We start from the raw sequence: 230,686 nt of genomic DNA, 5'->3' as shown, positions 1-230,686 counted from the left end.
TGCTGGCACCGCCGATAGCGGCTCTTGTCGGTGCGGGATGGGTTGCCCTTGTTCACCTGCACCGCAATCAGACAGGCTGGAAATCATGGCTACTGCCGGCAGCGATTATTGCGACAACTGGATTTGAATTGTTTATTCTCAGAAACTACAACGATCAAATTGGTGCAGGCTGGAGCATTGGCGTAGGTATTATCGGCGTGATGTCAGCGATTGCTCTGCTGCTGTTCAAACAGCGCCAAAAACCGATCAGTTATTATGTATCACTTGCAGCTCTTCTCGCATTGCTGGTGATGCCGATTTATTGGGCAAGCACACCGCTTCTGTACGGGGGCAACAGCTCACAGCCTGAAACAGGTCCTCAGCTTGCATCCATGAGCGGAAAAGGCATGGGAATGTCTGATGCAACTGTAAATGAAAAACTGATCAAATATTTAGAGGAGAATGACTCCGGAGCTGAATACCTGTTCGCCACAACCGACTCGAACACAGCGGCGCCATATATTATTAAAACGAAAAAAGCTGTCATGGCTATTGGCGGATTCAGCGGTTCTGACCCGGCTATCACGCTGACTCAATTCAAAAAGCTTGTAAAAGAAGGAAAAGTGAAATACTTCTTAGCTTCTGGAAGAGGAAGAGGCGGAAACAATGACATTGTTGAATGGGTTGAGAAAAACGGGAAAGAAGTGTCTTCAGATAAGTGGCAATCAAGTTCTGATCAACAATCATCATCTGATCAGAAAACAGAAAATACTGATTCAGCTGATACATCAAACAACAGCAAGTCTTCAGGCGAAAACAGCCAAATGGGTGGCGGACCTGGCGGAATGAATCAGTCAGCTACATTATACGAACTACATGCTGATGAATAGGAGGAAAAAGCATGAGCAGACATATTCAATATTCAGTTGTTGTACCTGTGTATAACGAAGAGCTTGTCATTCATGAAACATATCAGCGCTTAAAAGAGGTCATGGATCAAACGAAGGAAAACTACGAGCTGCTTTTTGTCAACGATGGAAGCAAAGATCGCAGTATTGAGATTTTAAGAGAACACAGCCTGATCGATCCGAGAGTGAAAATCATTGATTTTTCAAGGAACTTTGGGCACCAGATCGCCATTACAGCGGGTATGGATTATGCACTGGGGAATGCAATCGTCGTCATTGACGCCGATTTGCAGGACCCTCCTGAACTGATTTTAGATATGATTGACAAGTGGAAGGAAGGCTATGAGGTCGTATACGCCGTGCGGACAAAACGAAAAGGGGAAACCTTTTTCAAAAAACAAACTGCGGCTATGTTTTACCGGCTTCTAAGCAGCATGACGGATATTGATATCCCGATTGATACAGGGGATTTCCGCCTCATGGACAGAAAAGTCTGTGATGAAATGAAGAGATTAAAAGAAAAAAATCCTTTTGTCAGAGGGCTCGTCAGCTGGGTGGGCTTCAAACAGACAGCGGTCGAGTATGTACGTGATGAAAGGCTTGCTGGAGAAACAAAGTACCCGCTGAAGAAAATGCTGAAGCTTTCAATGGACGGCATCACGACATTTTCGCACAAACCGCTGAAGCTGGCGAGCTATGCGGGGATGTTAATGTCAGGTGCGGGATTTCTGTATATGTTTATCGTGCTGTATCTGAAGCTATTCACAGACAGCACGATTACCGGCTGGTCATCACTTATTGTGATCCAGCTCCTGTTCAGCGGCATCGTTCTTCTAATTCTGGGCATGATCGGCGAATATATCGGCAGAATCTACGATGAAGCTAAAGACAGGCCGCTTTACATCGTTCAGAAATCATATGGAATTGAAAATAAAAGACTCTATAGAGACCAGCATATGTCATAACCTGAAATCCCTGTCCGTGACGGACAGGGGTTTTTTATGTTCTGCGCGATGACCAAAGCAACAGATGCTGATCGTTTTATAGGACTAAGGGATTGTGAACTTGCACTGCGGTTCAGTCATGCTGAAATAAAAACAGCAAAGCTTAAAGATTTCGTCTTCGGCTTTGCTGAATGTCAGCTGTTATATTGGGGGGCTTTTAAGAAACGCATGATCACTGCCGTACCAGTGACGTTTAATAGAATACTGGTACTCAGTACAACTCCCCACGTCAACGTCGATTCAGAGAGAAGAAAGCTCAGCAAAAGAAAAGCCAATCCTGCGCAAATCATACTCAATCCCACGGTTTTCATGTTCATACCTCCTTGCAAACGATGTCTCAAGCATCGGATGAGAATGATGTCAGTCTGTCATATATACGGATGCCTCGGAAGAAAGTTTCATAGAGCAGTTAGGTCTCTAGTCTAATAAAAAAGCCTCAGACCGCTTTTGCGGCCTGAGGCGTTATGTCTTACGAAGTTGTTTCTTCTTTTTGGTCGAGTTTGATTTTTTTCGTCATTTCTTTGCCGTTTCTGAGAATTTTCACTTCAACAGTGTCACCGATGTTTGCGTCCTTATATAAGATATTGCGCAATTCACTGCCTGTATCGATTTCTTTGCCTTTCAGGCTGATGATAATATCCTCCGCTTTCAATCCAGCCTTTTCAGCAGGAGAGCCTGAAGCGACCTCACGGATGTATACGCCCTTATTTAGCTGATTGCCGAACAGGCCGAGTGTGCCTTCTTGGTAGTTTTGCGGCACTTGTTCTAAATCAAGCATGCTGACACCGATATACGGACGTTCAATTTGTCCTTTAGACAGCAATTCTTCTGCAATCGGTTTTACGTCATTGCTTGGAATTGCAAATCCGATGCCCTCTACATCATCTTCACTGATTTTCATACTGTTAATGCCGACAATTTTGCCGGAAGTATTTAACAATGGGCCGCCGCTGTTACCTGGGTTAATTGCCGCGTCAGTCTGTATCACATTAATGCTTGTTTGACCGGCTGATGTTGACATTGAAACCGTTCTGTCCACACCGCTTACAATTCCTTGTGTTACTGTGCGGGACAGGTCTTTTCCGAGCGGATCTCCAATCGCAATGACGGTCTCGCCTGTTCTGAGATCAGATGAATCACCGAAGCTTGCCACTTTTGTTACGTGGTCATCACTGATTTGGAGGACCGCTAAATCTGTTAAGGAGTCACTGCCTACCAGCTTTGCTGTCACCTCAGTGCCGTCATATAAAGAGACCTTCAGTGAAGATGCCCCTTCTACGACGTGGTTATTCGTAATAATATAAGCCTTGCCGTTCTCTTTTTTGAAAATGACACCAGATCCTGAACCGCTTTCTGTATCTTCGCTGGAACCAGATGAACTAGAGCCGAACAAAGAGCTGTTTGACTGAGCTTGAAGATTTGTAATACCGACAATCGCCGGTGAAATGTCTTCCACCATATCTGAGATTTTAGAAGAATCCTCGCTCTTAAATGCAGATGAGCTGCTTGTGCTTGACGTGCTTTTGCCAGATTCAGAGGACGTGCTTTTAGCTGTAACAGATTGTGTTTGCTGCTGGCTGGCTGATTGTTTTGCAGTGTCCTGAGAATCATGGTCGCCAAGCGGTGTAAACGTGTAAATGCCAAGGGCGAGACTGCCGCCGATCACTCCGCCAAGCAGCGGTCTGAACCATCCGAACCCACGTTTTTTCTTCTCCTGATCATGAATGACATTGCGGGCTGAGTAGGAGGTGCTCTGATCGTTCTCTTTCGCTAGAAAGACCTCACTTTCATTGCCTTCCGTTCTGTTTTCGTCACGATAGTTATCCATCATGTTCACTCCGTTTCTCTATTTTCACTAATTTCTTTTTGATTATGATAGGTTTATGACTTGAGTTTATCATAAACAAAAACTGTGGGATAAAAATGAAAAGATTATGGGAAATTGTGAAAAAGTGCGGAAAACGGTACACTTCATATTGTATATGAAAGGACTGAGTCGATGGAACAGATTGGATTGATTGGATATGGCAGCATGGCCGATATGATCGCCAGGCAGCTGTTGAAGCATGAACAAATCAAGGAGCATGAGCTCTTTATTGAAACAAGAACGAAGGGGGAGCGGCTGCAGGCGCTGATGTCAGATTATCCAAATGTATCGGCTGATTCGCTCGAGAACTGGGCGGCAACGTGCCGTTTGATTTTTATATGTGTCCCGCCGCTACATGTGATTGAAACGCTGCGCCGTCTGCACCCGTATGTGAACAAGAATACGCATATCGTTTCCATTGCCGCCGGTGTGCCGTTGCGTCTTTTGGAGGCTGAAACGGAGGCCGGTATATCACGTTTCATTCCTGCGATTACATCCGAAGCAGGAGCGGGCATCTCGCTTGTCGTTCACAGTGAAACACTGACAGCGGATAAAAAAGAACGCCTGAATGAACTGTTATCGGTTTTCAGCCGTGTACGAGAAATCAAAGAATCGAATTTGGATGCCGCCAGCAATTTGACGAGCTCGGCACCAGGGTTCATAGCTGCAGTCTTCGAAGAACTGGCTCTGTCTGCAGTCAGAAACAGCAGCCTGTCCAAAGAAGAAGCCTTTGATTTTCTGATTCATTCACTATACGGAACTGGTAAGCTGCTGATCGAAAAGAAGATGTCTTTCGAGGAAACGCTGGAACGTGTCGCAACGAAAGGCGGAATTACAGGTGAGGGAGCTGAAGTGATACACGCCTCTGTGCCGGACGTTTTTGATGAGGTGTTTGAAAGAACCTTGAAAAAATATAAGCTGCTTACAGAACAGGCGGAGAAACAGACATGAATCCTTTGAAAGAGGATTCTTCAGCGTGTCGACAAAGCCTCGCATTCTTTGTCAGTCCTGCGTGTTGGTGCTCACATTCTGTGAAAGGCCTGCTCCAATGCTCCTCCTTCCTAGACTTCAAGGGTTTTCAATCACGCTGAAATGATGACAACATCCTAAAACGAAAACCATTTTAGGATGTTGTCAACTATCTGTTGAATCCTTAAAAGAGGATTTTTTTTATCATTGAATCGTTGTGATTTCCTTCAGTTATATTGCAATTTTCCTCTTTTTTTAATATAATTTGTTAGAATATTCATAATTTAGTAAAAAAGGAGGAGCGTTATGAAACTGTACATGTCAGTAGATATGGAAGGTATTTCGGGTCTTCCGGACGATACCTTTGTGGATTCCGGCAAGCGCAATTATGAACGCGGGCGGCTCATCATGACTGAAGAAGCAAACTACTGTATTGCCGAAGCGTTTAACAGCGGGTGTACCGAGGTGCTTGTCAATGACAGCCATTCGAAGATGAATAATCTGATGGTTGAAAGGCTTCACCCTGAAGCAGACTTGATATCCGGTGACGTCAAACCATTTTCAATGGTAGAGGGGCTGGATGATACGTTTACAGGCGCTTTGTTTCTCGGTTATCATGCGAGAGCTTCAACTCCCGGTGTGATGTCACACAGCATGATTTTCGGCGTCCGTCATTTTTACATAAACGATCGGCCTGTCGGTGAGCTCGGGTTAAATGCATACGTTGCCGGTTATTATGATGTCCCGGTCTTAATGGTAGCCGGAGATGACCGGGCGGCAAAGGAAGCGGAAGAGCTCATTCCGAATGTTACGACAGCCGCTGTCAAACAAACCATTTCAAGATCCGCAGTGAAGTGTTTGTCCCCTGCGAAAGCCGGCCGGCTGCTGACAGAAAAAACCGCATTTGCCCTGCAAAACAAGGACAAAGTCAAACCACTCACACCGCCTGACAGACCGGTTCTGAGCATTGAGTTCGCCAATTACGGCCAAGCAGAATGGGCGAATCTGATGCCGGGAACTGAAATCAAGCCGGGAACCACAACCGTTCAATTTCAGGCGAAGGACATGCTTGAAGCCTATCAGGCGATGCTTGTCATGACTGAGCTTGCGATGCGGACATCATTCTGCTAAAGGGGTGTTGAGGCTTTGGCGCGATACATGATGAAGCGTTTTTGGGCAATGGCAGCTACGATTTTGGTGATTACCACCCTGACTTTTGTTCTCATGAAGGTCATTCCCGGATCTCCTTTTAACGAGGAGAGAGGCACAAATGAAGCCGTTCAAAAAAATCTCGAAGCCTACTATCACTTAGACGATCCTCTCATTTTCCAATACATCATCTACCTAAAATCCATCATTACATTCGATTTCGGACCTTCAATTAAAAAACCGTCAGACAGCGTAAATGATATGCTGGAACGCGGATTTCCCGTTTCCTTTGAGCTTGGAATGACAGCCATTGTCATAGCCGTGATCTCTGGGCTGGTGCTGGGCGTAATCGCTGCGCTCCGCCGCAATGGCTTTTTAGACTACGCCGCGATGAGTCTCGCGGTACTCGGCATCTCCATCCCGAATTTTATTCTGGCAACATTGCTCATTCAGCAATTTGCTGTCAATCTCAAACTATTTCCCGCTGCCACATGGACGAGCCCGATCCATATGGTGCTTCCGACCGCAGCGCTTGCTGTAGGGCCAATGGCGATCATTGCCAGGCTGACACGGTCAAGCATGGTCGAAGTCCTGACACAGGATTATATCCGCACAGCAAAGGCAAAAGGGCTTTCTCCGTTCAAAATTATCGTAAAACACGCACTCAGAAATGCACTCATGCCCGTCATTACCGTCCTGGGCACACTCGTCGCAAGTATTTTAACAGGAAGCTTTGTCATTGAAAAAATCTTTGCCATTCCGGGAATGGGAAAATATTTTGTTGAAAGTATTAATCAGCGGGACTATCCCGTGATTATGGGAACGACCGTTTTTTACAGCGTCATTCTGATCATCATGCTGTTTTTGGTCGATTTGGCCTACGGTCTGCTGGACCCGCGCATTAAACTGCATAAGAAAGGGTGAAGCGTGTGAATCTCCCTGTACAAACAAATGAACGCCAGCCAGAGCAGCACATTCAGGTGCCGGATGAGTGGTTTGTCTCGAATCAGGAAAAAAATCGAGAAGCCGATTCGGTCAAGCGGCCGAGTTTGTCATACACGCAGGATGCTTGGAGGAGGCTGAAGAAAAATAAATTAGCGATGGCGGGACTCTTTATTCTTTTATTTCTTTTTGTCATGGCAGTTATCGGGCCCTTTTTATCGCCCCATAGTGTCGCGCGCCAATCGCTGACCGAGCAAAATCTCCCGCCCTCAGCCGATCATTGGTTCGGCACCGATGAGCTCGGCCGGGATGTGTTTACCAGAACATGGTATGGAGCGAGGATTTCGTTATTTGTCGGAGTGATGGCAGCGCTGATTGATTTTGTGATCGGTGTTATTTACGGAGGCGTTGCCGGCTATAAAGGCGGCAGGACTGACAGCATCATGATGCGGATTATCGAAGTGCTGTATGGCTTGCCGTATCTCCTTGTTGTCATTTTGCTGATGGTGCTGATGGGGCCGGGACTGGGCACCATTATTGTGGCACTGACTGTGACCGGATGGGTCGGGATGGCGAGAATTGTAAGAGGACAGGTGCTTCAGATTAAAAATTATGAATACGTACTCGCATCGAAAACCTTTGGTGCGAAAACCTTTCGCATCATCCGGAAGAATCTGCTGCCGAATACAATGGGAGCGATCATCGTACAAATGACATTAACCGTACCTGCCGCTATATTCGCAGAATCTTTTTTAAGCTTTCTCGGCCTCGGCATACAGGCTCCGTTTGCAAGCTGGGGTGTGATGGCGAATGACGGCCTGCCTACGATTTTGTCCGGGCATTGGTGGCGCCTGTTTTTTCCGGCCTTTTTCATCTCCTTGACGATGTATGCGTTTAATGTGCTGGGGGACGGATTACAGGATGCGCTCGACCCTAAGCTGAGGAGGTAGCTGTATGGAAAAAGTTCTGTCAGTCAAAAATCTGCACGTTTCTTTTACGACTTACGGCGGGACGGTTCAGGCGGTCAGAGGGGTGAGCTTTGATTTGTATCAAGGTGAAACCTTTGCAATCGTCGGCGAATCCGGCTGCGGCAAAAGCGTTACCTCCCAAAGCATCATGGGCCTGCTTCCGCCCTATTCGGCGAAAGTGACGGACGGCAGCATTCTATTTAAAAACAAAGACCTTTGCCGTCTCTCTGACAAAGAAATGAGAAGCATAAGGGGAGCCGACATATCTATGATTTTTCAAGACCCGATGACAGCATTAAACCCGACGCTGACTGTCGGAGATCAGCTGGGGGAAGCGCTCCTGCGCCACAAAAAAATGAGCAAAAAGGCGGTACGGGAAGAGGTACTGTCCATGCTGTCATTGGTCGGCATTCCCGATCCCGAAGAGCGTCTCAAACAGTATCCCCATCAATTCAGTGGCGGCATGAGACAGCGGATTGTCATTGCGATGGCGCTGATTTGCGAGCCAGACATCTTAATCGCAGATGAACCGACCACTGCCCTTGACGTGACCATTCAAGCGCAGATTTTGGAGCTGTTTAAAGAGATTCAGAGAAAAACGAATGTGTCTGTCATTTTGATTACACACGATTTAGGGGTCGTTGCCCAGATTGCTGACAGAGTTGCAGTTATGTATGCCGGTAAAATGGCGGAGATCGGCACGAGAAAAGATATTTTTTATCAGCCGCAGCACCCTTATACGAAAGGGCTGCTGAACTCTGTCCCGAGGTTGGATATGGAGGGCGCGGAGCTGATTCCGATTGACGGAACGCCGCCGGATTTATTTTCACCTCCGCCAGGCTGCCCGTTTGCCGCCCGCTGTCCGAACAGGATGATCGTGTGTGACAGGATATACCCGGGCAAGACCATCAGATCTGACACGCACACTGTCAACTGCTGGCTGCAGGATCAACGGGCTGAACATGCAATGCTGTCCGGAGGTGCGAAGGATTGATCATGAAAAGGGGGAAGAGGATGAAACGAGTGAAAAAGCTATGGGGAATGGGCCTTGCATTAGGACTTTCGTTTGCGCTGATGGGATGTACAGCGAACGAACAGGCCGGAAAGGAAAGCGGTAATGATAAGGCAAAAACAAGCGGGGAAAAGGTGCTGTATGTAAATAACGAAAATGAACCGACTTCGTTCGATCCACCGATCGGTTTTAATAATGTGTCGTGGCAGCCGTTAAATAACATCATGGAGGGGCTGACACGTCTTGGCAAAGAGAATGAGCCTGAACCGGCAATGGCGGAAAAGTGGTCTGTATCAAAAGATAAAAAAACCTACACATTTACGATTCGAGAAAATGCGAAATGGACAAACGGAGATCCGGTAACGGCCGGAGACTTTGAATATGCGTGGAAACGGATGCTTGATCCGAAAAAAGGCGCTTCATCTGCGTTTCTCGGCTATTTTATTGAAGGCGGCGAAGCGTATAACAGCGGGAAAGGGAAAAAAGACGGTGTGAAGGTGACGGCAAAGGATGATCGAACCCTTGAAGTAACACTTGAAGCACCGCAAAAATATTTTCTCAGCGTCGTGTCCAATCCGGCGTATTTTCCAGTAAACGAAAAGGTCGATAAAGAAAATCCAAAGTGGTTTGCTGAGGCAGATACATTTGTCGGGAACGGTCCGTTTAAGCTGACGGAATGGAAGCATGATGACAGCATCACAATGGAGAAAAGCGACACGTATTGGGATAAAGATACCGTGAAGCTTGATAAGGTGAAATGGGCGATGGTCAGTGACAGAAATACAGATTATCAGATGTTTCAGTCTGGTGAACTGGATACCGCTTATGTCCCTGCTGAATTAAGCGATCAGCTGCTGGATCAGGACAATGTCAGTATTGTTGACCAGGCGGGCCTCTATTTCTACCGGTTTAATGTGAACATGGAGCCGTTCCAAAATGAAAACATCAGAAAAGCCTTTGCGATGGCTGTCGATCAGGAGGAAATTGTAAAGTACGTCACGAAAAATAACGAAAAACCGGCACACGCCTTTGTATCGCCTGGATTTACGCAGCCTGACGGCAAGGATTTCCGTGAAGCGGGCGGAGACCTGGTCACACCAAATGAAAGCAAAGCGAAGCAGCTGCTGGAAAAAGGCATGAAGGAAGAAAACTATGATAAGCTTCCTGCGATTACTCTTACTTATAGCACAAAGCCGGAGCATAAAAAGATTGCTGAGGCGATCCAGCAAAAATTAAAAAATACCCTTGGAGTCGATGTGAAGCTGGCCAATATGGAATGGAACGTATTTTTAGAAGATCAAAAAGCGCTGAAATTTCAATTCTCTCAAAGCTCATTTTTGCCTGACTACGCGGACCCTATCAGTTTTCTGGAAGCCTTCCAAACAGGAAATTCGATGAACCGCACAGGCTGGGCCAATAAAGAATACGATCAGCTGATCAAGCGGGCGAAACATGAAGCCGATGAAAAAACGCGTTTCTCCCTAATGCATCAAGCGGAAAAGCTGCTGGTCAATGAAGCGCCGATCATTCCGGTTTATTTCTACAACCAGGTCAACCTGCAAAACGAAAATGTAAAGGGAATCGTCCGGCATCCTGTCGGCTATATCGATTTAAAATGGGCGGATAAAAACTGACGCCGGCGATTGGGAAAATACTGCTTCTTTATGCGAAGGAGCGGTATTTTTTCTCTTTCTTGCACGTATACGTAGGGTGCAGAGCAAATGAAAGGAGTGATTCAGTTGAATCACAAGCCGAAAGCGCTGAAAAAGGGTGACACAGTCGGAGTGATCGCGCCTGCAAGCCCGCCGGATCCAAAGCAGCTTGACACCGCGCTTTTATTTATAAAAGAGCTCGGACTTCAGGTGAAATTGGGCAAGGCACTGAAAAACCAGCACGGCTATTTAGCGGGACAGGATGATGAGCGGCTGGCTGATCTCCATGAGATGTTCAGAGACGAGGAGGTAAAAGCAGTGCTGTGCGCATGCGGGGGTTTTGGGACAGGACGTATCGCCGCCGGCATTGATTTCAGCTTAATCCGCAAACATCCTAAAATCTTCTGGGGATACAGCGATATTACGTTTTTACATACTGCCATCCATCAAAACACAGGCCTTGTCACCTTCCATGGCCCGATGCTCAGTTCAGATATTGGTCTCGACGACGTTCACCCGCTGACAAAAGCGTCGTATGAGCAGCTCTTCCAAGAGAGGGAATTCACCTATACAGAAGACCTTTCTCCGCTGACCGTGCTTGTTCCTGGAAAAGCGGAAGGCGAGCTTGTCGGAGGAAATCTCTCTTTACTGACGTCTACGCTGGGCACGCCGTTTGAAATTGATACGAGAGGGAAGCTTCTGTTTATTGAAGATATTGACGAGGAGCCATATCAAATCGACCGGATGCTGAATCAGCTGAAAATGGCGGGAAAGCTGACGGATGCAGCCGGAATTCTTGTTTGTGATTTTCACAACTGTGTCCCGGTGAAGAGGGAAAAATCTCTGTCGCTTGAGCAGGTGCTTGATGACTATATTGTATCCGCGGGCAAACCTGCTCTGAGAGGTTTTAAAATCGGCCACTGTTCACCGAGTTTTGCCGTTCCGATCGGTGCGCAAGCTGCTATGAATACAACACAAAAAACAGTCGTGATCGAGGCGGGCGTTTCAGAAGGGGCGCTGAAGACATGAAAATCACGCGAATAGAAACAAGCCGAATCGCCGTACCGCTGACAAAGCCGTTTAAAACTGCGCTTCGCACTGTGCATACGGCTGAATCGGTTATAGTAAGAATCACTTATGACAGCGGCGCAATCGGATGGGGAGAAGCGCCCCCGACGATAGTGATTACAGGAGACAGCATGGATAGCATTGAAAGTGCAATTCACAATGTCTTGAAGCCGGCACTGCTTGGAAAAAGCCTGTCCGGCTGTGAGGCCATCCTGCACGACATCCAGCACCTCCTGACAGGTAATATGAGCGCTAAGTCGGCTGTGGAAATTGCGGTATACGACGGTTGGGCGCAGATGTGCGGACTGCCGCTTTATCAAATGCTTGGCGGATACCGAGATACGCTGGAAACGGATTATACCGTCAGTGTCAACTCACCTGAAGAGATGGCAGCTGATGCCGAGAATTATCTCAAACAAGGCTTTCAAACGCTGAAAATAAAGGTCGGAAAAGATGAAATCGCAACAGATATCGCCCGTATCCAGGAAATCAGAAAACGTGTCGGATCAGCCGTGAAACTGCGTTTAGACGCCAATCAGGGGTGGACGCCGAAGGAAGCGGTAACTGCTATTCGGAAAATGGAGGATGCCGGTCTTGGCATAGAGCTTGTCGAGCAGCCTGTCCATAAAGATGATCTCCCTGGGCTTAAAAAGGTGACAGATGCGACAGACACACCGATTATGGCCGATGAAAGTGTTTTTACGCCGCGGCAGGCGTTCGAAATTCTTCAAACCCGGAGCGCTGACTTGATCAATATTAAATTGATGAAAGCGGGCGGCATCAGCGGAGCAGAGAAAATCAATGCCATGGCTGAGGCGTGCGGAGTAGAGTGCATGGTCGGCAGCATGATTGAAACGAAGCTGGGCATTACGGCCGCGGCGCATTTTGCGGCAAGCAAAAGAAACATCACACGCTTTGATTTTGACGCGCCGCTGATGCTGAAAACAGATGTCATCAAAGGCGGCATAACATACAGCGGCAGCACGATTGCGATGCCTGACAGACCGGGTCTCGGAATCACCGGAGCTGCGCTTTTGAAAGGGGAAATAGAGCAATGATGCACACTGTCATATCAGCAGTGGCCAACATCTGGACAGCGCCTGATTCACCTCGGCCATCTGATCAAGCGATGCTTCGTCCGACCGTATTGATCAGAGACTGGCTGGAGCGCATGACGTATGATGAGCGGCTTGGATTATGTACAGACAATGTGATCCAAACTCAGGTTCTCTTTGGCGAAAAAGTACTGGTGACGGCGGAACAGGGTGAATGGGTTTCTGTGATCGTGCCGAGCCAACCATCCCGAAAAGATCCACGCGGATATCCGGGCTGGATGAAAAAGAACCAGCTGAAAAAAACAAGTCCCATCCATACACAAAAAGATGTCATGATCAGCAAACCTGCTGCCTTTTTGTATAAAAGCAATGGAGAAAAGGAGATCGAACTGAGCTTTTTGACGGTTCTTCCCCTCATTGCAGAAGAAAACGAATATTTTAAGGTTTCGACCGTTTTTGGGGAAAGGTTTGTGAAGCAAACTGATGCAGTGCCTGTCCGCGAACAGAAAGGGACTGCTGAAGACATCATTCAAACGGGGGCGTTTTTTCTCGGGCTTCCCTACCTGTGGGGAGGGATCAGCGGGTTTGGGTTTGATTGCTCCGGGTTTATGTACAGTATATTTAAGGCCAATGGATACAGCATCCCCCGTGATGCAGGAGATCAGGCAAAGGCGGGGAAGGAAATCCCGCTTGATGATATGAAAGCCGGTGACCTGCTGTTTTTTGCTTACGAGGAAGGAAAAGGAGCGATTCATCACGTCGGTCTGTCCGTCGGCGATGGGAAAATGATTCATTCTCCAAAGACGGGAAAATCAATCGAAATTCTTACATTAAAAGAGACAATCTATGAAAAAGAACGGTGTGCGGTGCGCCGCTGTTTTTCAGAATAAGGAGGGAGACAAATGACGCCACTGCCTTTGTTAGAGGTCAGCCAGCTGAGAATGCATTTTGACGCAGGAAAAAAGCGGACAGTTAAAGCCGTCGATGGGGTCACCTTTCAGATTCATGAAGGAGAAACGTTTGGGCTAGTCGGTGAATCAGGGTGCGGGAAATCAACCTTGGGGAGAGTGCTGATGCGCCTTTATCAGCCAACAGAAGGAAGTGTGAAATACCGCGGCACCAACCTCCACTCACTGAGTGAGAAAGAGCAGTTTACCTTTAACCGCAAGCTGCAGATGATTTTTCAGGACCCTTATGCTTCGCTTAACCCGCGTATGACCGTTCGAGAAATCATTTTGGAGCCGATGGAAATCCACAACCTTTACAATACCCACAAAGCGCGGCTTCTCGTCGTGGACGAGCTGCTTGAGGCAGTAGGGCTTCACCCTGATTTTGGCAGCCGTTATCCCCATGAATTCAGCGGCGGGCAGAGACAAAGAATCGGGATTGCCAGAGCGCTGTCGCTGAATCCTGAATTTATCGTGGCAGACGAACCGATTTCTGCACTTGATGTCTCGGTTCAAGCGCAGGTGGTCAACCTGCTGAAGCGGCTTCAAAAAGAGAAAGGGCTCACGTTTTTATTTATTGCCCATGATCTTTCGATGGTGAAGCATATCAGTGACAGGATCGGTGTGATGTACTTAGGGCACATGATGGAAATAACAGAGAGCGGCACCTTGTATCGCGAACCGCTGCATCCCTATACAAAGGCGCTTTTATCCTCGATTCCGATTCCAGACCCTGAATTGGAGGACAAGCGTGAGCGCATCCTCTTAAAAGGGGAGCTGCCGAGCCCAGTTAATCCGCCGAGCGGCTGCGTGTTTCGGACCCGCTGTCCAGAGGCGATGCCTGAATGCAGCGAATCCCGTCCTCAGCTTCAGGAAATTGAAGCCGGCCGATTTGTCGCCTGCCATTTGTATCGAAATGCTGAGACGACAGAAAAGGTGAGATAATCAAAAAAGACTGGCTCCGGAGCCAGTCTTTGCTTTTATCATTGATGTAAAAATTTCACACAAACCGGGTAAGGGACAGAGACAGTTGATGGAAGCACTGTCAATCGGCCGGTTTCTTTGTCTCTTTCAAACAGGACAAGGTTGCCTGTTTCTTCATTTGAAGCGACAAGGAATGTTTCCGTTGGATCAAATACAAAGTCCCGAGGCCAGTTTCCTTCTGTCGAAACTCTTTCCACGAAAGCCAGCTCGCCTGAATATTGATTCACTTCAAATACAGCGATACTGTCATGGCCGCGGTTTGCGACGTAAACAAAACGGCCGTCCTGTGTGACATGAATTGCACTTCCCTGGCTGTTATCTGTAAAATCATCAGGGATGGCAGAGACGACTTGGATTTCTCTGAATTCGCCGGCTGTCGGATTGTATTCAAGCGCAACCACTTCATTGCTTAATTCTGTCATCACATAAGCGTATTTTTCTTTCGGGTGAAAAGCGATATGGCGAGGCCCTGCGCCGGGAGCGAAGGAATGGCTTCCGGATTCAGCCAATACGCCGTCTTTCAGCTTATAGGTGTACAGCTTATCGGTCCCTAAGTCAACCGCTACGACATAGTTATGTTCAGGTGTGAACCCTGCGTAGTGTGTATGCGGCTTTTCCTGTCTTTCGTGCGGTCCTTTTCCTGTGTGAGCGGCTTCTGCAGCAGGAGATTGCAAGCTTCCGTCTTCCTGAACCGGAAAAGCGTGTACCTTCCCGCTGTGATAATTGGCAGTTAGTACGAACTGACTTTGATCATCGACGCTTACGTGGCATGGCGATGGCCCATCAATTAACTGATGATTCAGAAATGTCAATTCACCGCTGTTTTTATCGATTTGATAGGCAGCAACTCCGCCTTGGCCGTCTGCTTTTTCAATTGAATAAAGAATGGTGTTGTCTTTATTCGGTGTTACATATGTCGGGTTGCCCAGCTTAGCGGCAAGCTTTGGCTCGCTAAGTGTTTTTTTCTCAGTATCAAGCTCAAATGAATAAATCCCTTCGCTTCCGCCTTTTGTATATGTTCCGACATATCCTATGTACTTTGTCATGCGATTTCCCCCTTAAAATGATGTCATCTCTATATTAACGTATCTTAATAAAATAAGCTGTTCAAAACATGAAAAAGGGGAATTTCTTCACTCGCCGCGAATCAGCGGCATCGTACAGCATCTGAAGGAGCCGCCTGATTTAATAATTTCTGACAGGTCAATTTCGATGATATGATAGCCTCTTTTCGTTAGCTGTTGATTGACATGGCGGTTGCAAGGGAGGCTGATGATCGTTTTTCTACCGATTGAAAGGACATTGGTGCCAAGCGTAAATTGTTCGTCCTCGGGCACTTCAATGAGATCATAACGTTTTGCAAGCATATGAACTGCCCCTGGTTCAAGGGCTTTAGGATAAATTAACGCTTCGTTTTCAGATACGATGTTAAATACGCAGTCCAAATGCAAAAATTTTTCATGCAGCTGCACGGGAACGACTGTATATTCAGGTAGCGCCTCTTTTAGCTGGCCAATGGCTGACATGTCGGTGCGCTGGCTGATGCCGACGTAGACGATATCTTCATCGATAATGACGTCACCGCCTTCAATGCTTGAATCAAGCATACGGGTGTAAGAAATGCCTTGGCTGTGAAAAAAATCTTTTATGATGGCTTCTTCCCCTTGGCGAATCGGTTCAGTCATGCTTGAGAGGAAGGCTTTTTCTCCGATGACAAACCCTATGTCCCTGGTGAAGACCTGCTCGGGGAGCCCGTCGCGCACGGGCAAAAGAATGACTTCAATGTTGTGTGATCTGAGTGCTTTAATTAAGCGGCTGTGCTGATCTGTGGCGGTTTTGACATGAATATTGTCATCTTCAAAATGTTTTTGGGTTTCGTTTATGACATCTTTTATGGTCATGTGCTCGGGTCTGCATAAAATGACTTTCTGAAGTGTGCCGTATTCCGTTCGGCATACCGTTTTGTGCTGATGTTTCGGGATGGATACGTCCATTGTTTGTCCTCCTGACCGTGTGAAGAATACATTTATTATTCCCTCATCATGAAAATCATTAAACGTTTTAGCAAGAAATCCTGACAGACAAAGCATTTTAAATTTTAGACAAATGGCAGAGAATATTGTTTAATAGGAGAATATGAGTGCATTTAACTAAACGATCAGACATCAAAGGGGAGAAAGGTATGGAAACACCGGAAACAAAATTTTGTAAAGAGTCAAAGGTTGTAAAAACCAGCAGGGTGTTCCCGCTTGATACAAACAATCATAATACGCTGTTTGGCGGAAAATTAATGAGCTACATCGACGACATCGCTTCTATTTCCGCGGCGCGCCATTGCAGACGGGAAACAGTAACAGCTTCGATGGACTCTGTAGATTTTTTGAAGCCAATCGGGCAAAAGGATTCTGTCTGCCTGGAGTCATATGTGACATGGGTCGGCACATCTTCCATGGAGGTGTTTGTAAAAGTCATTAAGGAGCACCTGATGACTGGCGAAAGGGAGCTCGCTGCGACATCCTTTTTGACGTTTGTCGCATTAGATTCAAATGGCAAGCCGGTGCCTGTACCGAGAGTTGTACCGGAAACAGAGGAAGAAATTATGCTGCATAATACAGCGGTTCAGCGCGCTAATGAACGAAAGAACCGCAAAAAACACAGCCAAGCGCTTGCAAATGCGCTCGGAACTGAAAAGCCTTGGTAAACGTTAAACCCAAAACTTATGTTGTTTTGGGTTTTTTTGTGCTTTTCACTTTTCTGATGGTGATAATTACAATGGTTAGTCCGTTTTTGCTAGGGGATTTTATAAAAAGCAACAATTGTCACGTTAAATTGATAATTTTGTGACAACTTTATTAAAGATTCATTTTAAATATATCTTTTATTCGTGAGATCATGTATTTTAAAGATATATTTTAAATACATCTTTTTGGAAGGGATTGTTTATACGATGTTAGATAATAAAACAATCGAAATCATTAAAAGCACTGTACCCGTATTACAACAACATGGAGAAACCATTACTGGCCGTTTTTACGATTTGATGTTTCAAGATCATCCAGAGCTTTTGAACATTTTTAATCAAACAAACCAAAAAAAGAAAACACAGCGCGCTGCACTTGCAAATGCCGTTATCGCCGCTGCGGCAAATATTGACCAGCTTGGAAATATCATTCCAGTCGTCAAACAAATCGGCCACAAGCACCGCAGTATCGGAATTAAGGCTGAACATTACCCAATCGTTGGAAAATATTTGCTGATTGCGATTAAAGACGTTCTGGGAGACGCTGCGACACCTGACATTATGCAGGCATGGGAGAAAGCGTACGGAGTAATCGCTGACGCGTTCATCGGAATTGAAAAAGAAATGTATGAGCAGGCGGAGCAGCAAACTGGCGGCTGGAAGGAGTATAAGCCGTTCGTTATCGCGAAAAAAGAGCGGGAAAGCACAGAAATTACATCCTTCTATCTGAAGCCGGAAGACGGCAAGCCGTTACCTGATTTTCAAGCAGGGCAGTACATCAGCATTAAAGTGCAGATTCCTGATTCTGAATATATGCAAATCCGTCAATACAGCCTGTCAGATATGCCGGGAAAAGACTATTATCGCATTTCAGTGAAGAAAGACGGTGTCGTGTCTTCCTATTTACACGATGGACTGCATGAGGGAGATTCAATAGAGATCAGCGCACCGGCAGGGGACTTTGTTTTAGATGCTTCATCTCAAAAAGATCTCGTTCTGATCAGTGCCGGAGTTGGCATTACACCAATGATAAGCATGCTGAAAACGTCTGTTTCCAAGCAGCCTGAACGGCAGATTCTGTTCATTCATGCCGCGAAAAACAGTGAGTATCACGCATTGCGTCATGAGGTGGAAGAAGCGGGAAACCATTCTTCTGTCAAGACAGCATTTGTGTATCGCGAGCCGACAGAGGAAGACCGTGCAGGTGATCTTCAATTTCATGAAGGACAGATTGATCAGCAGTTCCTAAAAGAACTGATTGCCAATACAGATGCTGATTATTATATTTGCGGTTCACAGTCATTTATTACAGCAATGCATAAACTTGTGTCAGACCTTGGATCAGCGCCGGAGTCTATCCATTACGAGCTGTTCGGCCCGCAATTAAGTATGGCACAGTCCGTTTGATCACATAAATGAAACTCTTCTCTTTTCTGAGAAGAGTTTTTTATTGAGATAGAAGAAGGCGGACAAGCGCCTGCTTCTACATCCGGACAATCACTGACCCGCCTCCGCCGCTTGTGCATACACGGTTTTGCTGTTCTTGCATCGTTCTCAGCAATTCATTGTTTATCTCAATCGCTCTGATTAATTGCTCCATTTTCAGCTCTAAACCGGCTAGCCTGTCGAAAGACTGCTGTTGCTTATAGCCGGCGGGATGAGGAGCCGATGACAGATCATAGGGCCAATGGGTATTCGTTTTCTGATGTTTCATTTTGCGCCTCCAATCGATGTCATTTTCTATTATGTTATGTGCCGCCGATCTGCACGTTCGCCTATTTAGAACAGGATAAAAGGGAATAATGCATAGAGGGTCTGCCTCGGGGAACAATAGGCTCAAAATGACCAGCGGATGGAGGTAAGATCGGTGTTGTGGATGGTATGGGCATTTTTACTGAAGCCAATTATCGTATTTTCGATTGCGTATATTCTGTTTCGGCTTGCCGGTAAAAAAGCTGTGTCACAAATGAACAATTTTGATCTGCTTTTGACCTTCGCAATCGGAACCATTATCAGTGAGCCGATTCTTACATCCAGGCTGCCGATGTCGATTTATTACGCGGGCTCTTTTTTGGTGCTTTATCTTCTGATGAGCAAGCTCTCTCTTTCTAATAAATGGCGCTGGCTGCTGGTCGTAAGCCCGACTGTCCTAATCCGAAACGGGGATATTGATGAACGCGGACTGCGTAAAGAAAGGCTGACGGTTAATGAACTGCTCGGAAAACTAAGGGAAAAGGGCTATGCCGATCCGGCTGACATTGATCTTGCCATCATTGAAGAAACAGGAGAAGTAAGCGTCATTCCAAAAGAGGAAGCGAGAGCAGTGCAGGTGCGGGATTTGAATATGGAAGCTGAACGGAATTTTATCCCGATTCCTCTCATACTGGACGGCGAAATCCTTGATCATAATTTGAAATACCTCCAAAAAAACCGAACCTGGCTGTTTGAGAAGCTTGAGGAAAAAGGATACAGCCCAAAACGGCTCTCCTTGATCACGCTTGGCACGATGAATGCCCGCGGTGATATATCGCTTGATTTGAATACCTCAAACGAACCGCAGCATGATCCTTATTTATATAAACCGGGAAATAACAATTAAGATTGCTCTCTATTTTTAACGAGAGCTTTTTTCTTTTTTAAAGGGAATTTTTGTTTGGTGTCAAATGTACCTAGTTAGGAGGGGAACTGAACATGAAGGACTTATTCATTAGAAACGATATGGCACCAACGGTCAGTCTGTTGTATTCAGCAGTGGAAGAAAACAGTCTCCGTCTAGCTTCTATCGTAAGTCACATGACACACAATGAACTTTACTATAAGGGGCGCTGCCAAACAAAAAACAGCACAGCTCAGCTTTTGCACCATATCTCAAATGTTGATATCAGATGGGTCTGGCGTATCAAGGAAAACCGGCTACCAGATCATATTGAACAGGTATACGGCCCGATGACAGATGAAAGCGGACGGCTTCCTGAACCGGAGAATCAGCCCGGATTAGATGAACTCCTGAAAAGACATCAGCATGTGGTAAACGAGCTGAAATCGGTGTGTTACACCTTAACTGAAAATGATTTGCATCAGCCGCTTTCTTACGATGGTGACACCGCGACCATACGGTGGGGCATTTGGCATATGGCGGATCATAACCGCTATCATCAAGCACACATTGAAGCCCTCAAAAAAGAATGGAAGCAGGATGTAGCGAAATATGAGCGCTAAAACGAAGCTGCTGACCGATCGAATTCGTTTGCGCTGTATGGAAGATCGGGATCAAGCCTCTTTGTTTGAGCTTTTTAACGATCCTGACGTCATGAAATATTATTCCGGTTTAAAAGATAAAAGGCAAACCCGCGAGTGGATCAATTGGAACAAAAGAAATGAAAAAGGGTACGGCGTCAGTCTGTGGATCGCCGAAGATAAGCGGACAGGGGACTTTTTGGGGCAATGCGGCATCGTTCCTCAGCAGGTCGAAAATCAAACAGTAATGGAAATCGGCTATATGTTTGCCTGCCGCCACTGGGGGAACGGCTATGCGCAAGAAGCGGCTCGGGCCTGCCTGGACTACGGCTTCAACGAGCGGCAGTTCGGCAAGATGGCGGCTTTGATTGACCCTAATAACAAAGCGTCCATACGGGTAGCAGAGAAAATTGGCATGCTTTATGATAGAACGATCAGAAAATGGAATAAACCAATCGCAGTATATGAAAGAAAATCTTACAATTGAAAGATAGAGCTGAGTTTAGTATCATGATGTCAGGTAAAGTTTTCTAGGGTTCCGCGTGTCAATGGACATGGACTGGTCCGAGAGAAAACACATACGCGTAAATAGAGGCGTGTATGCACACGGAGGGAAAAAAGCCCGGGAGAGTCAATCTCATGAGAGACGACTGTCCGGGGTTTTTTTGTTTTCGGAGAATCTTACTGGAAAGAAAGGAATGACTTGAAATGAAATGGGGATTAGTCGTGCTTGCCGCCGTTTTCGAGGTGGTTTGGGTGGTAGGCTTAAAGCATGCTGACTCAGCTTTAACATGGAGCGGCACTGCCGTTGGCATCATAGTCAGCTTTTATCTTTTAATGAAGGCGACAAACAGTCTTCCTGTCGGAACCGTGTATGCCGTTTTTACCGGACTCGGAACGGCAGGGACAGTGCTGAGTGAAATCATTCTGTTTCATGAGCCGATTGGATGGCCGAAGCTTTTGTTAATCGGCGTGCTCCTCATCGGTGTAATCGGATTGAAGCTTGTGACACAGGATGAGACAGAGGAAAAAGGAGGCGAGGCATAATGCTGCACTGGATCAGTTTATTGTGCGCGGGATGTTTGGAGATGGCCGGCGTGGCCCTTATGAATCAATATGCGAAAGAAAAAAGCGTGAAATGGGTGCTGTTGATCATTGTTGGTTTTGCCGCTTCATTTTCCTTGCTGTCGTATGCCATGGAAACCATTCCAATGGGCACGGCTTACGCTGTCTGGACAGGCATTGGCACCGCCGGCGGAGCGCTTGTTGGCATCCTCTTTTACAAGGAGCCGAAAGACGCCAAACGGATCTTTTTTATCGCTTTGATTTTATGTTCAGCGGTTGGTTTAAAAATTCTGTCATAAATTGATTTTTATCAAATCTTCAGTATAATGGATAAATAGTTTAGACTTACAAAGATAAGAGGGATTATTCATGAAATCATATATGACACAGCGGTTGAACGAATACCGTGACGGAAATGAGGATAAAGGGCGTCTTTTGGTCAGCTGTCCCGATCAGCCTGGTATCGTCTCTGCGGTTTCCGCGTTTTTATTTGAACACGGCGCTAATATTATAGAATCCAATCAATATACGACAGACCCTGAAGGCGGCCGATTCTTCCTAAGAATCGAATTCGACTGCGAGGGTATTCGTGAGAAAAAAGAAACACTGCAGGAGGCGTTTGCGTCTGTTGCAGAAAATTTCGACATGACATGGAGCTTAACATTGGCAAGCGAGCTGAAGCGTGTCGCCATTTTTGTCTCAAAGGAGCTTCACTGCCTGCATGAGCTGATTTGGGAATGGCAAACCGGCAACCTGATGGCGGAAATCGCTGTTGTCATCAGCAACCATGAGGAAGCGAGAGAACTGGTTGAACGGCTGAACATTCCATTCCACTATATGAAAGCGAACAAAGACATCAGAGCGGAAGTCGAAAAGAAGCAGCTTGAACTGCTTGAGCAATATGAGATTGATGTGATCGTGCTTGCACGCTATATGCAGATCTTAACCCCTGACTTTGTTTCGGCTCATCCGAATCGCATCATCAATATCCACCATTCGTTTCTGCCTGCTTTTATCGGTGCGAATCCGTACAAACGGGCTTACGAGCGTGGCGTGAAACTAATCGGAGCGACATCTCACTATGTCACAAACGATCTTGATGAAGGGCCGATCATTGAACAGGATATTGAGCGCGTGGACCACCGCGATAATACGGAAGCACTGAAAAACATCGGAAGAACAATTGAACGCAGTGTGCTTGCCCGTGCTGTAAAATGGCATTTGGAAGACCGCGTTATCGTTCACGAAAATAAAACAATCGTCTTTAACTAGACGGCAAGATGCCCGCTCCATGCGGGCTCTTTTTGGTGACAAAAAACCTTGACAAGTGTCCTTTTTCTTTGCATAATATAAAAAAATCATTGAGCGTTGAAGAGGATTAGTAAGCAGACCTTTCTGTGACAGAGAGCAAAATGAACCGCTGAAACATTTTGCCGCATGAAACCTGCCGAACCTGCCTTGGAGTCTTAGGGGGAAAACCTAGGCGCGTAACCTGGCGTTACAGGAAAGCGGAGCGTGCATCAGCGCGTTCAATCAAGGTGGTACCACGGAAACCCATTTCGTCCTTATGAATCAGGATGAAATGGGTTTTTTTATTGTAAGTTGGCTGGCAAAAAGCCGCGGAGGAGAATAAATGAAAAAACAAAGAATAGTAGTGAAAATAGGAAGCAGTTCGCTCACAAATAGCAACGGAAGCATTGATGAGGCAAAAATCAGAGATCATGTCCAAGCCATTTCCCTCTTGAAGAAAGCGGGACATGAAATGATTCTGATTACTTCGGGAGCCGTAGCGGCGGGGTTTTCCAGCCTCGGTTATCCGTCCCGCCCCGTTACCATTAAAGGAAAGCAGGCGGCGGCCGCGGTCGGACAAACACTGTTAATGCAGCAATATATGAATCAATTTAAACAATACTCATTGACTCCGGGGCAAATCCTTTTAACGAGAAATGATTTTTCGAAAAGAGAACGGTATCGAAACGCGTATGCAACGATAATGGAATTACTGGAGCGCGGCGTCATTCCGATTATCAATGAAAATGACTCTACATCTGTTGAAGAATTGACATTCGGGGATAATGACATGCTTTCTGCGTTAGTCAGCGGATTGATTCATGCGGACCAGCTCATGATTCTCACTGACATTAACGGACTGTATGATGCCAATCCGAATGAAAATCCTGAGGCGAAACGATTTGATTATCTGCCGGAGATCACGCCTGAATTATTGGGATATGCGGGCTCAGCCGGATCAAAGGTCGGCACCGGCGGTATGAAATCAAAGCTATTAGCCGCTCAAACTGCACTGTCTCTTGGAGTGAAAGTGTTCATTGGAACAGGCAGCGGAGAGCAAAAGCTGGCGGACATATTGGACGGCAGGGGAGACGGCACTTATATCGGAGACAAAGAACTATCCTCGGTTAACAACACGAGACAGTGGATTCAGTTCCACTCGCCGATAGCAGGAGAGATCCTCATTGATGCGGGTGCCGAGGAGGCGATGATCCATAACGGAAGCAGCCTGCTGCCGGCTGGCGTAGTGGGCGTAAATGGAAGCTTTCCGAAAGGGGCGGTCGTGGAAGTCAGGGGACCGGGCGGCGTGATCGGCAAAGGCCAAACTCATTACTCCTCCGAGGAGATTATGGAGGCCAAAGGCAAACGAAGTAATGAACTTGATTTTGAGAGAACGTTTGAGGTTATTCATAGGAATGACTGGGTCAATTTAAAAGACTAGGAGGCAGAAAAATGAGTGAAGTTTCTGTAAAAGCGAAGCTGGCGAAAGAAGCAGCAGCCGAAATGATCATGAAAACAACGGTCGAGAAGGATGAGGCGCTCAGTCTCATTGCAAACGGACTCCGCAACGAACTGGACTTTCTCTTGTCAGAGAATGCAAAAGACATTAAGAACGGAAAAGAAAATGGTTTAACACCGGATGTCATTGACCGTCTCACGCTGGATGAGAAACGCATTCGTGACATTGCGGACGCGGTAGAGCTCTTAATCGACTTGGCGGACCCGGTCGGCGAATCTCTTGAAACGATTGAAAAGGAAAACGGCCTGTTTATTGAAAAAATCCGTGTGCCGCTCGGTGTTGTCGGAATGATCTATGAAGCGAGGCCGAATGTGACAGTCGACGCGGCGACCCTCTGCTTAAAGACGGGTAACGCGGTTGTCCTGAGGGGGAGCTCCTCAGCCATTCACAGCAATAAAGCACTCGTGAATGTTATTCACAGAGCACTCGAGCAATCAGCGCTTCCGATCAACGCTGTGCAGCTGATTGAGGATACGAGCAGAGAGACAGCAAAAGAGCTCTTTACGTTAAATGATGGCTTAGACGTATTGATTCCGCGCGGTGGCAAGAAATTGATCGATCTCGTTGTCAGAGAATCAACAGTGCCTGTATTAGAAACCGGAGCAGGAAACTGCCACATTTTCATTGACGAAACGGCCAAACCGCAAATGGCAGAAAAGGTTGTCGTAAATGCCAAAACGCAGCGCCCTTCCGTATGCAACGCGATTGAATCACTCCTGATCCATAAAGCATGGGCGAAGCAACACGGGAAAGAATTGCTGGCTCAGCTAGAAAACGCAGGAGTTGACATTCGCGGTGATGAATTTGTATGTGAACTTCATCCTTCAAGCAAACAAGCGTCAGAAGAAGATTGGGAAACGGAATTTTTAGCGCCTGTCATTAGCGTAAAGACGGTTGAGAACGTCCAAGAAGCTGTGAAGCATATCCAACAATACGGCACCAATCATTCTGAAGCAATTTTAACTGAAGATGACAAGCACGCGGCTTATTTTCAAACGGCTGTCGATGCTGCCGCTGTCTATCATAATGCGTCAACCCGTTTTACCGATGGATTTGAATTCGGCTACGGAGCCGAAATCGGCATCAGCACGCAAAAGCTTCATGCAAGAGGGCCGATGGGACTTCCAGCACTGACTTCTACAAAATACATTATTAAAGGAACAGGGCAAATCCGCGAATAGCGGGGCAATATTCGATGAAAAAGCTTATCTCTAACGGGATAAGCTTTTTTTGTGCGCTGAAAAATTGACACTGTAAATTAAATTGTGTACAATTCAATTGTATAAAATATATTTAGGGGGATACAAAAATGAGTCAGCCATTATTTACAGCGACTGTTTCAGCGGTAGGAGGAAGAGAAGGAAAGGTGATTTCATCAGACCGCGTTCTCGAGCTCGATGTCGCAATGCCGGGGACACCGAGAGCAAAGAAATTAGAAAAAGCGACAAATCCGGAGCAGCTGTTTGCAGCAGGTTACGCAGCTTGCTTTGACAGCGCACTTCAGCTTGTAGCAAGAACAGAACGAATGAAAGTGGAGACAGAGGTTACAGCGCATGTCAGCCTGTTAAAGGATGAAGCAGATCAAGGCTACAAACTGGGTGTGACGCTGCAGGTGAAAGGAAAAGGAGTCAGTGCATCAGAATTACAGGCACTTGTGCAAAAAGCGCACGGCGTCTGCCCGTATTCAAAAGCAACCTCCGGAAATATCGATGTTACGCTTGAAGTAGCTGAATAATAGAAAAAAAGAGGATACCTCGTATAAGGTATCCTCAATTTTTTTGATGAAGTGTTTCCAGCAATGTATATAGAGCGGATTTTAACTGTTTCAGGTCCTCTCCGGACTGATTTGAAAGCCCTAGGATTGTCCCTGGAATGTCAGCCGCTTTTTCTTTTAGTAACTCTCCGTCCTCTGTCAGGCTGATCAACACGGACCGCTCATCCTCTTCAGATCTTTTTCTCGTAATCAAACCCTGCTGTTCCATTCGTTTTAGCATCGGAGTGAGCGTTCCCGAATCTAAATATAGCAGCTCGCCCATTTTTTTGACAGTTAGCGTTTCGTGTTCCCATAACAAAAGCAAAACCAAATATTGAGGGTACGTCACATTTAGCTTTTCAAGCAGCGGCTTGTATTGCTTTGTCATTTCCCGCGAGCTCGCATAAAGCAAAAAACATAGCTGATTCTCCAATTTCATATGGTCAAATTCATTTTCCATCTTGTTCACCAACTCTTTTTGTCATTCGATTCTATTGTATCTGAAAAACTTCACTTTTCCTATTCTCGGCTAACATAGCATGTTTAAAAAGATCAGAAAGGGAAATATAACAACTAGATACAAATAAGGAGGTTGGATAATATGGCACTATTTACAGCAAAAGTAACCGCGCGCGGCGGACGGGCAGGACATATTACATCAGATGACGGTGTTCTTGATTTTGATATTGTAATGCCAAATGCCAAAAAAGAAGGACAAACCGGCACAAACCCGGAGCAGCTCTTTGCGGCAGGATACGCTGCTTGCTTCGGCGGCGCGCTCGAACATGTGGCCAAAGAACAAAATATCGAGATTGATTCCGAAATTGAAGGACAGGTCAGCCTCATGAAGGATGAGAGCGACGACGGGTTTAAAATCGGCGTAACACTTGTTGTGAACACAAAAGATTTGGATCGCGACAAGGCGCAAGAGCTTGTCAATGCTGCTCATGAATTCTGTCCTTATTCAAAGGCAACCAGAGGAAATATTGATGTAAAATTAGAATTAAAATAATGAACGGCATCCTGAGGGTTCTCAGGATGTTTTTTTGTGGGGAAGCATGCGGGGCGGGCATGATCTTTTCGAAGTGTGAATACATGTAATATAGGTGAATTCATACTAGAGAAAAGGTGAGTACATGAAGAGACCAAAGCTGTCAGTATGTATGATTGTGAAAAATGAAGAACGCCATATTGCCCGCTGTTTAGAGAGTGTGCAGCCTATTGCCGATGAAATCATTGTGATTGATACCGGGTCAAACGATCGTACGGAAGACATTTGCACAAGCTTTCATGCCCAGGTTTATCGTCATAGATGGGAGCAGGATTTTTCACAGGCGAGAAATGCCAGCCTACAGCATGCCAAGGGTGAGTGGATATTGATCTTGGATGCTGACGAAGAATTAGATCCGGACACAGGCAGCCTATTGCCTTCGCTGCTGACTGACAGCCTGCCATCTCTCGGCTGCGTGAAGGTTGACAGGGAAGGAATGGGATGAAAACGAAGCGTTTGACCAAAGGCAGATCAGGCTGATCCGCAATCAGCAAAACATAACGTTTACGGGAAGGGTTTGCGAAAGGCCTGAGGGAGAAGAAGAAAGCAGTATTTTCTCACTTCCATGTATCATTCACCATTACGGGTATTTAGAGCAGGAGGCACAGCAAAAGCATAAACACAACATGAGCTTATTGAATATGGAATTGCTGACATCCAGTACTGACCCGTCTCTCCTTTATCAGAAAGCAGCTGAGTATGATAGAGGAAACGAACATGATAAAGCCCTCAGGCTGGCAGTGGATTGCATCAAGGAGTATAAAAGAAAAAAGCAAATTCCGCCGCCTGCTATCTATTATTTAAAGTATAAATTATTAATTGACGCAGAACGGTACGAAGAAGCGGAACGGGATATCCATGAAGCGCTGAGACATTATCCGGATTACTGCACGCTTCACTATTATAAAGGAATCATCATGTATCAGCTTAAAAAAGTCAGAGAAGCGATCACAGCCTTTGACACTTGCCTGCAAACCAATAATGAAAACCATCAGTACGTACAGGTGAAGGGGGCAGCCGATTATAGATCAAGCTGCTGGCTCGGTGTCTGCCATGCTGAATTGCGTCAGCATATGACTGCTGTTTTGTATTTGCAAAAAGCGCTGAAAGTCAATCCGAAGTGCGCACGGGCACAGCGGCTTCTCACCGAATTAACAAAGGATCAGGCCGCACATGCCTGATCCTTTTAATATTCTTTCTTATTGGCAAAATCCCGCCATGCCTGGAATGGGGATAAATGCTCCTTCAGGGTCACCTGATAAAAAGGTATGTTTCTTTTTTCTGCCGGTTTATCAATTTCTTCATATATGAATGAATCATCAAATCCGGCTTCAGCAGCGTCTGTGTGCTCCGCTGCATAGTAAACGGCTTTCGGCCTGGCCCAGTAGATGGCGCCTAAGCACATGGGACACGGCTCGCAGCTCGCATATAAAATGCAATCATCAAGCTGATAGGTGTCAAGTGCCCGGCAGGCATTTCGAATAGCTGTCACTTCTGCATGGGCAGTCGGGTCATTGCTTGTTGTGACGTTGTTCTGTCCCTCGGCAATAATGGCTCCGTCTTTCACGATAACGGCTCCGAAAGGCCCGCCAACTCCCGCATTCACTCCTTCACGAGCAAGATCGACAGCCCGTTTTAAGAACTTTTCATGATTCATCCTAAACCCTCCTGTCAATTGAGTGTTATAAGTATAGCCGAAAAGAAGTGCAAAGAACATTCTCAAAAAAGTGAAAAGTAAACAAAATATTTGGGGGATTTGCTAAGATAAGAGGAGAAAAGAGGAGGGGTGATCATGCTGCATTTATATATTGCCAGGCACGGACAGACTCAATGGAACGTGGAAAAACGGATGCAGGGCTGGCTGGATTCTGATTTAACAGAACTTGGACTGTATAACGCCCGCGCTCTTGGGGAGCGTCTGAAGGATATTGAATTGAATCAGGTATACATCAGCCCGAGCAAGCGGACAGAAGAGACAGCAAAAACCGTACTGGGATCGCGGAGGCTCCCGCTGGTTAAAGATCATATGTTCAGAGAAATGTCACTGGGCTCATGGGAAGGGAAAAAACAAGAAGATATTGAAAGGGACGAACCAGATCTTTTTCATGCTTATTTTCATTATCCCGAAGCTTATCGCCAGCAGGGATGTGAAACGTTTTTTGACTTTGAAAACCGGGTAAGGCTAGCTCTCCAATCTATTTTAGACAGCCATTCTTCCGGTAATGTTCTCTTGGTTACCCATTCTGTCTTTATATTAATGCTGTTAAATATCATAAAGGGAAGACGCGTTCATGACATATGGAATTCTGCTTACATACATGATACATCATTGAGCCTTGTGGAATTTGATGAAAATGGAACAGCCAAAATATTAATAGAAGGGGACGGGAAGCATCGGAAACCGATTTCCGCTTTCTAATAGAAAAAACCATCTGCCAAAGACAGATGGTTTCTATTTTATACAAGCTGTGTCTGCTGAGCTCTTGCCTGTTTTGCGGCTTCAACCATGTTTTTCAATGCGGCAACCGTTTCTTCCTGCTGTCTTGTTTTCAATCCGCAGTCTGGGTTTACCCAGAAGCGGTCAGTCGGACAGACGGCAAGCGCGTCAACGATAATGTTGTACATTTCTTCAGTTGACGGTACACGAGGGCTGTGAATGTCATATACACCAAGGCCTAGCCCTTTCAAATACGGATGGTCTTTTAAATAATCTAAAAATCCTCCGTGGCTTCTGCTGTGTTCGATTGTAATCACATCGGCATCAAGATCATTGATCGTATCGACGATGTCTTCGAAGTTGCTGTAGCACATATGTGTATGAATTTGCGTCTCGTTTTTCACGGAAGAAGTGGTTAATCTGAATGCTTCTGCCGCCCAAGTCAAATACTCATCCCAATCTTGGGTTTTTAATGGAAGGCCTTCGCGCAGCGCCGGTTCATCCACTTGAATAATTTGAATGCCTGCGTCTTCAAGCGCTTTTACTTCTTTGCGAAGGGCAAGCCCGATTTGGAAGGCGATTTCTTTTCTCGAAATGTCGTTTCGAGGGAAAGACCAGTTTAAGATTGTAACAGGACCGGTCAGCATTCCTTTCACATGCTTGGATGTCAGGGACTGTGCATATACCGTGTCTTTCACTGTCATCGGTTCAATGAATTCAACATCTCCGTAAATGACTGGCGGGCGGACACAGCGTGAGCCGTATGATTGAACCCAAGCGTATTTTGTGAAGGCAAAGCCGGCCAGCTTTTCACCAAAGTATTCGACCATATCTGTCCGTTCAAATTCACCGTGCACTAGCACATCAAGATCCAATTCTTCCTGAATATCAATCCATCGTTTTGTTTCCGCATTGATAAAGTCTTGGTACTGTTCATCAGACCACTCATTTTTCCGCCATTTTTGGCGTGCGCTCCGCACTTCAGCAGACTGCGGGAAGCTTCCGATCGTAGTTGTCGGCAAAAGCGGAAGGCCGAGAGAGTCATTTTGCAGGGCTAAACGTTCTTCAAACGGAATCGGGCGTTTGAAGTCTTTATCGGTTAATTGCTCAAGTTCTTTCTTTTGTTCAGAATTTGCGCCTGTTGCAAACTGTTTGAGCGCCTGAATATCAGCTTTCGCCTGCTGAATCTGTTCGCTGATCGCCGCTTTTCCTGATACTAAACCTTCTTTCAAAGCTGTCAGCTCGGCTAGTTTTTCTTTTGCGTAGGATAATCCGTTCAGCAGATCCTTTTCCAAATGCTCATCAGGGTGCTTCGCTACCGGAACATGCAGCAGGCTGCTGGAAGGCTGAATCCACAGTTCATCAACCTTTGCAATGCTGAGAATATCAAGAACGGCATCGAGACGTTCTTCAAGATCCGCTTTCCAAATGTTGCGTCCGTCGATAACGCCGGCTGCCAGCACTTTGTCTGTTGGGAATCCGTGTGTTTTCAGCTGTTCCAGGTTTCTGCCTTTATCATGAACGAAATCAAGGCCAATTCCCTGTACCGGGTAAGAGATCAGCTCTTCATAAGCATCAACAGAATCAAAATACGTCTGCAAAAGCACATTCAAGGATGAAAGCTCGTTAGTCATGCTTTCAAATAATTCTTTTGCGCCGCGGACATCTTTGGCAGAAGCTGTAACAAGCGCCGGCTCATCGATTTGAACCCATTTTACGCCTTCTTCTTCCAGCTCTTTCAGAAGCTGTACATATAACGGCACAAGGCGTTTTTGGATCGCTTTTGCTTCAGACGGTTCATAGCCTTTAGCAAGCGTGACGAACGTATAAGGGCCGACAATCACAGGTTTTGTTTCAACGCCGTATTCCTGTTTGATCCGGCGGTAATCTGTGAGCTGTTTGTTTCTTGTCAGGCGGAATTCAATGCTCTCGTCATATTCCGGAACGATGTAATGGTAATTTGTATTAAACCATTTTGTCATTTCACTGGATACGGCGTCTTTTATTCCGCGGGCGATAGCAAAGTATGTATCGGTAGCGTCAGTCAAATGTCTGAACCGTTTCGGAATCCAGTTGAAGCTGACTGCTGTGTCGAGTACATGGTCATACTGTGTGAAATCAGAAACAGGCACAACATCAATCTGCTGGTCAATTTGTGTTTTTGCTGCGGATAAAAATAGGTCGTCGATTTGCTTTAAAAACGTATCTTTATCAGTGCTGCCTTTCCAATACGCTTCAAGTGCTTTTTTCCATTCTCTGTTCAGTCCAATTCTCGGGAATCCTACATTCGATGTTTTGATGGTTGTCATTGTTTCTCCTCCTTTATATGTAAAACACTCTCGTTAACCCGCGGATACAGGCCGCTAAGAGGTTTTCTCACAATAAAAAGCCTCTTTCCCATGAGAGAAAGAGGCTTTTCTGCGTAAAACACTGCCTCTCTCATCTCTCAGACACAATCTGATGGAATTAGCACCGTGCCTTATGAGACATCAGTCTCGGCGCGAAAAGCAGTGCGCCCCATTTCACAATGGAATTACGGTCGGTTGCTGTTGGGGTCAAAAGGCCAATCCCTCGCCCAACTCTCGATAAGAGAAAATGTTATTAATTTTTTGAAAAGTTGAATCATTTGTTGGTAATCTTAACAGTAATTCAAATTCGCTGTCAACATAGAATTTGAAATTTTATTTACAATATTTGGTTTATGTTATATAAGAAAAATAATTTTATAGGGTCATCAAATGTGATTGCTCTGCTCTTTCTGCCAGCTCATCAGGAGCAGTTAAATACAGGAATCCATTGCCTGCCAGCGTTTTAGCAATATCAAGCGGAAGAGTCCTGCGGATCAGCTGTGCATAAACCTCAGATTCAGAAAGCTTTCTTTGAAATGATTCTTCTTCATAGCTTTTGATTAAAGCAAGCGCTCCGCTGACATGGGGAGCAGCCATTGAAGTGCCGGTAAGCTTACCGTACTTCTTGTTAGGAAGAGTGGATAAGATATTTTCTCCGGGAGCCACAAGGTCAATCTCTTTATTCGCGTTAGAAAATTCTGATAATTCTCGCGCTACCGAAACAGATCCGACCGCGATGACTTCATTATAAGCCGCAGGGTAGGAAAGCTCTTCTGTGCGTTCGTCTCCGTCACCCTCATTTCCCGCTGCGCAAACGACAAGCACTCCGTTTTTGACGGCGTTTTTCACTGCTTCTGCCAGCTCTGGCACATCGCTTGGTCCGCCAAGGGACATTGAGATGATATCGACTTTCTGTTCCACCGCGTAGTTAATGCCGTTAATAATCCATTCGTATTGTCCGCTGCCGTTTTCACCGCCAAGAACCTTCACAATCAATAGGCTTGCCTCAGGCGCGACCCCGGTAATGCCGCCGTTTGAATCGTTAGCTGCAATTGTTCCAGCGACGTGTGTGCCATGTCCGTTGTAGTCGGAGATCGCATCTTCCTTGCCGCCGTCATCATCCGTGAAGTTCTTTCCGCCGATGATTTGGTTCTTTAAATCAGGATGGCTTGTGTCGCAGCCCGTATCCAATACAGCAATTTTTACATTTTTGCCTTTTACCCCTTTTGCCCACATTTCTGGCGCCTTAATCACTTTAATGCCCTCAGGAAGCTCGTTTACATCCATGATCTGCTCATTCGTCACATACGGGATCAAGCGGATTTCACCATTCATAAAAAAGCCCTCCTTTTTTATGCTTTCAAGTGGATTCAAGGGTGTTGCCTCATATTATATGAAAAAAACAACCGCTCGGACAGAGCCATTTGAAGCATTTTGAAAAAATAGGATACAACCCAAAGAATTAGTAATTTTCAAAATATTGGATGGCTTCAGCATGTATGACTGGGATTCAGCTGTTAGTCAAGTTATAATAGTGTTGGGGAAAGGAGCAGTGTGATGAAACTGAATGAAAAATTATATGCATTTTTTTCAGAACATGTTGAACAAATGGCCGAGGAATGGATTGAAACGATGGAGGAAAGCGATCCGAATTCGCTTTACGCCTTACATAATGCTTCTGTAACGGAAGAATTGAAAGAGCAGGATAGAGAATTTTATCGGCATCTGAATTACATGTATGTTTTACCGGAAAAACAATTTCTCGAAGAATTTCAAGAGTGGGTCATTGAGCTGACGAACGATCAAAAGCATCTTGACACTCCGGTTCAGTATGTCATTCGGGAGTTTATGAGAAACCGGAGATTATATACGAAGTATTTTGAGAAGTTCGCAGAAGAAAACGAGTCGGCGTTTGAATCGGGAGAGAAACAAAAATGGGCAGATTTGATTGTAAAAGTATTTGATTTTACCATTTATACCTTCGTCGATCACGCTGAAATGAATGCCAAACAGCAATTAAACGCCCAAAGAGAAATGATACTAGAATTAAGCTCGCCTATCATTACCCTGAGCAAATCAACAGCTCTGCTTCCGCTTGTCGGTGACATTGATACAGAACGGGCAAAGTTTATTCTGGAAAACACGCTTCAGGCTTGTGCAAAAAGACGCGTGGAGCATCTGTTAATCGATCTGTCAGGTGTTGTGGTGGTTGATACGATGGTAGCACACCAAATCTTTAAATTGATCGAGGCGCTCAATTTGATCGGTGTTAGGTCAACCCTGTCAGGAATCAGGCCTGAAATTGCGCAAACCGCTGTACAGCTGGGGATTGATTTTTCGAATATTACAATTAAAACCAATCTTGCCCAGGCATTAAACTATCATCAATAAGAAAAAATCCGCTATCCCCGATAGCGGATTTTTTATGAGGCAAAACAGAAAGATACGAGAAAAGATCCTGCGAATAACAAGAGAACGAGGCAAAAGAACAGCCAGTCGCGCCGGTTGACGGTTAGTGTCCGGTAATATGTCCGGTTTCTGCTTCCAGTAAAACCTTTCGATTCCATCGCAAGCGCTGTCCGTTCCGCTTTTCTAATGGCGCTTGCCAAAAGCGGGATGGTATACCGCTTTAACGCGCTGATTTTCTCAATGAAGCCGCTCTCCGCCGCTCCTCCTCTGATCTTGTGAGCCTGCTGGATCAGCTGGACCTCATCCTTTAACAGCGGAAGAAAACGAAAGCCTGCAATGACGCCATATGCGAGCTTTGGTGAGAGCTTGCACTGCTGGACAAGGCTCAGCATAAATAAAATCGGATCGGTTGTAAAAACAAACATCATCGATAAGGCAGAAAAGCACAAAATACGAAACCCGAGAGAGATGCCGACAGATACATTATCGCTGTTGATCGAGATAGGACCAGCTTGAAATAAGAAATTATCCGGAGTTGTCGGAACCTTGCCAAAAACAGCGGCTGTCCATACGCATCCGAATGCCAAAATCAAAAACGGAATCGTAAACAAAAACCATTTTTTCAATGGGATTTTGGCCGCCAATAGAATACCCGCAACAATGATGATATAAAAACACGCAGGAGTGTAAGGATTGTAAATAAACGACAGCATGACAACACAGCAAAAAACGGCGGCCGCTTTCACTGTCGGATTAATGAGATGTAACGGCTGTTTCATCACGCACCTCCTTTTGATATGCCATCCATTCATATAAAAGGGGAAGGGTGAGCTTTGCTTTTTGGACAAGCCCTGTTTCCTGAGAAAATAACTGCGCTGGAGATCCGTCAAAGGCCAGGCCCGTATCGTGAAGCACTAGCACGCTGTCGGCATACGAAGACACAAGCTCCATATCGTGTGTAATCATGAGGACAGCGGTTCCTTCTGCCTTGATACGCTGAATCATGTCCATGCATTCAGCCGCCGTACGGGCGTCCTGGCCAAAGGTTGGTTCGTCTAATAATAAAACCTTTACGTCATGCATGAGCATGGTAGCGACGCTCAGGCGCCGTTTTTGCCCTTGGCTGATTGCAAACGGATGATGATCAGCCAAATGCGCAAGACCGAAACGATGCAGCAGGTGCTGCGCTTTTTTCTCAGTTTCAGCATTTACTTTCTGGCCGAACAGCAGCTCGTCATATACTGTGCCGGCGACGAACTGATGCTCCGGGTTTTGAAAAACAAATCCCATTCGTTTTCGCAGTTCAGTTTCTTTATACGATTGCAGCGGCTTATCATATAGAAGAATCTTGCCGTTTTTCGGCTTCATCAGACGGGCGAGGACGGATAAAAGTGTTGATTTTCCAGTGCCGTTCGGGCCGACAAGCGCCGTCAAAGAGCCTTCGCGCAATGAAAAGCTGATGTTTTTGAAAATCGTCTGCTGTCCTCTTGCGAACGAAAGGCCGCTGATTTCCAGCACACTCTTCCCAGAAGGAGCTTCCTTCTTTTCGGCATGCCCGGCAAAGGGTTCTTTGAAAAGCGTTTCTTTTGATAAAGTAAACGGCATACTGAGTTTTTCCTGCAGGCCACACACTTTTGGAATCGCGATGCCCAACTCCTTTAGGCTTTCCGCTTCGTGCTGAAATAGATCTTTCGTCCGGCCATCGAGCGCTTTTTTCCCTGATTTGTCCAGTACAATCGTTCTCTCAATCCAAGGCGTCCATTCTTCAAGCTGGTGCTCAATGACGAGGAGGCTGAAGCCTTTTTCTTGCTGAAGATCTTTCATCATGTGAACGAATTCCCGAGCTGAATATGGATCTAATAAAGAAGTTGGCTCATCTAACATAATAAGCTCAGGCTCCATCGCCAAAATACAGGCGAGAGCCACTTTTTGTTTTTGTCCTCCTGACAGTGCAGATATTGTTTTTTCTTTTAAATGGGTAATGCATAATTTTTCTAATACGGCATCAATCTTCTCCGCCATCTCTTCTTTCGGAACCTGCAGATTTTCTAGCCCAAAAGCGATTTCGTCCTCCACCGTCAGCATGCAAAACTGCTGATCCGGGTCCTGAAAGACGACCCCGGCATGCTGAGCAATTGTTTCGGAGGTTTCAGCACCAGTGACCGGCTTTTGAAATAAAAATACATGTCCGGACTGTATGCCGTCGCAAGCCTCCGGGTAAAGACCGTTTAAACAAAGGGCGAGCGAGCTTTTTCCGCACCCGCTCGGCCCTAACAATAAAGCGCATTCTCCTTTTTGAAGCTCAAACGAAATGTTTTGAAATACCGGTTTCTCGTCTTCTTCATAAGAGAAGCTGAGCTGGTCAACCGTCAGGAAGTCATCAAAGGCTTGCATGTTCTGATGCCTGCTTCCGTTTCTTTTTCAGTTCCTTTCCGAGTGCCATTCCGTTTAACACACCCGTATAAGCGAGAGAGTCACTGATCGCTTTTCCGAGCAGCCCCGCAAGCAACGCGCCGGAAATCAGACGGATGACAAGCATGATAAGAAGATAACCTGGTGAATAGGCTGCATAGCCAGAAACAAAGAGATCGTAGATAAAGCTGGCTACTGAAGATCCCATTCCTGCCAGCAGAAGTACAGGCAGAGAGTATACTTTCCAGCGTGTCGCGAGAAATACAGCCTCAGCCCCGAGACCTTGTACAATGCCGATGACGATGACCATCGGGCCAGACGGATTTCCCAGCAAGCATTCTACGAGAGCGGCAATGATTTCAGAAACTAGCGCCGCACCCGGTTTTCGAATAATGTACGCGGCGATGACAGAAACGATAAACCAAATGCCGTAAATCGGTTCATAGGCGATTGGCCCGAACATACCTGCAAGTACGTTTCCGAAATGCGTGAATAATAAATAAACAACGGCAAAAACGATACTGATAACGGACATGATGACAATTTCTTTTACTTTCCAGCTTTTCATTTTATCCCTGCTTTCTGTTTTTTCTTGATGGACTGTTAGCCGAGAGATTCACAGTCATGGTTACGTGGTTTGTTTGCTGTTCAGCCATGCGGAAAACGGCCTCCAGTGTTCTGAACACGTCATGCGCATCCCCGTCAAGCTCGCTCGCATAATGGACACCTTGTACGAAGGTGCCTTCTGCTTTCGCAATATCGACAGCTTCCATGATCAAGCCCATATAATCCGGCTCATTCATCGGATAAAGCGCAAATTGGCACGGCGCTTCCGCGTTTAGGCTTCGGACAGCATCTTCATTGACACGCTTATCGTTCGCGGAAAGATATGTATCTCCCTGTGTATCGCCCGGGCATCCGATGGAAAACGTGCCGTTCATGACGATGTGTTTTTCGCTGTTCGCCGCATAAAGATAAATGGCTTTGGCAGCGTCGAATACATGATCAATCGACCCGCGCAGAACTGTGCTGATATGGTCGGTTTTCGTCCAAACTTTAGATGTGTCTGTTTTTTTTAGCGCAGACTTGATCACACCGATAAAATCATCCGTCATCGGGTATAAAGAGAACCGAAACCCGGCAATTCTGCTTGTACCACAAATATGATCCATTTCTCCGACCTCCTGTTTTTTTGGTAAAATAAAAAACTGCATATCCTAAGGGAATATGCAGTCATAGATCGATTAAGCGCACAAAAAATACACCATTCGGTCAACCTGCACTTCCCCACGCTGGTATTATCCAGATCGGGTCATAAGGGATCAAAGCGCGTGTTTACGCGCTTTATCTCAGCCAAAACAGCACCCCTAGTGCTTTCCGTATACAATTTTTTATTTTGACATCATAATAGATGATAAGACTCATTTTGTAAACAATGAAATCATTTTTTTCATATAGGGACAGGAGAGGATGATCAAATTTGGAAAAAGGGCACATGTTAATTGTGGAAGATGAAGAGAAAATTGCCAGGGTGCTCCAGCTTGAATTGGAATATGAAGGATATAGCGTCACTATTAAACACGATGGCACAGAAGGACTGAATGCGGCCGCGGAAGGCGGGTATTCATTAGTGCTTCTTGATGTCATGCTTCCGGGACTTAGCGGCCTGGAAGTGCTGCGCCGCTTGAGAAAAACGGATCAGCAGACACCGGTCATTTTATTAACGGCACGCGACAGTATCCCTGATAAGGTAACAGGGCTGGACATCGGTGCGAATGATTATGTCACCAAGCCGTTTGAAATCGAGGAATTGCTTGCGAGAATCAGGGCGGCGCTGCGCCAAAATGGAACAAAAACAGAAGATATCTGCACCTTTCTTACATATGACGACTTGCGGGTGAACGAAAAAACCCGTGAAGTGAGACGCGGAGACAAAGAGGTGGAATTAACGCCCCGGGAATTTGATTTGCTCGTGTATATGCTGAAGCATCCGCAGCAAGTGCTGACACGGGAGCAGATTCTAAACTCGGTATGGGGATTTGATTATATCGGTGATACAAATGTCGTGGACGTCTACATCAGATACATTAGAAAAAAACTGGACTATCCTTACGAAAAACAGCTGATACATACCGTTCGCGGGGTCGGCTATACCATTAAGGGGTAAACGATGAAGCTGAAGACCAAGATTCATCTGTACACATCAATATCGCTGTTGATTTTATTAATTTTGGTCCATACCGCAGTCTATCTCATTTTTTCGTCCGCGCTGACCTCAAAGGATGCGGCCCGGCTTGCAGATGAGACGGATAACATTGCTGAAGCGCTGCATGCTGCTGAAACAGAAGGAGTGGCTTTGCAGGACATGCTGCAGGCCTATCTTCCAGCAAACGGCATGGTTCGTGTAGTGAATGGTGACCAAAAAGCCGTCATGACCATGACAAAAGAAAAAGGGTATAAAGATTTTCCACTCTCTTTTCACAGCGGGGAAACGGCAGATGTAAGGAAACATGACGGCAAACTGTTTGCTGAAGCTGCTGTTCCGGTTATTTGGACCGATGGGCAAGTGGTATCTCTTCAGCTGGTTGAAAGGCTGGAGAACACAGAAGAAAGTCTGTTTCTGCTGAAAATCATTTTAATCGCTGCAAGTGCTGCTGTTTGTATCGCTTCTTTTTTTGCCGGCAGCTTGCTGGCCCGCCATATCATCAATCCGATCAGACGATTAATGATGACGATGAAAGACATACAGCGGGAGAAAGCATTCAAAACGATTTCCTTGGAAGGACAGTCGCACGACGAGTTATATCAGATGGGGCTGACATTTAATGAGATGGCGATGATGCTGAAAGAGCATTACGATAAACAGCAGCAGTTCGTTCAAGATGCTTCACATGAATTGAAAACTCCGCTCACGATTATAGAAAGCTACAGCAGCCTGATGAAGCGGTGGGGGGCAAAAAAGCCGGAAGTGCTTGAGGAATCGATAGAAGCCATTCACTCAGAAGCGGTGCATATGAAAAAATTGACCAAACAGCTTCTGGCGCTGGCCAAAAGCCATAAAGAATTTGAGCTTGACCTGAAAACAATCGATCTGGTTAAAGTATCGCGCGCCGTCATGCAAACGCTCCAGCCCGCCTATCAGCGTGACATTTTGCTTGAAACAGATAAGGAGAGCCTGCTTGTAACAGCTGATGAAGAACGGATCAAGCAGCTGCTGACCATTTTGCTTGATAATGCCATAAAGTATAGTGAAAAAGCCATTGTGATATCAGCCGGAACGAGGAATGGACGGCCGTTTCTGTCTGTGAGAGATGAAGGCATCGGAATACCTGAGGAGCATATCCCGCACCTGTTCGAACGGTTCTACCGGGCGGATGAGGCACGAAACAGAAAAACAGGCGGGACGGGTTTAGGCCTTTCCATTGCCAAGCAAATCGCCGATGAACACGGCATTGAGCTGTCTGTCAAAAGCAAGCCGGGACAAGGAACAGCTGTCACCATACATTTCAGAGAACAGAATGGGGGAGGCCGATGAACAAAACAATCAAAGTAGCATCTGCTGCGGCAGCAGCGGTTTTAGCCGTCATCATCTGTGCGTTTCTCATCATTCGGCAAACCCATGAGGATGTACTGTCAAAGGAGGCTGTCGTAAAAAAAGTCGAAGCCTCTTATGAAGGTGAGGTCACGAAAGTAACACAATCAAAGGATAAAAAAACATATGATATGACCCTTGAAAATCCAAAGGGAACTTATTTTATAAAAGCTGACGCAAAATCGGCTGACATTCTTTCGATGAACAGAGTAAAAGCGTTGAATCCATCTGCCATGACAGAAAACGAAGCCGAGCATCTCGCGCTTGAGCGGGTGCCGGGAACCGTCAAAAAACAAACCCAACAGAATCGTGTTGCCACATATACCATTCAAAAAGAAGATGGAGAAACATACGAAGTGAAGGTAGACATGCAGGCAAAAGCAGTCGTGTCTGCCGATCGAATCATCGGTGAAGATCAACCAAAAACACCGATTACGAAAAAAGAAGCCAAAACAATTGCTGAGCGAGAAACGGGCGGGACAGCGGATGACGCAGATCTCGAAAAAAGTGAGGGCACTCTCATCTTTGAAGTGGATGTTGATCTTCCGGATGATAAAGAAGCGACTGTGAAAATAAATGCCTACACGGGAAAGGTTGCAAACATTGTGTATGAAGACTGACGGTTTCTCATCAAATTCTCATCTTTCTCTCGTTTTCCTTTCATGTTGAGTGTGTAAACTGTACTCATACAAAACAAAGGAGGAATCACATATGCTTAAGAAAAGATGGATGGTTGGTCTTTTAGCAGGGTGTTTAGCGGCTGGCGGATTCAGCTACAACGCGTTTGCAAAAGAAAACAATGAAAACACACAGCCTGCTTCTTCAAAGACTGGACTCACTGAACAGGAAGCGAAATCAATAGCCAAAACGGTTGTTGACGGAACAGTGGACGACATCGACAGAGACATTTACAACGGCAAAGAAGTCTATGAAGTGGAGATCGAAAAAGACGGTGAAGACTACGACGTTTATGTAGATATCAATACAAAACAAGCGCTCAATGACCCGTTAAAGGAGAAAGCAGAACAAGTCGTCATCACAAAAGAAGAAGCTGAAAAAATTGCCTTAAAGCAAACAAATGGTACCGTAACAGAAAGCAAGCTTGACGAAGACGACGGCGCTTACACATACGAAATTGAGATCCAAACGAAACAAGGAACCGAGGAAGAATTTGACATATCCGCAAAGGATGGACGTATCATCAAGCAAGAGATAGACGACTAATCAAAACCCCGCAGCAGCGGGGTTTTTTCATGATAAGAAACCTTCTTTTGGACAATCTAAGTAGAAAAGGAGGCGAAAAACGCATGGAAAAGAAAGAGGAGCAATACATCAATCAGGCTGAATATGTCCCTCATCCGACGAAGGAAGGAGAGTACGCTTTATTTCTTCATGAAACATATCATTTGCTCTCTGAAGATGATGAGACGCAAACAACAGAATAAGGGCTTAGGCCCTTGTTTTGTTCCGTAATTGTGATGAAAGCGCATTAATTACTTTTTTGAGTTGACACAGCTTGTTTTTTTCTGTAATCTCAGTGTGTCAATTCAATTAGGAACTTCGTTAGGTGAGGCTCCTGTATGGAGATACGCTGCTGCCCAAAAATGTCCAAAGACGCCAATGGGTCAACAGAAATCATCGACATAAGGTGATTTTTAACGCAGCTGGATGATTAGATCCTATGCCATACAGTGCTAAAGCTCTACGATTGAAGGCGCCCGCACGCTTTTTTTGCCGTGCTTCTTTCTCCTTCAATCCCGAAGGCTTTTTTTATGCCTTTAAAACGAAACTGATCAAAGGAGGTGCGGAGTATGGATTCTCCCCATTCGAGTCAATCTGAAGAAGTACCCATATACTATGACAGCAAGACAATTGATTACACGATGAGGAGACGATCTGCCGCACCTTCAGGCGAGGCCGGCACGTCTCCGTAGAGGAGGTACGAGTCCCGATGATTCAAAACATGACCTATGACGAACTCATTTTACGCATTATTATTTTATTGCGAGACGGGAAAATTAAGGATTTCAGAAGCGTTATTGATGAGCTTCAGCCCTATGATATGGCATTTATTTTTAAGGAAATGCCAGAAAAACACCGCGCCCGCTATTTATCATATTTAACTGTGGATGATATCACTGATATGATTGGGGAGCTGGAACGCGAATATCAGCTTGCCGTCTTAAATAAAGTTGGAAAAACAAAAGCAACACTGTCGATGAACAAAATGGACAACGATGATCTCGCTCAATTGCTAGAAGAAATGGACGAGGAACTGAAGGAACAGCTTTTGTCCAGCATGGAAGCATCAGAGTCAAAAGCTGTACAGCTTTTGATGAATTATCCGGCTGACACAGCGGGACGCATGATGACAAACCGGTATGTATGGATTCCTCAGCATTATTCGGTAAAAGACGCGGTCGTCAAATTGAAAAGCTTTGCTGAAATAGCTGAATCGATCAACTACTTATACGTCATCAATGAAAGCAAACAGCTGGTTGGCGTACTTTCCTACCGCGATTTAATACTGGGCGAGCCTGAAGAAAAGGTGCAGGATCTAATGTTTACCCGCGTCATATCAGCAGACGCTCTTCAGGATCAGGAGGAGGTTGCCCGCCTGATTGAACGTTACGATTTCTTGGCCATCCCGGTTGTGGAAGAAAACAACGTGCTTGTCGGTATTGTAACGGTCGATGATATTATCGACGTCGTCATTCGGGAAGCTGATGAGGACTACGAAAAATTTGCCGCTTCAGGTAAAGACATCACCTTTGACACAAAGGCATACGTGGCGGCGTATCGGCGCCTGCCATGGCTGATTTTGCTCTTATTTATCGGATTGATTTCTGGGAGCATTATCAGTTATTTTGAAGATGCACTGCAGCAAGTTGTCGCGCTGGCGTTTTTCATGCCGATGGTGACAGGGATGACAGGAAATACGGGAACACAATCTCTTGCGGTTGTCATCCGAGGGTTGTCTAAAGAAGAATTGAACAAAAAAACGATTATGCGCCTGATTTTCCGGGAATTCAGAACCAGTATTTATATCGGAGCGGTTTGTTCAGTGCTGATTGCAATTATTTCTATTTTATGGCAGGGGGACGCGTTGCTGGGATTTGTTGTCGCTTCTTCACTGTTCTTCACTTTGATTATCGGCACGATGTCAGGTACGATTATCCCTATTATTTTGCATAAGCTAAAAGTAGACCCGGCGATAGCTTCAGGACCGCTGATTACAACGTTATGCGATATTTTGTCTTTATTAATTTACTTTGGCATTGCCACTACATTCATACACTCATTATAAAATGATAAAAGTCCGTCTCAATTCCGAGTCGGACTTTTATCATTTAACGGTTTTTGTACCGAAAGTGAGCATTAAGCTGCCCCTCCAGCATTTTTTTTCGCACTTGCGGATCGTTTTTTAACAGTTGCTCTTTTTTGCGCATATCCTTTAAAATCTCTGCCGTTTGTACGCCGTCTTCACGCTTATTGGCAATATCCATCAGCCGCTCCACATCGGCAAAAGAATATTTTCTCGTTCCCCTTGAAGAACGCTGCGGATAAATGAGTTTTCGTTCCTCATAATACCTGATCTGTCTTACGGACAATCCTGTCAATTCACTCACAATCCCGATTGAAATCACTTTTTTGTCTTTATAAGAATGATCTTCTGTGGCCATTTTTCCACCCCTGGATGTCTTTTGATAATAGTATATAAAAAGCAAAGCGAAAAAACCTGACGCTTGTCATATTTTCTAACATCAAATAGAAGATTTTTGAAAAAACACGGAAGAAAAATTAACAAGAATAATGCGTAACACACAATCGCGTTTTATCCTTTATGTAACGAATAACTGAGGAGGAAGGATAATCATGGAGGAAGAAAAAGCGGTCTCGCTGGCAAAAGAAATTATAGAGTTGGATATCAAGCGTGATGAAATGTTGGAGACGTTTATGCAGCTTGCCGGAGAACATGCTTTTCAATTATTAAGATCGGTTCAAAACGGACTTTACCGAAAATCTTCGTAGACATAAATTCTTTACATTAGATTCATACCACGTTCATTTAAAAAGAGTATCTTGTGTATAGGATACCTCAAAATGAAGGAGGACGCTATGAGTAATTTATTGAAATCCGCTTTAGAAAAAGAACGACGCCATTATTCTGAAAAACTCTGTCAAATTGGAGTTTATAATAAAGAAGTCATGAACAAAATGACGATTTCTGAGCTTCGGAAGGAATATGCTTATTTCTTTCGAAGCATTCAAAATCACAAAAAATATCCTTATACAAGATAATGTATGAGGATTTTTTTTGCTTTCAGAAGGAATTTCTCGAATTATAGCGAATACGTATAGTAAGGGACTGAACTCTTATTATATGTAAGGGTTTTCATTATTTTTTTATAAAAATCCTATATACGAGGTAGATATGATGAGATTATCGTTTAACGAAGAAGAAGTTGAGCGTGCGATGAATTTGTACAGAGTTTTTGCAAGGGCTTTCAAAAGTGTGTCTGAACATAGTATCCGTGACAGCAAAGAGCACGGCTTTAATCCAACTGAATTTGCTGTACTAGAGCTCCTGTACACAAGAGGCCCGCAAAAATTACAGCAAATTGGGTCGAGACTTCTGCTTGTGAGCGGAAACGTCACATATGTCATTGACAAATTAGAAAGAAACGGGTTTTTAGTAAGGGAGCAGGATCCGAAAGATAAACGCTCCGTTTACGCGCATTTAACTGACAAGGGAAATGAGTATTTGGATAAAATTTATCCAATTCATGCTCTGCGTATTGCGAGAGCGTTTTCAGGACTTTCGCCTGATGAACAGGACCAGCTGATCGACCTGCTGAAGAAAGCAGGCATTCACAGCCAGCATTTGCTGTTTCGTTAACTATTCTACACTCTCTGTTTCAGGGAGTGTTTTTTTATGTCATATCATTCTTTTTAAAACATCTACAATCTTCTGGTCAGATATTTCGCCAAGATATCCATTGACATGTTTTTCATATTCTTTCATCTGTTCATTCGATTGAAAAAATGCCGCAATACGCTCCTCTGCTTTCTGTATGTCCCAGTTTCTCATATCTGTGACAAGCTTCCGTTCCTTTAGAAGGTTCAAATTCATTTCCTCCTGTCCCGGCAGCGCATGATAAATAAATACTGGAAGCCGTTTCTGTAAGCATTCGCTAATGGTCACGCCTCCGGGTTTTGTCATGATGCCTGCCGCTTGATCGTATAAACGATTCATCTCTGCTTTGCTGTGAAGGTAGGGAATCGCCTCAATAAAAGGGTGGCGTAAACTTTTGACATAGCAGTAGAGCTTTTCGTTTCTGCCGCATAATATTTTGTATAAGATGTTTCCGCCTGGCGACAGATCCTGAACCCATTTTAAAATACCCCCGACCCCCATGCTGCCGCCTGTGATAATGATGGTATATGGCGGATGATGCTGACAGGTGTCTGCTGATTCCATTTCAAACATCCGGTGAACAGGAATGCCGGTCAAGTATATGTTTTTCTGATCGATTCCTTCAGACATGAGCTGCTTCTTGACATCCATGATCGGCACAAAATGGTAATCAATATTCTCCCGCCCCCATAATTGATTCACAAAAAAATCAGTATAAACATTTACAACCTTCATATTCGGATATTCCGGCTTTAGCCGGTTCAGCAGATAAGAAGGCAGCGCGTGTGTGCAGAAGGCAATATCAGGCTGTTTTTCTTTTAGGATGTGTCTCATTTGTTGTGTGAACAGCCATTCGTACATGGCATAGCGTTTGTCATTCTGATATTTTCCGCAGGCGAGGAGCCTGTAAATGCCGCTGTACGTTTTCGGGAAATATTGAATCCATTTTAAATACGCCTCAGAGGACAGTTTTTCTAACCGTCTATACGTATGTGAAAAGATATCAATTTTCTCAGCTGCCAGTCCTTGAGACTCCAGTTCAGCCTCCAAGGCATCTGCAACATGGTGATGCCCGGTAGATATGCTTAAAAAAGGAAAAATGAGAATGTTTGTCATGATGTCCTCCTAAAAAAATATGGCAACTATATTTTGGGGAGAACGTTCACAAAATATAAGGGTGTTTTTGATCATAAGGAAGGTGAAGAGATGAAAACCTGTTTCCTTTCTATTTGGAGAGTGGTTGACCCGATTTATTTCTTTTTTTCAAGACTGACCTTGATTGACAAAGATCGAAAAAGCGTCTTTCGAGTCAGGCTGACAAAGTACAAAGGACATCATGTTGTACTGAGCGATGGAACGCATATAAGAAAAAATGATGTGCTTGTTAAAATACACCTGCACAACATTAAGCTGGTCAGGGAGCTGCAAAGCATTGAGAGCGCAGTCAGAAAGGGAATCATTATCTATCAAAAAGTATATCAATCGATGCCGATTCTTTTGGATTACATCAATAATCACAAAAAAAGTGAAAAAATTAAAGGGATTGTGGGCATTACAATGCTTGACAAAGGTGTGGAAAGGCTCGGTTTTGATGTGGTCACCCCGGTCAACCCTTTTTACAGGTGCTTTAAAAAGATCACACATATACCGATTTTTTATCTCACTTCAAAGCAGGTGAGCTTGCGGCGTTTACCGAATACATCCTATTTGTTTATTTCGAAAAAAAAGTTGCAGAAAACCTATCAAAAAAAAGACTGATGCCTTGGTCAGCACAGTCTTTTTTGATTATATCTGATGAAATGTCACTTCAGGGCGGCTACCGACACGGATATTTACACCGGTTTGTCCCAAGCCTTCGCTGATATAAAACGGTTTATCATGGTGATAATGAAGGCCTTTAACCATGTTCATGCGCACAAGCTTGCCCATTTTCGCCAAATGGTACGGTTTTGGCCAGTGAATTTGCCCGCCGTGAAAATGGCCTGAAAGCAGGTAATCATAATGAACATCTTTCATATCCAGAATAATGTTTGGGTCGTGTGTTAATACAAGATGGTAGCCGTTTTCTAGATTTTGATAAGAGCCGGTAATATTACTGCGATTCGTGCTGTAATCATCAATGCCGATAATATTGACAGGCCCTGCGGCCGTCTCGATTTGAACATGTTCATTTTGCAGTGTGATACAGCCGTTTTCCTCTAAAACATGCTTCAAACTCTGAAAGTCCTTTTCTTTCAATACATAATCGTGGTTACCGAAAACCGCGTACATTCCATATGCAGGCTTCAGCTTTTGCAATGCGTTCAAGTAACCTGCCAGCTTCGGGATATTACGTTTCCGATCTAGAAAATCCCCGGTAAGGGCGATGATGTCCACAGGCTGGTCCTTTGTTAAATGATATAGCTCTTCAGGTGAAACAGAAATGTTTTCTAAGTGAAGATCTGATAAATGAAGGATATTTAATTTTTTTCTGGCTGAAAGGCCGTCTTTTTGATCGATTGAAATGGTGTTGACCTTAACATCTTTTGTATTGCGGTTCGCTTTATATATAAATGGCACAGATACGAGTATGGCCAATGAAAGTAAGATTGTAAACAAAATATATCCCCTCCCCACCTATCAGTATAGTAAGTAATCGAGCCTTATGGATAGCGGGAATTAATGGTAAGAGACAGGTTGAAAAACGGATTGTCATCTGATGAATGTTTTGGAAAGGAAAAGGGATAATAAATTTTGACACATGAGGCAGAACATGCCGGATATGGTGTCAGAATAACAGATGGATGTGTAAGCGATGTTACGATTAATGAGACAACACAAAAAAGAAACATATTATCTCTGGATCGCATTATTTCTCCTTTTGCTGTATGTATCCCCGCTTTTTATTTTAAAGGAAGATGCCCATATTCGCGTCCACGACAATTTAGATTCCAATATCGCTTGGTACAAGGTACTGGCAGATAGCGGAGAAATCATCGGCAAGGTTGACGCGGCCATTCCGCAAATCATTAACGGGCTGCCGCGGGATGCCTTTGGCACTGAGTTGAGCGGAATTGTTTGGCTGCACGCTTTCTTTTCTTCCATGACCGCCTATGCAATAAGCCAGACGATTACAAGGGTTGTCGCTTTTTTTGGAATGTATATGCTGCTGAAGAAACATGTAATTCCGGAGCCAAAAGCGGCTTTCATCCGAATTGGCGTATCGCTGGCCTTTGCCTTAACACCTTTTTGGCCTTCGGGAATGCTAAGTACGCTAGGATATCCTTTGGCACTGTGGGCTTTTTTAAATATCCGAAAAGGGGATATCTCTTGGAGAGAGTGGCTGACGCTCGGGTTGCTTCCTTTATATTCAAGCTTTGTCTTAGGCTTCTTCTTTTTCTTGGCAGGAATGGCGTGTTTTTGGCTGTATGATGCCATCACAAATAGAAGATGGAACCTGATTTTTTTAGGCAGTATTGCATTTATGACGAGTATTTATCTTTTCGTTGAATATCGGCTTGTCTATTCGATGCTGTTCTCGCACGCACCGATGCATCGGATTGAATTTATTTCATCAAGGCATGACGTTTGGCATTCTCTCCGTCTCTCCGTCAAAAACTTTGTCTATGGCCATAATCATGTGATGACCGTTCATACCGTTGTCATCCTTCCGATCCTGCTGCTCGTATTTGCAGCTGTACTGTTCAAGCGAAACCGGACAAAGTTAGAAAATGTTTATCTGTTTTTATGTGTGCTTAATTACGGACTGTCATTATGGTATGCATTTTGGTTCAACAAAATATGGGCGGTGCCAAAGCAGAAATTTGCCTTTTTAGCCGAATTTAATTTTGCCCGTTTTCATTTTCTGCGGCCGCTTGTCATATACGTAAGCTTTGCGCTAGCTTTGTATCTCATTTTGCGGATGGGAAGAGGATGGAAATGGCTTGTATATGCTGCGGTTGCTGCTCAGCTGATGGTGTTGGCGCCTTTTAATGAAGAATATACGTATGGCGTTCACTACAATGCGCCGACATTTCGGGAGTTTTATGCATCCGAGCAATTCAAAGAGATTAAGGAATATATCGGGCGTCCTCAAGATTCGTACAGGGTGGCAAGCATCGGACTGCATCCGTCTATTGCCCAATATAACGGGTTTTACACGTTAGATACGTATAACAATCTGTACCCGCTCTCATATAAATATGAATTTAGGAAAATCATTGAAAAAGAGCTGGAAAAAAACGCTCGGCTGAAACAATATTTCGATGAATGGGGCAGCCGCTGCTATCTTTTCGTTGATGAACTCGGGAAACGATATGATTTCAAAAAGAACTCGAAGAAAACGATTAACAATCTTCAATTAAATACAGATGTATTTAAAAAAATGGGCGGGCGTTATATTTTTTCTTCAGTTCCGATCAAGAATGCTGAGCAAAACCATCTTGCGCTCGTTAAGACGTTTGACCATAAAGATTCTGCCTGGCGCATTTATTTATATGAAACAAGATAAGGAGGATATCGATTGAAACAGTCACAGCCAGTATTAACCATCGTCGTTCCGTGTTTCAATGAAGAGGAAGTGTTTCAAGAGACAAGCCGTCAGCTGACAGAGGTTGTAGACAGCTTAATTGAAGAGAAGTTAATCGGTGAAGACAGTAAAATTCTGTTTGTCGATGATGGCAGCAAAGACCGCACCTGGGCCTTGATTGCTATGGAGAGCATAAGAAACAAGAAGGTTACGGGCTTAAAATTAGCCTGCAATGTCGGACACCAAAAAGCGCTTTTAGCCGGGCTGCATAAAGCGAAGAACAGGTCAGACTGCGTCATTTCGATTGATGCTGATCTTCAGGACGACATCTCTGTGATCCGGGATTTTATGCTGAAATATCATGAGGGCTGCGAAATCGTTTACGGTGTCCGCCGCAGCAGAAAAACTGATACCTTTTTTAAACGTACGACCGCTTTAGGGTTTTATCGCCTCATGAATAAGCTTGGGATTAAATTAATTTATAATCATGCTGATTTTCGTTTAATGAATAAAAGATCGCTTGAAGAGCTCGCTCGTTATCCGGAAGCGAATCTGTTTTTAAGAGGCATTGTTCCCATGATCGGCTTTAGATCAGCCGAAGTCTTGTATGACCGTAAGGAACGCTTTGCCGGCAAAACGAAATATCCGCTGAAAAAAATGCTATCATTCGCTTTTAACGGGATTACATCATTCAGTGTCGCGCCGATCCGATTCTTTACGATTTTAGGTTTTGTTTTATTTTTCTTCAGCGCTGTGGCAGGAGTTGGCGCATTTATACAAAAGCTGCTAGGCCATACAAATGCAGGATGGGCGTCGCTCATCATTTCCATTTGGTTTTTGGGCGGGCTGCAACTAATGGGAATCGGGATCATCGGAGAGTATATTGGAACGATTTTTTCTGAGGTGAAAAGACGGCCGAAATATGCGATTGATATCGATTTATATAATGAGCCGCTAAGCCCGCTCCAGCGCCAGGAGAAAGAGCGGTTAGAAAAAAAGTACAGTTGAATGGAAAGAGCTGACTTCATTAGTCAGCTCTTTCAGCGTGCCCGACAAACTTTACTTTTGATACAACGTACTTGAATGATAGGTGGCTAATGACTCAGGCGTCCTGCCTAAACGCCACCTCCATCACATCTGGTGAAAGTCAGCTCTTTTTCTTCAACTGATGTAAAATGGCGTTAAGAGGTTCGTCTTGCGGGTTACGGTAAAAATCAAAAAATGGGCAGCCCTGCTTCTTAATCCGATCAACGACGGTGTCAATTGTAAACATAGCGGGTGTCAAGGAGGTTTGTACCTCGTGCCAATAGAGCGGTGCCGCGACAGTGCCAAGGCCATTCCCTCTTGTCGAATAAGGACAAATAATCGTTTTTCCTTCTGCATGCTGCAAATAATCAAGATACAATTTGCCGTGCCTGTTTTTGATCAAGCGTTCAGTGGTAAATAGCTCGGGAAATGCATTGGTGCAGTACTCAGCGATCAGCTGTGTAAACTGGCGTGTTTCTTCATACGTAAATGCCTCAGGGGACAAGGGAATATAAAGCTGGATGCCCTTGTTGCCGGACAGCTTTGGAAACGATGTGATGCCGAAGGAGTCAAACAGCCGCTTCAGCTCATTTGCAGCCTGTACAGCCATGAGAAAGTCATCTCGTGAAGGCGGGTCCAAATCAATCACAATCTCAGCCGGACGCCTGCTTTGAATGGTTTGAAAAGGGACATGAAACTCCAAAGCAAGCTGGTTGGCAAGCCATAATAAAGTGGACATATCCTCGCAGACAATATGTTCATGGCTTCCGTCATAGAAAGATTGAACAAAATCCGGCGCATAGTCCGGCTTGTTTTTTTGGAAAAACGATTCGCTCCTTGAACCATGCGGATAGCGGATGACGGTGACAGCACGGTTTTTCAGAAATGGGAACAGGTAGTCACTGACTTCAATCATATACTGAATAAAATCTTCTTTTGTTTTTTTATTCTTTTCAAATATGATTTTATCCAGGCTTGTGAACTGAAGCTTTGGATGGACCGGTTTGGAGTGGCGTATGACTTGCGCATAAGTGCATTCGGTCCAGTCCATATGGAATTCAAAACCGACAAACGATACCTCTCTCAATGTGCCTTGGAGAATCGTTAAGTATTGAACGGTTGCACAAATCGATGGTTCTAGCGTAAATTCGCCTGAAGATGTTTTATGTCCGTGCTGTTCCATAATCTCACGTATGGCGTTTTTTTCCTCATCACGCATTCCGTGTGAGACAGAGGCAATCGGTGTCATTACGCCGTTTTTTAACACAGACACCGTCAGAAATCCATTGTGTGGGTTGAACCCTGTTATACAAACATAAGCTTGTTTAAAGTTTTTATATTTGAGCCAATCGGACGACCGCTTTCTTTCAAGCCATTTGCTGTTTGTTTTCTTCGCTACGATTCCTTCTCCGTCATATTTCGTAACCATTCTCCAAAGCGGATCAAAATGATCATAGCATGGGATATACTGGATAGTTTCCTTAGCATAAGGGTCTGGAGAAGCAGGAAGCTTTGCCGCAGACATGAGATCGTACAGCGATTTTTTCCGGTCCAGATACGAAAGAGGCGAAATATCTTCTCCGCGGCGCTCTAACAGATCAAAGGCGAGAAAGCAACACGGACGCGCGTTTGCCGATTCCTGAATCTTATCTGGTCTTTTCAAACGTCCCCGCACCTGAATGTGTTCAAAATCTGAACGGCAAGGGTTCACCAAACAGACGATTTCGCCATCAAGTGTCAGCGGAAGATCTTTTTCCATATGCAAAAAGGCGGTTTTGGCGAATTGCGTGATTTCAGGAAAGCTACTGTTAAGCTCTAAGCCATTTCTGCTGGTTAAGGTCACACCTGCTGAATGGATGCGGAGAATACAGCGGTACCCGTCATATTTTACTTCGTAGCGCCATTCTGCTCCTATTGGCGGTGACGAAGTAAGGACGGGCTGCATGGTGAACGCCATGGGCTATGACGTGCCGGAGGCTTTTTTTCTAGTCGTTTTTCGTTTTTTATCTCCGGCTCCTTTCGGTTCAGCATTTTGTGCTGGTGCGGCTGCCGGGGTTTCCCGGTTCGGCTTTCTGGTGCGGTCGATGCTGGCTTGCAGGGCGCTGACCAGGTCAATGACATCTTCACGAGGAGGCGCTTTATCAGGAGTGACGGCTGTTTCTTTATTTTCAAGCTTGTCGTTGACTCTTTGCAGCAGGGCGTGCCGGTACGTGTCCTCATATTTCTCAGGCTCAAACTCAGCCGTCAGCTCGTCTATTAATGTGATAGCGGTTTGCAGTTCCTTCTCGTTTACATTCGATTGATCAGGTACACCTGGGACATGGGCAGCGCTTCTGACCTCATCCGGATAATGGATAGACTCCATCACGATACAGTTTTCATAAACGCGTAGAATGGCTAGCTGCTGCTTCGACCTGATTGTCATATTGGCGATGCCGATCTTTCCGGTTGAGCGCAGCGCCTCACGCAGCAGGGTATAAGCTTTTGTGCCGTTATCCCCGGGTCCGACAAAGTAGGAGCGGTTAAAATAAATCGGGTCAATTTCCTGAAGCTGAACAAAATCAACAATCTCAACCGCTTTCTCCTCATGCTCCTGCTTTAAGCTTTTTAAATCTTCGTCTGTCAGCACCACATATTTTCCTTTTACATATTCATATCCCTTCACAATTTCATCAGGACCGAGTGTTTTTTCGCAATTCGTGCAAATCTTTTCGTATTTGATTGGCGCGTGATCCTCTTTATGAAGGCTGCGCAGCTTAATGTCTTTATCTTCTGTGGCCGCATAAAGCTTGATGGGGATGTTTACTAATCCAAAACTGATCGATCCCTTCCACATTGTATGCATATCGATAAACCCCTTTTTTTCTTTAGTGTGAAGAGGAGGAGTATGATTCATGTGTAGTAACTTATGGGTGAAAAACAGCCATCGCTGTTATTGCGACGGCTGTTCGAGAATTAATTGTTCGAGTTGTTCCGGCGGTATCGGCCTGCTGAAAAAGAAGCCTTGTAAATGGTCACAGCCTTTTTCGTAAAGAAGCTGTTTTTGAGCAGAATTTTCCACGCCTTCAGCAATCACCTGCAAAGACAGCTGATGTCCCATGGCAATAATGGCTCCGGTAATTTGCTCTGATTTCGGATGGGTCTGAATATCGTCGATAAATGATTTGTCGATTTTCAGCCGGTGAATCGGAAAGTCCTTCAAATAGCTAAGGGAGCTGTGTCCTGTTCCAAAATCGTCAATACTGATTCTGATGCCTAATTCCGTTAAAGATGACAAAACCTTCTTGGAGTGATCGAGATTGTCCATTGTCATGCTTTCTGTCACTTCCACTTCAAGAAGCTGCGGAGGGAGCTGGTATTTATCAAGCGCGTCCTTGATCAGGGGAATCAGATCTTCAGATTGAAATTGTCTTGCGGAAATATTAATGGCGACAGAAAGGTCATAGCCTTTGTCATACCAAACCCTTGCCTGCTTGCATGCTTCATCTACAATCCACTTTCCGATATCAATAATGAGACCCGTTTCTTCAGCAACACCGATGAATTCTCCGGGCGGACACAGCTGCCCATCGGGTGTGACAAGGCGTATCAGCGCTTCTGCACCTGTCATTTTTTGATTTTTTGCACTGAATTGCGGCTGATAATGCAAGACAAATCTATTGTTATCGATTGCTTTTCTTAGTACCATTTCTTGGTTAAGCTTAACGGTTTCTTTGTTGCCGATCGAAAAAGAATAGTATCTGTATTTGCTTTTGTTTCGTTCTTTAGCGGCATACATCGCCATATCAGCCTTTTTCATCAATTCAAGACCATCCGTCCCGTCTTTCGGTGATATCGCAATCCCGATACTGACAGATATAACAAGCGTGTGATCCTGAATTTTAAATGGTTTTTTGAATTTTTGGATAATTTTTCTTGCTAAAACATCTGCTTCTCCTGTTCTGGTATTGGCATCTGTTAAAATAATAATAAATTCATCACCACCAAGACGGGCGATAAATCCATTATCAGGGACAACAGATGACAGACGTCTGCCTGCCAGCTGAAGCAGCTGATCGCCGACATTATGTCCTAATGCATCGTTAATCACTTTAAACCGGTTTAAGTCCAGAAAGAATACAACTGTGCTATTGTTCAACGTATGCTCGCGATTCATCACCGCTGTTAAGTGTGAAATGGCATGTCGTCTGTTGGGTAAATCTGTAAGTGAATCATAATGAGCCATTCTATGGATTTCTTTTTCTGCCCTGTGCTGCTTTGTCATGTCCTTGCAAATGACATAAATGCTGTCCAGCTCTTGATTCACCTCAACGGGTATGAGCGTAATATTTAAGTGAAACTGGCCTTTTTCAGTGATAAGATCGCTATCACTGTTAATGGCTTGTTTTTCTTTTTTGACTTGCTCAAAAAGGCGATTAATCTTCTTTGATGTATAATGTCTCCAATCGTGCATGCTAAAGCCAAATTTTCTGATCATGTCTTCACCAGCATGATTGGATGATATAATGTCTCCATCTAATGACAAAATAAAAATCGCATCAATATTGTGGACGATTAAAGACTGAAACCTCTGTTCGTTATCCTTTATGCGTTCGCTCTGTTTAATAAACTTTCGGTCCGCATGGGAACTGAATAATAATAGCGTTTGTATACAGAAAACGATTAACGTAACAAAAATCGACCAATGAAACGTTTGCACCTCCATATGGTTTCCGGGCGGTCCCATGTCCTCGTGGAAAGATGCCGCAAGCATCCCTGTATAGTGCATGCCTGAAATCCCAATACCCATGACAAACGAACTGATGACTTTATAAAACATAAGATGATCAGAATGTTTTTTTAAGGCCAAGTCAAAGAATATTTTTAACGAGACGAAAGATGCCGCAATCGCAATGATAATGGAAACTGTAAAAAGAATCGGTTCGTACATAATCATTACCCGGGAAATGGCAGACATTCCGATATAGTGCATTGATGCTATAGATGCGCCAAGCACAACTGATCCAGTAAGCAGTCTGTAATATGTAAGAATGTTCCGGCTGACAAAATATAATGACACAAATGATCCGGAAACAGCTGTGCCAATGGATGCAATTAAAGGCATGAATTCATATTGCATCGGCATCTCCATATGGACGGCCATCATCCCTACAAAATGCATTGACCAAATACCGAATCCCATAATAAGTGAGCCGGCGATCAGCCAAACTATGCTTTTTAAACCTGTGTTGATAGTGACTTTCCTTGACAGTTCAAGGGAAATGTACGATGCGGCACAGGCAATAAGAATAGATAAACATATGAGCGTTGTATTATATGTAACGTGTATTTCCAAATGGAGATTCCCCCCGTGTCGTGAGTTCCAGTCTTGTTGACCTTCTTTATTATCGGCTGCTTAACCGCAGAGTTCCAGCCTTTAAGACCATAGAAATAAGGTAAGATCTATTTTTAGTTCAGCTGACCGTGAAAAATGTGTTAAAATCATGTTGACGTTTGCCGAAAAAACAAAAATGCATTATACATAAATATGGAAAAAGGGGAAGTGATGGCTATCGAAGAGCTGGTTATGTCATGGATAGAAGCATTTAAAAGCTTATCTTATTTTGGAATATTTCTAGCGCTCTGCATTGAGTTTATCCCTGCTGAAATCGTCCTGCCGCTTGCGGGCTATTGGGTATCTAAAGGTGATATGACACTTTTTGGCGCTGTTTTGGCAGGATCTCTTGGAGGAGTGGCCGGCCCGCTTACGCTGTATTGGATAGGCCGGTACGGAGGAAGGCCGTTTCTTGAACGTTTCGGGAAGTATCTCTTTATTAAGCCTGAAGCGCTTGATAAGTCTGATGAATTTTTCAAAAAGCATGGGGGATTTGTAGCCTTCAGCGGCCGTTTCTTGCCAGGCATCCGGACATTGATCTCCATACCGTGCGGAATTGCAAAAATGAACGTTTGGGTGTTTTCGTTTTATACGTTCATCGCCATGCTGCCGATTACATTTGTATATGTTTATCTCGGTGTGAAACTCGGTGAAAATTGGAAGGAAGTCGGCTCTATTCTCGATCAATATATGCTTCCCATCGGGATAGCGATTTTGGCACTGTTCCTGCTCTATTTGCTGATAAAAAAGAGGAAGAAACGCACCCATTCCGAACAATTATCTGTATTTTTTAAAAATAAACGTTGACAAAGTATCGCGCTGCGCATATCATTGACGTATAATATCATATTTCTTGAAATCCCAAAGGGGAGTAGCGTCCGGAATGTTTTCCGGAAACAAAGTCGTCATTTCATGGATTGCGATATCCATCGGCTTTGTTGGCATGCCTGAATTCATGTCTAGCAAGACCTTTGCCTTATGTCGGCAAAGGTCTTTTTTGCATGGTCCGGCCGGCATAAGATCGGATGAAGAGAAAGAAAACAACTTTTTTGGGAGGGTATCATTTATGGATGCAGCATTATTATTAGAGTATGGTTGGGTTCTTCTCGTCTTGATCGGGCTGGAAGGGATTTTAGCCGCCGATAACGCGCTGGTTATGGCGGTAATGGTAAAACATTTGCCGGAGGAAAAACGAAAAAAGGCGTTATTTTACGGGTTGGCAGGGGCTTTTGTTCTGCGGTTTGGCTCTTTATTCGCGATTTCTTTTTTAGTCAACGTATGGCAGGTTCAAGCGATTGGCGCGATCTACTTGCTGTATATCTCAGCAAGCCATTTATTAAAAAGATATGTATTTAAGAAAGAAGACACGCATAAAGAGACAAAGCAAAGCGGTTTTTGGCCGACTGTTTTAAAAGTTGAATTGGCAGATATCGCGTTTGCGGTTGATTCTATCTTAGCGGCAGTCGCGTTGGCGGTTACGCTTCCTGGAACATCGCTTCCGAAGATCGGCGGACTTGACGGAGGACAATTTCTCGTTATTTTGGCCGGAGGTATCATCGGCCTGGTGATTATGCGGTTTGCCGCTTCAATGTTTGTTAAGCTATTAAAGGAACGTCCAAGCCTAGAAACAGCAGCCTTTGTGATTGTCGGCTGGGTCGGAGTGAAGCTTGCTTTATATACACTTGCCCATCACGACATAGCGGTTGTTTCTGAGCACTTTGTCCATTCTGGAACATGGAAGCTCATCTTCTGGGGTGTTTTAGCGGCAATCGCGGTTTGCGGCTGGTTCATGTCAGGTGGAAAAAAACAGCCGGAGGGCGCACAAAACGAACAAAAAAACAGCAGCCGGGAACGGGCGTAATCTGAAAGACTCTGCTTAAAAAGCAGAGTCTTTTCATGTTTAAAACGTTTTCATGACCGAAATAAAATAACATTTTTATAACAGCTTTGTTACAAAAAACACAGATAAAACCCCCTTAATTCTCTAGAAAGGCACGAAATCATGTATAGTACGTCAGAATGGTTTGTCACAATTGAGACATTGGAAATCAATATTTCTTTTTCTCCTTTGCGAATCCCTACCAAATTAGCTATCATTAATGAGTAGTTATAGGGAGGAACTGAGGTGAAACCAGTGCTTAGCCTTTTGTTTAAATTAGGAAAAAAGAAGCAAACGCTTGAAAAAACTGTTGATAGTATACAAAAAGGCAATAAAGATCTTCAAAATGAATTAATACAGCAATATAAGCCATTTATCGCAAAGACGGTTTCATCCGTTTGTAAACGATATATAGATGAAAAAGACGATGAGTTCAGCATCGGACTGATCGCGTTTAATGAAGCTATTGAAAAATACTCACCTGAAAAAGGCAATTCTCTGCTCGCATTTGCTGAGCTAATTATAAAAAGAAAAGTCATTGATTACATCAGAAAAGAAGCCAGAAGCGCACAAAATATAAATATCGATTTACAGGAAGGAGACGATCAGGAGTCATCACAAAGCCTGATTGAAGCCGAGCTTTCCATTGATGAATACCGCCGTCAGATTGAGCAGGAGCAGAGGCGGGAGGAAATCATCTATTTTCAGAAGCAGCTCAAAGATTATGGTTTATCGTTTAAAGAACTGCTTGAAAACTCTCCAAAGCATTCGGACGCTAGGCAAAACGCCATAAAGGTGGCAATGACCCTTGTTGAACATGAAGAATTGGCCGCTATCCTGTATACAAAGAAACAGCTTCCGGTGAAACAGCTAGAACAGCTTGTCTCTGTAAGCCGAAAAACGATTGAGAGAAACAGAAAATATATTATTGCGATGTGTATTATCATTACGGGTGATTATATTTATTTAAAAGATTATCTTAAAGGGGTGCTGCACTCATGAGAAGAGGGATTATAGTAGAGAAAAATAGAAAATTCGTCACGTTGCTGACCCCTGACGGACAATTTTTAAAAGCCAAAAATGATCGCCGCAGCTATGAAATTGGAGAAGAAATCATGCTTCCGAGTGAATCACGCATGGGCAGAAGGGCCAGCTTTTTTGATTTTTTAAAACTGCGCCCTTTCAAAATGGGGATTGTTACGATGACTGCTATTATGCTTTTTATTTTTATAGTTCTCCCTGTTTTTTCTAATAATAAGGCCTATGCGTATATGACAATCGATATCAATCCAAGCTTCGAAATGGCGTTAAACAGCGATTACGAAGTGATTGAACTGACGCCTCTAAATGATGAGGGAAAGAAAGTCGTGAATGATATAGATGATTGGGAGAAGACTGATTTTAAACAGGTGATTGACGATATTATAACCGACTGCAGTGAGCACGGGTATGTAAAGAAATCGAAAGAAATATTGATTTCCACTGTTTATGAAAATACGGAAGACAATACATATAAAAAAGCTGTGAAAAAACAGCTGAATGATGTGACGGAAAAATATAAAACGACATACCGCATGGAATCTCTCGAGTCAGATATGCAGACGAGGGAAAAAGCGAAAAAGAAAGGCGTTTCAACAGGCAGCTACATCAAATCAAATGAAAAAAATGACACTAAAGAGTCAAAAGATGACTCCAGCAATCCATCCGGGGAAGAGGATCAAAAGAATACCGGAAATGAGGATGAAAATATCGATCCAACTGACGCCCAGGACGGCAAGCAAGGAGATAATGAACAGCTGGATGATACGGATTCCAGAGACCAGAAAGAAGATAAAACGGATGAACAGACTGATGATAGTGACAAAGATCAGAATGTAAAGGAATCAGATGAAAACACAAATGCCGAAAAAGATGGGGATCATGAGCAAACCCCAATACAAGATCCTCAAGATAAAGGAAATGAAGACAACCGCACTGATAAGGGGCAAAGCCAATATCACAGGGACTGGAATAACGGTGAACAAGGCAGAAATCGTTCTTCGTCCAGCAGGGATAACGCTTCTGACCGCCGTAATCCAAACGGCTACAGCAGTGATAATAATTCAGCTCAAACTGAAGATTCGCCGAGTGACCCCGGCGAATAAAGACCTGAATTTATTTAGTTGTGCCATTTAATTGTGATTGTGCTTGCTGCACCAGCCGCTTTGTCATTTCCCCGCCTACAGAGCCGTTAGCGCGTGCGACTGTATCAGAACCAAGGTTCACACCGAATTCTTGAGCCACTTCGAGTTTAAATTGGTCTAGTGCCTGCTCCACCCCTGGAACAACGAGTTTATTTCTGCTCGCCATCTTTTTCATCTCCTTTTTCTATAAAGAAATTCTTAACGCGTACTTAGTTTGAAATGTACGGGGGTTATTTATGCTGGCAATTGTTGTGGAGAATAAGAAACCCCCGGCCTCTAAGCCGGGGGTGACGCAGACTATATAATGTCTGCTGTCATTTTATGTGCGGTTGCCTGAATATGGAACGTCAAAATGGAGAGGACTGTAATGGCGATAATCTGTCTGATTTTAAGCCATTGGCTGTCATTCAGTTCTTCAAAACGGTGGCGGAGACGCTCTGTCTCCTGTTCGACGATCTCCTGCAGATTCGATTCTTTCATAGAAGGCGTGTCTTGGTGATGAACGGCATCAAGCACATATGCACAGCTTTCATAATAAGCAATCGGGCTGATGACATCATCGGATCTGTCTGAGATTGTGTTAAAGGCCACTTTTAAAATAGCCCGTATGTGTTCAAAGTCATAAATGGATTTTAAATCACGTACAATTAAAAGAATGACTGCCTGTTCAACTGAGTATTTTTTGCCCAGCTCAGGGTGTCCGATCAAATCCTTAATATCACGCTTTACCCAGTTTTGAATTGCAGTTGACTTTAACGAAGTCAGCTCACATAGGTTGCCAAGCTCTACGATTTCGTTTGTAGAGAGACCGTATTCTTTTTTCTGCTTTTTTCGTTCGTATCTTGTAAGAAATTCAGGAATTTCAAGATGATTGGCTGCTTTTTCTGCTGACATGTTCGCTGATTGGATGAGAATGTCGAGCGGGCTTATTTCTCCTTTCCCTTTTAGGGAATAGAGCAGCCGCACCATATCGGTTCGAGTGAGTTTAAAAATGTTCATTGTTCACCTCTTTAAAACAATTTGACGCGGATATAAGTCTATGTATGAATTTAAAATTGAAGCGTCAGCAATTACATTAACATCATACGTCGAATTCCTTGCATTTTCAAACGGATGATTTATAATTTAAATATACGGGTTCTTTTGAACTTAAAATAACGGAGGTTGTCATGGCGAAAAGAATTTTTCTGTTTATTTTAACGAATATTTTGGTGCTTACAACAATCGGGATCGTTTTGTCTGTTTTAAGCTCGGTTACCGGAGTCGGGACGTACTTTACAGCTGATGGCGGTATCGACCCAATTGCGCTCCTTGTATTCAGTTTAGTCGTTGGTTTTGTCGGTTCCTTCATGTCTCTTGCGATGTCCAGATGGATGGCAAAGACGATGATGGGTGTCAGAGTGCTGAATCCGAAAAAACACACGCTCAGCTATGAGGAACAGCAATTGGTTGACCGTGTTCACCGATTAAGCCGCTCTGCCGGTTTAACGAAAATGCCGGAAGTCGGAATTTACCGTTCACCTGAAGTGAACGCGTTTGCGACTGGGCCGTCAAAACGCCGTTCTCTTGTGGCAGTGTCATCAGGGCTGCTGGAGCAAATGGATGATGCAGCAGTTGAAGGTGTGCTTGCCCACGAAGTCGCGCATATCGCTAATGGTGATATGGTAACAATGACGCTTTTGCAAGGTATCGTCAATACCTTTGTCGTCTTTTTATCGCGTATCGCAGCATGGATTGCGAGCCGTTTCGTCAAGGAAGATCTTGCGCCGATCGTTCATTTTATTGCAATGATTGTCTTTCAGATTATCTTTTCCATTCTCGGCAGCCTGGTTGTGTTTGCGTACTCACGCCATCGCGAATTTCATGCTGACAGGGGAGGAGCGGATCTTGCCGGCAAGGATAAGATGATTCATGCGCTTCGGACGCTTAAGGGCTACTCTTCCCGCATTATGGAAGACAATCAGACAGCTGTCCAAACATTAAAAATTAATGGCAAGAAGCGTTCTTCGCTTTTCTCAACTCACCCTGATTTAGATGAGCGAATCAGACGGTTAGAAGCTAAATAATACAAACACATTGTTCCTCTGAGAGAGTCTCTCAGAGGTTTTTTATTTTATCCTTTGACTAAAATAATAAAAAAATAAGCAAGTTAAGAAAATGTTTCGTAAAAGCCTTTAAAAATGGGTCCAATATCTTTAGAATAATTACCGTACTTAAAAAGAGAGGCAGAAGGATTTTACATGAAATTAAAGTTTGGAAAATTGATACAGGCATTGTCGCCGGCCCAGCTGATTGCTGTATATTATTTTCTTGCGGTGACGGTTGCAGTTATTTTATTAAGTCTTCCTGTTGCCCATAAACAAGGAGCAGAGTGGTCTTTTATCGATGCCTTGTTTACAGCAGTCAGTGCCGTGAGCGTGACGGGTCTTTCTGTTGTGAATACTGCTGATACATTTAACACAATAGGAATTGTTATTCTTGCGTTTGTTCTGCAGTTTGGCGGAATTGGCATTATGACATTAGGCACTTCTGTTTGGCTGCTAATGGGCAAAAGAATAGGTTTAAAAGAACGGAAATTAATGATGATCGATCAAAACCAATCACAATTTTCTGGGATCGTTAATCTCATGAAACAGATTCTCTTTCTCATATTATGGATTGAGTTTTTTGGCGGCATGATACTTGGGACATATTTTTTAACCTACTACGATTCCATTCAAGATGCTTACTTACATGGTTTTTTTGCGAGTGTCAGTGCAACCACAAATGCCGGTTTTGATATAACAGGAAGCTCTCTGGTTCCATTTCGGCATGATTATTTTGTGCAATTTATAACACTGTTATTGATTGTTTTCGGAGCCATTGGTTTTCCTGTTCTAGTGGAAGTGAAAGACTTTTTGTTTTCAAAAAACCGAAGATATCCGTTTAGCTTATTTACAAAAATTACAACCATTATGTTTGGCTTACTTGTTTTGTTTGGCTCTATAGGGATCTATGTGCTTGAAGCAAATCATTTGTTTGCAGGTAAATCGTGGCATGATATTTTATTCCTTTCTCTATTCCAATCAACCACAACAAGGAGTGGAGGGCTTGCTACGATTGATATAAGCCAGCTGACTGACCCCACTCTGCTTTTTATGAGTGCGCTGATGTTTATCGGAGCGTCGCCAAGTTCAGTAGGGGGAGGCATACGGACAACGACTTTCGCTCTGAACCTTCTTGCGCTGTTTCATTTTGCCCGCGGCAATAAGTCAGTCAAGGTATTCAAACGAGAGCTGCATCCTGCTGATCTCATGAAGTCGCTTGTTGTCACAATGATGGCGATTCTGCTCGTTTTTGGCTCGACACTCATTCTTACGATTACAGAAAAGCACTCCCTGCTGGAGCTTTTGTTTGAAGTGTGCTCGGCATTCGGCACAACCGGTCTGTCACTTGGAATTACTGCTGATTTAAGCAACGTTGGAAAATGTGTCATTATGATTGTCATGTTTATCGGGCGAATCGGTATCCTGACCTTCCTGTATCTGATCGGAAGAAAGGAAATTGAAGCGAATTATCATTATCCGAAGGAACGAGTGATTATCGGATAGAAAAAACACCGCATGTTTTGCGGTGTTTTTTGATTGCCAAAAAAAAGATGTGTGGCGCCGTTTCAGTTGGAGAACCTAACATCAACAGGTGCAGTTTTTAACGCTCCTGCATCTTTAAGTGAAATAAAATGTTTGAAAAACTGGCGAGGAGGATTCGTATGAAGCGAAAAGCTGAAGTGAATGAAGCCATTAAAAATAACAATACACCTACTGAGAGCATGGACCCAAATTCTTATAAGACACAGTATCATGACGACCCGAATTTTAGGGGTGCAAACCGCAATTCCAAACAGGGTCAGCAAGGAGGCATGTGATTTTGAAGAAAAACCGTCATAGCAGAGATATGCAAAATCATAAAAAGCCTATGAATAAGAAAGTGCTTGAGGAAGAATTCTCAAGTGAACTTGGGGATTACAATGCCGGCAAGATCATCGAAACGCTAGAAGTCACAAAGCCTAAAAAGAAAAAAGAGAAGAAACAAAAATAAAAAAAGACCTCTTAGGCGGCGTCCCGCTTAAGAGGTGCTTTTCTATTTTAAATAAGCATTTTTGCCCGTTCCTCTGACAAATTGCAATAAGCTTGTCATTCTCAGCTCAATGAAGGGCTGAGCAACTGTCTTAACAAAATTGCTGGAGAGTACTGATGTCAGGGCTGCTGTTAAAAGTAAGAGAATCACTAAGCTCTGATAGTCAGTAAGCGAATCCTCAAGCCCGGCCTGTCTCAGCGTTTTAATAATAAACCCATGAAGCAAATACACGTAAAATGTCCGGGTTCCCCATTTCGTAAAGAAGAACCGTTTTTGCGGAACGAGCGCTAAAAAGCTGAAGGTCGCCGCAAAGGCGAGTACATACCAGCCGATTCGGGAAAGTCCGCTTGCCAAGGTAACGTCTCCAAATGAAGAATACGGTTTTGAACCAAACAGAAAAGAATAGTCAAAGTCGATGCCCCAGCAGATGACGAATACGGCGGCAAGTACCCCGATCGCAATTTGTTTGCCTCGTTTTGATCTCAATAAATCAAAATGATGTTTATTTAAATAAAACCCGACAAGGAACATCGGTAAGAATACAAATGTCCGCGACAGGCTCAGCGTGCTGCTGACAAAGTCTAAATAGCCGATCAGCACGGCAATTCCGCAGCTGACAAACAGCGCCCACCGCTTTGAAAGCTTTGAAAAAGGATAAAGCAGCAGGTTCCAAAAAAATAAGCTTACGAGAAACCATAACGACCATTGCGGATCAATCGGATTCACATTTGCCATGCTTTCGTCTTGCATAATGTAGTAGAAGACAGAATAGATGATTTGGAAAATCAAATACGGAATAATCAGCTTGACCGCCAGCTTTTTCACATATCCAGCGCGTTTAAAGCCTTTTGCGAAATAACCGGATACGAGAATAAAGGCAGGCATGTGGAATGTGTAAATGAACTTGTAGAGGTAGAGCATAAAGTTGTTATCATTAATAAAGGAACGAAGAATATGACCGAATACAACAAGGAATATCAATAAGAATTTTGCATTATCGAAATAACTGTCCCGCGATTTACTCATAGCATCACCTTCTCTTTAATCAGTCACTAAGAGATTATTCCCTGCTGGTATATATTTTAAAATAAAAGATGAAAAAGGAATTGAAAAAATGGCTGATTGTTAGGACGATGTAAAGTGGCGGTAAGGATCGTAGAAAATGTCTTCGTTATGTAATCGCGCTGAAATTTTCTGAAATTTATAGGGCAAATGAAGGAAGTTCCCGCATTTTGTAGAAATATTGAGGGATAGGTTTTGAAGAAGGAGTGTACACGCATGGAAACTCTTGGTGTCCAGACAAATTCGGAGCTGCGGGAAGAACTGAAGCGTCTCAAAGAAGAAAATGCCCGGCTGAAAAAGGAATTGAATCAGCATCAAGTGATTGTTAACAATACGCTCGATGCTATTTTTATATGTGATAATGAAATGCGAATCGTTCAGGCGAATGAAGCAACAGAGAGGATGCTTCAAGTTGATTCGGAAGATTTGAAAAAGCGTTCCGTTTTGGATTTTTTGTTTTCAATCCCAAAGGATGAACTGAATCTTGCCGTAAAGAAGTTTTTTAAAAAAGGTTTCCTATGGAAGGAGGTCCCGATCAGGCTTGATGGCGGGGCGACAAAATACATAGAGTTTCTGGCCAAAAGAGGGATTGGCGAGGATTTCTTTTTTGTTGTCATGAGAGACATATCTTCAAAGAAAATTCTGGAGCGGGAATTCTCTATGAATGAACAGCTTTTTAAGGACTTGTTTGACAGAGCTGTTGACGGAATCGTCCTTTTTGATAAAGATGGCGGTTTTATTGATGCCAATTTGTCCTTCTGTAAAAGCTTTGAAATCAATCAAAATGAGCTGTCTCATTTATCGTTGTATGAGTTCATAGACAGCGGCTCACGAAAAGATTTTGATAATATCTGGAAGATGCTCAACCGCAAGGGAAAAGCAAAGGGGGAGCTGCCCGTCAAGCTTCGTTCAGGAGTTCAAAAGCTATTTGAATTCACGATTACATCAAACATCATCAGCGGGTTTTATATGTCCATTATGAGGGATATCACAGAGAAGCGGTCTATGGAGCTTCAGCTCTTTAAAAGTGAGGAGCGCTTCAGAGAAATATTTGAAAATGCGATGGACGCTATTATTATCTGGTCGAATGATGGAAGAATCGTGAAGGCGAATCAGTCAGCCTGTAAAATCTTTGAGCTGCCGATGAATTTGCTGTTGAAACGAAGGCTGTGTGATTTTCTCGTTGACTCGCAGCAGAAATACAGCATAACGAAGAGGAAATACGCAAAATACGGAGAGATCAGAGAAGAGCTGCTGTTTCAAATGGGGAATGGCCAGTTCAAAGAACTTGAATTCACTTCAAAGCGGACAATATTAGAGAACCAGCACTTGACGATTTTAAGAAACGTCAGTGATAGAAAGCGGATGGAAAAGGAGCTTCGAGAAAGTGAGCTGAAATTCAGAAAAGTGTTCAACGGCTCAATGGACGGCAATGTATTGTTCGACAATCAATACAGAATCATCGACGCCAACCCGTTAGCAAGCCATATTTTAGGCCTGTCACATGAAGAGATTAAACAGCACAGCCTGTTAGATATTATTTCTTCGTATGAAATAGAAAATCTTGCATCACCGGCAAGGCAGATTAATTTTGATGAAATGGACAACGAAATTCCATTTTTGCTGAGCAGCAGTGACAACAGAAAACTGGAATTCTCATTTAAACGAAATATTATTCAAAATATGAACCTGGCTATCTTTAAAGACGTAACGGAGCGAAAAGAACTGGAGGAACGCCTGCGCAAGTCAGATACCCTTCATGTTGTCGGCGAACTTGCTGCCGGCATCGCTCATGAAATCAGAAATCCGATGACAGCTCTTAAAGGCTTCATTCAGCTCCTGAAAGGAAGTGTGGAGGGAGACTACGCCCTTTATTTCAACGTGATCACCTCAGAACTAAAGCGCATCGAATCCATCATCACCGAATTCTTGATTTTAGCCAAGCCCCAGGCCATTATGTATGAAGAAAAACATGTTACCCAAATTATGAGAGACACCATAGACCTTCTAAACGCGCAAGCTAATTTAAGCAACGTACAAATGCATCTTGATTTAATGGACGACATTCCCCCGATCTACTGTGAACCGAATCAGCTGAAACAGGTATTTATCAATATATTAAAAAATGCCATCGAAGTGATGCCTGACGGCGGAAATATTTTTGTGACGATAAGGACACTGGATCAAGATCATGTTCTCATCTCCTTAAAAGACGAGGGAATCGGAATGACAGAAGATAAATTAAAGCGCCTTGGTGAACCGTTTTATACGACAAAGGAACGGGGAACTGGACTTGGGCTTATGGTAAGCTATAAAATTATTGAAGAACATCAAGGCGAAATCATGGTAGAAAGTGAAGAAGGGAAGGGCACCGTTTTCCACCTCACGCTTCCCGTCAGACAGAATGCTGAAGAAAGAAGGATTGATGAATGAACTACTACACAACAGCGGAAACGCCGCTCGGGGAACTCATAATTGCTGAAGAGGATGGCCAAATCACCCGTCTATTTCTCAGTCAGGAAGATTGGATGGATTGGAAAGAAACCGTTCAGAATACAGAGCACAAGGAAACACCTTATCTGGCAGAAGCGAAAAAACAGCTTCATGAATATTTCGCCGGCGAAAGAAAGACATTCTCACTGCCGCTGAGCCAAAAAGGCACTCCTTTTCAGCAAAAAGTGTGGGAGGCGCTGGCGATGATACCATACGGAGAATCCCGAAGCTATGCTGACATTGCCGCTGCGGTCGGCAGTCCGAAAGCGGTGCGCGCAGTCGGACAGGCTAATAAACGTAACGACTTGCCTATTTTTGTCCCGTGCCACAGAGTGATCGGCAAAAACAGCGCGTTAACGGGGTACGCCGGGAGCAAAACCGATATCAAAGCATTTTTGCTGAACATCGAGCAAATCTCCTATAAAGAAAAATAAAACATATGGCACGTTCCCTTTTTTCACGGCCGACATATCATTTTATTAAGTTAAAAAAGTTGGTCTGATGAAAAAGGAGGACAAAGCAATTGAAGCCGAGCCGCTCTGAGAAAATAGCCGTTTTTGCCAAACTGTTTGTGAAACTGCATATCCTATCAAGCGCTCAAAAAGATGAAATCATCAATATCAATAAAAACAAACAAAAAAACCGCTGACTCGGCCCGAAATGAGCAAAGTCCAGCGGTTTTTTAATGAACCTTTTCGCCTCTAAACAGCTGTTCAATTTCTTCTTCGTAGTTACCGGTCATAATCCCTTTTTCTGTGATGATTCCTGAAATGAGGTCATGAGGTGTAATGTCAAAAGCGGGATTAAAGACAGGCACATCGGATGGAGCGGTCCGGACTCCGGAAATCTGTCTTACTTCCTCAGGATCCCGTTCCTCTATCGGGATATCAGCGCCGCATTTCACTTTTGGATCAAATGTAGATAAAGGTGCGGCGACAAAAAACGGTATATCAAAGGCGTTTGCTAAAATCGCGAGACCGTATGTTCCGATTTTATTTGCCGTATCACCGTTCTTTGCAATTCGATCGGCTCCGACGATGACAGCGGAAATTTGTTTTTCCTTCATCGTATGGGCGGCCATGCTGTCTGTGATCAGAGTGACATCAATGCCTCCCTGCATCAGCTCCCACGCAGTCAGGCGTGAACCTTGAAGGACAGGCCTTGTTTCACAGGCATAAATATGCAGTCCCAAATCCTTTTGTTTGGCCAAGTAAAATGGAGCGAGCGCCGTTCCATAGCGGCTTGTCGCGATAGAGCCGGCATTGCAGATCGTCATAATCCGGTCGCCTTTTTTGAAAAGCTGCAAGGCGTTTTGGCCGATCATCCGGCACGTCTCCTCATCCTCGACCTGAATCTGAATCGCTTCATGGACAAGGTTTGTTTTTGCTTCATTTACGGAAATGGCGTTTTCGATTGAACGACTCAGTCTCTCAAGCGCCCAAGATAAATTAATGGCGGTAGGCCGTGAGCTGTTTAAATATTGTTTGATATCTTCCAGTCTGCGGCGGAATTCGGTGACATCATCTATTTCAATGTCTTTTGCAGCAAGCGCAAGTCCGAAGGCAGCCGTAATGCCGATGGCCGGGGCGCCTCTTACTTTGAGCGTGACGATGGCGTCAAATACATCCTCTTTCGTCGTCAGCTCCAAATATTCTGTCACGTCAGGAAGCTTTTGCTGATTTAAAATGGTAATGGCTGTTTCCTTCCATTCAACAGAACGGGGAACAGCAAATGAATGGGTCATGAATGGATCATTCCTTTACAAGTAACTTAAATAATTCAATAACATCCGTTATCGTTTTGAATTCCGAGCGTTTTTCGATAAAGGCTGTGCCTGTTTCGAGCGCCAGCCGTTTTCTGCCGATTCGTTTATCAAACGGCACGATTGTATCCAGATCAGCCACATGGGCAAGGCCGATCGCGCGGCGGATCAGCTCGCAGCCCGCAAACCCGATCGCCTCTTCAAATATATGACTGAGCGTATCAGTAAGGTACCCGTCGATTTTGGCGTAAACATCCAGACTATCCTTTTCCCACGCTTCAGTGAATGTCTTTTGAAATGTTTCCCAGACCTGCTTGACATGGTGATATAACGGCTCTCTGTCACCCCCGTCACGGCCGAGTGCGTTCAAAAATAAGTTGGCAATAAATTGGCCTACATCAAAGCCGATCGGTCCGTAAAAAGCAAATTCAGGATCAATCACCTTTGTTTCATGTTCGCTGGCAAAAATGCTTCCTGTGTGCAGATCACCATGAATCAGCGTTTCTGCCGATGTTAAAAACGACTTTTTCAGCTTAGCGGCTTCGATTTTGACGTTGTCATTATTCCAAAGCTTCTCGACAAAAGGACGAAGCTCTTCTTCAAAATCATTTGTGTCATGGTCAAAGAAAGGGTCTGTAAAGACAAGTCTTTCCGTAATGTCGCACAGCTCCGGATTTGTAAACTGTTTAACAAGCTGTTTTTTTACCTTGGGTTCAAGCGCGTAATCTGATGAATAGAAAAGGGTCTTTCCTAAAAATTCACCGATGTGCTGTGACAGATGCGGATAATGTTCACCCTCAATGAGTCCTTTTCTTACGATTTTAAGGTGAGAGAGATCCTCCATGACGGTAACCGCCATTTCTGTATCAGAATAAAACACTCTTGGAACGAGATGAGGGACATGCTCGCCCTGTCGGATGAGAGCGCTGCTTTCGATTCTTGCGCGATCGATTGTCAGCGGCCAGCTTTCTCCGACGACTTTTGCATAAGGAACCGCCTGTTTAATGATCAAAGCTCTATCATGTTCTTGATCATAAATATGAAAAACGTAATTTAAGTTGCCGTCGCCGATCTCCTGGCATGTCAGCGTGCTTTTGCTTGGAAATAAGCCAAGCCTCACCGCCAACGCCACAGCGGAGCTTTCATTTAACGTTTCGTATAAAGGTGTTTTTGTGACTGCCATTGTCATAACCTCCAATTATGTAATCTCTTGATATGTTTGCAGCTGTATGGTATGGCCGTAAAAAAGCCTCCTTCTCAGAGAGAAGGAGGCTTAACATGTATGTCCGCCTCTCTTATCTCTCAGATCAGATCTGATGGAATTAGCACCGTGCCTTAGAGACGAGCGTCTCGGCGCGAAAAAGATGCGCCCCATTTCGCAATGGAATTACGGTCGGTTGCTGTTGGGGTCAAAAGGCCAAATCCCTCGCCCAACTCTCGATAAGAGAATATATTCACTTGTTAAACAATTCTAATTTATCAGTTGATGAACATAGTAACAGGTGTTTTATCAAGTTGTCAATATATTTTTTAATATAAATCTTTTCTGATATCATCGAAAACAGGAATGCTCTCTCGTACCTTAACGCTTTCCTTAAGGTCGATTTCAGCTCGGACAATGCCTTCTTCCCGGCCGCCTTCAGAAAGTACACGCCCCCATGGATCAATAATCAGGCTATGCCCGGCAAATTCATTATCTGGATTTGAACCAGTACAATTGCAGGCAGCGACAAAGCATTGATTTTCAATGGCCCGGGCAATAAGCAGGCTTTTCCAATGATCAAGGCGGGGAAGAGGCCATTCCGCAGAAATAAACAGCACGTTGGCACCTTTTATCGTATGTTTTCTGATCCACTCCGGAAAACGGATATCGTAACAGATCAGTCCTGAGCTTTTGACTCCATCAAGCTCAAAGTATCCGTCTTCGGAACCGGCTGATAAATACACATGCTCATCCATCAGCTGAAAAAGATGGGCTTTTCGATACTCTTTAATGATTTGTCCTTTCTTATCGGCGATGTACATTGTATTATAAACATCAGAATCATTTCTGACTGCGACCGATCCGGCGACAATATGAACGCCATGTTTTTTTGCTGTTTTCTTCAGCCAGCACTGAGCAGAATGCCCGTCTTCATCAGCGAGCTTATCAAGGTTGGCCAAGTCATATCCGGTCGTCCATAATTCAGGAAGAACAAGAACATCAGCATGTTTGCTTTCTTTTTCAATCAAAAATTCAGCCTTTTTTATATTTTCCGAAGGTTTACCGTATGAAATATCAAATTGAAGACAAGATATCGTCCATTTCATCTTTTTAACACCCCAAATTTTTCTTTACTTTTTTCATTTAACCATATATGATGATGGACTATCATTTCAAGATTTTTTTAGAAGGTGAGAATTGATGAAATTTGAACAGTCTCATGTATTGAAAGAATTGCCTAAACAATTCTTCGCTTCTCTGGTGCAGAAAGTGAACCGAAAGCTCGCAGAAGGACACGACGTCATCAATCTCGGACAGGGAAATCCGGATCAGCCGACTCCGGAACATATCGTCGAGGAAATGAAACGAGCCGTTGCGGATCCTGAAAATCATAAATACTCGTCTTTTCGCGGCTCATATAGTCTGAAATCAGCCGCAGCAGCATTTTATAAACGAGAATACGGTATCGATCTTGACCCGGAAACTGAAGTCGCTGTATTATTCGGCGGGAAAGCCGGTCTGGTCGAGCTCCCGCAATGCTTGTTGAATCCGGGTGATACGATTTTAGTTCCGGATCCGGGCTATCCTGATTACTGGTCAGGTGTCACACTCGCGAAAGCGAAGATGGAAATGATGCCGCTCGTAAAGGACAGGGCGTTTCTTCCTGATTACAGCAGCATCGCGGCTGAAGTGAGGGAACAGGCGAAATTGATGTATTTAAATTATCCGAATAATCCGACGGGAGCTGTTGCTACCTCCGAGTTTTTTGAAGAAACCGTGAGTTTTGCGAAAGAAAACGGGATCTGTGTCGTTCATGATTTTGCTTACGGCGCTGTAGGATTTGACGGCTGCAAGCCGTTAAGCTTTTTGCAGACTGAAGGTGCGAAGGATATCGGAATTGAAATTTATACGCTGTCAAAAACGTATAACATGGCAGGGTGGCGGGTCGGCTTTGCTGTCGGAAACGCTTCGGTCATTGAAGCGATCAATCTTTATCAAGACCATATGTTTGTCAGTCTTTTCAGAGCGACTCAGGAGGCTGCAGCGGCGGCACTGCTAGCTGATCAGACGTGTGTGGCGGAGCAAAATGCCCGATATGAGACCAGGCGAAACGCTTGGATTGCGGCATGCCGGGAAATCGGCTGGGATGTGACAGCTCCGGCAGGTTCATTTTTTGCCTGGCTGCCTGTGCCGGAAGGCTATACTTCCGAGCAGTTCTCAGACCTTTTGCTGGAAAAAGCGAATGTGGCGGTTGCGGCTGGAAACGGCTTCGGTGAATATGGCGAGGGCTATGTCAGAGTCGGACTGCTGACAAGTGAAGAAAGACTCAAAGAAGCCGCTTATCGAATTGGGAAACTGAACCTGTTTACCCAAAAAAGCATTGACAAGATCTGATAACGATGGGATAATTCAAAATAATTTATAAAATCTATATTTTCTTATCAAGAGCAGGCAGAGGGACGAGCCCGATGAAGCCCGGCAACCGACTTATAAAGCACGGTGCTAATTCTTGCAGCTGGCGGCTGAGAGATAAGATTCGGACGAGAAACGAAACCTCTTTAGACGCGATTGCTGTTTGAAGAGGTTTTTTTATATGGATGAAATGAAAGGAGCTCTGGCATGAGTGAGTTATTAGCAACATATCTCCTGACCGAACCGGGAGCCGATACAGAGAAAAAAGCAGAACAAATCGCAATAGGATTGACAGTAGGCTCATGGACAGATCTGCCCCTTGTAAAACAGGAGCAAATGCAAAAGCACAAGGGGCGGGTGATAAAGGTCGAGGAAAGAGAGGGAACTCCTGCATCAGGGAAACAAGCGGTGATCACAATTGCCTATCCTGAAATCAATTTCTCTCAGGATATTCCGGCTTTGCTGACAACAGTGTTTGGCAAGCTGTCGCTGGACGGAAAAATCAAATTACTCGATCTTCACTTCTCTGAAGCATTTAAGCGCACGCTGCCGGGACCGAAGTTTGGCGTATACGGCATCCGGAAGCTGCTGGGAGAGTTTGAGAGACCGCTGTTAATGAGCATTTTTAAAGGGGTTATCGGAAGGGATCTGAGTGATATTAAAGAACAGCTCAGGCAGCAGGCGCTTGGCGGAGTTGATTTGATTAAGGACGATGAAATTTTCTTTGAGACAGGTCTGGCGCCTTTTGAAACAAGAATTACAGAAGGAAAGCAAATATTGAAAGAAACGTATGAGCAAACCGGGCATAAAACGCTGTATGCGGTCAATTTGACTGGACGTACGGCTGATCTGAAAGACAAAGCGAGACGCGCTGCCGAATTAGGAGCGGATGCGCTTTTGTTTAATGTCTTCGCTTACGGCTTGGACGTCATGCAAAGCCTAGCGGAAGATCCCGAAATCGCAATCCCGATTATGGCACATCCAGCTGTCAGCGGGGCGTTTACGTCTTCTCCGTTCTACGGATTTTCTCATGCTCTTTTGCTCGGAAAATTGAACCGGTATTGCGGTGCTGACTTCAGTCTCTTCCCATCTCCATACGGTTCGGTTGCGCTTCCAAAAGAAGATGCGCTGGCGATACACGAAGAATGTGTAAGAGAGGATGCCTTTAACCAAACATTTGCCGTTCCGTCAGCAGGCATTCATCCCGGTATGGTTCCGCTTTTAATGCGGGATTTCGGCATAGATCATATTATTAACGCCGGGGGAGGCGTACACGGACATCCGAACGGCGCCCAAGGCGGGGGCAAAGCGTTCAGAGCCATAATTGATGCGGTCTTAGAAGCCCAGCCGATTGATGAAAAAGCCGAACAATGCAAGGATCTAAAGCTTGCCCTTGATAAATGGGGAAAGGTTGAAGCTGTATGACGACTCGAAAGCCTTTAATTATTTGTGATTTTGACGGAACCATCACGATGAACGACAACATTATAAGCATCATGAAAACATTTGCTCCGCCGGAGTGGACGGCATTAAAAGACGGCGTGCTGTCCAAAACGCTGTCGATCAAGGAAGGTGTCGGACGGATGTTCGGCCTTCTGCCAAGCAGTTTAAAAGAAGAGATTACAAGATTTGTATTGGAAGATGCAAAAATCAGGGAAGGCTTTCGGGAATTTGTAGCGTTTGTCAAGGAGCATGAGATTCCGTTTTATGTCGTAAGCGGAGGAATGGACTTTTTTGTATATCCATTGCTTGAAGGCATTGTGGAGAAAGACCATATTTATTGCAACCATGCTTCATTTGACAATGACTATATTCATATTGACTGGCCTCATTCTTGCAAAGGGACTTGCAGCAATCAATGCGGGTGCTGCAAGCCGTCAGTGATACATGAACTCGCTGAACCGAACCAATATATCATCATGATCGGTGATTCGGTTACAGATGTAGAGGCAGCAAAGCTGTCTGATCTTTGTTTTGCAAGGGATTATTTATTAAACGAATGCCGGGAGCAGAACCTGAATCATCTCCCGTATCAAGATTTTTATGAGATAAGAAAAGATATTGAGAATGTAACGGAGGTACAGGAATGGCTGCAAAACAAGAACGCTGGAGAGAACTCGCTGAAGTAAAACGAGAATTGGCTGAACGAGATTGGTTTCCGGCGACTAGCGGCAATCTGTCTATTAAAGTTTCTGATGAGCCTTTAACATTTCTCGTCACTGCAAGCGGAAAAGATAAACGCAAAGAGACGGATGAAGATTTTCTGCTGGTGGATCAGTACGGAGAGCCTGCCGAAAGCGGGCATTCTCTGAAACCGTCAGCGGAAACGCTTTTGCACACACATTTGTACAATAAAACCAATGCCGGATGCTGCCTGCATGTCCATACGGTAAACAATAATGTGATCTCAGAGCTATACGGAGATCAAAAGAAAATCACATTCAGAGGCCAGGAAATAATAAAGGCGCTCGGCCTGTGGGAAGAGAATGCAGAAGTGACCATTCCGATCATTGAAAATCCGGCTCATATTCCGACGCTCGCGGCACTGTTTGCCGAAGAGATTTCAGAAGATTCAGGAGCTGTTCTGATCCGAAATCACGGTATTACCGCTTGGGGAAGAACAGCATTTGAAGCAAAAAGAGTGCTTGAAGCATATGAATTTTTGTTCAGCTACCATTTGAAATTGAAAACACTCCAGCATCAGCTGGTTAAATAAAAGGAGGAACTGAAATGGCAACAATTCGAATTCATGATGAGGCAAATACAACGATTGAAAATCAAGAGGAAGTAGCAAGCTTTCTGGACAGTCAAGAGGTTATTTATGAGCAATGGGATATCGCGAAGCTCCCGGAACAGCTTTCAGAGAAATATGATCTGACAGAAGAAGAAAAACAGCAAATCCTTGATACCTTTGAAACTGAAATTAAAGATATCTCAGCCCGCCGCGGCTACAAAGCACAGGATGTTATTTCTTTGTCAGATAGCAATCCGAAACTTGATGAACTGCTTGAGAACTTTAAAAGAGAGCATCACCACACAGACGATGAGGTCCGTTTTATCGTAAGCGGACACGGCATTTTTGTCATTCAGGGCAAGGATGGCACGTTTTTTGATGTCCGTTTAAACCCTGGAGATTTAATCTCCGTGCCTGAAAATATCCGCCATTATTTCACACTTCAGGAGGATCGCAAAGTTGTCGCGGTGAGAATCTTTGTCACAACAGAAGGCTGGGTTCCAATTTATGAAAAAGACAGCGTGAATCAATAAGCAGGAAAAGCCCCGTTTGAAGAACGGGGCTTTTTATATTTATTGCAAACGCCACTTTTCATATTGTGACATTTCTTTTTTAATCAGCATCCAAATCAAACCTAAAACAGCTGCATCGTCAATGATCCCAAGACCGAGTATAACATCTGGAATGACATCGAGCGGCATGGCGATATATAAGATGGCAGCAGTTAGAAGAAAAAGTGTTTTAACCTGAGAACGTGGATAGTCGCCGTTTCTCCAATCGCGAAGCATTTGAAAAAAAACAGTAATGTGCTGGATACATTTTTTTCGGTTTTTCCTTTTTAACATCGCTTTTCCGCCTGCCGCTCCGAGCATCATTGCTTTCTTTTTCTTCATCGGGCATCCCTCCTGCCTGGCGGTGTGTTTAAGATATTCTTCATCTGGGTATTGTTCTTCTAATCCTATCAATATATCTATTATACCTGAAAAAATAACTTATTTAATGAAAATATGTTTACAAATAAAGTATAATCTGTAATAATGCACAATAACCCAATCAAACTTGTTTCCTATTTCTTAGCGGCGAGGGGTGAAGTGAATGGGCGGTTCTTCTGAACAAGAAAGATTGTTGGTGTCTATTGATGAAAAAAGAAAGTTAATGATAGATGCCGCTAGAAAGCAGGGATTTACAGGGCATGACACGATCAGACACAGTCAGGAGCTGGATTGTTTAATAAATGAATATCACCAGCTCATGCAAGAAAACGAACATTCTCAAGGGATTCAAGGCCTTGTAAAGAAATTAGGCTTGTGGCCCCGCAGAGATGTTATGCCAGCATATGATGCAAATAAATAGCGGCGCTGTCAAATGCATATATAAAGAGAGAGCTTTTCAGAAGCGCTCTTTTTTTCTGGAAAAATTCATATGAAAGAGGGAACTGATGAAAGAACTGGCGATTCTCATTACTGAAATGGTCAATCAATTTCATGACGCTTTTATCTCATTATGCGGAATGTTTGGCATTCATTTAACAGACAAAGAAATGCATTTTTGGGTGATCGGCATTTTTGGCATAATCTTTTTCAGCGTCACTCACGCTGTGTTTTCATGGCTTTCTAAATGGAGCATGACAGCCTTGTCCTTTATCTATACCGTTACAGTGATCATTGTTATCGTATTTGCGATTGAAATTCAGCAAAAAGTGACGGGGAGAGGGAACATGGAGTTTTTAGATGCCACGGAAGGGTTAAAGGGTTTTTTAGTATTCTTTATGTTTTTTTTGCTTCTGAAATTGCTGTTCCGCTTCATCAAAATACTCTTTTCTGGCAGAACAGCAAGCAAGTCGACTGGCAATCCACGGTCACGAAGATAAAAAACCCTCCTGACACGGTCAGGGGGGCTATGAAGCGGATACGGGGAGGGTGATCGTCACCTCTGTGCCTCTTCGCACTTCACTTTCGATATGAATAGAGCCACCGTACATCAGAACGATCCGTTTACATACGACAAGGCCGAGACCGGTTCCTTTTTCTTTAGAAGTAACAAAGGGAAGGAAGATATGATCCAGCATTTCCTGAGAAATCCCTTCACCGTTATCCACAACTTTGATAATGGCCTTTTTATCCAAAGCTCCCACTGAGATCGTCAGTTTGCCTCCTTCAGGCATTGACTCGAGGCCATTTTTTGCTACATTTAAAATCACTTGTTTAATATGATCTTTGGTGCATTTTACGAGCAAAGGCTGCTCAGTTAAATACTGTAATTCGACTTCAACATTGTATAGGTTGCCCTCAGAATAGATGATCGGCATAATTTCACCGATAATATCCTGGAGCGAGTTCAGCTCCCATTTTTCAGCTGTCGGCTTGCCGAGAACGAGAAACTCACTCACAATTTGATTAATGCGCTTTATCTCTTGTTCGATAATGGAGAAGTAAAGCTGATCTTCTTCACCTTTATATTTCTTTTGCAACAGCTGAATAAAGCCGCTTATGCCGGTGAGCGGGTTACGGATTTCATGGGCTGTGCTGGCAGCAAGCGTTCCGATCAGCTCTAATTTTTGCGCCTCATTTTCTGAGCGCTCCAGCTGTGTCTGCCGCTTCAGCAAATAATACAGCACGAGAATAAAAAGGATATTCAGCAGAACAATACTACATGAAAGCGGAAGCACAAGGCTTTTCGTCAGTTCTTCTATTGTAACCGGGTTCGGATATACTTTCATATTCCAGCTGATATCATCCAGATATCCGCTGACAGGTTTCTGCTCTATTGCATGTGAGGCCTGTCCGCTCGTAAAAATTATTTTTCCGTCTTGATTCACAACTTCAATATAAACATCAGGGCTAAGTAAGTTAATGAGATTTTTCAGATAATCAATTTGAATAGCTGCGACAAGATAATTTGTCACATTTCGTTTTGAGTCCAAAACAGGGACACAAATTGTAAAAATCGGCTGGCCTGTAATTCTGCTCGAATAACTATCTGAAATGACTGTCTTTTTTGTTTCCTTCGCTTTTGTAAAAAAAGATCTGTCGGCCAGGTTTACTTTCATTTTTAACTCTGTTGTGCTTGCGGTGACGTCTCCTTTGGCATTTAGAAAATAGAGACCGGAAAATCTCGGCTCTGAATCAAAGGTTTTTTCCAAAATCGACTGCATTTTCTTTATATCAACCGGTCTGTCGATGGCGATGGACAAGGAAGTCATTCTCGCCTCTGTTTCTCCGATTAAATAATTGATTTTGTTGCGGTGAAGGTTCAGCATTACACTCGCTTCTTGCTTATGTTCTGCAGCTATTGTATCTTTTTCTTTTTCATATACGAAAAAGCTGATGACGATTGCCGGAATCACGACCAGTATAATATAAAGTTTGACTCTCCCGCAGGCGCCTTTTAGTATTTTCAATTTGCATCGCTCCAACATACACCTGATTAGAGGTATTATATCATTGTTTCTTCTTCTTTAATAAGAAAAAATAACCAAAAAAATTAGAAAAAGATGTTGAGCAGCTTATAATATAAAAAAGAAGAGAAATATTGGAAAGATTTTTATTGACATTTCGGTCTTTGTTTATTAATGTTTCTCTGTAACGGTTTCTAAAAGGATGATTGAGACATGACAGAAAAATCACTGAAGTTATTTATCGTGCTGTCGCGCGCGTATCGGTCCATTAACGATCATATGAATAAGCATATTCATAAGCATGGACTAAACCCGACTGAATTTGCTGTGCTAGAGCTGTTGTACCATAAAGGCGATCAGCCGCTGCAGCAGATAGGAGATAAAATTCTCTTGGCTAGCGGGAGCATCACATACGTTGTAGATAAGCTGGAACAAAAAGAACTCCTCATTCGGAAAGCGTCTCCTACAGACAGACGTGTGACATTTGCACAAATTACTGAAAAAGGCATCGGTCTTTTGAATGATATTTTTCCTGATCACGCTGCTGAAATTGATGAAATGATCAGCGTATTAAGCGAAGAAGAGGTAGAGATGTGCACGGAAATGTTAAAAAGAGTAGGATTAAACGCAAAACAGTTTCATAATAAGTAAAAAAAGGAAGCCTGATATGTCACAGGCTTCCTTTTTAACTATTTTTCATTTGTTTCCGCTGCGCCTCTCGGCAAGATGAGAACTTCAACACGCCGGTTTTTGCTTCGGCCTTCCGCTGTTTTGTTGGAAGCAACCGGTTTATACTCACCATACCCCTTGGCACTGAATACTTTTGCATCGAGCTTAGGGTTTTCAATCAGTAGCCCCATAAAGTTTACCGCTCTCATGACGCTTAAATGCCAGTTTGATTGGAATTCAGAATTTTTAATTGGCATATTATCAGTATGTCCGCTAATAATGATATTTCTTGGCGGATTAATCACAAGAAGATTTGAAATCTCTTTTGCAAGCGGAACATCTTCCTTACGGATGGTCGCTTTCCCAGAATCAAAGAAGATACTGTCTTTAATCGTAATCAGAAGGCCTTCACTAGTCATCTTCGTTTCCAGCTGATGTTCCAGCTTTTTATCTTTGATGAACTTTTCCACCTGGCTCTTCACATTTTCAAGTTCTTTTTGATCAGCGGCTTTTTCTTTTTCTTTCTTGTTTTTCTCTTTCTCTTCTTTATCCTTTTCAACTTCATCGATTCCGTCTGACTCGTTTTCTGGAGGGGTGACACTGGAGTAGTCCATTACGCCGGTGCCACCTGTAAAGACTTCATTAAATGATTTTGAAAGCATCTGAAACTTAGCTGCGTCAATCGAGCTGCTCGCGTACAGCACAATAAATAATGCCAGGAGAAGAGTAAGGATGTCGGCGTAAGGGACGAGCCATGATTCATCAACGTGTTCGTCCTCATGCTTCTTCTTCTTTTTTCTCGCCATTTTGCGCCTCTCCTTGTTCTGCAAATTTCAAGCGGTCCTTCGCAGGAAGATACATTAAAAGCTTTTGTTCGATGACTTTCGGTGCCTGTCCTTCTAAAACGGATAAAACACCTTCAATCATGACCTCACGCAGTTTTACTTCTTGTTTTGATTTGCGTTTTAATTTATTTGCGAAAGGATGCCATAATACATATCCCGTAAAGATACCGAGAAGGGTGGCGACAAAGGCTGCACTGATAGCGTGTCCAAGCTCATCTGTGTTGTCCATATGAGAGAGGGCGGCAATCAGTCCGATTACAGCGCCTAGTACTCCAAGTGTCGGCGCGTACGTTCCCGCCTGTGTAAAAATAGCGGCTCCGGCTTGGTGCCTGTCCTCCATCGCTTCGACTTCCTCTGTCATGATATCTCTGATAAATTCCGCACTTTGCCCGTCAACAGCCATGCTGAGCCCGTTTTTCAGGAAAGCGTCATCTACATCCTCAATGCTTGCTTCTAAAGCAAGCAGGCCTTCGCGGCGTGCAAGCTGGGCCCATTCAGAGAACATAGGAATGAGCTCCTCTATCGTCAGCTGTTTGTTTTCTTTAAATAACACTCGGAACAGCGCAGGCACTTTTTTAATTTCTTTTGTTGGGAACGCAATAACGACTGCTGAGATTGTCCCGGCGATAATAATTAAAATGGCAGCTGGGTTTGCAAGCGCACTGAAACTGACGCCTTTCAGAACCATCCCCACACTCAATGCCACAAAAGCAAGAATAATACCTATTAACGAAGTTTTATCCATAGTTTTCACCAAATCCTTTTTTACTAGCTTGTCTATGGTTAATATCGGTTTTGGTGCCCGGAACTTTAGGGACATTGTGAATTTGTTCATGAAATATTCAAGGAAGAGGCATAGAAGGGAGAAATAAACAAAAACGGGCCTTTCGAAATTGAAAAGCCCGAGAGTTTAGCGGTATTGAATTTGGCAGTTTGTTTGCAAGCTGTCCTTCAGACGGTTTTCATATAATAATAGAAATAAATATTCACTGTATATAAACATGTTCCATCCCTCCTTAAGAAAAGTGTAAAGGATGAAGGGAAGTAACGCTTCGGGGGAAGGAACGGTATTTTCTCAGTAAAGAGTATGAATCCGCAAAAAAGCGGCTTCCTAAATAGGAAACCGCTGATTATTATTTCGCTTGCACTTTGATTGTATGATCTTCTGCAATGACGTGAAAACTTGTGATCTCGCTATTGTCAAGCAGCAGATCGGTCATTTTATCCTCAATCCATTCTTGGATGGTTCTTCTGAGCGGACGTGCGCCGAATGAAGGGTGGTAGCCCAGCTCAGCGATTATTTCTTTCGCTTCGTCTGTCACACTCAAGCTGATGCCGCGTTCTGACAATGTTTCTTCAAGTTCTCCAAGCAGCAGGCTGACGATTTTGACCAAATGTTCTTTTTCCAGTGAGCGGAACTCAATAATGCTGTCAAAACGGTTGAGGAACTCAGGTTTAAAGAACATGCTCAGTGAATCAATCAATGTTTGTTCTTCGATTACACTGTCATCTGATTGGAAACCGACTTTCGTTTGTTTCTCACCAGCACCCGCGTTGCTTGTCATGATAATCACAGTGTCTTTAAAGCTTACGGTTCTGCCTTGGCTGTCTGTCAGACGGCCGTCCTCCATAATTTGCAGGAACATATGCTGAACGTCAGGGTGTGCTTTCTCAATCTCATCGAGCAACACGATGCTGTATGGATTGCGGCGCACTTTTTCTGTTAATTGCCCAGCTTCCTCATGGCCGACATATCCAGGCGGTGAACCGATGATTTTAGAAACGGCATGTTTCTCCATGTATTCGCTCATATCGAGTCGGATCATAGCGTCTTTTGTGCCGAATAATTCATCTGCCAGCGTTTTAGAAAGTTCTGTTTTCCCTACGCCAGTAGGGCCGACAAAGAGGAAGGAGCCTACTGGTCTGTTTTTGGATTTTAATCCGGCGCGGCTTCGTCTTACCGCTTTTGCCACTTTTTGAACAGCGGCTTCTTGTCCGATCACGCGTTCACGAAGTTTTGCTTCAAGCTCTTTCATTTTTGTTTGTTCATCTGCCTGCAGTTTGCCGACAGGGATGCCTGTTTTTTGTTCAATGATATCCTGAATGTGCTCAGCTTTCACAGTGACAGCGGAATGAGCAGAAGAGCTGTTCAGCTTTTTCTCTAATGCAATTTCTTCATCACGGAGTTTTGCCGCCAGTTCGTAATTTTCTTCTTCCAAGGCTTTTGTTTTTTCGGCTTCAATCGCAGTTAAGCGTTCAGCCGCATCTTCGTCATTCAGCTCATCAATTAACAGATTGGCTTTTGAACCTGCTTCATCTAATAAGTCAATTGCTTTATCCGGCAGGTGTCTGTCCTGAATGTAGCGGGATGATAAAGTCACACATGCTTTGATTGCTTCATCACTGAATGTCACGCCATGATATGCTTCGTATTTGTCTTTGATCCCTTGCAGAATGAGGATGGCCTGTTCAATTGAAGGCTCCTGCACCATAACAGGCTGAAAACGTCTTTCCAGCGCGGCATCTTTTTCGATTTGACGGTATTCTTTCAGTGTTGTCGCACCGATGACTTGCAGTTCGCCTCTGGCAAGTGCAGGTTTAAGAATGTTGCCAGCGTCCATTGATCCTTCAGCAGAGCCTGCGCCAACGAGAAGATGAATTTCATCAATGAACAGAATGACATTTTTTCGTTCTTTCAGCTCAGTGATCAGCTGTTTCATTCTCTCTTCAAATTGGCCTCTGATTCCTGTGTTTGCAACAAGGGATGCAACATCAAGCAAGTAAAGCTCTTTGTTTTTCAGTTTGTTTGGAACATCACCTTCAGCAATTTTTAAAGCAAGTCCTTCGGCGATGGCGGTTTTCCCTACACCCGGCTCACCAATGAGAACTGGATTGTTTTTGTTGCGGCGGTTCAGAATTTCGATCACGCGCGCCACTTCTTCATCACGGCCGATGACGGGGTCAATGAGACCTGCCTTTGCACCGTTTGTAATATTTTGAGCCAGCTCATCAAGCAATCCTTTTTTCTCGCTTTGTTTTGCTGCGCTATGTTCTTTCGGCTGGAATGCTTGTTCAAACGGAAAACCGAAAGAGTGAGGACCCATGCTCATTGAGGGTTTACGAGTCAGTTCGTTATAGCAGGTTTCACATAGAACCATATGTTTATGAACGGAATTTATTTGCATGTTAAGGCGAATCGTCGCCTCGTTTTGATGACAATGTTGACAACGCATTTGCCAAAACCTCCTTAAAAATTTGATCTTCTTTGACCAATGAATGTGAATAAAAAGGCCGTTTGGATTTGACCTTCTTTGACTATTAGTATACGGCAAACTTAACGGCTTTCAAAACAATTTGCTCAGAGCAGTCTGACTATTTGACTAACTTTGACCAATTGGTTTTTAAAAAAGGCCGGTTCATTTGACCAACTTTGATTAATAGTATACTCTGACCATCTTTGACTTTCAAGTCTTTTGCGTAAAAAATTTTTGATTTGTTTACACAGTAAAACATGTTTTCTTCGTCTTTTCAAGGAACTTGTCTCATAGGTTATAAAAAGGCATATATGGACAAAACTGCGGTTCGTTCGGAGGGGAGAAATGGAACAATCAAAAGGGTCTGCAAGTCAGCTTGCTTTTGTGTATGTCGGTACAGTAGTCGGAGCTGGATTTGCGACTGGCAGGGAAATTGTTGAGTTTTTTCTGAAGTTCGGCTGGTTCGGTTTATTCGGTATTATCATCAGCGGCGGGATGTTTACGTTTTTGGGGGCCAAGCTGATGATCATTTCAAAGCGAATCAATGCCAAGTCATATCAAGAAATGAATATATTTTTGTTCGGTGCGACAGCTGGGCGGATTATCAATGTGTTTATGCTGTTTGTTCTCCTCGGTGTCACATCTGTTATGCTTTCTGGGGCAGGGGCGCTTTTTGAGGAGCAGCTGGGGATGTCTGCTCAGATTGGGATGCTGATTACAATTGGATTGAGCTTAATTGTGATGACTAAAGGGGTAAAAGGCATTTTCGGTGTCAATGTGTTTGTTGTTCCTCTTTTGATCATCTTTTCTATGATTGTGGTGGCCGACTCTTTTATTTTCAGCGAGTCGCGGAACGCAGCTCAGTGGGTCTGGCCACATCGCTGGGACTGGCTGTTGTCAGCGGTTTCTTACGGCGCTTTGAATTTATCGCTTGCCCAAGCGGTTTTGGTTCCACTGGCGAATGAAATGCCATCGGAAAAAGTAATAAAAAAAGGCGCTTTAGTTGGAGGCACGATGCTGACGATTGTGCTGTCCGCGAGTTTTCTGTCATTGTCGACACTCCCGGATGTATTTTTGTATGATATACCGATGGCTCAAGTGGTTTATCTCTTTGCGCGATCTGTCCATTTGATTTATTTGCTCATTATTTTCGGTGAAGTGTTCACATCAGTTATCGGCAATCTATATGGGTTGGAAAAACAAGTGCAGAGCTTTCTGCCAATGAAAAGCAAATATATCTTTGCAGCCATTATGATTACGGCTTATATCACGAGCCAAATTGGATACGGAAAGCTGATTTCAACGATTTATCCTTTGTTTGGCTATGTGAGTTTGGCCTTCATAGGCGCCCTGATTTGCAAAAAGTCTCCCCGGCGGCGCAGTTTGTAACATACATATATAATGAAGCGAGCCGTCATTGCAGAACGATGCTTGAACGGAAAGCTAGGGGCTGACTTTTTTTATTGTCAAGAAAAACAACATTATGGTAAGATAGCAGAAGTGAAAAATTGAAGAAAATCCGTACGATATGCGGGAGAGGTTCTAGCTACACCCTCTATAAAAAACTAAGGACGAGCTGTATCCTTGGATACGGCCTTTTTTATGTTTTTCTAGAGCACCTTCCGAAAAGGTGTTTTTTTGTGTAAATCAGCTGTAGCGATGTCTCTCGCCGAAAGTTTTTATTGCGGAGAAGGAGAGGAATCATGAAAAAAGAAAAAGCAATTGTCGTATTTAGCGGCGGTCAAGACAGCACCACATGCTTACTGTGGGCTCTAAAGGAATTCGAAGAAGTCGAAACGGTGACTTTTCATTACAATCAGCGTCATTCGCAGGAAATTGAAGTGGCAAAATCCATTGCAGAAAAGCTTGGTGTGAAAAACCATTTGCTCGATATGTCACTTTTAAATCAGCTTGCACCGAATGCTCTGACAAGAAATGATATTGATATAGAAGTAAAAGACGGCGAACTGCCATCCACATTTGTTCCGGGCCGCAATTTGGTATTCTTATCTTTTGCGTCTATCCTTGCATACCAAATTGGCGCGCGCCACATTATTACAGGAGTTTGCGAGACAGACTTCAGCGGTTATCCTGACTGCCGTGATGAATTCGTGAAATCTTGCAATGTAACAGTAAACTTGGCGATGGAGAAGCCGTTTGTGATTCATACGCCTCTCATGTGGCTGAATAAGGCAGAAACGTGGAAGCTTGCAGATGAGCTTGACGCGCTTGATTTTGTAAAAAACAACACGCTGACGTGTTATAACGGCATCATCGCAGACGGCTGCGGCGAATGTCCGGCATGCCACCTTCGTTCAAAAGGGTATGAAGAGTATATGGCGATGAAAGGAGAGCGTGCATAAATTGTTATCTCAAATTTATCCGCAGGCCCAGCATCCTTATTCATTTGAACTGAATAAGGACATGCACATTTCAGCTGCTCATTTTATCCCTAGGGAAAGTGCTGGAGCGTGCAGCAGGGTTCACGGGCACACGTATACCGTAAATATAACCGTTGCCGGTGACGAACTTGACGACTCCGGCTTCCTTGTCAATTTCAGCGTGCTCAAAAAACTGGTGCACGGAAACTATGATCATACGCTTTTAAATGATCATGAAGATTTTTCTCAGGACGACCGGTATTCGCTGCCGACAACTGAAGTCGTGGCGAAAACGATTTATGACAACGTACAGGCTTATTTAGACACATTGGAGAATAAGCCGAGCTGTGTACAGGTGTTTGTCCGTGAAACACCGACAAGTTACTGTGTCTACCGTCCGAAAAAGGGTGGTTTGAATGGCTAAAGGAATTCCTGTATTAGAAATATTCGGCCCGACGATTCAAGGAGAAGGCATGGTGATCGGACAGAAAACGATGTTTGTCCGTACAGCCGGCTGTGACTATTCCTGCAGCTGGTGTGACTCCGCCTTCACTTGGGATGGGTCTGCTAAAAAAGATATTCGCTGGATGACGGCTGAGGAGATTATTGCAGAGCTTAAGGACATTGGCGGAGACGCGTTTTCCCACGTGACGATCTCAGGCGGCAACCCGGCCCTGTTAAAGCAGCTGGATGCTTTTATCGAACTGCTGAAGAAAAATAACATCCGTGCAGCGCTCGAAACCCAGGGGACCGTTTATCAGGATTGGTTTACGCTGATTGATGATCTGACAATTTCTCCAAAACCGCCAAGCTCAAAAATGGTGACAAACTTTCAAAAGCTTGATCACATTTTGACTTCGCTTAAAGAGAATAACAGACAGCATGCTTGCAGCTTGAAGGTAGTCATTTTTAATGATGAAGATCTGGAGTTTGCCAAAACGGTGCACAAACGTTACCCGGGAATCCCGTTTTATTTACAAGTCGGTAATGATGATGTGCATACGACAGATGATCAGTCACTGATTGCACATTTGCTTGGAAAATATGAAGCGCTTGTTGATAAGGTAGCTGTCGACGCGGAGCTGAATCTGGTCAGAGTGCTTCCGCAGCTCCACACCCTGTTATGGGGCAACAAACGCGGAGTATAATAGAAAGGAAGATAAATATGACGACAAGAAAAGAATCAGAATTAGAAGGTGTCACACTGCTTGGCAACCAAGGAACAAATTATTTGTTTGAATATGCGCCAGACGTGCTGGAATCCTTCCCGAATAAACATGTAAACCGTGATTACTTTGTAAAATTCAACTGTCCTGAGTTCACATCTTTATGCCCGAAAACAGGACAGCCTGACTTTGCAACAATCTACATCAGCTACATTCCTGATGAAAAAATGGTTGAAAGCAAATCATTAAAGCTGTATCTGTTCAGCTTCAGAAACCATGGTGACTTCCACGAAGACTGCATGAACATCATCATGAATGACTTGATCGAATTAATGAACCCGCGCTACATTGAAGTATGGGGCAAATTCACGCCAAGAGGCGGAATTTCCATTGACCCGTACACAAATTACGGAAAACCGGGCACGAAGTATGAGAAAATGGCCGAATACCGTATGATGAACCATGACTTGTATCCGGAGACGATTGATAATCGTTAATGAGAAGTCAACAAAATTAGGTAAGGTCACACTTGAAAATGGTTCATTTTATGGGGGAACGTGTGACTTTTATGCAATGAAAAATTGATCGTTCAGAAGTTATTTAAGGCGTACAAATGTGTACGTCTTTTTCTTTTTATGCACAAAAATAAACTATTAACTACGTCAGAAGGCTAGTCAAATCAAAGAAAAAGTGTTTTGTAAATCGCTTGCTTTTTCTGTGCTGGCGAGAGAAACGATTCATTTTCATTCTCTTACAATTTCATTTTGCAGGAAGCTATCACGTTATCTCGCACTTGAACATTTTTTATAGACTGGTACCGCGACAAATTATTTTACTTATACATACCAATAAAGTAGACATTAAAAGGTGAAAGAGAGGGCGAAAATGTGTGAAAATTCTTTTCCTCGAGAGTCATCCCATGTGGCTCTATGGTTTACCGAATGGGTTTAGGGAAGCAGGACATACCGTAATGATTTCGGGTCCTGTAAGTCGGGAAAATATCACTGAAATGATAGACGAATTTAAACCAGATCTAATAGTATCTATGGGATGGACACCAGAGCATTCAAGGGAAAAGCAAATCTGGATTCGCAACGCAACTAAAAAGGTGAATATCCCCCTTGTTTATTGGGCAACTGAAGACCCACTGCACACTCAAAACTTTACCATCCCGTTAATTAAAAAGATGAAACCGGATTTTGTTTTCACGGTTACGCCTTCTCTGTGTAAAACTTATGAAAGTATGGGGATTAAAGCAGCCCACTTAGACTTTGCCTATCACGAAAGTATACATCACCAGATTAAACCATTAGCAAAATACAGTTGTGATATAGCAGTGGTAGCTAATGCTTACCCTAATTTTCTTGAAGAACATCCGGAAGTGTTCCGTTCGTCCTCTTTAAAAACACTTATTCGTCCTCTTATACGAAAGGGTATTCGCATTGATTTTTGGGGGAGAAATTGGGAAAACATGAGTAAATATATAGGAAGAGAAATTCCCCGCAATTGGATCCATGGATACCTTGATTATACTGAAGCGTATAAAGTTTACAGTTCAGCAAAAATCATTATCGGATTGCAAAACTGTGAAAGCCAACTTACGCAACGCACCTATGAAATTCTTGGTTCCGGGGGGTTTTTATTGACATCGGATACACCAGCAGTTCGAGGTAAATTCAAACCTGGTCGCGATCTCATCGTTTCTTCCTCCCCAAAAGAAACATTGGAAAAGGTTAAATACTATTTGAATCATGATAGCGAGAGAAAAAAGATTCGGATAAACGGTAAAAAGGCTGTAAAGAAAGATTCCTATCGGCATAGAGCTGAGAAAATGATTGAGGTGCTAAAAAGCAGAGGAATCTTAAGAAACGTAGGGGAAACCATTCATTATGTAGATGTCCTCAAAGAAAAATACGAGATTCATCATGTTACTCCCGGTGAAACATTATCAAAAATTGCAAGGAAGTATAATGTTTCCCTTCAGCAGATCATGGAGCTTAATCATTTCAAATCGGATCAAATATATGCTGGACAAATTATTAAGATTAGAGAGAAACGGTCTAGAGATGTAAACAAATTTTTCTAAAGGAGAGTCATATGAATGAAGGGAAAAAGAAATCAAGCGAATAAAGTAAAAAGAACGCCTCGTTATATGGAATTTCCCGTAACATATGAAGTTTATCATGTGGAATCTGGCGATACATTATGGACGATTTCCAAATCCTTTAATATTCCGGTACAACAACTTATGAATCTTAATAAAATTTCTTCAGATAGAATTTATCCAGGACAAATTATAAAGATAAGAGAAAGATAATCTTTGAGAAACGAAACAAATTGAAATGATCAGTCTTCATTTTTTTATTTGTTGGGAACTTGATATTTTTGGGGATGAAGGGGTTATGAGATGTTTCAAATGAGCTATTTCTATTCTGGATTAAGTAGCGATTTTATTCAACACGTTGATCAAACGAACGGAGTATTAAATGTCGTGTCTCCTGATTTTTTCTATATCAGAAAAGATGGATCATTACTTCTCCGTTCAGCTGATCCCGATGTGATTAAAACTCTTCATAGAAGAAAATTAAAAGTAGTTCCTTTTCTAAGCAATCATTGGAATCAGGATTTGGGACGATATGCATTAAAGAACCGAGTGCTTTTGGCTAAACAAATTTCTCATGCAATAGAAGAACTGGATTTGGACGGAGTTAATATCGATATAGAAAACCTTACAGAAAAAGATCGGAAGGCATTTACGGATTTTGTTAGACTGGTAAGAAAAAGTATTCCTGGACATAAAGAGGTATCAGTTGCAGTGGCGGCAAATCCTTTTGGCTGGACGAAGGGCTGGCACGGATCATATGATTACGAAAATTTAGCAAAATATGCAGACTATCTTATGGTTATGGCCTATGATGAAAGCCGCCTTGCTGGGCCTACTGCAAGTGTAGGATGGATGGAAAGGTCCATTCAATATGCTCTAACCCAAAAAATCTCCCCTCAAAAACTAGTGTTAGGATTGCCATTCTATGGCCGCTGCTGGATGAATGGCGAATCTAATTCCCAAGCCATTCCCCTTTACCTTGTTGACTCATTAGTAAAAAGACATAACGGGACAATTATTTTTGACACAAAGAGTCAATCTCCAAAAGCGGTGTTTACGATCAATCACGACAAGAAGGGTCCATTACCTTCAGGAACATATACATTATGGTTTGAAAATGAACAGTCACTCAGAGCAAAAATAAAACTCGTTCAAAAATATAATCTGAAAGGCCTTGGCAGCTGGAGTCTTGGACAAGAGGATTCGTCAGTTTGGAATAAAGTGTTTAAAAATATATAAGGATTTATAGTTCTAAGCAAAATCCAAGATAATTGTAATGAATCTCTAAATCTTGGACATACTGAAAAGCATTTATTACGGGTACAGGTAAAACAGTGAGGACAAGGGTTGAATTCCAAAGGCCCTTGTCCCATGAACAACTTGATTGAATTAATGGACCCGCTGCATTGAAGTATAGGGCAAATTGATCCGTGATCCGTACACAAATGACGGAAAGCCTGGAACAAAGTAAGAGAAGATGCTGAGTACCGCATGATGGATCATGACTTGTTGATAATCATTAATATAATTTCTCCTGAAAAATGAAGGGGATTTTTTACATAAAAAAAGACGAGTGAATTCGGGGGGGATTCCACTCGCCGCTTTCTAATGAAAAGACGGGATGCTGGATGGCAGCTCGTCTGTTTTATTATAGTTGATCGAACGTATGTTTGTAAAGGTGTCTTTTCTAAAGAATTGGTTAACATAATAGGTCAGAACAGATTCATTGTAAACGTTCGCTAAGGTATGCTAAGATGCATGAACTATAAAGGAGTGAAATGAAGTGAAGACATTGCGATTAAACGATGTAACATTAGAAATGGCTGCATATCAAGAGGAGAGCGAGCCGAAGCGTAAAATTAAATTTACCCTAAACGTTACGAGCGAGACTTACCATGATATCGCTGTCCTGTTGTATGAAAAAACGTTTAACGTCGAGGTTCCGGAACGAAATCTTGCCTTCCGGGGGGAAATTACAAATTATTCAACGTCATTGACCAACCTGTATGAAGCAGGGTCTGTCAGCGAGTTCTATATAGAAATAACGGAAACAGACCAAAACGCCGATTCATAATCGGTGTTTTTGATGTAAAAAAGCTGCCGGCCGGCAGCTTTTGAGAAAGCGAATTTCATATGTAAGGTGTTTAATTGTCCGTCTTGCAGTTTTTGCGAATGAATGTGGAAATGAGGAGGTTTAATAGGAGTCTCTGATGATCTTATAATTTTTATGATTAACAACTGTCAATGAATCTAACTCAAGATCCCGATAGTTATCCATAATCGTGACATCAACGATTACAGAATTCTCATTTACTTTTTCAACAACACCGGTTAATCCGTTTTTAAATTCAATGACGTTTCCAACCTTAGCGATTTTCACAAGCTTCCTCTCCTTTAAACATAATAATGCCTTTTGAAAGTATTTTGCAGTATTTTCATTGAGAAGTAAAGCGATAAGGAGTTTTATCTCCCTAATGAATTGTCCTGACGTTATAAAGATGGTATATTGATTTTCGTCAAAAGAAAGAAAAGGGGGAATTTTCGTTGCGTCCCGAAGAGATTACAGAAATGATTGAACAGCTGCGCGCCGGCGCAATAAACGAACTGAGAGTCCAGAAAGAGCATTTCCTGGATTTCAGGGCTGTGTTATCTAAACAAGATGATTTTAAACATTTCCGAGGAATTGCCCAGCAAGGCGGAGATGTTATATTTCAATACTTAGAACAGCCAAGAAGCTGAAGGTTTCTCATACGTGAGAAGCCTTTTTATCATATATGACAGAATACAGGCTCTTTATTACACTCAGTTGTAACAGATGTAAACAAAATGTAAAACGCCAAAAATGGATAAACATGTTTTGAATTGACAAGATTTATAGAATTTCAAGCTGTTTTTCTTCCATTAACCAGCCTGTCATCCGGTATATTCCATCCTGATGCCTCCTTGGGAGAGTTGGAAAATCTTTTTCCGTGAAAATGAATGGATCTCTTGTTAAGGTTATGAAGTGTTTTTTTGAGCACTTTAAGGAGGAAACTGTATGACGACGAAATTCACTGCTCTGGCTGTTTTTCTTCTTTGTTTCATGCCTGCAGCAAAAATAGAACATACACAAGCTTCACTACTGAGCACAAAGAAGACAAAACATGAAGAAGCGAAATGGCTTACACATATAGATCAAGACAGAGACGAATCTTTCCCTTCACTGTCTGCTGATAAGGACCAGAAAAAAATAAAGCCGATCAAGCTATCAGCACACACTGAAAAGAAAGAGAAAGACAAGCCGGCCAAAACAACTGAAAAGAAAGAAACATATACACAGTCTGAAAAAGATCTGCTGTCCCGTCTCGTTCACGCAGAGGCTAAGGGAGAATCCTATAAAGGCAAGGTCGCCGTAGCAAGCGTTGTGCTGAACAGAACGGAGAAAAAAGGTTTTCCTGATACAATTAGAGGGGTTATTTATCAGAAAAATGCCTTTGAACCGGTTGCAAACGGAAGCATTAATCAAAAGCCTGATAAAGAATCGATTGCTGCTGCTGAAGAAGCGCTGTCCTCAAAAAATAGAGAAACAGATGCCATATTCTTTTATAATCCGAAAACAGCGTCAGATGATTGGATTCGTTCAAGAAAAATCATAGAAAAAATCGGCAGGCACGTTTTTGCCATCTAAGCATAGAAGAGACAATTTGTCTCAGCTGTGCTTTTTTACATATAAAGAGTAAAAATAAAATAATTTTTGAACTTGTCTCATATGATGTTGGTAGTACAAGAGACAAGGAGAGACATCATGAATCGATTTGTGAAAGGGATCATTCTTTTATCCATTGCCGCCTTTTTCGCTGAATGCCTTGAATTTGTCGTGAATATGATTTTGGCGCGGGAGCTTGGCGAGCACGGGATGGGGCTTTACATGAGTATTTTGCCCACGATCTTTTTAATTATAGTCATCGCAAGCCTGGAACTGCCGATCTCAATTTCTAAATTCATTGCCGAATCAAACCCTAAGCTTCATGAAAGCATGCTGAGGCACGCATTCAGAATGACGGTCGTTTTTACAGCGTTTTCTACTGCTGCTGCCAGTATTGCGCTTCCGTTTATTCCGGTATTTGATACATACCACCCGTTTATTAAAGGGATTGTCATCGGCTTAATTCCTATTGTCGCCTTTACTTCAATCGCCAGGGGCTATTTTATGGGTGTACAAAAAATGGGGAAGATCGCAATCGCCAATGTGCTGAAAAAAATCATCCAGCTCTTGTGCTTATTCCTCTTTTTTCAATGGTATTCATTTGAATTGGATATGGCTGTGCTGATTTCCTTGTTTGTCCTCGTCGTGAGTGATGTGGTTGTGCTTGTTTATTTATATTCACAATTTATCATGGCGAGGCGGGCGGTATCCGGCCAGCAGCACATTCATTTGCGCGGAAAGGATGTAAGAAAAAGACTGCTTGCCGTTTCCATTCCTACAACAGGGCTGCGCATTTTTCATGCGGTTGTCAATGCGATTGAACCCTTTTTAGTAAAAGGAGCGCTTTTGGCTGCAGGCGTTGCCGGGACAGCGGCGATCGATCAATATGGAATGCTGGCCGGTGTGGCTGTGACGATAGGGTCGTTCCCTGCTTTTATTGCCCATTCGTTAATGGTTGTCATGATACCAAGTATTTCGGAAGCTTATGCGCTTTCGCAATATGACGTCGTATTAAAAAGACTGAAGCAGTCGATTTTCATTACGTTTGGCTACGGCATACCGGCCGTCTGGATCATGTTCCAGTTTGCGGGACCGCTCACACATTTGTTTTTTCACTCCCCCGAAGCGCAGTATTACTTGCAGCTGTTGTGGCCTTACTTTCTCTTTCATCTGTTTGTCATGCCGCTGCAGGCGTGCTTAATCGGGATGGGGTTTGTTAAAGAAGCTTTTTATCACAATGTCTGGAGCCATATCGTGGCCCTAAGTATGATGTATGTGCTGGGATCAATGGAGAATTTGCAAATGCTCGGGATTATCCTAGGGATGAACACCGGCATGATTTTGCTGACGAGCCTTCACTATACACAGATTTGCAAAGCGCTGCGGGTATCTGTTTTCCTTACGGGAGGAAACAGAACGCCGCGAATTGAAGGATGATAAAGAAAAAGCAGGGGCAAGCTAATTGAAAAGCATGAAAGGAAGATTCCATGTTGACGAAGCGCTTGCTTACTGTATGCCTTATGTTATTGGGGATGATTGCATGGTTTCCTGATGTGGCAGCCGCTGAGAATAAACAGCCTGCAGTTCCCGCTGTTTTTCTTATGAAAACGATAGAAGGGGAGGATATCTCGATCCCGCATAAAGGGCAAAAAACCATCCTGCATTTTTGGACATCTTGGTGTCCGCCCTGCAAAAAGGAGCTTCCCCAGTTTCAATCGTTTTATAATGCCCATCAATCCGACGGCGTAAAGCTGGTAACGGTGAATTTAGTGAACTCAGAACAAAATCAGCAAGCCGTTGAAGACTTTATTAAAGCAAACAAGCTGACGTTTCCGATCGTTCTTGACTCAAAAGGAGAATTGATGAAGGAGTATCATATCATCACGATCCCAACATCATTTTTGCTGAATGAAAAGGGAGAAATTGAAAAAACAAAAATTGGCCCGATGACGGCGGAACAACTGAAAGAATGGACGGAAGAATAGGCTGAGAGCATAGACTCTCAGCTTTTTTCATGTAGTGAAGAATTGGATGAATGTTAATGATAATTATTATCAAGAAGAAATTAAAATAATTATAATTGAAATTCTCATTGCGCATGCTATAATAAAGGAAGACATCAAGAAATAACTGACGATAAAGCTGCCTTTTGGGCGGCAATTTTGTTTTTATAAGAGAAATGATGATGATTTGCGTTCTCAATTAGAGAGGAGAATTTGATATGAATGAACAAGTTATCGTTCAACACGATCCGCATGAGCCATTAAAAACAGAGCAGAGAGAAAAAAACTGGACACAGCATGCGGAGCTTATCGCAGCACTCGTGTCAGGCGCTCTTATTTTGGCAGGCTGGCTCTTATCCGGACATCAAGTATTATCAATAACACTTTATTTGCTGGCTTTTGTGATCGGCGGATTTGCTAAAGCAAAGGAAGGAATTGAAGAAACGGTCGAATCCAAAACGCTGAATGTAGAACTTTTAATGATTTTCGCTGCAATTGGTTCCGCCTTGATCGGATACTGGGCGGAGGGTGCTATTTTAATATTTATTTTTTCCTTAAGCGGAGCTTTAGAAACATACACGATGAATAAAAGCAGCAGAGATTTAACATCTTTAATGCAGCTTGAGCCTGAAGAAGCAACGCTGATGGTCAATGGTGAAACCAAAAGAGTACCGGTATCGGACTTGCAGGCCGGTGATATGATTGTGATCAAACCCGGAGAACGTGTAGCGGCAGACGGTATCATTGAATCGGGCTCAACAAGCATTGATGAGTCAGCATTAACAGGTGAATCAATGCCTGTAGAAAAAAACACCGGTGACGCTGTATTTACGGGAACTGTGAATCGCAACGGCTCCTTGACCGTCCGTGTCACGAAAGCAAATGAAGATTCGTTATTCAGAAAAATTATCAAACTGGTTGAATCTGCGCAAAGCAGTGTTTCGCCCGCACAAGCTTTCATCGAGCGATTTGAAAATGCTTATGTAAAAGGTGTGCTGATCGTGGTGGGGCTCTTGTTATTCGTGCCGCACTTTGCGCTGGGCTGGAGCTGGAGTGAAACCTTCTACCGCGCAATGGTGTTTATGGTTGTCGCTTCACCTTGTGCGCTTGTCGCTTCTATTATGCCGGCAGCTTTGTCCTTGATTTCAAATGGCGCCCGCAACGGTATGCTTGTGAAAGGCAGCGTCTTCCTTGAACAGCTGGGCTCTGTGCAAATGATCGCCTTTGATAAAACGGGCACTGTAACAAAAGGCCAGCCTGCCGTTGAGACGATTAGAATTGCAAAAGGATTCAGTGAAGCGGAAGTGCTTGAGGCCGTCTATGCAATCGAAACGCAATCAAGCCATCCGCTTGCTCAAGCAATAACAACGTACGCTGAAAGCCGAGGCGTAAATCAGTCCGGCTACATATCTATAGAAGAAACATCAGGGTTTGGCGTTATGGCAGAAGTGTCGGGCGCGAAATGGAAGATCGGTAAGGCGGGTTTTATCGGCGAGGAAATGGCAGCACAATTTATAAAACAAACAGCATCAGATATCATTCAAAGCGGCCATACGATTGTATTTGTGAAAAAGGATGACCAAATAGCTGGCTGTATCGCACTGAAAGATCAAATCAGGCCCGAAGCAAAAGAGGTTATGGAAGAATTGAACCGACTTGGCATTAAAACGGCCATGCTGACAGGAGATCATGAGGACACGGCTCAAGCGATAGCGAAGGAAGCCGGAATGACAACTGTTGCTGCAGAATGCTTGCCTGACCAAAAAGTGAATGAAATCAAACGGTTAAAAGAAGAATTCGGAACGATTGCAATGGTCGGTGACGGAATCAATGATGCGCCGGCACTCAAAGCGGCGGATGTCGGCATTGCAATGGGCGGGGGAACAGATGTCGCTCTTGAGACCGCTGATATGGTACTCATGAAAAACGATTTGAAAAAGCTCGTAAACATGTGCCGCTTGTCACGGAAAATGAACAGGATTATCAAACAAAATATCGTATTTTCTCTAGCTGTGATCTGCTTGCTGATTTGTGCAAACTTTTTGCAGGTGATGGAATTGCCATTTGGCGTGATCGGTCATGAGGGAAGTACAATTTTGGTGATCTTAAACGGGTTAAGACTCCTAAAATAAAAACAGCAGTCCAATTGGGCTGCTGGTTTTTTATGTATCAAGCTTTTCCTTCTTTTTTGTCTTTATCGGATCTTTTCGTAACCATGATGAGAGCGAGGATGCAGCATAGGCACCCCGCTGCACAGCCGATGATAGAGCTGTAATAATAAAAATCGACCATCTTCATACCGATAAAAGGAGCGGAAATTCCCAAAACCGTTAAGAGCATAACTGCTTTTCGTCTGAAAAAATTCATCAGCAAAACGGAACAACTCCCTACGCTTGAACTCTACTGTCAGTATACAGGAAGCGGGGCAGGAAATAAAATGGATCGAAAACGAAGGTGCCGGAAGGCAAACACCTGTAAAACCTGTTACAATGAAAGACAGAACAAAGCATTGCAAATGGCAGGGAGGAACTAGAAGTGAATAGAATACAACGCGTCTCTTCATGGCTGAAGGAAGCGGGGCATACTGCCGCATTTATTCATACGAAAGAGAATGTTTTTTACTTAACCGGTTTTTACACAGAGCCGCATGAAAGATTAATGGGTTTATTTATTTTCCAAGAAGAGGAGCCTTTCTTTGTTTGTCCTGGAATGGAAGCAAACCAGGCCCGCAACGCAGGCTGGAATCATGAAATCATTGGTTATGCGGATCATGAAAATCCGTGGGAGCTGATAGAGAAAGCCTTGAAAAAGCGAAATATCAGCATACATACACTCGCGGTAGAAAAGGATTCAATCTCACTATCACGCGCAGAACAGCTGAAGCATTCAGTGGGCGGGGCTCAATTTGTTTCAGCAGAAGAAACACTCAATCATTTTCGCCTGATGAAAGACGACAATGAAATTCGTTTGCTGAAAGAGGCGGCAAAGCTTGCTGATTACGGTGTTGAAGTCGGCACAGCTGCTTTGCGTGAAGGCATCAGTGAAGTGGAAGTGCTCGCTCAAATCGAGTATGAGCTGAAGAAAAAAGGAATTCAGGGCATGTCTTTCTCCACAATGGTTTTGTTTGGAGAAAAATCAGGCCAGCCTCATGGAAATCCGGGTACAGCCACGTTGAAGAAAGGTGATTTTGTTTTATTTGATCTCGGTGTTATTCTTGACGGCTATTGCTCTGATATTACAAGAACGTTTGCATACAAGACCATCAATCCGAAGCAAGAGGAGATTTATGAGACCGTGCTTCAAGCGGAAAAAGCCGCGATTGAAGCAAGCAAACCAGGTGTCAGAATCGGAGATCTGGATTTAACTGCCCGCGGAATCATTGAAAAAGCAGGGTACGGAGAGTATTTTCCTCACCGGCTGGGACACGGACTCGGGATTTCTGTCCATGAGTACCCATCAATGAGTTCAGCCAACGATACACTGCTGCAGGAAGGCATGGTCTACACGATCGAACCGGGGATTTATGTGCCTGAGATTGGCGGCGTGCGCATTGAGGATGACGTTCATGTAACAAAGGACGGAGCGGTAGCTCTGACCCAATATCCAAAGGAATTAATCATACTGCCGTAACTGGAAATAAAAAAGGACTTTGTTCTCGACATCGTCCTTTTTTATCTGCATTAAATAAAAAAATCATCAAATGTTCGAAAGGGTTTAATTTCATGTTTTTGGTTGAGAGGTTTTACTGCAAGACAGCTGCCGCCAAGAACAGTCAGACATAATCCAATTAAAATGAAGAAACCCATATGATCTTCTCCTTTCAGCTAAAAATACAAAATATGTCTGGTATGTTCATATCATATTGTATGAAACGCATTCCAGATCAAGGGAATTTAGAAAGAAGGGAATCTATGGCTAATATTAAAGACATTGCAGAAAAAGCCGGTGTCTCCGTTACAACGGTTTCCCGAGTCATAAACAATCACCCTTATGTCAGTGAAGACAAAAGAAATAGAGTGCTTGAGGCAATGGAAGCATTGGAGTACACGAGAAATATCCATGCCGTGCATTTGTCGAAAGGATTTTCAAACATGATTGGCGTTGTCTTGCCGACGATTAATCTGCCTTATTTTGCAGAGCTGATTGCAGGAATAGCCGACGCAGCCGCGGAATCCGGGTTTCACCTCTCTTTATTCCAAACAAATTATGATGTACAGAAAGAAATCTTTGCGCTGACCCAATTAAAGCAGCGCCAGGTTGACGGGTTAATTTTTTGCTCAAAGGCGCTTGCTGATGAGAAACTCATGGAATGGGAGGGACCGATATTGCTTTGCCAGAATTCAGATATCGGCCGTTTTCCAACCATCAGCATTCCTCACCAACAAGCATTCCGGTACGGCTTGGACTATTTAATTGCCAAAGGGCATAAAAAAATAGCCATCTGTTTGGCAAGAAAAAAAGGCATGAACAGCCATTTTCGAATCAAAGCCTATAAAGAAGCATTGGAAGAGATCGGAGAGGCATTTCATGAAGACTGGGTGGTTGAGAAAGCGATTACAATTAATGATGGCAAAGCGCTTTTTCATAAGTGGAAAAAGTGGAAGGAAAAGCCGACGGCTATTTTCGTTGCCAATGATCAAGTCTCAGCAGGGCTTTTACTTGAAGCAAAGGCCCAGCGGGTATCGGTACCGGATGAGCTTGCCATCTTAAGCGTTGATAACCATGAAATCAGCCAATCACTTGGTATCACAACGATCGATATTCAAACAAAGGAAATGGGAAAGCAGGCGTTTGCCATGCTGGAAAAAAGAATTCAGGGACAGCCTATTGAAAGGAAGGTTCTGGATTACCGTCTCATCGAAAGATCGACTGTTTAGTGAAAGCGTTGAAAAAAGGTTTGACGTGCATTCCGTTCGTTATGTACGATATGAGGTATTGAATGACAAAGGAGCTGAGGATCGTGAATGGGTCCTTCACAGTGAAAAAGGTACTGAATAATAACGTCTTAATTGCTTCTCATCATAAATACAGCGAAGTCGTTTTAATCGGAAAAGGTATTGGTTTCGGAAAAAAACAAGATGATGTCATTGAAGATAAAGGCTACGATAAAATGTTCATTTTAAAGGACGAGAAGGAACAAAAGCAGTTTAAAAAGCTCCTTGACTATGTTGATGAAAAGCTCGTTGATATTTCAAACGATGTCATCTATCACATCAGTAATAGGACAAACCACTCATTAAATGAACATATTCACATTGCACTGACAGACCATATCGCATTTGCGATCAAAAGGCAGCAGCAGGGCTTTGATATGAAAAATCCATTTTTAATGGAGACTCAGTCACTTTATCCTGAAGAATACCAAATCGCCAAAGAAGTCATAGATATGATCAATGAAAAAGCGGGAATCTGCCTTCCGGAAGGGGAGATCGGCTTTATTGCTCTGCATATCCATTCAGCTCTGACAAACCGTCCGCTGTCCGAGGTCAATCAGCATTCGCAGCTGATGGCACAGCTTGTTGAGGTGATTGAAGACTCGTTTCAAATGAAAGTAAACAAGGAAAGTGTCAACTATTTGCGGCTGATCCGGCATATCAGATTTACAATAGAAAGAATCAAAAAAGAAGAACCGACTAAAGAACCAGAAAAATTAATGTTGTTATTGAAAAATGAATATCCGCTATGCTACAATACAGCTTGGAAATTGATTAAAATCTTGCAGCAAACATTGAAGAAACCAGTTCATGAGGCGGAAGCGGTTTACCTGACGCTTCATCTGTACCGATTAACCAATAAAATTTCATAAATTCAGTTTATCCTTATAACGTGTTACTGATCCGATCAGGCATGAGTGATTGAGGGGAAAAAACGGGAAGTCCATTCTCGTTCTTTTGCGCACCCAATTTTGCTCATGCCCTTTTTGTTGTGTAAAAGGGCAAATGTAAACGGTTAAACTGGAAGACTTACGCCTGTGAATTCGTTGTCATGATTTTTAGCTGTAAGGTCAGACTAGTAAAAAGAGGAGGTCAATTCTTATGTTTAAAGCATTATTCGGCGTTCTTCAAAAAATTGGGCGTGCGCTTATGCTTCCAGTTGCGATCCTTCCGGCTGCGGGGATTTTGCTTGCGATCGGGAATGCGATGCAAAATAAGGACATGATTCAGGTCCTGCATTTCTTGAGCAATGACAATATTCAGCTCGTAGCGGGTGTTATGGAAAGCGCTGGGCAGATTGTTTTTGATAACCTTCCGCTTCTATTCGCAGTAGGTGTAGCCATCGGGCTTGCCAACGGTGATGGAGTTGCAGGGATTGCAGCAATTATCGGTTATCTGGTGATGAACGTATCCATGAGTGCGGTTCTTCTTGCAAACGGAACCATTCCTTCCGATTCAATCGAAAGAGCCAAGTTCTTCACGGAAAACCATCCTGCATATGTAAACATGCTTGGTATACCTACCTTGGCGACAGGTGTGTTCGGCGGTATTATCGTCGGTGTGTTAGCTGCATTATTGTTCAACAAATTTTACACAATTGAACTGCCGCAATATCTTGGTTTCTTTGCGGGTAAACGTTTTGTTCCAATTGTGACGTCAATTTCTGCACTGATTCTGGGTCTTATTATGTTAGTGATCTGGCCTCCGATCCAGCATGGATTGAATGCCTTTTCAACAGGATTAGTGGAAGCGAATCCAACCCTTGCTGCATTTATCTTCGGGGTGATTGAACGTTCGCTTATTCCATTCGGTTTGCACCACATTTTCTATTCGCCGTTCTGGTATGAATTCTTCAGCTATAAGAGTGCAGCAGGGGAAATCATCCGCGGGGATCAGCGTATCTTTATGGCGCAGATTAAAGACGGCGTACAGTTAACAGCAGGTACGTTCATGACAGGTAAATATCCATTTATGATGTTCGGTCTGCCTGCTGCGGCGCTTGCGATTTATCATGAAGCAAAACCACAAAACAAAAAACTCGTTGCAGGTATTATGGGTTCAGCGGCCTTGACATCCTTCTTAACAGGGATCACAGAGCCATTGGAATTCTCATTCCTATTCGTTGCCCCTGTCTTGTTTGCGATTCACTGTGTGTTTGCGGGACTTTCATTCATGGTCATGCAGCTGTTGAATGTTAAGATTGGTATGACATTCTCCGGCGGTTTAATTGACTACTTCCTATTCGGTATTTTACCGAACCGGACGGCATGGTGGCTTGTTATCCCTGTCGGCTTGGGACTTGCGGTCATTTACTATTTCGGATTCCGATTTGCGATCCGCAAATTTAATCTGAAAACACCGGGACGCGAGGATGCTACGGAAGAAACAGCAGCATCTGGGAAAACTGGTGAAGCAGGAGATCTTCCTTATGAGATCCTGCAGGCAATGGGTGACCAGGAAAACATTAAACACCTTGATGCTTGTATCACTCGTCTTCGTGTGACTGTAAACGATCAGAAAAAGGTTGATAAAGACCGTCTGAAACAGCTCGGTGCATCCGGGGTGCTGGAAGTCGGCAACAACATTCAAGCTATTTTCGGACCGCGTTCTGACGGTTTAAAAACACAAATGCAAGACATCATTGCGGGACGCAAGCCAAGACCTGAACCTACAACATCTGCTCAAGAGGAAGTAGGGCAGCAGGTTGAGGAAGTCATTGCAGAACCGCTGCAAAATGAAATTGGCGAGGAAGTTTTCGTTTCTCCGATTGCTGGAGAAATTCACCCGATTACTGATGTTCCTGACCAAGTCTTCTCAGGAAAAATGATGGGTGACGGTTTTGCGATTCTCCCTTCTGAAGGTATTGTCGTATCACCGGTTCGAGGAAAAATTCTAAATGTGTTCCCGACGAAACATGCGATCGGCCTGCAATCCGACGGCGGAAGAGAAATTTTGATCCACTTTGGTATTGATACTGTCAGCCTGAAGGGCGAAGGATTTACATCTTTCGTATCAGAAGGAGACCGCGTTGAGCCTGGACAAAAGCTTCTTGAAGTTGATCTGGACGCAGTCAAACCGAATGTACCGTCTCTCATGACACCGATTGTGTTTACGAACCTTGCTGAGGGAAAAACAGTCAGCATTAAAGCAAGCGGCTCAGTCAACAGAGAGCAAGAAGACATTGTGAAGATTGAAAAATAAGGGTATATAGTACGCTGTGCTTGTCAGATGACAAGTACGGCTGTATGATATAATATTGTGAAGTAATAAAGCTTTAAGTTAAAAGGAGAATGATAAAAATGGCACAAAAAACATTCAAAGTAACTGCAGATTCTGGAATTCACGCTCGTCCTGCGACAGTTCTTGTACAAACTGCAAGCAAATACGACGCTGACGTTAATTTAGAATATAACGGCAAAACTGTAAACCTTAAATCAATCATGGGTGTTATGTCTCTTGGAATCGCTAAAGGCGCTGAAATCACAATCTCTGCAGCTGGCGCTGACGAAAACGATGCTCTTAACGCTTTAGAAGAAACAATGAAAAGCGAAGGACTCGGCGAGTAATGCAAGAATTAAAAGGGATTGGTGCTTCAGCCGGCATCGCGATTGCAAAAGCGTACCGGCTTGAAGAGCCAGATTTAACGGTTGAAAAGAAAAACATCTCTGATTCTGAAGCGGAAGTAAGCCGTTTTGAAGAAGCGATTGCACGTTCTAAAGAAGAGCTCGAAAAAATCAAAGAGCATGCTTTGAAAGAACTGGGTCAGGATAAAGCTGATATTTTTTCTGCTCACCTTTTAGTTCTCAGTGACCCTGAGCTTCTGAATCCTGTGAAAGAAAAAATCAGCTCTGATTCTGTGAACGCTGAATTCGCTTTAAAAGAAACGTCTTCTATGTTCGTTACCATGTTTGAATCAATGGACAACGAATATATGAAAGAGCGTGCGGCAGATATCCGCGACGTAACAAAACGCGTAACCGGCCACCTGCTTGGCGTTGAAATTCCAAACCCAAGCATGATCTCAGAAGAGGTTATTATTGTAGCTGAAGACTTAACACCGTCTGACACAGCTCAATTAAACCGTGAGTTCGTTAAAGGATTCACAACTGATATCGGCGGACGCACATCACACTCTGCCATCATGGCGCGTTCTCTTGAGATTCCTGCAGTTGTTGGAACGAAAGCGGCTACAGACACGATCCAAAACGGCGTGACTGTTATCGTTGACGGTATTAATGGCGATGTCATTATCGATCCTTCTGCGGAAACTGTAAAAGAGTATGAAGAAAAACATAATGCTTATTTGGCTCAAAAAGCAGAGTGGGCGAAGCTGGTCAATGAACCGACTGTATCAAAAGACGGTCATCATGTAGAGCTTGCAGCGAATATCGGTACTCCAGATGATGTGAAGGGTGTTCTTGAAAACGGCGGAGAAGCAGTGGGTCTTTACCGTACAGAATTCCTTTACATGGGAAGAGATCAGCTGCCTACAGAAGATGAGCAGTTTGATGCTTATAAAACGGTTCTTGAGCGTATGGAAGGAAAATCAGTTGTCGTGCGGACACTTGATATCGGCGGAGACAAAGAGCTTCCTTACCTGCAGCTTCCTAAAGAAATGAACCCGTTCTTGGGATACAGAGCGATTCGTCTTTGCCTTGAAGAGCAAGAAATCTTCAGAACACAGCTTCGCGCGCTGCTTCGTGCAAGTACATACGGAAACCTGAAAATCATGTTCCCTATGATTGCGACAGTTAACGAATTCAAAGAAGCAAAAGCGATTCTTCTTGAAGAGAAAGAAAAGCTTGTAAAAGCGGGACAGGCTGTATCTGACGATATTGAAGTCGGTATGATGGTTGAAATTCCGTCAACTGCAGTCATCGCTGATCAGTTTGCTAAAGAAGTTGATTTCTTCAGTATTGGAACAAACGATTTGATCCAATACACAATGGCAGCTGACCGTATGAATGAACGTGTATCTTACCTGTATCAGCCATACAACCCAGCAATCCTTCGTTTAATTACACTCGTAATTGAAGCGGCACACAAAGAAGGAAAATGGGTTGGCATGTGCGGAGAAATGGCAGGAGACGAGATTGCGATCCCGATCCTTCTTGGCTTAGGCTTAGATGAGTTCTCAATGAGCGCAACTTCAATCCTTCCGGCAAGAACACAAATCAGCAAATTGTCTAAACAAGAAGCTGAGTCATTCAAAGAGAAAATCTTATCTATGAGCACGACAGAAGAAGTTGTCGCGTTCGTAAAAGAAACATTCAAGTAATGTCCAAAAACCAGACGGCCTCCGGCCTGTCTGGTTTTTTTCATAAGTAAAGGTATAGAAGGGCACAATAACATGGCTAGGAGGGATAGTATGTCAAACCAATTTAACGCAGGAGATACAGTTTACGTGATCTACAGAAATCCGCATGCCGCCAATGTTGCCCATATAAAGGAAGCTGAAATTGTGCACCACCCATACCATGAAGGCGAGCTCTCACTGTTTATTTATGAAACCTTTCATCCGTTTGCAGAGGATGATGCTGTATTTGCAAGCTATGAAGAAGCTAAATCACTCTACAAAGAACTATTTGATATCGATCCGTATGAGTAACAAGGAAATCATTACAACTCATATCCTTTCCGCCTTAAGAGAAAAGTAACGTTAGTAAAGGAAAAGGATGTGGCATTATGCAGAACCCATTTGTTCCTCAGCTTGTGTATATTGAACCGAGAGCGCTGGAATATCCGCTGGCCCAAGAATTACAAGATAAATTTGAGAAAATGGGCATTGAAATCAGAGAAACGACATCCCACAATCAAGTTCGTAATATTCCTGGAAAAAACCATCTTCAGCAATATCGCAACGCGAAGTCAACTTTAGTCATCGGTGTCCGGAAAACATTAAAGTTTGATTCTTCTAAACCTTCGGCTGAATATGCCATTCCGTTTGCAACAGGCTGCATGGGGCATTGCCATTACTGCTACCTGCAAACAACGATGGGATCAAAGCCGTATATCAGAACCTATGTAAACGTCGAAGAGATTTTGGATCAGGCAGATAAGTATATGAAGGAGCGCGCACCAGAATTCACAAGGTTCGAGGCCTCATGCACGTCAGATATTGTAGGAATCGATCATCTGACACACACGCTGAAGCGCGCCATTGAACATTTTGGGCAAAGTGACCTCGGAAAGCTCAGATTTGTAACGAAATTCCATCATGTCGATCACCTATTAGATGCAAAGCATAACGGGAAAACGAGATTCAGATTCAGTATTAATGCCGATTATGTAATTAAGAACTTTGAGCCGGGAACCTCACCTCTTGATAAGCGGATAGAAGCGGCAGTAAAAGTTGCAAAAGCAGGATACCCGCTAGGCTTTATTGTTGCGCCGATTTATATTCATGAAGGCTGGGAAGAAGGATACAGACATCTATTTGAAAAGCTTGATGCTGCTTTGCCGCAGGACGTTAGACATGATATTACTTTTGAATTAATTCAGCACCGTTTTACAAAACCGGCCAAACGAGTGATAGAGAAGAATTATCCGAAGACGAAGCTCGAATTAGATGAGGAAAAGCGTCGTTATAAATGGGGCCGTTACGGGATCGGAAAGTATATTTATCAGAAAGATGAAGAGCATGAACTTCGGGAAACGCTTGAATCCTATATTGATACCTATTTCCCTAACGCGAAAATTGAATATTTCACTTAAACGGGCTGTTGTGATCAACAGCTCGTTTTTTTATAAAAAGGATTTTTCCATTCCATTAAAACGCCGAAATTCAATGATTCTTTATCGTCTAAATAATTGCTGACTACTCGAATCGGTGAACGGCCGCAATGGAGAAGAAAAGACAGCACAGGGTCTTTTTTCTTGCCCTCCATTACATCTTCAACGTATTGAACAGCGCTGATCTCGTGTGAGTATTTATGATAAAAAGGAATGCGTCCGCCGCCGAGCAGGCGCTCCAGCCGCTTGTCAACAGTCAGCTCATACATCGTATTCATCAGCCATTTTCCGATTCCAAGCTTTCGATAATGAGGAGAAACAGAAATATCTACTACATATAAAGTATTTCCGTGAGGATCATGATTTTTAATAGATCCGTTATCTGTTGCCTGCACCCATGTATGGTCAGGAGATTCAGGCTCAAAATGTATGATAAGGGCAGTCATAGAACCGACAATTCTGCCATTGACCAGCGCGCATAAAGCGCCTTCCGGAAAGGTTTTGATATGGCTGTCAAGCTGTTCCTCCGACCATAGCAATTCCTGTGGGAACGGAGGAGGGAAACATTCTCTTTGAAGAGAAATCAGCCCCTTTACGTCAGTTTCAGTATAGTTTCTGATGGTCAGGGTCTCAAATTTTCTGCCGTTGTGCACATACATTTGTTTTAGTATGATCATCACCCTCCTTATATTGTTTCATTATAACGAAGATTGAATTTTCAGTAAATATATTCCGTTTTTCATATAATTTATTTTTTGATTATTCATTTTTCAAACGAAGGGGCCGATATAGAAATTAGGAGGGGATTGGTTTGTTTAAAAAACTTCACATGAAGGTTGCTGTTTTTGTTTCAATCATGTTAATCGTCACAGTTGTTCTTTTAATGCTGTCTTCTTATTTGACGCTAAAACCGATGATTACAGAGGATGGGAAAAATACAACTCAAAACGTGACACAGTCACTTGAACAAAATATTGAATTGCAATTAAAGAGTTATGCCATTTCGTTATCAAGATTGGCTAATGGGGAATTAACTCATACATTTGTAACAAAACCAAGTAAAGAAGCTTCTCGGCTATTTAACGATGACATTAAACAAATCAAAGATAACGATGATTATGTTGCGATGGCTTATGTTGGCACCGCAAAAAAAGAAATGTTTACATACCCGAAAGCCGATTTTGCCGATGATTATGATCCAACAACAAGACCATGGTATAAGCTTGCAGCTGAAACCCCGGGTCAAGTCGTTTGGACGCAACCTTATAAAGATGTCGTGACGGGAGATATGATTGTCACTGCATCGAAAGCGATCCTTGACGGGCAAAAAGTGATCGGGGTTGCCAGCTACGACTTGAAACTCTCTGCTATCCAGAGTATGGTCAATAAGCAAAAGGTGCCTTACAATGGGTTTGCCTTTTTAGCTGATGCCAGCGGCAATCTTTTAGCACACCCGTCAAACCAAGGAAAAAATATATCAAAGGATCAAACACTGAAAACCATTGCATCTGAGAAAAAAGGGATACAAGATGAAAATGGGAAAATGGTTGTGTACCAAACGATTGGGGAAACGGGCTGGAAAGTCGGAACGCAATTTGATACCGATAAATTAATGTGGATTTCAGATAAAATGAATCGGGCGAATCTTTGGATATCACTGATTGCGCTTATCATAACAATTATTCTCAGCTACTTTCTGGCCAAAACGATAACCGGTCCGATACAGCAGCTGATCGCAAAAACGAAGGCAGTTTCCGCGGGCGATTTAACAGTGCACGCAGAATCAAAATCCAAGGATGAAGTCGGTATTTTAACAAAAGACTTTAATCAGATGGTTGAAAATATGAAGGAAATGGTTGAGCAAGTGAGACTCTCTTCAGGGAAAGTATCTGATACCTCTGAGCAATTAACGGCTGTCTCTGCGGAAACAAATGAAACAAGCGGACAAATTGCAAAAGCGATTGAAGAAGTAGCCGCTGGGGCATCAGAACAGGCTTCTGAAGTCGAGACCATTAACGAAAAATCAGAAAGCCTGTCAACGAAAATCAGGCAAATTGCTGAGGAGGCAGGCGGAATTAAAGAACGGTCAAAATCGTCTGAGGATGCAAGCTATAAAGGACTTGACGCGCTCGGCCAGCTGCTGATGAAGTCAAACGAAGCCAACATGGAAACGAAAAAGGTTGAAACGATGCTGCTTGATTTGGAAAATCAAACAAAGAATATTGAAGAAGTCGTTACAGCGATTTCGAATATTTCTGATCAAACCAACTTGCTTGCCTTAAATGCCAGCATTGAGGCAGCCAGAGCCGGAGAAAGCGGACGCGGCTTTGCCGTCGTAGCCGATGAAGTGCGGAAGCTTGCTGAGCAATCAGCCCTTTCTACAAAGCATATCAGCGAGACTGTGAAGCTTATCCAGCTTGAGACAAAAGAGGCCTCTCACGCCATGGTTGAGGCAAGCAGAATGAATGATGAACAAAACAGTGCCATTCATGAGACAGGAGAGGTATTAAACACGATAACCGCGGAAATGCAATCGCTGGTACAAGGCATTGATCACATTTACGAAGAAATTCAAAGAATGAGTGAAGAACAGCTAGCGATTTCTGAAGCCATTCAAAGCATTTCAGCCATATCGCAGGAATCGGCTGCCGCAGCAGAGGAAGTGAACGCATCAACCGATGAACAGCTGATCACTCTTGATAAAGTCAAACACTCAACGGAGACGTTAAAACATGCAAGCCAAGAGCTTATGAACACAATTGCGAAATTCACATTGTAATCCAATTACATTCCCAAAATATGATTTGTTTTGGGGATTTTTTTATTTTAAGAGTATACTATATGATGAATAGATATGGTAGTCTAGAAAATGAAGGAAAAATGATAAATTTTAACTAAAATCAAAACGAAACATCTGGGAGGAATGACCTTGAAGAAAACAATTGGTTTTATCGGCCTTGGAGTGATGGGAAAAAGCATGGCGTCACATATTCTCAATGACGGCCATCCTGTTTTGGTGTACACCCGGACAAAAGAAAAAGCAGACAGCATACTGCAAAAAGGCGCGGTATGGAAAGAAACGGTCAAAGATCTTTCAAAAGAAGCGGACGTTATCATTACAATGGTCGGCTATCCCAGTGATGTTGAAGAAGTGTATTTCGGAAGCAACGGAATTATTGAAAACGCAAAAGAAGGCGCATATCTCATTGATATGACGACATCTAAACCTTCACTTGCGAAGAAGATTGCTGAAGCGGCTAAAGAAAAATCATTGTTCGCTTTAGATGCCCCTGTTTCCGGCGGAGATATCGGCGCGCAAAACGGAACACTCGCAATTATGGTTGGAGGAGAAAAAGAAGCATTTGAAGCCTGCATGCCGATTTTCTCTTTAATGGGAGAAAACATTCAGTATCAAGGACCGGCTGGAAGCGGCCAGCATACCAAGATGTGTAATCAGATTGCAATCGCAGCTGGTATGATCGGTGTTGCTGAAGCGATGGCATATGCTCAAAAATCAGGACTGCAGCCGGAAAATGTCCTGAAAAGCATCACAACGGGCGCAGCCGGAAGCTGGTCATTATCAAATCTTGCTCCCCGTATGCTGCAAGGCAACTTTGAACCAGGTTTTTATGTGAAACATTTTATTAAAGATATGGGAATTGCGCTAGAGGAAGCGGAATTAATGGGAGAAGAAATGCCAGGCTTGTCGCTTGCAAAATCCTTATATGACAAGCTCGCTGCACAAGGCGAAGAAAACAGCGGAACACAGAGTATATATAAGCTCTGGGTGAAATAAAAAAAGATTGCCTGTACGAAACAGGCAATCTTTTTTTATTATTTTCCGATGAATTGCTGTGTCCAGATGCTTCCAGACTCAACGTAGCCTACACCGATGTGAGTAAAGTTAGGGTTTAGAATGTTTTTTCTGTGTCCTTCACTGTTCATCCAAGCTTTTACTACTTCTTCTGGTGTTTTTTGGCCTTTAGCAATGTTTTCACCTGCTGTTTTGTAGCTGATTCCGAAAGATTTCATCATGTCAAACGGTGAGCCGTAAGTTGGGCTTTGGTGATCAAAGTAGTTCTTGTCTTTCATATCCTGAGATTTTGCGCGTGCAGATTTGCTTAACGTTTCATCAATTTGAAGCGGTTTTAAGCCTTGTTTTTGTCTTTCTGCATTTGTAAGCTCAACAACTTTTTTCTCATATGCACTTACAGATGAAGGTGCAGATGTTGTTGTGTTTGTTTTTTCAGCTGCAGGTGCTTTAGAAGCAGTGTTTTGTTCAGTAGCTGCAGGTGCTTTAGAAGCAGTGTTTTTTTCAGCAGCTGCTTTTTCTGTAGTTTTTTGCGCAGGTTTTGCAGTTTCTGTCTTTTGAACATCCTGAATGTTCATGTTAGATTGCTTCGCATGTTTTTTAAGAAGCTGCTTGATCTCTTTTTCGTTTGCAGTATTTAATGTTTTAATATTTGTGTTAATATGCAGCTTTTTCACTACATCGTTAAGAGACATGTTTTGTACTGTATTCCCTGTTTTTACTGTTACCACATGCTGGCAGGAGAGTTCTTTCGCTGATGCTTGCTGTACGCCCCCGAATGTGAATAATCCAACCGCAGCGGCAGCAGATAAAATAAATGCTTTCTTCATTAGTTCATAACCTCCTAGAGTTGTTTGTTTCTACAAAAAAATCATAACATAGCTTTTTTGTCATAAAGTATCCATCACTTTCCTTTGACAAAGAGAGATTGTCATTTTCGTAACCAATATGCGCTAAACCGCTGAGGTGAAGGGAATCAGCTGTATTTCATGATATTATCGTACAGTTACATAGCTTCCTTTTATTTGAATCGTTAGTTATATTTTAATGTGTTTTTATATTGACAGCTTTTTTTATCCTTTTTTGCTGTAACAACTGTTACAAAGGTGTTACAATTAATCTCAGTATATGTAAATATATTGAATGATTTGAGAGGGGTAACCAGAAGTGACTGAAATAGGACGTGAACCAAAGAAAAAAAGCAAAGGAAACAGGGCAATCAGAATGAACCTTTTTTTCCTTGCTGTCTTTGTTCTATTCACTGCATTAATCTTTAAGCTTGGCGTTGTTCAAATTGTTGAAGGTGAACAGCATGAAGAAAACGCGGAGAAAGCAAATGCAAAAACAGCGTACTATCCGGCGCCTCGAGGGAAGATGTACGACAGAAACCAGAAAGTGGCTGTCGATAACCAGAGCGTGCCTGAAATTGTGTATGTTTCAACATCGAGCACAAAAACAGAAGACAAAATCAAAACAGCGAAGCGGCTTGCTGCTTTAATTCATATTGATACCGAATTTTTGAAGGAAAGAGATTTGCGTGATTACTGGCTCGCATCTCATCCGAAAAAAGCCGCCGCTCTGCTCAAGGAATCTGAAAGCAATTTGAAAGGGGCCCAGGCTTACAAGCTTCAAATTGAGCGTGTACCGGATCAAGAATTGAAGGCGATTCAGCAAGATGACGAAGAAATGGAAATCGCTGCGATTTATACAAGGTTTTCAAGCGGAAATGCTTACGAACCTCAAATCGTAAAAGCGATGAATCCAAATGAAAGCAACAGCAATGGAAAAAACGGAACATTGCTTGATGAGAAGAAAAGCTCCACGCAACGACCAAAAAATGATTTAACATATGATGAAATTTCAATTGTTTCTGAGCATTTAGAAGAGCTTCCGGGAATCGACATCGTAAACGATTGGACACGAAAATATCCTTATGACAAAACCCTCTATTCCGTTTTCGGCGGCGTCACGACTCCTGATCAAGGCCTGCTGAGCGACCGGAAAGATTTCTACTTAACAAGAGGCTATGCGAATAATGACAGGGTGGGGAAAAGTTATATAGAGTATCAATATGAAGACTACTTAAATTCCCAAAAGGAAAAAGTGCAATATGTAGAAGATAATAAAGGAAATGTCGTCAGCCAAAAAACCATTGACAAAGGCAGCAGGGGATACGATCTTCAGCTTTCTTTCGACATGGAGCTCCAAGCAAAAGTGGAAAAGATCATTGAAGAAGAAGTGAGAAACAGCCGTGCACGTGGGAACTATATGCTTGACAGAGCCTTTGTCGTGATGATGGACCCGAATAACGGCGATATTTTATCGATGGCGGGAAAAAAGATAGATTTAGAAACAAACAAAATTCAAGATTATGCGATAGGCGCATTTACGACCCAATATGAAATGGGTTCGGCAGTGAAGGGTGCCACCGTACTTGCCGGCTATCAGGACGGGATTCCGCATTATAAATATTTTGTGGATACACCTCTTTATTTTGCAGGAAACGGTAACAAGCCTAAGAAGTCCTATATGAATATGGGAACTATTAACGAATTAACCGCACTGCAAAAAAGCTCAAACGTATACATGTTTAATGTCGCCATGCATATTGCCGGTGTTACATACAAGCCGCATGGACCTCTTCCCGCTGACCAGAAGGATTTGAACAAAATGAGAAATTACTACAGCCAATTTGGCCTGGGTGTAAAGACAGGTATTGATCTTCCGCAGGAATCAGCCGGCATGCAAACTACACCTGATGCGGTGGGGGGGTTAATTTTAGACTTGGCCATTGGACAATACGATACATATACCCCCCTTCAAATGGCGCAGTACATCTCTTCCATTGCCAATGGGGGCTACCGTATTCAGCCAAGAATTGTTACAAGTGTTCATGAGCCCAGCAATAAAGAGGGCCTTGGGAAGACCATTGAACAAAGAAAGCCAAACATTCTCAATAAAATTAACAACTCAGAAAGTGACATCCAGCAAGTAAAGACCGGAATGAAGCTCGTTACAACCTCAGGGACAGCTAAAAATACGTTTACAGAAGATGTATCAGGGAAAACGGGAACAGCGGAAACATTTTATTACGGCACGAATCGCAACTGGTGGGGGAAAAAAACATACAATCTGACTTTTGTCGGCTATTACCCGTCGAAAAAACCAAAAGTGGCCTTTAGTGTTGTTGTTCCATCAGTAGATGATGATGATAAGATCAATAAAATTATTGCCAAAAGAGCTATACACGCTTACGCAGAGCTCGAAAAGAAACACAGTAAAAAATAAAAAAACAGGGTGCACAACTGAAAGGTTGTGTGCCCTTTCTTTTATTCAAAAATTGACGTTCACCATAAGAATAGAAGGAGAATACTCATTTTCTAGCGAATCATACTAGGTAAAAGTCAATCTGTATATGTCGAAATACAATGATCATGCAAAGGAGGGATTCTGTGGAACAGGATACGCAGCATGTTAAACCATTTCAAACAAAAACCGATATTCATGCAGTCTTGGCCTCTAATGGACGCATCATTTATATATCTGCCAACTCTAAACTGCATTTAGGCTATCTCCAAGGAGAGATGATCGGATCATTCCTCAAAACGTTTTTGCATGAGGAAGACCAATTTTTAGTTGAAAGCTATTTTTATAATGAACATCATCTGATGCCATGCACCTTTCGTTTTATTAAAAAAGATCATACGATTGTGTGGGTGGAGGCTGCGGTAGAAATCGTTACGACAAGAGCTGAGCGGACAGAACGGGAAATCATTTTGAAAATGAAGGTTCTTGAAGAAGAAACAGGCCATCAATCCCTAAACTTCGAAAAACATGAAATCGAGCCTGCAAGCCCGGAATCGACTACATATATAACGGATGATTATGAACGGTTAGTTGAAAATCTTCCGAGTCCGCTATGCATCAGTGTCAAAGGCAAGATCGTCTATGTAAACAGTGCGATGCTTTCAATGCTGGGAGCGAAAAGCAAGGATGCTATTATTGGCAAATGGTCCTATGAATTTATTGAAGAAGAATATCATGATATCGTGAAAAACAGGATTATACGAATGCAAAAAGGAATGGAAGTTGGAATGATTGAACAGACGTGGAAAAGGCTTGATGGCACACCTGTTCATTTAGAAGTGAAAGCGTCCCCGACCGTCTACAAAAAACAGCAGGCTGAGCTGCTGCTGCTGATCGATATCTCTTCAAGAAAAAAATTCCAAACCATCCTGCAAAAAAGCCGTGAACGATATCAGCTGCTGATTCAAAATTCAATCGATACCATTGCGGTGATTCATAATGGAAAATGGGTGTTTATGAATGAGTCGGGAATATCCCTGTTTGAAGCGGCTACCTATGAAGATTTAATTGGCAAAAACATATTTGATCAGCTGCATCCTTGCGATCATGAGGATGTAAAAGAAAGAATCCAAAACATCGCCGAGCAAAAAACACAATCAGAAATTGTCAAGCAATCATGGTTCACCTTCCAGAACAGGGTCATCTATACGGAGATGGTCTGCATTCCGACGACCTTTTTTGGAGAAGCTGCTGTCCAAGTCATTCTTCGGGACATTTCTGAGAGAAAACAAACAGAAGAATTGATGCTGAAATCGGAAAAATTATCAATCGCAGGGCAGCTCGCGGCGGGAATCGCCCATGAAATCCGCAACCCGCTGACGGCGATCAAAGGATTTTTGCAGCTGATGAAACCGACGATGGAAGGAAATGAACATTACTTTGATATTGTCTTTTCTGAACTCAGCCGTATCGAACTAATACTCAGTGAACTGCTTATGCTGGCGAAACCCCAGCAAAATGCCGTTAAAGAATATTTGAACTTGAAAAAATTAATTGGTGAGGTCTCGGCCCTGTTAGAAACACAGGCAAATTTAAATGGTATTTTTATCAGAACAAGCTATGAAAATGACAGCATTTATATAAACGGGGATCAAAACCAATTAAAGCAGGTATTCATTAATTTAATAAAAAATGCAGTTGAATCAATGCCTGACGGGGGAACAGTAGACATTATCATAACTGAGGATGAGCATTCTGTTCATGTCACTGTCAAAGATGAAGGGGAAGGCATACCTGAAAAGGTGCTGAACCGGATTGGAGAACCATTTTTAACGACAAAAGAAAAAGGCACGGGGCTTGGACTGATGGTGACATTTAATATTATCGAAAATCATCAGGGAGTCATCCACGTTGACAGCCAGCCGGAAAAAGGCACAGCATTTAAAATTTCATTTCCGAAAAAATAAAACAACGGCTTAAACGCCGTTGTTTATCGTCTGCATTGATTCCCGTTTTTTTAATACAAATAATTCTAAGCGGTCCAGGCCTTCTCTTAGCGTATCCAGCGAGTATGCGAAAGACAGCCTCACATATCCCTCACCATACTTTGAGAATGAGCTGCCCGGCACGAGTGCCACACCTGAATCTTCCAAAAGAGCCATACTAAAATCAAAAGAAGACATTCCAAATGATTTAATAGATGGGAAGATATAAAACGCGCCAGACGGTTTCACGACGTCAAGTCCCATGGAAACAAGACGGTCATACACATAGTCCAGACGTTTTTTGTATTGTTCCCTCATAATTAGGGCGTCGTCAAAGCCGTTTGTCACAGCTTCAAGGGCGGCTTTTTGAGAAATGGATGACGCACACGACACATTGTATTGATGAACCTTTAAAATGTGCTTTGCTATGTCTTTCGGTGCGAATAAAAATCCAATTCTCCAACCGGTCATGCTGTGTGATTTTGACAAGCCGTTAATGACAATTGTTTGATCTCGCAAATGGGTTGCGATGGAGTAATGGGGTCTGTCATATGTTAATTCACTGTATATTTCATCAGACAATACGAAGACATTTCTGCCTTTTAAAAGGGCAGCGATGCTTTTCAGTTCTTCTTCAGATAAAGTCACGCCGGTAGGATTTGACGGATAAGGAAGCACGACACACTTAGTGTTAGGAGTCAGAGCATCTTCAATCAGCCGGGCAGTAAGCTTAAAGCCATGTGACGTAGTATCAACAATGACAGGCTTGGCGCCGCACAAATTGATAATAGGTTCATAGCCTGGATAAATCGGGCCTGGCATAATCACCTCATCACCGGGAGATAAAATCGTCCGGAATGCAGCATCAATGGCTTGGCTTGCACCTGTTGTGATGATGATTTCAGATTCAGCATCATAGTTAAAATCCGCTTTTTTCTTCATATAAAGCTGCACAGCTTGTCTCAGCTCCAGGTAGCCGGCGTTCGGAGTATATGACGTCACGTTTTCATCAATGGCTTTTTTTGCGGCAGCTTTCACGTGATGCGGCGTGAAAAAGTCAGGCTGGCCGATTGTAAGTGAAATTACGTCTTCGTGTTGAGCTACAAGATTTGAGAATTTGCGTATTCCTGAAATTTCAATCTCTCTTGCTTTCGGATTCAGCAAATGTTCCATAATTCATCACCTTAACAAATATAATGAGTTTATCCTATTTTACCACTAGCTGATCATTTGTCACCTTTTTAGCCGATATATTTCGATTGTATGCGCCTTTTTTCTAAACATACCTTTCTTTTCAGAAAAAAAGAAGACAACCAGCGATTTGATTGTCCTTATTGTATCATGTTCTATTATTGTTTATATGTGCCAATTTCATTAATAACCATAATCAAAATGAAGGTCTTCGTGCCAAAACATATACGATGGATGCTCTTCTTGAAGGTCAGCTGATTCTTTCTTCATATGCAGGTAAGTCTCTTCACTGATATCTTCTAAAACAGTCATTTCATTTTCTTTAAATATTACTAAGGTACCCATTATTTACACCCTTCTTTGGAAAAATCCTTGACTATTTTATCACTGTTAGTTGGAAAGTCAATGGTTATTAGGAAAAAAGTTTCTTTTTTTAAGAACCGCGGCTTGACGCTCCCAGAATCGATTTTGAAGAGCCATGCCATTCACTTTTTACAATTTACGCCGATATATACAGTACAATACTGAATGCGAATAGCGAGGGATTGAAGTGTCGTTACAACAATACGAAATTTTATTGGATTCTGGTACAAATGAATTAGAAATTGTGAAGTATGGCGTAGGCGATAATGCTTTCGGAATTAACGTCATGAAGGTAAGGGAAATTATTCAGCCAGTCGAGGTGACATCAGTGCCTCACTCCCATCAGCATGTAGAAGGAATGATTAAGCTCAGAGGAGAAATTCTCCCTGTGATCAGCCTCTTCTCATTTTTTGGAGTTGAGCCTGAGGGATCAAAAGACGAGAAATATATCGTGACTGAATTTAATAAACGGAAAATTGTTTTCCATGTCGGCTCTGTTTCTCAAATTCACAGAGTATCCTGGGAAGCAATTGAAAAGCCCACATCATTAAATCAAGGAATGGAGCGGCACCTTACCGGGATTATTAAGCTCGAAGACCTGATGATCTTTTTGCCTGACTATGAAAAAATTATTTATGACATCGAATCAGACTCAGGTGTGGATACGTACAATATGCATACCGAGGGCTTAGATGAAAGAAGAGCTGATAAAAAGCTTATCATTGTAGAGGACTCACCGCTCTTGATGCGCCTCTTGCAGGATGAGTTAAAAGAAGCAGGGTACAACAATGTTTCTTCGTTTGAAAACGGAAAAGAGGCATATGACTACATTATGAACCTTGCTGAAAATGAAACTGATTTATCAGAACAGATTGATATGATTATCACTGATATTGAAATGCCAAAAATGGACGGACACAGGCTCACAAAGCTGCTGAAGGAAAACCCGAAAAGCTCAGACGTACCGGTTATGATTTTCTCATCGTTAATTACAGATGATTTGCGTCACCGCGGAGAAGTCGTTGGCGCAGATGAGCAAATCAGCAAGCCTGAGATCAGTGACTTGATTAAAAAAGTGGATACGTATGTCATCGAATAAATAAAAACAGCCGATGCCTGAGTGGCACGGCTGTTTTTATTTTAAAAGTAACTCTCGCCAAGCTTTTTAAAAACAGGTTTATGATAAGCTGGCTGCTGGCGATTTGGCACAAGCGGTTTTTCTTTCATGCCGACATATTCTTGCAACAGGTGTTTCGCTTTTGTTAAAGACATTTGAGCTTTAGGATTTCGGTACGATTGATTAAGTGTACCTAAATGCGGAAGATGTTCGAAGTCTTCTTTAGTTGGAGGCATGTGAAAATAGTAGTCTCCGATTGAAATAAGCACGTCCGATTGCTGTTGGCTAAACCTTGGGTTTTTTGAAAAATGAAGCCCTATTTTCTTACCTTTACCTTCTTTGACAAGCTTTTGCAAAGCCCGTTTTTTCAGCAGGTATAGGTATTTAGGGTTGGGGGCGGTTTTTGCATGGCGGTTCACAGTGTAAACTGCTTTTGAAAGATTTTCTACGGTTGGCTGCAGATCTTTCGTATATGCATGGTCGTCCATTATTTCTCTCCTTTGCTCTTATCAAATTCTATATGATTAGATTATACTTTTTTAAAGTTGAAATGCAAATATTGAATGTGAAAATGCGCTTTTTTCTGAGAAAAAAAGCGCATTTTTAACGTATATTATACAGATCTTGCTTTCTTTTTCGGCTGCTCTTGAAATGCTTCCTGAACATTCACTTCCACAGCCTGTGCGCTGTATTTTGGCAGTGCAACAAAATAAAAAATAAAAACAAGCAGGATGATAACGCCCATGCCGTAATAAAGATAATCTATGTTTGAAACGAACTTAGGGAATAATAGCGCAACTAAGCCGAGTGTTAAAGACTGTGCAAACATCATAAAAGGGTCCTGCAAGCCGCTTACACGTCCCATCAGCTTTGGATGAACAATCTTTGGCATCCATCCTCCGATTGCAATGTTGATCGGTCCAATGCACATTCCCAGGGCAAAAGCTGCCGCGTAGTACACCCATAAAACATTCGTATAGCCGAGAACGAAAATCAGCAAGCCTGCAATGAAAATCGGTATCGACATTAAAAAATGCGGCTTCACTTTTTTAGAGATGATCGTGCCGATTACACTTCCCGCCAGCAGCCCAAACCCGAGTGCGATTGTAAATACAGACGTATGCCACTCATAACGGTCAGGCGCCAATCCGTATTTCATTGTAAACATTGGCAATACGGCGAATCCTCCGGTGACAAATCCGAAAATGAAGAAACCGAATATAAGAGATGCCAGGAGTTTGTTTTTAAAAATATAGAGAATACCTTCCCTAAAATCATTTATTGAATCTTTAACAGAAGTTTTTCTCCAGCTGAATGCGCCGTTTGGCTGCCGGGCTTCTTTCGGAATCCGGCAGCTGCGGATCAGCAGCCCGGAAATGATAAAGCTGACAAAATCAAGAATAATGGCGCCTTCAATACCGATGGTGTTGTACATAACAGCGCCAATTCCGACTCCGAACACCATGAAAATACTAAAAAGCATCTGGTTAAGCCCTGCCGCTTTCGCATAATGCTCCTTCGGCAGGATGGCTTGTACCAAACTGTTTTCTGCCGGAAAGAAAAACTTCGTTACAGCGCTTCTGACAAATAAAATACAGAAAACAAGAGGAATATTGCCGGTAAATAAAGTGAAAAAAAGAACGACAGTCAGGCCGGCTCTGATCCAATCACAGTTTTCCGCTACCTTTTTTCTGTCAAACCGGTCCGCGACAACTCCTACGATCAAAAATACAAATACGGTCGGGAGAGAATACATCAGCTCCGCCAAGGTCGTATATGAAGGCTGGCTGCTGAAGCGGTCCAGCAAGAAAAAAGCAAAGGCCATGTTGCCTACTGTCGTGCCCATTTGAGAAGCGAGTGCTGCGAAAAATAGGCGAACAAAATTACGATTTTTAAATATATCCATAAAAACGCTCCTTACCCTAAAGGTCCCACTTTATCATATTATAAACCGCCTGTTTTTGAAACAAATAAGAAAACATTACCGGTTAATAGTGACTCTTGTTCCGTTTGGCACAATTGAAGCGAGTTCGATTACGTCTTTGTTATGCATGCGAATGCAGCCTTTAGAAACAGCCTTACCAATCGAAGAGGGATTATTCGTCCCGTGTATTCCGTAGTGCTGCTTTGAAAGGCTCAGCCAATAAGCGCCAAATGGGCCGCCGGGATTGCGCTGGCGGTTAATAATATAAAACTCGCCAGTGGGCGTTTGCGTCAGTATTTTACCAACGGCGATGGGGTAGGTTTTCATTACCCGATTATTTTGGAACAGCGTAAGGGTCTTCGCTCCGATTGAGACTGCGATATGATACGGAATCGTATTAGGGTCCGGCAGGCCGGGTATGACTATGGACTGTCCTGCTGTGAGCCCTGCCTGCAGTGACGGATTAGCCTGGAGTAACGCAGCGGTGCTGATTCTGAAATCAGCCGCGATGCTGTTCAGTGTATCACCTTGCTTCACCTGGTACGTAAGCAGTTTCCTCATCCTCCTTTTTTACTTATAAGTATTGATAAGGAGCCCATCCTGCTACATTAATTTGTGCTTTTTAAGGTAAAGACAGTGATTTCAGGCTTGGCTAGAAACCGCAAAGGCAGTCTGGTCATCCCGAGGCCGCGGTTTACATAAATATGAGTGCTGCCTGTTTGATACATTCCTTCTATGTAGACTTTTCCATATGGAGGCGTAATGATCGGTCCGTAAAAAGGCAGCTGAATCTGGCCGCCGTGTGTATGGCCGGAAAGCTGAAGATTCACCGGATATCCTGTTGTTTTTAAGGCTGCATCAGGTTCATGGACGAGCAGAATGGAAAAAAGTCTGTCGCTTAGCCTTGATAGGATGCCTTCATAATCTGGGTTTCCGAGCATTAAGTCATCAAGCGATGCAATCTCGATTTCGCTGCCATCTGCAAGCGACAATGTTTGATAACCATTGCGGTATACCGTAAAACCGCCAGCCGTCATCAGGCTTTTGTAAACAGCAGTTCCATAGCCTCCGTGATCATGATTGCCGTAAATACAAAGCTTGCCGAAGGGAGCATGTAGTTTTCTCAATAATGGAATAACTGCCTGGTGTTGCTGGTACGTATTAGGGTTATCGATGATATCACCTGTAAAAACTATGAGATCAGGTTTAGATTCATTAATTGATAGGATGACAGTTTTTAAATCTTCAAGAGTAAAATAATCACTCAAGTGTGTATCACTGAACTGCACGATTTTAAAACCGTCAAATCCGTGCGGGATGAGAGAGCTTTTTATTGTGTGTTCGGTTGTCTCGATCATATGCGGCTCCAGATATCTGGCATAGCCGTATCCTCCGCCAGCTGTTAAAGCCCCGGCAGCAAGAGTGCCGAACATTCCTTTCAGAAATTGCCTTCTGGACATCTTTTTCATTTCAAACCAACCTTTAATAGAGTTTTTCTATTATAGCATCTGTATCTTGAAAAAATCTCATATCAGCATGTACTGACAGAGCAGGCATATAATGATAGAATAATATTGAATGAATACTCATTCACAACAGGAGGGAGAAACATGGAAAAAAAAGCGGTTATTATTACCGGCGGGTCAAGCGGCATGGGAAAAGCAATGGCAAAAAAACAGGCTGAATTAGGCTGGCACGTCATGGTGACAGGACGGAACCAGGAAGCACTTGAGGAAACGAAAAGAGAAATTGAGACCTTTGAGGGGCAGGTCACTTGTTTTCAAATGGATGTCCGTTCTGATTCCGCTGCTTCAGACATGATTACAGAAGGGATAAGAGCCTTTGGCCGGCTTGATGCGCTGATCAATAATGCGGCCGGAAATTTTATTTGCCCGGCAGAAAAGCTGACGCCCAATGGATGGAAAGCCGTTATTGAGATTGTTTTAAACGGCACATTTTTTTGCAGCCAAGCTGCGGCAAGGTATTGGATCGAGCAGCAGAAGAAGGGCGTCATTTTAAATATGGCCGCCACTTATGCTTGGGGAGCGGGAGCGGGGGTCGTTCATTCTGCTGCAGCCAAAGCAGGGGTATTGTCGCTGACAAGAACCCTGGCCGTGGAGTGGGGGAGCCAATACGGAATTCGCACAAACGCGATTGCACCCGGTCCGATTGAGCGAACAGGCGGTGCGGAGAAGCTATTTGAATCAGAAAAAGCGATGGCCCGCACGCTGAACAGTGTGCCGCTCGGCCGGCTCGGCACGCCGGAGGAAATCGCCGCCTTGGCCGCGTTTATGCTTTCTGATGAAACTTCCTATATGAATGGAGAATGTGTCACTCTGGATGGGGGGCAATGGCTGAATCCTTATCCGTTTTAAAGCATATTAAACTTTGGATTCAATGTGGTATAATCAGACAAAGATAGAGAAGCAGGTGATAACATGTTGGATCCACTTGATATTTTAACGAACATTGATGATGTCCTCCCATATTACCAGGCGATTTTCAGTGCCGAGGAGCAGAAAATCGTCGGGTATGAGGTGCTGGGGCGTATAATGGCAGATTCGGAAATTCAAAGTCTCGGACCCTTCTTTTTAGATGGGGGAATACCCGAAGAATATAAATTAGAGGTGGATAACAGAATTATCCGCCAGGCTCTAGACCGTTTTTTAGAGGCCGATTCTGATCTGCTGATTTTTATGAATCAGGATGCCAATCTGCTGATGCTTGATCACGGCGAAAGCTTTCTGGAGCTTCTGAAAGAATATGAAGCGAAAGGAATTGAACTTCATCGTTTCGTGCTTGAAATTACGGAGCACAATTTTGAAGGGGATATTGAGCAGCTTTACCATATGCTTGCCTACTATCGTACATACGGAATTAAAATTGCAGTTGATAATATCGGAAAAGAAAGCAGCAACCTGGACAGAATTGCATTACTTTCGCCAGATCTGTTAAAAATCGATTTGCAGGCGCTGAAAGTATCACAGCCGTCACCGTCATATGAGCATGTGCTATATAGCATATCTTTACTAGCGAGAAAAATCGGTGCTGCGCTGCTGTATGAAGACATTGAGGCGAACTTCCAGCTTCAGTACGCTTGGAGAAACGGAGGCCGCTATTTTCAGGGCTATTACTTGTTGTCTCCGTCTGAAACGTTTCTAGAGAGAGATGTATTGAAACAAAGACTTAAAACTGAATTTCACCAATTTATCACACATGAGAAAAAGAAGCTTGAAACCGTCTATGAACACTCTGAACAGTTTTATAGACGGGTTCATCAAGCGGTGACATCTTTGAGAAAAAACAACCTGTCTTCTGATGATGACTTTATTAAAAAGCTGGCGGAAGAGCTGACCGATTGCAGCTTTAGAATTTACATGTGTGATGGAGAAGGCGATCAGCTGACGGGAAATGTGTTTAAACAAGATGGAGAATGGATTTACCAGCCGGAATACGCGGAAAAGAATTGGAGCTGGCGTCCTTATTTCCTAGAGAACATTATGAGAATGAGAAATCTCAGAAAAGGGTTTTTCAGTGATCTGTACAGTGATTTGGAAACAGGTGAAATGATCAGAACGTTTTCGTATCCGATGGATGATCAGATGTATTTATTTATAGACTTGCCTTATTCTTATTTATATGAGCAGGATGGATTGATTTAAGCGGCTGAAAGGCCGTTTTTTTATGAATTGAAAAAAATATCAAAAAACGATTGACATTGATACTGAGAATCATTATCATTTAATTATAGAGAGAAGCTACTCTCTGTTCCCCAACCCCTCTATCAGATCAAGATCCGAAAAAGCTTGGCGCTACCCCCGCCAAGTTTTTTTATTTGCCAAAGCATAAGACAATCAATAAAACAATAAACCTAACTAGGGGAAAACGTTGAACACCGGGAGGAACAAAATGTTCTTTCAGCGCCCGAACACCCGTACCAATGCTGCACGGCCGTGCAAGAGATATTAGACGGCAAATGCGGCGAGATGTTCACTCTGAATCATTACATATTGCAAAATTTCAAAGGAAGATTTTGATGAAATTGCAAAAAAAAGCTTTCTTGACTCTGCGGGCATACCAAAAAAATCATAATTGTGTGCATGACATTCAAAAAAAGCCTCAAACTAATAAAAAATAGTTTTTTCACTTTTTTTCTTTTCTTAAATTCAGCAGTGAAAATGCCATCCTGTCCGACTTTATGGTATGATGCTCAATAGAACTTGTATTATAATAAATACTTGTTGATTTGAAGTTGCTTTTTGAAAGGAGTCTTTTTTTAGAATGTCACAATTAATGGGTATCATCACACGGCTGCAAAGTCTGCAAGAAACAGCGGAAGCGGCTAACGAGCCAATGCAGCGTTATTTCGAAGTAAATGGTGAGAAAATATGCAGTGTTAAATATTTCGAAAAAAATCAAACGTTTGAATTGACGGTTTTCCAAAAAGGTGAAAAACCTAACACATATCCGTTTGATAATATCGACATGGTTTCCATCGAAATCTTTGAACTTCTTCAGTAAGATTCCTGAAATAGTGGGAACAAGCTTCCGCTTTTGCAAAAGTAATCGAAATAAACGGTAAGGAACATACTTGTTTCATGGTTGTAAATTTTGAAAAGGAGTGTCGCTATGGCTGATTCTTTTCTGTTTTATAATCTTTCAGAAGCACAGATGACCTTTCAAGATGTGATGGAACGGCTTAAAGCCTTTGTTCGAAAGGACCCCCGTTCTTCTTATGTGTTATCGATCGGAACTGATTCACAAGTGTACCGCGATTACACAAAGTTTATTACCGCATTGCATTTGCATCGTACAGGCAAGGGAGCTTGGGGCTGCTTGAAAAATCATACAGTCGACAGACCCATACATAGCCTTCGGGAGAAGATTTCGTTAGAAACGGCGTACAGCCAAGAAACGGCCGCTCATATTCTTGATGGGCACTTAATGGATATTACCGATCTGCTCCTGCCCTTTACCGGTGAGGGGGCGGATCTTACCTTTGAGGTTCACTTGGATATTGGGAAAAAAGGGCTTACAAAAGAACTGATTCAAGAAATGACAGGACGTATCACTTCCATGGGGATTGAGGCAAAAATAAAACCGGATTCATACACTGCCTTCAGCTATGCAAATCGTTTCACAAAATAATTCCGGCTGAAAAGCCAAGGGAAATGTCGAATTATGCGGTTGACGTTTGTTTTCTGATTACTTATTCTAGCGGTAGAGCTGAAAGTAAGTTGTCTTGCTTTCAGAGGTATTCAGTATAAAACAGGGGGCCTGATTGCGAATGAGTCTTATCGGTGAACGATTTACAGAAGAAGAACAAAAACTTCTGCTGAATATCCTGATCAACCATGAGTATGCCATCGAGCTATTAAGCAGTGAGATCAACGATATAGAGACAGGAACCAAAAACGTTGACGGAACCACCTACAAAAAACTTGTAACGCTATACGACCGATTTCGATTTGAAAATTAATGGAGCACCCTATAATTGATACTCGCTCAAAGAGTATCTTTTTTATTGAAACGAAACTTTTCGACAAATACTGATAAAGTTTATATTATTGTAATATAGGGAATGTATTGTTGAGGAAAATGAAAAGGGGTCGAAAACATGATAAGCTTACAATCAGACCAGCTTCTTGAGGCAACAGTCGGACAATTTATGATTGAGGCGGACAAAGTAGCGCACGTTCAAGTCGGCAACAACCTTGAGCACGCATTATTAGTGCTGACAAAAACCGGATACACAGCCATCCCGGTTCTTGATCCTTCCTATCGTTTACATGGTTTAATCGGTACAAATATGATCATGAACAGCATTTTTGGGCTTGAGCGAATCGAGTTTGAAAAGCTTGACCAGATTACTGTCGAGGAAGTCATGCTGACTGATATTCCGCGCCTCCATATAAATGATCCGATTATGAAGGGGTTCGGCATGGTCATTAATAACGGATTTGTCTGTGTTGAAAATGATGAGCAGGTGTTTGAAGGAATTTTTACGAGAAGAGTGGTTTTAAAGGAATTGAATAAGCATATACGCTCATTGAACAAGTAGGCTTCACGGCCTATTTTTATTATATCCCCAGATCAAGAAAGAAAGCGCATACATAATTTAAACCAGAATAGGGCTTGAATCAGAAACAAAGATTTGATTAGAATGGGAGATAAGAAAAACTTATTGATCATGAAAAGGAGGACGACATGCAGCTTCAAGAGCTTCATATGCTCGTAGTTTTAGCTGAGGAATTAAATATGAGAAAGGCGGCGGAACGGCTTTTTGTATCTCAGCCGGCTTTATCTCAGCGCTTACAAACAATTGAAAAGGCGTGGGGCACAAAAATCTTTTTAAGATCCCAAAAAGGGTTAACGGTAACGCCGGCCGGTGAGAAAATCATTCAGTTTGCGAATGATGTGACGTTAGAGCAGGAAAGAATAAGAGAAAATATTGATGAGCTTGAAGGTGAAATTCACGGCACACTGAAGCTTGCCGTCGCCTCCATAATCGGCCAGCATTGGCTTCCTAAAGTCTTGAAGACTTATGTGGAAAAGTATCCGAATGCAAAGGTCTCACTCATTACGGGCTGGAGCAGCGAAATGCTGAAAAGCTTATACGAGGATCAGGTTCATATTGGCATTATTAGGGGCAACCCAGAGTGGAAGGGCCGTAAAGATTACTTAATGACAGATCACCTGTATTTAGTGGACACTGAAATTTCCTGCATCGAAGATATTGCCCATACAGAACGGCCGTTTATCCAATTTAAAAGCGACAGCACTTATTTTCAGGAAATTCAGCACTGGTGGCATCAAAAATTTAAAACGTCGCCAAAACAGACGATATTGGTTGATCAGATTGAAACGTGCAAACAGATGGCGCTGCACGGAATCGGTTATGCCATTTTGCCGTCTGTTACCCTTCAAAACGAAGATAAAGTCAATAAAATGCCTCTGTTAGACATGAAAGAGCATCCGATCGGACGGGATACATGGCTATTAGGCTATGAACCTGCCTTTGAGCTGAAGCAAGTTCAAGCTTTTGTTCAAGTGATAAAGGATATGCTGGATCAAGAAAATCCATTTTAAAGACAGCGATGTGCTGTCTTTTTTTATTTACACATTGACAATGAAAATCATTATCAGTTAAAGTGATACATATGATATTGAAAATCATTATCAATTGATGAGGTGATAACATGGCTAAAGCCTTGATTACATATGCCAGCATGTCAGGAAATACAGAAGACATTGCCGTAATTATAAAAGAAACGCTTCAGGAATATGAGTTGGATATCGATTGTGTCGAGATAGATGATGCGGATGTGTCTGCTTTGACATCCTATGATTATTTGCTGATTGGCACCTATACATGGGGCGACGGCGATTTGCCTTACGAAGCGGAAGATTTTTTTGAAGAGGTCAAACAGCTTCAGCTTAATGGCTTAAAAACAGCCTGCTTCGGATCTGGAGATTATTCTTATCCGAAGTTTTGTGAAGCGGTCAATTTGTTCAGTGTCATGTTGCAAGAGGCGGGAGCTGCCGTTTACCAGGAAACATTGAAAATCGAACTAGCGCCTGAAACAGATGAAGATGTGGAAAGCTGCCGAGCGTTTGCAAGAGATTTTCTTGCATGGGCAGATTATATGAACAAGGAAAAAATCCATGTTTCATAAAGGAGCGACTGCTGTCACGGCATCGGCATTTCCTGGTTATTTTGTGGCGGTACAAAGAGAAGGCATTTTTCATTATTCTTTGGAGCAGGGCTGGAGAAAGCTTTTTCGTTTGAAAAGCAAAATTCATTGCATCAGTTACATAGGGTCTTACTTATTTGGCGTCGGTGAAAAGGGAACGATCATTCGCTCGTCTGACGAAGGGAAAACCTGGACGATGTCGAGCTTTCCGACAAATGCAACAGTGTGGGCGATTACCGGCCGAAATGATGGATTTGTCTGTGCCCATGGCAAGCATTGCATTTATGTATCGGATGATTTTGGTGTTTCATGGCGCGTAGCCAAACCTTTTGCGGAATTTGATAACCCCCCTGTAATCCGTTCGTTGTGCCTGCACGGCGGCAGTCTTTTCATCGGCACGCAAATACACGAATATTTTGGGGGCATTTGGGCTTACGATTTTAAACGTGATACTGTCCAAATGGTAAAGAAAGAAGAAAACCGGATGACGGCATCCATGCTCGTGTTCAATGAAAATTGGTTAGTGGCGGCGACGGGGTCTGTGAAAGGAAAGCACGGTGCTGTCACTGTACGGAATATTTTGACTGATGAAGAATTCACCATACAATCCAGCATGATCAGAAAAGAAGAATCATTTCTTGATATTTCAGAGGATGATGGAATTATATATGTCACAACGACGCAAGATGAAAATGGTTATTCGAGAATTTACCAGGCTGATCTCGAAGCCCGAGCGTTAAAATGGTTCGATACCATTAAGGGGCATGGGTGGAGAGTGGCTAATCAGAAAGAGAATTTCTTTTGTGCAGGCTTGTATGAATGTAAATTTGTCCAGCCGTACGAAGTTTCAGCAATGATTCATTAGAGGAGGAATAAGGAATTGGGGAAGATTTTGCTCGTTTATGCAACAATGTCAGGCAACACTGAAGCGATGGCAGATTTGATTGAGAAGGGGCTTCAGGAGGCGGAAGTGGAAGCGGACCGTTTTGAAGCGATAGATATTGATAATGCACAGTTGTTTAACGATTATGATCATATTATTATGGGAACCTATACGTGGGGAGACGGAGATCTGCCTGATGAATTTTTAGACCTTGCTGAAGATATGGATGAGATTGATTTTTCCGGCAAAACATGCGCCGTATTCGGGTCCGGTGATACAGCATATGAATTTTTCTGCGGAGCAGTTGATACGCTCGAAGCAAAAATAAAAGAACGCGGAGGCGAAATTGTGCTGCCTTCGGTAAAAATCGAAAATAATCCAGAAGGTGAAGAAGAGGAAGATTTAATGGAGTTCGGGAGACAATTCGCAAAGAAAAGCGGAATCGCTGTCTGACTCACCCACTGGGAACTGCTAAAGCGGCTGTTCCTTTTTTTCTTGTCTTTGTATCTTTCCTTTGATACAGTAATGAGGTAGAAAATCAGGAGGAGGACTATACATATGAAAATGATGGACGCAAATGAAATTATTTCATTTATTCAAAATAGTACAAAATCTACACCGGTAAAGGTTTACGTGAAAGGTGAGCTGGATGGAATCAATTTCGGCGAATCTGCGAAAGCTTTTATCAACGGAAACACTGGTGTCGTTTTCGGTGAATGGAGCGAAATTCAAACAGCAATTGAAGAAAATCAAAGCAAAATCGAAGACTATGTGGTTGAAAATGACCGCCGCAATTCTGCGATTCCAATGCTTGATCTTAAAAATATCAAAGCGCGTATCGAGCCGGGCGCGATCATCCGCGACCAAGTTGAAATCGGTGATAACGCAGTCATCATGATGGGTGCTTCTATCAATATCGGTTCAGTTATCGGCGAAGGCACAATGATCGATATGAACGTTGTCTTGGGTGGACGAGCTACCGTTGGTAAAAACTGCCATATCGGAGCGGGTTCTGTACTTGCGGGCGTTATTGAGCCGCCATCCGCTAAACCGGTTGTCATTGAAGACGACGTTGTGATCGGCGCAAATGCTGTTGTGCTTGAAGGCGTAACAGTAGGTAAAGGAGCGGTTGTTGCTGCGGGCGCGATCGTGGTAAACGATGTTGAGCCATACACTGTCGTTGCAGGAACACCTGCTAAAAAAATCAAAGACATTGATGAGAAAACAAAAGGCAAAACTGAAATCAAGCAGGAATTACGCCAGCTGTAAGGAATGGTTTGATAAAAAAGGCGTGGATAATATATCCACGCCTTATTCGTATAGGCAGGAGGAATGAAAATGAAGAAAGAGGAGCTCATCGCAATCCGCAGAGATCTGCACCGTATACCGGAGCTTGGATTTCAGGAGTTCAAAACCCAGCAATATTTATTAAATGTTTTGGAACAATATCCGCAAGACAGGATTGAAATTGAGAAATGGCGAACAGGGCTTTTTGTAAAGATCAACGGAACGGCGCCGGAAAAAATGCTGGCGTACAGAGCGGATATCGACGCGCTTTCCATTGAAGAGCAAACCGGCCTTCCGTTCGCATCAGAGCATCACGGTAACATGCACGCCTGCGGACACGATTTGCATATGACGATTGCACTCGGCATTATTGACCATTTTGTTCACCATCCGGTCAAACATGATTTGCTCTTTCTGTTTCAACCGGCAGAGGAAGGACCTGGCGGTGCGGAACCAATGCTTGAGAGCGACGTTTTAAAAAAGTGGAAGCCTGATTTCATCACTGCGCTGCATATTGCTCCAGAGCTGCCAGTAGGCACTATCGCGACAAAAAGCGGCCTTCTTTTTGCGAATACATCAGAGCTTGTCATCGATCTGGAAGGCAAAGGGGGACATGCAGCCTATCCGCATTTGGCCGAGGACATGGTTGTAGCCGCAAGCACACTTGTCACCCAGCTGCAAACGATCATCTCTAGAAACACAGATCCGCTGGACAGTGCCGTTATTACAGTTGGTACCATTACCGGCGGCTCAGCACAAAATATCATTGCGGAAACGGCCCACTTGGAAGGCACGATCCGCACGCTTTCTGAAGAATCAATGAAGAAGGTAAAGGAGCGGATTGAAGATATAGTGAAAGGAATCGAAATCGGGTTCCGCTGCAAAGGGAAAGTGACATACCCGTCAGTGTATCACCAAGTTTACAATACGAACGGACTGACAGAAGAATTTATGTCTTTTGTTGCTGAACATCAACTGGCAACAGTAATCGAAGCAAAAGAAGCAATGACTGGAGAGGATTTTGGCTACATGCTGAAAAAATATCCCGGCTTCATGTTCTGGCTCGGTGCTGACTCTGAACATGGGCTTCATCACGCAAAGCTGAATCCCGATGAAAATGCGATAGAGACAGCGGTTAACGTCATGACAGGTTATTTTTCTGTTTATGCCAATTAAGTATAAATGAAAGAATAAAATTCCATAAAATGAGCACTCTAGTAAACGGAGGTGTTCAATAATGGCTAAAAAAATTGGAATTGAGCAATCGTTATCAGATGTAGAAGCTGCATTAAAAGAAAAAGGATATGACGTTGTAATGATGAAAAGCCCTGACGATGCAAAAGGCTGTGACTGCTGTGTCGTAACAGGTCTTGATAATAATGTGCAAGGAATAGCCGATACGGTAACACAAGCACCTGTCATTACAGCTTCCGGGATGACTGCTGAAGAAATTTGCAGCGAAGTTGAAAGCAGAATTCAGTAAATAAAAACCGAAGCAAAAAGCTTCGGTTCTTTTATTTATTCTGTTTCTTTAGGAAAAGCACGGTCAAGTGCAGTTTTTATTTCCTTTCTAAGCACTCGCTCAACCCGCCACTGTTCCATATTTTCTGTTTTGGCAATGACTCTGATCACGATTTCAGAAGTGCCCAGTTCTTGAATTCCGATGACATTAGGGCCTTCTTTTATTTGCGGGAGAGCGGCTGCTGTCTCATCACATACTTGCTGTAAAATGTGAATCGTTTCATCAATATTTCTTTCAGCCGGCACTTTAATATCAACCAGAGCCTGCATTGTTCCCCGCGAATGATTGCTCACGTTTGTAATGTTTCTGTTTGGGATATAATGCAGGGTTCCGTCAAAGCTGCGGATTTGAGTGGTTCTTAAGCCAACCTGCTCAACAATCCCGTCAAAGGTGGAAACAGTAATATAATCTCCGACATCCAATTGTTTTTCAAGCAATATAAAAAAACCTGTCACAATGTCGCTGACAAGTCCTTGGGCGCCAAATCCGACAGCCAGTCCGACGATTCCTGCTCCCGCTAAAAGAGCACTTGGATCGTAATGGAACAAATCAAGAACCATGACAAAGAATATAAAAATTAATATGTAAGCAAATATGTTAAGAGTCAGGCTTCGGAGCGTATGTGCACGTCCGATAGACAAGCTGTGCTGCTCCTCGAATTTTGCAAACAGATGTTTAATGATTTTTATGCCTAAAGATCGAACGATAAAATAGAGCAATACCATAATGACGAGTTTAATGAGCAGAATACCGGCATTTGTAATCAGTCCCGCCCAATCGTATTGTTTAATAAAATACATGTTGGAGCTCCTTTTCTGAATTGATTGCTGCACATTGAGATGAGTTACCCTATACATGAATATGTTAAACTCTTTATTCCAAAATGTCGAAACCAAAGACATACAAGATTTGTTAAAAATTTACTCTGAAAATCGGCTCCTATATAATGGGCATTGTGATGTTATTAACGAAATATGGGTAAACATCCTTTACTTTCATGTGAGTCCGGCTTTTAAGCCAAACTATAAATTGGAGGGATACATATGGCAGAACGTATGGTAGGTAAACAGGCTCCTCGTTTTGAAATGGAAGCAGTCCTTGCAAGTAAAGAATTTGGCAAAGTAAGTCTTGAGGAAAACATGAAAAACGACAAATGGACAGTGTTGTTCTTCTATCCAATGGACTTCACTTTTGTTTGTCCGACTGAAATCACAGCAATGTCTGACCGCTATGACGAATTCGAAGATCTTGATGCTGAAGTCATCGGGGTTTCAACTGATACAATCCATACTCATTTGGCGTGGATTAATACAGACCGTAAAGAAAACGGCCTTGGCCAGCTGAAATATCCGCTTGCTGCTGATACAAACCATGAGGTATCCCGTGAATATGGCGTTTTAATCGAAGAAGAAGGTGTGGCCCTGCGTGGATTGTTTATTATCAATCCTGAAGGCGAGCTCCAATATCAAACTGTTTTCCACAACAACATTGGCCGTGACGTTGATGAAACGCTTCGTGTTCTTCAAGCGCTGCAAACTGGCGGACTCTGCCCGGCTAACTGGAAACCAGGCCAAAAAACACTTTAATTCTTTCTAAGGACGAAAAAGGGTCTAACATATTCGTTAGGCCTTTCTGTTTAATAGGAGGGAAAAGCAATGAAATTACGTCAGCCAATGCCTGAATTGACAGGGGAAAAAGCTTGGTTCAATGGTGAAGTAACGAGAGAGCAATTGATCGGGGAAAAGCCGACGCTTATTCATTTTTGGTCCATCAGCTGCCATCTGTGCAAAGAAGCGATGCCACAAGTGAATGAATTTCGTGATAAATATCAAGATAAATTGAACGTTGTAGCTGTGCATATGCCTCGTTCCGAAGATGATCTTGACCTCGGCAAAATTAAAGAAGTAGCTGCTGAACATGACATCACTCAGCCGATTTTTGTTGACAGTGATCATGTTTTAACCGATGCATTTGAAAATGAATATGTGCCTGCATACTATGTGTTTGATAAAACAGGACAGCTCCGTCACTTCCAAGCCGGCGGGAGCGGTATGAAGATGCTTGAAAAACGTGTGAACCGTGTACTGGCTGAAACAGAACAGGCATCTGAATAGTTCTTCATAAAAACCTGATCTCATCAGGTTTTTTTATTTGTGAAAGAAAGCAATCGAAGAAGAGTAAGAAGCTTATTTTTCCAAATTTGGGTATAGGAAATGATGATTTGTTTGATTGATACGCTAAAAAAACAGCTCATTTTTGATGTTTTTCCTCAATTTTAGATAAATTTCATATCCCATAACTCGAAAATTGTAGATATTACACTAAATTTCATTAAAGAAGTAAGTAATATATATATTTTCAACATTATACCAAATGAATTTGAAAGCCCCTCAATCCCTTGTGAATAAAGGACTCTTTTGAAAAATAAAACATTTTCAGAAAATAAGGAATTTTTCATAGAGTAAATATAATAGTAAAATGCTAAAATAATAGTTGATAAAATTACTTTTGTAATCTAATATCTTAATTAAAGATGTTAATTTTGATAGGGGGTACATTGAGGAATGTTTAATGAAAGAGAAGCTTTGCGCTTGCGGTTAGAACAATTAAATGAAGCTGAAGTGAAAGTCATTCGTGAATATCAAATTGAACGTGATAAAATATACGCAAAATTAAGAGAGCTAGACAGAAATGGAAGCCCTTCCGAAATCAAAAAGGATTTCCGTTCTGAAAAAAAACCTGACTCTCTGCCGGTTCTCGCTGAGCTTGCGGCTCAGGAAATCAGAAGCTATCAGCCGCAATCACAGCAGCAGTCTGTTCAGCCTCAGCTTCAATCTATTTCCTCTCTTCCTGCCGGTATACCAGACGGAACAACACGAAGAAGAAGAGGGACAGCAAGACCGGGATCAAAAGCAGCTAAGCTGCGTGAAGCTGCCATTAAAACATTAAAACGCCACAATGCGGCGATTAAGAGCTCTGAGCTTCAAAAAGAGATTGAAAAAGAAAGCGGTCTTGAAATCCCTAATATGACAACGTTTATGCAAAGCTTAATTAAAATGTACCCGGAAGTGAAAAAGCCGTATCGCGGCCAGTACATTTTAGAAGGCGAAATTGAATCAGCTGAATCTGCAGAATCAGCTAATGAATAAAGATACAGAAAAACTGCTTGGCATGGCTCAAGCAGTTTTTTTATTGAGTTTTTTTCTGTGAAGGTTTGTTTTCTTTTTCAAGATTAAGCTTATATACCCACTTTTGATATGGCTTTTCTTCAGCGGCTCTGTTTTTCAGCTCTTCGATTGTATGGCTCATGGCTTGGTCTGATGATTGGGCGCGGGCAAGCTGTTTTTGAAGCGCATGTATCTGCTTGGTGACATCATCAAGTATGGTTTCTACATGATTTGGCTGCGTGTAGACCGCTGGAGTTTCTTCTGCCGTTTTTTCTTTTTGTTTCGTGCCGCCATCAATATCGGCAAAATGAGAAGCAATCCAGGCATCGCTTTCATCAAGCTGCCGTTTATACGATATAATAGTTTCGTGAAATAATTTTTCTTTCGTTTTTTCTATTTCGAGCAGCCTTTCTTTCGTTTCTATGATTCGATCTTTCATATGATCAACTTCTATTTTAATATGTTTTAGCTGATATTCTTTTTCTACCATTTGCTCTTTTAGACGGCCATTTTCGGCTTTTATCAATTCGGTTTGCTGTTTTGCCTGAAGGAGTGCGCCTTGTTCCTGCTCAATAGAGGCCTGAAGATGGCTGATTCGTTTATGAAGATTTTTATTTTCTTCTTCAATTTTGATATTAGCAATATGAAGTTTATGTTTTTCTTCTATTTCGGCTTTGCGTTTATAGGTTTCAGCAGAAAGAAGCTCCTGCAAAGCAACGATTTTATCAAGCAGTTCAGCTCTTATTTGGTGCAGGGTTTGGCTGGTATGGGAGGCGTGTTTTTCCTTCGTTGACATTTGTGTTAATTCGGCAGACAGCTGCTGGAGTTTTTCTTTCATATCATTATTTTCTTTGAGAAGCTTGTTATTTTTCTGATGGAAGTAGCTTGCTTCAAGTTCGGAAATTAGCTTATGGCACCTTGATAGCTCTGATTTTAAATAAAGGTTCTCCTGAGACACGTCGTGGAAAAAAGGACCTGATCTTTTCATTCGAACCATCTCCCTCATGATGTTAACACTACAATATGCAAATACTGAACAGCTATTCCTCTTTAATAAACAGACAAGCATTGGCATTGGGGCTGTGCTTTTGCTATGCTTTTATCGAACTAGAGGTGAGATGACATGAAGCATACAAATGTACTGCTGGCAGGAGGAGCCTCACGCCGCTTCGGAGAACCGAAGGCGTTTGTGAATTGGAGAGGCAAGATGTTTTACGAATGGGCTAAAAAGGCGCTTGGAGAACATACGGTTATCATCAGCCGTCCTGAGTTTATTGATAGATTTCAAGAAAACGGTGAAATCGAAGTGTATCAAGATGCTGAGCCGTTTCAAGGAATGGGGCCTTTGGCTGGTATATATACCGCTTTTAAAAAGACAGACGGTGATCTTTATACTGTTCTTTCCTGTGACACGCCGCTGATACAAAGAAGGACGATGCTGGAGCTCAAGCGTCTGATGACTGAGGGGATAGACGCGGTCGTCCCGATTTCAGACGGACGGGAGCAGCCACTTATTGCAATTTACCATAAACGAATCATGCCCATTCTATATGATCAGCTCTCTGAGAAGAGATTAAGAATATCAGATTTGTTAGGCCGAATTTCGGTTTGTTACGTACAGGCTGAAGAGATCGGGGCAAATCCGGCAGAGTTTATCAATGTTAATACACGTGATGATTTTAGGCGTTTGGAAGAAAAAACGGACTCCTTCAGGTGGGACTGATGGAGCAAAAACATGTTAAGATGACATAAAAGATAAGGAGAACAGGTTTGATGGAGGAGCGTTATTCACGGCAAATCAGATTTAAGCAAATAGGCGAAATAGGCCAGAAAAGACTGGGAGACAGCCATGTGCTGGTTGTCGGAGCTGGAGCGCTTGGGACTGCAGGTGCTGAAGGGCTTTCGAGAGCGGGGGTCGGTACTATTACCATTATTGACCGTGACTATGTGGAGTGGAGCAACCTGCAAAGGCAGCAGCTTTATACAGAAAGCGATGCCAAGCTCCGTATGCCGAAAGCCATGGCTGCCAAAGAGCATCTATCAGCGATTAACAGCGGAATACATATTGAGGCGTATGTTGCCGAAGGAACAGCCGAAACGCTTGAGCCGCTGATTGAAAAAGCAGATGTCGTGATCGACGCGACAGATAATTTTGAAACCCGCATGCTGATAAATGATCTAGCCCAGAAAACAAAGACACCGTGGGTCTATGGTGCTTGTGTAAGCAGCCAGGGGATGTTCATGACTATTATTCCGGGAGAAACCCCTTGTCTGTCTTGTTTGTTTGAGCAAATTCCTGTCGGCGGGGCGACGTGTGATACTGCTGGCATCATTCCGCCCGCTGTGCATATCGTTTCGGCTTATCAGCAGGCTGAGGCTTTAAAGCTGTTAACCGGACAAACAGACGCGATACAGCGCGGTTTTGTGACATTCGATGTCTGGAACAACTCACATATGAAAATTAACGTTGATCATGTACGCCGTGAGGATTGCCCGTCTTGCGGGGCACATGCGGTTTATCCTTATCTCCAAGACTGGAACACACCAAAAGCCGCTGTACTGTGCGGCCGTGATACAGTTCAGGTAAGATCGGAATCATTAAAAAGAATTCCGAAACAGGAGCTCATCAAGCGGCTGAAAACAATCGGCAAGGTCGAGGCCAATGCGTTTTTGCTGCATATTTTTTACGAAGATTACAGAATCGTCATTTTCAATGACGGACGGGCACTGGTGCATGGCACAAATGATGTGAAAGAAGCCAATTCCGTGTTGGCAAGAGTAATTGGATTGTAACAACAGGAGGGGTCAGAATGCTGGAGAAAAGAACACCGATACCGGTAGACGAGGCAGTTCGGCGTGTCAGCTATTTTCAAAAACAAGGGGAAACGGAATGGGTGGCGCTTGAAGAAAGCCTTCATCGATTTTTAGCTGAAGATGTAACAGCGGATCACCACGTACCTGCATTTGACCGTTCGCCATATGACGGTTTTGCTGTCAGAGCGTGCGATACGGCTGAAGCTTCACGTGAGAACCCAGTTCGGTTTGAGGTTATAGATCATATTGGAGCGGGGGCTGTATCTGAAAAAGAACTTGGCCCGTTTCAGGCCGTGCGGATTATGACTGGTGCTCAAATCCCTGAAGGAGCAGATGCTGTCGTCATGATAGAGCTGACTCAACCCTTTGAGGAGAATGGGAAAGCGTTTATGTCTTTAAAACGCCGCTTCCAGCCGGGGGATAATATTTCAAAAACAGGTGAAGACGCTCAAAAAGGGAGTGTTTTATTGAGAAAGGGCACCCGGGTAACACCAGGAGTGTCTGCGCTTTTGGCAACCTTCGGATACGCATCTGTGCCTGTTGTGAGAAAGCCTGTTGTCGGGATTATCGCAACTGGTACAGAATTGCTGAATGTTAGTGATCCACTGGAGCCGGGGAAAATCCGCAACAGCAATGCCAGTATGGTGTATGCGCAAGTGATAGAAGCAGGCGGATCACCGCTTTATTTAGGGAAAATTTCTGATGATCTGGATAAAAGCTTTGCCGCGATCAAAGAAGCAATGAAAAAGGTTGATTTTCTGATTACAACTGGCGGCGTGTCAGTGGGTGATTTTGACTTTTTGCCTGCGATTTATGAAAAACTCGGAGCGGACGTGCTCTTTAATAAAGTTGCCATGCGCCCGGGCAGCGTGACAACGGTGGCGCATGCAAACGATATGCTGCTGTTTGGCCTGTCAGGTAATCCGTCAGCATGCTATGTCGGTTTTGAACTGTTTGTCAAACCGATGATCCAGACTTGGCTGTTCAATGAAAAACCGCATTCAATTTGTGCAGAAGCTGTTTTGACAAAGGATTTTCCAAAGCCGAACCCATTTACCCGATTTGTTCGTGCGTTCGTGTATCACCAGGAAGGGAAGCTGTTGGCGACACCCGTCGGATTAGATAAGTCGAGCTCTGTTACGTCACTTGCAGAAGCAAATGCGTTTATTATCCTGCCGGGCGGCACGAGAGGGTATGAATCAGGCCGAACGGTTCAAGTGCTGCTCATCAGAGAAGAGAATGGAAGTGAATGGCCTTGGTCTGTCCTTTCCCGATCGTCCAAGTTGTAGGATTTCAAAACAGCGGGAAAACAACGTTTATTGAGCGTATTCTTGAAAAAGCCTCTGAACAGGGGCTCAATTTAGGCTGTCTGAAGCATCACGGTCACGGCGGTGAACCGCAAACGTTCACTGAAGGAAAAGACACTGATCGTTACCAAGCGGCAGGTTCTGATGTGACAGCGGTAGAAGGTGCTGGTGTGTTACAGCTGACAGCCCGCCGCAATTGGGATTTGCCACGGCTGATCGAGTTATATCAGTTTCTCGAAACAGACTGCCTTCTGATAGAAGGCTTTAAAAAAGCGTCTTATCCTAAAATAGTTATACTAAGCGAAAAGGAAGATCTAGAAGCGCTGCAGACTGTAAATACAATCGCCATCATCTATAGAAAAAAAGAGCATATGACAGAGCAGCAGGAATTACCCGTTTTTCATGCGGATGATCCGGTTGCGGTGGATTTTGTGCTCTCACAGCTGAAGGGGGAATCGCATAATGGAACGGTTTGAGGTTACGAAAACACCCATTATTACTGAAGACATCGTCAAAAAAGTGGAGAAACGGGAAGCAGGGGCAATTACTACATTTATTGGCACGGTTCGGGAATGGACAAACGGAAAAAGAACGGTTCGCCTTGAATATGAGGCATATGAACCGATGGCCGTACAGATGCTGGCTCAAATCGGGGCTGAAATCGAAGAAAAGTGGGAAGGCGCTTCAGCGGCGATCACGCACCGCATAGGTGTGCTGGATATCGGTGAAGCAGCGGTCGTGATCGCTGTATCTTCTCCCCATCGAAAAGCTGCTTATGAAGCCAATGAGTATGCGATCGAACGAATTAAACAGATTGTGCCGATTTGGAAAAAAGAAATTTGGGAAGACGGTGAGCAATGGATCGGCGACCAGCTTGAAACAACAGCTTATCCGAACGGAAAACCAGATCTAAGCGAGGGAGAGCAGCATGATTAAAATTCTTTTATTTGCAGGGCTTGCCGAACAGGCCGGCACACAAACATTGGAAATAGATATGGAACAAGCAACAACAGATGAAATAAAAGTGAGTCTAAAAGAACAATACGGCCTCGAATCTATTGATACAGCTATGATTGCCGTTAACGAAAGCTATGTAAAAGAAAATACCTCCGTATCTTCAGGTGACACGGTAGCCATCATTCCGCCGGTCAGCGGTGGATGAAAACCGGACGGCATTCAGCCTCCGGTTTTTCTGTATTTTTTTCGCATATCCCCAAGCATCCTCAGCATACAATGATTTTCTGTAAGCGTTTATTCTACATATAAGTGACTCCCTATAAAGTAAGAGACCCACTCCATCATTAGACTGAATTTTTGAAAAACAATAGAAATTTATTTCGGGTATCGATATAGTAAAGATGATAAAAATTGGAAAGGTGCTGGATATGGAGACATTTAAAAGATTAAAAATGTTTTATTGGCCGTACAGAAAAGTGTTTATGTGGTCGCTTCTGGCCATGCTTTTGATGACTGCGATTACTGTCGTTTACCCGATTATCCTGCAAATTACGATTGATGAAATCGTACTGGGACGGCAGTATCAGCTTGCAACATGGGTCAGCTTAGGATTTATTGCGGTAATGGCCTTGAAAGGAACCGCCACTTTTTTTCATCAATATTTAGGTGATATGTTTGGAATCAAATCTGTTTATCGGCTGAGAAATGGTCTGTATGAAAAACTGCAGCGGCTTTCTTTTTCTTATTATGATAATGCGAAAACAGGAGATTTGATGTCCAGGCTGACAGCTGATGTTGAAGGGCTTCGTTTTTTCTTATCATACGGTCTCGCTGAGCTCATTCGATTCGGCCTGCTGGTCGCCATCAGCCTGTCAGTCATGTTTTACTATTCTGTTCCACTTACGCTTGTGACCATAGCTGTTCTGCCATTTCTCGCTGTTGCGGTATATCAGTTTGACAAAAGGGTCCATCCTGCCTTTAGAGGCATCCGCAAATCGTTTGCGAAACTCAATACAAAAGTCCAAGAAAATATCAGCGGCATCAATACGGTTAAATCTCTTTCAAGGGAAGATTTTCAGATCAGCACTTTTAATAAAGCCAATGCGGAATACAGGGCACAATATTTACAAACATCATCCATTTGGTCTGCGTATTTCCCTTTAATGGAGTTCATCGGGAACATTTGTATTGTAGCTCTCCTCTCATACGGCGGCTACTTAGTCATGCAAAATCAGCTTAATCCCGGCGAGCTTGTCGCTTTTTTCAGCCTCGTCAATTATATGATGTGGCCGATTATGAACTTAGGCTTTGTAATCAATATGTTCTCTCAAGCAAAAGCGTCAGGTGAACGCCTGCTGGAAATTCTGGAAAAAGAAGAAGACATCACAGACCATGCTCATGCTTTGCATAAACAAAAATTAACCGGAAATGTCCATTTCAAAAATGTTTCTCTTGCATACGGAAAAGAACAAACAAACGCGCTGTGCAATGTAAGCTTTGAGGCAAACAGCGGGAAGATAATCGGACTATTGGGCCCGACAGGTTCAGGCAAAAGCTCAGTTACACAGCTCCTCACCAGATTTTACAGCCCTGTTGGCGGAATGATTACCATCGATCACAAACCCATCACAGATTATTCGTTAAAAACCCTTCGCTCCAATATCGGGGTCGTACTTCAAGAATCTTTTCTGTTTTCATCTACGATTCGATCAAACATTTCGTACGGGAGGCCGGATGCCTCAATGGATGACATCATCGAAGCGGCAAAAAGGGCGCAGGCTCACGACTTTATTATGGAGCTTCCTGATGGATATGACACCATGCTGGGAGAGAGGGGAATGGGACTTTCCGGCGGACAGAAACAGCGTATCGCCATTGCGAGAGCCATTTGTTTGAACCCGAGCGTTTTAATATTGGACGATGCCACAAGCGCAGTAGATATGCAAACGGAGCACAGCATACAGCTTGCCTTAAAAGAAGTCATGAAAAATCGCACAACCTTTATCATCGCTCACCGCATTTCTTCATTGAAACACGCCGATGAAATTCTCGTTTTTAATAAAGGGCGCATTTGTGAAAGGGGAACACATCACGAGCTTCTTGAAAAAGGCGGCTACTATAAAAAGATTTACGATTTGCAATATCGTGATGTCAAAATGATCAATGAGCCGCATCAGGTCGGATAGGGAGGGCCATATGAAACAAGCAAAAAAACAGGGGATTTTGGAGCGTTTCTATTATTCTTCAGATGAAATCATTGAAAAACCGTTTAACTGGGCTCAAATGTGGCGGCTGCTGAGTTATGTCAAACCTTATCGAAAAACAATTTTGCCGCTTTCCTTTCTCACTGTATTGATTGGGACTGCTGTGAAGCTTGTGATTCCTATTCTGATCGGTATTTATGTTCTCGATCAAGCGATTACAGCGAGAAACTCGGAGCTGCTGACCCAGCTCATTTTTATCATTAGCGGTTTATATGTGCTCAATTATGCCGCCAATGTGTTAAGAATCAGGTGGATGAATCAGCTTGGGCAGCATGTGATTTACGATTTGCGCCAGCATTTATTTACCCATGTGCAGCGCTTATCCCATCGATTTTTTGATCAGCGGTCGGCCGGATCGATCTTGGTCAGGATTATGAATGATATTAACTCTCTTCAAGAGCTCTTTACAAGCGGAGTCATCAACTTATTGACCGACTTGCTCCTTCTGGCCGGTGTTATCATCATTTTGTTTACGCTGAGTCCTGAGCTGACTATTGCCATTATGGTGACACTGCCGATCATGTTTTTTATTTCAACAAGTCTCAGAAAAAAAATACGCCGCTCCTGGCAAACGGTGCGCCTTAAGCAATCGAAGCTCAATTCTCATCTGAATGAAAGCATTCAGGGCATCCGTGTCACGCAGGCATTTACGCAGGAAGAAGAAAACATGGCGTTTTTTGACGGCGTCAATCAGGAGAACTATCAATCATGGAGGGAAGCAACAAGAAAAAATGCCATGTTCCGTCCGTTGGTAGAAATGACGAATGCGATAGGAACGGCTGTTTTGATTTGGTATGGCGCCACACTCATCATGAATGAAACCATCACGATTGGCGTCTTCGTTTCTTTTGCCTTCTATCTGGGCATGTTTTGGGAACCTATTTCGAGACTGGGCCAGGTTTATAACCAGCTGTTAATGGGGATGGCATCATCCGAACGGATTTTTGAGTTTCTGGACGAACAGCCAAATGTCAAGGAGAAGCCGGATGCCATTCATAAGAAAAAGATAAGTGGGGAGATCAGTTTTGAAGAGGTTGAATTTTCGTATGATGAAAAACGAAAAGCCCTTCACGCGGTTTCCTTCTCTATCCCGGCGGGCTCGACGCTTGCGCTTGTCGGACATACGGGGAGCGGGAAAACGACGATCGCCAATTTAATCAGCCGTTTTTATGATGCCACGGGAGGCACCATTAAAATAGACGGCATTCCGATAAAGGATCTCTCCCTTGCCAGTCTGCGCACTCAAATCAGCATTGTGCTGCAAGATACATTTATTTTCTCCGGGACCATCATGGAAAATATTCGTTTTGGCCGGCCGGGTGCTTCAGACGAAGAAGTGATGAAAGCAGCCAAAGCGGTCGGAGCGGATGAATTTATTTCTGGTTTAGCAGAAGGATACAAAACAGAGGTGGAGGAAAGGGGCAGCGTACTGTCTGCCGGACAGCGCCAGCTCATTTCCTTTGCAAGAGCATTGCTCGCCGATCCAGCTATTATCATCCTTGACGAAGCAACGGCCAGTATTGATACAGAGACGGAGGTGAAAATTCAGCAGGCGTTAAAAACGCTGCTGAATGGGCGTACAGCAGTGATGATCGCCCACAGATTGTCCACAATCCGCGACGCCGACCGCATCATTGTTCTTGATCACGGCAAGAAAATGGAAGAAGGAAACCATGACCAGCTGCTCGCTAAAGGGGGCATCTATGCCGGGCTTGTAAAAGCGCAATATAGTGCAGCGATAGAATAATATAAAAAGCCTTCAGTTATATATTGAAGGCTTTTGGAAATTTATTAGAAAAACATGAAACTTTTTGATGCCTCTCCCGTACTATTTGTTAGATATTCTCGAGGAGGTTTTATAATGGAAACAAATGTAGAAAAAAACAGCGGAATGGCGACTGAAAAGCCATCACTTTTCGGAGTGATCACAAGTCCGTCCGTTCAATTTGAAAGAATAAGAGAAAGACCGGCTGTATGGGGACCGCTTTTTATTGTTGCAGCGATTATCATCGTCGGCGCGGTACTGCAATCACTCGGTACGGATTATAGTGAGCTTTTGAAAAGCGGGGACACTCAAGGGCTATCAGCTGAACAAATTGAAACTGTCGCAACAATAACCAAATTTGGAGGAATGGCAGGCGCTATTTTCGGCGGTATCGCAGCGTTATTTATTGCCCCTCTTATTTATTGGCTCTGTGTAAAAATATCAGGCGGAGTTACGACATACAAAAAAATGCTTTCTCTCGGTCTGTTTGTCTCTTTGATTAGCAGTCTTGGATTATTGGTTAATGGAATTGTTGCTTTTACGACTGACGTGAATCCTCTTTACAGCACGACGTCACTGGCAGGGATTATCCCATCTGACGGAGCTCTTGCCAGCGTGTTAAATACCTTTGAGATATTCAGTATATGGAGCTATGTATTATTGGCAATCGGACTTCACAAAACAGGCGGCATCTCAAAAAAAGCAGGATGGATTTCAGTGATTGTTCTTTTCGGGATTCTGGTCGCATTTTCGTTCTTTTCAGGTTTAATCAATTCTGTGGCGGGTGCATAAACTTATGAAAAAAGTCTGGATCGGAATTGGAATCGCAGTTTTAGTCGCTCTTTTTATTGGAATGAATATTTACCGGTCTGCCGCTCCGACAAGCGGCAGCGCTGGCCAGAAGATACAGACGGGAGGCCTCGAAGAAAAAGAAATCTCGTCAACGGTTATGGTTCCCGGCACACTTAAATTTTCAAATGAACAGTATGTGTTTTATGAAGCGGATAAAGGGACATTAGAAGACATTAAAGTAAAGGAAGGCGATAAAGTTAAAAAGGGCACGCCTTTGATCACCTATACAAATGAGCAGCTGAGCCTGGAAAAAGAACAGAACCAGTTAACGGCTCAATCGAATCAGCTTCAAATTGACCAAATACAAGAAAAGTTAAAAGCCTTAGACAGCAAAGAAAAAGAACTGGAAAAACAGGTTGGCAAGAAAGAAGCAGAAAAACAAATTGAATCTGAGCGGACGGAGCTTCAAATGCAGGAAAAAGCTGCTGAGATCGAATTAAAACAAACCGAGCTTCAGCGGCAGTCACTTGCCAATCGGGTGTCAGATCTTCAAGTGAAAAGCGAAATCGAAGGCACCGTTATTTCTGTCAACCAAGAAGCGGCATCCAAAAAATCAGATATTCAAGAGCCTGTCATACATATCGGCAACCCGAAAGACCTTGTCGTCTCAGGGAAATTGTCTGAATACGATACACTGAAAGTCAAAAAAGGCCAGAAGGTCACACTCACTTCAGATGTTATTCAGGATAAAACATGGAAAGGCACAGTTTCCGCAGTCGGACTTGTTCCGGACCAGCAGGAAAGCACTGCGGCACAAGGAACAGAACAAGCGGTCCAGTACCCGCTTCAAGTGAAAATAAAAGGGAATCTTCCAGAAGGAAAGCCAGGGTTTAAATTCATCATGAATATTGAAACAGATAAGCGGAAAGCAAATACGCTTCCTTCAAAGGCAGTCAAAAAAGAAGATGATCAATATTATGTGTATACAGTAAAAGACGGAAAAGCAAAACGAGTTGATGTCAAAATCGGTCAAGTAACAGATGATCTGACAGAAATTAAAGAGGGAATTTCTCAAGATGATCAAGTCATTTTGAATCCTTCTGATCAGGTAACCGATGGAACGGAAGTGAAAGCATAAATGATTCAGCTTTCTAATGTGCGAAAAAGCTACCAGATCGGCAAGGAAACGTTTGATGTTCTCCATTCTATTGATTTGGACATTCATCAAGGGGAATATGTCTCGATTATGGGGCCGTCAGGATCAGGGAAATCGACGATCATGAATATTATCGGATGTCTTGACCGGCCGACTTCCGGTACGTATAAATTAGACGGCGAAGATATTTCTTCATATAAAGATAAAGAATTGGCGGCAGTCCGTAACCGGTCTATCGGTTTTGTATTTCAGCAATTTCAGCTTCTTCCGCGGCTGAACGCAAAAAAAAATGTTGAACTGCCGATGATTTATTCCGGTATAGGCAAAAAAGAACGGCAAGAACGGGCTGAGAAAGCGTTGGAAAAGGTCGGGTTAGCCGATCGAATGCTCCACATGCCCAATGAGCTGTCGGGCGGACAGAAGCAGCGGGTGGCGATTGCGAGGGCGATCGTGAATGAGCCAAAATTGATTTTAGCTGATGAACCGACCGGCGCGCTGGATACGAAAACAAGCGAGGCGATTATGGATCAATTTACAGCATTAAATGCCGAAGGAACGACAATCGTTCTTGTTACTCACGAGCCGGAAGTTGCAGATTGCACGAATCGGATCGTCATGGTGCGTGACGGAAACATTGTTCCTGCCAGCTCCGGACAAAGGGGTGTGGGAGAATGAGCCTGTTAGAAAACATCAGAATGGCTCTAAGCTCTGTCCTTGCCCATAAAATGCGTTCGATTTTAACGATGCTCGGCATTATCATTGGTGTAGGCTCTGTCATTGTTGTCGTTGCGGTAGGACAGGGCGGCGAGCAAATGCTGAAGCAGTCGATCAGCGGCCCAGGAAATACCGTGGAGCTGTACTATATGCCAAGCGATGAGGAGCTTGCAAGCAATCCGAACGCCTTAGCAGAATCTACTTTTACAGAAAACGATATTAAAGGTTTAAAAGAGATAGAGGGCATCAAACAAGTCGTTGCCTCGACTTCTGAAAGTATGACAGCACGTTATCATGAGGAAGAAACCGATGTTACGATTAACGGCATAAACGATGGATACATGAATGCTAATTCTTTAGAAATCGATAGCGGCCGAACCTTTAACGACAATGATTTTCTCGCGGGGAAAAGAGCCGGAGTCATCTCTCAAAAGATGGCTGAAGAGATGTTTAATAAAACCTCCCCTCTCGGTGAAGTAGTCTGGATCAACGGACAGCCTGTTGAAATTATCGGCGTGCTGAAAAAAGAAACAGGCTTGCTTTCTTTCGGTTTAAGTGAAATGTATGTGCCATTTAATATGATGAAATCCTCTTTTGGCACAAGTGATTTCAGTAATGTATCATTGCAAGTTGAATCAGCAGATGACATAAAATCAGCTGGAAAAGAAGCGGCACAGCTGGTAAATGACAATCATGGCACAGAGGATTCGTATCAAGTGATGAACATGGAAGAGATTGCTGCCGGGATTGGCAAAGTAACGGCGATTATGACGACGATTATCGGCTCAATTGCAGGGATCTCTCTTTTGGTGGGCGGAATCGGTGTCATGAATATTATGCTCGTATCAGTCACAGAACGGACGCGAGAAATCGGAATCAGAAAATCACTCGGTGCGACGAGGGGGCAGATTCTGACTCAGTTTTTAATTGAATCAGTCGTATTGACGCTTATCGGCGGACTGATTGGGATTGGAATCGGATACGGAGGGGCCGCGCTTGTTTCTGCCATTGCGGGCTGGCCGTCACTCATATCCTGGCAGGTTGTATGCGGGGGCGTGCTGTTCAGTATGCTCATTGGTGTTATTTTCGGCATGCTTCCTGCAAATAAAGCCGCAAAGCTTGATCCGATTGAAGCGCTGCGTTATGAGTAACCTCATGCAACATGCATGAGGTTTTTTTATGTTTAATGGTTTCTACTATGAATATAAAAGACTTTTTTCATTAAAATAAGAAGAAAATGTCGTACAATTGTCCTTATTTTTGTCGAATTTACAGTTTACAAACCCTATAGACATACGTTAATATGGAGAAACGTGAAAGATTTTGATAGTTATTGAATGAATTTGAATGATTTTAGTTGCCTAAATTGAAAAGAGCGTTTACAATGAAATTGTATTCAAAATGAATACGTTTTCATTAGGAGGTGAAGCATGTTAACTCCTGAACGGCATCAATTGATTATTGATCAAATAGAAAAGTATGATGTGGTAAAAATTCAAGAGCTCATAAATCTGACAAATGCTTCTGAATCAACAATCAGAAGAGATTTATCGACACTTGAAGAACGCGGTTTTTTAAAGCGTGTTCATGGGGGAGCGGCCAAGCTTTCCGATATCAGACTTGAACCCGATATGCTTGAAAAATCATCCAAAAACCTTCACGACAAATTGAAGATTGCTGAAAAAGCTGCTTCACTTTTAGAAGAAGGGGACTGCATTTACCTTGATGCAGGCACGACGACTTTGCACATGATTGATTTTATGGATAAAAGCAAAGATATTGTCGTTGTCACAAACGGGGTGATGCATATCGAAGCATTAATAAGGAAAGAAATTTCTTTTTATCTGCTTGGAGGATACGTAAAGCACAGAACGGGCGCGGTTATTGGAGGCGCTTCACTGATTGCCATGGATCAGTACAGATTCGACAAGAGCTTTCTGGGGACAAACGGTGTCCATACAGAGGCTGGCTTCACAACGCCGGACCCTGATGAGGCCCTTTTAAAACAGAAAGCTGTCAAACAGGCAAAACACGCTTACGTCTTAGCAGACCCTTCGAAATTCGGAGAAATTTCATTTTCGGCATTCGCCGGAATAGGCGACGCAACAATCATTACGACTGACGCTGAAGAGCTTACATTCGATAATTACCAAGAAAAAACTGTCGTAAAGGTAGTGAAACCATGATTTACACTGTAACACTTAATCCATCTGTCGATTATATTGTTCACGTTGAAGATTTTACTGTAGGAGGCCTGAACCGTTCCGCATACGATACAAAGTATCCAGGGGGCAAAGGCATCAACGTATCGAGACTGCTGAAAAGACACCATGTACCGTCTAAAGCGCTCGGATTCGTCGGCGGATTTACCGGAGAATATATCAAAACATTTTTGCGGGAAGAGAACCTGGAAACAGCTTTTTCTGAAGTAAAAGGAGATACCCGTATCAATGTAAAGCTGAAAACTGGTGATGAAACTGAAATTAACGGGCAGGGACCGACAATTTCGGGTGAAGATTTCAAAGCCTTTTTAGAACAGTTCCAATCTCTGCAAGAGGGAGATATCGTCGTCCTTGCGGGAAGCATTCCATCTTCACTGCCTCACGATACTTATGAAAAAATCGCAGAGGCCTGCAAACAGCAGAACGCACGAGTTGTTCTGGATATCTCAGGCGAGGCGCTTTTGAAAGCGACAGAAATGAAACCGTTTTTGATGAAGCCAAACCATCATGAGCTTGGAGAAATGTTCGGCACGACAATTACATCTGTTGAAGAAGCAGTTCCTTATGGGAAAAAGCTTGTAGAACAAGGTGCTGAACATGTAATCGTATCCATGGCAGGAGACGGAGCGCTTCTGTTTACGAACGAAGGTGTTTATTTTGCTAACGTGCCAAAGGGGAAATTGGTAAACTCAGTCGGAGCGGGAGATTCCGTCGTTGCAGGGTTCCTTGCCGGTATTTCCAAACAGCTGCCGCTTGAAGAAGCATTCCGCTTAGGAGTGACATCAGGCAGCGCTACCGCGTTCTCTGAAGAACTTGGAACAGAAGAATTTGTCCAGCAGCTTCTTCCTGAAGTTAAGGTCACACGTCTATAGAGGAGGAAACAAAAGTGAAAATAACTGAGCTTTTAACGAAGCATACGATAAAGCTTAATATTGAGAGCAAAGAAAAAGAAAATGTTATTGACGAAATGGTCACTGTTCTTGATAAGGCTGGAAAGTTAAATGACCGACAAGCCTACAAAGAAGCCATTTTAAATCGTGAGAGCCAAAGCTCAACAGGTATCGGTGAAGGAATCGCTATCCCGCATGCGAAAACGGCAAGCGTTATCAACCCGGCGATCGCGTTCGGACGTTCTAAAGACGGTGTCGATTATGAATCATTAGACGGCCAGCCGGCTCACCTGGTGTTCATGATTGCGGCGACTGAAGGCGCGAACAACACTCACCTTGAAGCATTGTCAAGACTTTCAACGCTGTTAATGCGTGAAGAAATCCGCAAGCAGCTCCTTGAAGCTGAGTCTGAAGATGCCATCATCGACATCATTAACCAGCACGATAAAGATGATGACGAAGAGGAAGAAGAAGCGGCACCAGCACCTGCCGGAAAAGGAAAAATCCTAGCGGTGACTGCATGTCCGACAGGTATTGCACACACATTCATGGCTGCGGATGCCCTTAAAGAAAAAGCGAAAGAGCTTGGTGTGGACATTAAGGTCGAAACAAACGGTTCAAGCGGTATTAAACACAAGCTGACTGCCCAAGAAATTGAAGATGCACCTGCAATCATTGTCGCAGCGGACAAGCAGGTTGAAATGGAGCGCTTTAAAGGCAAGCGCGTGCTTCAAGTACCTGTTACAGCAGGTATCAGACGCCCGCAAGAGCTTATCGAAAAAGCGATGAATCAAGATGCGCCGATTTATCAAGGCAGCGGCGGCGGTTCTTCAGCTTCAAACGATGAAGATGGTGCGAGTGGAAAATCTGGCGGCGGCATCGGAAGTGCGTTTTATAAACATCTGATGAGCGGTGTCAGCAACATGCTTCCGTTCGTAGTCGGCGGCGGTATCCTCGTTGCGATTTCATTCTTCTGGGGAATTAATTCATCCAATCCGGATGATCCTACTTACAACACGTTTGCTGCAGCTCTTAAGTTTATCGGCGGTGACAATGCATTAGGATTAATTGTGGCTGTTCTTGCCGGATTCATCGCAATGAGTATTGCAGACCGTCCTGGTTTTGCGCCTGGTATGGTCGGCGGATTTATGGCTACTCAAGCAAATGCTGGATTCTTAGGCGGATTAATTGCCGGATTCCTGGCTGGTTATATCGTTGTTCTTTTGAAAAAAGCATTCGTCTTTATTCCACAGTCACTTGACGGACTGAAACCTGTATTAATTTATCCGCTGCTTGGTATTTTCTTAACTGGTATTATCATGCGTTTCGTTGTGAATACACCGGTAGCAGCATTTATGGATTTCTTAACAAACTGGCTTGAAAGCCTTGGTACTGGCAACCTTGTATTAATGGGTATTATCTTAGGCGGTATGATGGCGATCGATATGGGCGGTCCGCTTAATAAAGCAGCCTTTACGTTCGGTATCGCGATGATCGATGCAGGCAACTATGCGCCTCATGCAGCGATTATGGCCGGCGGTATGGTTCCCCCGCTTGGTATCGCACTTGCAACAACAATTTTCCGAAACAAGTTCTCTCAGCGTGACCGTGAAGCAGGTATTACATGCTACTTCATGGGTGCTGCATTCGTAACAGAGGGAGCGATCCCGTTTGCTGCGGCTGATCCACTTCGCGTCATCCCAGCTGCTGTCGTTGGTGCAGCTGTTGCCGGCGGATTAACTGAATTCTTCCGTGTAACGCTTCCGGCACCTCACGGAGGAGTGTTCGTAGCCTTTATTACAAACCATCCGTTGCTTTACCTATTAAGTATCGTGATCGGTGCTGTCGTGATGGCAATTATCCTCGGTGTCGTTAAAAAACCTGTAACAGAGAAATAAGAAAAAAAGCGTCCTGATTCAAAAGGACGCTTTTTCTTTATCCTGCTCGCTGGAGCGCGGTTAAGTTATGTATTTTATTATCTTTTATGATAAAGTAAAAGAAGGGAAACAACTGACATAGCAATCGTCTAGGAGGAAACACTTTGACCGAGGAAAAAAACACGAAAACTGAAAAAACGGCGAAGAAAAAAACCAATACGTACTTGGAATGGGGAAAAGCGATTGTCATCGCGGTTCTGCTGGCTCTCCTGATCCGTCACTTTTTGTTTGAACCCTATTTAGTTGAAGGTTCATCTATGTATCCCACATTACATGATGGAGAAAGGCTGTTTGTGAATAAGACAGTCAACTATATCGGCGAGCTGAAGCGCGGAGATATCGTCATTATCAACGGTGAGACTTCGAAAATCCATTACGTAAAACGATTGATCGGAAAGCCCGGAGAAACCGTTCAAATGAAGGATGACACGCTTTATATAAACGGAAAAAAAGTAGCCGAGCCTTACTTGTCTAAAAACAAAAAGGAAGCAGAAAAACTTGGTGTCAGTCTGACAGGCGACTTTGGACCGGTTAAGGTTCCGAAAGGCAAATATTTTGTCATGGGAGATAACCGGCTGAATTCAATGGACAGCCGAAACGGGCTGGGACTGATTGCGGAAGACCGGATTGTCGGCACATCGAAGTTTGTCTTTTTCCCGTTTAACGAAATGCGTCAAACAAAATAAAAACGCCTTGCTGGCCTTTGGACAGCAGGCGTTTTTTAATTTGAAAAAGAAGCGACCAATGCAATGCATAATACAGTAATGAACACTGAACCGATAATGGCCAGTACACTGAAGAAAAGGTGAACCTGTTTGTTCTCTTTTCCGCGCTTTTCTAAAAGTCGTTTAGAGAAAATGTGCGAAAATATGTAAATTAGGGCTATTCCAATATATAGGCCGATATCTTTGGCGGTAAAGCCTGTTACGGCAAGGTAAAAACCCGTAAAAAAGATCAATAAACAGTATTCAGTAAGTGTTAAAAGCCTCAACGTTTTCCTCCATGAGAGTGTGTAATTTTCCAGCCGGATGCATTCTCTCTGTTCAATTGTAACATAGCCGGCCGGTTTGAGTGTATAAGTGTTTTCTCTCTTGTTTTATCAGGGAATCATTTCTCTTGCCCTGCATTCATGGTATACTTTTATTGATGATAGACATGATGGAGGATAATAAATGATTGCTGTAAATAATGTAAGCTTGCGGTTTGCGGATCGCAAGTTATTTGAAGATGTTAATATTAAGTTTACCCCAGGCAACTGCTATGGGTTAATTGGTGCAAATGGTGCCGGTAAATCAACGTTTCTGAAAGTGCTCTCAGGCGAAATCGAGCCTCAGACAGGCGATGTTCATATGAGTCCTGGCGAGCGTCTTGCCATCTTGAAGCAGAACCATTTTGAGTACGAAGAGTATGAAGTGCTGAAAGTGGTTATTATGGGCCACAAACGCCTGTATGAAGTCATGCAGGAGAAAGACGCCATTTACATGAAGCCTGATTTCTCAGACGAGGATGGAATTCGTGCTGCTGAGCTCGAAGGTGAATTTGCGGAGCTGAACGGATGGGAAGCGGAAAGTGAAGCTGCGATTCTTTTAAAAGGCCTTGGTATCTCAGAAGACCTTCATACGAAGAAGATGGAAGACCTTGGCGGTTCAGAGAAAGTAAAAGTGCTCTTGGCACAGGCATTATTCGGCAAGCCGGATGTTCTGCTGCTTGATGAGCCGACGAACCACTTGGACCTTCAGGCGATTCAGTGGCTGGAAGAGTTTCTGATTAACTTCGAAAACACTGTTATTGTCGTATCCCATGACCGTCACTTTTTAAATAAAGTGTGTACGCACATTGCTGACCTTGATTTTAACAAGATCCAAATCTATGTCGGAAACTATGATTTCTGGTACGAATCAAGCCAGCTGGCGTTAAAGCTTTCTCAAGAAGCGAACAAGAAAAAAGAAGAGCAAATTAAACAGCTTCAAGAGTTTGTCGCTAGATTCAGCGCCAATGCGTCTAAATCTAAGCAGGCTACATCAAGAAAGAAACTTCTCGAAAAAATTACGCTGGATGATATTAAACCATCTTCCCGCCGCTATCCTTATGTTAACTTTACGCCTGAAAGGGAAATCGGAAATGATGTTCTTCGGGTGGAAGGCTTAACGAAAACAATCGATGGCGTAAAGGTGCTCGACAATGTCAGCTTTATTATGAATAGAGAAGATAAAATTGCTTTCACTGGCCGCAACGAATTGGCTGTTACTACGCTGTTTAAAATCATTTCCGGGGAAATGGAAGCTGACAGCGGAACGTTTAAATGGGGCGTTACGACATCTCAAGCTTATTTTCCAAAAGACAACAGCGAATATTTCGAAGGCAGTGATCTGAATCTTGTAGACTGGCTTCGCCAATATTCTCCTCATGACCAAAGTGAGAGCTTTTTACGCGGATTCTTAGGTCGCATGCTGTTCTCCGGAGAAGAAGTCCACAAAAAAGCAAATGTACTATCCGGGGGAGAAAAGGTTCGCTGTATGCTGTCGAAAGCGATGCTTTCTGGCGCTAATATTTTAATTTTAGATGAGCCGACCAACCATCTAGACTTAGAATCCATTACAGCGCTCAATAACGGCTTAATCAGCTTTAAAGGCGCTATGCTGTTCACTTCCCATGACCATCAGTTTGTACAGACAATTGCCAACAGAATTATAGAAATTACACCTAACGGCATCGTCGATAAGCAAATGAGCTATGATGAGTTCCTTGAAAATGCTGATGTGCAGAAAAAACTGGCTGAACTATACGCGTAATAAAAGAAGCAGAGATTCCTCTGCTTTTTTTTGATACATAGAGTTGAAAGGAGATCACAGCATGAAATGTTTAGTTGTCGGAGCAGGAGGAGTAGGCGGATATATTGGCGGTCGGCTTGCAGAGAAAGGCAATGATGTGACATTTCTCGTACGCCATAAAAGAGCTGAGCAGTTAAAAGAAACCGGGCTTGTCATCCATAGTGAAAAGGGGGATGTATCATTTCAGCCCGCATTAATCAGTGCCGGAGAAACAGGGCATTTTGACGTCGTTATCATTGCTTCTAAAGCATATTCACTTGGTCAGGTGATAGACGATGTCAAATCGTTTGTCGATCGCGAATCTGTCATTATCCCTTTCTTAAATGGGTACCGCCACTACGAGCAGCTGTTTACGGCATTTTCAAAAGAACAGGTGCTGGGCGGCTTGTGTTTTATAGAAAGTGCTCTAGACAATAAGGGAGAAATTCATCATACGAGTGCATCGCATCGTTTTGTATTCGGAGAGTGGAACGGTGAGCGTACGGAACGAATAACAGCGCTTGAAGAGGCATTTTCAGGCGTGAAGGCAGAAGTCATTATCAGCGGACATATCGAGAAGGACATTTGGAAAAAGTATCTGTTTATTGCGGCACAAGCGGGGATCACAACGTTATTTCAAAGACCGCTTGGCCCGATCCTTGAGACAGAAGGCGGACGTCACACGGTCCAAACCCTTATTGCGGAAATTGGCGCTATTCTGCGAAAAGAAGGCGTTCCTGCAGATCCGGATCTTGAAGAAGAGAGCTTCCGTACGATGACAAGCATGTCTTATCATATGAAATCCTCCATGCTTCGTGATATGGAAAACGGACAAACGACTGAAGGCGACCACCTGCACGGCTTTTTGCTTGAAAAAGCAAAGCGTTTATCTCTTGCAGCACCTATATTAGAAACGGTTTATGCCAATCTGCAAATGTATGAAGCAGAAAAATAAAAAGGAGGCGAAAAGCCTCCTTTTGCTTATTTAAAAAGCCCAATTTCCGTTTCTGAAGATAGGCTCTCTTTTTCCGTCTGACGTAATTCCGTCAATATTCATATCCTTAGAACCAATCATAAAGTCCACGTGTGTAATGCTTTCATTTAAGCCTTCTTTAACAAGCTCCTCACGAGACATCTGTTTTCCGCCTTCAATGTTAAAGGCATATGCACTTCCGATCGCCAAATGATTTGACGCGTTTTCATCAAACAATGTGTTATAGAAAAGAATATTTGATTGTGATATAGGTGAATCGTATGGAACAAGCGCCACTTCACCTAAATAGTGAGAACCCTCATCTGTTTCCACCAGTTCTTTTAAAATGTCCTCACCTTTTTCGGCTTTAATATCGATTATACGGCCATTTTCAAACGTGAGAGTGAAGTTTTCAATAATATTTCCGCCATAGCTTAACGGTTTTGTGCTTGATACCACTCCGTCGACCCCGTCTTTTTGGGGAAGTGTGAATACTTCTTCTGTCGGCATATTGGCCATAAACTCATGGCCGCTTTCACTCACGCTTCCAGCACCAGCCCAAACATGCTTCCTAGGGAGCTTAATTGTTAAATCAGTTCCTTCTGCTTGATAATGTAAAGCAGCATAATGCCTCTCGTTCAAATGGTCAACTTTTTCATGAAGATTTTGATCATGATTAATCCACGCTTGTACCGGGTTGTCTTCGTTTACGCGCGTCGCTTTAAAAATTTCTTCCCACAGAAGCTGAATCGCTTCCTCCTCTGATTTGTCAGGAAAAACTTTTTGAGCCCAGCCCGCTGACGCCGCACCTACGACAGTCCAGCTGACTTTGTCCGATTGAATATATTGTCTGTATGTATGTAATGCTTTGCCTGCTGCTTTTTGGAAGGCAGCAATCCGTTTAGAATCTACACCTTTTAGTAAGTCTGGGTTTGACGACACAACAGAGATGAAAGCGGCTCCTTTTTTAGCAAGCTCTTCTCTGCCTTTTGCCTCCCATTCAGGGTATTCTTCAAAAGCTTCAAACGGCGCGAGTTCATATTTTAATTTGGCGACTTCGTCATCCTGCCAATTCACCGTGACATTTTTTGCACCTTTTTCATATGCATATTTCACAATTAAGCGGACAAAATCCCGTACATCTGTTGAAGCATTTACGACTACATACTGGCCTTTTTGGACGTTTACCCCGACCTCAACAGCCAGCTGCGCATATGTATTTAATTTCTGTGAAAATGAATCCATGAATCATTCCTCCTTAAGCTTTTTTCTCATCATATCAAATATGATCCTATAAAGGAAAGAAAGGAGGCCAAAGTGAAAAACCCAAAACAACATGTCTTGGGTCTTTCGATATTACGGATGATTCAGTTTTACAGTGCCGCCTGCAGGCGAATGAGGCATATTTGCTAAAGAAATGCTCATGCCTCCAAGAATAATTCCGCTTAAAATGGCTGCGATCGCTACTCTTCTTCCTAAATCTCTTAGCATCTGTTTCCTCCTTAACGTTTCTCCATTTCCCACAATATGAAGGGAGTGAGGAAAAAAGAAGCAAGAAATTTGCTGTATGTGAGATTTTTTTCAGGAAAAGACTATTTAACCGCCTTTTGAAGCTTATCAATCACTTCTAAAGAACGGCCGGTGCCGATTGCGACACATTCAAGCGGGGTTTGCGCCACGTGTACAGGCACGACAATCTCTTCTGTGAGCCATTCTTTAATCCCGTTAAGGAGCGCGCCGCCGCCTGTTAAAATAACGCCGCGGTCAACAATATCTCCGCTCAATTCAGGCGGGCAGTCCTCAAGTGTAGCTCTGATGGCTTCGAGAATATGGAGGAGAGATTCACGCATTGCATCTTGAATTTCATTAGATTGAAGCATAATGGTTTTTGGAAGGCCTGTCACGAGGTCGCGTCCCCGAATTTCCATTGCTTCAGGAACATGCTCAATCAGGGCATGGCCAATTTCCATTTTCACCTGCTCAGCTGTGCGTTCGCCGATCAGTAAATTGTATTTTTTCCGGACGAAAGAAACGATATCCTCATCAAGCTGGTCTCCGCCTATTCTGATAGAGTGGCAGGAAACAACGCCGCCGAAGGAAATAATCGCGACTTCCGTCGTCCCACCGCCGATGTCTACCACCACATTGGCAACCGGCTCATCTACCGGCAAATCCGCTCCGATCGCTGCTGCTACTGGCTCTTCAATTAAATGGACGTTTTTCGCGCCGCAATTTTTCACCGCATCACTGATGGCGCGGCGTTCTACTGCGGTTGAGCCTGAAGGTGTGCAAACGACTACGTTCGGTTTTCTGAACGACATGCCGATGCTTTTTGCGGCTTTTTTCATAATGTGTTTTAGCAGATCGGTTGTCATATCATAGTCTGCGATTACGCCATCTTTCATTGGTCTGACAGCGACAATTTTTCCCGGTGTTTTACCGATCATGTTTTTCGCGTCAGCCCCGATCGCAAGAACTGCTTTTGTCGTTGTATCCACTGCGACAACAGATGGTTCATTTAAGATAATCCCTTTATTTTTGCTGTAAACAAGTATATTAGCTGTTCCTAAGTCAATCCCGATTTCAGTTGATTGAAACATGTTTTCACCCAATCTTTATCCTGATTTTATATGATTCTACATTTAAAGTTTCTAAGAAATGAAGCGATTTTTGGGGGTGTGCGTCGGTAAAGAAATGTTTTTGTAAAAAATCGCGGAACTGTGTAACAGAAGTAATACATTTTTCGGTTTTATGGAAAAAATATCTTGTACTTCTTTATAGAAAGTGGGAAACTTTTTCTAAGTTTCGTACGTCTACGATATATTGAGGTACATCCTTAAACATTACATGAGAAAAGAAACATTTAAAGGAAGAAGGGTTTTTATGAAATCAATAGGTGTTGTTAGAAAAGTAGATGAATTAGGGCGTATTGTCATGCCGATAGAATTAAGACGGGCACTTGATATTGCTATAAAAGACAGTATTGAGTTTTTTGTTGACGGAGAAAAAATTATCTTGAAAAAGTACAAACCTCATGGCGTCTGTTTAATGACCGGAGAAATCACTTCAGAAAATAAAGAATACGGCAACGGTAAAATTACGTTAAGTCCTGAAGGTGCACAGCTGCTTCTCGAAGAAATTCAAGCCGCTTTAAAAGAATAATATCATGTTTGAAAAAGGCGGAGCGATATCATCTCCGTCTTTTTTTCGTGCCAATTTCTGATTACCACCCCTAAGATATGACATCATGAACATTAGGTAATGAATGATTTGGGATACTTTACATATTTTACTCAATTATTTGTCGAAGAATGGTACAATAAGTAGAGAAACACAAGCGGCAGGTGGTCATATGAGAAAATATCAAGCTCGTATCATTTCCATCATTTTGGCAATGATTTTTATAATGTTTTGGGATTATTTATTTTATTTTATAGGCAAAAACCCGATTAATTGGCCTGTTGATATTGTGTATACTGCAGTCACGCTGGTAAGTGTCTGGATGCTGGCTTATTATATTGATGAGAAACAGCAGCTGGTTAAGAAAATGAAGGATAATGAATGGAAGTATAAACAGCTTTCTGAAGAAAAAAACCGCATCATGGATAATTTACAAGAAATTGTATTTCAAACGAATGCAAAAGGCGAAATTACATATTTAAACCAAGCGTGGGCATCCATAACCGGCTTTTCAATCAGTGAATGTATGGGAACGATGTATAATGATTACTTCATAAAAGAAAAGCACGTAGCCGACCACATTAACAGCCAAATTCAAAACAAAGCGTCTTCTGGCATGTTTACGGCAAAATACGTGAAAAAGAGCGGCACGATTTTTTGGGGAGAAGTTCATTATAAACTTTACTACGACCGAGATGACCAATTTACAGGCAGCCTGGGTACAATGTCAGATATTACTGAGCGGAAAGAGGCTGAAGATGAGCTCATTGAGATTAATGAACGGCTGGCGAGAGAATCTCAAAAACTGTCAATCACGAGTGAACTTGCCGCTGGCATTGCACACGAGGTCAGAAACCCTTTAACATCTGTCAGCGGTTTCCTTCAGATTATGAAAACACAATATCCGGACAGAAAAGGCTATTTTGACATCATCTTTTCAGAGATTAAAAGAATCGATTTGGTGCTCAGTGAGCTGTTGCTGCTTGCAAAACCGCAGGCGGTCACATTTAAAATGCATCAGCTCAACGAGATCCTGAAACAAGTCACGACATTGCTTGATACCAATGCTATTCTGTCCAATATCGTCATAGAAAAAAATTTCAAAGAGACAGATGGCTGTATGATTAACGGAGACGAAAATCAGCTGAAGCAGGTCTTTATCAATATCATTAAAAATGGGATTGAGGCAATGCCAAAAGGCGGTGTCGTAACCATTTCGACTGCTAAAACAGCCTCTCATGCAGTGATAAGCGTCAAAGATGAAGGGTACGGCATGCCGCAGGAAAAGCTGAAACAGATTGGCAAACCTTTTTATTCAACAAAAGAAAAGGGAACCGGACTCGGACTTGCCATTTGTTTGAGAATTTTGAAAGAACATGACGGGGAATTGAAAATCGAAAGTGAAGCTGGAAAAGGCAGCGTCTTTCAAGTTGTTTTGCCTTTAACTTCAGACAGCTGAGAGGGGAAAAATGAAGATGAACTCGCTTCTGTTTGTATACGGGACATTAAGAAAACATGAAGAAAATCATCATCTGCTTGCACAATCGGCATGTATCAGTGAGCAGGCCAGAACGAAGGGATGTCTGTTTGCTGCAAAAGAGGGGCCCGCAGCCGTTTTTGAAGATGAGGGCTATATATGCGGCGAGGTATATGAAGCAGATGAATTGTGTATACATAAGCTCGATCAATTTTATCAAGGCTATGATAAACAAACGGTGCTTGTAGAAACGGATGCCGGGATCAAAAAAGCGCTTGTTTATTTTATGAACAAAGACGAGTGTGCCGGCTTTCCGATAATAAGCAGCGGCGACTGGAAAGAACATCAGATGATCAGTAAATCGCAAAATCCTGTTTATTATTTTGCCTATGGGTCCTGCATGGACAATGCCCGCTTTCAAAAGGCAGGAGTCGATCACTATTTTCAAGATCCAGTGGGAAGAGCTGTTTTAAAAGGTTATACAACCCGCTTCACCCTAAAAAGGGAAGACGGCTCAAGAGCGGATATGATAGAAGACGGAGGAACAACAGAAGGCGTTTTATATCGTATTCCTTTCTCTGCTCTCTCCTATCTGTATAAAAGGGAAGGCGTTGAATCTCTTACGTATCGGCCGGCATTTGTAGACGTTGAGGCAGGCGGAAGGCGCTACACAGACTGCTTAACTTTTCTCGTCCTCCAAAAAGAAGCGGAAACTGCCCCACCTCAGCACTATCAGATTGAAATTGAACGCGGAGCGGAGCTGTATTTGTCACCGGGGTTTGCTGAAAAGCTCAAGCAGCATATGAATTCGCTTCCAAAAGGGTAACGAAATTAACACTGTTACAAAAGAATATGATAAAATTTGATCAATATGAAGTCAGGTAAAGGAGCACCATTATGAAAAAAGAATTTGCGGTAATTGGACTAGGCCGTTTTGGTGGCAGTATTTGCAAAGCATTAAGCGAAGAAGGCGTCGAAGTTATGGCGATGGATATCGATGAAGATAAAGTCAACGAGTATGCCAAGATCGCATCCCACGCCGTTATCGGTGATTCAACAGACGAATCTGTCCTGAAAAATTTGGGTCTGCGAAATTTTGACCACGTTATTGTTGCAATCGGAGAAAATATTCAAGCGAGTATTTTAACGACTCTCATTCTGAAAGAACTTGGCGTTCATACCATTACAGTTAAGGCACAGAATGATTATCACGAAAAAGTGCTGTCTAAAATCGGTGCAGATCACATCGTCCACCCAGAACGCGATATGGCAAAACGAATTGCACATAACATCGTGTCCAACAACGTACTTGATTATTTGGAGCTGTCTGAAGAGCATAGTCTTGTTGAAATCGTAGCTAACAGCCGTCTGGCTGGAAATACGCTTCTCGATTTAGATATTCGTGCGAAATACGGTATTAACATCGTAGCCATCAAAAGGGGCAAGGAAGTCATCGTATCACCTCTTGCGACGGAAGTTATACATCAAGAAGATATTCTCATCGTCATTGGATCAGTTACAGACATTTCCCGTTTTGAAAAAAGAGTTCTTCATACAAAATAGCAGTAAAACAAGCCGTCCCCAAAGGGCGGTTTTTAATATTATCAGAATATAACAACTTTAATGAAATGAGCGTCAATTTCCTAAAATTTTATTGACTAAGCATAGGCGTTCCGATAGCATATTGTACCATATAATAAAAAAGAGGAGGGGCCTATTTGAATAAAGAAGAGCTGGTCAATAGGCTGAATGCTTCAGCCCGAAGACAAAAAGCTGATATCGTCATTAAGAACGGAAAAATCATGGACGTATATAATCAAGAGTGGATATATGAAGATATTGCGATTACAGATGGAGTCATTGTAGGCCTCGGCGAGTATGAAGGCGAAAATATCATTGATGCAGAGGGACAAATGATTGTTCCGGGTTTTATTGATGGACATGTACATATTGAGTCATCAATGGTTACACCAATAGAGTTCGCTAAAGCGGTACTACCGCATGGCGTGACGACCGTTGTTACCGATCCGCATGAGATCGCGAATGTATCTGGGGAAAAAGGGATTGCATTCATGATTGAACAGGCTCGGCAAACACCGCTGAATATCCATTTTATGCTCCCCTCCAGTGTGCCTGCCGCAAGCTTTGAGCGATCAGGCGCAGTGCTCAAAGCTGCCGATTTAAAGCCTTTTTACGAAGAGGAAGAAGTATTGGGGCTGGCTGAAGTTATGGATTATGTGTCGGTTCAGCAGGCTGAAGAAGATATGGTTCAGAAACTGCTCGATGCCCGTGTTGCAGGAAAGCGGATAGACGGTCATTTGGCGGGTTTATCTACAGACCTCATTAACATATATAGAACCGCATTGGTCTTAAACGATCATGAAGTAACGACGAAGGAAGAAGCCCTTGATCGTATTAGAAGGGGAATGTATGTGATGATGCGTGAAGGGTCAGTCGCAAAAAACACTCTCAATGTGCTGCCGGCTGTGAATGAAAAGAACGCGCGCCGTTTCTTCTTCTGTACGGATGATAAGCATGTGGATGATTTATTGTCAGAGGGTAGTGTGAATCATCAGGTGAAAATGGCGATTCAAGCCGGACTAAATCCGTTTTTAGCCTATCAATTAGGAAGCCTTAACGCAGCCGAATGCTATGGATTAGATACAAAGGGAGCGATTGCCCCAGGTTTTGACGCTGATTTGCTCTTTGTATCTGATCTGGAAAACGTCACTGTCACAATGACGATGGTAAAAGGACAGACTGTTGCTGAAGGCAGCAAAGCAATCTATCAAGATTGTGCTTCAACGGCGGCACCAGAACCAGCACTGCTTGATTCTGTTAAGCTTGCTGCTCCTCTTAACAAACAGAATTTTTATATGCCGATTGATTCAAAGCAGCAGATCAATGTGATTCAAATCATTCCAAATCAGCTTGAAACACGATTGATACATGTCGAGGCACCTAATGCTCGCGATTTTGAGTCTGACATTGAGCTCGATTTGTTAAAGATTGCAGTTGTTGAGCGGCATAATGGTTTAAAAGAAATCGGGCTTGGTGTTGTGAAAGGATTTGGATTTAAGAGCGGAGCGATTGCTACAACCATCTCGCACGATTCCCATAATATGATTGCAGTCGGAACAAATGATGCCGATATCGCGGCTGCAGTTAATAAGCTGCAGGAAATTGGCGGAGGATTAACGGTCATAAAAAATGGAGAAGAGCTTCATTCAGTTCCGCTGCCGATCGCGGGGTTATTATCCGACCAATCTGCAGAACAGGTAAATCAAAGCTTACTGATGCTGCATGATAAATTGTCGTTAATCGGTTTCACAGGCGGGTTTAATCCATTTTTGACGCTGTCGTTTTTAGCATTGCCTGTCATTCCTGATATCAAAATGACGACAACGGGATTATTTGATGTAAAGTCATTTCAGCATATTGCATTGCAATAAAAAAGATGCACTCCAAAGTGAGTGCATCTCAGCATGTCGACAAACCCTCGCATTCGTTGTCAGGCCTGCGCTTCGGTGCTCACGAATTTCAACATTCGCTGTGCTCCGATGCTCGCCCTTCCTAGAATTCAAGGGTTTTCAATCACGCTGAAAAGATGACAAAATCCTAAAACTAAAAATCGTTTTAGGATTTTGTCAACAATCTAAGATGCACTCCTAAGAGAGTGCATCTTTTTTTAAACCTCCATAATGATCGGAAGGATCATCGGACGGCGTTTCGTTTTTTCATATAAGAACGGCGCAAGCGTGTCTGTAATCTCATTTTTGATTTCAGACCATTGAGTCGTTTTTCGTTCCATCACTTTTTGTAAGTGGTTTGAGATAAGCTCTTGAGCGTCATTGATCAAGTCGCCAGATTCTCTCATGTACACAAATCCTCTGGAAATCAAATCAGGTCCCGCTGAAATCTTAAAGCCATCCATGTCAATGCTGACAACCACAATGACAAGACCTTCTTCAGAAAGAATTCTGCGGTCACGAAGCACGATATTCCCAATATCACCGATACCGCTTCCGTCAATGTATACTGAACCAGACGGGATTTTGCCGGCAACTGAAGCTTCATCGCCTTTAAGCGCCAATACTTCACCATTATCCATGATAAAGCAGTTTTCTTCAGGGATGCCGCAATCTGTTGCAAGTTTGACATGCATCTTTTGCATTCTGTACTCACCGTGAATCGGCATGAAGAATTTAGGCTTGATTAAACGAAGCATCAGCTTCTGTTCTTCCTGTCCGCCGTGACCGGATGTATGGATATCATTAAGAGGTCCGTGAATAACCTCGGCCCCCGCACGATACAGCTGGTTGATCGTCCGGCTCACGCTGATTGTGTTGCCTGGGATAGGGGATGAAGAAAATACGACTGTATCCCCAGGATTAATTGAAATCTGGCGGTGTGTGCCGTTTGCAATTCTTGATAATGCCGCCATCGGTTCCCCTTGGCTTCCTGTACATAAAATTGTTACTTTATTGGCAGGCAAACGATTGATTTCGTTATGCTCAATAAATGTATTTTTAGGACAGTTAATATATCCGAGAGTTTGTCCGATTTCGATAGCCGATTCCATACTGCGTCCAAATACGGCAACTTTTCTTCCATTTATTACAGCAGCCTCAATTACCTGCTGCAAGCGATGGATATTCGACGCAAATGTAGCGAAGATAATTCGGCCGTCTACCTTGCGGAAAATGTCATGAATGCTTTCTCCGACACGGCGTTCAGACATAGTGAACTCTGGGTTCTCACTGTTTGTGCTGTCTGAAAGGAGGCACAGAACGCCTTCTTTTCCGATTTCGGCCATTTTCGTCAAGTTTGCTGGCTCGCCGACTGGAGTAAAGTCGAATTTGAAATCTCCAGTATGTACGATGTTTCCTGGCGGCGTCTTTACAACTATACCGTAGGAATCCGGAATACTATGTGTTGTTCTGAAGAATGACACAGCCGTTTTGCGGAACTTTACGATATCATCTTCACCAATAATGTTCAGTTTCGTCTGTCTTAATAATCCATGCTCTTCAAGTTTATTCCGAAGTAAGCCGATCGCGAGTTTACCGCCGTAAACAGGAATATTCACTTGTCTGAGCAGGTACGGAATACCGCCAATGTGGTCTTCGTGCCCGTGGGTGATAAAAAGCCCTTTAATTTTATCTTCATTTTTGACTAAATACGTGTAATCAGGGATAACGTAGTCAATGCCGAGCAGTTCATCCTCGGGAAACTTGATCCCCGCATCAATCAGCACAATTTCATCCTGAAATTGAACTGCATACGTATTTTTACCGATTTCGCCCAAACCTCCGAGGGCGAAAACAGCAGTCTGATCATTTTTTACAAATTTCATACCGCTCATAACTCCAATACTTTAAAATTTTCGCTCTGTTGTTCATATTCTAAAAATGCACCATCAACAGGTGTGATAAACTCAATATTAAATTTCTTCTCTTTCAGCTTTGTTCTGACGTCACGTTCAGATACGCCTTCAACATAAAGTGAATCTGTCTTTTCCCGAACAGGTACTTCGTCAGCCTTTTCTTGATAAAATACCTTATAAATCATCCAAATCTCTCCTTAAATGCCGTATGTTAGACTCGCTTACTCTATTATATTCGAAAACGGAATATAAGGAAAGCCTTGAGCAAAATAAGGATCTCTCGAAAAGTGAAAGATCCCTTGTCAGGCAATGGCTTTCTTGCGGAGCATTCCGTTCCATTGTTTTCTGAGTTTCTTTCTTAATTTGCGCAGCATTTGTCAGTCCCTCCTTTTATAAACATTTGTCCAGAGTTCTTTTATACAAATAGTATACGGAGGTTGAGGAAGACTTTTCGTGGTTATTAATGGAATTTAATATGATTTTTGAATGAAATAGTTTGCTGAATGGCAATCTTTTTGTATGATGAGGGTGGGAATTGCAGATCAAGACGATAAAGGGGAAGTTACAATGGATTCAAAATTAATCTTTTTTGATATTGACGGTACGATATATGATCATGACAAGAATATACCGGAAAGTACGAGAAAAACGGTAGCGGAGCTGCAACGCCAAGGGCATCATGTGTTTATTGCCAGCGGGCGGTCTCCTTTTTTGGTTAAGCCGATTTTGGAGGAGCTGGGCATACACTCATTTATTTCCTATAATGGGCAGTATGTTGTCTTTGAAAATCAAGTAATTTATAAAAATCCGCTGTCTGAGGAGGCAATCAGGCGATTATTAAAGCAGGCGGGAGAGGGCAAACATCCTGTCGTGTTTATGGCTGAGGACACGATGAAAGCGACTGTTGCGGATCACCCTCATGTTTTGGAGGGAATCGGCAGCCTTAAAACCGATTATCCAGAAACTGATGACCTTTTCTATGAAGGTAAAGAAATTTTTCAGCTTCTTTTATTTTGCCAGGATGAAGAAGAAAAAGCTTATGCCGCTTTTCCTGAATTTGATTTAGTGCGCTGGCATGAGTATTCGACTGATGTTCTGCCGCATGGAGGTTCGAAGGCGGAAGGGATCAAAAAAGTGATCGAGCGTCTACCGTTTGATATCAGCGATACATATGCTTTCGGCGACGGATTAAACGATCTGCAAATGATTGAGTATGTCGGGACAGGTGTAGCTATGGGAAATGCTGTTCCTGAATTGAAAGAAATCGCGGACTTTGTAACAAAGCCAGTAGACGAGGATGGAATTGCATACGCTGTGAAAGAATTAGGTCTTTTAAAATAAAGAAACGGCTGGCACTGTGCCAGCCGTTTTTCTTTTTAGCGCTCAATCGCGATTGCATTTTCAGGTTCTTTGAAAGGATTCTCCTTATCAATATGATCATAGAACATAACGCCGTTCAAATGATCAATCTCGTGCTGAAACACAATAGCCGGAAATCCTTTTAAACGGATATCAATGTTTTCGCCTTCAAGGGTTGTTCCTTTTACTCTGACGCGAGCATAGCGGGGAACATAACCGGGAATCGCTTCATCAACAGACAGGCAGCCCTCGCCGCTTGTTAAGTAGCTTTTTTCAACAGAGTGGCTGACGATCTTAGGATTAAACAAAGCATAGCTGTATAACTTACCGGAAGCATCTTCCGCATGAACAGCGATCATTCGTTTTTTGATATTAATTTGAGGAGCTGCGAGCCCTACGCCTGGACGCAGCTTGTATTTTTCGGCTAATTCAGGATTTTGGCTGTTCTTAACGAATTCGATCATGTCGGCCAGCTGCTGTTTTTCTGCATCAGTCGGAGGCAGTTCAACAGGTTCGGCTGTCTCTCTGAGGGCTGGATGGCCGTCACGTACGATGTTTTCCATAGTAATCAAGAAACTTCACTCCTAAAGCTTAATATGTAAATTATATCGGATTTCTTCACAAAGGTGCAACGAAACAAATGACCAGCCGAAGATGGCTGGTCAAGTTCAAGCTGTGTAATTAGCAACAGCCTCCGCCTAAATAAGCAGCTCCGACAATGATTAACAGAATGAATAAAACAACGATTAGCGCAAAGGTGCGGCCGTAGCCATAACCGCCATATCCGTAACCACCATAACTGCAGCAGCCTCCGCCGTAACCATATCCATACATATTACAAAACCTCCTCTTTTAATTACGCCAGAGCCTTTAGAAGTAGGCATAGCGTCTACTATAACCTATGTAAAAACAAAAAAGTTGTATGGTCATCCGCCTTGTTTTCTTCAACTTTTTGCGCGATCTTTATGACAATTCACTGACGGGTACATCCGAAGTTCTAGAAAAGTAATTGTGACTGAACTATTGTCAAATGGCGCTTAGACATCTATAGTGGAAAGTGTCTGAAATTGGGGGATTTAGTATGAAAAATTTTCTGAAACGAATGTGTGTGGGCATGGGAGCAATTGGGGCAGTAAGTATACTGCTTACCGGTTGTGGAAAGCAACCGTTTGAAATGCTTCATGATTCGCTGGAAAAAACCGTACAATTAGAAAAGCCGTTTCAAAAAGAACAAAAGGCTTTAAAAAGATTGGAAAAAAAAGAGCATAAGCTTTACGACAGCGCGCTTAAACTAAATATAGATGATTACCAAAAAGTTGTCTCAATAGCTAATCAGGCTCTCAGTAATGCAAAACAGCGCAAGAAACACTTGGAAGCAGAAAAAGATAGTATTATGGATTCTAAAAAAGAATTTGAATCAGCAAAAAAATCAGCTGAGGCAATTAAAGATAAGAAAGTAAAAATATTAGCGAATCGAGTAATTGTATTAATGGAAAAAAGATATGCCTCTTATGACTCGATGTATCATAACTATAAAAAGGCTATTTTATATGAAAAAGATCTATACAATCAGATAAAGGATAAAAAGACGACATTCGTTCAACTTGCAGAGCAAATTGATAAAGTGAATTCAGTTTACGAAAAAGTGTATAAACAAACGGAAGAATTCAATACTTCTACTGATGATTACAACAAAGAGAAAGAAAGACTGTTTTGTAGGTAACATAGGGTGAATTAATATTAAGCACATAAGTTGATACTAGATGAGCTAAGCTGCCCGTAAAAAGGCGGTTTAGCTAAGATTGATATGTATTTGATGTTGACAATGTGTAAATAATATTCTAGAATTCATTTAGAGATAAACCGACATAAAACCAATCGTTGTTGCGGCACGTTGGGGAAAACTCATTATGTATTCTAGTCGAAAAAAATAAAATTATGAATTGAATTAACTTAATATTCTGATAATTATTGAATGAGAGTCTAATTGATCGATGAATTGTACCGTTTTGCAGTTGGCCGCGAATTTCATTCAAACATAAACTTTAAACCTTTTATTCAATATAAAAGGTTTTTTTTCTGTTTTCAAAGTTGGTAGCGCTTAAATCAAAGAGGATTCTGGGGAGATAAAATAATATGCAAAAATCCAACATTTTTATGTTTTCAGGGCAAGGGTCCCAATACTGGGGAATGGGCAAACAGCTTTTTAGAACGGACACAGTTTTTTGGGAAACAATGCACCGGCTTGATGCCGTTGCTATCGAGCTTAAGGGGTACTCAATCATCGAATATATATATGACGAAAAAAGGAGAAATTCTAATTTTAGCAATATACTATACTCTCATCCGGCGATTTATATGATAGGATACGCTGCTGCACAAACATTGATCCAAAAAGGTATCGAGCCAGACGGAGTTATCGGAATGAGTTTAGGAGAATTTGCGGCAGGAGCTGTGGCGGGAATACTGTCGCCTGAGGATACGATGGAGTGTGTTTTAAAACAGGCGGAAACTTTAGAAAAATACTGTCAGCAAGGCGGAATGATGGCTGTGCTGGGTGAGCCTTTGTTATATGAAACTGAGGATTTTTTGCGCCGAAACACCAGTTTGGTTTCGGTAAATGGCCGTAATCATTTCGTTATTTCCGGAGAAATAAATGAATTAGAGCAAGTTTCCTCTTTAATGCAGAAAAAAGGAATTGTAAGTCAAAAATTGCCTGTTTGTTTTGGTTTTCATTCCGAATTGATTGATGGTGCGGCACGAAAGTTTAAAGAATATATGAAACATATAGTTTTAAAAAAACCAAATATTACTTTTATCTCTTCGTTGTACGGTAAGGAACTGAAAAATATTCCAGAAAACTACTATTGGGATGTAATAAGAGAGCCCATTCGATTTCTGGATGCAGTTGATTTTAATGAAAAAAGAAACCCAGCATTCTATATCGATATAAGTCCCTCCGGCAGTCTTGCAGGGATTGCCGAAGAGAGTGCTGCAGATTATTCAAAATCGTCGTTTCATGCAATGTTGAGTCCGTTTGGAAATGAGATCAATCGCATGGGACAGATAATCAAACGTATTGAAGAACAAAGGCAGAAATATGGGACAGGAGGAGAAAAACAAATGCTAGCTTATGTTTTTCCTGGGCAGGGTGCACAATTTAAAGGAATGGGTGGAGACATATTTAATGAGTTTAGTGATCTGGTTCATAGAGCAGATGCTATTTTAGGGTATTCCATAAAGGATTTATGCCTATCAGACATAGACAACAAGTTAACTGATACGAAATATACACAACCTGCGATTTATACAGTGAGTGCACTTCAATATTTAAAGCTCAAAAAAGAGGGGAAAGCATCCCCGGATTTTACAGCAGGACACAGTCTCGGCGAATATACAGCTTTATTTGCAGCGGGTGTCTTTGATTTTGAAACAGGACTCAAATTAGTTGCAAAAAGAGGAGAGTTAATGAGTGCGTCTTCACAAGGCGGAATGGCGGCTGTCATTGGACTCAATGAAAATAAAATAAGAGAGGTCCTTAAACAGTTTAATTTTGATCAAATAGATATTGCTAATTACAATACGTCGTCTCAAATTGTGATAGCAGGGGCAGTCGAGGACATAAAGCGGGCAGCCGTATATTTTGAACAAGCGGGGGCAACGGCATATGTTGTTCTGAAAGTCGGGGGAGCATTTCATTCTCGTTTTATGGAGGATGCGAAAAAGCATTTTGCCAAATTTATCGAACCCTTTCAATTTTCGAAATTAAACATTCCGGTCATATCAAACTATTTAGCTAGACCTTATAAGCAAGAAGACATTAAACATAACTTGATTGAACAAATAACACATTCAGTAAAATGGACTGAAAGTATCAGATACCTAATGGGACAAGGTGTAACTGCTTTTAAAGAGGTTGGACCGGGCAACATCCTGACGAAGTTGACACAAACCATTCAAAAAAATGAGCTGCCAATTATCATCAATGCACCTGAGGTCGTTGATTCTATTCCTGAAGATGATGATATAAATGCTGGAATAGAGCTGACGGCAGAAACCATCCCAGAGAAAGGATCCACCGAGGAAAATACTCCAGAATCTCAACTGGGAGATCAATCTTTCAAAAATAATTATAATTTGAAATATGCATATTTGGCAGGGGGCATGCATAGAGGAATTTCTTCAGCTGAAATGATCATCCGTCTTGGTGAAAAAGGAATGATGGGTTTTTTCGGAACTGCAGGCTTAGAAATTGAGGATATTGAGCAAGCGATTATTTCGATTAAGAATGGACTCGAAAAAAATCAGTTTTATGGAATGAATATTCAATCGGAACCAGATAATCAAGATAAAGAAAAACAGCTGATTGATTTATATATAAAACATGATGTAAGGGTAATAGAAGCGTCTTCGTACCTTTCCGTTAATGAGGCATTAATTTATTACAAAGCGCAACAGCTAAAGGAAGACAAAGATGGTCAAGTCATGCCTTATAATCGAATCATTGCAAAAGTGTCCCGACCGGAAGTTGCAGCGGCGTTTCTGAGTCCAGCTCCTGCAAACATAGTCGAGAAAATGGCCGAACAGGGCATTTTAACTTCACAACAAGTAGAATGGTTAAGCCGAATTCCTGTAGCTGAGGATATGATCATTGAAGCGGATTCCGGCAGTCATACTGACCAAGGAGCATTATCAGTTATGCTTCCGTTTTTTATGAGAATGCGTGACGATTTGATGAAAACGAATAACTATAAAAAGAGAATTAGAATTGGAGCTGCCGGAGGTATAGGAACTCCCGAAGCAGCAGCCTCTGCTTTTTTAATGGGAGCTGATTTTGTTATGACAGGGTCTATCAATCAATGTACAGCTGAGTCCGGCACAAGTGAATCTGTCAAAGAATTATTGAGTGAAATAGAAATACAGGATACTGCTTATGCACCTTCCGAAGCTATGTTTGAGTACGGCGCAAAGGTTCAGGTAATGAAAAGGGGAATGTTGTTCCCTGTCAGAGCAAATAAATTGCAGCAATTGTATCAGCAATTTCAGTCTCTCGATGAGATAGATGATAAAACAAAGATCCAGTTAGAAACTAAGTATTTCAAAAAAACTTTTGATGAAATCTATGAAGACATTAAAAGAACATATCCAAATCTAGTTGAAAAAGCGGACCATAATCCAAAATTTAAGATGTTATTAATTTTTAAGTGGTATTTGCGAAAAGCCAGTTTGTTTGCATTGGAAGGGGACGAAAAAAGAAGGGTGGATTATCAGGTGCATTGCGGTCCGTCTCTGGGTGCTTTTAATCAGTGGGTGAAGGGAACAGAATTAGAAGCATGGAGAAACAGGCATGTTGGGGAAATTGGTGAAAAGATAATGATTGAAGCAGAAAACTTACTAAGGCATCGATTGAACACGATATTTCAATAAAGAGAGGGGCTGCTCGAAACGAATGGTTCATCATTTGAATAAAAAGACTGGGAGACATAATTCGTATAAATCATCTGATATAGCAATTATAGGAATTTCATGCAGATTTCCTGATGCTAATAATTATCATGAATTCTGGGAGAATATACATAGCGGTAAAGATTCGATTCGAGAAGTGCCGCTTGAACGGTGGAACCCTGAACAATATTATTCTGCTGACATCAACATTCCAAATAAAAGTATCAGTAAATGGGGAGGATTTATTGAACAGGCCAGACACTTCGACCATAAATTCTTTCATATTTCTCCCCGTGAAGCAAAAAACATGGATCCTGAACAAAGAATTCTATTAGAGGAGACATGGCGCTGCATTGAAGATTCAGGAGTATCATTGAGTGAGCTTCAGGATAAAACTACTTCTGTCTTTACAGGTATTATGAACTCTGACTATCGTCAGATGGGCTGTGCTGATTCGGAAATAGACAGCTATGCTTGTCTGGGGAGCTTTGAGTCTATTCTTTCCAACCGCATTTCATTCGCATTTGATTTTACAGGAAAAAGCATGTCTGTAAATGCTGCATGCGCGTCATCGCTTGTTGCTCTGGATGAAGCGGTTAGATCACTGAGGGAAAAGGAAAGCGATTTTGCCATTGCTTCGGGTGTGAATTTAAATTTTCAGCCTTGGAAATACATATCATTCTCAAAGGCCAGAATGCTGAGCCCCGATGGTAAATGTAAGAGTTTTGACGCGGCTGCAAACGGCTATGTTCCTGGCGAAGGCGCTGGAGTTTTATTGATTCAACGACTGGATGAAGCAGTAAAAGCCGGTCATCATATCTACGGTATTATTAAAGGAACAGCTGTAAATCATGGGGGGAAAACCCGTTCAATTACTGCGCCCAGTGTGGATGCTCAATGTCAAGTCATTTTAGCTGCTTTAAAAAGTGCCAATGTAGATGCTTCAACGATTTCTTATGTTGAAGCACACGGCACGGGAACATCTTTGGGCGATCCAATCGAAATTGAAGCTTTGACAAAAGCGTATATGCAATATACTGATCATACACAATATTGCCGGATCGGAAGTGTCAAAACGAATATCGGTCATTTGGAAGCAGCAGCCGGTATGGCAGGATTAATTAAAGTGTTAATGATGATGAAACATCGAAGGATACCGAAAACGCTAAATATAAATATGGTGAATCCAATTATCCAATTTGAAAAAACACCATTTGTTCTGGCAAGAAATTCATGTGATTGGCAGGCTTCGGACGGAGAACCGCTTAGAGCGGGAATAAGTTCTTTCGGCTTTGGGGGCGTTAACTCTCATGTCATTATCGAAGAATTTATACACAAAGAAGTATTAAAAGCAAGCTGTAACGGTAAAATACAACCGTTTCTTTTCTCTGCAAAAAGTGAAAAAAGCATGGAGCAAATGTTACAGCAGTGGAAATCATTTTCCGGCGAGCCCGAGGAATTTCAAAAATGTTCACATGAAGAAATTAGCAGCACGCTTCTGACCGGCAGAGCAATGTTTGAGTATAGAGCAGGTATATTAGCAGACAGCAAGGCCGAATTAAGTAAGCATATTGAAAATGGACTGACGATTCATAAGAAAAATGATTGTAAGTGGATACTTGTTATTGGTGACTTAAAGTGGGAAAGCTACAAACAATTTACAGTGATTAAAAGGGTATTCCCTAATATAGAAAAAGAAGTAGAGAAAATGCTGCAAGGCATTTCGACTGAAGATTATACATTTAAAGAGAAATGGACAACTGAAAAATCCAGACTGTATTCTGTAGTTATCAATACTGCAATAGTAAAAAGCATGCTGACTGCAGGTTTTAGACCAAGCGTTATTACCGGTGTTGGAGACGGGTATTTTATTGCTCTTGCTGTAGCCGGTATACTAAAAATTGAAAATGTATACGCTTTTATCGCGAATGTTGAGAAGACAGCGGCATTATTTTGTGATCCGCCGGCCATTCCGTTTCTGAGTCCGTATACCGCAAAAACCTATTTTCCAGTTCAGTTGGATGAGAATTATATCAGGGTGTTACTGAATGGTATTCATTTCTCAGTTGAATCTGCGATTCATTTACGGAAAAAAGCACAATTACTTCTTAAACATCAATATACATTTAAAGGCTACATAGAGGAATGGGAAAAGTCGGCGCACTCTCAGCAAATCAGTGTCTTGAAGAATATTATTGATGAATCAGGATTTAGCGGAGAAAAGCTGACGGATGAGGAAGTAGTAACGTTAGTAGCAATCCTTGCTTCTTTGCAAAGACTCTATAAGAAATGGGATTTAACAGAGCAAGAAGGCTTATCAGAAAACCGATATTCTCAAGAACTCTTGTACCTAATTGATGACGGTGTGCTGTCTAAAGAGCTTGTTATGAGCATGTTATTGAAGCAACCGGAAGGAATAAAACAGGCAGTTAAGTATTTACAACAGGCACCGTCCGATTTTTATGAAAAAGACCGATTTCCATTAATGGCTGATCACAACCAAATACAGGATTTAAATCAAGAGATAACTGACCTTGTTCTAAAAATATCGGAAAAAACAATTGAGCCGAATAGAGATATTGAAATTCCTAACTTTTTCACCTTTCAATTCGGAACCTTGCCTCTTGCGATGAATATTAAGCATGAAGCATATTTTGAGCCCAGCAAATCGGCTGATGAGTCTCTTTATCAGGTGTTTATGCAAATGTGGCTAAAAGGAGAAGAGATTGTTTGGGCAAGACTGGGTGATCACAATAAGAAAAAAGCGGTTTTGCCTGTTTATCCATTTGAACGCTATCATTTTGATTTGAAATCTGAAATATCAAAAACAGACGCATTTTCTGTGGAGAATATAAAGCGGTCATTATATGCATCGGTATGGAAGGAATCACCGTTGTCGGAAGTTCTCACTGATGGACAAAGGGGTACGATTTTGCTTTTTTCGGATCATAAAAGGTATTCGGAAGTATTGCAAGAGAGAGAGAACTCATTTGTATATCTTGTCACGAAAGGTGATCGTTTTGAGCAAATAAGCGATGATGTGTTCACAATAAATAGAGAAAACCCTGAAGATTATATAAGCCTGATTCGATTGTTAAAGCAAAAAAATGCAGTACCTGATTCGATTTTGCATGCATGGGCTGACAAACAATCAGAATTTGATGAAGCATTGCAAACAGGAATATACTCCGTTTTTTACCTGACAAAGGCATTAATAAGTGAAAACCTTATAAACAAGGTGCGGCTTATATATGTATTCAGTGATGATAAGGAAAAGAGACTGCCCTGTTTTGAAGGGATCGGCGGTTTTTTTAAGTCAGTAAAGCAAGAATATCCTGAGCTATGCTGCAAGGCGATTCGCTTTACAAATAGCTCAATGTCAACTTCGTATTCTGAAGAGTCAGATGTCTTATACAAAGAAATAGATGCAGCCCCGGACCATAATATAAACATTATGTACAAAGACGGCGTAAGGCATGTCCAGGTATTAGAGAAGAAAACTAAAACGAACTTCTCCCCAGTCCAATATCCCGGAAAAGATAAAGTGTACTTAATTACAGGTGGATTAGGGGGGATTGGCAGTAAAATTGCTGAGTATTGTGCAAAATCCGAAACATGCACAATCATCCTGTCAGGACGTTCTCCATTAAGCGGGAAAAAACAGAAGCTGTTGGAATATTTAAATCAATTTAATGCGAAAGTCTTTTATATGCAGGCAGATATATCAGATAAAGAAACCGTAATAAAACTGGTCGATGATATTATGGAACGATATTCAGGCCTTAGCGGGATTATTCATTGTGCGGGAGTTATCAGAGATTCATTCCTTTTTCAAAAAACAAAGCAAGAGCTTTCAGAAGTCATAGCTCCGAAAGTGCATGGAACGTTGTATTTGGATAATGCAACGAAGGAGATTGACTTGGACTTTTTCGCTGTTTTTTCATCAGTGGTCTCTATTGCAGGAAACGAAGGTCAGACTGATTATGCATATGCAAACAGCTTCTTGGACTACTTTACTGAGTATAGGGAACAGAAGCGTCAAAAATCTCAGCGTAACGGACGTACTTTAACAATCAATTGGCCGTTATGGAAAGAAACCGGAATGGGAGTGGGTATATCAGATCAGGCGAGAACATCACTTTTTCGTGATTCCGGTCTTGAAGAATTGTCTTCTGAAGATGGGGCGGATTGGTTCGCCCAGATTGTGATGTCCGGACAGCTGCATAATATTGCAGTCTGCGGAGATTCAGACCGTTTTGAACAATTTATGGAGCAGCGATTTCAAACGAATTACACACAAATAAGCGACACAACTCAGTTGGCTTCCGATGATGTGAAAATACAAACGAGATCATTTTTAGCAAGCATTATTTCAGCCGAAGTTGGTGTTAAACCTGAGGAAATAGACCATTCTGTGCACTTAGCTGAATATGGGATGGATTCGGTCATGATACATCAATGCAATTCAAAGTTGGAGCAGGCTCTAGGAGCTATTTCAAAAACGCTTTTATTTGAGTTCCAGACCATCACAGACTTGACAGACTATCTCATAAAGGAATATCCGGATCGGCTGGAAAGTTTATTTCCTGCGAAAGAGAAAGAAAAACCAATTCAGAGTTCTCCAGCTGTTAATCCGGCTCAATTACATTTTGCGCCTGTAATGAAGGAGAAAGAAAAACACGATGGTATAGCTGTCATCGGCATAAGCGGGCGATATCCCGGTGCGGAGAACATCGAGGAATTATGGGATGTATTATCTCAAAAGAAAGATACTATCACAGAAGTTCCGATAGAACGCTGGGATGCCCACGCTTATTATGATTCTGATCCTGCTAAAGCCCAAGAGGGAAAGATTTATTGTAAATGGGGCGGTTTTTTACCGAGTGTAGATTCATTTGATTCTTTGTTTTTTCATATATCGCCAAGAGAAGCAGAAGCCATGGATCCTCAGGAACGTATCTTTCTGGAAACTGTGTGGAAGGCGTTTGAAGATTCGGGGTATACCCTGAATCGTTTGCAAAAAACAGCGGGAAAACATGTTGGGGTTTTTGCTGGAGTCACGACTAATTCTTATAAACTGCTCGGTGAACGAATACCGACAGATAAAAATACTGTGATCCCAAACTCGTTTCCATGGTCTCTTGCGAACAGAGTTTCTTACACATTTGATTTTACAGGGCCAAGTGTACCTGTTGACACAGCTTGTTCTTCATCATTAACTGCAATCCATATGGCGTGTGAAAGCTTAAAAAAAGGTGAGTGCTCTATTGCTGTTGCCGGGGGAGTTAACTTGTATTTACATCCGTCGGACTACTTGTACCGCTGTCAAATGGGGATGCTTTCAAAGACAGGGCAGTGCAGGAGCTTTGGTGCAGGGGGTGACGGTTTTGTACCCGGAGAAGGTGTAGGAGCAGTTATTCTGAAACCGCTGAAAGATGCAATACGGGATAATGATACGGTGTACACAGTGATTAAAGGGACAGCAATCAACCATGGAGGGAAAACGAACGGTTATACCGTTCCTAATCCAGCAGCTCAAGCAAGCCTTATTCAAGAGGCTCTTGCTGCAGCTGATTGGAGCGCAAGAAGCATCGGCTATATTGAAGCCCACGGCACAGGTACCCCGCTGGGTGACCCAATTGAAGTCAGAGGCTTGACAAAAGCCTTTAGAGAATATACGGACGAGTCATCATATTGCTCGCTTGGGTCCATTAAATCAAACATAGGTCATCTTGAAGCAGCAGCAGGTATTGCTGGCCTGACAAAAATCATATTACAGATGAAATATAAAAAAATAGCTTCCACACTTCATGCTGAGCCAATACATCCAGATATTCATCTTGACGAGACACCGTTCTATCTTCAGCAGGAAACATCTGAGTGGGTGAAGCTTACTGATGAGAAAAATCCCGAAAAAACATACCCAAGGCGAGCAGGACTAAGCTCTTTTGGAGCTGGTGGGTCAAATGCACATATCCTTGTTGAAGAGTACGAGCCTCCTGAAATTTCTGATACCAGCTGGCAGGAAGGTGAAGAACTTATTGTACTTTCAGCAAAACATCCGCTAAGTTTACAAGAGTATGCAAAACAGCTTGCAGGGTATCTCCAAAGGGCCAATCAAAAACATGACCATTCTCTACTGCAGGCAGTTAAGGAAGAGTTTAAACAAGCAGCTGAAAAATGCGGCGTTGACATAATGACTGCGAAAAGCCTTGATTGGCAGTCAGACCTGTTCATGTCATGGATTGATGAAATTTATAATTTTTACAATTTAAGAAGCAGGCAGCCGCAAGATACAGAAGATTTTACGGCAGAACGCTTTTTGGAACAAAATAAGAAACAAGTCAGTGATTTTTACGAGCAAGAGGGACTTTACAAAAACGTAGGTCTTTCAAATATTGCTTTTACGCTCCTGAATGGACGTGAGCCTATGTCTGAAAGACTCGCCATTATATCAAAAGATGTCTATGATTTAATCTCTAAACTGAATAAGTACATTAATGGGGAAACAGATCAAAGTATATTCAGAGGAAAAAAGATCAATCAGAAGCGAAGACAAAAACAAAACGGTATACAAATGAAGGCGGATAAACGAACAATGGCAGAGATGGCTGAATATTGGGTCTCAGGGGGAGATTTGGCATGGGAAGATATCCATATTGAGCGAGCTGCAAGCAAAATTGCGCTTCCCACATATCCTTTTTTAAAGAATAAACTTTGGGTTTCGAAGTCTGTTCATATGCAGAAAAAAGAATTGGTCGATCCAGACCCTTTGTTTAATTTTTCAGAGGGAGAAAGCCGGTTTAACAAAAAGCTGTCAAGTTCTGATTATTATCTGAAAGACCATATCATAAATGGCGAGTTTGTTTTACCGGGAGCTGCGGTCATTGAAGCCGCAAGAGAAGCAGCAGAGAGATTAAATGGAAAACAAGTTGTGAAGTTGAGTCAAATCGTATGGTCACTTCCAATCACCGTTCAGGAAGAAAAGACAATTGCTATTGATCTGTTACCCAATCAAGAAGGCAGCAGCAGGTTTATAGTAAAAAGTAATTTGCATTCTGAAACCGCTGTTCATTCACAAGGTAAACTTAAGTTCTACGAGGCAGAAGCAGCACGTGAAATAGAACGATTTGAATTGAATAATTTGCTAAAGGAGCAAAAAAGCACAATCAATGGTGATGAGTGCTATAAGAGCTTTAAGCAGGCAGGCTTGGACTATGGTAGCAGTTACCAAGTGATTAAGCAGCTGTTTATCCTTCCAAACGCGGTTCTTTCACGCATATCTCTTGCTGACAATCTGCAGTTAAATGGAGCCAGAGGAATGCTGAATCCATGTTTGTTAGACGGTATTTTCCAGTCAACTATCGGATTTACGCTTGAGCATGATGGCGGTCAAGTGGCATATGTGCCTTTTGAATTAGGAGAGCTGGAGATTTTGAGTGCTCCTTCGGATAGCGGTTATGCTTATGTCATACCAGCTGATGAAAAGAATGTTTCATCTGTAAAAAGATTCAATATTATGTTTATGGATGATAAAGGCCAAGTAAGTTTGAAACTGAGAAACTTAGCTCTCAAAGCACTAAAGAGCCCACAGCACAATCAAATTGTAAAAACGGAGCATTCTATCAGTTATTATAAGGACAAATGGGTTCAGGAATTTAATCACCATTCAGATGAAATCTGCCGTTCAAACACCTGTTTGGCTTTTGTGCTCCATGACGATATAACAGAGCAGCACATTCGCAATGCGTATGAAAGCATTGGCCTGAAGCTAATCTTTGTCCGAGCTGGGAACCAATTTAAAGAAAAGGGAATCTATTCATATGAGCTGAATAGTCATAAACTTGACGATTACAAGACACTGCTGGGGATTCTTACGCGAAGGCAAGTAACAATCGGACATGTGGTTTTGTTTGGAAAGAGTCCCGAAACGAAAATCTCGCATGATATTAAAAGTAAACTTGATGAGGCTGTTTTTCCGGTTTTCTATATAACGAAAGCACTTATGTCAGTGAAGCCAAAAAATAAAATAAAAATATCTCATGTGTTTTTTACAGAAAAAAATCAAGTTTTACCTTATCAAATGGCGTTAAGCGGTCTTTTTCAGGCGCTTCATCTAGAACAGCCTATGATTACAGGGAGAAATATTGAAATATGCAGCGGGCAGAAGTTGCTACCGAATGGCCTTTTCCCGGAGTTGGACTGCATCGTAAAAGAAAGTGTTGCTAGCGACAGCGGCTCCACAGAAATCAGATATGTAGATGGAATCAGATACGTGAAGAAGTCCGTCGGTATTAAATATACGAACGGCATTTCAAAAGTTGAAGTGGAAGAAAATGGAGTTTATCTCATTACAGGAGGAGCAGGCGGACTAGGACTGATATTTGCCAAGCACCTTATACAAAAAGGCAGAATAAAGATAGTGTTGATAGGGAGGTCAGAACTTTCTGAGGAATCTGTCAGGCGTATAAAAGAACTGGAAGCCTCCGGATCGGAAATTTTTTATGTTAAGACTGATATTTCTGAGGAAAAAAATACCGCTGATCTGATAAATCTTATAAAAAGCAAACTAGGATCTTTAAAGGGCATTATACACAGCGCGGGCGTTATAAGAGATTCATTACTCATTAACAAACGTGAAGAGGATGTGAGAGCTGTCTTAGCAAGCAAAGTACATGGTACGATTTGGCTTGATCAGTACACTGAAAAAGAGCCACTGGACTTTTTTGTCCTGTTTTCATCAACTAGTGCAAAAATAGGGAATGCGGGACAGACGGATTATGCTTATGCTAATCGTTTCATGGATTATTTTGCGGAGCTGAGAGTAGCTGAAGACAAACCTGGAAAGACACTCTCTATTAATTGGCCGTTATGGAAAGAAGGCGGCATGCAAGTTGACAGACACTCAGAGAGATTTCTATATGAACATTTTGGGATGTTGTCCTTAGGTGAACAAGAGGGTCTATCAGCATTTGATAAAGCAATGACAGGGTGTGAACATCAAATCATGGTATTTAGCGGCAATGAATTAAAATTGGAGCGAATCATAGGTATCGCCGAAGAAAAAGGTAATAGAGAAGCCATTGAAGAAAATAATGAGCCAGATAGAACTATATCTTCACTGAAAAACACTTTGGCACGCATTATATGCACCGTATTGAAGATTAATGAAAGTGAATTTGATTTTGAGCTGCCTATAAGTGAATATGGATTTGATTCAATTATGTTTACAATGCTGGGTAATGAATTAAACGAATCATTAGGAATTTCAATAATGCCATCCCAGTTTTTTGATTTTTATGATTTTTATGAATTGCTTGATTATATACATGATGAATGTTCACAAGAACAGGTGCAGAATAATCTATTAGATCATGAGAATAAGAACACCAGAGAATATCTGAAAGAGGAAATTGCACATATCATTTCAGCTCTTTTGAAGATAGAAAGGCAAGAAATAGAAGGAGAAACTTCATTTGGTGAATACGGGTTTGATTCTATCACTTTTACAAGGCTTGGAAATGAAATTAATCAAAGGTATGGAACAGACCTGCTGCCTTCCATTTTCTTTGAATACAATTCGTTAGATGAAGTTGCAGGTTATTTAATAGATCAGTATGGGGACAGTTACAGTTTTTCAACCGATTCTTCTTCCAAAACAGACGCTGAAAAAACAGACGAAGTGGAACCGTCTTTGGATTATGATGACGGATATGCTGATCTTGATCTTACCTCTTCGGAAGAAAACAGTGAAGCAGAAGGCACGTTAAATGAGCCTGTTGCAATAGTGGGGATAAGCGGACGATTCCCTCAATCAGACACAATAGAGGAACTTTGGGAACAAATCGAAAAGGGCCGTGATTTGATTACAGATATTCCTGAAGACCGCTGGGACTGGAGAGAATTTGATGGTGATCCGATAAAAGAGAGAAATAAAACGAATATAAAAAGAGGGGGATTTATAAACGACGCAGATAAATTTGATCCCTTGTTTTTCGGAATTTCTCCTGCGGAAGCAGAATTAATGGATCCACAGCAAAGGATTTTTATAGAGACAGTTTGGAAGGCAATAGAAGATGCAGGTTATAAACCTTCTGATTTGGCAGGGACTAAAACCGCTGTATTTGCAGGTGTTGCTACAACAGACTATGCTGAACGTCTCAGTGAAAATCTTACCCCGATTCAGGCACAGACAGCTACGGGCCTAAATCATTGTATATTGGCGAATCGAATCTCTTATCTGCTGAATATTACGGGCCCAAGCGAACCGGTTGACACGGCTTGCTCCAGTTCATTGGTTGCGCTGCATCGTGCGGCAGAGGGAATTCAGAGGGGAGAATTTGACATGGCCATTGCAGGGGGCGTTCATATTATGACAAGCCCGACCCTGTTTATAGCTTTCGACAAAGCAGGTATGCTGGCAAAAGACGGAAAGTGTAAAACGTTTGATAGAAGAGCGGACGGCTATGTGAGAAGTGAAGGAGCAGCGGCGGTATTGCTTAAACCGCTCAGTAAAGCACAAGCGGATGGGGATCACATATATGGCCTGATTAAAGGAACAGCGATAAACCATGGGGGACACGCCAATTCCTTGACTGCACCAAATCCGAAGGCGCAGGTAGATTTATTAACTGAAGCTTGGAGGAAAGCCGGTGTCAGTCCTGCAACGGTCGGATATATTGAAGCTCACGGGACAGGGACAAGCCTTGGCGATCCAATTGAGGTAAACAGCATTGTAAAAGCATTCAAAACATTATATGAAGAATGGGGCATTCCTTTTACTGAACAAAAGTCTTGCGGGATAGGCTCCGTTAAAACAAATATAGGTCATTTAGAAACGGCTGCTGGAATAGCTGGGGTGATCAAAGTATTATTGGCGTTTAAGTACCAAAAACTCCCTGAGCTTGTTAATTTTTCTGAACTTAATCCATATATCAAACTAGATGGCACACCATTTTATATAACAGATACAAATGAAAAATGGAAAAGAATGAAAGATGAACTGTACGCTGACATACCAATGCGAGCAGGTGTTAGCTCTTTTGGATTTGGAGGTGTAAATGCACATATTGTTTTAGAAGAATACAGAGATAAGAACAGGAGAATATCGGAAAGTGGAAGAAACCACATTTTTGTGTTGTCAGCGAAAACCAAAGATCAATTGCTCGACTATATTAAGCTGATGATTCAGTATTTGGATCATGCAATCAGAAAAGAAGTTTCGGTTAATCTGACTGATATGGCAAGTACGCTGCAAAACGGGCGCGAAGAAATGGAAGAAAGAATCGCTATATGTGCTTCTGATATAAGAGAGTTAAGAGACAAATACATCAGCTTCCTTGAGTTTAACAAGAAACAAGAAGGCGTATTTATCAATGAAAATAAAAAGAAATACACAGTTATAACTGAAGAGCTTCTTCTAGAGGCTATTCAAAGCGGTAAAGAGGAATTGGTGGCTCAATGGTGGGCCGAGGGAGCAAAAGTGAATTGGCGGCAAATATTCAATAAAACATATAACAAAATGCCGTTGCCATCCTACCCCTTTGCAAGGGAGAGTTACTGGTTCAGACAGAAAATCAAAAACGTTGAACTGGAAAAGCAGCTTCACCCTTTGTTAAGCGAAAATTTGTCAACTTTAAAGAGCTTGAAGTTTAAAACAAATATTACCGGCTCTGAATTTTTTATCACTGATCACCTTGTTTCTGGGCGTCCTGTTTTACCGGGAGCAGCATATCTTGAAATGGCTCTTGTCTCCGCGGAAATAGCTGCTGAGAGCACTATATGTAAGATTAAAGATGTCGTATGGAACAAACCAATTACCTACGAAGGAACACCGTTTCACATCTATTCAAGTCTTCAAATGCAAAAAGATAAACTGAATATAACAATCTGCACAGGAGAGCCGGGGGGTGAATTGCAAATCTGCTCACAAAGTATTGCAGAGTTCGAGGAATCAAATATTATCAGACCGCTTGAACACTTTGATATTGAACTGTTTAAACACAGCAGTGATACAAAAATTAGCCGCAAAGAATGTTATCAGCATTTTAGCAGAATGGGGCTGGATTATCGCTCTGGGTTTCAAACCCTGACCGCCGTCTACTGCAACGGTCAGGAGGTACTGGCAGAACTTGTGCTGCCAGAGCAGCTGAAAAACGATTTTAAGCATTTTAAACTTCACCCGTCATTGATTGACGGAGGATTTCAATCGGTCGCATTTTTGTTAAATGATAATGATAAAGGAAGTTTATATGTTCCTTATTCACTTGAGGAGCTTGTTATTTGTGGCCCGCTTGAGGAAAAATGTTTTGCACGTGTAAAAGAGACTGGATTTTGCACGTACAGCATCCAATTTATTAATGAGGACGGAGAAATTGCTGCAAGCATGAATAACTTTTCTGTCAGAAAAGTGAACGCGGGAGGATTACTGCCGGAAGACAGTGAAGATCAGACAATTCTTTTACTATTAAAACAACTGAAAAACGGTGAGCTTTCCGCTGACCAAGTCTATCAACTGCTGGAGGTAAAATAGTGCATATTAAACAAATACTTTCCTTGATTGAAGAACAGCAGATGTCTCCTGATACAGGATTAGAACTAATTCGCACTTACAGAAAAGAACAAATAAAAAATGGGACGGAGCAGCAATCGCAAGTTGCGTCCCAAACTGTCTTTTTTAAAAGAGATTGGATATCGTCAAAAAATGATGATGTACAGAAACAACAGGCGCCAAGAAGCATATTAATTTTTGATCGAGATAAACGACTTTCAGAATATATTAGTATGCTTTACAAAGATCAAGTGCATGTTATTCTCGTAACTCCTAATGTTTATTTCAGCTGTCCGGAGCAAAATGTATACACAATAGATCCGTCAAATGAGGCTCATTATGAAAACCTGTTTGCAGACTTGGAAAAAAGCAAATTTACACCTGGATGTGTTCTATATCTATGGAACAGCGCTGTTCCGGAATTAAGTGAAGAGTTGATTCATAAGGCACTTCTCAATGGGATTTTGCCATTGTTTGTTTTAACAAAGGCTTTAATAAATGCAAAATATGATAATACGAAATTATTGCATATGTATTGGACAAACGGTCAGATTCAGCCGTTTAATGAAGCGGTCGGGGGTTTTATAAAAACGGTAAATATGGAAAGCTCCAAATTGAAGGCGAAAACGCTTCAAATTCATAGAGAAGAGCCTAATTCAGATCCTGCCGCTTCGCAATTGTGGGAGATGGCATGTAATGAATTACAAAGTTTTCATTCAAATGAATGCGAAATTTTAATTGACTCTCACAGCAGGTATATTAAAGGAATGCAGCATGTTGATTTAGAAAATGCAAAGCCATTAGCTCTGAAGCATGTATCATATCATAAAGGCGGCGTGTATATCATTACCGGCGGTGCAGGAAAACTCGGTCTTATTTTTGCGGAACATATCGCGAACGAAGTTGAGGCGGTCATCATATTGACAGGCCGTTCAGCTTTAAGCGAAGTTCAGAGGGAACAGCTCAGAAAACTAAACGCAAAAGGGTCTTTTGTTGAGTATATACAGACGGACATATCGGAACGAATAAAGGCTGAGCAATTCATCCGTGACGTGAAACAGCAGCATGGCCAAATAAGCGGCGTTATCCATGCTGCAGGTCTCATTCAAGATTCTTTTATTGCTAAAAAAAATCTGAGTGAGTTTGTTGAAGTATTAAAGCCGAAAGTATTCGGCACGATTTGGATGGATGAGCTGACAAAAGATGAAAATCTTGATTTCTTTATTCTGTTTTCTTCTGTTGCTACGAACGGAAATGCCGGTCAGAGTGATTATGCGTACGCCAACAGTTTTATGGACAGTTATGCGATGTTCCGAAATCAGCTGAACAGAAATGGAAAGACACTTTCAATAAATTGGCCGCTATGGAAAGAGGGCGGAATGAATCTTGATGACAGTGCTGTTGTCCATTTGAAAGAGAAATTTGGAATGATTCCGATACATTCAACAGCGGCTTTTAAAGCTTTTGATAAAATGATGCAATCTTCATTTAGTAACATAATGCCTGTGGAAGGAGACCGGGACAAGCTCTTAAAAACAATCCCTTTCCGCAAACTGACTCCTTCAGACAATCAAACGGAAATAAAGAAAAACACTGAAGATAATGAAATTGTAATTAAGGATAAAGTTAATGATTATCTTATCAAAACCATTTGCAGTGAATTGAAAATCCCTAATCATAAAATAAATGCTTATGATTCTTTTGAAAAGTTCGGGATTAATTCACTGATAATCATGTCGCTTATATCAAAGCTTGAAGATACGTTCGGGGATTTGCCTAAAACGATCTTTTTCGAATACCGGAACGTCGATGAGCTTGCTGATTTCTTTCTGAAATCGTTTAAAGAGACAGTATTAAAAGAAGTTGGGATAGCTCAAATAGAAGCCGCACCAAAGCTGAAAAAACATACAAAAATGCAGCAGAAAAGACAGCCTACGCAAGCAGTGAGTGTAAATACACCAATTAATGAAGATATTGCAATTATTGGAGTAAGCGGCAGATATCCAATGGCAGATAATATTGTGGAATTCTGGGATTGCATCATTGGTGGAAAGAATTGTATTACCGAGATCCCTAAAGAACGGTGGGATTTTAGATCGGACTACAGTCCTGACAGAATGGACAGAGGGAAAATCAACAGTAAATGGGGAGGGTTTATTAATCGTGTTGATCAATTCGACCCGCTGTTTTTTCACATTTCCCATAAAGAAGCTGAGATGATGGACCCTCAGGAACGTATTTTTCTTGAAACCGCTTGGCATACGTTTGAAGACTCCGGGTATACGAGGGATCGGCTTGACGGTATGAGAACCGGGGTGTTTGTAGGAGCAATGTACGGGCAATATCAATTATTTGGTGCAGAGGAGACAGCAAAAGGCAATGCTGTTGCGCTCAGTTCTTTTTTTTCTTCTATAGCTAATAGAGTTTCATACTTTTTTAATTTCTCCGGACCAAGTATTGCTTTAGATACGATGTGCTCGTCATCTTTGACAGCCATTCATTTGGCATGTGAAAGTATAAAAAGGGGAGAAAGTGAGATTGCGTTAGCTGGGGGCGTAAATGTGTCCATACACCCGAACAAATATCTTTGGCTGAGCCAAGGGAATTTTGTTTCTACAGAAGGTCTATGCAGAAGCTTCGGGGAAGGTGGAAACGGCTACGTTCCAGGAGAAGGGGCGGGAGCCGTACTATTAAAGCCGTTACATAAAGCAATCAATGATCAAGACTGTATTTATGGTGTGATTAAAGGAACAGCTGTAAATCATGGAGGGAAAACAAATGGTTTTACTGTTCCAAATCCAAATGCGCAAGCTGAGCTGATCGCCGAAAACTTTAAAAAGTCAGGCATTAGTCCAAGATCCATCAGTTATTTGGAAGCACATGGAACAGGTACGTCACTTGGAGATCCGATTGAAATTGCGGGGCTGACAAAAGCTTTTGAACAATTTACCGATGATAAACAATTTTGTGCAATTGGTTCAGTTAAATCAAATATCGGACATTTAGAATCCGCTGCAGGCATAGCGGCGCTTACAAAGGTACTGCTTCAGTTTAAGCACCGAAAATTGGCGCCTTCCATTCATTCTGAGCGATTAAATACCAATATAAATTTCGAAAATACGCCTTTTTATGTTCAGCAAAAAGAAGAGGAGTGGCGTAAAGAAGCCGGTATAACTCATAGAAGGGCAGCGGTTAGTTCATTTGGAGCAGGGGGGGCGAATGCCCATATTATTCTTGAAGAATATGAAAATCATATTGCTTCTGTTAAAAATACAGGTAGCGGTCCTTATGCCGCAGTTCTCTCCGCAAGAAACGAAGGCAGGCTGAGGGAATACGCCCGTCGTCTTCTTCAATACACAGACCAGGAGACAGCCGTATCGGTCGCTGATATTGCTTATACACTGCAAACGTGTAGGGAGCCGATGGAAGAGAGAATTGCTTTTGTCGCATCGGATCTACATGAACTTAGGGGGAATTTAAAGCTTTTCTGTGATGAAGGAATAATTGGAGACAATGTATACAAGGGCAATGTGACTAAAGATTATGATAAAGTCTTTGTTTTCCATGATCGGAAAATGAAAGAACAATTCCTTAAAGCTGTTATGGAAAAAAGGGACGTCAGTGACCTTGCTAAGTTATGGTCTTACGGTGTTGATATTCAGTGGAGAAATTTATATGAAGATAGACCTAAAGCACGGCGGGTGGATCTTCCTTTGTACCCGTTTGCTGAGGAATCTTATTGGGTGCCCCGTGTTTCTGATGAAAAGCTTTCAGCATTGCAAAATAAAACCGTCTTGCATCCGTTGCTTGATTCTAACGAATCTACCCTTGAGCAGCAATATTTTAAAAAAACAGTAATGGAAAAAGAGATCTGGTTAAAGGATCATGTGGTGAAAGATAAGCATATTTTGCCTGCGGCGGTTTTTCTTGAAATGGCATGTGCCGCAGGAAATTTATCGTATCGCAGGAAAAAGGTCTCTGGTTTGAAAAACATTACATTTATTAGACCGGCAATGTTATATCAAGAGAGCGTAATTGTTTACTCCTTCATTTCTGTCGAAGACGGACGCATCCTTTTTAAAATGACGGCTGACGAAGATGCAGGTACAAAAGCCGTATTTGCATCAGGAGAATTAAGCTATGATGCTCATCAAAATGTCAAGCCCATAGAGAGTATTGATAGACACGAGATCATCAAGAGAAGCGCTTTTATCCATGAACATGATGAATGTTACCGACACTTCCGGGAAAACGGTTTTGACTATGGCCGCAGCTTTCAGTCAATTCAACGATTATGGGGCGGAGACACAGAAGCTCTGGCGCATTTAATACTACCTCAAGAAGCAGCACATACCTTTAATAACAATATACTGCCGCCGTCTCTGCTTGATGGGGCTTTGCAATCATTGTTTGGCATCACCGAAGGAAGAGAACGTGCTTTTGTATATGTACCTTATTCAATTGGTGAGATTTATATCCACCAGAAAGTACCGGAAGAATGCTGGGTGTATGCACGCAAAACAAGCCAAAAAGATCAATTTGAGTTTACTTACGATATTATGCTGGTGAATCATCAAGGAGACCTGCTTGTGCAACTGCAAAACGTAACACTTCGAAAAGGCGAGGTATTTTCAGATCGAGATCCGTATCAAAAGAAACAGGTTTCTTCCGTGACACAAGAAAAATTGACCGAGCTGCTCGGTCAATTGCAGGCTGGCGAGTTGACGACAGAGGAAGCTGATCATTTGCTTGCTCATATGCTGGATTAACACTGGATGTTCAACAATGTAATTTGTAAAGGGGATGATATGTTTTATGAGCGTAACTCGTGATGTAAGAAAAAAAATACTTTCTGACATTAAAAGCGGCCTGATTTCCTTGGAAGAAGGAGTAATACGGATTAAGCAACTTGATTCTGGTATGGCTCAGCGAAGGGAACAGACTGTTTATTATAAGACGGATTGGCAGCCAGCTGATCTCGATTTAGATCCAAAAGACAGCCGAAGAGAGGGCAGTCTTTTATTATTTGATACAAATGAGGATTTGCATAAGGAACTGACTGTACGGCATGATAGAAGTATTATTTTAGTCATGCCTGGGAAAGAATTTCGACGTATTCGGAGTGGTGTGTTTGAAATCAACCCTCGGTCTGAAAAAGATTATACAAGCTTGTTTGCGTTACTGAAAGAAGAGAAAGCAGACATAAGGGAAGCCGTCCATCTATGGTCTGACCAACCGTTTAGCAGTAATGAGAAAGCGATTGAAAGACAATGTGACAGCGGGGTTTATTCTTTATTTTTATTAAACCGGGCTCTCTTCAAGAGTAAACAGCGCAAAAAAGTAAACGTATTGTATGCGTATTTTTCCGAGCGTTTAGGAGAACAGCCCCTTTATGCATCGGCAAGCGGCTTTTTGCGGACTTGGCAGCAGGAGAACCCGCTAATTTCGCCAAAAAGCATTGAATTAGAGCGGTCGGCTTTCGCAAACGGCAGCTTAGGCGATATTTTGATCAATGAACTGAGAGACTTCAGCTCTCCTGAGATCGAAATCCGTTACCAAGGAATGGAGAGATTTGTTAAACGCCTGATAACATATAAACCTGCAAACAAACATACAAGTGAGGAATATATACTGCGGGACAATGGTGTTTATATTATCACAGGAGGGGCGGGCGGATTAGGATTCACCTTTGCTGAATATTTGGCTCAACAAACCAAATGCCAGATTGTCTTAACGGGGAGATCACCTTTTTCAGACAAAATACAAAATAAGATAGCACAATTAGAAGCCTTAGGAGCCTCTTCTATTTATTTACAGGCTGACATTTCAATAAAAGAAGAGGCAGAATATATAATCAATGAAACCAAAAGAGCATATGGAAAGATAAATGGAATCATTCAAAGCGCGGGTATCATCCGCGACTCATTTCTTCATAAAAAAACAATAGAAGAATTCAATCAGGTGATTAAGCCGAAAGTATTGGGCACACTTTGGCTGGATGAAGCCACAAAGCAGGAGCGTCTCGACTTTTTTATTTGTTTTTCCTCTACTTCAGCCGTTTTAGGAAATATTGGACAGGCTGATTATGCATTCGGAAATAGTTATATGGATCATTTGATGAACATGCGTGCCGCTCAGAATCCGGGCAAAATGTTCCTATCTCTGAATTGGCCACTTTGGAAAGAAGTCGGCATGCAAGTAGATGAGAGCACGTTGGAGACGATGAAAAAATCGGGCTTTTATCCCTTGGAGAAAGAGGAGGGGATCAGAGCGTTTTCAGCAGGTTTGTCATCTGGGCTTTCCCAATTCACGGTATTTTGCGGAGATGATCATATAGACAGACATGTACATAAATTGTATGAACGTGATAGCAGTCTGCTTCAAGAAGAAACAACCGTCAGTGAGGCGGTAAAGCCTGATAAAAAGCTGAAAGCTGACACTTTGACATTTATAAAAGAAATTATTTCAGCAGAATTCAGAATGCCGGCAGACAAAATAGACGCAGAGGCAGCGCTGGATAAATACGGACTTGACTCAGTCATGATCATCAATATAACCAATGAGCTGGAGAAGCATTTTGGTGCGCTTTCAAAAACCCTGTTATTTGAGTTTCAAACTGCATCCGAATTATCAGCTTATTTCATTGAAAAGCACCATGATGCTCTGGTTCATATGCTGAAATTAGGAGTAAACGACAGCGGTAATGTTCAACAGGCGGCGGAAGCTGTTGATCCAGTAGTACCGAGCTTTCAACATAAATCAAAAGGGCTGGCTCATCAGTCAAACCTGAAAATAGCAGAAAAATATCAGGACAATGATATTGCCGTCATTGGAATCAGTGGCCGCTATCCGATGGCAAACGATCTTGACACTCTCTGGAGAAATTTAATGGAAGGGAAAGATTGTATAACTGAAATTCCTAAAGACCGCTGGGATTTTAGCCTGCATTATCAGCCGGAAGCTGATCATGACATAAAAAATCAAAGCAAATGGGGAGGATTTATTGATGACGTGTATCATTTCGATCCGTTGTTCTTCAATATTTCTCCGGCTGAAGCGGAGTTAATAGATCCTCAAGAAAGAATTTTTCTGGAAACAGTGTGGCATACCATAGAAGATGCCGGGTATGCGAAGAAAATGCTTGAAAGGAAAAATGTCGGCGTGTTTGCAGGTGTCATGTACGGGCAATATCAGCTGTACAGTGCTGGAAATCATGAGCAGGCCATTTCTTCTTCATATGCATCCATCGCGAACAGAGTATCTTACTTTTTTAATTTCAGCGGACCTAGTATTGCTTTGGATACAATGTGTTCCTCGTCTTTGACTGCTGTTCATTTGGCATGTGAGAGTTTAATAACGAATGAATGTGAGCTTGCAATTGCCGGAGGAGTTAATCTTTCCATTCATCCTGATAAATATAAACTCCTCACTCAAGGCGGTTTTTTGTCCAGCGATGGTCGCTGCAGAAGCTTTGGATCTGGGGGAGACGGCTATGTTCCCGGGGAGGGAGCCGGTGCTGTTTTACTGAAGCCTGTAAAAAAAGCAATTGCTGACGGTGATCAAATTTATTCCATCATTAAGGCAACTGCTGTCAACCATGGGGCAAAGACGAATGGATATACTGTGCCTAACCCGACCGCTCAAAGTAAGGTGATTAGCAGAGCCCTGAAAAAAGGAAAGGTTGACCCGGAAAGTATCAGTTATATAGAAGCTCACGGCACAGGCACTGCATTAGGAGATCCGATTGAAATTGCCGGATTGCACAAAGTATTTGCCGATGCAATGACAGACAGAAAGACATGCGCAGTCGGGTCTATTAAATCTAATATCGGACATTTGGAGGCAGCTGCAGGCATAGCTGGAATTACAAAAGTAATATTACAAATGAAACATAAAACAATCGTTCCATCGCTGACTCATTCTTCTAAATTGAATGAGCATATTCAGTTTCAAGAAACGCCTTTCTATGTACCGGAAAGTCCTGAAAAATGGGTGTCTTCCGTTGCAGAGCGTGACGGAAAAAAAATATCAATTCCAAGGCGTGCAGGTATAAGTTCATTCGGAGCCGGAGGGGCAAATGCCCATATCATCTTGGAAGAGTATGTAAATAGTGAGAATGCCGTATTTGAAACAACCGAGCTAGAGCCGCTTTTATTTGTTTTTTCCGCCAAAAATGCTGAAAGACTGGTTGACTATGCAAAGGGTGCAGCGGAGTACATACAGTCAAAAGATTATACTTCAGATGCACTTAGGAATATAGCATATACTTTACAGACAGGCAGAGAAGAAATGGCATACCGATTGGCCGTCATTGCATCTTCAAAAGAGGAATTGATTAAGAAGCTTTTAGATTATTCACAGGGAAAAACATTATCAGAGCAGCTATTTACATCTGAACTTACATCCGTATCAAACACCATTGAATTTGAAAGTCATGAGACAAAAAAAGAAATTGAAAAAGCAATTGCAGAGAGAGATCTTTCAAGGGTTGCTGAGTTTTGGATCAGCGGATACACCATAAGCTGGTCGTTCCTCTATGGAAATGACAAACCTAGACGGATTTCTGCACCGACATATCCATTTGCCAAAGAATTATGCAGAATAAGCGCCTCTAAACCTAGAAGCCGCCAAAAGGCAGATGCAATTGATGTTCTGCATCCGCATATTAACTGCAATGTTTCAGATTTTAATGACCAAAAGTTCAATATAAATGTCAAAGGTGATAATTTATACGTAAAAGCAAAACACGATGAAAGGATGTTTCCGTATCTTTTACAAATAGAAATCGCGAGGGCAGCAGGAGAAATAGCTTCAGGACATCCGATTACTCGATTGACAAATCTTTCTTTTTCAAAACCGATCGTACAAAGCGGTCTAAATGACCAAATTCAAATTGTGCTGGCACCGGAAGGCGATACTGCTTCATTTTTTATAAAAGATCAGAATGAATCATCATTTTATTTCTCCGGCAAACTTGTATTAGAGGGGCTTAAGGAAAAGGGACAATTTATCAATATTAAACCGTTTATGTCAGAGTATACTGACTGGATATCAGGAGAAGCGTTTTATCATCGGCTTGCTGAAAACGGCTATGATTGCAGCAGTAAACTTAAAGGCATAGACCGTTGCGTGATACGGGACGGAAAGGCGCTTACAATCTTAAAGGCAAGCGACAAGGCAGAGGGTTATACGCTCGATCCCGCTGTTCTTGAAAGTGCTTATCAGACGATATTATGTCTCTTAGAGAAAAATACGGGGACAGTACCTAAAACAGTAGAAGAGTGTACCATTTTTGATGAAGAGGCCAAAGCTGTATATGCATACGCAGTACCAAGTGAATATGGCAAATCGTCTTATCACGTATTTCTGTTAGATGGTAACGGACGGGTGCTTGTAGAGCTTAAGGGACTGACTGTAAATCCACAGCCGCATACTGAGGTGAATTATTGTTTGCAGAAGTGGGTGCAAAAGAACCTTTCCCCTGTGAAAGTTGGAAATGAAAATGCAGGTACGATCTTGTTGTTTGCAAATGATAAAGAAATTGCTGAGGCGCTAATAGACCAATCTGCCTACCGGATAATTCTTGTAACGCCGTATCAACGACAGCTTATAAAGAATGCTCTGACATTTAGCATAGACCCTAAAATACCGTCAGATTATAATCGTTTGTTTGAAAAATTAGAAAAAAACAAGATGCTCCCAGACATTGTTCTGCATACAGGGGGAGATTTTGATGCAGGCGAACATCCGGTTAGAGGACTGTATTCGGTCTTTCATTTATTAAAGGCGCTGAGTGACCGAAAAAATTTATCTCTTAAACATTTACTGATTACTCAGTCTTATAGAGAAGATATGAGTGATCCTTTTGGTGAGACTTTACCAGGTTATTTGAAAACGATAAACATGGTGCTGCCTTCTGTAGAGCATGCTGCATCAATCAGCTTTTCTGAACATATTTCAGCCGACAAGCAGGCTGAACACTGCCTTCAAGAAATTGTATCTGCAAAAGGCCATATTACTGCTGAAGAAGTCAAATATGTAAAGGATATAAGGTATGTCAAAACCCTGGAAGATAGAGCGCTAACGAATGCAGGCGGCATAATGCTTAAAAATAAAGGGGTTTATATGTTAACAGGCGGTTTAGGTGGTCTTGGAATGACATTTGCTAAATATTTGGCGTCTGAATATAAGGCGAGATTGGTGTTAACGGGAAGGTCAGCGTTAACAGCTGAAAAACAGCATGAAATTGAAAAATTAAAGGCACATGGTGCTGCCGTGCTGTATTTTCAAGCTGATGTAACAGATAAAGATGCGATGAAACAGGTATTAGATGAAACGAAACGGAACTGGGGACCCCTTCAAGGTGTTATTCACGCAGCTGGTCATGCTGATGATCGTCTATTTACGGAAATGAGTCTCGCTGATTTTTCGAAGGGGCTGGCTGCTAAAATTGAAGGGACGATATGTTTAGATCAAATAACGAAAGAAGAACCGCTCGACTTCTTTGTGGTGTTTTCTTCCATCTCTTCGATATTTGGTGACTTTGGACAGGTTAATTATTCCCTAGGTAATTATTTCCAAGATCGATATATCCACTGGCGAAATGAAAAGAGTCTAAAGCATGAGAGACAGGGTAGAAGCATTTCAATTAATTGGCCATTATGGCGAGAAGGCGGCATGCATTTAAGTAAAGAAGCTGAATCTGCATACCTTTTAACTTCGGGGTTCCGCTATTTAGAAACAGAAGACGGTATAACAGCATTTGAGGCAATCTTATCAAATGAAGATCTGCAAATAGCCGTGCTTACTGGTAATAACGGCAGGTTTACAGCAGCTGATGATAAGTCTATTCAAGAATTAACAGCTGAGTTGGATCAAGAAAAAGGTGATTATACACAATTATTTAGACAGGCTCATGTATTAGGTGAGTTGAAACGGATGGTGTCTGAATTACTGAAAATTAATATCGATCGTTTGGATATATCAGAGAATTTCGGCAATCTTGGCTTCGATTCCATCAGTTTGAAAACTTTCTCCGTCCAAATAAACCAAAGATATAAGCTGGAATTAACACCGGCGATTTTCTTTACTTATAGTAATATCGAATCGCTTTCTGACTTTATAATTGGTGAACTGCCTGTGGAAGCTAAAGAAAATGTGAAATCTGATATAGATATTCAAGAAAAAAGAGAATCACGGCACACTGAGAAGTTGAAAAAGTCTGAAATCCGCTTTCCGCCTGCAAAAAAGCAAACAGGTCAGTTAAAAAAGCCTATGCAGAAAGAACCGATTGCAATTATCGGAATGAGCTGCGTTTTTCCCGGAGCAAAAAATTCGGGTGAATTCTGGTCAAACTTGATCAACGAAAAAGATATGATTCAGGAAATTCCGCTCGAGCGGTGGGATTGGAAAAACTATGCAGATAACGAAGCAAACAGCCGTATAAATTCTAAATGGGGCGGTTTTATCACGGATGTTGATAAATTTGATGAATCTTTTTTCAACGTGAATCCTCGAGAAGCTGAACTTATGGACCCGCAGCACAGAATATATTTAGAAGAAACTTGGAAAGCGATAGAAGATGCGGGTTACAAGGCATCAGAACTGTCAGGCAAAAACATCGGAGTGTTCACCGGCATTCAATTTAATGATTATCGCCAACTGTTAATGAAGCATTTAGACAAGGCACATGCATTAGTTGGAACTGGAAACAGCCAGGCGCTCATCAGTAATCGGGTATCTCATTATTTTAATTTCAGAGGTCCAAGTGAATCTATTGATACAGCCTGCTCAAGCAGTCTTGTTGCCATCCATAGAGCAGTGAGTTCGATTCAAGCTGGTGAAAGCGAGCTGGCAGTAGCTGGAGGCGTGTCATTGCTATTAGATCCCGTGACCCACTTATATACAGATAAACTTGGAATTTTGTCCGCAGATGGCAGATGCAAAACGTTTGATAAGCTTGCCAATGGTTATGTTCGAGGTGAAGGTGCAGCTGTGCTGCTGCTAAAGCCTCTGCAAAAAGCTATTGATGACAAGGACAATATTTACGGAGTATTGAAAGGAACCGGTGAAAATCACGGGGGGAGAGCTGCTTCGCTGACCGCCCCAAATCCGGAAGCTCAAGCAGCGCTGTTAACATCAGTTTACCAAAATGCCGGTATTCCTGCTGAAACAGTATCCTATATAGAAGCACATGGAACCGGTACGGAACTTGGAGATCCAATTGAAATCGAGGGCTTAAAAAAAGCTTTTGTATCCCTTAAGTCGGACAGCACAAGAAATACGGACCAATATTGCGGAATCGGTTCTGTGAAAACCAATATCGGACATTTAGAGCCTGCTTCAGGGATGCCGGGTCTGATAAAAGTATTGCTCGCCATGAAGCATAAAATCCTGCCGGCTACCCTGCATGTTAAGGAGTTGAACCCTTACATTCAGTTAACTTTAACGCCATTTTATATTGTGAATAAAACAATAAAGTGGAATAGATTGATAGATTGGGAAGGAAAGGAAATTCCCCGTCGAGCGGGAGTCAGCTCATTTGGATTTGGAGGAACTAATGCCCATGTCATTGTAGAAGAATTTGAGGAAAGCCAGGAAAATCAAGTAAATAGGGAACAAGAACATGTAATTGTGCTCTCAGCTAAATCAAAAGAAAGATTAATTACTTACGCCAAAGATTTTTCAAGCTTTTTAAAAGAGAAGCAGACAACTGGCCGGTACGGAGAGCCTAAGGTGAGAGAGCATAATCTACGAGAAGAAATCAGAATAGAGGCAGCAAAAATCCTAAGTTTAGATGCAGATGAAATAGACATGGAGACACATTTAACAGACTTGGGATTTGATCTGATGACCTTAACTGCATTAAGCTCTTTCATCAGCACAATATCCGGGAAAGAGGTCCCGATTGGCATATTTACAGAGCAACCAACACTCAACGATTTGTTCCATTATATCTGTCATGAATCGAATATGCCTGTTGACAATCAGGTTACATCTCAGCATGGAGATCAAGCAGGGTACAGCCTTGAACAAATAGCTTACACGCTTCAAACCGGCCGTGAATCGTTCGAATCGCGTCTTGCTATTATTTGTTCAAGCTTAGAGGAGCTTTCTGAAAAGATAAACGGTTACCTTCAGGGGGAAGATCTACAAGAGGTTTTTGAAGGAAATGCTAGAGAATTTCATAAAGTGTATTTCCCGATTTTTGATGGACCCGAGGGTCACTCATATATTCAATCGCTAATTCAAAAAAGAAAATTGACAAAACTGGCTCAAATGTGGACGATCGGTTATGAAATCAGTTGGGGAGATCTGTATGAGGGAGAAAATAAACCTATGAGACTTTCCCTTCCAGTCTATCCTTTCAGAAAAAACAGACATTGGATTAAACAAGAATTTACGCCTCAGGCTGAAAGACCTTCAATAATGCCGGCGGTTCACAAATCAAATGAAGAAAGCTCGGATGTTAAAATTATATCGCTTCTTGAAAAAGCACAATCAGGTGAGGTTAATACGAAGGATACAACAGAGCTGATAGAGGAGTTGCTTTTACATGAATGAACAAACTATACAAATTGAACAAATAGTTAGGAAGGTGAAAGAACGAGAGCTGACTCCTGAAGAGGGATTGGGACTAATTAGAGGTTTGGGTAAAACGCATATTTATGAAAAGGAATGGGTAAAATATATCTTTCAACGTACTGGGCAGCCTCGTCAGATGACAGAGCCAATTTTATTTTTGGCCAGTGACGAAAGTTTGTACAGCGTAATGAAGAGACAATTAGAAGGCGCCGCGGCGCCTTTTATTTATGTTTCTCCCGGAGACCGATTCGAAGCTGGCCGAAATGGCTGTTTTAAAATGAATTTTACACAAAAAGAAGATTATGAAGCTTTGTGCCGTGCGCTTGTCTCTCAGAATATAAAGCCTCGGCATATTGTTCATTTCCTCTCGGTCGGGGCATTTCGTGACACGGACAAGACAATGAGAGAGCAGCTCGATAAAAGCCTGTATTCTGTATTTTATTTGCTGCAAGCCATAATGGAGAATAAACTCTGTCCGAAAGCAGAGGTCTTATATTTATATGAAAATGTCCAGGGAGAGGCTCAGCCTATTTATAGAGCGGTTGAGAGTTTCCTCAAGACTGTTCAAGCCGAAAACCCGAATTTTAGGTGTAAGACTGCAGAATTGAAGTCGATGAGTAATGAGCCGTTTACAAAGGAACTTATCGCTGATGTCATTTTTTGTGAATGGAGTAATCAATGTGTATCGAGCAGTTTTACATGTTATGACCCAAGACATTATTATATACAGCAAGTTAAAAAAGTGAATAAAGGTGGATCCCCGGAAAATAACTTTAACATCAAAGAGAACGGTGTGTATTTGATTACGGGAGGTGCCGGCGGTCTTGGGTTTCTATTCGCGGAATATTTGGCGAAACGGGCAAAAGTTAATCTTATATTGACTGGCCGTTCACCGAGCTCTATGGAAATAGAGCAAAAAATTAACACGCTGAAAAAGCTCGGGTCTGAAGCTGTTTATATCCCAGCAGATATATCGAAGGAAAAAGAGACCGACATATTAATTGATCAGATCCGGCGGACATTTGGAAGATTAAACGGCATTTTACACAGTGCCGGACTTGTAGATGATGCATTTGTTATTAAAAAGAGGAGAGACAGAATAGAAAAGGTAATCGCACCCAAAGTATTTGGAACCGTTTGGCTTGACAAAGCTGCGAAAGGGGAATCTCTTGATTTCTTCGTCATGTTTTCGTCCCTGTCCTCCATCCTGCCTAATGCGGGCCAAAGCGATTATGCATTTGCAAATGGCTGTATGGACAGTTACACCGATTACAGGATCATGAAGAATCGTCCGGGAAAAACTCTCTCTATTAACTGGCCGTTATGGAGCGCAGGGAATATGTCAGTCGGTCCGAGAGAGTTGCAAGTTTTAAGGGAAACCGGTTTGGATCTATTATCAGCGGAATCCGGTCTTGCCTCCTTTCAGAATTGTATGAGCAGCAATGCTTCTCAGCTGGCAGTTATTAACGGAAGTGAAGAAAAGATCTTCCAATTGCTTTCGGTTGATAATACAGAGACAGATGTAACATCCGAATCTGATCACGAACTTCCTCAAATTAGTGAAAATCAATTAAAAAAGCAAACTGTCTGTCTATTGAAAGAAATCATCGGAGCTGAGACTGGGAGACCAACTGATAGTATTTTGTCCGGGGATACGTTCGACCGCTACGGTATTGATTCCTTAACGATCTTAGGACTAACTTCCAGGCTAGAAAAACACTTTGGCAGTGTATCTAAGACTTTATTTTTTGAATACAGCAGCATCGACCAGTTAGCGGAGTATTTTTTAGAACATCATTATGACAAGTTAGTCAAGGCTTTTTCGCCGCAGTCAGAACAGAGAAGGAATATAACGGCCGAAAAAAAACAACTGAAGCAACGAGGACGCTGCAAATCCTCAGCGGTTACCGAAGAAGATATTGCAATTATCGGCATAGCCGGACGTTATCCGATGGCTGAGAATGTAGAAAAGTTTTGGGATAATATTGCCTCGGGGAAAGATTGTATAACGGAAATCCCAAGCGAACGCTGGGATCATCGAAGATACTTTAATACTGGTGAAAAAGCTCGTCATAAAAGTAAATGGGGAGGTTTTATTAAAGATGCTGATAAGTTCGATCCGCTGTTTTTCTCAATTTCTCCTCATGATGCCGAGTTAATAGATCCGCAAGAACGGTTGTTTTTAGAAACTGCATGGCACACATTTGAGAATGCCGGTTATACAAGGGGAAAATTAAAACGGTATAAGACAGGTGTATTTGTAGGAGTGACATACAGTCACTATCAGCTTTTTACAGCAGGAGCATCTGATGATGACCGTAAGGCACTTTTGTCTTCTTATTCGTCAATCGCTAACCGGGTATCATATTTCTTCGATCTTCACGGTCCAAGTCTTGCTATTGATACAATGTGCTCATCTTCACTATCTGCCGTTCATTTCGCATGTGAAAGCATCAAAAGGGGAGAATCCAGCCTTGCAATTGCCGGGGGAGTAAATTTATCTTTACATCCCGATAAATATACATTGCTTTCTCAAAATCATTTTGTTTCGAGCGATGGACGCTGCAGAAGCTTCGGGGCTGGAGGTGACGGTTATGTACCAGGTGAAGGAGTAGGAGCTATTTTATTAAAATCGCTTTCGAAGGCAGTTGCCGAAGGAGACACTATTTACGGCGTTATTAAGAGTACTTCAGTTAATCACGGAGGAAAAACAAACGGCTACACTGTCCCGAATCCAAATGAACAAGCAAATATTATCAGCGAAACGCTTGATAAAGCTGGAATTGGTGCAGATAGCATCAGTTATATAGAAGCGCACGGGACAGGTACATCGTTGGGAGACCCCATTGAAATTTCCGGACTGTCTAAGGCTTTCAGCAATCCCAAAAGCAGTTTTCGCTGTGCAATCGGTTCCGTAAAGTCAAATATCGGACATTTAGAGGCTGCTGCTGGGATAGCGTCAATCACTAAAGTGTTGATGCAAATGAAATACAAACAGCTGGCACCTTCCATTCATTCTCATGAGTTAAATCCTAATATTGATTTCGATGAAACACCGTTTTATGTCCAGACTGAACTAAAAAACTGGGAGGTTCCTGAAAGTCATGTTAGAAGGTCAGGCATCAGTTCATTTGGTGCTGGGGGATCTAATGCTCATATCATTATTGAAGAGTATATAGACGAAATAAATACCAATCCTGCAAAGAGCGAAGAAATGCAAATCATTCTTCTGTCTGCTAAAAACGAAGAGCGGCTCCGTATCTTAATTGATTCACTCATAAATGAACTTGATTCGAATACATCACTTACTGATGTGGCATATACATTACAAACGGGACGAGAAGCCATGGAAGAACGGCTGGCTGTAGAAGCACGGGACGTTGGTGAACTTGTCGATAAGCTCACCAAGTATTTACAATCAGATCAGGAAGTACACGGATTATATAGAGGAAATGCCCGTATTAGTTCCGATAATCATAAGACCTTATTAGCATCATCACAATTCCAGAACTTATATGATATAGCGCTTCATTGGGTAAATGGCGGTGAAATTGATTGGGAAGACAAGTACAGAACAGAATCACCGAAAATAATTTCTCTGCCAGCATATCCGTTTGAAAGGAATAGATATTGGGTGCCAAGCTCAAAAATCACACAAACAAATAGATTGACAAGAGTACAATCGGGGTTGCATCCTTTACTAGATCAAAATGTCTCGACCTTGAAGATGCAAAAATTTATTACTGATTTTTCAGAAGCATCTTTTGCATGGCCTGCCTTATGTATCAATCAGCAAAAAAATCTGCCTTTTAGCTCACTAATTGAAATGGCAGCTGCCGGTGGAGCAATGTCTGCCGAACAGAATGTGTGGAGAATGAAAAATATTTGTTTACATGCCCTATTGGAATTAACAGAACAACCCGTGCGAACTGAACTTAGACTATTTGATCAACAAGGTGCGGTATCTTTCGAATTGTCTGAACGGTCAGAACGCGAGGCTGAACAGATCATTTTAAACGGAGAACTGGAATACAAGGAAGCGAATCGTGAAACAGGTGCTCGTTTTAAATGTGCAGCTGACTATAAAGCGAATTGTGAAGAGTCTATGACCGGGTCCGAATGCTATGATCTTCTGGAAACCAATTTGATAAATTATGATGCGGATTTGCGCGTTCTCACAGATTTATTTTTGCATAATGATTTCTTGCTTGCCGATGTCGCTATACCGGAAAAAGACTTGTATACAGAATGTATTGTAAATCCTGCTGCAGTTGAAGGAGCCATTCAAGCAGCAGCTGTTTTAGCAGCAAGGCACACTGGTGATCAAGGGTTTTACTTACAGGAGATTGAAGAGATTTGTTTTTATCAATCTGTTCCAAATGAATGTTACGTGTTTGTAGATCTGAACAAATCAAACGTTGAAGAGAGGCAGTTTACAGTTTACTTACTTTCACACGAAGGAGAATGTATGGCGGTCTTCCGGAATATGTTTTTCTCAGGATGGGAGACAGTAGTAGATAAGCCTGATAATATACCGTTTGATTTACTATGTAAATCTTGGGAAGAAAGCCAAGTCTCATCGTCTTTTCTTTCAAAAGGCCAGATCATTATTTTGGCTAACATTGAAAATGAGCAGTTTGCTTCTGAGTTGTTCGCTTCAGATCCTCTCATGGGCTGCACTGTCATTTGCAGGAAAGCTGATAGTCAATTACATCTGAGCGGCGAAGGCTTTAGCTTTGACAATTCTCTGCGTGCAAAGGAGACGGCTTTGGCGATCCTCAAAGAGAACACGGACATCACCGGTATTGTTGACTTGTCTGATTTATGGAGAGAGCCGGTAAAGGCTGCAGCCGACTCTGTTGGGAAACTGACGCTGTTGCAGGAAATAATAAAAGCTCAAAAGCATCTATTTGTTTTACACATTACAGAAGGACTGCAAACGTTTAAGAATAAACAGCCGACCTTAGCCGGGGCGGAAACAGCAGGATTAATTAAGATGTTAAGCGCCGAGTATAAAAAAATTAAAGCGAAAACAATAGATATAGATCAGCATTCAAAAAGTCTGGACGAACTACAACAATTGATCAAAAACGAAGCAGCAGCTGACGATCTTTACAGTGAAATTTGTTATCGTAACGGAGCTCGATATACGCAGTGTGTGAAGAAATTACATCCATCCGAGTTTAGCAGGGAAATCCGCCTGCCTGTATGCCAACCGGATCAAACACTTGTTATTACTGGCGGAACGAGGGGAATCGGTGCAGAGCTTGCCAGACACTATTCTGACAAGGGAGTAAAAAAATTTGTACTAATGGGGCTAACTGAATTGCCTCAGTCTGATGAAAGAGATGACCTGTTAAAACAGACAGATAAAAAATCCACCTTATATTCAAAATTGAAGCTGCTCAAAGAGTTAGAGCAAAAAGGGGTTCAGATAGAAATATATGGAGGTTCGCTTACTGAGAAAGAAAAATTACAGCAGTTCTTTTCAAAAGTGAGAAAGAAGCACGGGCAAATTGGAGGAGTCATCCATTGTGCGGGGGTAGCCAATCATGTGAATCCGGCTTTCATTCATAAAACCAGTCAAGAAATAAAGGAGGTATTTGAGCCTAAGATACAAGGACTCCAAGTGTTGCATGACATTTTTCTGGAGGACAACCTCAAGTTCTTCATTTTATTTTCTTCAGTCGCAAGCGCATTTCCGTTGTTAGGAGCGGGAACGAGTGAATATGCTGCGGCAAACTCTTTTATGGATTATTTTGCGGCTTATCAGCATGCGTGTGGCCGAACTTATTATAAATCAATAAACTGGCCTAGTTGGAAGGAAATTGGAATGGGCGAGGTGAAAAGTCCTGCATATCAGGCGTTAGGGCTATTGTCACATCGGACTGAAACAGGCATAGGCATGCTCGACCAAATAATGAAAGTGACTGGATATCCATGCCTTATACCGGTTAAGACAAACCATGAGAAATTCTCATTACAGCAGCTGCCTCTCACAAAAATTCAAACCAGTGTTCATGAGCCATCGGTTGTAAACGAACAGTTATCTGATGATACTGATAACGAAGCGATTATTAGTATTTTAAAAGATATTTTCTCAACAGAGCTTAAAATTCCTTGCGAGAAATTAGATCAAGATACTTCTTTTTCGGAATACGGGGTAGATTCTATTTTGCTGGTTCAGCTTGTAAAAAAAGCAGAAGCTGCTTTCCAAATAAAAATTGAACCGTCAGCCTTTCTGGAATACCCCAACTTCAAACAGCTTGCGTACTATTTAAATCAATTATTTGAAGATGAGGATGTATCCATTCAGCATATTTCTGACGCTCTGGGAAATGAAAGAGAAGTAAAGCTGGAGGACCGCTCATTAAAAAGCAATGGCTTACTAGGCTTTAAAACACGCATGAATAAAAAAACGTTTCCGAAACAAAACGAATTTCAAGAGAAGCAAAAAAAATCGAATCAAATCGCAATTATCGGGATAGGCTGTGATTTCCCGGATGCCGAAAATAAAGAGTTGTTTTGGCAAAATCTCGAAAAAGGGAAAGATAGTGTCCGCGAAGTTCCAACATCACGCTGGGATATTTCTCAATATTACTCAGATACTTATAAGAAAGGAAAAAGTATCAGTAAGTGGGGCGGATTTCTCGAGGATATTGAACATTTTGATCCAGTGTTTTTCAATATGAGTGAAAGTGAAGCATCTCAGCTTGATCCATTAATTAAAAAATGTCTGGAGGTCAGCGTACAGACACTGCGAGATGGCGGCTACCGAAAAGAAGAGGTGTCAAACAAAGAGGTTGGAGTCTTTATCGGTTCACGGGCAGGGACGTTCATGTCTAGAATAAGTTCACCTTCAAAAAATACGATAGTGGGAATTGGACAAAATTTCATCGGAGCTCATATTTCGCATTTTCTAAATTTAAAAGGGCCGAATTTGGTTGTGGACACGGCTTGTTCTTCCTCATTAGTCAGTGTTCACCTTGCTTGTCAAAGCCTGATATCAAAAGAATCGGACATGGCTATAGCAGGAGGGGTTGATATTTTACTTGACCAAAAGCCTTACTTAATGTTAAGTGAAGCCAGAGCGCTTTCACCTGAGGGAAAATGCCGTACATTTGATGAAAAGGCGGATGGATTTGTACCGGGAGAAGGATGCGGCACCGTTCTGCTGAAGAGGCTTGATGAAGCTCTCACTGATGGGGACCAAATTTATGCGGTAATTGATGGATCTGCAGTAAATAACGATGGACAGACGATGGGAATGACAACACCGAATCCGAAAGCGCAAAGTGCAGTGATCAAAAAAGCGTTGAAAAACGGAGGAATCGACGCTTCTTCACTCAGTTATGTCGAGACACATGGTACTGGTACGATGATAGGCGATCCGATTGAATTAAAAGCACTGACTGAAGTGTTCCGGGAAGTAACGGAAGAGAAGCAATTTTGCGGTGTAGGTAGCGTAAAAACGAATTTTGGGCATTTAATGAGTGCGGCTGGAATAGCAAGCGTTATTAAAGTGGCATTATCCATCTGGAGTCAGAAGCTGCCTCCAACATTGCATTGCCAAACGCCGAATCCTAGATTTAAATTTGATCAATCTCCTTTTTTCCCGAACACTGCTTTAAAAGATTGGAATCCTAGAAAAGGAGTGTTAAGGGCTGGAATCAGTTCTTTTGGATTTGGCGGAACAAATGCACACATGTTATTGAGCAACATGCATTTTATAATGGGATATACAGAGCCGAAAAGACAGTCGCTCCCGCCGGCTGTCTTCAATAAAAAACGGTGTTGGATTGATAAGAGGCATTCTCATAAAGAGGAAGAAGCAGACATGCTGATACCTTTACTAGAGTTTAAAGAACTATGATGAAAAAGACTAAAGAGGGATGAGACAGGTGGCTAGTAATCAAAACTATCAGTTCACATTAACAATAAAACACACAGACTATATTGTTAGAGATCACCGGGTGCATGGCACCCGGATCATACCTGGTGTTACGTTTTTAGATATTATTTATCGAATGGCACTCAGCAAAGATTTGCCTATTGAAGAACTGGAATGTCAAAATATTCTCTATTTAGAGCCCGTAGCAACATCTAATACCTTTGACAGAGAAATTCTTATTTCCTTTCAAGGTTCACACCAGGGATGGGAGATTCAAGCGAAAAGCAGAAAAGTGAAAGACGGACATGTTTTAAACGAAAATTGGGATAAAAATATGCAATGCCGCCTAATGCCGAAAACAGGCGGCGACTTAATTTCAATAGATATTGACAGGATAAAAAATACAGCTGAGCGTGTTTCTGATATGGATACATGCTATGCCTATTTAAGAAAAGTCGACATTGAGCATTTTGAATTTATGAAAAGTCTCGGAACAGTCTATGCAACGGAAGATTATGTACTTGCCGAGTTAAAACTCAGCAAGATAGCGAAACAATATGTCGGTTACTTTCAGATGCATCCTACTTTTCTTGATGCATCCACCATTATCACAGTTCTATATCAGGCATGTCCGGAATATTTCACTAAAGGAGCGGCTGCCAGCCGTTTCAAAACGTATATTCCTATTCATATTGAATCATTTCAAATGATAAATCGTCTGTCGGATATATGCTATGTGTACATCGAGAAACAAGACCAAAATCATGATACCGGAGATGTTATCAGAGTAAGCTATGGCTTATACGATGTATCGGGAAATAAGATCGCACAATTTACCCGGTTATCTGTCAAACATATCCGATCTAAAGAATTAATTGAAAATCTTAAAAAGACATCAGGCAACTTGCAAAATAATCCAATCCTTAAACTGAAAGACAATCAAACAATTAAAGAAACGAACAAAAAGCGGATTAATGATATTGAATCAGAGCTGAAGGAACTAATAGCTGGGACAGCGAATATCAGCAGCCATGATATTAGGGCTGACATCGGTTTTTATGAACAGGGGTTGGACTCTGCATCTTTGTTGAGTATCGTCAAAGAACTGGAGCGTAAAACCGGGGAACAGCTGTATCCGACACTCCTGTTTGAGTATAAAACAATCCGGGAACTGGCTGCTTATATTGAAGAAAATAAAAAAATGAATAACCATTTCTTAACTCCTGAGATATTGACTGAAAAACCTAATGCACAAGAAAATTTAGCATCACCCGGTCAAGCTTTATGTTCACTGGATATGACAGAGAGAGAGATTCAGTTGCTGATTGCAGATGTTCAAGGAATAAACCCTGATAACCTTTCTATTGAAAAAGGATTTTATGAGCAGGGTTTAGATTCTGTAACGCTTCTGGAGATTGTTAAGGCGTTAGAGAAAAAGTCGGGCAGGGAGTTATACCCTACTCTGTTGTTTGAATATACAACAATTCGAGAGCTGGCAAATTACTTTGCTGCAAATAATGAGAAGCTTTCGGCGATCAGAAACCCTGAGAAAGACCACCATATTACAGCTACAACTTATTTAACGCCGCAATGGAGACGAAAAGATATTCCTATAAAAGGCGTTAAAACAGCTAAAAAAACGTATTTGCTGTTTCAGCATGACAGGGCGCTGTTCAATTACATGCAAAGTGATTTTAATAACGATACCGAACAAATTATATTAGTTTTGTCAGGAGACACTTTTCACTATCATGGCGGTGGTGTATATGAAATAGATCACGATGAGGAAGCTCATTTTGAAAGATTGGCATCTGAACTAAAGCAAAAACAGCAAATACCTGACACCGTGATCTACGGATGGCCGGATGGATCGTTTGCGCCCGGTGCCGGCATAATAAATGAACAGCTTTCTAAAGGTGTCTACCCGCTTTTATTTTTCAGCAAGGCTTTAATGCGAAGCAAGGCATCAAAGGAGATTGTATCCCTTTATCTTTATCCGGCGGATAATAAAAGCGCTCAGCCGTTATACGCTTCAGTACATGGCGCCGGACAGTCAATATCATTGGAGAACCCGAAAATGGTTTTTAAAACAATAGGCATTTCCTTATCAGGTAAACCAATTTCAGTTCAAGAAAAAGCTGGAATAATCGTTAATGAATCCGTTGAAGTGCTTTCAGAGGAAACTGACATTTATTACGAAGCGGGAGAACGCTTTGTCCGTATCCTCCGAGAGGCTGAACCCGTAGATAAATCCTACTCCGCATTTAAAGAAAATGGAGTATATCTCATTACTGGAGGCGTCGGAGGCCTCGGACTTTTATTTGCAGAACATATTGCCGCACAAACAACGGCCTGTATTATTTTAGCTGGCCGTTCAGAGTTATCGGAAAGCAAAAAAAACAGAATCAGACAAATAGAAGCCTGCGGGTCGTCAGTCCAATATATTAGAGGCGATATTTCAGATAGCCGCGATGCTGAACGAATGATAATGAACATTAAACGGCAGTTCGGGAAAATTGACGGTGTTATACACAGTGCCGGGATAATTAATGATGCATTTTTAATACAGAAAACAAAAAGTGAAATTCAAAAAGTGCTTGAACCGAAAATATATGGAACCGTTTTACTGGACAGCCTGTTGCAAGATGAACCACTTGATTTCTTTATAATGTTTTCATCAAGCAGCTCAATTTTCGGTAACATTGGTCAGACAGATTATGCGTTAGCCAATCGTTTCGTTGATCTTTTTGCTGACTGGCGGGAAGGACTGAGACAAAATAAAGAACGGTCTGGTATCTCAGTAGCCATTAGCTGGCCGCTATGGGAAGATGGGGGCATGAAAGTGGATAAACAAACCGAAGACTGGATGAAGGAAAAAATCGGTATGATCCCACTTAGGAAAAACAGCGGGATTAAAGCCTTTTATGACTCTATTTATCTGCGTCTGCCTCAGCTAATTGTATTTGAAGGTGACAAAGAAAAATTGAAGGCGGCCCTTCATGAGAAATTGGTGAAGGGTAAAGCAGGTGATACACAAAAAGCTGAACCTGCGGTTATGAGAGACCAAGATATAGCCATTATCGGCTTAAGCGGAAAGTACCCAATGGCTGATAATCTTAATCAATTTTGGGAGAATTTAAAAGAGGGGAAAGATTGTATCACTGAAGTTCCATCTGATCGTTGGGAGCTGAATGGATTCTTCAGCGAAGAAAGAGATGTGATAGGGAAGTCATACAGCAAGTGGGGTGGCTTCGTCAACGGAACTGATCAATTTGATCCGCTCTTCTTTAATATATCACCTCGTGAAGCAGAACTAATGGACCCGCAAGAAAGGCTCTTTTTAGAATCAGCTAAAGAATGTTTTGAAGATTCAGGATATCAAAAAAACAAGCTGGAAAAAATGAAAGTCGGTGTATTTGTAGGTGCAATGTGGGGGCAGTATCAATTATTTGAAGGAGAAGAAAACGGACTGTCTTTCACACCTGCTTCTGTCTACTCTTCAATTGCTAATCGGGTTTCTTATTACTTTAATTTAAAAGGTCCTAGTTTAGCTCTTGATACGATGTGCTCTTCCTCTTTGACTTCTATTCATTATGCATGCCAAAGCATACATTGCGGAGAGAGCGATATGGCGTTAGCCGGAGGAGTGAATCTGTCACTACACCCTAATAAATATAAATTTCTCAGTATGGGACAGTTTTTATCAAGTGATGGCAGATGCAGAAGCTTCGGAAAGGATGGGAATGGTTATGTGCCGGGCGAAGGAATAGGAGCTGTTTTGTTAAAACCGTTGAAAAAAGCCATTGAAGATCAAGATCAAATATATGGTGTGATTAAGGGCAGCTCTGTTAACCACGGCGGAAAAACAAGCGGATATTCTATTCCGAATCCAGATGCGCAGACAACAGTCATTTCAGAAGCGCTTCGTAAAGCTGATATTGATCCAAGTTCCATCAGTTATATTGAAGCGCATGGCACAGGTACATCATTAGGCGATCCTATTGAAATTCAGGGCCTTCGAGACTCTTATCAATTGGATCATCCTTGCGCCATTGGATCTGTAAAATCAAACATCGGTCATTTAGAATCGGCAGCAGGTATAGCTGCAGTAACGAAAGTGCTTCTTCAGATGAAGCATAGGCTGCTTGTTCCTTCGTTACATTCCGATACTGTCAATCCATATATAGATTTTGATCAAGTTCCTTTTAAAGTGCAGCAGAAAACAGCTGAATGGAAAAATCCTGAAATCAGTGAAACCGTTTATCCACTGAGAGCAGGTGTAAGTGCTTTTGGGGCAGGGGGGTCCAATGCACACCTCATTCTGGAAGCATATGAATCCTTGAATACTAATCAACCTCAAAGCAGCAGAGTTATTTTTATTTTGTCTGCACAAGATAAAAACCGTTTGAAAAAGTATGCGGAGGTTATGGCCCGCTTTTTATCTGAAAATGAAATGCAAAACGAGAATGATCGTGTGAAACTTCAAGATATTGCCTATACCCTGCAAACGGGACGTGAGCATATGGAGGAAAGGCTTGCAATAGTAGCAGATTCAAGCTTGTCGATCGCTGAAGAACTTTTAGGCTATACCAGAGGGGAAACCAGTGAATCAAGCTATACAGGAAATATTTTAAAATGTGAGGTTAAAGCCGAAGCTCCCCGCATTCATAAAGATTATGAAGAAGTTGCACGGAGATGGGTAAAAGGTGAGCCAATAGATTGGGAGGCTTTTGAGGAAAACCGGCATTCTTTTCGAGTCTCTATCCCCGGGCAGCCGTTGATTAAGAAGCGGTACTGGATCAAAGAACAGACGAGAGAATATGTTTTAAATAGCGAGCTTAAACCAAGGCACCCTTTCTTAGGAGTTAATACGTCTACTTTTAATCAGTACAGTTTTACGAAAACAATCGACAGGGATAATCCATTTGTAATGAGTCTTACAGAATACGGAAAGTCCTTTTTCTCTGTTGTGTCTTTAATTGAAATGGCTGCAGCAAATGCGTCCGAGGCATTTGGGTATACCGTCAATAAAATAACCGAAATATCTTGGAATCAAGGCAGGTGCGACGCCGCTGACATACAAGAGCTGACCATAGAATTAACGCCTCGAGAAGATTTTGCACAATTCGAAATATACGCAAAAAAATCATGTAAGAATAAAATAAGGCTTGTTCACGGAAAGGCGCATATTGTCGAGCAAAAAGAAAACGATTTACTCCCTTCTGTATTAGATATCTCGAAAGTGAAATCGGATATGCTTGAACATGGTTTCGCAATACCTTATGCGTCTGAAACAGCAAAAAACAACAGTGAAATGCTGTCACTATTTTTCATTCCGGATCACTTTTATGAAAACAGCAGAGGTTTCACTTTTCTTCCATTTGCATTTGAGTCTGCGATTCAGACATCCGGTCTATTTGTAAACGGCGGGACCCCTGCTGAACTGATTGGAATGAATGAAGTGACCATCTATCAAGCTTTTACTCAAGATTTTTATATTTATACTCAAATTGAAAAACAATCTAACAATATTGATTTGACGTGCCATATTACATTTGCAGACACAAATGGCAGCATCCTGGCTGAATGCAAAGGGCTAGTGTTTAGCAATAGCTATACTGAAAAAGCTGATCAATCCGATGATGAATTAATTTGTTTGCTTCGCAAATTGGAGGCAAATGACATTGATCAAACGGCTGTATTGAAGCAACTAATGGGGGAAGAATCATGAGGGGAAAACGTGAACAAATCAGCGAAATTCTTGAGCTGGTCCAAACAGGAAATATAACGGCTGACGAAGGATATGCCCGTGTAAAATCTGTTCAAGACAATGGCGAACTAGCAACTGATAATCCGCCTTTATATTATAAGCCTGAATGGATAGAATCAAATATTCCGAATACGAAAAATGCAGACTTGCCTGGCTTAGTTCTTATTTTTGCTGAAAATGAATGGCAAATAAAAGAACTAAGCGATTCATTAGTGGATTGCAACCTTTTGTTTGTTTGTCGAGGAGAAAAATTTTCTACCAGCAATCGCAATGCGCTTACTATTAATCCATCGAAAAAAGCAGACTATATAAAACTTTTTAAGTATATCCAAGATCACTTCATGCTGCCTGAGAACATCCTTCATTTATGGTCTGACAGTCAGGATAATATAAGCCAAGAAGGAATAAAAAAACAACTGGAAAACGGTATATTTTCTCTTCTATACATTACACAGGCATTGATTGAGATGAAATGCAAGAATACTGTAAAGCTGAAACATCTATTTCAATCTGAACATAAGGCTCAGCTGCCATTACATCACGCTTTAGGCGCTTTTGCTAAAACGGTTCATCAGGAGTATCCAAATTTTCACTATCAGATCATCAATGTCAATCATTCACAGGATATGGGTATCGACATTTATTCGGAGATTGCGGATATTTACCGAAAAGAATGTGAATGCGATCAAACTTCGCAATTCGAAGTGCGCTACGAAAATGGTAGCCGATTCACGAAACGTTATAAAAGCGCAAGCATTGACGGATTATCTCAGCCGCTTAAACGTAAGGGATGTTATCTGATTACAGGAGGATTAGGCGGGCTCGGCTATATTATTGCGAAATATTTGGCGGAAAAATGGAAGGCTAACCTCATTTTGACCGGACGTTCTTCTTTAACTGCAGAGCAGTCTCGGAAGATTAATGATTTGAGAAGCTCAGGTTCTCACATCGAGTATATACAGTCAGATATTTCAAAAAAAGATGAGACAGAGCGGGTATTTACTTTTGTAAAAGATCAATTTGGTCATTTAAACGGTGTTTTTCACATCGCCGGAGTGCTCCACGATTCGTTTATTTTAAGAAAAACAAAAGAAGAAATCGATCAGGTAACGGCATCGAAAGTTTACGGAACGGTATGGCTGGCGAATGAAATAACAAAATTAAATCTTGATTTGTTTGTATTGTTTTCTTCAACATCATCTATTTTCGGTTCAATCGGCCAATGTGATTATGCCTTTGCCAATGCTTTTCTAGATCAGTATGCAGCAGTTATTTCAGCAAAAGGATATGCCCAAAAAACAGTTTCCGTCAATTGGCCGCTGTGGGCAGCCGGCGGGATGAATATTGACTATGAAGGAATACAAATAATGAGAAGGGAGCTCGGCCTTGAACCTTTAGATGAAAGTGCTGGGCTGCGAGCCTTAGAAGATAGCTTGTGCCAAACATCTGAACAGCTGATTGCAGTAAAAGGTCAAAAAGAAAAAATTGACGACGCGTTGAACCGTGCTGATACAATCAATAGCCTTTTTGAACAGCGAGATGTAAAAAATGAACGCAACGATGAATTAAAACAAGAAATTATTCATTATTTGAAAAAACTGCTTTCTGAAGAATTAAAATTATCGGCTTCATTCATTGATGAAAAACAATATCTTGAGAAATACGGTATTGATTCAATTATGATTATGCGTCTAACCAAAAAGTTAGAGCAGAATGTCGGCAAACTATCAAAAACCTTATTTTTCGAATATCACTCGATTACTGAATTGGCGGATTATTTTCTGAACCACCATAGTGAGCGCATGCTGAAACTGTTGAATCCTATTGCAAAACCCCAACATGAATTGCGTCAGAAAAGAATAACATCAGTAAAAACCGATGCTCCAAACTCTATGAAAGAGAACGTACAAAAGAAAGATCCGGGGCGTTCAATTTCTGCTGATATTGCCATTATTGGAGTAAGCGGCAGATATCCTGGCGCAGAAAGTATTAGGGATTTTCAAAATGTACTGCTGAATGGAATGGATTGTATTAGTAAAATTCCCGATGATCGAAAGGAAATGTTGGAAGGGAGCTGTTATAACTGGGGGGGATTTCTTAAAAATGTAGATCGATTTGATCCTTTGTTTTTCCGGATATCACCGAAAGAAGCAGCTTATCTTGATCCTCAGGAACGGCTTTTCTTAGAAACAGTCTGGAACACTATAGAGGATGCGGGGTATACAAAGTCAGATTTGGCTCAGGAAAAAGTCGGGGTATTTGCAGGAGTCACATACGGGAGTTATCAATTTTTCGGCGTTGAAGAATCTATGAATGGAAATGAATTAGCCGTGGGTTCTCCTTTTTCTGCAATTGCAAACAGAGTCTCGTACTATTTCAATTTTACGGGACCTAGTATGGCGGTTGATACAATGTGTTCATCCTCTCTCAATGCTATTCATTTAGCCTGTGAAAGTATTCTGCGGGGAGAAAGCAGCATTGCTGTTGCAGGCGGTGTCAATCTTACGCTTCATCCAAATAAGTATACTTTATTGAAACAAAGTCGCTTTTTTGCGAGTGATGGGCGGTGCCGTACATTTGGTGCAGGCGGCGACGGTTATGTACCGGGCGAAGGAGTAGGCTCTGTTCTATTAAAACCGGTCGCAGATGCAATAAATGACGGAGATCATATTTATGCGGTGATAAAAGCAACGGCAGTAAACCATGGAGGCAAAACAAACGGATTTACTGTTCCTAATCCTAATGCTCAATCTGAACTGATAGGAGCCGCACTGAAAAAAGCTGATATTGATCCTCGAACGATCAGCTATATTGAAGCACACGGAACGGGTACTTCTCTTGGAGATCCAATTGAAATAACCGGATTGACGAAAGCGTTTCGCCAATATACGGACCAGACTCAATATTGTTCGATCGGTTCTGTTAAATCGAATATCGGACATCTTGAGGCTGCTGCAGGTATTGCAGGTCTGACAAAGGTTCTAATACAAATGAAGCTTAAAAAGCTTTTCCCCTCTATTCATGCAGAGACATTAAATCCGAATATCGATTTTGAAGCATCGCCTTTTTATGTACAACGGTCACTGCAAGATTGGGAGAAACCAAATCTGAAAGAAAGCGGAAAAGAGGTTTCGGTTCCGAGAAGAGCGGGGATCAGTTCATTTGGGGCGGGAGGAACAAACGTTCATGTGATTCTGGAAGAATATGAAGAAGCCAACAAATCGGCAGAACAATTTGAAAAAGAGCCGCACGTCGTTCTGTTATCGGCAAAAAATAACGAAAGGCTTCTCGAGTATGCAGATAAAATGAAAGAGTATATCAAAAACTCTCTAAAACCCGCAATGCGAAGCGGACAGCCGGATATGGTTGAAAAGGTGAATGAAATACTGAAACCATTTGTTTCAAAATTGATTCATGTCAATCCGAAAGAAATCGATCCGACAGAGAATCTGGCGGAATTTGGGTTTGGGCCTGTAGAGTTAAGCAGTATCACAGGTTTTATTAACGAAACGTTTCAAATAGAGCTTTCCATGCATCATTTAACAGATTTTCGTTCAATACAATCTATAACGGAATACTTATTGAAAGAGTATACTGGGCAGGTTAACAGACTCTTTCCTAAGGAAGGCTATGGAAAAGAACAAATGGACGAAATAGTTTTACGAGATCTGGCTTACACAACACAAGTCGGCAGGGAAGCCATGGAATCCAGATTAGCAATTGTCGGTTCAACACTGAAAGAGATACAGGATAAATTAAACGATGTTTGTCTAGAAGTTCAACGTATTCCTGGCGTATATTTAAATCAGCATGCTCTACAGCAAGTTGAACAAATGAAGGCATTGACAGAAGGTAAAGCAGGTGAGCAGTTTGTAAAAAGCGTGATTGAGTACGGTGAAATGGAAAAGCTCGCTCAATTGTGGGCATGGGGCGCGGATATCGACTGGAAAATATTCCAAAAGTATTCGCGGCAAACAGGCAAACGTATTTCCATCCCTACATATCCGTTTGCAAAAGAATCCTATTGGGTTCCTGGTCTAATTGAGAAGAATTCAGAGGTGAAAGCTTCAGCTCCGAAAATCCATTTGCAAAAAAAATGGAGAGAGTTTAATATTGCGAAAAACTCAGAAAAACCGGTTTTGGGGCTAACAATAGCATTGGTGCATCATGATACCGAATTAATTGCTCGTTCTGTATGCTCAGAGATAGAGGAGAAAAATCTTATTATTATAAGACATAATTCTTCTTTTATAAGACAATCAGATTATTTGTATGAATGTTCTTTTTTAGACGAAAAACAAGCATACACCGCTGTCAATGAAATTTTGATGAGTCGGAAGCAGCAGATCGAGAACCTATTCGATTTTTCTGATATCAGCAATCTCAACGACAGTCAAAATCTTATACCGTATGGGAAAATTGTTATTATTCAAGAGCTTATTAAACGGAGCAAAAAGGAATCTCCGTTATCGATTCTACAATTGACAAACGGCCTTCAAATTTTTAAAACAGAGAAGCCGAGAATGAGAGGAGCAGAATTAGCCGGTCTTTTAAAAGCTGTTTCCTCAGAATACACTTATGTTAATGGTAAAACAATTGATACAGACAGTGTGCAGAATCCGTATGAGCTGAAGCAAATGATAGAAAATGAACAAGAAAATCATGCTGGAGAGGTTGAAGTATGCTATCGCCACGGTATCAGGTATATTTCGTTTTTTGAAGAAGAAAGGGTTCAACCGAGTGAGTCTTTTTCATTTCGTTTAGATAAAACCATAGTAATAACTGGCGGAACAGGTGGCATTGGCAGGGAGATAATAGATGAACTGGTAAAACGGGGAGTAACAAAACTAGTGCTTACGGGCACGCACCCATTACCTTTGCGTAGTGAATGGGCGGGTTTGTTGGAGGATGCAAGTATAGATCAGAAGATCATCGACAATATTAAACTATTTATGAATCTTGAAGAGAGAGGCATTAGCTATCGGTATTACAGCGGCTCTCTTACAGATAAAGAGAAACTGCGTTCGTTTTTTCTTGAAGCCAGAAAAGACTTCGGGGATATATGCGGAGTGATTCATTGTGCCGGCCAGCATAGCAACGGAAATCCAGCATTTATTCATAAAGGCATTGAAGATTTCAAAACAGTTTACGGACCAAAGATCGTCGGTCTGCAAAATCTGCATCAGATTTTTGAAGATGATCCGTTGGATTTCTTTATTCTATTTTCATCAATTGCAGCTCAAGTCCCGCAACTATCTAAAGGGATGTCTGATTATGCATCAGCCAATGCGTATATGGACTATTTTGCGGCTTATCATTTTCAAATGGGAAAATCCTATTTTACATCCATCAATTGGCCAAGCTGGAAAGAGGTGGGGATGGGAAGGGTAACGAGTCCTTCATATAATGATTTAGGATTGGGTTCACTATCGACGCAAGAAGGAATGGCAACTTTACGCAATGCACTAAGCAAAAAAACAGCTGCTATGATGCCTATTGTGAAAAATAGTGCAGTCTTTAAGGCAGACACGCTTCTGAAAGCTTATAAGAGTGATCTGAGTGCGGTTTCAAGCAGCAAAGCGGAGATTTCAGATATTTCTAACAACCGTACTGATGCTCTTGTTGGAGAGCTGTCAGGCATTTTTGCCGAAGAATTAAGCATCCCGATTGAAAAGCTAGACCCGTTTGTTGCCTTTCAAGAATATGGCGTAGATTCTATACTTCTTGTAAGTATTATCCATCGTATAGACGCTATTATTCAGAAGAACTTAGATCCTACTATACTTTTCGAACACAACACTATTCATAAACTTGCAGAATATGTAAAGGGAACAGGGTTTCAATTGAAGGAACAAACGGCACAACTTGACACTTTTTCTGTTCATAATGTCTTTGAAAAAGTACCCGAATCAAGAAGACATATGGAAAAACATGAAAAGCTGCAAACGTCATCTGTAAAAATAGCCGTTATTGGAATCGGATGCAAATTTCCAGGCGCAGCGAATAAAGAAGAATTTTGGCGTAACTTAAAAAAAGGAAGAAAGCATATAAAGGAAGTGCCAGAATCCCGCTGGAGCATTGAAAAATACTATTCCCCTGTTAAGACAAAGGGAAAAAGCATAAGTAAATGGGGAGGCTTTATTGATGGGATTGGAAGTTTTGATCCAGTTTTTTTTCGGATGCATGAGGAAGCAGCCGTCCAAACTGACCCATTAATCAGACACTTTTTAGAAACTAGTGTACAGGCTGTCAGGGATGCTGGTTATGAAGAAACAGAATTATCCGGAAAGAAAATCGGTGTGTTTGTCGGTTCAAGAATGGGGGGGTACGGTCATAAATTACGAGAAGAAAACACTCATAATATAGTTGGTCTCAGCCAGAACTTTATTGCCGCACATGTATCGCATTTCTTTAATTTTCACGGCCCAAGCATCGTATCGGATACAGCTTGCTCTTCTTCGTTAGTGAGTATTCATTTGGCTTGCCAAAGTTTAAAAGAAGGTGATTCAGAGATGGCAATTGCAGGCGGGGCAGACCTGCTGCTGGATGAAGTTCCTTACCTGATGCTAAGCGAAGGCGGGGCCCTTTCTCCGGACGGTCAGTGTTTTACCTTTGACGAAAGGGCAAACGGTTTTGTACCTGGTGAGGGTTTTGGAGCTGTATTATTAAAGCCGCTGGAAAAAGCGAAATCTGACGGTGATCAGATATACGGTATAATTGATGCATCCGCTATTAATAATGACGGTGCAACGATGGGCATTACAACTCCTAACCCAAAACTGCAGGAGCAAGTGATTCAGGATGCCTTTGAAAAAGCAAAAATAGAGCCTGACTCAGTCAGCTACATTGAGACACATGGAACCGGTACTATGATTGGAGACCCAATTGAGCTTCAGGCGTTAACAAAAGTATTTCAAAAAAATACAAGGCGAACTCAATATTGCGGAGTCGGCAGTGTGAAAACAAATGTGGGACACTTATTAAGCGCAGCCGGAGCGGCTAGTTTTATTAAAGTGATTTTGTCACTATGGCATAAAAAAATCCCGCCTACATTGAATTGCGAAACGCCAAACCCTCGCTTTGAATTCGGGCAGTCGCCTTTTTATCCAAATACAGGGCTGAAAGAATGGAAAGAAGAAAAAAGGAGAGCAGGCATCAGTGCTTTCGGTTTTGGCGGAACAAACGCCCACATTTTGGTCAGTGGGTATGATGAATTGCACAATATTGTTCGAAAACCGCTGACATCGGCCGTATTCAATAAAAGAGAGTTTTGGCCTAAAGCTTATTCGTATAAACAAAAGAAACAGCATAAAAAGCAGTTTCTTGAGATTATTGATGAAACAGAGTGACACTCACTCTGTTTCTTTAAATTGCAAAAGAAGAAAGGTTGTCGAATTACATGAGGTTCAGCGTGTTAGTCAAAAATGACGATTATATAGTCACAGATCATGTCCTTCATCAAGTGCACACCGTTCCCGGCGTTACATATTTAGATTTAATTACAAGATTTTTATCTGCAAAAGGGATTAACACTAGAAGCTTTGAAATCAAACATGTATTATTTCAGGAACCGGTTGCAACTTCTGCCCAATTTGATAAAAAAGTTACCTTTCAGTTTACGGAACAAAAGAAAGGATGGCTAGTTGAAACAGTTAGCAGAAAATGGATCGATAGAAATGTTGCAGATCATGAAGTGTCAGTCAATTTGCAGGCGGAAATCACCAGCGGAGGGCAACAGGTAAGCGAAAAAAAAATCCGGCCTGAGGATTTAAAGAAAGGGGCACTCCGAACAACAGATGCTGAAACCGCTTATAGTAATTTGCGGAAAGGCGGCTTAATCCATAAAGAGTTTATGAAACTAGAAGGGACAGTGTATGAAGGGAAAGATTATATTCTGGGAGAGGTCAGTTTAAGCGGACTTGCAAAAGAGTATATTGATGATTTTTATTTGCATCCTGCTTTTCTGGATGGCTCTTTAAGCCTTCTGGGAGTGCTTGCGTCTGCTGAATCGGATGCATTAAACGATGCGTTTATTCCGATTTATATTGAAACTTTTCGTTCTCTGAATAAAACGGGTGAGACTTGTTTTGTTTATATTGATAAAAATAATATCACGCAGCCGTCTTCTAAAGATATTTTATATGCGGACATACAAGTATACAACTCGGATGGTGAACTTGCTTTTTATTATGAGCGGTTCGGTGTGAAAAGAGTTAGGAACGAGGAGTCAATACAAAGGCTGGAATACAAGAGAATAAAAGATGCAGAGGATAGAGACATTAAAATCGTGGATGATTCTCTGGACAAGAGTCTTATTAAACAGGTAGCGGCCATGATTCAAAAGCCCGAAGAATCTGTCAAAACTGATATCACATTTTATGAGCTTGGATTAGACTCTAAACAGTTATTAAACTTGTCTAAAACATTAGAACAACTGTTGCAGACCAAGCTGTATCCAACATTATTATTTGATTACTCTACAATTGGAGAATTAACTGAATACCTGTGTGGGAAATATGGTGACAAAATCATGCCGCCTGCAGTATCTGTTACGAAAACAGATCTCAAAGAAACTTTATCCAATGAGTTGGCGTTTATTATTGCTGATTTAACAAGGACCTCAGCATATGAAGTGAACCAATATCGGTCGTTTTATGAATTGGGTCTTGATTCAAGACAGCTATTGCAGATATCTAAAATGATAGAAGAAAAAATTGGTGCTTCGTTATACCCGACTTTATTATTTGATTATAACAATATTCATGATTTGGCAAGTTATTTAGAAGAAAATTATAAGATGCTAACACAAACGGAAGCGGAAGAAGATAAAAAACAAAGCAAGGAAGCACCTGATGCAGGGCATTTGGAAAATATATATATGCAAAAAGAGTGGATCGAGTCCCCCTTATTATCTGAAGCTGTTTCTAAAGGTAATATCTTAATTTTAGATTTTGAACAATCTATGAGTGATGATATTCAAAAGCATGCAGGCAGTGAAACTGTTATTTATGCACAAGCCGATTCCGAGTATCTTAAAATAAGTGATAGGCATTACAAATTCCATCCTGAAAATCCTGAGCATTACATTAGAATATTAAACGACGTAAAGTTATCAGGACTATTTCCCGCGACAATTATTCACTTTTTGTCAAAAGATACCCAGGATAACAGATTAGATCCGGATTTAACACACAGTTTTTATTCTGTTCTTTATGCAAGTAAAGCTTTACTGAGTCAAAAAATAACCAGCAGATTAAAATTTTTGTACATGTATTGCAAAGATCAATATACGAATCCGTCTTATGCGGCTGTCTCAGGCTTTTTTAAAACTTTGCAAGCAGAGCAGCCGAATATTGAATGCAAAACAATAGAGTTTACAACAAATCAAAACATCCAAATAGCACCTGTGTTACTTGATGAAATAAATGGAGATTTTAATCAAACCGTTAAGTATGAAAACAATAGAAGATTTGTCTCGAAATATAGAGAAGTCCCGTCAGTCACAATGCATAAGACAGAAGCAGCATTAATAAAAAACGGGGTCTACCTTGTAATTGGCGGATTAAGCGGCATTGGCTGGATATTTTCAAAATTTATTTATTCAGATATTCGCGCCAATGTTGTTATTGCTGGCCGGTCAGAACTGACTCTAAAGATGGAAGAAAAATTAGAAAAGATTCGTTCCCGCGGTATAAGAATCACCTATATACAAGCTGACATGACAGTAAAAAAACAAGTAACCCAATTACTCGAAAAAGTCTATTCAGACTTTGCAAAAATTAATGGTGTTTTTTATAGTGCCGGTGTAATCAGAGATTCTTTTATTATGAATAAAACGGACGATGATGTACATTCGGTGCTTCAATCTAAAATAAGCGGAGTCATTCATTTGGACGAGGCACTCGCCGATATGCCTTTAGACTTTTTTGTTTTATTTTCCTCTATTTCCGCGGAAATAGGAAGCTTGGGACAAGCAGATTACGCGTATGCCAATAGTTTTTTAGACAATTTTGCAGAATGGAGAGAATGTATAAGAAAGACAGCAGGAAGACAAGGTAAAACAATCTCTGTAAATTGGCCTTTTTGGAAAAACGGAGGTATGTCAATAGATAATGAAGTACAGAAAATTATGAAAAATAATCTCGGTCTGCATCCGCTAGAAACTTTTTATGGAATAGAAGCTATAAAAAGGTCGCTTGCCCAGACCGGCCATCAAATGATTGTATTATATGGACAAAAAGAAAAAGTAATAACATACTTTCAACCGTTACCTTCCAATTCAGGGGTAGTGCTGGTAAGAGACTCATCGATAGCAGCAGATATAGATGCTTCATCGTACATTCCCGAAAAAACAGGCTCTGCCGTTCAATTACTGGGCACGACAGACAACAGTGATCTTGATAATTATTTAAACTTTTGGAGCAGAATAAAAAAAGGTGTTCCTTCGCAAAATCATCATATAGATGCCGCTAAAAAACTAATCTCATTTTATCAGAACAGGAAAATGGAGACAGTTCATTTTCTGGTAAACACTGCAAATGTTCGAAATATGGAAATAGTGATGAGCGGAAAAGGAGAAACAATTTTACTTATTTGCGGTTTTGCGACGACGGCTTATATGTGGAAAGAGCAAATAAAGGAGTGGGCGAATCATTTTAATGTAATCATCATACACACCCCAGGTTATGGATTGAGTAAAGGAAGTGATGATTTTACATTGAGTGGTTTAAGTAGTGCTTTTATTGAGGTGTTAGAAGAGATAGGGGTAACATGGCCAATTCACATTGCAGCAGCTTCTTGGGGAGGAATGATAGGGCAAAGAATAGCCTATGAATATCCTGAAAAAGTGAAAACACTGACTCTATCAGGCGGTTACACCACCTATAAAGAAGATCCTGACCATAGTGTGGAGGAAAAGCTTAAGGAGGATTTTGCAAACATCGGAAGATTGAATGAATATGAAATGTTATATAGCAATCAATTTTTAAATGCATCTATTGAGCACTTTATGGAGATTGAGAATAGAGAAGGTTATTCTACTATTAGTTTCTTAAAGGAGATTGAAACAAGAACGCTTATACTTACAGGTAAGAATGAAGCAGTTGTTGACCTAGAGGAGACAAACTTGCTTCAGAAATATCTTACAAATGCTGTTTCAAAGGAAATCGAAGGAGCGGGACATCTTCCTAATGTTACACATCCAAGAGAATTTAATAAGACTGTTATTGATTTTATAAAGAATTGAACATATTTATTTAGAAAGTCTAAAATGATAATTCTATAAGGGGAGAAACAACTGTGAAACATACATTGAGTAATCCAGCTTTTGATACCAAGCAAATTGACGCGCTGCGCTGTCACTATCAGACTATGATAGATGATGGAGACTTACAGTGTGCAAGTTACATTATGTCAAGGGGCGGAGATATCTTTGCAGCCGATTCGCTAGGAGAGTTTCTGGGTAAAAAGAATGAGACGAAAAAATTCAAACTTGATTCAATCAGAGAAATTGGTTCGCTAACAAAAGTCTTTACCTCAATTGCTGTTATGCAGCTGGTGGAAAAGGGACTGCTCGACTTAAAAATGCCTATTAAACTATTTCTCTCTGCATTTGATAAACCTGGATTTAACGAAATTAAAATACTTCATCTGCTTACTCATACGGCAGGATTGGCTTTTGATCTGGATCTTCAAAAGGCAAATGGAATTGACTTAACAAATGAGGATGAATGGGTCTCTTATCTGGTCAATACGCCTCTAGAGTACAAAGTTGATGAGGCTTGGAATTATTCCAGAACTGGATTTGTTATTTTAGGAATAATCATATCAAAAGTAACCGGAATGTCTTACGAAGAGTATGTGACAAAGCATATTATTAAAGCGCTTGGAATGGATAGAACATTTTTTAATGTCCCTAACGCTTTAAAATCTGAAGTTTGTATTATTAATAATAACGAAAGTGAGCAGCTGGTTGAAGAACGACACTCTTACTTTCCGAATAAAGCCACTACAGGGCTGTATTCAACATTGAAAGACATTTGGAAGCTGGCCGAAATGTTTAGAAATAAAGGCCGGTTTAAAGAGAAGAAACTACTTGGTAAAAAAACAGTCGAGTCTATGTTGCGAAATCAAATAAAGGAGGGACTTCCATTTTACTTCTTCGGAGCTCCGAGAGAAAAAGGGGATTTTGGTTTAGGAATCAATCTATGGCCTGCCGGGGAACATTATTTTATGAGTGAAGGAACCTTTTCACATCTCGGAATGGGGTGGTGCGGTCTTTTTTCAGATCCAGCAGAAGAGTTTACGTATGTGTTTTTCACGCCGATTTCAGAGTTTAATCCTCATGCTGTTTTAACTCCGCTGAACATTGTGTGGGCTGGCATTGAATAAACGGATAACAGATTAAAATTAGTAAAAGTAATTTTGGGTTCCGCCTGCCAAGCAGGCGGAACCCAAAAATACCTCCTCTTTATTCCCACTGCGTTTACTTCCCCGACACTATACGGTTTGTAAAAGTTCATTAAAAAACTTATTTTATTTTTTTTCATTTTTTTAACTGTATTACAACATTCTGTTTTTATAATACAGTTTTTCATCTTTTATAGTACAGTTTTTTTTATACTTTCCCTATTTTCAAAGCGGTTTCAATTTTAGTTTATAAATAATTGACGGCTCTGTGGAATTGCTGTAAACTATGTTTGTTGATTATTGTACTAATAAAAAAACTTTTTTTATTAGTACAGTTTAGACGTCATTATCTTTGCTTATTTTTTGTGATTTTCTGAATGATTAATTTTAGAATTGCAGAGCATGATAAGACTGTTTTTAATACGGATTATGAACGGTATCCAACTCCGTTTAAACAAAAGAAGAGGTGGTTTAAAAGATGGCTGCAAAGACAAAAACTTCAATTGTTGATAGCAAAAAACAATTTGACGCTATTAATAAGCAGTTTGAAACGTTTCGAATTTTAAATGCTGAAGGGGAAGTCGTAAATAAAGAGGCAATGCCCGATCTTTCAGACGATCAACTAAAAGAATTAATGAGAAGAATGGTATACATCCGCATTTTAGACCAGCGTTCGATTTCTCTATCACGACAAGGACGTTTAGGTTTCTACGCGCCTACAGCGGGTCAAGAGGCTTCTCAAATTGCATCACACTTTGCCCTTGAGCAGGAAGACTTTATTCTACCTGGTTATCGTGATGTCCCTCAGCTGATTTGGCACGGACTTCCTTTATACCAAGCGTTCCTATTCTCAAGAGGTCACTTTAAAGGCAATCAAATGCCTGAGGGAGTAAATGCGTTATCACCTCAAATTATCATCGGCGCACAAATCATTCAAACAGCAGGTGTAGCTTTAGGACTTAAAAAGCGAGGTAAAAAATCGGTAGCGATCACTTATACAGGAGACGGCGGAGCTTCACAAGGTGACTTTTATGAAGGGATGAACTTTGCCGGAGCATATAAAGCGCCAGCGATTTTCGTCGTGCAAAACAACCGATATGCGATTTCAACGCCTGTAGAAAAGCAATCATCAGCGCAGACAATTGCCCAAAAAGCAGTTGCAGCCGGTATTACAGGTGTTCAAGTTGATGGAATGGACGCCCTTGCTGTTTACGCTGCAACAGCAGAAGCACGCCAACGTGCAATTAACGGCGAAGGCCCGACCTTGATTGAAACTCTTACATTCCGTTACGGGCCACATACAATGTCTGGAGACGATCCGACTAAGTATCGTACAAAAGAAATAGAAAACGAATGGGAACTAAAAGACCCGCTCGTACGCTTCCGCAAGTTCTTAGAGAATAAAGGACTATGGTCTGAAGAAGATGAGAATAAAGTCATCGAACAGGCTAAAGAAGAAATCAAACAGGCCATCAAAAAAGCTGATAGCGAACCAAAACCAAAAGTAACAGAGTTAATCGAGAATATGTTCGATGAGCCGACATTTAACTTAAAAGAACAATTTGAAATTTACAAAGAGAAGGAGTCGAAATAAGCCATGGCGCAAATGACAATGATTCAAGCGATCACTGATGCGTTACGCACAGAACTGAAGAACAATGAAAACGTTCTGCTTTTTGGAGAGGATGTAGGCGTTGCAGGGGGCGTTTTCCGGGCAACTGAAGGCCTTCAAAAAGAATTCGGTGAGGATCGCGTATTTGATACGCCGCTTGCAGAGTCTGGAATTGGCGGGCTTGCTCTCGGCTTAGGTTTGCAGGATTACCGTCCTGTTATGGAGATCCAATTCTTTGGATTCGTTTATGAGGTAATGGATTCTATTTCTGGACAAATGGCCCGTCTTCGTTACCGTTCTGGCGGACGCTGGACTTCACCTGTAACAATTCGTTCTCCGTTCGGCGGCGGTGTTCATACTCCTGAGCTTCATGCTGATAGCTTAGAAGGCCTTATTGCACAGCAGCCTGGTATCAAAGTTGTCATTCCGTCAACTCCTTACGATGCCAAAGGACTTTTAATTTCTGCAATCAGAGACAATGATCCTGTTGTTTTCTTAGAGCACATGAAGCTTTACCGTTCTTTCCGTCAGGAAGTTCCTGAAGAAGAATATACAATTGAGCTTGGCAAAGCTGACGTGAAACGTGAAGGTACTGACCTTTCAATCATCACTTACGGCGCTATGGTTCATGAATCATTAAAAGCTGCTGAGGAACTTGAGAAAGACGGCGTTTCTGCTGAGGTAATTGATCTTCGTACTGTCAGTCCGCTTGATATCGATACAATCATCGCATCTGTAGAAAAAACAGGCCGCGCGATTGTTGTTCAAGAGGCGCAAAAACAAGCTGGTGTTGCTGCTAATGTGGTTGCAGAAATTAATGACCGTGCGATCTTGAGCTTGGAAGCACCTGTACTTCGCGTGGCTGCGCCTGATACTGTATTTCCTTTCTCCCAAGCAGAGAGCGTATGGCTTCCAAACCATAAAGACGTTCTTGAAACAGCAAGAAAAGTACTTGAATTTTAATCAAACTGCATAATTCAGAGGGAAGATGCCGTTTTCCCTCCATTATATTTCTGTTTTCAATGCTTACGATGTAAACTTTAAAATTGCTTAATCAAACTAGGAGGTCGAGAACTGTGGCATTTGAATTTAAACTTCCAGATATCGGGGAAGGTATCCACGAAGGCGAAATCGTAAAATGGTTTGTCAAGCCTAACGATGAGGTAGACGAGGATGATGTACTGGCTGAAGTCCAAAATGATAAAGCAGTAGTAGAAATTCCTTCACCTGTTAAAGGAAAAGTATTAGAATTAAAAGTTGAAGAGGGAACGGTTGCAACTGTTGGACAAACGATCATTACGTTTGATGCACCTGGTTACGAAGACCTTCAATTTAAAGGCAGCGAAGAGTCAGGTGATGCGAAAACTGAAGCCCAAGTTCAGTCAACAGCAGAAGCTGGACAAGACGTTGCGAAAGAAGAGCAAGCTCAAGAGCCTGCAAAAGCAACTGGCGCAGGACAGCAGGATCAAGCTGAAGTTGACCCGAACAAACGCGTGATCGCTATGCCTTCTGTACGTAAATATGCTCGTGAAAAAGGCGTAGACATCCGTAAAGTTACTGGTTCAGGGAACAACGGACGTGTTGTAAAAGAAGATATCGACAGCTTTGTAAACGGAGGAGCGCAAGAAGCTGCGCCGCAAGAAACAGCTGCACCACAAGAAACAGCTGCTAAACCGGCTGCTGCACCAGCTCCAGAGGGCGAATTCCCAGAAACACGCGAAAAAATGAGCGGTATCCGTAAAGCAATTGCGAAAGCGATGGTTAACTCTAAACACACAGCTCCTCACGTAACGTTAATGGACGAAGTGGACGTAACAAACCTTGTTGCACATCGTAAACAGTTCAAACAGGTTGCTGCTGATCAAGGAATCAAGCTGACTTACTTGCCTTACGTTGTAAAAGCTCTTACATCTGCACTGAAAAAATTCCCTGTTTTAAACACGTCAATTGACGATAAAACAGAAGAAGTGGTCCAAAAACATTACTTCAACATTGGTATCGCTGCTGACACTGAAAAAGGCCTGCTTGTACCGGTTGTGAAAAATGCAGATCGTAAATCTGTCTTTGAAATTTCTGATGAGATCAATGGCCTTGCAACAAAAGCTCGTGAAGGCAAGCTTGCTCCAGCTGAAATGAAAGGCGCATCTTGCACAATTACAAACATCGGTTCTGCCGGCGGACAATGGTTCACTCCGGTTATCAACCATCCAGAAGTTGCGATTCTTGGTATCGGACGCATTGCAGAAAAAGCGATTGTTCGTGATGGCGAAATCGTAGCAGCTCCAGTCTTAGCTCTTTCTCTCAGCTTCGACCACCGTATGATCGACGGAGCAACTGCGCAAAATGCATTAAATCACATCAAGCGTTTACTGAACGATCCACAATTAATTTTAATGGAGGCGTAATGTTATGGTAGTAGGAGATTTCCCTATTGAAACAGATACTCTTGTAATTGGTGCGGGACCTGGCGGCTATGTAGCTGCCATCCGCGCTGCACAGCTTGGACAAAAAGTAACAGTCGTTGAAAAAGCAACTCTTGGAGGCGTTTGTCTAAACGTTGGATGTATCCCTTCAAAAGCGCTGATCAATGCAGGCCACCGTTATGAGAATGCAAAGCATTCTGACGACATGGGGATCACTGCTGAGAACGTATCAGTTGATTTCACAAAAGTTCAAGAATGGAAAACTTCTGTTGTAAACAAGCTTACTGGCGGTGTTGCAGGTCTTCTTAAAGGGAACAAAGTAGATGTTGTAAAAGGTGAAGCTTACTTTGTAGACAGCAATTCAGTTCGTGTTATGGATGAGAACTCTGCTCAAACATACACGTTCAAAAATGCAATTATTGCAACTGGTTCTCGTCCTATCGAATTGCCAAACTTCAAATATACTGAGCGTGTCCTAAATTCAACAGGCGCTTTGGCTCTTAAAGAAATTCCTAAAAAGCTCGTTGTTATCGGCGGCGGCTACATCGGAACTGAGCTTGGAACTGCATATGCTAACTTCGGCACTGAGCTTGTTATTCTTGAAGGCGGAGATGAAATTCTTCCTGGCTTCGAAAAACAAATGAGTTCTCTTGTTACACGCAGACTGAAGAAAAAAGGCAACGTTGAAATCCATACAAATGCGATGGCTAAAGGCGTTGAAGAAAGACCAGACGGCGTAACAGTTACTTTTGAAGTAAAAGGCGAAGAAAAAACTGTTGATGCTGATTACGTACTGATTACAGTAGGACGCCGTCCAAACACTGATGAGCTTGGTCTTGAGCAAGTCGGTATTGAAATGACGGACCGCGGTGTTGTGAAAACTGACAAACAGTGCCGCACAAACGTACCTAACATTTATGCAATCGGTGATATCATCGAAGGACCGCCGCTTGCTCACAAAGCATCTTACGAAGGTAAAATCGCTGCAGAAGCTATCGCTGGAGAGCCTGCAGAAATCGATTACCTTGGAATTCCTGCGGTTGTCTTCTCTGAGCCTGAACTTGCATCAGTTGGTTACACTGAAGCGCAGGCGAAAGAAGAAGGTCTTGACATTGTTGCTGCTAAATTCCCATTTGCAGCAAACGGCCGTGCACTTTCTCTTAACGAAACAGACGGCTTCATGAAGCTGATCACTCGTAAAGAGGATGGTCTTGTGATCGGTGCGCAAATCGCCGGCGCAAGTGCTTCTGATATGATTTCTGAATTAAGCTTAGCGATCGAAGGCGGCATGACTGCCGAAGATATCGCGATGACAATTCACGCTCACCCAACATTGGGCGAAATCACAATGGAAGCAGCTGAAGTGGCAATCGGAAGCCCGATTCACATCGTAAAATAATGCTCATATCAAAAACAGCCCTCGCTTAAGGGACTGACCCCCGTTTTTGAGACAGGGATCAAAACACCTTTTAAACAGCCAATTGCCGATAGTTTATCGGTGATTGGTTGTTTAGTTTCGTTTGAATACGAATATTGTTATAATAATGAATGTA

The 230,686-nt window shown here is 42.3% G+C and carries 189 protein-coding genes, 2 pseudogenes and 7 riboswitches (1 of these 198 cut by a window edge); of the genes and pseudogenes, 140 read left to right on the top strand and 51 right to left on the bottom strand.

Annotated elements, in window-relative coordinates:
* Positions 1–869, top strand: partial view of a glycosyltransferase family 39 protein gene (locus AC0C66_RS13055; RefSeq protein WP_461845708.1) — the 3' end only. Its footprint begins 1,318 nt before the window's first position; the window shows 869 of its 2,187 coding nt (coding positions 1,319–2,187); its start codon lies beyond the left edge, outside the window; it ends in the stop codon at positions 867–869.
* Positions 870–880: 11 nt separating this feature from the next.
* Positions 881–1,852: a glycosyltransferase family 2 protein gene (locus tag AC0C66_RS13050; protein ID WP_014113506.1), complete on the top strand. Its 972-nt coding sequence runs from the start codon at positions 881–883 to the stop codon at positions 1,850–1,852.
* Between the two features lie 173 nt (positions 1,853–2,025).
* Here the strand turns inward: AC0C66_RS13050 and AC0C66_RS13045 are convergent, their stop codons facing one another.
* Together AC0C66_RS13045 and htrA are read right to left on the bottom strand one after the other, a co-directional pair.
* Positions 2,026–2,202 carry a hypothetical protein gene (locus AC0C66_RS13045; RefSeq protein WP_165766229.1) on the bottom strand — a complete coding sequence of 59 codons (177 nt, stop codon included), beginning with the start codon at positions 2,200–2,202 and terminating at the stop codon, positions 2,026–2,028.
* 158 nt (positions 2,203–2,360) lie between these two features.
* Positions 2,361–3,719 carry a serine protease HtrA gene (htrA, locus tag AC0C66_RS13040; protein WP_041520926.1) on the bottom strand — a complete coding sequence of 453 codons (1,359 nt, stop codon included), beginning with the start codon at positions 3,717–3,719 and terminating at the stop codon, positions 2,361–2,363.
* Between the two features lie 171 nt (positions 3,720–3,890).
* On the opposite strand from htrA, the gene proG reads away from it, so the two are divergent.
* The 10 genes from proG to AC0C66_RS12990 all read left to right on the top strand — a co-directional run bounded on the left by proG (position 3,891) and on the right by AC0C66_RS12990 (position 14,465).
* The gene (gene proG, locus AC0C66_RS13035; protein ID WP_072182948.1) at positions 3,891–4,709 is read left to right on the top strand and encodes a pyrroline-5-carboxylate reductase ProG; all 819 of its coding nucleotides are present in this window, start codon (positions 3,891–3,893) and stop codon (positions 4,707–4,709) included.
* 324 nt (positions 4,710–5,033) lie between these two features.
* Positions 5,034–5,858, top strand: coding sequence for a D-aminopeptidase DppA (dppA, locus tag AC0C66_RS13030; protein ID WP_014113510.1), 825 nt, complete (start codon positions 5,034–5,036; stop codon positions 5,856–5,858).
* Positions 5,859–5,873: 15 nt separating this feature from the next.
* Positions 5,874–6,800 carry a dipeptide ABC transporter permease DppB gene (gene dppB / locus AC0C66_RS13025; RefSeq protein WP_003239083.1) on the top strand — a complete coding sequence of 309 codons (927 nt, stop codon included), beginning with the start codon at positions 5,874–5,876 and terminating at the stop codon, positions 6,798–6,800.
* A gap of 5 nt (positions 6,801–6,805) precedes the next feature.
* Entirely contained in the window at positions 6,806–7,768 is a 963-nt protein-coding gene (gene dppC, locus AC0C66_RS13020) for a dipeptide ABC transporter permease DppC (RefSeq protein WP_061187308.1), read from the top strand.
* Positions 7,769–7,772: 4 nt separating this feature from the next.
* On the top strand, positions 7,773–8,780 hold the full coding sequence (gene dppD / locus AC0C66_RS13015; protein WP_061187309.1) for a dipeptide ABC transporter ATP-binding subunit DppD: 1,008 nt from the start codon (positions 7,773–7,775) through the stop codon (positions 8,778–8,780).
* A 2-nt stretch (positions 8,781–8,782) separates the two neighbouring features.
* Positions 8,783–10,432 carry a dipeptide ABC transporter substrate-binding protein DppE gene (dppE, locus tag AC0C66_RS13010; RefSeq protein ID WP_087987248.1) on the top strand — a complete coding sequence of 550 codons (1,650 nt, stop codon included), beginning with the start codon at positions 8,783–8,785 and terminating at the stop codon, positions 10,430–10,432.
* 87 nt (positions 10,433–10,519) lie between these two features.
* Positions 10,520–11,479, top strand: coding sequence for a S66 peptidase family protein (locus tag AC0C66_RS13005; protein ID WP_072182947.1), 960 nt, complete (start codon positions 10,520–10,522; stop codon positions 11,477–11,479).
* Positions 11,476–12,576, top strand: a complete 1,101-nt coding sequence (ykfB, locus tag AC0C66_RS13000; RefSeq protein WP_461845709.1) for an L-Ala-D/L-Glu epimerase — start codon at positions 11,476–11,478, stop codon at positions 12,574–12,576. The genes AC0C66_RS13005 and ykfB overlap by 4 nt, the downstream gene beginning before the upstream one ends.
* Entirely contained in the window at positions 12,573–13,463 is an 891-nt protein-coding gene (locus AC0C66_RS12995; protein WP_087987188.1) for a C40 family peptidase, read from the top strand. The genes ykfB and AC0C66_RS12995 overlap by 4 nt, the downstream gene beginning before the upstream one ends.
* 12 nt (positions 13,464–13,475) lie before the next feature.
* The gene (locus AC0C66_RS12990; protein ID WP_461845710.1) at positions 13,476–14,465 is read left to right on the top strand and encodes an ABC transporter ATP-binding protein; all 990 of its coding nucleotides are present in this window, start codon (positions 13,476–13,478) and stop codon (positions 14,463–14,465) included.
* A 38-nt stretch (positions 14,466–14,503) separates the two neighbouring features.
* On the opposite strand, the gene pgl is transcribed toward AC0C66_RS12990, so the two are convergent.
* Positions 14,504–15,550: a 6-phosphogluconolactonase gene (gene pgl / locus AC0C66_RS12985; RefSeq protein WP_461845711.1), complete on the bottom strand. Its 1,047-nt coding sequence runs from the start codon at positions 15,548–15,550 to the stop codon at positions 14,504–14,506.
* Positions 15,551–15,637: 87 nt separating this feature from the next.
* Positions 15,638–16,498 (bottom strand): dimethylarginine dimethylaminohydrolase family protein, encoded by an 861-nt coding sequence (locus AC0C66_RS12980; RefSeq protein WP_072182942.1) that lies wholly within the window; start codon positions 16,496–16,498, stop codon positions 15,638–15,640.
* Between the two features lie 188 nt (positions 16,499–16,686).
* On the opposite strand from AC0C66_RS12980, the gene AC0C66_RS12975 reads away from it, so the two are divergent.
* Both AC0C66_RS12975 and hmpA read left to right on the top strand, forming a co-directional pair.
* Positions 16,687–17,205 carry an acyl-CoA thioesterase gene (locus tag AC0C66_RS12975; RefSeq protein WP_041520929.1) on the top strand — a complete coding sequence of 173 codons (519 nt, stop codon included), beginning with the start codon at positions 16,687–16,689 and terminating at the stop codon, positions 17,203–17,205.
* 246 nt (positions 17,206–17,451) lie between these two features.
* On the top strand, positions 17,452–18,651 hold the full coding sequence (gene hmpA, locus AC0C66_RS12970; RefSeq protein WP_014113522.1) for an NO-inducible flavohemoprotein: 1,200 nt from the start codon (positions 17,452–17,454) through the stop codon (positions 18,649–18,651).
* A gap of 76 nt (positions 18,652–18,727) precedes the next feature.
* Here the strand turns inward: hmpA and AC0C66_RS12965 are convergent, their stop codons facing one another.
* The gene (locus AC0C66_RS12965) at positions 18,728–18,958 is read right to left on the bottom strand and encodes a hypothetical protein (protein WP_014113523.1); all 231 of its coding nucleotides are present in this window, start codon (positions 18,956–18,958) and stop codon (positions 18,728–18,730) included.
* A gap of 153 nt (positions 18,959–19,111) precedes the next feature.
* Between AC0C66_RS12965 and AC0C66_RS12960 the strand changes: the two genes are divergently transcribed.
* The 9 genes from AC0C66_RS12960 (at position 19,112) to AC0C66_RS12920 (ending at position 26,090) form a co-directional block, all read left to right on the top strand.
* Positions 19,112–19,843: a DUF421 domain-containing protein gene (locus AC0C66_RS12960; RefSeq protein ID WP_014113524.1), complete on the top strand. Its 732-nt coding sequence runs from the start codon at positions 19,112–19,114 to the stop codon at positions 19,841–19,843.
* A 92-nt stretch (positions 19,844–19,935) separates the two neighbouring features.
* Positions 19,936–20,463, top strand: a complete 528-nt coding sequence (locus AC0C66_RS12955; RefSeq protein WP_014113525.1) for a DinB family protein — start codon at positions 19,936–19,938, stop codon at positions 20,461–20,463.
* Complete coding sequence (locus AC0C66_RS12950; RefSeq protein ID WP_014113526.1) at positions 20,453–20,968, top strand: GNAT family N-acetyltransferase; 516 nt, start codon at positions 20,453–20,455, stop codon at positions 20,966–20,968. Before AC0C66_RS12955 ends, AC0C66_RS12950 begins: the two co-directional genes overlap by 11 nt.
* Positions 20,969–21,000: 32 nt before the next feature.
* Positions 21,001–21,112: riboswitch (guanidine-I (ykkC/yxkD leader) on the top strand.
* A gap of 77 nt (positions 21,113–21,189) precedes the next feature.
* Positions 21,190–21,528: a multidrug efflux SMR transporter subunit YkkC gene (gene ykkC / locus AC0C66_RS12945; RefSeq protein WP_014113527.1), complete on the top strand. Its 339-nt coding sequence runs from the start codon at positions 21,190–21,192 to the stop codon at positions 21,526–21,528.
* Positions 21,528–21,845, top strand: a complete 318-nt coding sequence (gene ykkD, locus AC0C66_RS12940; protein WP_003218500.1) for a multidrug efflux SMR transporter subunit YkkD — start codon at positions 21,528–21,530, stop codon at positions 21,843–21,845. Before ykkC ends, ykkD begins: the two co-directional genes overlap by 1 nt.
* 70 nt (positions 21,846–21,915) lie before the next feature.
* The gene (gene purU, locus AC0C66_RS12935) at positions 21,916–22,818 is read left to right on the top strand and encodes a formyltetrahydrofolate deformylase (RefSeq protein ID WP_014113528.1); all 903 of its coding nucleotides are present in this window, start codon (positions 21,916–21,918) and stop codon (positions 22,816–22,818) included.
* A gap of 361 nt (positions 22,819–23,179) precedes the next feature.
* The gene (gene proB / locus AC0C66_RS12930) at positions 23,180–24,277 is read left to right on the top strand and encodes a glutamate 5-kinase (RefSeq protein WP_072182940.1); all 1,098 of its coding nucleotides are present in this window, start codon (positions 23,180–23,182) and stop codon (positions 24,275–24,277) included.
* Between the two features lie 11 nt (positions 24,278–24,288).
* The gene (gene proA / locus AC0C66_RS12925) at positions 24,289–25,536 is read left to right on the top strand and encodes a glutamate-5-semialdehyde dehydrogenase (protein ID WP_072182939.1); all 1,248 of its coding nucleotides are present in this window, start codon (positions 24,289–24,291) and stop codon (positions 25,534–25,536) included.
* A 128-nt stretch (positions 25,537–25,664) separates the two neighbouring features.
* Positions 25,665–26,090 (top strand): organic hydroperoxide resistance protein, encoded by a 426-nt coding sequence (locus tag AC0C66_RS12920; protein WP_072182938.1) that lies wholly within the window; start codon positions 25,665–25,667, stop codon positions 26,088–26,090.
* A 34-nt stretch (positions 26,091–26,124) separates the two neighbouring features.
* On the opposite strand, the gene ohrR is transcribed toward AC0C66_RS12920, so the two are convergent.
* Complete coding sequence (ohrR, locus tag AC0C66_RS12915; protein WP_003218505.1) at positions 26,125–26,568, bottom strand: organic hydroperoxide resistance transcriptional regulator OhrR; 444 nt, start codon at positions 26,566–26,568, stop codon at positions 26,125–26,127.
* Between the two features lie 141 nt (positions 26,569–26,709).
* Between ohrR and AC0C66_RS12910 the strand changes: the two genes are divergently transcribed.
* A complete protein-coding gene (locus tag AC0C66_RS12910; RefSeq protein ID WP_014113533.1) occupies positions 26,710–27,120 on the top strand; it encodes an organic hydroperoxide resistance protein in 411 nt (136 codons plus the stop codon).
* Positions 27,121–27,244: 124 nt separating this feature from the next.
* A pseudogene (locus AC0C66_RS12905) lies at positions 27,245–28,340 on the top strand (glycosyltransferase).
* 5 nt (positions 28,341–28,345) lie between these two features.
* On the opposite strand, the gene guaD reads toward AC0C66_RS12905, so the two are convergent.
* Complete coding sequence (guaD, locus tag AC0C66_RS12900; protein ID WP_003239055.1) at positions 28,346–28,816, bottom strand: guanine deaminase; 471 nt, start codon at positions 28,814–28,816, stop codon at positions 28,346–28,348.
* Positions 28,817–28,951: 135 nt separating this feature from the next.
* Between guaD and AC0C66_RS12895 the strand changes: the two genes are divergently transcribed.
* Positions 28,952–29,578, top strand: a complete 627-nt coding sequence (locus tag AC0C66_RS12895) for a histidine phosphatase family protein (protein WP_072182934.1) — start codon at positions 28,952–28,954, stop codon at positions 29,576–29,578.
* A 38-nt stretch (positions 29,579–29,616) separates the two neighbouring features.
* Here AC0C66_RS12895 and metE read toward each other — a convergent pair whose 3' ends face one another.
* Positions 29,617–31,905 carry a 5-methyltetrahydropteroyltriglutamate--homocysteine S-methyltransferase gene (gene metE, locus AC0C66_RS12890; protein ID WP_072182933.1) on the bottom strand — a complete coding sequence of 763 codons (2,289 nt, stop codon included), beginning with the start codon at positions 31,903–31,905 and terminating at the stop codon, positions 29,617–29,619.
* Positions 31,906–32,032: 127 nt separating this feature from the next.
* A riboswitch (SAM riboswitch) is annotated at positions 32,033–32,188 on the bottom strand.
* Between the two features lie 131 nt (positions 32,189–32,319).
* Positions 32,320–33,279 carry a serine protease Isp gene (isp, locus tag AC0C66_RS12885; RefSeq protein ID WP_014113539.1) on the bottom strand — a complete coding sequence of 320 codons (960 nt, stop codon included), beginning with the start codon at positions 33,277–33,279 and terminating at the stop codon, positions 32,320–32,322.
* 222 nt (positions 33,280–33,501) lie between these two features.
* On the opposite strand from isp, the gene rsbRB reads away from it, so the two are divergent.
* Entirely contained in the window at positions 33,502–34,335 is an 834-nt protein-coding gene (gene rsbRB / locus AC0C66_RS12880; protein ID WP_014113541.1) for an RsbT co-antagonist RsbRB, read from the top strand.
* A 32-nt stretch (positions 34,336–34,367) separates the two neighbouring features.
* Here rsbRB and thiX read toward each other — a convergent pair whose 3' ends face one another.
* The 4 genes from thiX to thiU are packed head-to-tail and all read right to left on the bottom strand — an operon-like array spanning position 34,368 to position 37,937.
* Entirely contained in the window at positions 34,368–35,132 is a 765-nt protein-coding gene (gene thiX, locus AC0C66_RS12875; RefSeq protein WP_061187327.1) for an HMP/thiamine ABC transporter permease ThiX, read from the bottom strand.
* Positions 35,107–36,747, bottom strand: coding sequence for an ABC transporter ATP-binding protein (locus AC0C66_RS12870; RefSeq protein ID WP_072182932.1), 1,641 nt, complete (start codon positions 36,745–36,747; stop codon positions 35,107–35,109). The genes thiX and AC0C66_RS12870 overlap by 26 nt, the downstream gene beginning before the upstream one ends.
* On the bottom strand, positions 36,734–37,333 hold the full coding sequence (locus AC0C66_RS12865; RefSeq protein WP_014113544.1) for an ECF transporter S component: 600 nt from the start codon (positions 37,331–37,333) through the stop codon (positions 36,734–36,736). Before AC0C66_RS12865 ends, AC0C66_RS12870 begins: the two co-directional genes overlap by 14 nt.
* A 1-nt stretch (position 37,334) precedes the next feature.
* Complete coding sequence (gene thiU, locus AC0C66_RS12860) at positions 37,335–37,937, bottom strand: HMP/thiamine ABC transporter substrate-binding protein ThiU (protein WP_072566171.1); 603 nt, start codon at positions 37,935–37,937, stop codon at positions 37,335–37,337.
* A 95-nt stretch (positions 37,938–38,032) separates the two neighbouring features.
* Positions 38,033–38,144, bottom strand: a riboswitch (TPP riboswitch).
* A gap of 101 nt (positions 38,145–38,245) precedes the next feature.
* Here thiU and ykoG point away from each other — a divergent pair.
* The 7 genes from ykoG to mgtE all read left to right on the top strand — a co-directional run bounded on the left by ykoG (position 38,246) and on the right by mgtE (position 43,664).
* Positions 38,246–38,932 (top strand): two-component system response regulator YkoG, encoded by a 687-nt coding sequence (gene ykoG / locus AC0C66_RS12855; protein WP_461845713.1) that lies wholly within the window; start codon positions 38,246–38,248, stop codon positions 38,930–38,932.
* A 3-nt stretch (positions 38,933–38,935) separates the two neighbouring features.
* On the top strand, positions 38,936–40,300 hold the full coding sequence (gene ykoH, locus AC0C66_RS12850) for a two-component system sensor histidine kinase YkoH (RefSeq protein WP_461845714.1): 1,365 nt from the start codon (positions 38,936–38,938) through the stop codon (positions 40,298–40,300).
* Positions 40,297–40,977 (top strand): PepSY domain-containing protein, encoded by a 681-nt coding sequence (locus AC0C66_RS12845; protein ID WP_072182928.1) that lies wholly within the window; start codon positions 40,297–40,299, stop codon positions 40,975–40,977. Before ykoH ends, AC0C66_RS12845 begins: the two co-directional genes overlap by 4 nt.
* Before the next feature lie 91 nt (positions 40,978–41,068).
* Complete coding sequence (locus tag AC0C66_RS12840) at positions 41,069–41,581, top strand: PepSY domain-containing protein (RefSeq protein ID WP_072182927.1); 513 nt, start codon at positions 41,069–41,071, stop codon at positions 41,579–41,581.
* 83 nt (positions 41,582–41,664) lie between these two features.
* Entirely contained in the window at positions 41,665–41,802 is a 138-nt protein-coding gene (locus tag AC0C66_RS12835; RefSeq protein WP_003218541.1) for a transcriptional regulator SplA domain-containing protein, read from the top strand.
* A gap of 107 nt (positions 41,803–41,909) precedes the next feature.
* Positions 41,910–42,077: riboswitch (M-box (ykoK) riboswitch) on the top strand.
* A gap of 91 nt (positions 42,078–42,168) precedes the next feature.
* Positions 42,169–42,291 (top strand): hypothetical protein, encoded by a 123-nt coding sequence (locus AC0C66_RS12830; RefSeq protein WP_010330178.1) that lies wholly within the window; start codon positions 42,169–42,171, stop codon positions 42,289–42,291.
* Between the two features lie 17 nt (positions 42,292–42,308).
* Positions 42,309–43,664, top strand: a complete 1,356-nt coding sequence (gene mgtE / locus AC0C66_RS12825; RefSeq protein WP_072182926.1) for a magnesium transporter — start codon at positions 42,309–42,311, stop codon at positions 43,662–43,664.
* 43 nt (positions 43,665–43,707) lie between these two features.
* Here mgtE and tnrA read toward each other — a convergent pair whose 3' ends face one another.
* The gene (gene tnrA, locus AC0C66_RS12820; RefSeq protein ID WP_014113551.1) at positions 43,708–44,040 is read right to left on the bottom strand and encodes a MerR family transcriptional regulator TnrA; all 333 of its coding nucleotides are present in this window, start codon (positions 44,038–44,040) and stop codon (positions 43,708–43,710) included.
* 193 nt (positions 44,041–44,233) lie between these two features.
* Between tnrA and AC0C66_RS12815 the strand changes: the two genes are divergently transcribed.
* From AC0C66_RS12815 to AC0C66_RS12805, 3 genes are all read left to right on the top strand, one after another.
* The gene (locus AC0C66_RS12815) at positions 44,234–44,389 is read left to right on the top strand and encodes a hypothetical protein (RefSeq protein ID WP_003218545.1); all 156 of its coding nucleotides are present in this window, start codon (positions 44,234–44,236) and stop codon (positions 44,387–44,389) included.
* An 87-nt stretch (positions 44,390–44,476) separates the two neighbouring features.
* Entirely contained in the window at positions 44,477–44,659 is a 183-nt protein-coding gene (ykoL, locus tag AC0C66_RS12810) for a stress response protein YkoL (protein WP_014113552.1), read from the top strand.
* Positions 44,660–44,792: 133 nt separating this feature from the next.
* Positions 44,793–45,257 (top strand): MarR family winged helix-turn-helix transcriptional regulator, encoded by a 465-nt coding sequence (locus tag AC0C66_RS12805; protein WP_014113553.1) that lies wholly within the window; start codon positions 44,793–44,795, stop codon positions 45,255–45,257.
* 39 nt (positions 45,258–45,296) lie between these two features.
* Here AC0C66_RS12805 and AC0C66_RS12800 read toward each other — a convergent pair whose 3' ends face one another.
* On the bottom strand, positions 45,297–46,391 hold the full coding sequence (locus tag AC0C66_RS12800) for an MGDG synthase family glycosyltransferase (RefSeq protein ID WP_072183408.1): 1,095 nt from the start codon (positions 46,389–46,391) through the stop codon (positions 45,297–45,299).
* A gap of 90 nt (positions 46,392–46,481) precedes the next feature.
* Between AC0C66_RS12800 and AC0C66_RS12795 the strand changes: the two genes are divergently transcribed.
* Entirely contained in the window at positions 46,482–47,033 is a 552-nt protein-coding gene (locus AC0C66_RS12795; RefSeq protein ID WP_461845715.1) for a YkoP family protein, read from the top strand.
* A gap of 27 nt (positions 47,034–47,060) precedes the next feature.
* On the opposite strand, the gene AC0C66_RS12790 is transcribed toward AC0C66_RS12795, so the two are convergent.
* Complete coding sequence (locus AC0C66_RS12790) at positions 47,061–47,873, bottom strand: metallophosphoesterase (protein ID WP_014113556.1); 813 nt, start codon at positions 47,871–47,873, stop codon at positions 47,061–47,063.
* A gap of 196 nt (positions 47,874–48,069) precedes the next feature.
* Between AC0C66_RS12790 and AC0C66_RS12785 the strand changes: the two genes are divergently transcribed.
* The gene (locus AC0C66_RS12785) at positions 48,070–49,764 is read left to right on the top strand and encodes a DUF6044 family protein (protein WP_461845716.1); all 1,695 of its coding nucleotides are present in this window, start codon (positions 48,070–48,072) and stop codon (positions 49,762–49,764) included.
* A gap of 12 nt (positions 49,765–49,776) precedes the next feature.
* On the top strand, positions 49,777–50,790 hold the full coding sequence (locus tag AC0C66_RS12780) for a glycosyltransferase family 2 protein (RefSeq protein ID WP_072566174.1): 1,014 nt from the start codon (positions 49,777–49,779) through the stop codon (positions 50,788–50,790).
* Positions 50,791–50,929: 139 nt separating this feature from the next.
* Here the strand turns inward: AC0C66_RS12780 and AC0C66_RS12775 are convergent, their stop codons facing one another.
* From AC0C66_RS12775 to AC0C66_RS12765, 3 genes are all read right to left on the bottom strand, one after another.
* Positions 50,930–52,765 carry a DNA ligase D gene (locus AC0C66_RS12775; protein WP_461845717.1) on the bottom strand — a complete coding sequence of 612 codons (1,836 nt, stop codon included), beginning with the start codon at positions 52,763–52,765 and terminating at the stop codon, positions 50,930–50,932.
* 3 nt (positions 52,766–52,768) lie between these two features.
* A complete protein-coding gene (ku, locus tag AC0C66_RS12770; protein WP_441296433.1) occupies positions 52,769–53,653 on the bottom strand; it encodes a non-homologous end joining protein Ku in 885 nt (294 codons plus the stop codon).
* Between the two features lie 87 nt (positions 53,654–53,740).
* The gene (locus tag AC0C66_RS12765; protein WP_461845718.1) at positions 53,741–56,143 is read right to left on the bottom strand and encodes a putative bifunctional diguanylate cyclase/phosphodiesterase; all 2,403 of its coding nucleotides are present in this window, start codon (positions 56,141–56,143) and stop codon (positions 53,741–53,743) included.
* 179 nt (positions 56,144–56,322) lie between these two features.
* Here AC0C66_RS12765 and AC0C66_RS12760 point away from each other — a divergent pair.
* The 4 genes and pseudogenes from AC0C66_RS12760 to AC0C66_RS12745 all read left to right on the top strand — a co-directional run bounded on the left by AC0C66_RS12760 (position 56,323) and on the right by AC0C66_RS12745 (position 60,205).
* Positions 56,323–56,989, top strand: a pseudogene (locus tag AC0C66_RS12760) (DedA family protein).
* Positions 56,990–57,248: 259 nt separating this feature from the next.
* Entirely contained in the window at positions 57,249–58,043 is a 795-nt protein-coding gene (locus tag AC0C66_RS12755; protein WP_461845719.1) for a TerC family protein, read from the top strand.
* A 264-nt stretch (positions 58,044–58,307) separates the two neighbouring features.
* Positions 58,308–59,063 carry an RNA polymerase sigma factor SigI gene (sigI, locus tag AC0C66_RS12750; protein WP_461845720.1) on the top strand — a complete coding sequence of 252 codons (756 nt, stop codon included), beginning with the start codon at positions 58,308–58,310 and terminating at the stop codon, positions 59,061–59,063.
* Positions 59,060–60,205, top strand: coding sequence for an anti-sigma factor domain-containing protein (locus AC0C66_RS12745; protein ID WP_461845721.1), 1,146 nt, complete (start codon positions 59,060–59,062; stop codon positions 60,203–60,205). Before sigI ends, AC0C66_RS12745 begins: the two co-directional genes overlap by 4 nt.
* A 10-nt stretch (positions 60,206–60,215) precedes the next feature.
* Here AC0C66_RS12745 and sspD read toward each other — a convergent pair whose 3' ends face one another.
* Positions 60,216–60,410: an acid-soluble spore protein SspD gene (gene sspD, locus AC0C66_RS12740; protein ID WP_003218568.1), complete on the bottom strand. Its 195-nt coding sequence runs from the start codon at positions 60,408–60,410 to the stop codon at positions 60,216–60,218.
* Between the two features lie 131 nt (positions 60,411–60,541).
* Positions 60,542–61,243: a transcriptional regulator HtpK gene (gene htpK / locus AC0C66_RS12735; RefSeq protein WP_072183217.1), complete on the bottom strand. Its 702-nt coding sequence runs from the start codon at positions 61,241–61,243 to the stop codon at positions 60,542–60,544.
* A 170-nt stretch (positions 61,244–61,413) separates the two neighbouring features.
* Between htpK and htpX the strand changes: the two genes are divergently transcribed.
* From htpX to AC0C66_RS12715, 4 genes are all read left to right on the top strand, one after another.
* Positions 61,414–62,310 (top strand): protease HtpX, encoded by an 897-nt coding sequence (gene htpX, locus AC0C66_RS12730; RefSeq protein WP_461845722.1) that lies wholly within the window; start codon positions 61,414–61,416, stop codon positions 62,308–62,310.
* Between the two features lie 174 nt (positions 62,311–62,484).
* Positions 62,485–63,834 (top strand): TrkH family potassium uptake protein, encoded by a 1,350-nt coding sequence (locus tag AC0C66_RS12725; RefSeq protein ID WP_014113568.1) that lies wholly within the window; start codon positions 62,485–62,487, stop codon positions 63,832–63,834.
* A gap of 158 nt (positions 63,835–63,992) precedes the next feature.
* On the top strand, positions 63,993–64,148 hold the full coding sequence (locus tag AC0C66_RS12720; protein ID WP_003232510.1) for a hypothetical protein: 156 nt from the start codon (positions 63,993–63,995) through the stop codon (positions 64,146–64,148).
* A gap of 2 nt (positions 64,149–64,150) precedes the next feature.
* Positions 64,151–64,321, top strand: coding sequence for a hypothetical protein (locus AC0C66_RS12715; protein WP_014113569.1), 171 nt, complete (start codon positions 64,151–64,153; stop codon positions 64,319–64,321).
* 42 nt (positions 64,322–64,363) lie between these two features.
* Here the strand turns inward: AC0C66_RS12715 and AC0C66_RS12710 are convergent, their stop codons facing one another.
* Positions 64,364–65,386 (bottom strand): acyltransferase family protein, encoded by a 1,023-nt coding sequence (locus tag AC0C66_RS12710; RefSeq protein ID WP_061187342.1) that lies wholly within the window; start codon positions 65,384–65,386, stop codon positions 64,364–64,366.
* Positions 65,387–65,638: 252 nt separating this feature from the next.
* Here AC0C66_RS12710 and kinE point away from each other — a divergent pair, with 252 nt between their 5' ends.
* The 3 genes from kinE (at position 65,639) to AC0C66_RS12695 (ending at position 68,564) form a co-directional block, all read left to right on the top strand.
* Positions 65,639–67,855 (top strand): sporulation two-component system sensor histidine kinase KinE, encoded by a 2,217-nt coding sequence (gene kinE / locus AC0C66_RS12705; RefSeq protein ID WP_088679440.1) that lies wholly within the window; start codon positions 65,639–65,641, stop codon positions 67,853–67,855.
* Positions 67,852–68,349, top strand: coding sequence for a methylated-DNA--[protein]-cysteine S-methyltransferase (locus AC0C66_RS12700; protein WP_072183220.1), 498 nt, complete (start codon positions 67,852–67,854; stop codon positions 68,347–68,349). The genes kinE and AC0C66_RS12700 overlap by 4 nt, the downstream gene beginning before the upstream one ends.
* Before the next feature lie 89 nt (positions 68,350–68,438).
* Positions 68,439–68,564, top strand: coding sequence for a hypothetical protein (locus AC0C66_RS12695; RefSeq protein WP_003218585.1), 126 nt, complete (start codon positions 68,439–68,441; stop codon positions 68,562–68,564).
* Positions 68,565–68,597: 33 nt separating this feature from the next.
* Here AC0C66_RS12695 and mtnA read toward each other — a convergent pair whose 3' ends face one another.
* From mtnA to AC0C66_RS12680, 3 genes are all read right to left on the bottom strand, one after another.
* Positions 68,598–69,659: an S-methyl-5-thioribose-1-phosphate isomerase gene (gene mtnA / locus AC0C66_RS12690; RefSeq protein WP_072183221.1), complete on the bottom strand. Its 1,062-nt coding sequence runs from the start codon at positions 69,657–69,659 to the stop codon at positions 68,598–68,600.
* Positions 69,660–69,666: 7 nt separating this feature from the next.
* Positions 69,667–70,860, bottom strand: a complete 1,194-nt coding sequence (gene mtnK / locus AC0C66_RS12685; protein ID WP_133063226.1) for an S-methyl-5-thioribose kinase — start codon at positions 70,858–70,860, stop codon at positions 69,667–69,669.
* Positions 70,861–70,969: 109 nt separating this feature from the next.
* Positions 70,970–71,124: riboswitch (SAM riboswitch) on the bottom strand.
* Positions 71,125–71,207: 83 nt separating this feature from the next.
* On the bottom strand, positions 71,208–71,987 hold the full coding sequence (locus AC0C66_RS12680; RefSeq protein WP_087987168.1) for a carbon-nitrogen family hydrolase: 780 nt from the start codon (positions 71,985–71,987) through the stop codon (positions 71,208–71,210).
* A 94-nt stretch (positions 71,988–72,081) separates the two neighbouring features.
* Between AC0C66_RS12680 and mtnE the strand changes: the two genes are divergently transcribed.
* From mtnE to mtnD, 5 genes are all read left to right on the top strand, one after another.
* Positions 72,082–73,275, top strand: a complete 1,194-nt coding sequence (gene mtnE / locus AC0C66_RS12675) for a methionine-glutamine aminotransferase (protein WP_072182854.1) — start codon at positions 72,082–72,084, stop codon at positions 73,273–73,275.
* Between the two features lie 41 nt (positions 73,276–73,316).
* Positions 73,317–73,417: riboswitch (SAM riboswitch) on the top strand.
* 83 nt (positions 73,418–73,500) lie between these two features.
* Positions 73,501–74,718 carry a 2,3-diketo-5-methylthiopentyl-1-phosphate enolase gene (gene mtnW, locus AC0C66_RS12670; protein WP_072182855.1) on the top strand — a complete coding sequence of 406 codons (1,218 nt, stop codon included), beginning with the start codon at positions 73,501–73,503 and terminating at the stop codon, positions 74,716–74,718.
* Positions 74,715–75,422: a 2-hydroxy-3-keto-5-methylthiopentenyl-1-phosphate phosphatase gene (gene mtnX, locus AC0C66_RS12665; protein ID WP_014113578.1), complete on the top strand. Its 708-nt coding sequence runs from the start codon at positions 74,715–74,717 to the stop codon at positions 75,420–75,422. The genes mtnW and mtnX overlap by 4 nt, the downstream gene beginning before the upstream one ends.
* Positions 75,380–76,009, top strand: coding sequence for a methylthioribulose 1-phosphate dehydratase (locus tag AC0C66_RS12660; RefSeq protein ID WP_061187349.1), 630 nt, complete (start codon positions 75,380–75,382; stop codon positions 76,007–76,009). The genes mtnX and AC0C66_RS12660 overlap by 43 nt, the downstream gene beginning before the upstream one ends.
* A gap of 14 nt (positions 76,010–76,023) precedes the next feature.
* Positions 76,024–76,560, top strand: a complete 537-nt coding sequence (mtnD, locus tag AC0C66_RS12655; RefSeq protein ID WP_061187350.1) for an acireductone dioxygenase — start codon at positions 76,024–76,026, stop codon at positions 76,558–76,560.
* Positions 76,561–76,599: 39 nt separating this feature from the next.
* On the opposite strand, the gene AC0C66_RS12650 is transcribed toward mtnD, so the two are convergent.
* The gene (locus tag AC0C66_RS12650) at positions 76,600–76,920 is read right to left on the bottom strand and encodes a YkvA family protein (protein ID WP_061187351.1); all 321 of its coding nucleotides are present in this window, start codon (positions 76,918–76,920) and stop codon (positions 76,600–76,602) included.
* Between the two features lie 202 nt (positions 76,921–77,122).
* Between AC0C66_RS12650 and spo0E the strand changes: the two genes are divergently transcribed.
* A complete protein-coding gene (spo0E, locus tag AC0C66_RS12645) occupies positions 77,123–77,380 on the top strand; it encodes an aspartyl-phosphate phosphatase Spo0E (RefSeq protein ID WP_003218598.1) in 258 nt (85 codons plus the stop codon).
* Between the two features lie 85 nt (positions 77,381–77,465).
* The gene (locus AC0C66_RS12640) at positions 77,466–77,897 is read left to right on the top strand and encodes a hypothetical protein (RefSeq protein ID WP_061187352.1); all 432 of its coding nucleotides are present in this window, start codon (positions 77,466–77,468) and stop codon (positions 77,895–77,897) included.
* Between the two features lie 27 nt (positions 77,898–77,924).
* Here the strand turns inward: AC0C66_RS12640 and kinD are convergent, their stop codons facing one another.
* A complete protein-coding gene (kinD, locus tag AC0C66_RS12635) occupies positions 77,925–79,445 on the bottom strand; it encodes a sporulation kinase KinD (protein WP_072182856.1) in 1,521 nt (506 codons plus the stop codon).
* Between the two features lie 192 nt (positions 79,446–79,637).
* Here kinD and mhqR point away from each other — a divergent pair, with 192 nt between their 5' ends.
* Positions 79,638–80,075: a MarR family transcriptional regulator MhqR gene (gene mhqR, locus AC0C66_RS12630; protein WP_003232475.1), complete on the top strand. Its 438-nt coding sequence runs from the start codon at positions 79,638–79,640 to the stop codon at positions 80,073–80,075.
* A 38-nt stretch (positions 80,076–80,113) separates the two neighbouring features.
* On the opposite strand, the gene motB is transcribed toward mhqR, so the two are convergent.
* From motB to clpE, 3 genes are all read right to left on the bottom strand, one after another.
* Positions 80,114–80,899, bottom strand: a complete 786-nt coding sequence (motB, locus tag AC0C66_RS12625; protein WP_003218604.1) for a flagellar motor protein MotB — start codon at positions 80,897–80,899, stop codon at positions 80,114–80,116.
* Positions 80,871–81,683, bottom strand: coding sequence for a flagellar motor stator protein MotA (gene motA, locus AC0C66_RS12620; protein ID WP_003238984.1), 813 nt, complete (start codon positions 81,681–81,683; stop codon positions 80,871–80,873). The genes motB and motA overlap by 29 nt, the downstream gene beginning before the upstream one ends.
* Before the next feature lie 388 nt (positions 81,684–82,071).
* Positions 82,072–84,171 (bottom strand): ATP-dependent protease ATP-binding subunit ClpE, encoded by a 2,100-nt coding sequence (gene clpE / locus AC0C66_RS12615; protein WP_041520935.1) that lies wholly within the window; start codon positions 84,169–84,171, stop codon positions 82,072–82,074.
* A 366-nt stretch (positions 84,172–84,537) separates the two neighbouring features.
* On the opposite strand from clpE, the gene AC0C66_RS12610 reads away from it, so the two are divergent.
* The 9 genes from AC0C66_RS12610 (at position 84,538) to AC0C66_RS12570 (ending at position 91,917) form a co-directional block, all read left to right on the top strand.
* Positions 84,538–85,581, top strand: coding sequence for a YkvI family membrane protein (locus tag AC0C66_RS12610; protein WP_014113587.1), 1,044 nt, complete (start codon positions 84,538–84,540; stop codon positions 85,579–85,581).
* 141 nt (positions 85,582–85,722) lie between these two features.
* Positions 85,723–85,767, top strand: a riboswitch (PreQ1 riboswitch).
* 128 nt (positions 85,768–85,895) lie between these two features.
* On the top strand, positions 85,896–86,555 hold the full coding sequence (gene queC / locus AC0C66_RS12605; protein ID WP_014113588.1) for a 7-cyano-7-deazaguanine synthase QueC: 660 nt from the start codon (positions 85,896–85,898) through the stop codon (positions 86,553–86,555).
* Positions 86,548–86,997, top strand: coding sequence for a 6-carboxytetrahydropterin synthase QueD (queD, locus tag AC0C66_RS12600; protein WP_072182858.1), 450 nt, complete (start codon positions 86,548–86,550; stop codon positions 86,995–86,997). The genes queC and queD overlap by 8 nt, the downstream gene beginning before the upstream one ends.
* Complete coding sequence (queE, locus tag AC0C66_RS12595) at positions 86,990–87,721, top strand: 7-carboxy-7-deazaguanine synthase QueE (RefSeq protein WP_461845723.1); 732 nt, start codon at positions 86,990–86,992, stop codon at positions 87,719–87,721. Before queD ends, queE begins: the two co-directional genes overlap by 8 nt.
* Positions 87,722–87,738: 17 nt before the next feature.
* Entirely contained in the window at positions 87,739–88,236 is a 498-nt protein-coding gene (queF, locus tag AC0C66_RS12590) for a preQ(1) synthase (RefSeq protein ID WP_072182860.1), read from the top strand.
* A gap of 392 nt (positions 88,237–88,628) precedes the next feature.
* On the top strand, positions 88,629–89,825 hold the full coding sequence (ykvP, locus tag AC0C66_RS12585; RefSeq protein ID WP_326228791.1) for a spore protein YkvP: 1,197 nt from the start codon (positions 88,629–88,631) through the stop codon (positions 89,823–89,825).
* Positions 89,826–89,840: 15 nt separating this feature from the next.
* Positions 89,841–90,056, top strand: coding sequence for a LysM peptidoglycan-binding domain-containing protein (locus AC0C66_RS12580; RefSeq protein ID WP_268393024.1), 216 nt, complete (start codon positions 89,841–89,843; stop codon positions 90,054–90,056).
* A 90-nt stretch (positions 90,057–90,146) separates the two neighbouring features.
* The gene (locus AC0C66_RS12575) at positions 90,147–91,082 is read left to right on the top strand and encodes a glycosyl hydrolase family 18 protein (protein WP_072182863.1); all 936 of its coding nucleotides are present in this window, start codon (positions 90,147–90,149) and stop codon (positions 91,080–91,082) included.
* 544 nt (positions 91,083–91,626) lie between these two features.
* Positions 91,627–91,917 (top strand): DUF3219 family protein, encoded by a 291-nt coding sequence (locus AC0C66_RS12570; protein WP_072182864.1) that lies wholly within the window; start codon positions 91,627–91,629, stop codon positions 91,915–91,917.
* A 120-nt stretch (positions 91,918–92,037) separates the two neighbouring features.
* Here the strand turns inward: AC0C66_RS12570 and AC0C66_RS12565 are convergent, their stop codons facing one another.
* A complete protein-coding gene (locus AC0C66_RS12565) occupies positions 92,038–92,223 on the bottom strand; it encodes a YkvS family protein (RefSeq protein WP_003232446.1) in 186 nt (61 codons plus the stop codon).
* A 164-nt stretch (positions 92,224–92,387) separates the two neighbouring features.
* On the opposite strand from AC0C66_RS12565, the gene AC0C66_RS12560 reads away from it, so the two are divergent.
* The 5 genes from AC0C66_RS12560 to pfeT all read left to right on the top strand — a co-directional run bounded on the left by AC0C66_RS12560 (position 92,388) and on the right by pfeT (position 97,663).
* Complete coding sequence (locus tag AC0C66_RS12560) at positions 92,388–92,582, top strand: hypothetical protein (RefSeq protein WP_088679432.1); 195 nt, start codon at positions 92,388–92,390, stop codon at positions 92,580–92,582.
* 298 nt (positions 92,583–92,880) lie between these two features.
* On the top strand, positions 92,881–93,510 hold the full coding sequence (locus tag AC0C66_RS12555; RefSeq protein ID WP_061187361.1) for a cell wall hydrolase: 630 nt from the start codon (positions 92,881–92,883) through the stop codon (positions 93,508–93,510).
* A 117-nt stretch (positions 93,511–93,627) separates the two neighbouring features.
* A complete protein-coding gene (ykvU, locus tag AC0C66_RS12550; protein ID WP_014113596.1) occupies positions 93,628–94,965 on the top strand; it encodes a sporulation protein YkvU in 1,338 nt (445 codons plus the stop codon).
* Positions 94,966–95,015: 50 nt separating this feature from the next.
* Positions 95,016–95,513, top strand: a complete 498-nt coding sequence (stoA, locus tag AC0C66_RS12545) for an endospore biogenesis thiol-disulfide oxidoreductase StoA (protein WP_079288750.1) — start codon at positions 95,016–95,018, stop codon at positions 95,511–95,513.
* Positions 95,514–95,749: 236 nt separating this feature from the next.
* The gene (gene pfeT / locus AC0C66_RS12540) at positions 95,750–97,663 is read left to right on the top strand and encodes a metal-transporting ATPase PfeT (RefSeq protein WP_088679430.1); all 1,914 of its coding nucleotides are present in this window, start codon (positions 95,750–95,752) and stop codon (positions 97,661–97,663) included.
* Positions 97,664–97,700: 37 nt separating this feature from the next.
* Here pfeT and AC0C66_RS12535 read toward each other — a convergent pair whose 3' ends face one another.
* A complete protein-coding gene (locus AC0C66_RS12535) occupies positions 97,701–97,904 on the bottom strand; it encodes a hypothetical protein (protein ID WP_014113599.1) in 204 nt (67 codons plus the stop codon).
* A gap of 162 nt (positions 97,905–98,066) precedes the next feature.
* Between AC0C66_RS12535 and papB the strand changes: the two genes are divergently transcribed.
* The 8 genes from papB to splB all read left to right on the top strand — a co-directional run bounded on the left by papB (position 98,067) and on the right by splB (position 107,179).
* Positions 98,067–99,161 (top strand): di/tri-peptidase, encoded by a 1,095-nt coding sequence (papB, locus tag AC0C66_RS12530; RefSeq protein WP_088679429.1) that lies wholly within the window; start codon positions 98,067–98,069, stop codon positions 99,159–99,161.
* Positions 99,162–99,442: 281 nt separating this feature from the next.
* Positions 99,443–100,408 (top strand): LacI family DNA-binding transcriptional regulator, encoded by a 966-nt coding sequence (locus tag AC0C66_RS12525; protein WP_014113601.1) that lies wholly within the window; start codon positions 99,443–99,445, stop codon positions 100,406–100,408.
* Positions 100,409–100,470: 62 nt separating this feature from the next.
* Positions 100,471–101,337, top strand: a complete 867-nt coding sequence (glcT, locus tag AC0C66_RS12520; RefSeq protein WP_003218635.1) for a glucose PTS transporter transcription antiterminator GlcT — start codon at positions 100,471–100,473, stop codon at positions 101,335–101,337.
* Between the two features lie 229 nt (positions 101,338–101,566).
* Positions 101,567–103,666, top strand: a complete 2,100-nt coding sequence (gene ptsG, locus AC0C66_RS12515; RefSeq protein WP_088679428.1) for a PTS glucose transporter subunit IIABC — start codon at positions 101,567–101,569, stop codon at positions 103,664–103,666.
* Between the two features lie 98 nt (positions 103,667–103,764).
* Positions 103,765–104,031: a phosphocarrier protein HPr gene (locus tag AC0C66_RS12510; RefSeq protein WP_010334034.1), complete on the top strand. Its 267-nt coding sequence runs from the start codon at positions 103,765–103,767 to the stop codon at positions 104,029–104,031.
* Positions 104,031–105,743, top strand: coding sequence for a phosphoenolpyruvate--protein phosphotransferase (gene ptsP, locus AC0C66_RS12505; RefSeq protein ID WP_072566197.1), 1,713 nt, complete (start codon positions 104,031–104,033; stop codon positions 105,741–105,743). The genes AC0C66_RS12510 and ptsP overlap by 1 nt, the downstream gene beginning before the upstream one ends.
* A gap of 90 nt (positions 105,744–105,833) precedes the next feature.
* Positions 105,834–106,073 (top strand): splAB operon transcriptional regulator SplA, encoded by a 240-nt coding sequence (splA, locus tag AC0C66_RS12500; RefSeq protein WP_072182867.1) that lies wholly within the window; start codon positions 105,834–105,836, stop codon positions 106,071–106,073.
* Positions 106,074–106,150: 77 nt separating this feature from the next.
* Positions 106,151–107,179 carry a spore photoproduct lyase gene (splB, locus tag AC0C66_RS12495; RefSeq protein ID WP_014113605.1) on the top strand — a complete coding sequence of 343 codons (1,029 nt, stop codon included), beginning with the start codon at positions 106,151–106,153 and terminating at the stop codon, positions 107,177–107,179.
* 14 nt (positions 107,180–107,193) lie between these two features.
* On the opposite strand, the gene AC0C66_RS12490 is transcribed toward splB, so the two are convergent.
* On the bottom strand, positions 107,194–107,874 hold the full coding sequence (locus tag AC0C66_RS12490; RefSeq protein WP_072182868.1) for a GNAT family N-acetyltransferase: 681 nt from the start codon (positions 107,872–107,874) through the stop codon (positions 107,194–107,196).
* Between the two features lie 134 nt (positions 107,875–108,008).
* Between AC0C66_RS12490 and mcpC the strand changes: the two genes are divergently transcribed.
* Together mcpC and AC0C66_RS12480 are read left to right on the top strand one after the other, a co-directional pair.
* Positions 108,009–109,976, top strand: coding sequence for a methyl-accepting chemotaxis protein McpC (gene mcpC / locus AC0C66_RS12485; protein ID WP_072182869.1), 1,968 nt, complete (start codon positions 108,009–108,011; stop codon positions 109,974–109,976).
* 150 nt (positions 109,977–110,126) lie between these two features.
* Positions 110,127–110,993, top strand: a complete 867-nt coding sequence (locus AC0C66_RS12480) for an NAD(P)-dependent oxidoreductase (RefSeq protein WP_041905438.1) — start codon at positions 110,127–110,129, stop codon at positions 110,991–110,993.
* Between the two features lie 38 nt (positions 110,994–111,031).
* Here AC0C66_RS12480 and AC0C66_RS12475 read toward each other — a convergent pair whose 3' ends face one another.
* On the bottom strand, positions 111,032–111,838 hold the full coding sequence (locus tag AC0C66_RS12475) for a CAP domain-containing protein (protein WP_072182870.1): 807 nt from the start codon (positions 111,836–111,838) through the stop codon (positions 111,032–111,034).
* 337 nt (positions 111,839–112,175) lie between these two features.
* On the opposite strand from AC0C66_RS12475, the gene AC0C66_RS12470 reads away from it, so the two are divergent.
* Together AC0C66_RS12470 and kinA are read left to right on the top strand one after the other, a co-directional pair.
* On the top strand, positions 112,176–114,296 hold the full coding sequence (locus AC0C66_RS12470) for a peptidoglycan D,D-transpeptidase FtsI family protein (RefSeq protein WP_133063225.1): 2,121 nt from the start codon (positions 112,176–112,178) through the stop codon (positions 114,294–114,296).
* 164 nt (positions 114,297–114,460) lie between these two features.
* Entirely contained in the window at positions 114,461–116,281 is a 1,821-nt protein-coding gene (gene kinA / locus AC0C66_RS12465; protein ID WP_061187370.1) for a sporulation histidine kinase KinA, read from the top strand.
* Positions 116,282–116,290: 9 nt separating this feature from the next.
* Here kinA and AC0C66_RS12460 read toward each other — a convergent pair whose 3' ends face one another.
* Both AC0C66_RS12460 and AC0C66_RS12455 read right to left on the bottom strand, forming a co-directional pair.
* Positions 116,291–117,472, bottom strand: coding sequence for an aminotransferase A (locus AC0C66_RS12460; RefSeq protein WP_003218653.1), 1,182 nt, complete (start codon positions 117,470–117,472; stop codon positions 116,291–116,293).
* A gap of 201 nt (positions 117,473–117,673) precedes the next feature.
* Positions 117,674–117,835 (bottom strand): hypothetical protein, encoded by a 162-nt coding sequence (locus AC0C66_RS12455; RefSeq protein WP_072182871.1) that lies wholly within the window; start codon positions 117,833–117,835, stop codon positions 117,674–117,676.
* Positions 117,836–118,040: 205 nt separating this feature from the next.
* Between AC0C66_RS12455 and cheV the strand changes: the two genes are divergently transcribed.
* Positions 118,041–118,952 (top strand): chemotaxis protein CheV, encoded by a 912-nt coding sequence (cheV, locus tag AC0C66_RS12450; protein ID WP_461845725.1) that lies wholly within the window; start codon positions 118,041–118,043, stop codon positions 118,950–118,952.
* Between the two features lie 41 nt (positions 118,953–118,993).
* Here the strand turns inward: cheV and AC0C66_RS12445 are convergent, their stop codons facing one another.
* The 4 genes from AC0C66_RS12445 to AC0C66_RS12430 form a co-directional block, all read right to left on the bottom strand.
* On the bottom strand, positions 118,994–119,458 hold the full coding sequence (locus AC0C66_RS12445) for a YkyB family protein (protein ID WP_003232406.1): 465 nt from the start codon (positions 119,456–119,458) through the stop codon (positions 118,994–118,996).
* A gap of 125 nt (positions 119,459–119,583) precedes the next feature.
* A complete protein-coding gene (locus tag AC0C66_RS12440; protein ID WP_072182872.1) occupies positions 119,584–120,876 on the bottom strand; it encodes an MFS transporter in 1,293 nt (430 codons plus the stop codon).
* Between the two features lie 75 nt (positions 120,877–120,951).
* Positions 120,952–121,446, bottom strand: coding sequence for a L,D-transpeptidase family protein (locus tag AC0C66_RS12435; RefSeq protein WP_072182876.1), 495 nt, complete (start codon positions 121,444–121,446; stop codon positions 120,952–120,954).
* A 56-nt stretch (positions 121,447–121,502) separates the two neighbouring features.
* Positions 121,503–122,363, bottom strand: coding sequence for a metallophosphoesterase (locus tag AC0C66_RS12430; protein WP_014113616.1), 861 nt, complete (start codon positions 122,361–122,363; stop codon positions 121,503–121,505).
* A 141-nt stretch (positions 122,364–122,504) separates the two neighbouring features.
* Here AC0C66_RS12430 and fadH point away from each other — a divergent pair, with 141 nt between their 5' ends.
* The 13 genes from fadH (at position 122,505) to AC0C66_RS12365 (ending at position 132,241) form a co-directional block, all read left to right on the top strand.
* A complete protein-coding gene (fadH, locus tag AC0C66_RS12425; RefSeq protein ID WP_072182874.1) occupies positions 122,505–123,269 on the top strand; it encodes a 2,4-dienoyl-CoA reductase in 765 nt (254 codons plus the stop codon).
* Positions 123,270–123,332: 63 nt separating this feature from the next.
* Positions 123,333–124,556 carry an EAL domain-containing protein gene (locus tag AC0C66_RS12420; protein WP_061187372.1) on the top strand — a complete coding sequence of 408 codons (1,224 nt, stop codon included), beginning with the start codon at positions 123,333–123,335 and terminating at the stop codon, positions 124,554–124,556.
* A gap of 619 nt (positions 124,557–125,175) precedes the next feature.
* Positions 125,176–125,415, top strand: coding sequence for a YkuJ family protein (locus tag AC0C66_RS12415; protein ID WP_003218671.1), 240 nt, complete (start codon positions 125,176–125,178; stop codon positions 125,413–125,415).
* 108 nt (positions 125,416–125,523) lie between these two features.
* Positions 125,524–126,042, top strand: a complete 519-nt coding sequence (locus tag AC0C66_RS12410) for a ribonuclease H-like YkuK family protein (RefSeq protein ID WP_003218672.1) — start codon at positions 125,524–125,526, stop codon at positions 126,040–126,042.
* A 133-nt stretch (positions 126,043–126,175) separates the two neighbouring features.
* Complete coding sequence (gene abbA / locus AC0C66_RS12405; RefSeq protein WP_010886502.1) at positions 126,176–126,373, top strand: AbrB antirepressor AbbA; 198 nt, start codon at positions 126,176–126,178, stop codon at positions 126,371–126,373.
* A 138-nt stretch (positions 126,374–126,511) separates the two neighbouring features.
* Positions 126,512–126,955: a cyclic-di-AMP-binding protein CbpB gene (gene cbpB, locus AC0C66_RS12400; protein ID WP_003218674.1), complete on the top strand. Its 444-nt coding sequence runs from the start codon at positions 126,512–126,514 to the stop codon at positions 126,953–126,955.
* 146 nt (positions 126,956–127,101) lie between these two features.
* Entirely contained in the window at positions 127,102–127,983 is an 882-nt protein-coding gene (ccpC, locus tag AC0C66_RS12395) for a transcriptional regulator CcpC (protein ID WP_014113620.1), read from the top strand.
* Between the two features lie 110 nt (positions 127,984–128,093).
* Positions 128,094–128,570 (top strand): flavodoxin, encoded by a 477-nt coding sequence (locus tag AC0C66_RS12390; protein WP_072183211.1) that lies wholly within the window; start codon positions 128,094–128,096, stop codon positions 128,568–128,570.
* Positions 128,560–129,453, top strand: coding sequence for a hypothetical protein (locus tag AC0C66_RS12385; protein ID WP_061187373.1), 894 nt, complete (start codon positions 128,560–128,562; stop codon positions 129,451–129,453). The genes AC0C66_RS12390 and AC0C66_RS12385 overlap by 11 nt, the downstream gene beginning before the upstream one ends.
* A gap of 15 nt (positions 129,454–129,468) precedes the next feature.
* Positions 129,469–129,924, top strand: a complete 456-nt coding sequence (locus AC0C66_RS12380; protein ID WP_072183212.1) for a flavodoxin — start codon at positions 129,469–129,471, stop codon at positions 129,922–129,924.
* Positions 129,925–130,029: 105 nt separating this feature from the next.
* Positions 130,030–130,740 (top strand): 2,3,4,5-tetrahydropyridine-2,6-dicarboxylate N-acetyltransferase, encoded by a 711-nt coding sequence (gene dapD / locus AC0C66_RS12375; protein WP_072183213.1) that lies wholly within the window; start codon positions 130,030–130,032, stop codon positions 130,738–130,740.
* A gap of 69 nt (positions 130,741–130,809) precedes the next feature.
* Positions 130,810–131,934: an N-acetyldiaminopimelate deacetylase gene (locus tag AC0C66_RS12370; protein ID WP_061187374.1), complete on the top strand. Its 1,125-nt coding sequence runs from the start codon at positions 130,810–130,812 to the stop codon at positions 131,932–131,934.
* Positions 131,935–131,995: 61 nt separating this feature from the next.
* Positions 131,996–132,241 (top strand): YkuS family protein, encoded by a 246-nt coding sequence (locus AC0C66_RS12365; protein WP_003218684.1) that lies wholly within the window; start codon positions 131,996–131,998, stop codon positions 132,239–132,241.
* 35 nt (positions 132,242–132,276) lie between these two features.
* Here AC0C66_RS12365 and mscT read toward each other — a convergent pair whose 3' ends face one another.
* On the bottom strand, positions 132,277–133,080 hold the full coding sequence (gene mscT / locus AC0C66_RS12360) for a small-conductance mechanosensitive channel protein MscT (RefSeq protein WP_014113625.1): 804 nt from the start codon (positions 133,078–133,080) through the stop codon (positions 132,277–132,279).
* A gap of 243 nt (positions 133,081–133,323) precedes the next feature.
* On the opposite strand from mscT, the gene ahpA reads away from it, so the two are divergent.
* The 3 genes from ahpA (at position 133,324) to rok (ending at position 135,429) form a co-directional block, all read left to right on the top strand.
* Positions 133,324–133,866 carry a biofilm-specific peroxidase AhpA gene (gene ahpA, locus AC0C66_RS12355; protein ID WP_003245371.1) on the top strand — a complete coding sequence of 181 codons (543 nt, stop codon included), beginning with the start codon at positions 133,324–133,326 and terminating at the stop codon, positions 133,864–133,866.
* Between the two features lie 69 nt (positions 133,867–133,935).
* Entirely contained in the window at positions 133,936–134,394 is a 459-nt protein-coding gene (gene ykuV / locus AC0C66_RS12350; protein WP_014113626.1) for a thiol-disulfide oxidoreductase YkuV, read from the top strand.
* Between the two features lie 450 nt (positions 134,395–134,844).
* On the top strand, positions 134,845–135,429 hold the full coding sequence (gene rok, locus AC0C66_RS12345; RefSeq protein ID WP_014113628.1) for a transcriptional regulator Rok: 585 nt from the start codon (positions 134,845–134,847) through the stop codon (positions 135,427–135,429).
* A 40-nt stretch (positions 135,430–135,469) separates the two neighbouring features.
* On the opposite strand, the gene cse15 is transcribed toward rok, so the two are convergent.
* Positions 135,470–136,435, bottom strand: coding sequence for a spore protein Cse15 (gene cse15, locus AC0C66_RS12340; protein WP_072182656.1), 966 nt, complete (start codon positions 136,433–136,435; stop codon positions 135,470–135,472).
* Between the two features lie 135 nt (positions 136,436–136,570).
* Here cse15 and AC0C66_RS12335 point away from each other — a divergent pair, with 135 nt between their 5' ends.
* The 16 genes from AC0C66_RS12335 (at position 136,571) to sipT (ending at position 152,951) form a co-directional block, all read left to right on the top strand.
* Positions 136,571–137,170, top strand: a complete 600-nt coding sequence (locus AC0C66_RS12335) for a molybdenum cofactor guanylyltransferase (RefSeq protein WP_072182655.1) — start codon at positions 136,571–136,573, stop codon at positions 137,168–137,170.
* 50 nt (positions 137,171–137,220) lie between these two features.
* The gene (locus AC0C66_RS12330; protein ID WP_461845726.1) at positions 137,221–138,240 is read left to right on the top strand and encodes a molybdopterin-synthase adenylyltransferase MoeB; all 1,020 of its coding nucleotides are present in this window, start codon (positions 137,221–137,223) and stop codon (positions 138,238–138,240) included.
* Positions 138,241–138,257: 17 nt separating this feature from the next.
* Positions 138,258–139,550 (top strand): molybdopterin molybdotransferase MoeA, encoded by a 1,293-nt coding sequence (locus tag AC0C66_RS12325; protein WP_014113632.1) that lies wholly within the window; start codon positions 138,258–138,260, stop codon positions 139,548–139,550.
* Complete coding sequence (gene mobB / locus AC0C66_RS12320) at positions 139,511–140,044, top strand: molybdopterin-guanine dinucleotide biosynthesis protein B (RefSeq protein ID WP_072182653.1); 534 nt, start codon at positions 139,511–139,513, stop codon at positions 140,042–140,044. Before AC0C66_RS12325 ends, mobB begins: the two co-directional genes overlap by 40 nt.
* Complete coding sequence (locus AC0C66_RS12315; RefSeq protein ID WP_014113634.1) at positions 140,031–140,504, top strand: molybdenum cofactor biosynthesis protein MoaE; 474 nt, start codon at positions 140,031–140,033, stop codon at positions 140,502–140,504. Before mobB ends, AC0C66_RS12315 begins: the two co-directional genes overlap by 14 nt.
* A complete protein-coding gene (gene moaD, locus AC0C66_RS12310; RefSeq protein ID WP_072182652.1) occupies positions 140,497–140,730 on the top strand; it encodes a molybdopterin converting factor subunit 1 in 234 nt (77 codons plus the stop codon). Before AC0C66_RS12315 ends, moaD begins: the two co-directional genes overlap by 8 nt.
* Positions 140,731–140,953: 223 nt before the next feature.
* Positions 140,954–142,711, top strand: a complete 1,758-nt coding sequence (locus tag AC0C66_RS12305) for an ABC transporter ATP-binding protein (RefSeq protein WP_072182651.1) — start codon at positions 140,954–140,956, stop codon at positions 142,709–142,711.
* Positions 142,712–142,721: 10 nt separating this feature from the next.
* Positions 142,722–144,536, top strand: a complete 1,815-nt coding sequence (locus AC0C66_RS12300) for an ABC transporter ATP-binding protein (RefSeq protein WP_072182650.1) — start codon at positions 142,722–142,724, stop codon at positions 144,534–144,536.
* A 114-nt stretch (positions 144,537–144,650) separates the two neighbouring features.
* Positions 144,651–145,346, top strand: coding sequence for a YknW family membrane protein (yknW, locus tag AC0C66_RS12295; protein WP_072182649.1), 696 nt, complete (start codon positions 144,651–144,653; stop codon positions 145,344–145,346).
* Between the two features lie 4 nt (positions 145,347–145,350).
* Complete coding sequence (locus tag AC0C66_RS12290) at positions 145,351–146,484, top strand: efflux RND transporter periplasmic adaptor subunit (protein WP_072182648.1); 1,134 nt, start codon at positions 145,351–145,353, stop codon at positions 146,482–146,484.
* Complete coding sequence (gene yknY / locus AC0C66_RS12285; RefSeq protein ID WP_072182647.1) at positions 146,485–147,177, top strand: ABC transporter ATP-binding protein YknY; 693 nt, start codon at positions 146,485–146,487, stop codon at positions 147,175–147,177.
* Positions 147,174–148,367 carry a sporulation-delaying-protein transporter subunit SkiZ gene (gene skiZ, locus AC0C66_RS12280; protein WP_072182646.1) on the top strand — a complete coding sequence of 398 codons (1,194 nt, stop codon included), beginning with the start codon at positions 147,174–147,176 and terminating at the stop codon, positions 148,365–148,367. The genes yknY and skiZ overlap by 4 nt, the downstream gene beginning before the upstream one ends.
* A 279-nt stretch (positions 148,368–148,646) precedes the next feature.
* Complete coding sequence (locus AC0C66_RS12275) at positions 148,647–149,402, top strand: DeoR/GlpR family DNA-binding transcription regulator (RefSeq protein ID WP_003218720.1); 756 nt, start codon at positions 148,647–148,649, stop codon at positions 149,400–149,402.
* Positions 149,399–150,310 carry a 1-phosphofructokinase gene (gene pfkB, locus AC0C66_RS12270; RefSeq protein ID WP_079288731.1) on the top strand — a complete coding sequence of 304 codons (912 nt, stop codon included), beginning with the start codon at positions 149,399–149,401 and terminating at the stop codon, positions 150,308–150,310. The genes AC0C66_RS12275 and pfkB overlap by 4 nt, the downstream gene beginning before the upstream one ends.
* 14 nt (positions 150,311–150,324) lie before the next feature.
* Positions 150,325–152,226, top strand: a complete 1,902-nt coding sequence (locus AC0C66_RS12265) for a PTS fructose transporter subunit IIABC (protein WP_088679424.1) — start codon at positions 150,325–150,327, stop codon at positions 152,224–152,226.
* Positions 152,227–152,369: 143 nt separating this feature from the next.
* Entirely contained in the window at positions 152,370–152,951 is a 582-nt protein-coding gene (sipT, locus tag AC0C66_RS12260; protein ID WP_014113644.1) for a signal peptidase I sipT, read from the top strand.
* A gap of 35 nt (positions 152,952–152,986) precedes the next feature.
* Here the strand turns inward: sipT and AC0C66_RS12255 are convergent, their stop codons facing one another.
* Entirely contained in the window at positions 152,987–153,256 is a 270-nt protein-coding gene (locus tag AC0C66_RS12255; RefSeq protein ID WP_003222329.1) for a hypothetical protein, read from the bottom strand.
* Positions 153,257–153,437: 181 nt separating this feature from the next.
* On the opposite strand from AC0C66_RS12255, the gene AC0C66_RS12250 reads away from it, so the two are divergent.
* The gene (locus AC0C66_RS12250) at positions 153,438–155,057 is read left to right on the top strand and encodes an ABC-F family ATP-binding cassette domain-containing protein (protein WP_014113645.1); all 1,620 of its coding nucleotides are present in this window, start codon (positions 153,438–153,440) and stop codon (positions 155,055–155,057) included.
* A 61-nt stretch (positions 155,058–155,118) separates the two neighbouring features.
* Complete coding sequence (locus AC0C66_RS12245) at positions 155,119–156,030, top strand: ketopantoate reductase family protein (RefSeq protein ID WP_079288729.1); 912 nt, start codon at positions 155,119–155,121, stop codon at positions 156,028–156,030.
* 30 nt (positions 156,031–156,060) lie between these two features.
* On the opposite strand, the gene AC0C66_RS12240 is transcribed toward AC0C66_RS12245, so the two are convergent.
* From AC0C66_RS12240 to mreBH, 3 genes are all read right to left on the bottom strand, one after another.
* Positions 156,061–157,293 carry an aminopeptidase gene (locus tag AC0C66_RS12240; RefSeq protein ID WP_088679423.1) on the bottom strand — a complete coding sequence of 411 codons (1,233 nt, stop codon included), beginning with the start codon at positions 157,291–157,293 and terminating at the stop codon, positions 156,061–156,063.
* Between the two features lie 111 nt (positions 157,294–157,404).
* Positions 157,405–157,539: a protein YkpC gene (locus tag AC0C66_RS12235; RefSeq protein WP_003238865.1), complete on the bottom strand. Its 135-nt coding sequence runs from the start codon at positions 157,537–157,539 to the stop codon at positions 157,405–157,407.
* 101 nt (positions 157,540–157,640) lie between these two features.
* Positions 157,641–158,648, bottom strand: a complete 1,008-nt coding sequence (gene mreBH, locus AC0C66_RS12230; RefSeq protein WP_014113648.1) for a cell shape-determining protein MreBH — start codon at positions 158,646–158,648, stop codon at positions 157,641–157,643.
* A gap of 283 nt (positions 158,649–158,931) precedes the next feature.
* On the opposite strand from mreBH, the gene abhA reads away from it, so the two are divergent.
* The 5 genes from abhA (at position 158,932) to ade (ending at position 164,157) form a co-directional block, all read left to right on the top strand.
* Positions 158,932–159,210 carry a transcriptional regulator AbhA gene (gene abhA / locus AC0C66_RS12225; protein ID WP_041520942.1) on the top strand — a complete coding sequence of 93 codons (279 nt, stop codon included), beginning with the start codon at positions 158,932–158,934 and terminating at the stop codon, positions 159,208–159,210.
* 190 nt (positions 159,211–159,400) lie between these two features.
* Entirely contained in the window at positions 159,401–160,687 is a 1,287-nt protein-coding gene (gene kinC / locus AC0C66_RS12220; protein WP_014113650.1) for a two-component sensor histidine kinase KinC, read from the top strand.
* Positions 160,688–160,703: 16 nt separating this feature from the next.
* Positions 160,704–161,531, top strand: coding sequence for a gamma-glutamylcyclotransferase family protein (locus AC0C66_RS12215; protein WP_072566217.1), 828 nt, complete (start codon positions 160,704–160,706; stop codon positions 161,529–161,531).
* 71 nt (positions 161,532–161,602) lie between these two features.
* A complete protein-coding gene (gene ktrC, locus AC0C66_RS12210) occupies positions 161,603–162,268 on the top strand; it encodes a Ktr system potassium transporter KtrC (RefSeq protein ID WP_003222311.1) in 666 nt (221 codons plus the stop codon).
* Positions 162,269–162,423: 155 nt separating this feature from the next.
* Complete coding sequence (gene ade, locus AC0C66_RS12205) at positions 162,424–164,157, top strand: adenine deaminase (RefSeq protein WP_079288726.1); 1,734 nt, start codon at positions 162,424–162,426, stop codon at positions 164,155–164,157.
* 236 nt (positions 164,158–164,393) lie between these two features.
* Here the strand turns inward: ade and rnjA are convergent, their stop codons facing one another.
* Positions 164,394–166,061, bottom strand: a complete 1,668-nt coding sequence (gene rnjA / locus AC0C66_RS12200; protein WP_061187390.1) for a ribonuclease J1 — start codon at positions 166,059–166,061, stop codon at positions 164,394–164,396.
* 5 nt (positions 166,062–166,066) lie between these two features.
* Positions 166,067–166,276, bottom strand: coding sequence for an RNA polymerase subunit omega 1 (rnpZA, locus tag AC0C66_RS12195; RefSeq protein ID WP_014113654.1), 210 nt, complete (start codon positions 166,274–166,276; stop codon positions 166,067–166,069).
* A gap of 382 nt (positions 166,277–166,658) precedes the next feature.
* Between rnpZA and AC0C66_RS12190 the strand changes: the two genes are divergently transcribed.
* Complete coding sequence (locus tag AC0C66_RS12190) at positions 166,659–167,432, top strand: Cof-type HAD-IIB family hydrolase (RefSeq protein ID WP_072182640.1); 774 nt, start codon at positions 166,659–166,661, stop codon at positions 167,430–167,432.
* A gap of 35 nt (positions 167,433–167,467) precedes the next feature.
* On the opposite strand, the gene def is transcribed toward AC0C66_RS12190, so the two are convergent.
* Both def and AC0C66_RS12180 read right to left on the bottom strand, forming a co-directional pair.
* Complete coding sequence (def, locus tag AC0C66_RS12185) at positions 167,468–168,022, bottom strand: peptide deformylase (protein ID WP_072182639.1); 555 nt, start codon at positions 168,020–168,022, stop codon at positions 167,468–167,470.
* A gap of 109 nt (positions 168,023–168,131) precedes the next feature.
* Entirely contained in the window at positions 168,132–168,284 is a 153-nt protein-coding gene (locus tag AC0C66_RS12180; RefSeq protein WP_003222298.1) for a YjcZ family sporulation protein, read from the bottom strand.
* A 247-nt stretch (positions 168,285–168,531) separates the two neighbouring features.
* Between AC0C66_RS12180 and AC0C66_RS12175 the strand changes: the two genes are divergently transcribed.
* The 14 genes from AC0C66_RS12175 (at position 168,532) to lpdA (ending at position 230,532) form a co-directional block, all read left to right on the top strand.
* Positions 168,532–169,173: a YkyA family protein gene (locus AC0C66_RS12175; RefSeq protein WP_072182638.1), complete on the top strand. Its 642-nt coding sequence runs from the start codon at positions 168,532–168,534 to the stop codon at positions 169,171–169,173.
* A gap of 413 nt (positions 169,174–169,586) precedes the next feature.
* A complete protein-coding gene (gene fabD, locus AC0C66_RS12170; RefSeq protein WP_072182637.1) occupies positions 169,587–172,877 on the top strand; it encodes an ACP S-malonyltransferase in 3,291 nt (1,096 codons plus the stop codon).
* A 22-nt stretch (positions 172,878–172,899) separates the two neighbouring features.
* Entirely contained in the window at positions 172,900–185,427 is a 12,528-nt protein-coding gene (locus tag AC0C66_RS12165; protein WP_461845727.1) for an SDR family NAD(P)-dependent oxidoreductase, read from the top strand.
* Positions 185,427–190,214 carry an SDR family NAD(P)-dependent oxidoreductase gene (locus AC0C66_RS12160; protein ID WP_461845728.1) on the top strand — a complete coding sequence of 1,596 codons (4,788 nt, stop codon included), beginning with the start codon at positions 185,427–185,429 and terminating at the stop codon, positions 190,212–190,214. Before AC0C66_RS12165 ends, AC0C66_RS12160 begins: the two co-directional genes overlap by 1 nt.
* A 46-nt stretch (positions 190,215–190,260) precedes the next feature.
* Positions 190,261–199,008, top strand: a complete 8,748-nt coding sequence (locus AC0C66_RS12155; protein ID WP_472973599.1) for an SDR family NAD(P)-dependent oxidoreductase — start codon at positions 190,261–190,263, stop codon at positions 199,006–199,008.
* A complete protein-coding gene (locus AC0C66_RS12150; protein WP_072182075.1) occupies positions 199,001–206,902 on the top strand; it encodes an SDR family NAD(P)-dependent oxidoreductase in 7,902 nt (2,633 codons plus the stop codon). Before AC0C66_RS12155 ends, AC0C66_RS12150 begins: the two co-directional genes overlap by 8 nt.
* A gap of 28 nt (positions 206,903–206,930) precedes the next feature.
* On the top strand, positions 206,931–212,651 hold the full coding sequence (locus AC0C66_RS12145; RefSeq protein WP_088679416.1) for an SDR family NAD(P)-dependent oxidoreductase: 5,721 nt from the start codon (positions 206,931–206,933) through the stop codon (positions 212,649–212,651).
* Positions 212,648–220,039: an SDR family NAD(P)-dependent oxidoreductase gene (locus tag AC0C66_RS12140; RefSeq protein ID WP_472973598.1), complete on the top strand. Its 7,392-nt coding sequence runs from the start codon at positions 212,648–212,650 to the stop codon at positions 220,037–220,039. The genes AC0C66_RS12145 and AC0C66_RS12140 overlap by 4 nt, the downstream gene beginning before the upstream one ends.
* A gap of 62 nt (positions 220,040–220,101) precedes the next feature.
* The gene (locus AC0C66_RS12135; protein WP_240510015.1) at positions 220,102–223,935 is read left to right on the top strand and encodes an alpha/beta fold hydrolase; all 3,834 of its coding nucleotides are present in this window, start codon (positions 220,102–220,104) and stop codon (positions 223,933–223,935) included.
* A 53-nt stretch (positions 223,936–223,988) separates the two neighbouring features.
* Positions 223,989–225,080: a serine hydrolase domain-containing protein gene (locus tag AC0C66_RS12130; RefSeq protein ID WP_072183629.1), complete on the top strand. Its 1,092-nt coding sequence runs from the start codon at positions 223,989–223,991 to the stop codon at positions 225,078–225,080.
* Between the two features lie 496 nt (positions 225,081–225,576).
* Complete coding sequence (gene pdhA, locus AC0C66_RS12125) at positions 225,577–226,692, top strand: pyruvate dehydrogenase (acetyl-transferring) E1 component subunit alpha (protein WP_072183596.1); 1,116 nt, start codon at positions 225,577–225,579, stop codon at positions 226,690–226,692.
* Between the two features lie 3 nt (positions 226,693–226,695).
* Complete coding sequence (gene pdhB, locus AC0C66_RS12120) at positions 226,696–227,673, top strand: pyruvate dehydrogenase complex E1 component subunit beta (RefSeq protein WP_072183597.1); 978 nt, start codon at positions 226,696–226,698, stop codon at positions 227,671–227,673.
* Between the two features lie 113 nt (positions 227,674–227,786).
* On the top strand, positions 227,787–229,115 hold the full coding sequence (gene pdhC, locus AC0C66_RS12115; RefSeq protein ID WP_072183598.1) for a pyruvate dehydrogenase complex dihydrolipoyllysine-residue acetyltransferase: 1,329 nt from the start codon (positions 227,787–227,789) through the stop codon (positions 229,113–229,115).
* A gap of 4 nt (positions 229,116–229,119) precedes the next feature.
* Positions 229,120–230,532 carry a dihydrolipoyl dehydrogenase gene (lpdA, locus tag AC0C66_RS12110; protein ID WP_014113661.1) on the top strand — a complete coding sequence of 471 codons (1,413 nt, stop codon included), beginning with the start codon at positions 229,120–229,122 and terminating at the stop codon, positions 230,530–230,532.
* A gap of 70 nt (positions 230,533–230,602) precedes the next feature.
* Here lpdA and AC0C66_RS12105 read toward each other — a convergent pair.
* Positions 230,603–230,686 (bottom strand): IS3 family transposase (locus tag AC0C66_RS12105; protein ID WP_131121716.1); only part of this gene is annotated, 84 nt, incomplete at its 5' end.

This window comes from Bacillus sp. VA13 (assembly GCF_055710085.1).
Note: the sequence above shows the minus strand (reverse complement) of the source record. Positions and strands in the feature narration are given on the sequence as shown.

Excerpts from the sequence above, each read along its gene's own strand:
- AC0C66_RS13050 (WP_014113506.1), top strand. The coding sequence starts at position 881 with ATGAGCAGACATATTCAATATTCAGTTGTTGTACCTGTGTATAACGAA.
- AC0C66_RS13045 (WP_165766229.1), bottom strand. The coding sequence starts at position 2,202 with ATGAAAACCGTGGGATTGAGTATGATTTGCGCAGGATTGGCTTTTCTT.
- htrA (WP_041520926.1), bottom strand. The coding sequence starts at position 3,719 with ATGGATAACTATCGTGACGAAAACAGAACGGAAGGCAATGAAAGTGAG.
- proG (WP_072182948.1), top strand. The coding sequence starts at position 3,891 with ATGGAACAGATTGGATTGATTGGATATGGCAGCATGGCCGATATGATC.
- dppA (WP_014113510.1), top strand. The coding sequence starts at position 5,034 with ATGAAACTGTACATGTCAGTAGATATGGAAGGTATTTCGGGTCTTCCG.
- dppD (WP_061187309.1), top strand. The coding sequence starts at position 7,773 with ATGGAAAAAGTTCTGTCAGTCAAAAATCTGCACGTTTCTTTTACGACT.
- dppE (WP_087987248.1), top strand. The coding sequence starts at position 8,783 with ATGAAAAGGGGGAAGAGGATGAAACGAGTGAAAAAGCTATGGGGAATG.
- AC0C66_RS13005 (WP_072182947.1), top strand. The coding sequence starts at position 10,520 with ATGAAAGGAGTGATTCAGTTGAATCACAAGCCGAAAGCGCTGAAAAAG.
- ykfB (WP_461845709.1), top strand. The coding sequence starts at position 11,476 with ATGAAAATCACGCGAATAGAAACAAGCCGAATCGCCGTACCGCTGACA.
- AC0C66_RS12995 (WP_087987188.1), top strand. The coding sequence starts at position 12,573 with ATGATGCACACTGTCATATCAGCAGTGGCCAACATCTGGACAGCGCCT.
- AC0C66_RS12990 (WP_461845710.1), top strand. The coding sequence starts at position 13,476 with ATGACGCCACTGCCTTTGTTAGAGGTCAGCCAGCTGAGAATGCATTTT.
- pgl (WP_461845711.1), bottom strand. The coding sequence starts at position 15,550 with ATGACAAAGTACATAGGATATGTCGGAACATATACAAAAGGCGGAAGC.
- AC0C66_RS12980 (WP_072182942.1), bottom strand. The coding sequence starts at position 16,498 with ATGGACGTATCCATCCCGAAACATCAGCACAAAACGGTATGCCGAACG.
- AC0C66_RS12975 (WP_041520929.1), top strand. The coding sequence starts at position 16,687 with ATGGAAACACCGGAAACAAAATTTTGTAAAGAGTCAAAGGTTGTAAAA.
- hmpA (WP_014113522.1), top strand. The coding sequence starts at position 17,452 with ATGTTAGATAATAAAACAATCGAAATCATTAAAAGCACTGTACCCGTA.
- AC0C66_RS12965 (WP_014113523.1), bottom strand. The coding sequence starts at position 18,958 with ATGAAACATCAGAAAACGAATACCCATTGGCCCTATGATCTGTCATCG.
- AC0C66_RS12955 (WP_014113525.1), top strand. The coding sequence starts at position 19,936 with ATGAAGGACTTATTCATTAGAAACGATATGGCACCAACGGTCAGTCTG.
- AC0C66_RS12950 (WP_014113526.1), top strand. The coding sequence starts at position 20,453 with ATGAGCGCTAAAACGAAGCTGCTGACCGATCGAATTCGTTTGCGCTGT.
- ykkC (WP_014113527.1), top strand. The coding sequence starts at position 21,190 with ATGAAATGGGGATTAGTCGTGCTTGCCGCCGTTTTCGAGGTGGTTTGG.
- ykkD (WP_003218500.1), top strand. The coding sequence starts at position 21,528 with ATGCTGCACTGGATCAGTTTATTGTGCGCGGGATGTTTGGAGATGGCC.
- purU (WP_014113528.1), top strand. The coding sequence starts at position 21,916 with ATGAAATCATATATGACACAGCGGTTGAACGAATACCGTGACGGAAAT.
- proB (WP_072182940.1), top strand. The coding sequence starts at position 23,180 with ATGAAAAAACAAAGAATAGTAGTGAAAATAGGAAGCAGTTCGCTCACA.
- proA (WP_072182939.1), top strand. The coding sequence starts at position 24,289 with ATGAGTGAAGTTTCTGTAAAAGCGAAGCTGGCGAAAGAAGCAGCAGCC.
- AC0C66_RS12920 (WP_072182938.1), top strand. The coding sequence starts at position 25,665 with ATGAGTCAGCCATTATTTACAGCGACTGTTTCAGCGGTAGGAGGAAGA.
- ohrR (WP_003218505.1), bottom strand. The coding sequence starts at position 26,568 with ATGGAAAATGAATTTGACCATATGAAATTGGAGAATCAGCTATGTTTT.
- AC0C66_RS12910 (WP_014113533.1), top strand. The coding sequence starts at position 26,710 with ATGGCACTATTTACAGCAAAAGTAACCGCGCGCGGCGGACGGGCAGGA.
- guaD (WP_003239055.1), bottom strand. The coding sequence starts at position 28,816 with ATGAATCATGAAAAGTTCTTAAAACGGGCTGTCGATCTTGCTCGTGAA.
- AC0C66_RS12895 (WP_072182934.1), top strand. The coding sequence starts at position 28,952 with ATGCTGCATTTATATATTGCCAGGCACGGACAGACTCAATGGAACGTG.
- metE (WP_072182933.1), bottom strand. The coding sequence starts at position 31,905 with ATGACAACCATCAAAACATCGAATGTAGGATTCCCGAGAATTGGACTG.
- isp (WP_014113539.1), bottom strand. The coding sequence starts at position 33,279 with ATGAATGGTGAAATCCGCTTGATCCCGTATGTGACGAATGAGCAGATC.
- rsbRB (WP_014113541.1), top strand. The coding sequence starts at position 33,502 with ATGAAACTGAATGAAAAATTATATGCATTTTTTTCAGAACATGTTGAA.
- thiX (WP_061187327.1), bottom strand. The coding sequence starts at position 35,132 with ATGAAACAGCCGTTACATCTCATTAATCCGACAGTGAAAGCGGCCGCC.
- AC0C66_RS12870 (WP_072182932.1), bottom strand. The coding sequence starts at position 36,747 with ATGCAAGCCTTTGATGACTTCCTGACGGTTGACCAGCTCAGCTTCTCT.
- AC0C66_RS12865 (WP_014113544.1), bottom strand. The coding sequence starts at position 37,333 with ATGAAAAGCTGGAAAGTAAAAGAAATTGTCATCATGTCCGTTATCAGT.
- thiU (WP_072566171.1), bottom strand. The coding sequence starts at position 37,937 with ATGGATCATATTTGTGGTACAAGCAGAATTGCCGGGTTTCGGTTCTCT.
- ykoH (WP_461845714.1), top strand. The coding sequence starts at position 38,936 with ATGAAGCTGAAGACCAAGATTCATCTGTACACATCAATATCGCTGTTG.
- AC0C66_RS12845 (WP_072182928.1), top strand. The coding sequence starts at position 40,297 with ATGAACAAAACAATCAAAGTAGCATCTGCTGCGGCAGCAGCGGTTTTA.
- AC0C66_RS12840 (WP_072182927.1), top strand. The coding sequence starts at position 41,069 with ATGCTTAAGAAAAGATGGATGGTTGGTCTTTTAGCAGGGTGTTTAGCG.
- AC0C66_RS12835 (WP_003218541.1), top strand. The coding sequence starts at position 41,665 with ATGGAAAAGAAAGAGGAGCAATACATCAATCAGGCTGAATATGTCCCT.
- AC0C66_RS12830 (WP_010330178.1), top strand. The coding sequence starts at position 42,169 with ATGGATTCTCCCCATTCGAGTCAATCTGAAGAAGTACCCATATACTAT.
- mgtE (WP_072182926.1), top strand. The coding sequence starts at position 42,309 with ATGATTCAAAACATGACCTATGACGAACTCATTTTACGCATTATTATT.
- tnrA (WP_014113551.1), bottom strand. The coding sequence starts at position 44,040 with ATGGCCACAGAAGATCATTCTTATAAAGACAAAAAAGTGATTTCAATC.
- AC0C66_RS12815 (WP_003218545.1), top strand. The coding sequence starts at position 44,234 with ATGGAGGAAGAAAAAGCGGTCTCGCTGGCAAAAGAAATTATAGAGTTG.
- ykoL (WP_014113552.1), top strand. The coding sequence starts at position 44,477 with ATGAGTAATTTATTGAAATCCGCTTTAGAAAAAGAACGACGCCATTAT.
- AC0C66_RS12805 (WP_014113553.1), top strand. The coding sequence starts at position 44,793 with ATGATGAGATTATCGTTTAACGAAGAAGAAGTTGAGCGTGCGATGAAT.
- AC0C66_RS12800 (WP_072183408.1), bottom strand. The coding sequence starts at position 46,391 with ATGACAAACATTCTCATTTTTCCTTTTTTAAGCATATCTACCGGGCAT.
- AC0C66_RS12795 (WP_461845715.1), top strand. The coding sequence starts at position 46,482 with ATGAAAACCTGTTTCCTTTCTATTTGGAGAGTGGTTGACCCGATTTAT.
- AC0C66_RS12785 (WP_461845716.1), top strand. The coding sequence starts at position 48,070 with ATGTTACGATTAATGAGACAACACAAAAAAGAAACATATTATCTCTGG.
- AC0C66_RS12775 (WP_461845717.1), bottom strand. The coding sequence starts at position 52,765 with ATGGCGTTCACCATGCAGCCCGTCCTTACTTCGTCACCGCCAATAGGA.
- ku (WP_441296433.1), bottom strand. The coding sequence starts at position 53,653 with ATGCATACAATGTGGAAGGGATCGATCAGTTTTGGATTAGTAAACATC.
- AC0C66_RS12755 (WP_461845719.1), top strand. The coding sequence starts at position 57,249 with ATGGATGCAGCATTATTATTAGAGTATGGTTGGGTTCTTCTCGTCTTG.
- AC0C66_RS12745 (WP_461845721.1), top strand. The coding sequence starts at position 59,060 with ATGAGAAGAGGGATTATAGTAGAGAAAAATAGAAAATTCGTCACGTTG.
- sspD (WP_003218568.1), bottom strand. The coding sequence starts at position 60,410 with ATGGCGAGCAGAAATAAACTCGTTGTTCCAGGGGTGGAGCAGGCACTA.
- htpK (WP_072183217.1), bottom strand. The coding sequence starts at position 61,243 with ATGAACATTTTTAAACTCACTCGAACCGATATGGTGCGGCTGCTCTAT.
- htpX (WP_461845722.1), top strand. The coding sequence starts at position 61,414 with ATGGCGAAAAGAATTTTTCTGTTTATTTTAACGAATATTTTGGTGCTT.
- AC0C66_RS12725 (WP_014113568.1), top strand. The coding sequence starts at position 62,485 with ATGAAATTAAAGTTTGGAAAATTGATACAGGCATTGTCGCCGGCCCAG.
- AC0C66_RS12720 (WP_003232510.1), top strand. The coding sequence starts at position 63,993 with ATGAAGCGAAAAGCTGAAGTGAATGAAGCCATTAAAAATAACAATACA.
- AC0C66_RS12710 (WP_061187342.1), bottom strand. The coding sequence starts at position 65,386 with ATGAGTAAATCGCGGGACAGTTATTTCGATAATGCAAAATTCTTATTG.
- kinE (WP_088679440.1), top strand. The coding sequence starts at position 65,639 with ATGGAAACTCTTGGTGTCCAGACAAATTCGGAGCTGCGGGAAGAACTG.
- AC0C66_RS12700 (WP_072183220.1), top strand. The coding sequence starts at position 67,852 with ATGAACTACTACACAACAGCGGAAACGCCGCTCGGGGAACTCATAATT.
- mtnA (WP_072183221.1), bottom strand. The coding sequence starts at position 69,659 with ATGACCCATTCATTTGCTGTTCCCCGTTCTGTTGAATGGAAGGAAACA.
- mtnK (WP_133063226.1), bottom strand. The coding sequence starts at position 70,860 with ATGGCAGTCACAAAAACACCTTTATACGAAACGTTAAATGAAAGCTCC.
- AC0C66_RS12680 (WP_087987168.1), bottom strand. The coding sequence starts at position 71,987 with ATGAAATGGACGATATCTTGTCTTCAATTTGATATTTCATACGGTAAA.
- mtnE (WP_072182854.1), top strand. The coding sequence starts at position 72,082 with ATGAAATTTGAACAGTCTCATGTATTGAAAGAATTGCCTAAACAATTC.
- mtnW (WP_072182855.1), top strand. The coding sequence starts at position 73,501 with ATGAGTGAGTTATTAGCAACATATCTCCTGACCGAACCGGGAGCCGAT.
- mtnX (WP_014113578.1), top strand. The coding sequence starts at position 74,715 with ATGACGACTCGAAAGCCTTTAATTATTTGTGATTTTGACGGAACCATC.
- AC0C66_RS12660 (WP_061187349.1), top strand. The coding sequence starts at position 75,380 with ATGGCTGCAAAACAAGAACGCTGGAGAGAACTCGCTGAAGTAAAACGA.
- mtnD (WP_061187350.1), top strand. The coding sequence starts at position 76,024 with ATGGCAACAATTCGAATTCATGATGAGGCAAATACAACGATTGAAAAT.
- AC0C66_RS12650 (WP_061187351.1), bottom strand. The coding sequence starts at position 76,920 with ATGAAGAAAAAGAAAGCAATGATGCTCGGAGCGGCAGGCGGAAAAGCG.
- spo0E (WP_003218598.1), top strand. The coding sequence starts at position 77,123 with ATGGGCGGTTCTTCTGAACAAGAAAGATTGTTGGTGTCTATTGATGAA.
- AC0C66_RS12640 (WP_061187352.1), top strand. The coding sequence starts at position 77,466 with ATGAAAGAACTGGCGATTCTCATTACTGAAATGGTCAATCAATTTCAT.
- kinD (WP_072182856.1), bottom strand. The coding sequence starts at position 79,445 with ATGTTGGAGCGATGCAAATTGAAAATACTAAAAGGCGCCTGCGGGAGA.
- mhqR (WP_003232475.1), top strand. The coding sequence starts at position 79,638 with ATGACAGAAAAATCACTGAAGTTATTTATCGTGCTGTCGCGCGCGTAT.
- motB (WP_003218604.1), bottom strand. The coding sequence starts at position 80,899 with ATGGCGAGAAAAAAGAAGAAGAAGCATGAGGACGAACACGTTGATGAA.
- motA (WP_003238984.1), bottom strand. The coding sequence starts at position 81,683 with ATGGATAAAACTTCGTTAATAGGTATTATTCTTGCTTTTGTGGCATTG.
- clpE (WP_041520935.1), bottom strand. The coding sequence starts at position 84,171 with ATGCGTTGTCAACATTGTCATCAAAACGAGGCGACGATTCGCCTTAAC.
- AC0C66_RS12610 (WP_014113587.1), top strand. The coding sequence starts at position 84,538 with ATGGAACAATCAAAAGGGTCTGCAAGTCAGCTTGCTTTTGTGTATGTC.
- queC (WP_014113588.1), top strand. The coding sequence starts at position 85,896 with ATGAAAAAAGAAAAAGCAATTGTCGTATTTAGCGGCGGTCAAGACAGC.
- queE (WP_461845723.1), top strand. The coding sequence starts at position 86,990 with ATGGCTAAAGGAATTCCTGTATTAGAAATATTCGGCCCGACGATTCAA.
- queF (WP_072182860.1), top strand. The coding sequence starts at position 87,739 with ATGACGACAAGAAAAGAATCAGAATTAGAAGGTGTCACACTGCTTGGC.
- AC0C66_RS12580 (WP_268393024.1), top strand. The coding sequence starts at position 89,841 with ATGAAGGGAAAAAGAAATCAAGCGAATAAAGTAAAAAGAACGCCTCGT.
- AC0C66_RS12575 (WP_072182863.1), top strand. The coding sequence starts at position 90,147 with ATGTTTCAAATGAGCTATTTCTATTCTGGATTAAGTAGCGATTTTATT.
- AC0C66_RS12555 (WP_061187361.1), top strand. The coding sequence starts at position 92,881 with ATGACGACGAAATTCACTGCTCTGGCTGTTTTTCTTCTTTGTTTCATG.
- ykvU (WP_014113596.1), top strand. The coding sequence starts at position 93,628 with ATGAATCGATTTGTGAAAGGGATCATTCTTTTATCCATTGCCGCCTTT.
- stoA (WP_079288750.1), top strand. The coding sequence starts at position 95,016 with ATGTTGACGAAGCGCTTGCTTACTGTATGCCTTATGTTATTGGGGATG.
- pfeT (WP_088679430.1), top strand. The coding sequence starts at position 95,750 with ATGAATGAACAAGTTATCGTTCAACACGATCCGCATGAGCCATTAAAA.
- AC0C66_RS12525 (WP_014113601.1), top strand. The coding sequence starts at position 99,443 with ATGGCTAATATTAAAGACATTGCAGAAAAAGCCGGTGTCTCCGTTACA.
- glcT (WP_003218635.1), top strand. The coding sequence starts at position 100,471 with ATGACAAAGGAGCTGAGGATCGTGAATGGGTCCTTCACAGTGAAAAAG.
- ptsG (WP_088679428.1), top strand. The coding sequence starts at position 101,567 with ATGTTTAAAGCATTATTCGGCGTTCTTCAAAAAATTGGGCGTGCGCTT.
- AC0C66_RS12510 (WP_010334034.1), top strand. The coding sequence starts at position 103,765 with ATGGCACAAAAAACATTCAAAGTAACTGCAGATTCTGGAATTCACGCT.
- ptsP (WP_072566197.1), top strand. The coding sequence starts at position 104,031 with ATGCAAGAATTAAAAGGGATTGGTGCTTCAGCCGGCATCGCGATTGCA.
- splA (WP_072182867.1), top strand. The coding sequence starts at position 105,834 with ATGTCAAACCAATTTAACGCAGGAGATACAGTTTACGTGATCTACAGA.
- splB (WP_014113605.1), top strand. The coding sequence starts at position 106,151 with ATGCAGAACCCATTTGTTCCTCAGCTTGTGTATATTGAACCGAGAGCG.
- AC0C66_RS12490 (WP_072182868.1), bottom strand. The coding sequence starts at position 107,874 with ATGATCATACTAAAACAAATGTATGTGCACAACGGCAGAAAATTTGAG.
- AC0C66_RS12475 (WP_072182870.1), bottom strand. The coding sequence starts at position 111,838 with ATGAAGAAAGCATTTATTTTATCTGCTGCCGCTGCGGTTGGATTATTC.
- AC0C66_RS12460 (WP_003218653.1), bottom strand. The coding sequence starts at position 117,472 with ATGGAACATTTGCTGAATCCGAAAGCAAGAGAGATTGAAATTTCAGGA.
- AC0C66_RS12455 (WP_072182871.1), bottom strand. The coding sequence starts at position 117,835 with ATGGGTACCTTAGTAATATTTAAAGAAAATGAAATGACTGTTTTAGAA.
- AC0C66_RS12445 (WP_003232406.1), bottom strand. The coding sequence starts at position 119,458 with ATGGACGACCATGCATATACGAAAGATCTGCAGCCAACCGTAGAAAAT.
- AC0C66_RS12440 (WP_072182872.1), bottom strand. The coding sequence starts at position 120,876 with ATGGATATATTTAAAAATCGTAATTTTGTTCGCCTATTTTTCGCAGCA.
- AC0C66_RS12430 (WP_014113616.1), bottom strand. The coding sequence starts at position 122,363 with ATGAAAAAGATGTCCAGAAGGCAATTTCTGAAAGGAATGTTCGGCACT.
- fadH (WP_072182874.1), top strand. The coding sequence starts at position 122,505 with ATGGAAAAAAAAGCGGTTATTATTACCGGCGGGTCAAGCGGCATGGGA.
- AC0C66_RS12420 (WP_061187372.1), top strand. The coding sequence starts at position 123,333 with ATGTTGGATCCACTTGATATTTTAACGAACATTGATGATGTCCTCCCA.
- AC0C66_RS12415 (WP_003218671.1), top strand. The coding sequence starts at position 125,176 with ATGTCACAATTAATGGGTATCATCACACGGCTGCAAAGTCTGCAAGAA.
- AC0C66_RS12410 (WP_003218672.1), top strand. The coding sequence starts at position 125,524 with ATGGCTGATTCTTTTCTGTTTTATAATCTTTCAGAAGCACAGATGACC.
- cbpB (WP_003218674.1), top strand. The coding sequence starts at position 126,512 with ATGATAAGCTTACAATCAGACCAGCTTCTTGAGGCAACAGTCGGACAA.
- ccpC (WP_014113620.1), top strand. The coding sequence starts at position 127,102 with ATGCAGCTTCAAGAGCTTCATATGCTCGTAGTTTTAGCTGAGGAATTA.
- AC0C66_RS12390 (WP_072183211.1), top strand. The coding sequence starts at position 128,094 with ATGGCTAAAGCCTTGATTACATATGCCAGCATGTCAGGAAATACAGAA.
- AC0C66_RS12385 (WP_061187373.1), top strand. The coding sequence starts at position 128,560 with ATGTTTCATAAAGGAGCGACTGCTGTCACGGCATCGGCATTTCCTGGT.
- dapD (WP_072183213.1), top strand. The coding sequence starts at position 130,030 with ATGAAAATGATGGACGCAAATGAAATTATTTCATTTATTCAAAATAGT.
- AC0C66_RS12370 (WP_061187374.1), top strand. The coding sequence starts at position 130,810 with ATGAAGAAAGAGGAGCTCATCGCAATCCGCAGAGATCTGCACCGTATA.
- AC0C66_RS12365 (WP_003218684.1), top strand. The coding sequence starts at position 131,996 with ATGGCTAAAAAAATTGGAATTGAGCAATCGTTATCAGATGTAGAAGCT.
- mscT (WP_014113625.1), bottom strand. The coding sequence starts at position 133,080 with ATGTATTTTATTAAACAATACGATTGGGCGGGACTGATTACAAATGCC.
- ahpA (WP_003245371.1), top strand. The coding sequence starts at position 133,324 with ATGGCAGAACGTATGGTAGGTAAACAGGCTCCTCGTTTTGAAATGGAA.
- ykuV (WP_014113626.1), top strand. The coding sequence starts at position 133,936 with ATGAAATTACGTCAGCCAATGCCTGAATTGACAGGGGAAAAAGCTTGG.
- rok (WP_014113628.1), top strand. The coding sequence starts at position 134,845 with ATGTTTAATGAAAGAGAAGCTTTGCGCTTGCGGTTAGAACAATTAAAT.
- cse15 (WP_072182656.1), bottom strand. The coding sequence starts at position 136,435 with ATGAAAAGATCAGGTCCTTTTTTCCACGACGTGTCTCAGGAGAACCTT.
- AC0C66_RS12335 (WP_072182655.1), top strand. The coding sequence starts at position 136,571 with ATGAAGCATACAAATGTACTGCTGGCAGGAGGAGCCTCACGCCGCTTC.
- AC0C66_RS12330 (WP_461845726.1), top strand. The coding sequence starts at position 137,221 with ATGGAGGAGCGTTATTCACGGCAAATCAGATTTAAGCAAATAGGCGAA.
- AC0C66_RS12325 (WP_014113632.1), top strand. The coding sequence starts at position 138,258 with ATGCTGGAGAAAAGAACACCGATACCGGTAGACGAGGCAGTTCGGCGT.
- mobB (WP_072182653.1), top strand. The coding sequence starts at position 139,511 with ATGGCCTTGGTCTGTCCTTTCCCGATCGTCCAAGTTGTAGGATTTCAA.
- AC0C66_RS12315 (WP_014113634.1), top strand. The coding sequence starts at position 140,031 with ATGGAACGGTTTGAGGTTACGAAAACACCCATTATTACTGAAGACATC.
- moaD (WP_072182652.1), top strand. The coding sequence starts at position 140,497 with ATGATTAAAATTCTTTTATTTGCAGGGCTTGCCGAACAGGCCGGCACA.
- AC0C66_RS12305 (WP_072182651.1), top strand. The coding sequence starts at position 140,954 with ATGGAGACATTTAAAAGATTAAAAATGTTTTATTGGCCGTACAGAAAA.
- AC0C66_RS12300 (WP_072182650.1), top strand. The coding sequence starts at position 142,722 with ATGAAACAAGCAAAAAAACAGGGGATTTTGGAGCGTTTCTATTATTCT.
- yknW (WP_072182649.1), top strand. The coding sequence starts at position 144,651 with ATGGAAACAAATGTAGAAAAAAACAGCGGAATGGCGACTGAAAAGCCA.
- AC0C66_RS12290 (WP_072182648.1), top strand. The coding sequence starts at position 145,351 with ATGAAAAAAGTCTGGATCGGAATTGGAATCGCAGTTTTAGTCGCTCTT.
- yknY (WP_072182647.1), top strand. The coding sequence starts at position 146,485 with ATGATTCAGCTTTCTAATGTGCGAAAAAGCTACCAGATCGGCAAGGAA.
- skiZ (WP_072182646.1), top strand. The coding sequence starts at position 147,174 with ATGAGCCTGTTAGAAAACATCAGAATGGCTCTAAGCTCTGTCCTTGCC.
- AC0C66_RS12275 (WP_003218720.1), top strand. The coding sequence starts at position 148,647 with ATGTTAACTCCTGAACGGCATCAATTGATTATTGATCAAATAGAAAAG.
- pfkB (WP_079288731.1), top strand. The coding sequence starts at position 149,399 with ATGATTTACACTGTAACACTTAATCCATCTGTCGATTATATTGTTCAC.
- AC0C66_RS12250 (WP_014113645.1), top strand. The coding sequence starts at position 153,438 with ATGATTGCTGTAAATAATGTAAGCTTGCGGTTTGCGGATCGCAAGTTA.
- AC0C66_RS12245 (WP_079288729.1), top strand. The coding sequence starts at position 155,119 with ATGAAATGTTTAGTTGTCGGAGCAGGAGGAGTAGGCGGATATATTGGC.
- AC0C66_RS12240 (WP_088679423.1), bottom strand. The coding sequence starts at position 157,293 with ATGGATTCATTTTCACAGAAATTAAATACATATGCGCAGCTGGCTGTT.
- AC0C66_RS12235 (WP_003238865.1), bottom strand. The coding sequence starts at position 157,539 with ATGCTAAGAGATTTAGGAAGAAGAGTAGCGATCGCAGCCATTTTAAGC.
- mreBH (WP_014113648.1), bottom strand. The coding sequence starts at position 158,648 with ATGTTTCAATCAACTGAAATCGGGATTGACTTAGGAACAGCTAATATA.
- abhA (WP_041520942.1), top strand. The coding sequence starts at position 158,932 with ATGAAATCAATAGGTGTTGTTAGAAAAGTAGATGAATTAGGGCGTATT.
- kinC (WP_014113650.1), top strand. The coding sequence starts at position 159,401 with ATGAGAAAATATCAAGCTCGTATCATTTCCATCATTTTGGCAATGATT.
- AC0C66_RS12215 (WP_072566217.1), top strand. The coding sequence starts at position 160,704 with ATGAACTCGCTTCTGTTTGTATACGGGACATTAAGAAAACATGAAGAA.
- ktrC (WP_003222311.1), top strand. The coding sequence starts at position 161,603 with ATGAAAAAAGAATTTGCGGTAATTGGACTAGGCCGTTTTGGTGGCAGT.
- rnjA (WP_061187390.1), bottom strand. The coding sequence starts at position 166,061 with ATGAAATTTGTAAAAAATGATCAGACTGCTGTTTTCGCCCTCGGAGGT.
- rnpZA (WP_014113654.1), bottom strand. The coding sequence starts at position 166,276 with ATGATTTATAAGGTATTTTATCAAGAAAAGGCTGACGAAGTACCTGTT.
- AC0C66_RS12190 (WP_072182640.1), top strand. The coding sequence starts at position 166,659 with ATGGATTCAAAATTAATCTTTTTTGATATTGACGGTACGATATATGAT.
- AC0C66_RS12180 (WP_003222298.1), bottom strand. The coding sequence starts at position 168,284 with ATGTATGGATATGGTTACGGCGGAGGCTGCTGCAGTTATGGTGGTTAC.
- AC0C66_RS12175 (WP_072182638.1), top strand. The coding sequence starts at position 168,532 with ATGAAAAATTTTCTGAAACGAATGTGTGTGGGCATGGGAGCAATTGGG.
- fabD (WP_072182637.1), top strand. The coding sequence starts at position 169,587 with ATGCAAAAATCCAACATTTTTATGTTTTCAGGGCAAGGGTCCCAATAC.
- AC0C66_RS12165 (WP_461845727.1), top strand. The coding sequence starts at position 172,900 with ATGGTTCATCATTTGAATAAAAAGACTGGGAGACATAATTCGTATAAA.
- AC0C66_RS12155 (WP_472973599.1), top strand. The coding sequence starts at position 190,261 with ATGAGCGTAACTCGTGATGTAAGAAAAAAAATACTTTCTGACATTAAA.
- AC0C66_RS12150 (WP_072182075.1), top strand. The coding sequence starts at position 199,001 with ATGAATGAACAAACTATACAAATTGAACAAATAGTTAGGAAGGTGAAA.
- AC0C66_RS12140 (WP_472973598.1), top strand. The coding sequence starts at position 212,648 with ATGAGGGGAAAACGTGAACAAATCAGCGAAATTCTTGAGCTGGTCCAA.
- pdhA (WP_072183596.1), top strand. The coding sequence starts at position 225,577 with ATGGCTGCAAAGACAAAAACTTCAATTGTTGATAGCAAAAAACAATTT.
- pdhB (WP_072183597.1), top strand. The coding sequence starts at position 226,696 with ATGGCGCAAATGACAATGATTCAAGCGATCACTGATGCGTTACGCACA.
- lpdA (WP_014113661.1), top strand. The coding sequence starts at position 229,120 with ATGGTAGTAGGAGATTTCCCTATTGAAACAGATACTCTTGTAATTGGT.